This is a genomic window from Krasilnikovia sp. MM14-A1259 (assembly GCF_047159535.1).
Lineage (GTDB): Bacteria > Actinomycetota > Actinomycetes > Mycobacteriales > Micromonosporaceae > Actinoplanes.
In genome coordinates this window covers 5817449-6043983 of record NZ_BAAGAJ010000002.1, presented here as the reverse complement: position 1 = coordinate 6043983, position 226535 = coordinate 5817449, and the positions used below count along the sequence as shown (strand labels likewise).

Annotated in this window: 222 protein-coding genes, 4 tRNA genes, 2 pseudogenes and 1 riboswitch (2 of these 229 running past the window's edge); of the genes and pseudogenes, 60 read left to right on the top strand and 168 right to left on the bottom strand. The window is 71.6% G+C overall.

Features of this window, described 5'->3' with window-relative positions:
* Window positions 1–1258, bottom strand: the 5' portion of a protein-coding gene (locus ACMCNK_RS27455) for a lysyl oxidase family protein (RefSeq protein ID WP_412739230.1). The gene continues 401 nt to the left of window position 1, outside the view; the window shows 1258 of its 1659 coding nt (coding positions 1–1258); the start codon lies at window positions 1256–1258; its stop codon lies beyond the left edge, outside the window.
* 197 nt (window positions 1259–1455) lie between these two features.
* Here ACMCNK_RS27455 and ppc point away from each other — a divergent pair, with 197 nt between their 5' ends.
* Complete coding sequence (gene ppc, locus ACMCNK_RS27450; protein WP_412739229.1) at window positions 1456–4251, top strand: phosphoenolpyruvate carboxylase; 2796 nt, start codon at window positions 1456–1458, stop codon at window positions 4249–4251.
* A 122-nt stretch (window positions 4252–4373) separates the two neighbouring features.
* Here ppc and ACMCNK_RS27445 read toward each other — a convergent pair whose 3' ends face one another.
* Genes ACMCNK_RS27445 through ACMCNK_RS27425 form a run of 5 tightly spaced genes read right to left on the bottom strand, consistent with a single transcriptional unit; the run spans window position 4374 to window position 9130 of the window.
* Window positions 4374–5084, bottom strand: coding sequence for an ABC transporter permease subunit (locus ACMCNK_RS27445; RefSeq protein ID WP_412739228.1), 711 nt, complete (start codon window positions 5082–5084; stop codon window positions 4374–4376).
* Window positions 5084–5995: an ABC transporter ATP-binding protein gene (locus tag ACMCNK_RS27440; protein WP_412739227.1), complete on the bottom strand. Its 912-nt coding sequence runs from the start codon at window positions 5993–5995 to the stop codon at window positions 5084–5086. Before ACMCNK_RS27440 ends, ACMCNK_RS27445 begins: the two co-directional genes overlap by 1 nt.
* A complete protein-coding gene (locus ACMCNK_RS27435; protein ID WP_412739226.1) occupies window positions 5992–6855 on the bottom strand; it encodes an ABC transporter permease in 864 nt (287 codons plus the stop codon). Before ACMCNK_RS27435 ends, ACMCNK_RS27440 begins: the two co-directional genes overlap by 4 nt.
* Window positions 6848–7759 carry an ABC transporter ATP-binding protein gene (locus ACMCNK_RS27430; protein ID WP_412739225.1) on the bottom strand — a complete coding sequence of 304 codons (912 nt, stop codon included), beginning with the start codon at window positions 7757–7759 and terminating at the stop codon, window positions 6848–6850. The genes ACMCNK_RS27435 and ACMCNK_RS27430 overlap by 8 nt, the downstream gene beginning before the upstream one ends.
* Before the next feature lie 60 nt (window positions 7760–7819).
* Window positions 7820–9130 carry a glycoside hydrolase family 26 protein gene (locus ACMCNK_RS27425; RefSeq protein WP_412739224.1) on the bottom strand — a complete coding sequence of 437 codons (1311 nt, stop codon included), beginning with the start codon at window positions 9128–9130 and terminating at the stop codon, window positions 7820–7822.
* 130 nt (window positions 9131–9260) lie between these two features.
* Between ACMCNK_RS27425 and cysC the strand changes: the two genes are divergently transcribed.
* From cysC to ACMCNK_RS27385, 8 genes are all read left to right on the top strand, one after another.
* Window positions 9261–10781, top strand: coding sequence for an adenylyl-sulfate kinase (gene cysC, locus ACMCNK_RS27420; RefSeq protein ID WP_412739223.1), 1521 nt, complete (start codon window positions 9261–9263; stop codon window positions 10779–10781).
* 117 nt (window positions 10782–10898) lie between these two features.
* Window positions 10899–12782 (top strand): Wzz/FepE/Etk N-terminal domain-containing protein, encoded by a 1884-nt coding sequence (locus tag ACMCNK_RS27415; RefSeq protein ID WP_412739222.1) that lies wholly within the window; start codon window positions 10899–10901, stop codon window positions 12780–12782.
* Window positions 12779–14149 carry an O-antigen ligase family protein gene (locus ACMCNK_RS27410; protein ID WP_412739221.1) on the top strand — a complete coding sequence of 457 codons (1371 nt, stop codon included), beginning with the start codon at window positions 12779–12781 and terminating at the stop codon, window positions 14147–14149. The genes ACMCNK_RS27415 and ACMCNK_RS27410 overlap by 4 nt, the downstream gene beginning before the upstream one ends.
* Window positions 14146–15378: a hypothetical protein gene (locus ACMCNK_RS27405; RefSeq protein WP_412739220.1), complete on the top strand. Its 1233-nt coding sequence runs from the start codon at window positions 14146–14148 to the stop codon at window positions 15376–15378. The genes ACMCNK_RS27410 and ACMCNK_RS27405 overlap by 4 nt, the downstream gene beginning before the upstream one ends.
* Window positions 15379–15380: 2 nt before the next feature.
* Window positions 15381–16259 (top strand): sulfotransferase domain-containing protein, encoded by an 879-nt coding sequence (locus ACMCNK_RS27400; protein WP_412739219.1) that lies wholly within the window; start codon window positions 15381–15383, stop codon window positions 16257–16259.
* A complete protein-coding gene (locus ACMCNK_RS27395) occupies window positions 16256–17869 on the top strand; it encodes a lipopolysaccharide biosynthesis protein (protein WP_412739218.1) in 1614 nt (537 codons plus the stop codon). Before ACMCNK_RS27400 ends, ACMCNK_RS27395 begins: the two co-directional genes overlap by 4 nt.
* Window positions 17866–18597, top strand: coding sequence for a methyltransferase domain-containing protein (locus ACMCNK_RS27390; protein WP_412739217.1), 732 nt, complete (start codon window positions 17866–17868; stop codon window positions 18595–18597). The genes ACMCNK_RS27395 and ACMCNK_RS27390 overlap by 4 nt, the downstream gene beginning before the upstream one ends.
* Window positions 18598–18600: 3 nt before the next feature.
* Entirely contained in the window at window positions 18601–19623 is a 1023-nt protein-coding gene (locus tag ACMCNK_RS27385; RefSeq protein WP_412739216.1) for a glycoside hydrolase family 26 protein, read from the top strand.
* On the opposite strand, the gene ACMCNK_RS27380 is transcribed toward ACMCNK_RS27385, so the two are convergent.
* Complete coding sequence (locus ACMCNK_RS27380) at window positions 19589–19987, bottom strand: VOC family protein (RefSeq protein WP_412739215.1); 399 nt, start codon at window positions 19985–19987, stop codon at window positions 19589–19591. The genes ACMCNK_RS27385 and ACMCNK_RS27380 overlap by 35 nt on opposite strands.
* A 51-nt stretch (window positions 19988–20038) precedes the next feature.
* A complete protein-coding gene (locus ACMCNK_RS27375; RefSeq protein WP_412739214.1) occupies window positions 20039–20818 on the bottom strand; it encodes a WecB/TagA/CpsF family glycosyltransferase in 780 nt (259 codons plus the stop codon).
* 63 nt (window positions 20819–20881) lie between these two features.
* Between ACMCNK_RS27375 and ACMCNK_RS27370 the strand changes: the two genes are divergently transcribed.
* The 4 genes from ACMCNK_RS27370 to galT all read left to right on the top strand — a co-directional run bounded on the left by ACMCNK_RS27370 (window position 20882) and on the right by galT (window position 24726).
* The gene (locus tag ACMCNK_RS27370; protein WP_412739213.1) at window positions 20882–21832 is read left to right on the top strand and encodes a sulfotransferase; all 951 of its coding nucleotides are present in this window, start codon (window positions 20882–20884) and stop codon (window positions 21830–21832) included.
* A complete protein-coding gene (locus ACMCNK_RS27365) occupies window positions 21829–22743 on the top strand; it encodes a glycosyltransferase family 2 protein (RefSeq protein WP_412739212.1) in 915 nt (304 codons plus the stop codon). The genes ACMCNK_RS27370 and ACMCNK_RS27365 overlap by 4 nt, the downstream gene beginning before the upstream one ends.
* 124 nt (window positions 22744–22867) lie before the next feature.
* Entirely contained in the window at window positions 22868–23644 is a 777-nt protein-coding gene (locus ACMCNK_RS27360) for a DeoR/GlpR family DNA-binding transcription regulator (RefSeq protein WP_412739211.1), read from the top strand.
* Window positions 23641–24726, top strand: a complete 1086-nt coding sequence (gene galT, locus ACMCNK_RS27355; RefSeq protein WP_412739210.1) for a galactose-1-phosphate uridylyltransferase — start codon at window positions 23641–23643, stop codon at window positions 24724–24726. The genes ACMCNK_RS27360 and galT overlap by 4 nt, the downstream gene beginning before the upstream one ends.
* 1084 nt (window positions 24727–25810) lie before the next feature.
* On the opposite strand, the gene ACMCNK_RS27350 is transcribed toward galT, so the two are convergent.
* On the bottom strand, window positions 25811–27025 hold the full coding sequence (locus ACMCNK_RS27350) for an NADP-dependent isocitrate dehydrogenase (protein WP_412739209.1): 1215 nt from the start codon (window positions 27023–27025) through the stop codon (window positions 25811–25813).
* A gap of 188 nt (window positions 27026–27213) precedes the next feature.
* Here ACMCNK_RS27350 and ACMCNK_RS27345 point away from each other — a divergent pair, with 188 nt between their 5' ends.
* Window positions 27214–28869 carry an alkaline phosphatase D family protein gene (locus tag ACMCNK_RS27345; protein ID WP_412739208.1) on the top strand — a complete coding sequence of 552 codons (1656 nt, stop codon included), beginning with the start codon at window positions 27214–27216 and terminating at the stop codon, window positions 28867–28869.
* Between the two features lie 151 nt (window positions 28870–29020).
* Here the strand turns inward: ACMCNK_RS27345 and mdh are convergent, their stop codons facing one another.
* The 5 genes from mdh to purN all read right to left on the bottom strand — a co-directional run bounded on the left by mdh (window position 29021) and on the right by purN (window position 33785).
* Window positions 29021–29971 (bottom strand): malate dehydrogenase, encoded by a 951-nt coding sequence (gene mdh / locus ACMCNK_RS27340; protein ID WP_412739207.1) that lies wholly within the window; start codon window positions 29969–29971, stop codon window positions 29021–29023.
* Between the two features lie 94 nt (window positions 29972–30065).
* On the bottom strand, window positions 30066–30935 hold the full coding sequence (locus ACMCNK_RS27335) for a bifunctional methylenetetrahydrofolate dehydrogenase/methenyltetrahydrofolate cyclohydrolase (protein ID WP_412739206.1): 870 nt from the start codon (window positions 30933–30935) through the stop codon (window positions 30066–30068).
* Between the two features lie 23 nt (window positions 30936–30958).
* The gene (locus ACMCNK_RS27330; protein WP_412739205.1) at window positions 30959–31552 is read right to left on the bottom strand and encodes a pentapeptide repeat-containing protein; all 594 of its coding nucleotides are present in this window, start codon (window positions 31550–31552) and stop codon (window positions 30959–30961) included.
* A 5-nt stretch (window positions 31553–31557) separates the two neighbouring features.
* On the bottom strand, window positions 31558–33174 hold the full coding sequence (gene purH / locus ACMCNK_RS27325; RefSeq protein WP_412739204.1) for a bifunctional phosphoribosylaminoimidazolecarboxamide formyltransferase/IMP cyclohydrolase: 1617 nt from the start codon (window positions 33172–33174) through the stop codon (window positions 31558–31560).
* Window positions 33171–33785, bottom strand: coding sequence for a phosphoribosylglycinamide formyltransferase (gene purN / locus ACMCNK_RS27320; RefSeq protein WP_412739203.1), 615 nt, complete (start codon window positions 33783–33785; stop codon window positions 33171–33173). The genes purH and purN overlap by 4 nt, the downstream gene beginning before the upstream one ends.
* A gap of 148 nt (window positions 33786–33933) precedes the next feature.
* Between purN and ACMCNK_RS27315 the strand changes: the two genes are divergently transcribed.
* Window positions 33934–34197, top strand: a complete 264-nt coding sequence (locus tag ACMCNK_RS27315; RefSeq protein ID WP_412739202.1) for a DUF4190 domain-containing protein — start codon at window positions 33934–33936, stop codon at window positions 34195–34197.
* Between the two features lie 359 nt (window positions 34198–34556).
* Window positions 34557–34841, top strand: coding sequence for a DUF4190 domain-containing protein (locus ACMCNK_RS27310; protein ID WP_412739201.1), 285 nt, complete (start codon window positions 34557–34559; stop codon window positions 34839–34841).
* A gap of 136 nt (window positions 34842–34977) precedes the next feature.
* On the opposite strand, the gene ACMCNK_RS27305 is transcribed toward ACMCNK_RS27310, so the two are convergent.
* From ACMCNK_RS27305 to ACMCNK_RS27290, 4 genes are all read right to left on the bottom strand, one after another.
* On the bottom strand, window positions 34978–36723 hold the full coding sequence (locus tag ACMCNK_RS27305) for a DUF6350 family protein (protein ID WP_412739200.1): 1746 nt from the start codon (window positions 36721–36723) through the stop codon (window positions 34978–34980).
* A gap of 170 nt (window positions 36724–36893) precedes the next feature.
* Window positions 36894–37775 (bottom strand): succinate--CoA ligase subunit alpha, encoded by an 882-nt coding sequence (sucD, locus tag ACMCNK_RS27300; RefSeq protein ID WP_412739199.1) that lies wholly within the window; start codon window positions 37773–37775, stop codon window positions 36894–36896.
* Window positions 37776–37779: 4 nt separating this feature from the next.
* Window positions 37780–38955, bottom strand: a complete 1176-nt coding sequence (sucC, locus tag ACMCNK_RS27295; RefSeq protein ID WP_412739198.1) for an ADP-forming succinate--CoA ligase subunit beta — start codon at window positions 38953–38955, stop codon at window positions 37780–37782.
* Window positions 38956–39488: 533 nt separating this feature from the next.
* The gene (locus ACMCNK_RS27290) at window positions 39489–39893 is read right to left on the bottom strand and encodes a cobalamin B12-binding domain-containing protein (RefSeq protein ID WP_412739197.1); all 405 of its coding nucleotides are present in this window, start codon (window positions 39891–39893) and stop codon (window positions 39489–39491) included.
* A gap of 408 nt (window positions 39894–40301) precedes the next feature.
* Here ACMCNK_RS27290 and ACMCNK_RS27285 point away from each other — a divergent pair, with 408 nt between their 5' ends.
* Window positions 40302–41042 (top strand): M23 family metallopeptidase, encoded by a 741-nt coding sequence (locus ACMCNK_RS27285; protein ID WP_412739196.1) that lies wholly within the window; start codon window positions 40302–40304, stop codon window positions 41040–41042.
* A 140-nt stretch (window positions 41043–41182) separates the two neighbouring features.
* Window positions 41183–42085: a M23 family metallopeptidase gene (locus ACMCNK_RS27280; protein ID WP_412739195.1), complete on the top strand. Its 903-nt coding sequence runs from the start codon at window positions 41183–41185 to the stop codon at window positions 42083–42085.
* Here ACMCNK_RS27280 and pcrA read toward each other — a convergent pair.
* The gene (gene pcrA, locus ACMCNK_RS27275; RefSeq protein WP_412739194.1) at window positions 42082–44493 is read right to left on the bottom strand and encodes a DNA helicase PcrA; all 2412 of its coding nucleotides are present in this window, start codon (window positions 44491–44493) and stop codon (window positions 42082–42084) included. The two genes, ACMCNK_RS27280 and pcrA, sit on opposite strands and share 4 nt — an antisense overlap.
* Window positions 44494–44672: 179 nt before the next feature.
* Between pcrA and ACMCNK_RS27270 the strand changes: the two genes are divergently transcribed.
* Both ACMCNK_RS27270 and ACMCNK_RS27265 read left to right on the top strand, forming a co-directional pair.
* A complete protein-coding gene (locus ACMCNK_RS27270; RefSeq protein ID WP_412739193.1) occupies window positions 44673–46517 on the top strand; it encodes a bifunctional metallophosphatase/5'-nucleotidase in 1845 nt (614 codons plus the stop codon).
* 219 nt (window positions 46518–46736) lie between these two features.
* Window positions 46737–47027, top strand: coding sequence for a chorismate mutase (locus tag ACMCNK_RS27265; RefSeq protein ID WP_412739192.1), 291 nt, complete (start codon window positions 46737–46739; stop codon window positions 47025–47027).
* 32 nt (window positions 47028–47059) lie between these two features.
* Here ACMCNK_RS27265 and ACMCNK_RS27260 read toward each other — a convergent pair whose 3' ends face one another.
* From ACMCNK_RS27260 to ACMCNK_RS27230, 7 genes are all read right to left on the bottom strand, one after another.
* On the bottom strand, window positions 47060–48064 hold the full coding sequence (locus ACMCNK_RS27260) for an ABC transporter ATP-binding protein (protein WP_412739191.1): 1005 nt from the start codon (window positions 48062–48064) through the stop codon (window positions 47060–47062).
* On the bottom strand, window positions 48061–49086 hold the full coding sequence (locus tag ACMCNK_RS27255; RefSeq protein WP_412739190.1) for an ABC transporter ATP-binding protein: 1026 nt from the start codon (window positions 49084–49086) through the stop codon (window positions 48061–48063). Before ACMCNK_RS27255 ends, ACMCNK_RS27260 begins: the two co-directional genes overlap by 4 nt.
* A gap of 54 nt (window positions 49087–49140) precedes the next feature.
* Window positions 49141–50070 carry an ABC transporter permease gene (locus ACMCNK_RS27250; protein ID WP_412739189.1) on the bottom strand — a complete coding sequence of 310 codons (930 nt, stop codon included), beginning with the start codon at window positions 50068–50070 and terminating at the stop codon, window positions 49141–49143.
* Window positions 50063–50989 carry an ABC transporter permease gene (locus ACMCNK_RS27245; RefSeq protein ID WP_412739188.1) on the bottom strand — a complete coding sequence of 309 codons (927 nt, stop codon included), beginning with the start codon at window positions 50987–50989 and terminating at the stop codon, window positions 50063–50065. Before ACMCNK_RS27245 ends, ACMCNK_RS27250 begins: the two co-directional genes overlap by 8 nt.
* 121 nt (window positions 50990–51110) lie before the next feature.
* Window positions 51111–52745: a peptide ABC transporter substrate-binding protein gene (locus tag ACMCNK_RS27240; RefSeq protein WP_412739187.1), complete on the bottom strand. Its 1635-nt coding sequence runs from the start codon at window positions 52743–52745 to the stop codon at window positions 51111–51113.
* 167 nt (window positions 52746–52912) lie between these two features.
* The gene (locus ACMCNK_RS27235; protein ID WP_412739186.1) at window positions 52913–53581 is read right to left on the bottom strand and encodes a response regulator; all 669 of its coding nucleotides are present in this window, start codon (window positions 53579–53581) and stop codon (window positions 52913–52915) included.
* A complete protein-coding gene (locus ACMCNK_RS27230) occupies window positions 53578–54864 on the bottom strand; it encodes a PspC domain-containing protein (RefSeq protein ID WP_412741012.1) in 1287 nt (428 codons plus the stop codon). Before ACMCNK_RS27230 ends, ACMCNK_RS27235 begins: the two co-directional genes overlap by 4 nt.
* A gap of 334 nt (window positions 54865–55198) precedes the next feature.
* Between ACMCNK_RS27230 and ACMCNK_RS27225 the strand changes: the two genes are divergently transcribed.
* The 3 genes from ACMCNK_RS27225 to ACMCNK_RS27215 all read left to right on the top strand — a co-directional run bounded on the left by ACMCNK_RS27225 (window position 55199) and on the right by ACMCNK_RS27215 (window position 58446).
* Window positions 55199–56743: a PspC domain-containing protein gene (locus tag ACMCNK_RS27225; RefSeq protein ID WP_412739185.1), complete on the top strand. Its 1545-nt coding sequence runs from the start codon at window positions 55199–55201 to the stop codon at window positions 56741–56743.
* Window positions 56740–57102 (top strand): hypothetical protein, encoded by a 363-nt coding sequence (locus ACMCNK_RS27220; protein ID WP_412739184.1) that lies wholly within the window; start codon window positions 56740–56742, stop codon window positions 57100–57102. The genes ACMCNK_RS27225 and ACMCNK_RS27220 overlap by 4 nt, the downstream gene beginning before the upstream one ends.
* A 99-nt stretch (window positions 57103–57201) precedes the next feature.
* A complete protein-coding gene (locus tag ACMCNK_RS27215; RefSeq protein ID WP_412739183.1) occupies window positions 57202–58446 on the top strand; it encodes a phosphatidylserine decarboxylase in 1245 nt (414 codons plus the stop codon).
* A 58-nt stretch (window positions 58447–58504) separates the two neighbouring features.
* On the opposite strand, the gene ACMCNK_RS27210 is transcribed toward ACMCNK_RS27215, so the two are convergent.
* The 3 genes from ACMCNK_RS27210 to ACMCNK_RS27200 all read right to left on the bottom strand — a co-directional run bounded on the left by ACMCNK_RS27210 (window position 58505) and on the right by ACMCNK_RS27200 (window position 61561).
* Window positions 58505–59404, bottom strand: a complete 900-nt coding sequence (locus ACMCNK_RS27210) for a CDP-alcohol phosphatidyltransferase family protein (RefSeq protein WP_412741011.1) — start codon at window positions 59402–59404, stop codon at window positions 58505–58507.
* Between the two features lie 293 nt (window positions 59405–59697).
* A complete protein-coding gene (locus ACMCNK_RS27205) occupies window positions 59698–60609 on the bottom strand; it encodes an NUDIX hydrolase (RefSeq protein ID WP_412739182.1) in 912 nt (303 codons plus the stop codon).
* Window positions 60610–60613: 4 nt separating this feature from the next.
* Window positions 60614–61561 carry an NUDIX hydrolase gene (locus ACMCNK_RS27200; protein WP_412739181.1) on the bottom strand — a complete coding sequence of 316 codons (948 nt, stop codon included), beginning with the start codon at window positions 61559–61561 and terminating at the stop codon, window positions 60614–60616.
* 293 nt (window positions 61562–61854) lie between these two features.
* Between ACMCNK_RS27200 and ACMCNK_RS27195 the strand changes: the two genes are divergently transcribed.
* Window positions 61855–62133 carry a PspC domain-containing protein gene (locus ACMCNK_RS27195; RefSeq protein WP_412739180.1) on the top strand — a complete coding sequence of 93 codons (279 nt, stop codon included), beginning with the start codon at window positions 61855–61857 and terminating at the stop codon, window positions 62131–62133.
* A gap of 4 nt (window positions 62134–62137) precedes the next feature.
* Here the strand turns inward: ACMCNK_RS27195 and guaA are convergent, their stop codons facing one another.
* From guaA to guaB, 5 genes are all read right to left on the bottom strand, one after another.
* Complete coding sequence (gene guaA, locus ACMCNK_RS27190; protein WP_412739179.1) at window positions 62138–63685, bottom strand: glutamine-hydrolyzing GMP synthase; 1548 nt, start codon at window positions 63683–63685, stop codon at window positions 62138–62140.
* A 20-nt stretch (window positions 63686–63705) separates the two neighbouring features.
* The gene (locus tag ACMCNK_RS27185) at window positions 63706–65463 is read right to left on the bottom strand and encodes a S8 family serine peptidase (protein ID WP_412739178.1); all 1758 of its coding nucleotides are present in this window, start codon (window positions 65461–65463) and stop codon (window positions 63706–63708) included.
* A gap of 125 nt (window positions 65464–65588) precedes the next feature.
* Window positions 65589–67034 carry a M1 family metallopeptidase gene (locus ACMCNK_RS27180; protein WP_412739177.1) on the bottom strand — a complete coding sequence of 482 codons (1446 nt, stop codon included), beginning with the start codon at window positions 67032–67034 and terminating at the stop codon, window positions 65589–65591.
* A 22-nt stretch (window positions 67035–67056) separates the two neighbouring features.
* Window positions 67057–68175, bottom strand: coding sequence for a GuaB3 family IMP dehydrogenase-related protein (locus tag ACMCNK_RS27175; protein WP_412739176.1), 1119 nt, complete (start codon window positions 68173–68175; stop codon window positions 67057–67059).
* 15 nt (window positions 68176–68190) lie between these two features.
* Window positions 68191–69720, bottom strand: a complete 1530-nt coding sequence (gene guaB, locus ACMCNK_RS27170) for an IMP dehydrogenase (RefSeq protein ID WP_412739175.1) — start codon at window positions 69718–69720, stop codon at window positions 68191–68193.
* An 85-nt stretch (window positions 69721–69805) separates the two neighbouring features.
* Between guaB and ACMCNK_RS27165 the strand changes: the two genes are divergently transcribed.
* On the top strand, window positions 69806–70204 hold the full coding sequence (locus ACMCNK_RS27165; RefSeq protein WP_412739174.1) for a DUF5319 domain-containing protein: 399 nt from the start codon (window positions 69806–69808) through the stop codon (window positions 70202–70204).
* A gap of 174 nt (window positions 70205–70378) precedes the next feature.
* Here the strand turns inward: ACMCNK_RS27165 and ACMCNK_RS27160 are convergent, their stop codons facing one another.
* The gene (locus ACMCNK_RS27160) at window positions 70379–71230 is read right to left on the bottom strand and encodes a response regulator transcription factor (RefSeq protein WP_412739173.1); all 852 of its coding nucleotides are present in this window, start codon (window positions 71228–71230) and stop codon (window positions 70379–70381) included.
* 231 nt (window positions 71231–71461) lie between these two features.
* Between ACMCNK_RS27160 and ACMCNK_RS27155 the strand changes: the two genes are divergently transcribed.
* Complete coding sequence (locus ACMCNK_RS27155; RefSeq protein ID WP_412739172.1) at window positions 71462–71848, top strand: WhiB family transcriptional regulator; 387 nt, start codon at window positions 71462–71464, stop codon at window positions 71846–71848.
* Window positions 71849–72011: 163 nt separating this feature from the next.
* On the opposite strand, the gene ACMCNK_RS27150 is transcribed toward ACMCNK_RS27155, so the two are convergent.
* The 3 genes from ACMCNK_RS27150 to groES all read right to left on the bottom strand — a co-directional run bounded on the left by ACMCNK_RS27150 (window position 72012) and on the right by groES (window position 75930).
* Window positions 72012–73688, bottom strand: a complete 1677-nt coding sequence (locus tag ACMCNK_RS27150; RefSeq protein ID WP_412741010.1) for a molybdopterin-dependent oxidoreductase — start codon at window positions 73686–73688, stop codon at window positions 72012–72014.
* Window positions 73689–73903: 215 nt separating this feature from the next.
* Entirely contained in the window at window positions 73904–75544 is a 1641-nt protein-coding gene (gene groL, locus ACMCNK_RS27145) for a chaperonin GroEL (RefSeq protein WP_412739171.1), read from the bottom strand.
* Between the two features lie 71 nt (window positions 75545–75615).
* Window positions 75616–75930: a co-chaperone GroES gene (gene groES / locus ACMCNK_RS27140; protein ID WP_082771855.1), complete on the bottom strand. Its 315-nt coding sequence runs from the start codon at window positions 75928–75930 to the stop codon at window positions 75616–75618.
* Between the two features lie 231 nt (window positions 75931–76161).
* Here groES and ACMCNK_RS27135 point away from each other — a divergent pair, with 231 nt between their 5' ends.
* The 8 genes from ACMCNK_RS27135 (at window position 76162) to mdlC (ending at window position 84886) form a co-directional block, all read left to right on the top strand.
* Window positions 76162–77334, top strand: coding sequence for a THUMP-like domain-containing protein (locus ACMCNK_RS27135; RefSeq protein ID WP_412739170.1), 1173 nt, complete (start codon window positions 76162–76164; stop codon window positions 77332–77334).
* Between the two features lie 68 nt (window positions 77335–77402).
* On the top strand, window positions 77403–77885 hold the full coding sequence (gene ybaK, locus ACMCNK_RS27130; protein ID WP_412739169.1) for a Cys-tRNA(Pro) deacylase: 483 nt from the start codon (window positions 77403–77405) through the stop codon (window positions 77883–77885).
* Window positions 77886–78261: 376 nt separating this feature from the next.
* The gene (locus ACMCNK_RS27125; protein WP_412739168.1) at window positions 78262–79368 is read left to right on the top strand and encodes a sugar ABC transporter substrate-binding protein; all 1107 of its coding nucleotides are present in this window, start codon (window positions 78262–78264) and stop codon (window positions 79366–79368) included.
* Window positions 79369–79524: 156 nt separating this feature from the next.
* Window positions 79525–80328: an ATP-binding cassette domain-containing protein gene (locus ACMCNK_RS27120; RefSeq protein WP_412739167.1), complete on the top strand. Its 804-nt coding sequence runs from the start codon at window positions 79525–79527 to the stop codon at window positions 80326–80328.
* Complete coding sequence (locus ACMCNK_RS27115; protein WP_412739166.1) at window positions 80325–81587, top strand: sugar ABC transporter permease; 1263 nt, start codon at window positions 80325–80327, stop codon at window positions 81585–81587. The genes ACMCNK_RS27120 and ACMCNK_RS27115 overlap by 4 nt, the downstream gene beginning before the upstream one ends.
* A 31-nt stretch (window positions 81588–81618) precedes the next feature.
* Window positions 81619–82845: an ROK family transcriptional regulator gene (locus ACMCNK_RS27110; protein WP_412739165.1), complete on the top strand. Its 1227-nt coding sequence runs from the start codon at window positions 81619–81621 to the stop codon at window positions 82843–82845.
* A gap of 109 nt (window positions 82846–82954) precedes the next feature.
* Window positions 82955–83227 (top strand): DUF1707 domain-containing protein, encoded by a 273-nt coding sequence (locus ACMCNK_RS27105; RefSeq protein WP_412741009.1) that lies wholly within the window; start codon window positions 82955–82957, stop codon window positions 83225–83227.
* A 60-nt stretch (window positions 83228–83287) separates the two neighbouring features.
* The gene (mdlC, locus tag ACMCNK_RS27100; protein ID WP_412739164.1) at window positions 83288–84886 is read left to right on the top strand and encodes a benzoylformate decarboxylase; all 1599 of its coding nucleotides are present in this window, start codon (window positions 83288–83290) and stop codon (window positions 84884–84886) included.
* 105 nt (window positions 84887–84991) lie between these two features.
* On the opposite strand, the gene ACMCNK_RS27095 is transcribed toward mdlC, so the two are convergent.
* From ACMCNK_RS27095 to ACMCNK_RS27050, 10 genes and pseudogenes are all read right to left on the bottom strand, one after another.
* Window positions 84992–85246, bottom strand: a complete 255-nt coding sequence (locus ACMCNK_RS27095; protein ID WP_412739163.1) for a hypothetical protein — start codon at window positions 85244–85246, stop codon at window positions 84992–84994.
* 14 nt (window positions 85247–85260) lie between these two features.
* On the bottom strand, window positions 85261–86313 hold the full coding sequence (gene tsaD / locus ACMCNK_RS27090) for a tRNA (adenosine(37)-N6)-threonylcarbamoyltransferase complex transferase subunit TsaD (protein WP_412739162.1): 1053 nt from the start codon (window positions 86311–86313) through the stop codon (window positions 85261–85263).
* Complete coding sequence (gene rimI, locus ACMCNK_RS27085) at window positions 86306–86743, bottom strand: ribosomal protein S18-alanine N-acetyltransferase (protein WP_412739161.1); 438 nt, start codon at window positions 86741–86743, stop codon at window positions 86306–86308. Before rimI ends, tsaD begins: the two co-directional genes overlap by 8 nt.
* Window positions 86743–87399 carry a tRNA (adenosine(37)-N6)-threonylcarbamoyltransferase complex dimerization subunit type 1 TsaB gene (tsaB, locus tag ACMCNK_RS27080; RefSeq protein ID WP_412739160.1) on the bottom strand — a complete coding sequence of 219 codons (657 nt, stop codon included), beginning with the start codon at window positions 87397–87399 and terminating at the stop codon, window positions 86743–86745. The genes rimI and tsaB overlap by 1 nt, the downstream gene beginning before the upstream one ends.
* A 9-nt stretch (window positions 87400–87408) precedes the next feature.
* Window positions 87409–88092: a uracil-DNA glycosylase gene (locus ACMCNK_RS27075; RefSeq protein ID WP_412741008.1), complete on the bottom strand. Its 684-nt coding sequence runs from the start codon at window positions 88090–88092 to the stop codon at window positions 87409–87411.
* An 11-nt stretch (window positions 88093–88103) separates the two neighbouring features.
* Window positions 88104–88706 (bottom strand): tRNA (adenosine(37)-N6)-threonylcarbamoyltransferase complex ATPase subunit type 1 TsaE, encoded by a 603-nt coding sequence (gene tsaE / locus ACMCNK_RS27070; RefSeq protein ID WP_412739159.1) that lies wholly within the window; start codon window positions 88704–88706, stop codon window positions 88104–88106.
* Window positions 88703–89725, bottom strand: coding sequence for an alpha/beta fold hydrolase (locus tag ACMCNK_RS27065; RefSeq protein WP_412741007.1), 1023 nt, complete (start codon window positions 89723–89725; stop codon window positions 88703–88705). The genes tsaE and ACMCNK_RS27065 overlap by 4 nt, the downstream gene beginning before the upstream one ends.
* 314 nt (window positions 89726–90039) lie before the next feature.
* Window positions 90040–91149, bottom strand: a pseudogene (alr, locus tag ACMCNK_RS27060) (alanine racemase); the annotation flags it as partial.
* Window positions 91150–91181: 32 nt separating this feature from the next.
* Window positions 91182–92633 (bottom strand): NAD(P)H-hydrate dehydratase, encoded by a 1452-nt coding sequence (locus ACMCNK_RS27055; RefSeq protein ID WP_412739158.1) that lies wholly within the window; start codon window positions 92631–92633, stop codon window positions 91182–91184.
* Between the two features lie 86 nt (window positions 92634–92719).
* Window positions 92720–93088, bottom strand: coding sequence for a holo-ACP synthase (locus ACMCNK_RS27050; protein ID WP_412739157.1), 369 nt, complete (start codon window positions 93086–93088; stop codon window positions 92720–92722).
* Between the two features lie 174 nt (window positions 93089–93262).
* On the opposite strand from ACMCNK_RS27050, the gene ACMCNK_RS27045 reads away from it, so the two are divergent.
* The gene (locus ACMCNK_RS27045) at window positions 93263–93544 is read left to right on the top strand and encodes a hypothetical protein (protein ID WP_412739156.1); all 282 of its coding nucleotides are present in this window, start codon (window positions 93263–93265) and stop codon (window positions 93542–93544) included.
* A complete protein-coding gene (locus ACMCNK_RS27040; protein ID WP_412739155.1) occupies window positions 93541–95121 on the top strand; it encodes an alpha/beta hydrolase in 1581 nt (526 codons plus the stop codon). Before ACMCNK_RS27045 ends, ACMCNK_RS27040 begins: the two co-directional genes overlap by 4 nt.
* Here ACMCNK_RS27040 and glmS read toward each other — a convergent pair.
* The gene (glmS, locus tag ACMCNK_RS27035) at window positions 95108–96988 is read right to left on the bottom strand and encodes a glutamine--fructose-6-phosphate transaminase (isomerizing) (protein ID WP_412739154.1); all 1881 of its coding nucleotides are present in this window, start codon (window positions 96986–96988) and stop codon (window positions 95108–95110) included. The two genes, ACMCNK_RS27040 and glmS, sit on opposite strands and share 14 nt — an antisense overlap.
* Before the next feature lie 415 nt (window positions 96989–97403).
* On the opposite strand from glmS, the gene ACMCNK_RS27030 reads away from it, so the two are divergent.
* Both ACMCNK_RS27030 and ACMCNK_RS27025 read left to right on the top strand, forming a co-directional pair.
* Window positions 97404–98429, top strand: a complete 1026-nt coding sequence (locus ACMCNK_RS27030; protein WP_412739153.1) for an MmpS family transport accessory protein — start codon at window positions 97404–97406, stop codon at window positions 98427–98429.
* A 20-nt stretch (window positions 98430–98449) separates the two neighbouring features.
* Window positions 98450–99637, top strand: coding sequence for a pyridoxal phosphate-dependent aminotransferase (locus ACMCNK_RS27025; RefSeq protein ID WP_412739152.1), 1188 nt, complete (start codon window positions 98450–98452; stop codon window positions 99635–99637).
* A gap of 33 nt (window positions 99638–99670) precedes the next feature.
* Here ACMCNK_RS27025 and glmM read toward each other — a convergent pair whose 3' ends face one another.
* From glmM to rplM, 3 genes are all read right to left on the bottom strand, one after another.
* Window positions 99671–101020, bottom strand: coding sequence for a phosphoglucosamine mutase (gene glmM / locus ACMCNK_RS27020; protein ID WP_412739151.1), 1350 nt, complete (start codon window positions 101018–101020; stop codon window positions 99671–99673).
* Window positions 101021–101261: 241 nt separating this feature from the next.
* Window positions 101262–101759, bottom strand: coding sequence for a 30S ribosomal protein S9 (gene rpsI, locus ACMCNK_RS27015; protein WP_412739150.1), 498 nt, complete (start codon window positions 101757–101759; stop codon window positions 101262–101264).
* A 20-nt stretch (window positions 101760–101779) separates the two neighbouring features.
* Window positions 101780–102223, bottom strand: a complete 444-nt coding sequence (gene rplM, locus ACMCNK_RS27010) for a 50S ribosomal protein L13 (RefSeq protein WP_412739149.1) — start codon at window positions 102221–102223, stop codon at window positions 101780–101782.
* A gap of 642 nt (window positions 102224–102865) precedes the next feature.
* On the opposite strand from rplM, the gene ACMCNK_RS27005 reads away from it, so the two are divergent.
* Entirely contained in the window at window positions 102866–104011 is a 1146-nt protein-coding gene (locus tag ACMCNK_RS27005; RefSeq protein ID WP_412739148.1) for a uroporphyrinogen-III synthase, read from the top strand.
* A gap of 11 nt (window positions 104012–104022) precedes the next feature.
* Here the strand turns inward: ACMCNK_RS27005 and ACMCNK_RS27000 are convergent, their stop codons facing one another.
* From ACMCNK_RS27000 to ACMCNK_RS26985, 4 genes are read right to left on the bottom strand one after another with little or no spacing between them, the layout of a single operon-like run.
* The gene (locus ACMCNK_RS27000; protein WP_412739147.1) at window positions 104023–104643 is read right to left on the bottom strand and encodes a GTP-binding protein; all 621 of its coding nucleotides are present in this window, start codon (window positions 104641–104643) and stop codon (window positions 104023–104025) included.
* Window positions 104624–104986, bottom strand: coding sequence for a DUF742 domain-containing protein (locus ACMCNK_RS26995; RefSeq protein WP_412739146.1), 363 nt, complete (start codon window positions 104984–104986; stop codon window positions 104624–104626). The genes ACMCNK_RS27000 and ACMCNK_RS26995 overlap by 20 nt, the downstream gene beginning before the upstream one ends.
* A gap of 43 nt (window positions 104987–105029) precedes the next feature.
* The gene (locus tag ACMCNK_RS26990) at window positions 105030–105443 is read right to left on the bottom strand and encodes a roadblock/LC7 domain-containing protein (protein ID WP_412739145.1); all 414 of its coding nucleotides are present in this window, start codon (window positions 105441–105443) and stop codon (window positions 105030–105032) included.
* The gene (locus ACMCNK_RS26985; protein ID WP_412739144.1) at window positions 105440–108793 is read right to left on the bottom strand and encodes a nitrate- and nitrite sensing domain-containing protein; all 3354 of its coding nucleotides are present in this window, start codon (window positions 108791–108793) and stop codon (window positions 105440–105442) included. Before ACMCNK_RS26985 ends, ACMCNK_RS26990 begins: the two co-directional genes overlap by 4 nt.
* Before the next feature lie 54 nt (window positions 108794–108847).
* Between ACMCNK_RS26985 and ACMCNK_RS26980 the strand changes: the two genes are divergently transcribed.
* Window positions 108848–109093, top strand: coding sequence for a hypothetical protein (locus ACMCNK_RS26980; protein ID WP_412739143.1), 246 nt, complete (start codon window positions 108848–108850; stop codon window positions 109091–109093).
* Window positions 109094–109294: 201 nt separating this feature from the next.
* A complete protein-coding gene (locus tag ACMCNK_RS26975; protein WP_412741006.1) occupies window positions 109295–110413 on the top strand; it encodes an ABC transporter substrate-binding protein in 1119 nt (372 codons plus the stop codon).
* A 27-nt stretch (window positions 110414–110440) separates the two neighbouring features.
* On the opposite strand, the gene ACMCNK_RS26970 is transcribed toward ACMCNK_RS26975, so the two are convergent.
* Both ACMCNK_RS26970 and ACMCNK_RS26965 read right to left on the bottom strand, forming a co-directional pair.
* Window positions 110441–111259 carry an ABC transporter permease gene (locus ACMCNK_RS26970; RefSeq protein ID WP_412739142.1) on the bottom strand — a complete coding sequence of 273 codons (819 nt, stop codon included), beginning with the start codon at window positions 111257–111259 and terminating at the stop codon, window positions 110441–110443.
* A 64-nt stretch (window positions 111260–111323) separates the two neighbouring features.
* The gene (locus tag ACMCNK_RS26965) at window positions 111324–112349 is read right to left on the bottom strand and encodes an ABC transporter substrate-binding protein (RefSeq protein ID WP_412739141.1); all 1026 of its coding nucleotides are present in this window, start codon (window positions 112347–112349) and stop codon (window positions 111324–111326) included.
* A 234-nt stretch (window positions 112350–112583) separates the two neighbouring features.
* Between ACMCNK_RS26965 and ACMCNK_RS26960 the strand changes: the two genes are divergently transcribed.
* The 3 genes from ACMCNK_RS26960 to ACMCNK_RS26950 all read left to right on the top strand — a co-directional run bounded on the left by ACMCNK_RS26960 (window position 112584) and on the right by ACMCNK_RS26950 (window position 115727).
* Window positions 112584–113333 carry an ABC transporter ATP-binding protein gene (locus ACMCNK_RS26960; protein WP_412739140.1) on the top strand — a complete coding sequence of 250 codons (750 nt, stop codon included), beginning with the start codon at window positions 112584–112586 and terminating at the stop codon, window positions 113331–113333.
* 11 nt (window positions 113334–113344) lie between these two features.
* The gene (locus ACMCNK_RS26955) at window positions 113345–114280 is read left to right on the top strand and encodes an LLM class F420-dependent oxidoreductase (RefSeq protein WP_412739139.1); all 936 of its coding nucleotides are present in this window, start codon (window positions 113345–113347) and stop codon (window positions 114278–114280) included.
* Between the two features lie 130 nt (window positions 114281–114410).
* Window positions 114411–115727: a hypothetical protein gene (locus ACMCNK_RS26950; protein WP_412739138.1), complete on the top strand. Its 1317-nt coding sequence runs from the start codon at window positions 114411–114413 to the stop codon at window positions 115725–115727.
* Window positions 115728–115808: 81 nt separating this feature from the next.
* Here the strand turns inward: ACMCNK_RS26950 and thiC are convergent, their stop codons facing one another.
* From thiC to ACMCNK_RS26900, 10 genes are all read right to left on the bottom strand, one after another.
* On the bottom strand, window positions 115809–117386 hold the full coding sequence (thiC, locus tag ACMCNK_RS26945; protein ID WP_412739137.1) for a phosphomethylpyrimidine synthase ThiC: 1578 nt from the start codon (window positions 117384–117386) through the stop codon (window positions 115809–115811).
* 71 nt (window positions 117387–117457) lie between these two features.
* Window positions 117458–118246: a bifunctional hydroxymethylpyrimidine kinase/phosphomethylpyrimidine kinase gene (gene thiD / locus ACMCNK_RS26940; protein ID WP_412739136.1), complete on the bottom strand. Its 789-nt coding sequence runs from the start codon at window positions 118244–118246 to the stop codon at window positions 117458–117460.
* Window positions 118243–118875: a thiamine phosphate synthase gene (locus tag ACMCNK_RS26935; protein ID WP_412739135.1), complete on the bottom strand. Its 633-nt coding sequence runs from the start codon at window positions 118873–118875 to the stop codon at window positions 118243–118245. The genes thiD and ACMCNK_RS26935 overlap by 4 nt, the downstream gene beginning before the upstream one ends.
* Window positions 118869–119618 (bottom strand): thiazole synthase, encoded by a 750-nt coding sequence (locus ACMCNK_RS26930; protein ID WP_412739134.1) that lies wholly within the window; start codon window positions 119616–119618, stop codon window positions 118869–118871. Before ACMCNK_RS26930 ends, ACMCNK_RS26935 begins: the two co-directional genes overlap by 7 nt.
* Entirely contained in the window at window positions 119615–119815 is a 201-nt protein-coding gene (gene thiS, locus ACMCNK_RS26925) for a sulfur carrier protein ThiS (protein WP_412739133.1), read from the bottom strand. The genes ACMCNK_RS26930 and thiS overlap by 4 nt, the downstream gene beginning before the upstream one ends.
* Window positions 119806–120846, bottom strand: a complete 1041-nt coding sequence (gene thiO / locus ACMCNK_RS26920) for a glycine oxidase ThiO (protein ID WP_412739132.1) — start codon at window positions 120844–120846, stop codon at window positions 119806–119808. Before thiO ends, thiS begins: the two co-directional genes overlap by 10 nt.
* A 37-nt stretch (window positions 120847–120883) precedes the next feature.
* Complete coding sequence (gene thiE, locus ACMCNK_RS26915; protein WP_412741005.1) at window positions 120884–121510, bottom strand: thiamine phosphate synthase; 627 nt, start codon at window positions 121508–121510, stop codon at window positions 120884–120886.
* Between the two features lie 14 nt (window positions 121511–121524).
* A riboswitch (TPP riboswitch) is annotated at window positions 121525–121633 on the bottom strand.
* 136 nt (window positions 121634–121769) lie between these two features.
* Window positions 121770–122153, bottom strand: a complete 384-nt coding sequence (locus ACMCNK_RS26910; RefSeq protein ID WP_412739131.1) for a hypothetical protein — start codon at window positions 122151–122153, stop codon at window positions 121770–121772.
* Between the two features lie 80 nt (window positions 122154–122233).
* Entirely contained in the window at window positions 122234–123880 is a 1647-nt protein-coding gene (locus ACMCNK_RS26905; RefSeq protein WP_412739130.1) for an ABC-F family ATP-binding cassette domain-containing protein, read from the bottom strand.
* Window positions 123881–123911: 31 nt separating this feature from the next.
* On the bottom strand, window positions 123912–124526 hold the full coding sequence (locus tag ACMCNK_RS26900) for a class I SAM-dependent methyltransferase (RefSeq protein WP_412739129.1): 615 nt from the start codon (window positions 124524–124526) through the stop codon (window positions 123912–123914).
* Between the two features lie 357 nt (window positions 124527–124883).
* Between ACMCNK_RS26900 and ACMCNK_RS26895 the strand changes: the two genes are divergently transcribed.
* Window positions 124884–125603 (top strand): hypothetical protein, encoded by a 720-nt coding sequence (locus ACMCNK_RS26895; RefSeq protein ID WP_412739128.1) that lies wholly within the window; start codon window positions 124884–124886, stop codon window positions 125601–125603.
* 146 nt (window positions 125604–125749) lie between these two features.
* Here ACMCNK_RS26895 and truA read toward each other — a convergent pair whose 3' ends face one another.
* From truA to ACMCNK_RS26625, 54 genes and pseudogenes are all read right to left on the bottom strand, one after another.
* A complete protein-coding gene (gene truA, locus ACMCNK_RS26890) occupies window positions 125750–126568 on the bottom strand; it encodes a tRNA pseudouridine(38-40) synthase TruA (protein WP_412739127.1) in 819 nt (272 codons plus the stop codon).
* Between the two features lie 152 nt (window positions 126569–126720).
* On the bottom strand, window positions 126721–127281 hold the full coding sequence (gene rplQ / locus ACMCNK_RS26885; RefSeq protein ID WP_412739126.1) for a 50S ribosomal protein L17: 561 nt from the start codon (window positions 127279–127281) through the stop codon (window positions 126721–126723).
* 66 nt (window positions 127282–127347) lie between these two features.
* The gene (locus tag ACMCNK_RS26880) at window positions 127348–128370 is read right to left on the bottom strand and encodes a DNA-directed RNA polymerase subunit alpha (protein ID WP_130510652.1); all 1023 of its coding nucleotides are present in this window, start codon (window positions 128368–128370) and stop codon (window positions 127348–127350) included.
* A gap of 93 nt (window positions 128371–128463) precedes the next feature.
* The gene (gene rpsD, locus ACMCNK_RS26875; RefSeq protein ID WP_412739125.1) at window positions 128464–129090 is read right to left on the bottom strand and encodes a 30S ribosomal protein S4; all 627 of its coding nucleotides are present in this window, start codon (window positions 129088–129090) and stop codon (window positions 128464–128466) included.
* A gap of 14 nt (window positions 129091–129104) precedes the next feature.
* Window positions 129105–129512, bottom strand: a complete 408-nt coding sequence (rpsK, locus tag ACMCNK_RS26870) for a 30S ribosomal protein S11 (RefSeq protein ID WP_014440747.1) — start codon at window positions 129510–129512, stop codon at window positions 129105–129107.
* A gap of 17 nt (window positions 129513–129529) precedes the next feature.
* Window positions 129530–129910: a 30S ribosomal protein S13 gene (rpsM, locus tag ACMCNK_RS26865; protein WP_130510650.1), complete on the bottom strand. Its 381-nt coding sequence runs from the start codon at window positions 129908–129910 to the stop codon at window positions 129530–129532.
* A gap of 164 nt (window positions 129911–130074) precedes the next feature.
* On the bottom strand, window positions 130075–130188 hold the full coding sequence (gene rpmJ / locus ACMCNK_RS26860; protein WP_023358216.1) for a 50S ribosomal protein L36: 114 nt from the start codon (window positions 130186–130188) through the stop codon (window positions 130075–130077).
* Between the two features lie 48 nt (window positions 130189–130236).
* Complete coding sequence (infA, locus tag ACMCNK_RS26855) at window positions 130237–130458, bottom strand: translation initiation factor IF-1 (RefSeq protein WP_007073013.1); 222 nt, start codon at window positions 130456–130458, stop codon at window positions 130237–130239.
* A gap of 428 nt (window positions 130459–130886) precedes the next feature.
* Window positions 130887–131378: pseudogene (locus ACMCNK_RS26850) on the bottom strand (DUF1707 domain-containing protein); the annotation flags it as partial.
* A gap of 113 nt (window positions 131379–131491) precedes the next feature.
* Complete coding sequence (gene map, locus ACMCNK_RS26845) at window positions 131492–132343, bottom strand: type I methionyl aminopeptidase (protein WP_412739124.1); 852 nt, start codon at window positions 132341–132343, stop codon at window positions 131492–131494.
* Between the two features lie 2 nt (window positions 132344–132345).
* Window positions 132346–132999, bottom strand: coding sequence for an adenylate kinase (locus tag ACMCNK_RS26840; RefSeq protein WP_130510648.1), 654 nt, complete (start codon window positions 132997–132999; stop codon window positions 132346–132348).
* A 68-nt stretch (window positions 133000–133067) separates the two neighbouring features.
* Window positions 133068–134414, bottom strand: a complete 1347-nt coding sequence (gene secY / locus ACMCNK_RS26835; RefSeq protein ID WP_412741004.1) for a preprotein translocase subunit SecY — start codon at window positions 134412–134414, stop codon at window positions 133068–133070.
* A gap of 275 nt (window positions 134415–134689) precedes the next feature.
* Window positions 134690–135133 carry a 50S ribosomal protein L15 gene (gene rplO, locus ACMCNK_RS26830; RefSeq protein WP_412739123.1) on the bottom strand — a complete coding sequence of 148 codons (444 nt, stop codon included), beginning with the start codon at window positions 135131–135133 and terminating at the stop codon, window positions 134690–134692.
* Complete coding sequence (gene rpmD, locus ACMCNK_RS26825; protein WP_412739122.1) at window positions 135133–135315, bottom strand: 50S ribosomal protein L30; 183 nt, start codon at window positions 135313–135315, stop codon at window positions 135133–135135. The genes rplO and rpmD overlap by 1 nt, the downstream gene beginning before the upstream one ends.
* Window positions 135315–135938 carry a 30S ribosomal protein S5 gene (gene rpsE / locus ACMCNK_RS26820; RefSeq protein ID WP_412739121.1) on the bottom strand — a complete coding sequence of 208 codons (624 nt, stop codon included), beginning with the start codon at window positions 135936–135938 and terminating at the stop codon, window positions 135315–135317. Before rpsE ends, rpmD begins: the two co-directional genes overlap by 1 nt.
* Window positions 135939–135950: 12 nt before the next feature.
* On the bottom strand, window positions 135951–136334 hold the full coding sequence (rplR, locus tag ACMCNK_RS26815) for a 50S ribosomal protein L18 (protein ID WP_412741003.1): 384 nt from the start codon (window positions 136332–136334) through the stop codon (window positions 135951–135953).
* An 8-nt stretch (window positions 136335–136342) separates the two neighbouring features.
* Window positions 136343–136882, bottom strand: coding sequence for a 50S ribosomal protein L6 (gene rplF / locus ACMCNK_RS26810; protein WP_412739120.1), 540 nt, complete (start codon window positions 136880–136882; stop codon window positions 136343–136345).
* A 13-nt stretch (window positions 136883–136895) separates the two neighbouring features.
* Window positions 136896–137303, bottom strand: coding sequence for a 30S ribosomal protein S8 (gene rpsH, locus ACMCNK_RS26805; protein WP_412739119.1), 408 nt, complete (start codon window positions 137301–137303; stop codon window positions 136896–136898).
* 73 nt (window positions 137304–137376) lie between these two features.
* A complete protein-coding gene (locus tag ACMCNK_RS26800; protein WP_106130632.1) occupies window positions 137377–137562 on the bottom strand; it encodes a type Z 30S ribosomal protein S14 in 186 nt (61 codons plus the stop codon).
* A gap of 2 nt (window positions 137563–137564) precedes the next feature.
* Window positions 137565–138134, bottom strand: a complete 570-nt coding sequence (gene rplE, locus ACMCNK_RS26795) for a 50S ribosomal protein L5 (protein ID WP_412739118.1) — start codon at window positions 138132–138134, stop codon at window positions 137565–137567.
* Window positions 138134–138454, bottom strand: coding sequence for a 50S ribosomal protein L24 (gene rplX, locus ACMCNK_RS26790; protein WP_412741002.1), 321 nt, complete (start codon window positions 138452–138454; stop codon window positions 138134–138136). Before rplX ends, rplE begins: the two co-directional genes overlap by 1 nt.
* On the bottom strand, window positions 138451–138819 hold the full coding sequence (rplN, locus tag ACMCNK_RS26785; protein ID WP_023358185.1) for a 50S ribosomal protein L14: 369 nt from the start codon (window positions 138817–138819) through the stop codon (window positions 138451–138453). The genes rplX and rplN overlap by 4 nt, the downstream gene beginning before the upstream one ends.
* Window positions 138820–138910: 91 nt before the next feature.
* Window positions 138911–139186 (bottom strand): 30S ribosomal protein S17, encoded by a 276-nt coding sequence (gene rpsQ / locus ACMCNK_RS26780; RefSeq protein ID WP_412739117.1) that lies wholly within the window; start codon window positions 139184–139186, stop codon window positions 138911–138913.
* A complete protein-coding gene (rpmC, locus tag ACMCNK_RS26775) occupies window positions 139183–139419 on the bottom strand; it encodes a 50S ribosomal protein L29 (RefSeq protein WP_130510637.1) in 237 nt (78 codons plus the stop codon). Before rpmC ends, rpsQ begins: the two co-directional genes overlap by 4 nt.
* Window positions 139419–139844, bottom strand: a complete 426-nt coding sequence (rplP, locus tag ACMCNK_RS26770) for a 50S ribosomal protein L16 (protein WP_127545789.1) — start codon at window positions 139842–139844, stop codon at window positions 139419–139421. Before rplP ends, rpmC begins: the two co-directional genes overlap by 1 nt.
* A gap of 3 nt (window positions 139845–139847) precedes the next feature.
* Complete coding sequence (rpsC, locus tag ACMCNK_RS26765) at window positions 139848–140681, bottom strand: 30S ribosomal protein S3 (protein WP_412739116.1); 834 nt, start codon at window positions 140679–140681, stop codon at window positions 139848–139850.
* On the bottom strand, window positions 140681–141139 hold the full coding sequence (gene rplV / locus ACMCNK_RS26760) for a 50S ribosomal protein L22 (protein WP_412739115.1): 459 nt from the start codon (window positions 141137–141139) through the stop codon (window positions 140681–140683). The genes rpsC and rplV overlap by 1 nt, the downstream gene beginning before the upstream one ends.
* 37 nt (window positions 141140–141176) lie before the next feature.
* Window positions 141177–141458, bottom strand: a complete 282-nt coding sequence (gene rpsS, locus ACMCNK_RS26755) for a 30S ribosomal protein S19 (RefSeq protein WP_071803322.1) — start codon at window positions 141456–141458, stop codon at window positions 141177–141179.
* A gap of 15 nt (window positions 141459–141473) precedes the next feature.
* Entirely contained in the window at window positions 141474–142313 is an 840-nt protein-coding gene (gene rplB, locus ACMCNK_RS26750; protein WP_130510634.1) for a 50S ribosomal protein L2, read from the bottom strand.
* Between the two features lie 12 nt (window positions 142314–142325).
* On the bottom strand, window positions 142326–142628 hold the full coding sequence (gene rplW / locus ACMCNK_RS26745) for a 50S ribosomal protein L23 (RefSeq protein ID WP_412739114.1): 303 nt from the start codon (window positions 142626–142628) through the stop codon (window positions 142326–142328).
* A complete protein-coding gene (rplD, locus tag ACMCNK_RS26740; protein WP_412739113.1) occupies window positions 142625–143266 on the bottom strand; it encodes a 50S ribosomal protein L4 in 642 nt (213 codons plus the stop codon). Before rplD ends, rplW begins: the two co-directional genes overlap by 4 nt.
* The gene (gene rplC / locus ACMCNK_RS26735) at window positions 143263–143913 is read right to left on the bottom strand and encodes a 50S ribosomal protein L3 (RefSeq protein ID WP_412739112.1); all 651 of its coding nucleotides are present in this window, start codon (window positions 143911–143913) and stop codon (window positions 143263–143265) included. Before rplC ends, rplD begins: the two co-directional genes overlap by 4 nt.
* 11 nt (window positions 143914–143924) lie before the next feature.
* Window positions 143925–144233 (bottom strand): 30S ribosomal protein S10, encoded by a 309-nt coding sequence (gene rpsJ / locus ACMCNK_RS26730; RefSeq protein ID WP_007073037.1) that lies wholly within the window; start codon window positions 144231–144233, stop codon window positions 143925–143927.
* Between the two features lie 323 nt (window positions 144234–144556).
* Window positions 144557–145750: an elongation factor Tu gene (tuf, locus tag ACMCNK_RS26725; RefSeq protein ID WP_130510630.1), complete on the bottom strand. Its 1194-nt coding sequence runs from the start codon at window positions 145748–145750 to the stop codon at window positions 144557–144559.
* A 116-nt stretch (window positions 145751–145866) separates the two neighbouring features.
* Entirely contained in the window at window positions 145867–147963 is a 2097-nt protein-coding gene (gene fusA, locus ACMCNK_RS26720; RefSeq protein WP_412739111.1) for an elongation factor G, read from the bottom strand.
* Window positions 147964–148050: 87 nt separating this feature from the next.
* Window positions 148051–148521 (bottom strand): 30S ribosomal protein S7, encoded by a 471-nt coding sequence (rpsG, locus tag ACMCNK_RS26715; RefSeq protein ID WP_412739110.1) that lies wholly within the window; start codon window positions 148519–148521, stop codon window positions 148051–148053.
* A gap of 1 nt (window position 148522) precedes the next feature.
* A complete protein-coding gene (rpsL, locus tag ACMCNK_RS26710) occupies window positions 148523–148897 on the bottom strand; it encodes a 30S ribosomal protein S12 (RefSeq protein ID WP_014440718.1) in 375 nt (124 codons plus the stop codon).
* A gap of 432 nt (window positions 148898–149329) precedes the next feature.
* Complete coding sequence (locus ACMCNK_RS26705; protein WP_412739109.1) at window positions 149330–149890, bottom strand: hypothetical protein; 561 nt, start codon at window positions 149888–149890, stop codon at window positions 149330–149332.
* 69 nt (window positions 149891–149959) lie between these two features.
* Window positions 149960–150271, bottom strand: a complete 312-nt coding sequence (locus tag ACMCNK_RS26700; RefSeq protein WP_412741001.1) for a hypothetical protein — start codon at window positions 150269–150271, stop codon at window positions 149960–149962.
* A gap of 108 nt (window positions 150272–150379) precedes the next feature.
* Complete coding sequence (locus tag ACMCNK_RS26695) at window positions 150380–154267, bottom strand: DNA-directed RNA polymerase subunit beta' (protein ID WP_412739108.1); 3888 nt, start codon at window positions 154265–154267, stop codon at window positions 150380–150382.
* Window positions 154268–154357: 90 nt separating this feature from the next.
* Window positions 154358–157798 (bottom strand): DNA-directed RNA polymerase subunit beta, encoded by a 3441-nt coding sequence (locus tag ACMCNK_RS26690; protein ID WP_412739107.1) that lies wholly within the window; start codon window positions 157796–157798, stop codon window positions 154358–154360.
* 575 nt (window positions 157799–158373) lie between these two features.
* Window positions 158374–158760, bottom strand: coding sequence for a 50S ribosomal protein L7/L12 (gene rplL, locus ACMCNK_RS26685; protein WP_412739106.1), 387 nt, complete (start codon window positions 158758–158760; stop codon window positions 158374–158376).
* Window positions 158761–158814: 54 nt separating this feature from the next.
* On the bottom strand, window positions 158815–159360 hold the full coding sequence (rplJ, locus tag ACMCNK_RS26680) for a 50S ribosomal protein L10 (RefSeq protein WP_412739105.1): 546 nt from the start codon (window positions 159358–159360) through the stop codon (window positions 158815–158817).
* 350 nt (window positions 159361–159710) lie between these two features.
* Window positions 159711–160424 (bottom strand): 50S ribosomal protein L1, encoded by a 714-nt coding sequence (rplA, locus tag ACMCNK_RS26675; RefSeq protein ID WP_412739104.1) that lies wholly within the window; start codon window positions 160422–160424, stop codon window positions 159711–159713.
* A gap of 68 nt (window positions 160425–160492) precedes the next feature.
* Window positions 160493–161200 carry a transcription termination/antitermination protein NusG gene (gene nusG / locus ACMCNK_RS26670; protein WP_130510622.1) on the bottom strand — a complete coding sequence of 236 codons (708 nt, stop codon included), beginning with the start codon at window positions 161198–161200 and terminating at the stop codon, window positions 160493–160495.
* A 20-nt stretch (window positions 161201–161220) separates the two neighbouring features.
* Window positions 161221–161622, bottom strand: coding sequence for a preprotein translocase subunit SecE (secE, locus tag ACMCNK_RS26665; protein WP_412739103.1), 402 nt, complete (start codon window positions 161620–161622; stop codon window positions 161221–161223).
* A gap of 135 nt (window positions 161623–161757) precedes the next feature.
* A tRNA-Trp gene (locus ACMCNK_RS26660) sits at window positions 161758–161830 on the bottom strand.
* 139 nt (window positions 161831–161969) lie between these two features.
* Complete coding sequence (locus ACMCNK_RS26655) at window positions 161970–162368, bottom strand: MaoC/PaaZ C-terminal domain-containing protein (RefSeq protein ID WP_412739102.1); 399 nt, start codon at window positions 162366–162368, stop codon at window positions 161970–161972.
* Window positions 162369–162423: 55 nt separating this feature from the next.
* Complete coding sequence (locus ACMCNK_RS26650; protein WP_412739101.1) at window positions 162424–162876, bottom strand: MaoC family dehydratase N-terminal domain-containing protein; 453 nt, start codon at window positions 162874–162876, stop codon at window positions 162424–162426.
* Between the two features lie 89 nt (window positions 162877–162965).
* On the bottom strand, window positions 162966–163133 hold the full coding sequence (rpmG, locus tag ACMCNK_RS26645) for a 50S ribosomal protein L33 (protein ID WP_015618978.1): 168 nt from the start codon (window positions 163131–163133) through the stop codon (window positions 162966–162968).
* A gap of 130 nt (window positions 163134–163263) precedes the next feature.
* A tRNA-Met gene (locus tag ACMCNK_RS26640) sits at window positions 163264–163336 on the bottom strand.
* 42 nt (window positions 163337–163378) lie between these two features.
* Window positions 163379–163454 (bottom strand) — tRNA-Thr (locus ACMCNK_RS26635).
* A gap of 102 nt (window positions 163455–163556) precedes the next feature.
* A complete protein-coding gene (locus ACMCNK_RS26630) occupies window positions 163557–166085 on the bottom strand; it encodes a putative bifunctional diguanylate cyclase/phosphodiesterase (RefSeq protein WP_412739100.1) in 2529 nt (842 codons plus the stop codon).
* A 56-nt stretch (window positions 166086–166141) separates the two neighbouring features.
* Window positions 166142–166303, bottom strand: a complete 162-nt coding sequence (locus ACMCNK_RS26625; RefSeq protein WP_412739099.1) for a hypothetical protein — start codon at window positions 166301–166303, stop codon at window positions 166142–166144.
* Window positions 166304–166561: 258 nt separating this feature from the next.
* On the opposite strand from ACMCNK_RS26625, the gene ACMCNK_RS26620 reads away from it, so the two are divergent.
* Window positions 166562–166960, top strand: coding sequence for a hypothetical protein (locus ACMCNK_RS26620; RefSeq protein WP_412739098.1), 399 nt, complete (start codon window positions 166562–166564; stop codon window positions 166958–166960).
* Between the two features lie 4 nt (window positions 166961–166964).
* Here the strand turns inward: ACMCNK_RS26620 and ACMCNK_RS26615 are convergent, their stop codons facing one another.
* From ACMCNK_RS26615 to ACMCNK_RS26595, 5 genes are all read right to left on the bottom strand, one after another.
* Entirely contained in the window at window positions 166965–167771 is an 807-nt protein-coding gene (locus ACMCNK_RS26615) for a sulfurtransferase (protein ID WP_412739097.1), read from the bottom strand.
* Window positions 167768–168082 (bottom strand): hypothetical protein, encoded by a 315-nt coding sequence (locus ACMCNK_RS26610; RefSeq protein ID WP_412739096.1) that lies wholly within the window; start codon window positions 168080–168082, stop codon window positions 167768–167770. Before ACMCNK_RS26610 ends, ACMCNK_RS26615 begins: the two co-directional genes overlap by 4 nt.
* A gap of 186 nt (window positions 168083–168268) precedes the next feature.
* Window positions 168269–168904, bottom strand: a complete 636-nt coding sequence (locus ACMCNK_RS26605; protein WP_412739095.1) for a maleylpyruvate isomerase N-terminal domain-containing protein — start codon at window positions 168902–168904, stop codon at window positions 168269–168271.
* A 595-nt stretch (window positions 168905–169499) separates the two neighbouring features.
* Window positions 169500–169715, bottom strand: a complete 216-nt coding sequence (locus tag ACMCNK_RS26600; RefSeq protein WP_412739094.1) for a hypothetical protein — start codon at window positions 169713–169715, stop codon at window positions 169500–169502.
* A gap of 117 nt (window positions 169716–169832) precedes the next feature.
* The gene (locus ACMCNK_RS26595; RefSeq protein WP_412739093.1) at window positions 169833–170327 is read right to left on the bottom strand and encodes a YajQ family cyclic di-GMP-binding protein; all 495 of its coding nucleotides are present in this window, start codon (window positions 170325–170327) and stop codon (window positions 169833–169835) included.
* A gap of 149 nt (window positions 170328–170476) precedes the next feature.
* On the opposite strand from ACMCNK_RS26595, the gene ACMCNK_RS26590 reads away from it, so the two are divergent.
* A tRNA-Tyr gene (locus tag ACMCNK_RS26590) sits at window positions 170477–170560 on the top strand.
* A gap of 446 nt (window positions 170561–171006) precedes the next feature.
* Here the strand turns inward: ACMCNK_RS26590 and ACMCNK_RS26585 are convergent.
* The 4 genes from ACMCNK_RS26585 to ACMCNK_RS26570 all read right to left on the bottom strand — a co-directional run bounded on the left by ACMCNK_RS26585 (window position 171007) and on the right by ACMCNK_RS26570 (window position 173439).
* A complete protein-coding gene (locus tag ACMCNK_RS26585; protein WP_412739092.1) occupies window positions 171007–171411 on the bottom strand; it encodes a hypothetical protein in 405 nt (134 codons plus the stop codon).
* A gap of 331 nt (window positions 171412–171742) precedes the next feature.
* Entirely contained in the window at window positions 171743–172255 is a 513-nt protein-coding gene (locus ACMCNK_RS26580; RefSeq protein ID WP_412739091.1) for a haloacid dehalogenase-like hydrolase, read from the bottom strand.
* A 40-nt stretch (window positions 172256–172295) separates the two neighbouring features.
* Entirely contained in the window at window positions 172296–172595 is a 300-nt protein-coding gene (locus tag ACMCNK_RS26575; RefSeq protein WP_412739090.1) for a GNAT family N-acetyltransferase, read from the bottom strand.
* A gap of 79 nt (window positions 172596–172674) precedes the next feature.
* Window positions 172675–173439: an MBL fold metallo-hydrolase gene (locus ACMCNK_RS26570; RefSeq protein ID WP_412739089.1), complete on the bottom strand. Its 765-nt coding sequence runs from the start codon at window positions 173437–173439 to the stop codon at window positions 172675–172677.
* A 72-nt stretch (window positions 173440–173511) separates the two neighbouring features.
* Here ACMCNK_RS26570 and ACMCNK_RS26565 point away from each other — a divergent pair, with 72 nt between their 5' ends.
* Window positions 173512–174480, top strand: a complete 969-nt coding sequence (locus ACMCNK_RS26565; protein WP_412739088.1) for a GlxA family transcriptional regulator — start codon at window positions 173512–173514, stop codon at window positions 174478–174480.
* 36 nt (window positions 174481–174516) lie between these two features.
* Window positions 174517–175266 carry an alpha/beta fold hydrolase gene (locus ACMCNK_RS26560; protein ID WP_412739087.1) on the top strand — a complete coding sequence of 250 codons (750 nt, stop codon included), beginning with the start codon at window positions 174517–174519 and terminating at the stop codon, window positions 175264–175266.
* 12 nt (window positions 175267–175278) lie between these two features.
* Here ACMCNK_RS26560 and ACMCNK_RS26555 read toward each other — a convergent pair whose 3' ends face one another.
* From ACMCNK_RS26555 to ACMCNK_RS26535, 5 genes are all read right to left on the bottom strand, one after another.
* On the bottom strand, window positions 175279–176319 hold the full coding sequence (locus ACMCNK_RS26555; RefSeq protein ID WP_412739086.1) for a M4 family metallopeptidase: 1041 nt from the start codon (window positions 176317–176319) through the stop codon (window positions 175279–175281).
* Between the two features lie 30 nt (window positions 176320–176349).
* Window positions 176350–176658, bottom strand: a complete 309-nt coding sequence (locus tag ACMCNK_RS26550; RefSeq protein ID WP_412739085.1) for a protealysin inhibitor emfourin — start codon at window positions 176656–176658, stop codon at window positions 176350–176352.
* 163 nt (window positions 176659–176821) lie between these two features.
* The gene (locus ACMCNK_RS26545) at window positions 176822–177481 is read right to left on the bottom strand and encodes an MOSC domain-containing protein (protein ID WP_412739084.1); all 660 of its coding nucleotides are present in this window, start codon (window positions 177479–177481) and stop codon (window positions 176822–176824) included.
* Window positions 177478–178323, bottom strand: a complete 846-nt coding sequence (locus ACMCNK_RS26540; protein WP_412739083.1) for a GNAT family N-acetyltransferase — start codon at window positions 178321–178323, stop codon at window positions 177478–177480. Before ACMCNK_RS26540 ends, ACMCNK_RS26545 begins: the two co-directional genes overlap by 4 nt.
* A 56-nt stretch (window positions 178324–178379) precedes the next feature.
* Window positions 178380–178841: a DUF1707 domain-containing protein gene (locus ACMCNK_RS26535; protein WP_412739082.1), complete on the bottom strand. Its 462-nt coding sequence runs from the start codon at window positions 178839–178841 to the stop codon at window positions 178380–178382.
* A 73-nt stretch (window positions 178842–178914) separates the two neighbouring features.
* Between ACMCNK_RS26535 and ACMCNK_RS26530 the strand changes: the two genes are divergently transcribed.
* Entirely contained in the window at window positions 178915–179550 is a 636-nt protein-coding gene (locus ACMCNK_RS26530) for a class I SAM-dependent methyltransferase (RefSeq protein WP_412739081.1), read from the top strand.
* A 6-nt stretch (window positions 179551–179556) separates the two neighbouring features.
* Here ACMCNK_RS26530 and ACMCNK_RS26525 read toward each other — a convergent pair whose 3' ends face one another.
* The 8 genes from ACMCNK_RS26525 to ACMCNK_RS26490 form a co-directional block, all read right to left on the bottom strand.
* Complete coding sequence (locus tag ACMCNK_RS26525) at window positions 179557–180825, bottom strand: MFS transporter (protein ID WP_412739080.1); 1269 nt, start codon at window positions 180823–180825, stop codon at window positions 179557–179559.
* Window positions 180826–180981: 156 nt separating this feature from the next.
* On the bottom strand, window positions 180982–181860 hold the full coding sequence (htpX, locus tag ACMCNK_RS26520) for a zinc metalloprotease HtpX (protein ID WP_412739079.1): 879 nt from the start codon (window positions 181858–181860) through the stop codon (window positions 180982–180984).
* Window positions 181861–181991: 131 nt separating this feature from the next.
* Entirely contained in the window at window positions 181992–183431 is a 1440-nt protein-coding gene (locus ACMCNK_RS26515) for an NADH-quinone oxidoreductase subunit N (RefSeq protein WP_412739078.1), read from the bottom strand.
* A complete protein-coding gene (locus ACMCNK_RS26510) occupies window positions 183428–184972 on the bottom strand; it encodes a complex I subunit 4 family protein (protein ID WP_412739077.1) in 1545 nt (514 codons plus the stop codon). Before ACMCNK_RS26510 ends, ACMCNK_RS26515 begins: the two co-directional genes overlap by 4 nt.
* Window positions 184969–186876, bottom strand: coding sequence for an NADH-quinone oxidoreductase subunit L (locus ACMCNK_RS26505; protein ID WP_412739076.1), 1908 nt, complete (start codon window positions 186874–186876; stop codon window positions 184969–184971). The genes ACMCNK_RS26510 and ACMCNK_RS26505 overlap by 4 nt, the downstream gene beginning before the upstream one ends.
* Window positions 186873–187301 carry an NADH-quinone oxidoreductase subunit NuoK gene (nuoK, locus tag ACMCNK_RS26500; protein ID WP_412739075.1) on the bottom strand — a complete coding sequence of 143 codons (429 nt, stop codon included), beginning with the start codon at window positions 187299–187301 and terminating at the stop codon, window positions 186873–186875. The genes ACMCNK_RS26505 and nuoK overlap by 4 nt, the downstream gene beginning before the upstream one ends.
* The gene (locus tag ACMCNK_RS26495) at window positions 187301–187825 is read right to left on the bottom strand and encodes an NADH-quinone oxidoreductase subunit J (RefSeq protein ID WP_412739074.1); all 525 of its coding nucleotides are present in this window, start codon (window positions 187823–187825) and stop codon (window positions 187301–187303) included. The genes nuoK and ACMCNK_RS26495 overlap by 1 nt, the downstream gene beginning before the upstream one ends.
* Window positions 187822–188538, bottom strand: coding sequence for a NuoI/complex I 23 kDa subunit family protein (locus tag ACMCNK_RS26490; RefSeq protein WP_412739073.1), 717 nt, complete (start codon window positions 188536–188538; stop codon window positions 187822–187824). Before ACMCNK_RS26490 ends, ACMCNK_RS26495 begins: the two co-directional genes overlap by 4 nt.
* Window positions 188539–188642: 104 nt before the next feature.
* On the opposite strand from ACMCNK_RS26490, the gene ACMCNK_RS26485 reads away from it, so the two are divergent.
* The gene (locus ACMCNK_RS26485; protein ID WP_412739072.1) at window positions 188643–189212 is read left to right on the top strand and encodes a Uma2 family endonuclease; all 570 of its coding nucleotides are present in this window, start codon (window positions 188643–188645) and stop codon (window positions 189210–189212) included.
* A gap of 26 nt (window positions 189213–189238) precedes the next feature.
* On the opposite strand, the gene ACMCNK_RS26480 is transcribed toward ACMCNK_RS26485, so the two are convergent.
* The 4 genes from ACMCNK_RS26480 to ACMCNK_RS26465 are packed head-to-tail and all read right to left on the bottom strand — an operon-like array spanning window position 189239 to window position 192867.
* On the bottom strand, window positions 189239–190198 hold the full coding sequence (locus ACMCNK_RS26480; RefSeq protein WP_412739071.1) for a complex I subunit 1/NuoH family protein: 960 nt from the start codon (window positions 190196–190198) through the stop codon (window positions 189239–189241).
* The gene (locus ACMCNK_RS26475) at window positions 190198–190968 is read right to left on the bottom strand and encodes an NADH-quinone oxidoreductase subunit C (RefSeq protein ID WP_412739070.1); all 771 of its coding nucleotides are present in this window, start codon (window positions 190966–190968) and stop codon (window positions 190198–190200) included. Before ACMCNK_RS26475 ends, ACMCNK_RS26480 begins: the two co-directional genes overlap by 1 nt.
* 35 nt (window positions 190969–191003) lie before the next feature.
* Window positions 191004–192305 (bottom strand): DUF2252 domain-containing protein, encoded by a 1302-nt coding sequence (locus ACMCNK_RS26470; RefSeq protein ID WP_412739069.1) that lies wholly within the window; start codon window positions 192303–192305, stop codon window positions 191004–191006.
* A 10-nt stretch (window positions 192306–192315) separates the two neighbouring features.
* The gene (locus tag ACMCNK_RS26465) at window positions 192316–192867 is read right to left on the bottom strand and encodes an NADH-quinone oxidoreductase subunit B (protein WP_412739068.1); all 552 of its coding nucleotides are present in this window, start codon (window positions 192865–192867) and stop codon (window positions 192316–192318) included.
* Window positions 192868–193010: 143 nt separating this feature from the next.
* Between ACMCNK_RS26465 and ACMCNK_RS26460 the strand changes: the two genes are divergently transcribed.
* Window positions 193011–194414, top strand: a complete 1404-nt coding sequence (locus ACMCNK_RS26460; RefSeq protein ID WP_412739067.1) for a gamma-glutamyltransferase — start codon at window positions 193011–193013, stop codon at window positions 194412–194414.
* Here the strand turns inward: ACMCNK_RS26460 and ACMCNK_RS26455 are convergent, their stop codons facing one another.
* Window positions 194415–194726: an MGMT family protein gene (locus ACMCNK_RS26455; protein ID WP_412739066.1), complete on the bottom strand. Its 312-nt coding sequence runs from the start codon at window positions 194724–194726 to the stop codon at window positions 194415–194417. It lies immediately after the preceding gene.
* Window positions 194727–194786: 60 nt separating this feature from the next.
* On the opposite strand from ACMCNK_RS26455, the gene proB reads away from it, so the two are divergent.
* On the top strand, window positions 194787–195899 hold the full coding sequence (proB, locus tag ACMCNK_RS26450; RefSeq protein ID WP_412739065.1) for a glutamate 5-kinase: 1113 nt from the start codon (window positions 194787–194789) through the stop codon (window positions 195897–195899).
* Between the two features lie 8 nt (window positions 195900–195907).
* On the top strand, window positions 195908–197152 hold the full coding sequence (locus tag ACMCNK_RS26445; protein ID WP_412739064.1) for a glutamate-5-semialdehyde dehydrogenase: 1245 nt from the start codon (window positions 195908–195910) through the stop codon (window positions 197150–197152).
* Between the two features lie 23 nt (window positions 197153–197175).
* Here ACMCNK_RS26445 and ACMCNK_RS26440 read toward each other — a convergent pair whose 3' ends face one another.
* A complete protein-coding gene (locus ACMCNK_RS26440; RefSeq protein WP_412739063.1) occupies window positions 197176–198027 on the bottom strand; it encodes an SDR family NAD(P)-dependent oxidoreductase in 852 nt (283 codons plus the stop codon).
* Window positions 198028–198111: 84 nt separating this feature from the next.
* On the opposite strand from ACMCNK_RS26440, the gene ACMCNK_RS26435 reads away from it, so the two are divergent.
* Window positions 198112–198552 carry a MarR family winged helix-turn-helix transcriptional regulator gene (locus ACMCNK_RS26435; RefSeq protein ID WP_412739062.1) on the top strand — a complete coding sequence of 147 codons (441 nt, stop codon included), beginning with the start codon at window positions 198112–198114 and terminating at the stop codon, window positions 198550–198552.
* 5 nt (window positions 198553–198557) lie between these two features.
* On the opposite strand, the gene ACMCNK_RS26430 is transcribed toward ACMCNK_RS26435, so the two are convergent.
* From ACMCNK_RS26430 to ACMCNK_RS26410, 5 genes are all read right to left on the bottom strand, one after another.
* Window positions 198558–199403, bottom strand: a complete 846-nt coding sequence (locus ACMCNK_RS26430) for a squalene--hopene cyclase (protein WP_412739061.1) — start codon at window positions 199401–199403, stop codon at window positions 198558–198560.
* A gap of 107 nt (window positions 199404–199510) precedes the next feature.
* Complete coding sequence (gene moeZ, locus ACMCNK_RS26425) at window positions 199511–200692, bottom strand: adenylyltransferase/sulfurtransferase MoeZ (RefSeq protein WP_412739060.1); 1182 nt, start codon at window positions 200690–200692, stop codon at window positions 199511–199513.
* A gap of 107 nt (window positions 200693–200799) precedes the next feature.
* Window positions 200800–203826 carry a DUF3152 domain-containing protein gene (locus ACMCNK_RS26420; RefSeq protein ID WP_412739059.1) on the bottom strand — a complete coding sequence of 1009 codons (3027 nt, stop codon included), beginning with the start codon at window positions 203824–203826 and terminating at the stop codon, window positions 200800–200802.
* Between the two features lie 117 nt (window positions 203827–203943).
* Window positions 203944–204900, bottom strand: coding sequence for an alpha/beta fold hydrolase (locus tag ACMCNK_RS26415; RefSeq protein ID WP_412739058.1), 957 nt, complete (start codon window positions 204898–204900; stop codon window positions 203944–203946).
* Window positions 204900–207053: a Daple gene (locus ACMCNK_RS26410; RefSeq protein WP_412739057.1), complete on the bottom strand. Its 2154-nt coding sequence runs from the start codon at window positions 207051–207053 to the stop codon at window positions 204900–204902. The genes ACMCNK_RS26415 and ACMCNK_RS26410 overlap by 1 nt, the downstream gene beginning before the upstream one ends.
* Window positions 207054–207207: 154 nt before the next feature.
* Between ACMCNK_RS26410 and ACMCNK_RS26405 the strand changes: the two genes are divergently transcribed.
* The 4 genes from ACMCNK_RS26405 to ACMCNK_RS26390 all read left to right on the top strand — a co-directional run bounded on the left by ACMCNK_RS26405 (window position 207208) and on the right by ACMCNK_RS26390 (window position 211736).
* Window positions 207208–207870, top strand: a complete 663-nt coding sequence (locus ACMCNK_RS26405) for a TetR/AcrR family transcriptional regulator (protein ID WP_412739056.1) — start codon at window positions 207208–207210, stop codon at window positions 207868–207870.
* Between the two features lie 55 nt (window positions 207871–207925).
* Entirely contained in the window at window positions 207926–208150 is a 225-nt protein-coding gene (locus ACMCNK_RS26400) for a DUF3107 domain-containing protein (RefSeq protein ID WP_412739055.1), read from the top strand.
* Between the two features lie 413 nt (window positions 208151–208563).
* Window positions 208564–210324, top strand: coding sequence for a DEAD/DEAH box helicase (locus tag ACMCNK_RS26395; RefSeq protein ID WP_412739054.1), 1761 nt, complete (start codon window positions 208564–208566; stop codon window positions 210322–210324).
* A 260-nt stretch (window positions 210325–210584) separates the two neighbouring features.
* A complete protein-coding gene (locus ACMCNK_RS26390) occupies window positions 210585–211736 on the top strand; it encodes a methyltransferase (protein ID WP_412739053.1) in 1152 nt (383 codons plus the stop codon).
* Here ACMCNK_RS26390 and ACMCNK_RS26385 read toward each other — a convergent pair.
* The 3 genes from ACMCNK_RS26385 to ACMCNK_RS26375 all read right to left on the bottom strand — a co-directional run bounded on the left by ACMCNK_RS26385 (window position 211723) and on the right by ACMCNK_RS26375 (window position 213352).
* Window positions 211723–212709, bottom strand: a complete 987-nt coding sequence (locus tag ACMCNK_RS26385) for a hypothetical protein (RefSeq protein WP_412739052.1) — start codon at window positions 212707–212709, stop codon at window positions 211723–211725. The two genes, ACMCNK_RS26390 and ACMCNK_RS26385, sit on opposite strands and share 14 nt — an antisense overlap.
* Entirely contained in the window at window positions 212702–212914 is a 213-nt protein-coding gene (locus ACMCNK_RS26380) for a heavy-metal-associated domain-containing protein (RefSeq protein WP_412739051.1), read from the bottom strand. The genes ACMCNK_RS26385 and ACMCNK_RS26380 overlap by 8 nt, the downstream gene beginning before the upstream one ends.
* Window positions 212915–213031: 117 nt before the next feature.
* Entirely contained in the window at window positions 213032–213352 is a 321-nt protein-coding gene (locus tag ACMCNK_RS26375; protein WP_412739050.1) for a metal-sensitive transcriptional regulator, read from the bottom strand.
* 86 nt (window positions 213353–213438) lie between these two features.
* On the opposite strand from ACMCNK_RS26375, the gene ACMCNK_RS26370 reads away from it, so the two are divergent.
* Window positions 213439–214413: an NlpC/P60 family protein gene (locus ACMCNK_RS26370; protein WP_412739049.1), complete on the top strand. Its 975-nt coding sequence runs from the start codon at window positions 213439–213441 to the stop codon at window positions 214411–214413.
* A 3-nt stretch (window positions 214414–214416) separates the two neighbouring features.
* On the opposite strand, the gene ACMCNK_RS26365 is transcribed toward ACMCNK_RS26370, so the two are convergent.
* From ACMCNK_RS26365 to ACMCNK_RS26320, 10 genes are all read right to left on the bottom strand, one after another.
* Entirely contained in the window at window positions 214417–216567 is a 2151-nt protein-coding gene (locus ACMCNK_RS26365) for a DEAD/DEAH box helicase (protein ID WP_412741000.1), read from the bottom strand.
* Window positions 216568–216605: 38 nt separating this feature from the next.
* Complete coding sequence (locus ACMCNK_RS26360; protein WP_412739048.1) at window positions 216606–217331, bottom strand: SDR family NAD(P)-dependent oxidoreductase; 726 nt, start codon at window positions 217329–217331, stop codon at window positions 216606–216608.
* 69 nt (window positions 217332–217400) lie between these two features.
* On the bottom strand, window positions 217401–218441 hold the full coding sequence (locus ACMCNK_RS26355; RefSeq protein ID WP_412739047.1) for a glycerophosphodiester phosphodiesterase: 1041 nt from the start codon (window positions 218439–218441) through the stop codon (window positions 217401–217403).
* A gap of 125 nt (window positions 218442–218566) precedes the next feature.
* On the bottom strand, window positions 218567–221008 hold the full coding sequence (locus ACMCNK_RS26350; RefSeq protein WP_412739046.1) for a protein kinase domain-containing protein: 2442 nt from the start codon (window positions 221006–221008) through the stop codon (window positions 218567–218569).
* Window positions 221009–221103: 95 nt separating this feature from the next.
* Window positions 221104–222114: a coiled-coil domain-containing protein gene (locus ACMCNK_RS26345; protein ID WP_412739045.1), complete on the bottom strand. Its 1011-nt coding sequence runs from the start codon at window positions 222112–222114 to the stop codon at window positions 221104–221106.
* 66 nt (window positions 222115–222180) lie between these two features.
* Entirely contained in the window at window positions 222181–222954 is a 774-nt protein-coding gene (locus tag ACMCNK_RS26340; RefSeq protein WP_412739044.1) for an SDR family NAD(P)-dependent oxidoreductase, read from the bottom strand.
* Window positions 222954–223757 carry an inositol monophosphatase family protein gene (locus tag ACMCNK_RS26335; protein WP_412739043.1) on the bottom strand — a complete coding sequence of 268 codons (804 nt, stop codon included), beginning with the start codon at window positions 223755–223757 and terminating at the stop codon, window positions 222954–222956. Before ACMCNK_RS26335 ends, ACMCNK_RS26340 begins: the two co-directional genes overlap by 1 nt.
* The gene (locus tag ACMCNK_RS26330; RefSeq protein WP_412739042.1) at window positions 223750–224199 is read right to left on the bottom strand and encodes a response regulator; all 450 of its coding nucleotides are present in this window, start codon (window positions 224197–224199) and stop codon (window positions 223750–223752) included. The genes ACMCNK_RS26335 and ACMCNK_RS26330 overlap by 8 nt, the downstream gene beginning before the upstream one ends.
* On the bottom strand, window positions 224196–225842 hold the full coding sequence (locus ACMCNK_RS26325; RefSeq protein ID WP_412739041.1) for a sensor histidine kinase: 1647 nt from the start codon (window positions 225840–225842) through the stop codon (window positions 224196–224198). The genes ACMCNK_RS26330 and ACMCNK_RS26325 overlap by 4 nt, the downstream gene beginning before the upstream one ends.
* Window positions 225839–226535: the 3' portion of a PP2C family protein-serine/threonine phosphatase gene (locus ACMCNK_RS26320; RefSeq protein WP_412739040.1), read on the bottom strand. Its footprint extends 500 nt past the window's final position; the window shows 697 of its 1197 coding nt (coding positions 501–1197); the start codon falls outside the window, past its right edge; its stop codon occupies window positions 225839–225841. Before ACMCNK_RS26320 ends, ACMCNK_RS26325 begins: the two co-directional genes overlap by 4 nt.

Sequence of the window (226535 nt, the reverse complement as noted above, 5' to 3'; positions counted from 1 at the left end):
ACTGGGCGAAGTCGGTGAAGTGCCAGTGCTTGTGGCCCTCCCGGTTGTCCCACTCCATGGTCCCGGCCTTGGCCGAACCGACCTGCTTGCCGTTGGCGTCGAAGAAGTACTGGTACGCGTCCATCAGCTCGGTGCCGGTACGGCGGAAGCCGTCGACCAGCAGGGTCGAGGGACCGGCGTTCCACACCGTGGCACCGAAGTTGACGTACCACTTGCCGTCCTTGACGCCGTCCGTGCCCTCCTCCAGGGAGATCCCCCAGGCGGGCAGCGACCGCAGGTCCGGGCGCGGGCCCTTGGGCGCCTGGGCGGTGCTGGCCAGGGCCTGCGGGGCCTTCGCCGGCGGCCGGAACGCGGGCAGGTAGCCGGCGATCTGCTTGCTCTCGACGCCTTCACCGCCGTGCACGCTGTGCTCGTCGCCCGGTGCCGCCGCGGCCGCGCGGGCGGCCTGGGCCTTGGCGGCCTTCGCGTCGACGCGCGCCGGTGCGCTGCTGGCACCCGGGACCGGCTCCGTGCCGTCGCCGCCGCCGGACTCCTTGATCTCGACGACCTTCATGTTGAGCTGCACGGACGTGGTCTTGGCCGAGATCTTGAAGAAGTCCCGGTACGCCTTGTTCAGCTCCACGGTCACCTGGTAGTCGCCGACCGGCAGGTCGAGCTGCGACGGCGCCTCACCGAACCGCGACGCGGTGGCCACGGGCGCGTTCCACCCGGCCTGGATGCCCCACACCGCGCCCAGCGTGAACGGGTTGGAACCGTTGCACTCCCGCGGGTACGGGCTCTCCGCGGGGGCGTCCGGCCGGGTGCGGTGCGTCTCCCACCCGTTCGGGCAGAAGTCCTGCTGGAACGACTTGATCTGCTTGCCGGACGAGTCCTTCACGGTGATCGTGGTGAAGTTCTTCAGGCCCATGAAGTCCGTGACCATGCCCTTGGGCAGGTTCACCGCCGTCGTCCTGCCCTTCTCCGTGACGAACTGCTGCGCCACGATCGGGTCCGCGTACGACTTGCGGCCGGCCCGGATCTCGAACGGGTTCTTTCCCGCGATCAGGTTGACACCCAGATCGACGTTGAACCACGAACCGTCACCGAAGATGTGACGCTCCGCGGTCACGTTCGGGGTGGCCGCCATGAACGCGAGGGCCGGCGGATCGGTGGCGGCGCTCGCCACTCCCACGCCCGCCGCGGCGGCGGCCACGGCGGTGGTCACCGCGCCGGCCACCAGCAGCCGCGTCCGCCCGCGCCGGCTGATCCTGCTGCTCATCGAAAGTGTCCTCCACGAGTAGCTCGACCGAACCACGTCGATCGATGTGTGAGGCCATGCAACCCGGTGCGTGGTGAACTCAGCGTTAGGACGTATGAGACTCACCTCAAAACACGCAGCCAGGTCGCCGCGCCGATACGATCGGCGGGAAGTCGGGACAGCGCCGTCCGCCGCACATCTTGCAAAGGAGCGTCCCGGTGAGCGACCCCAACGGCCACCTCGACCCCGACTCCCCCGAGGCGGCCCTACGCGCGGACATCCGCCGCATCGGCACCCTGCTCGGGCAGACCCTGGCCCGTCAGGAGGGCCCCCCGCTGCTGGATCTCGTCGAGGAGGTCCGCGCCCTGGTCCGCTCCGACGCCCAGGCCGCCGCGGACCGGTTGGCCGCCCTCGACGTCATCACGGGCACCAAGCTGGCCCGCGCCTTCTCCACCTACTTCCACCTGGCGAACATCACCGAGCAGGTGCACCGCGCCCGCGACCTGCGGCGCCGCCGGGCCCGCAGCGGCGGCTGGCTGGACCAGGCCGCCAAGCGGATCGCCGAGCGGGGGGTGCCCGCCGACGAGATCGCGGCCGCGGCCCGCCGCCTCGCGGTCCGGCCGGTGTTCACCGCCCACCCCACCGAGGCCGCCCGCCGCTCGATCCTGTCCAAGCTGCGCCAGGTCGCGGACGCGCTGGACGCCGAGGCCGCCGCCGCGGTGCTGTACGACGCCACGGACACCACCGCCTCCACCCGCCGCTTCGCGGAACTGATCGACCTGCTGTGGCAGACCGACGAGCTGCGCCTGGACCGGCCCGACCCGACCGACGAGGCACGCAACGCGGTCTACTACCTCAAGGACCTGTACGCCGAGGCCGCCCCGCAGGTCCTCGACGACCTCGCGGACACGCTGCGTCAGCTCGGGGTGGAGACCGCGCCGACGTCCCGGCCGCTGACGTTCGGCTCGTGGATCGGCGGCGACCGTGACGGCAACCCGTTCGTCACCCCGGCGGTCACCCGGGACGTGCTGATGATCCAGCACGAGCACGGCATCCAGGCCACCGAGGCGGCAATGGACGCGCTCATCGACCAGCTCTCGGTGTCGCGGCGGCTGCGCGGGGTCTCCCTCGACCTGTCCGCCAGCCTCGCCAAGGACCTGGACGCCCTGCCCGAGGTGGCGCCGCGGTTCCGGCGTACCAACGCGGAGGAGCCGTACCGGCTCAAGGTGCGGTGCGTGCGGGCGAAGCTGGGCAACACCCGCCGCCGGTTGCAGCAGGGCACCGCGCACGTGCCGGGCCGCGACTACCTGGGCAGCCACGAGCTGATCGCCGACCTGGAGCTGATCCGGGCGTCGTTGGCCCGCAACTCCGGGCAGCTCACCGCGGTCGGCACGGTCGCGTCCGCGATCCGTACGGTGTCGGCGTTCGGGCTGCAACTGGCCACGCTGGACGTGCGCGAGCACGCGGAGAAGCACCACGAGGTGCTGGCGCAGATGTACGCGCGGGTCGGCGAGGTGGACGAGTACGACGCGCTGGACCGGGGTGCGCGGACCAAGCTGCTCGCCGACGAGCTGACCGGGCGGCGGCCCCTGGCCAGCGCCGACACCCCGCTCACCGACTCGGCGCGCAAGACCTTCGACGTGTTCCACACGATCCGCGAGGCGCAGGACCGGTTCGGGCCGGAGGTCGTCGAGTCGTACATCATCTCGATGACGCTCGGGGTGGACGACGTGCTGGCCGCGGCGGTGCTGGCCCGCGAGGCGGGCCTGGTCGACCTGAACACCGGGCGGGCCCGGGTCGGCATCGTGCCGCTGCTGGAGACCCCGGCGGAGCTGGACGCCGGTGGTGAGCTGCTGGACCAGATGCTGTCGCTGCCCGCGTACCGGGAGATCGTGCGGGCGCGCGGCGACCTGCAGGAGGTCATGCTCGGCTACTCCGACTCCAACAAGGAGGCGGGCATCACCACCAGCCAGTGGTCGATCCACAAGGCACAGCGGGCGCTGCGCGACGTGGCCGCCCGGCACGGGGTGCGGCTGCGGCTGTTCCACGGCCGCGGCGGCACGGTCGGGCGCGGCGGCGGACCCACCCACGAGGCGATCCTGGCCCAGCCGTACGGCACGCTGGACGGCGCGATCAAGGTGACCGAGCAGGGCGAGGTCATCTCGGACAAGTACACGCTGCCCGCGCTGGCCCGGGAGAACCTGGAACTCACGGTCGCGGCGGTCCTGCAGGCGACGCTGCTGCACACCACGTCGTCGGTGGACGCGGCCCGGCTGGAGCGCTTCGACGCCACGATGGACACCGCGTCCGCGGCGGCGTTCCGGGCGTACCGGTCGCTGGTGGAGGATCCCGATCTGGCCGCGTACTTCTGGGCGGCCACCCCGACCGAGCTGCTGGGCGCGCTCAACATCGGCTCGCGGCCCGCGAAGCGTCCCAACGCCGACGCGGGTCTGGGCGGGCTGCGCGCGATCCCGTGGGTGTTCGGCTGGACCCAGACCCGGCAGATCGTGCCGGGCTGGTTCGGCGTCGGCACCGGGCTGGCCGCGGTGCGTGCGGCGGGTCACGGTGACGTGCTCAAGGAGATGTACGAGGGCTGGCAGTTCTTCCGGACGTTCGTCTCCAACGTGGAGATGATGCTGGCCAAGACGGACCTGTCGATCGCCCGCCGGTACGTGGAGACCCTGGTGCCGGAGAAACTGCACCCGATCTTCGCCACGATCGAGCAGGAGTACGCGCGTACGGTCGAGGAGATCCTGGCGGTCACCGGCGGTGACGGGCTGCTCTCGGGCCAGCCGCAGCTCGCCCGCACGCTCGGGGTCCGCGACACCTACCTGGAGCCGCTGCACCACCTGCAGGTGGCGTTGCTGCGCCAGTACCGGGATCTGAACGACGCCCAGCGTCAGGTGCCGACCGCGCCGGGCGGCCGGCGCGGTCCGAGCGATTCGACCGCGCTGGAGCGGGCGCTGCTGACCACGGTCAACGGCATCGCCGCCGGGATGCGCAACACGGGCTGAACCCGTTGCTGGTCCACCGGAGCTTTCCGGTGGACCAGCGCTGTTCGCGCAGGCGTGGATCCTGTGGCACCCGGGACAAGGTGGTCTCGATCAACCTCCCGGACGCCTCGTCCGCGATGACGTCAGCTCGTCTCGCCGGCCATGCTGAAGCTGCGCAGCCGGTCGATGGCGGCGAGCGTCCCGCCGACCACCACGACCGCGCTCATGATGATCGTCATCGGCAGGCCGACCTTCGCGTCCAACATGTCGGTCGGCGCGATCCGGTCGGCGACCGTGATCACGTACTGGCCGATGGAGAAGTTCCGGGTGCCGCTGACGAAGCGCCCGAGCAGCCCTTCCCACACCAGAATGTAGACCAGGCCGAGCAGCACCGGACGCCGCGTCACCAGGCTGATCAGCAGGAAAAGTGCCGTGTACGCGACCGCACCCACCGCGGCCCCGGCGGCGAGCCCCAGCCCCAGCCGGGCCGATCCGGTGAGACTGCCGGCGATGAACAGCGGCACGCACGCGGTCACCGCGGTGACCACCGCGGCCACCCCGAACTTGGCCAGCACGATCTCGCTGCGGGGCAGCGGCTTGGTGAGGATGTGCACGATCGTGCCGTCCTCGACTTCGGAGCCGAGCACGCCCGTACCGACGATGAGCGCGATCACCGGCAGCACCACGGCCAGGCCGAGCCCGACCAGGACGGGGGTGCCCCAGTGGTCGGGGTTCACGTCGTACGCCCGGCACAGCAGCGCGAGGCCGACCAGCAGCAGCGGCAGCGGCAGCAGGAGCAGGGCCCGGCGGCGGCCGAACAGGCCCCGGGCGGTGATCCAGGCAACGGTCGACATCACGCCTCCAGCAGGTAGGAGAAGACGCTCTCCAGGGATTCGTCGGACGGCAGCAGCCGGCGCAGCCGGATGCCCTCGGCCAGGGCGATGCGCGGCAGGGCGCGGGTGAAACTGCCGTAGTCGGAGGCCCGTACGCTCAGGCCGTTGGCGTCGATCTCGACGCCGCTGACCGACTTCTCGCCGATCAGCGCGACCGCGAGGCGGCGGTCGTCGGAGGACTGCACCGCGAACAGGTGCGGCCGGTTCGTCATCAGCCGCCGGATCCGGCGGTAGTCGCCGGACGCGGCGAGCCGCCCCGCCACGATGACCTGGACCGTGCCGGAGACCTGCTCGACCTCCTCCAGGATGTGCGAACTGAACAGGATGGTGTGGCCGCGGTCGCCGAGCGTGTGCAGCAGCTCCATCATGTGCATCCGCTGCCGCGGGTCCATGCCGTTGAACGGCTCGTCCAGCAGCAGCACCTGCGGCTCGTGCACCAGTGCGGCGGCGACCCGGGTGCGCTGGCGCATGCCCTTGGAGTACGTCTCGATGCGCCGGTCCTGCGCGTCGGTCATCTCGACCAGCGCGAGCGCCCGGGTGGCCGCGGCGCGCGGGTCGGCCAGTTTGTGCATCTTCGCGCTGGCCAGCACGAAGTCCCACGCGGTGAGGAAGCCGTGCACGGCCTCGCGCTCGTTGACCAGGCCGAGTTTGCGGTACACCTGCGGGTGCCGCCAGGTCGGTTCCCCGTCCAGCAGCAGCGTGCCCTTGGACGGGGCGAGGAAGCCGGCCATCATGTGCAGCACCGTGGTCTTGCCCGCGCCGTTGGGGCCGAGCAGGCCGGTGACGCCGGCGCCGAGCGTCAGGGTGATGTCGTTGACCGCGACGACGTTGCCGTACCAGCGGGAGACGTTTTGCAGCTCGATGGTGCTCACAGGGAGGCCACCTTCCGGTAGCGGGCCAGCAGCAGCAGGAGGCACGCGGCGATCAGGGTGACCGCCGCGATGGCGTACACCGGGCCGAAGCGGCCGATGTCGAGGCCGGTACGGGTGGACGGGATCAGCCAGGTGCCCACGCCGGTGACCAGGGTCATGGGGCTGGCCAGCCCGGCGAGCTCCCGGGCGGTGCTCGACGGCAGGATGGACAGCACCCCGACGATCGGGGCGGTCATCAGGAACACCGCGACGATGCCGCCCGCCGCGAACGCCCGCTTGCCGGTGAGCGACGCGATCAGCAGCGCGATGGACGCGAACACCAGCGCCCACAGCGCGCTGTGGGTCCACCCGCCGAGCAGGTCGCCCAGCTCGTCCCACACCCCGCGGAATCCGTCCTTCGTGGTGAACGCCGCGCCCAGGAACATGATGAATTGGGGTACGCCGAGCAGCAGCCACACCGCGGAGACCATCGCGGCGAACTTCGCCCCGATGTAGTCGGCCGCGCGCAGCGGCCGGCTGAAGTACAGCGGCAGCACCCCGGCGCGCAGGTCCCGGGAGACCAGTTCGGGCGCCACGATCGCGACGAAGAAGATGATCAGCCAGCTGATCCGGTCGGCGAACTCGGCATAGCTGAGCACGACGATGCCGGTCTGGGACCGGACCGCGGCGAGGATGATCGCGACGATGAGTGCGATGCCGGCGACCATCCAGGGGAAGATCTTCGCCTTGGCGGTACGGCCGAAGCCGAACGCGGCGCGCAGGCCGTGCGCGTAGATCGCGGCCAGCACGTGACCGCGCCCGTGGCGGGGCCCGGTGTAGCGCTGGTAGCCGATGTCGTGGATGACGCTGGCCTCAGACATCGGCGGTCTCCTTGGCGGCGAAGAGTTCGGCGACGCGGTGGCGGCGCTGGTCGAGCCGGTGCAGCGGCAGGTCCAGCTCGGCCACGCAGCTCAGGATGCGGTCGTAGGTGTCCTCGGTGTCGAGTGGCACGAGCAGCAGCCGGCCGTCGCGCTGCACCGGCAGGCCCCGGGCGGCCAGGGCCGCGGCGAGCTCGTCCGTACCGTCGCTGACCTCGACCGCGAGCACGTCGCTGGCCGTGGTCATCGCGCTGATGGTGTCGGCGCGCAGCAGCCGGCCACCCTCGATGGCGATCAGCGAGTCGCAGATGCGTTCGACCTCGCCGAGCAGGTGCGAGCAGACGACCACGGAGATGCCGAACTCGGTGCCGATGCGGTGCACCAGGCTGAGCATCGCGTCGCGCCCGGCCGGGTCCAGGCCGTTGGTCGGCTCGTCGAGCAGCAGCAGGTCGGGGTCGTGCACCAGCGCCTGGGCCAGCTTGACCCGCTGCTTCATGCCGGTGGAGTAGCCACCGATCTGCCGGTACCGCTCCTCGTAGAGCCCGACGTGACGCAGCGCCTCGGAGGCGCGTTCGCGGGCGGCGTTGCCCGGCAGGCCGCTGATCCGCCCCAGATGGGTGACGAACTCGGCGGCGGACACGTCCGGGGGCAGGGCGTCGTGCTCGGGCATGTAGCCGACCCGGGCGCGGACCTTGTCGGTGTCGCGTGTCGGGTCCAGCCCGAGCACCTGCACGCTGCCGCTCGTCGGGGCGAGCAGGCCGAGCATGATCTTGATGAAGGTGGACTTGCCGGCGCCGTTCGCGCCGACCAGACCGATGACGCCGGGTTCGACCGCCACGGTCAGGTCGGCGAGCGCGGTCACCGGACCGTACGTCTTGGTCAACCCTTGGGTTGCGATGAGGCTCACCGGCACAGCGTAGGGACTCGCGGCCCGCTGTGGATCAGGTGAAACCCCGTAAGGCGGGGGTCAGTTGCGGACCGCGACCTGGAAGGTCGGCAGGCTGCCGAGCCATCGGTACGCGGCCAGCGACGCCGGGGTGGAGTCGACCCGGGAGTCCCGCTTGTCCTGGTTGTGCGGGGTCTCGAAGTACACCATCGCGCGGATCCGGGGGAAGCGGCTGATCTGCGCACCCACCGCGCGGTAGAACGCGGCCTGGTACGTGGGGTTGCGCCGCGACGCCCACACACCCCACTCGGCGACCATGAGCGGCTTGGTCGGGTGCTTGCGGGCGGCCCACGCGTAGAAGCCGGGCCAGGTGGGGCGCGCCGACGACTGGCGGTTCAGCATCTCGGTGAAGTCGCCGTGACCGTAGCCGGGATCGGCATACGAGTACGAGTCCATGCCGATCCAGTCGACCACGTCGTCGCCGGGGTACATGTCGTCGAACCAGGTGGTGTGCGGCACGTACGCCATGTGGACGAGCACGGTGACGAGGTTGGTCACCCCGTGCGCCCGCAGCCGCAGCACCACGTGCCGGTACATCGCGGCGTAGTCCTTGGCGGTGTAGCCGGAGCCCGCCCTCGGCCGGACGTTGTCCTCTCCCTCGTGGTGGACGGTGAAGAAGAACGGCTCCCGGAACGTCGAATTGATGTGTACGGCGAGCCGGTCCAGGAACGCGTCCGTCGCCGGGTCCCCCTTGGCGATCTTCGCCCACGAGGTGGTGTACGGCTTCTTCCAGTTGATCAGCAGCAGGCGTTCGCGGCCCGGCTGCCGGGCGATGGCGATCTCCGCCGGGGTCGGGAACAGCTGTTTGATCCCCTGGTGATACGCGTGGTAGATGTCCTGGTGCCGCCCGGTCTTGCGCTCGAACGTGGCGAGCGCGGTGGCACCGGGCACGTCCGTGAACGCGCCGGGCGCCACCCCCCACAGCACCCCGCAGGTCGGTACGAGCTTGGCGCCGGTGTGGCAGTTCCCGGCCGCGGCGGCGCGCGGCGTCACCCCGCCGCCGGCGGCGGACGCGGCGTTGCCCGGCGTGGCGTGGGTGGAGTTGGTGGCCGGGGCGGCCGGTGCGGCGCCGCCCGCCCCACGGGCCTGAGCGGTGGTAGTGGTGGTGGCCGGCGCCGCGGGCGTTCCCGGCGCGGGCTGCACCGGTCCGGCCGCGGGCGACCACCCGGGGACGGATCCCGCCACGGTCGGGTCGCCGAGCGCCTCGAACGGCAGGCCGAGCTGCTGGACCCCACCGGTCCACGCCCACGCGAGGGTGGTGGTGACCGACAGCACGAACGCGGTGGTCAGACCGACGGCGGGCAGGAACCGGGGACGGCGACGGGGTATCACGATCGCCGAGTATCGGACCTTGAGTCCGTTTTGTCGAATACCGTCCGATTTGTTGACAGCCGAGCCCCGCTCGACCACCGTCGTCGCGGCTGCGAAACTGTCCCCTTAGTCGGCACCAGGGGGATGAACGGTGAACGGTTCCACGCTGCCCGAGGACGTCCTGCGTGACGCGCCGTCGTACACGCCGCGCCCGCACGAGCTGGCGGACCTCGAGCTGCTGCTGTCCGGGGCGTACACGCCGCTCACCGGGTTTCTCGGCCGGGCCGACCTGACCGCGCTGACCCGGCGCGGGCGCCTCGCCGACGGCACCCCGTGGCCGGTCCCGGTGACGCTGGAGATCCCCGCCGAGATGGCCCAGGTCCTCGACCTCGCCGACGCCGGCGGGCGCACGGTCGTGCTCACCGACCCCGAGGGGGCACCGGTCGCGGCGCTCGACGTCACGGACGCCTGGCCCAGCGCCGACGGGCTGTGGGGCGTCGGCGGGTCCGTGCAGCGGCTCGGCGACGGCGGGCACGGGCCGTTCCAGCGGCTGCGCCGCACCCCCGAGGAGGTCCGTACGCTGCTGCCACCCGGCCGGGTCCTCGGCGTGATCGCAGACCGGCCGCTGCACCGGCCGCAGCTCGCCCAGATCGCGCACGCGGCGCGCACCCTGGCCGCCCATCTGTTGATCATGATCCCGGTCAGCGGCCCCGGGCCGGACGGCCTGCCGCCCGAGGCGCTGGTCCGGGCCGTGTTCGCCGCCCGCGACCGGATGCCACCCGCCACGATCGTCGCGGTGCCACTGCTGCCGCGCGGCGACGAGATGCGCGACGCGCTGCTGCGGGCCCGGGTGGCCGCCGCGTACGGCGTGACCCACGTGCTGTCCACCGGGGACCTGCTCTCCGGCGCGGGCCTGCGCGTGCTGGTCCCCCGCGACCTGGCCTACGACAACCGGGACGGCCAGTGGCGCTGGCGCGAGGACATCCCCCCGCGCAACCGGCGCCTCGCGCTGCCCCCGGCCGAGATCGCCGACCTGCTCGACCGCGGCTTCCCGCTGCCCGAATGGCACACCCCGCCCGCGGTCGCCAAGGAGCTCGTCCGGGTGCGGCCACCGCGACGCCACCGCGGCCTCGTGGTGTTCTTCACCGGCTTCTCCGGCTCCGGCAAGTCGACCGTCGCCCGCGGCCTCGCCGACCACCTGCGCGAGCGCGGCGAACGCACCATCACCCTGCTCGACGGCGACGTGGTGCGCCGCGAGCTGTCCGCCGGGCTCGGCTTCAGCCGCGCCGACCGGGACGCCAACGTGCGCCGCATCGGCTGGGTCGCCGCCGAGATCGCCCGGCACCGCGGCATGGCCGTGGCCTGCCCGATCGCGCCGTACACGGCGGCGCGCACCGCGGCCCGCCGGATGGCCGCCGACGCCGGGGCGGGGTTCGTGCTGGTGCACGTCGCCACGCCGCTGGAGGTGTGCGAACAGCGCGACCGCAAGGGCCTGTACGCCCGCGCGCGAGCCGGGCAACTCCGCGGCATGACCGGCATCGACGACCCGTACGAGGAACCGGCCGACGCCGAGCTGACGCTGGACACCAGTGCGATGACCGTGCCGGAGGCGGTCGAGCTGGTCATGGCCCACCTCGTGGAGAACGGCTGGGTAGAGCCCAAATTGGGATAGATCGCGTTCCGGCGCGAGTGAGCAGTTACGTACCGGCGTACCGGCCGTTTACCCCTCAGGGGATAACCACCCGAATGCCGTCAGCTCTCACTCACCCGCGAAAGGGCCGCCGAACCGATGGAAGCGACTCGTCCAGCGTCCGCCGACCTATCGCACTACCTGGGCGTGTTCCGCCGGCACTGGTGGGTCGTGCTCGCCGCGACCGGCCTCGGAATCGGAGCGGGCGCCGGGGTCACCGCCGTGCTGCCCAAGGTGTACGAATCCGCCACCTCGGTGCTCGTCCAGCCGGTGGACCAGGACACCAACGCCCAGGGTGGCCGGACGAAGGGGATCATCAACCTCGACACCGAGGCCCAGCTCGTCGGCTCGGGCGCGGTGGCGACCCAGGCCGGGCAGCTCATGCGTACGACGGTGTCGCCGGTCGAGCTGGCCAAGGACGTCTCGGTCGAGGTGCCCGCCAACACCACCGTGCTGGTGATCCGGTACTCGGCGGACACCCCGAAACTGGCCCAGGCGGGCTCGCACGCGTTCGCCGCGGCGTACCTGCGTAACCGGCAGGACACCGCGCGCGCCAGCCTGGACGAGCAGATCAAGTCGCTGGCCGCGAAGATCAAGCAGCTCACGGACAGCCTGTCGATGCTCAACTCGAAGCTGGCCGCCTCCCAGCCGGGCAGCTCGCAGCGCAGCAACCTGGAGAGCCTGCGCGGCAACTCGCAGAGCCAGCTCAACAACCTCAGCGCAAGGCTCAACGAGCTCACCACCACGACGGTCGGCGCGGGCAGCATCATCAGCGACGCCCGGCTGCCCGACCAGCCGTCCAGCCCGAACGGGCCGCTCACCATGGCCACGGGCGCGATGATCGGGCTGCTGCTCGGCCTGGCCCTGGCGTTCCTGCGGGAACGCGTCGACGGGCGCCTGCGCAACGCCACCGACGTCCGCGACCGGGCCCGCATCCCGGTCCTCGCCGCGCTGGACGAGCGCACCACGCCCCACTTCGACGACGTGCTGCAGCCGTACGGGCCGGGCGGGCGGGTCTTCAACCGGCTGCGCAACGAGGTGCTGGCCAGCCTGCGCCCCGGCGACCAGGTCATCGTGGTGACCGGGGCCAGCCGCGGCTCGGCGTCCACCCTGGTCGCGGCGAACCTGGCCGCCGCGCTCGCCCGTACCGGCAGCGACGTCGTGCTGGTCGGGGCGCACCTGCCGGACAGCGTCGTGGACGCGGCCCCGCTGGCCCGGATGCTCGGCGTCTCCGCCATCCCGGGCTTGTCCGACCTGCTCGCCGGGCGGATCCCGCTGGCCCGGGCCATGCAGCGCACCCCGCGCATCCCGTCGCTGCGCGTCATCACCACGGGCGGGGCGGCCACCGCGGCCGGGCTCATGCAGTCCCAGCGGCTGCGCGACACGCTGGAGACGCTGCGGCGGCAGGCCGCGTACGTCGTCATCGAGGCACCGTCGACCAACAGCAGCGCGGACGCGCAGAGCCTGGCCAGTCTCGCCGACGCCGCGATCCTCGCGGTCGAGCTGCGCCGGGCCCGCCGGGCGGCCCTGCTGGACGCGGCCGAGCAGTTGCACCGCGTCGGCACCCCACTGCTGGGCGCGGTGGTCATGCCGCGGCTGGCCGCGCTGCGGTCCGACGAGGCCAACATGCCCGTGGTGACGCTCACCCCGCCCTCGCCGACGCCCGGCGCCGAGCGCGGCCAGCCGCGACCGGACGAGACCGTCGTGCTGGACACGGAGAAGACCCAGCAGCTCCGCCTGCCCACCGGCAAGCCGGCATCGGCCGCGGCCACCGGCAAGCCCGGTGCCGCCGCGGCCACCGGCACGGCCGGCCCGCAGGCGGGCCGGGACCGCGCACCCGGAACGGACACCGGCTCGCAGATCCGGCCGCGGACCGGAACGGACCACGAGGCCACCGCGATCATCGACCTGAAGCCGGGAGTCGGCGCCACTGCCGCCCCGGACACCGACCGGGCTGACGGCGCGCCGAGCGACGACCGGTGACGCTGGTCATCGGCCGTAGTGCCGGACCTTCCCGAGGATCCACCGCCACCCGGCCCGTCGATCTGCCCGCCTGGCCGGTCACCGCGCTGCTCGCGGCGTACCCGTTGTGGTGGGCGCTCGGCCTGGGCGTGCTGATCTTCCCGATCCTCGCGGTGCCCATGGTGGTGCTTCTGGTGCGCCGCCGCGCGGCCGGGCGGCGGCTGCGCCTGCCGCCCGGCGCGATCTGGTGGGCGCTGTTCCTGGCCGCGGTGGTGATCAGCCTCGCCGCGCTGGGCGCCGACCCGCCCGGCACGGTCGCCGACCACGGCAGCAGCCGGCTCGTCGCGGCCCTGTTCAAGCTCGGCATGTACGTCGCACTGACCGTCCTGCTGCTGTACGCGGGCAACCTCACCGACGCGGAGCTGCCCCGCCGCCGGCTGGTACGACTACTCGGCGCCATGTTCGTCGTCACGGTCGCGGGCGGGCTGCTGGGCATGGCGGCCGGACGGTTCGAGTTCACGTCGCCGGTCGAGTGGCTGCTGCCCGAGGACGTCCGGTCGAACGGCTTCGTGCAGTCGCTGGTCCACCCGTACGCCGCGCAGATCATGAACCTGGTCGGCGGCGACCGGCCCCGCCCCGCTGCGCCGTGGGGCTACACCAACACCTGGGGCAACAACTTCTGCCTGCTCGTCGGCTGGTTCGTGGTGGCCGTCTTCGCCCGGCCCGCACGCAGTCTGCGGGTCCGGGTGTTCGGCGTGGTCGTGCTCGCGTTGTCCCTGCTGCCCGCGGTCTTCTCGCTCAACCGGGGACTGTGGATCGGGCTCGCGGTGCTCGTCGCGTACGTGGCGCTGCGCTACGTGCTGGCCGGCCGGCTGTGGATCCTCGGCGCCGTGGCGGTCGCCACCGCCGGGCTCGTCATCGCGCTCGTGGCCACCCCGCTCGGCGACGTCGTCCAGGCCCGGCTGGACAACGGCAAGTCCAACGGCGTGCGCTCGTACCTGGTCGAGAAGGCTCTCGACGGGGTCACCGAGTCCCCGGTGATCGGGTTCGGCGGCACCCGCAACACGCTCGGCGGGCGCAACTCCATCACGGTCGGCGAGAACGCCGAGTGCGGACGCTGCGGCAACTTCACCGTCGGCGGCAACGGCCAGCTCTGGCAGGTGCTGTACTCGCACGGTGTCGCCGGCACGCTCGGCTACCTCGGCTTCTTCGCGTACGGGCTGTGGCGTTTCCGGCGCGACCGCACCGCGATCGGCATCGTCGGCAGCGCCGCGATCGTCACCTCGTTCTCCGCCATGTTCTGGTACAACTCCCTCGTCACCCCTCTGGCCTTCATGTTCCTGGCTTACGCGCTGCTGTGGCGCAACGAGACAGAGGGGCGACAATGAGTCCAGTAAAGACAGCGCCGGCGGAGCTGACCGCCGGGGACGCGGCGCTGCGCGCCCAGTACCTGACCGAGGTGCTGAGCCTGCTCTACCCACCACCGTGCACCACCCACCGCGGGCGAGCCTCCGGCGACACGGTCGCCGAGTACGTCGTCGTCCCGGACGCGCGCCGTCCGCGGCTGCTCGTCCCGACGTCGCGCAAGGTCGCCGCCGCCGCGGTCCGCCGGTACGCCGAGCCCCAGTCGCGCTCCGCCCGGCTCAAGCGCGACGCGGTGGTCGCCGCACTGAGAACCGGCATGTCCGGGGTGCTGCTCCGCGACCGGATCCGGGTGACCGGCCCGGTCGAGGAGAGCGTCGACGGCCACCTGAGGGCCGCGCTGGGCCGGGAGCTGTCCGTGAGCATCCACATCGGGCCCGCCCGCGCCAACCGCAAACCCGTGCTGCAGTTGATCAGCCCGGCCGGGGAGACGTTCGGCTTCGGCAAGCTCGGCACCGGCCCGCTGACCCGGCGCCTGGTCACGGAGGAGACGAACGCGCTGGTCGCGCTCGGCGCCGCGGGCTTGTCCAAGCTGACCGCGCCGCGGGTGCTGCACGCCGGGCAGTGGCGCGGCATGCAGGTGCTCGTGCAGTCCGCGCTGCCGGTGTGGCTGCCGCGGGCGCCGCTGGACCCGCGGCGGCTGGCCGCGGCGATGCTCGACGTCGCCGGGTGCTGCGGGTACGTGACCGCCACGCTGGGCGGCAGCGCGTACTGGGGTGAGGTGCGGGGACGGCTCGCGGCCGTTGCGGACCGGGCCGAGGGCCGGGCCCTGGCCGCTGCCGCCGAGCTGCTGGCCGGCCGGGCCGGCGGCGCGATGCTGCGCTTCGGCGCCTGGCACGGCGACTGGGCCCCGTGGAACATGGCGAACCTGGCCGACGCGCTGCTGGTGTGGGACTGGGAGCGGTTCACCACCGGCGTGCCGGTCGGCTTCGACGCGGTGCACTACGACCTGCAGCGGCGCATCCAGGCCGACGGAGACGCGGCCGCCGCGGTCGAGGCCACGGTGCGCCACGCCGGTGAGCTGCTGGCCCCGTTCGGGGTGGCCACCGAGGTACGGGAGCTGACCGCGCTGCTGTACCTCGTCGACCTGGCCGCCCGCTACCTGACCGACCGCCAGGCGGAGGCCGGCGCCCGGCTGGGCGTGCTCGGGACCTGGCTGCTCCCGGTGCTGATCCGCCGGGTGGAGGAGCTCTGAACATGGACGTACGCAAGGTCCCGTCGCCCGTGAAACGGGTGGTGCACCTCGGCTCCCGCTCGTACGGGCGGCTCACCGCGAACACCCGGATGACGCCGTCGTTCCTGATCTGCGGCGGGCAGCGCTGCGGCACCACCTCGCTGTACCGGGCGCTGGCCGCGCACCCGGTGGTGCTCAAGGCGGTGCTGCACAAGGGGGTGCACTACTTCGACACCGGCTACGACCGCGGGATGGCGTGGTACCGGGGACACTTCCCGCACCACCGCCACGACGAGCGGGTCCGCGCCGCCCACGGGGTGCCCGCGCAGACGTTCGAGTCCAGCCCGTACTACATGTACCACCCGCAGGCGGCGGCGCGGATCGCCGCGGACCTGCCCGGGGTGAAGATCATCGTGCTGGTCCGGGACCCGGTGGAACGGGCGTACTCGCAGCACGCCCACGAGGTGGGCCGCGGCTTCGAGCAGGAGCGCGACTTCGGGGCGGCGCTCGCGCTGGAACCGGCCCGGCTGCATCGGCAGGAGGAACGCCTCGCCGAGGATCCGCGGTACTACAGCTTCGCCCACCAGCACCACGCGTACCGGGCGCGCGGCGAGTACGCCCGCTACCTGGGCATGATGGTCCGGCATCTGCACCGCGAGCGGATCCACGTGGTGGAGAGCGAACGCTTCTTCACCGAGCCGGAGCAGGTGTACGACGAGGTGCAGAACTTCCTCGGCCTGCCGCTGGGGATGGCGGAACCGCCGTTCGAGAAGCACAACGCGCGCCCGCGCGAGGCCGACATGGACCCGGTCATCCGCCGGGACCTGACGGCGCACTTCGCCCCGCACGACGAGGCGCTGATCACCTGGCTGGGCCGTACCCCGGTGTGGCGCCGCCGATGACCCGCGCCCGGACATATCCCGGGGTCGGCACGGCGGAACGGCACGGGGCTCCCCCACCGGAGCGGCCCGCCGTGGGCCACGGGACGCGCGGGGTGGCGCGCGGCGGGGTCGCCGGAATCATCGGTTCCGCGATCGCCGGGGGCACCGGGGTCGGCGTCACCTGGATCGTGGCGCGGACGCTGGGCGCCGAACAGGCCGGCGCGTTCTTCGCCGCGACGGCCGCGTTCGTGCTGGCCGGGGGCCTGGCCAAGCTGGGCACGCAGACCGGGCTGGTGTACTGGCCGGCCCGGCTGCGCGCCGGGGGCCGGGCGCACCTGCTGGGCACGTGCCTGCGTACCGGTCTGGTGCCGGTGGCCGTGCTGTCGGCGGCGATGGCGGTGGGCATGTGGCTGGCGGCGCCCGCGATCGCTCGGGCCACCGCATCGGACACGCCGCAGGTGCTGGCCCAGCACACCACCGGGCTGCGGGTGCTGGCGGTGTTCCTGCCACTGCAGGCGCTCACGGACGCGCTGCTCACCGCGACCCGCGGCTACCGGGCCATGCGCCCCACGGTGCTGCTGGACCGGGTGCTGCGCAGCGGGCTGCAACTGGTGCTGGTCGGTGCGGCCGGGGTGGCGGCACTGTGGACCGCCACCGCGCTGCCGGTGTTCGCGGCGGCCTGGGCGGCGCCGTACCTGCCGGTGGTGGTGCTGGCCGGGCTGGGGCTGCGGCGGATCTACCGCGCCGGGAGACCGGCGGACGCCGCGCCGGTCCCGCGTACGGAGCGACGGGCGCTGCGCCGCGACTTCTGGGTCTTCACCGGGCCCCGGGCGCTGGCCAGCGTCGCCCAGCTCGCCCTGCAGCGGGTGGACGTGCTGCTGGTCGCCGCGCTGGGAGGGCTGGCCGCCGCCGCGGTGTACGCGGTCGCAGGCCGTTTCGTGGTGCTCATCCAGTTCGCCAACCAGGGCATCTCCCAGTCGGTGCAGCCGCGGCTCGCCGAGGCGCTGGCCACCGGCGACACGGGCACCGCCAACCACCTGTACCGCACCGCCACCGGCTGGCTGGTGCTGATCACCTGGCCGATCAGCCTGCTGGTGATCCTGTTCGCGCCGGTGTACCTGGCGTTGTTCGGCGACGGCTACCGCTCCGGCGCGCCGGTCGTCGTCGTGCTGGCCTGCGCGACGCTGGTCGCCACCGGGTGCGGCATGGTCGACATGGTGCTGGCGATGGCCGGGCGCACCTCGTGGAACCTCGTCAACGTCCTGATCGCGCTGGGCGTCACGATCGGCCTCGACGTGCTGCTCATCCCCCGGTACGGCGCACTCGGCGCCGCCGTCGGGCTGGGCTGCGCGATCCTGGCCAACAACCTGCTGCCGCTGATCCAGGTGAGCAGGGTCGCCCGGCTGCACCCGTTCGGGGCCGGGACGTGCATCGCGGCGGCACTGTCCGTGGCCTGTTTCGGCGTACTGCCCCGGCTGGTGACCGCCATGACCGGCACCGGACCGGCCGGGCTGCTGCTGGCGCTGGGGCTGGCCGTGCCCGCGTTCGCCGCGGGTGCCTGGCTGCTGCGCCGCCGCCTCGCCCTCGACGCGTTCACCCGCGGCAAGCCCATCTTGAAGGAGGACAGTTGAGTACGAACTACAGCGAGGTGTTCCAGGACACCGACGCGGTCGAGAAATACGAGCACGTCACGTACGCGCCGGGCAGCTACGCGTCGCGGATCAGCGACCGGCAGGGGGCGTACCTGCGGACGATGGTCGTCCGCGAGTTCGGCCCGAACCGGCCGGTGCACCACGACTTCGCGTGCGGCACCGGGCGGGCCATCCGTACGTTGCACGGCCTGGTCCGCGAGGCCCACGGGTACGACACGTCGGCCGAGATGATGGCCAAGGCCGCCGAGGTCGGCTCGCAGGCGCAGTGGCATCTGGTGGCGGCGGACGGCCCGGTGCCCGACCCGGTGCCGGCCGGTGCGCCCGCGATCGTGACGATGTTCCGCCTGCTGCTCAACGTGGACGACGAGGTACGCGACCGGGCGCTGGCGTTCGCCGCCAAGGCCCTGCCGGGCCACGGCGACGGCCTGCTGGTGGTGGAGAACCACGGCAACGCCGGCTCGGTGCGGCACCTGCGGGCGCGCCGGCACGCCGGTGACCGGTGGTTCGCCGAGCTGTCCCACAAGCAGGTGGCGGCGCTGCTGGACCGGCACGGCTTCGAGGTGGTCGCGCGGCGCGGCTTCTCGATGCTTACCCCGTCGTTGCACGAGCGGCGGCTCGCCCGCGGGGCCGACGCGGTGCTGCGGCGGCTGCCCGGCACGGGCCGTTTCGCCGTCAACGTGCTGTACACGGCGCGGCGGAAGAAGTAGCCGGTGCGAAGACCCCTCGCCGCGCTGCTGACCGTACTGATGCTCGGGCTCGCCGGCTGCTCCGCGGACCGGCGGGCCGAGCCGTTACCGACCCCGTCACCGGACCGGACCGTCCTGTCGGATGCGATCGCGATCAATCCGGGTCCGTTCGACTCCGGGCCGTTCGTCGCGCCCGCCACCGGCGCGTACGTCGGTGCCTGGATCAAACCGCAGGAGCTGACTCACGACGGCCGGGTCGAGGCGGTCGACGGCCTGGAGGAGACGCTGGGCCGGCGCCTCGACATCCTCAACACGTACCGGCGGTTCGGCGAGATGGTCGGCACGGAGTCGGACCGGGAATTCCTGGCCCAGGGCGCCACACTCATGATCAGCTGGGCGACCGGGGACAACCGGTCCATCGTGGCCGGCCGCGACGACCGGCTGATCCGCCGCCAGGCCCGGGCGATCCGGGATGTCAAACGGCCGGTGCTGCTGCGCATGCGCTGGGAGATGGACCGGCCGAACCTCCGCGAGCAGATGGTCAGCGGGCCGGACTACATCGCCGCGTGGAAGCACATACGGGCCATCTTCGCCGCCGAGCACGCGACCAACGTGTCCTGGGTGTGGTGCCCGACCGCCGAGGGTTTCCAGCGTGGCGACGCCCCGGCCTTCTACCCCGGCGACGACCAGGTCGACTGGACGTGTGTGGACGTGTACGCGGGCAACCAGTTCGAGCCGATCGGGGCTCTGATGGGCCCGTTCCTGCGGTTCGCCGCGGAGCATCCCAAGCCGATCGTCGTCGGCGAGTTCGGGGTCGCCAAGGCGTGGGGGTCGGCCGGGCGGGCCGCGTGGCTGCGCGACGCGGCGCGCACGTTCAAGGCGAACCCGCAGATCAAGGCGGTCGTGTACTTCGAGTCCGATCCGGCGGGCAACGGCCCGAACCAGCAGTTCCAGCTCACCGGTGACCGGGCCGCGTTCAAGGCGTTCGCGGCGCTGACCCGGGACCGGTACTTCAATCCCCGGACGGCCCGGGCTGGTTCGCGCTGAGCGGCTGCAGGAACTCCAGCCGGTTCCCGTGGCCGTCGAAGGTGTACAGCCGGCGGTGGCCCGGGAAGTGCGGATCCCAGTCGGCCGCGTGGTCGGCCGCGGTGAGCGTGGCGGCCAGCGCGTCGAGGTCGTCCACCAGCACGCCCGGGTGGGCCTTGCGGGCGGGCGTGAACTCCGCTTCGACGCCGAGGTGCACCTCCCAGCCGCCGCCCGCGAACCAGCACCCGCCGCGGGCGGCGAGCGCGGGCGGTTTGGCGAGCTCGGTCATGCCGAGCACGTCTCCGTAGAACCGCCGGGCGACGTCCTCCCCGCCGGACGGGATGGCCAACTGCACGTGATGCAACCGCGTGAACGTGAATCCCATGTCCGCAGCATACCCAAAAAACCGTACGTCCGTACTGTTTGAGGCGATGGGTCAGCGGCGAGCCGACACGGTCAACAGACGCAGTGCGTACGGGGCGTCCTGGCGCAGGTAGCGGCGGGCCAGGCGGCGCGGCTCGGTGCCCAGCCGGTGCGCCCACTCCAGACCGGTGCGCTGCATCCAATGCGGCGCCCGCCGGATGTCGCCGGCCACGAAGTTGACCGCGGCACCGCACCCGACGAACCACGCCTGCGGAAGGCCGGGGCGCAGCCGCGAGATGACCTGCTCCTGCTTGGGGAAGCCGAGGCCGACGAAGACCAGGTCCGGCTGCGCCTCGACCACCTCCGCGCAGAACTGCGCGTACCCGGTCTCGTCGGCCTCGAAGCCGAACTCGGGACAGAGCGTTCCCCCGATGCGCAGCCCGGGGCAGGCCGCGGCGAGCCGGTCCGCGGCCCGGGTGGCGCCGTCCGGCACACCGTCGGCGCTGTGCGCCCCGCCGATCACGAAGATCGACCGGGCGTCGCGGCCCAGACCCTCCGACAGGGACCAGACGAGGCTGCTGCCGGCGACCCGCTCGGGCAGCGGCATGCCGGTCAGGCGGCTCGCCCACACCAGCGGCATGCCGTCCGCCACGACCAGGTCGGCGTCGTCGAGGTACGCCCGCAGCGCCGGCTTCTTGTGCGCGAGGCGCAGGATGTCGATGTTCGGAGTGATGATCCGCCCGCCGCGGCCGTGGTCCAGGGCGTCCCGGACGACCGAAACGACCTCAGCCTCGGTGATTCGGTCGAAACCCGTTCCGTCGAGATGTACCCGCTCGAAAGCCTCGGTTGTCAATCCCACGCCTCCTTCGGCCTGGTTCGCTCGTTATAGGAGCGAAACGAATGAAGGCGGGACAAAGTGGCACGGGTGCTGTTTGTGGGCGGGCTGGGCCGAAGCGGGACAACCCTGGTCGAGCGCCTGCTTGGCGAGCTGCCCTCGGTACACGCGCTCGGCGAGGTCGTCCACCTGTGGCAGCGCGACATCCGCGGCGACGAGCGCTGCGGCTGCGGTGCGCGGTTCTCCGCCTGCACGTTCTGGCAGCGGGTCGGCGAACGGGCGTTCGGCGGCTGGGGCAGCATCGACGTCGATCGCATCCAGACCCTGCGCGACACGGTCGAACGGACCCGGCACATCCCCCGGCTCGCGGCCGCCTCGCTGCCGCCCGCCCAGCGCGCCGAGGTCCGCGAGTACGCCGCGTACTACGCCCGGGTGTACGCCGCGGCCGCGGAGGTCTCCGGCGCCGCCGTGGTGGTCGACTCCTCCAAGCACAGCGCGCTCGCACACGTCCTGCGCTGGGCGGACGACGTGGACTTGCGGGTGGTCCACGTGGTACGCGACGCGCGCGGGGTCGCGTACTCGTGGACCAAGACCGTGGCCCGCCCCGAGACCGACGGCGCCGAGGTCATGACCCGGTACTCCCCCGGCCGCTCGGCCCTGCTGTGGAACGCCCACAACGCCGCGTTCGGCCTGCTGGCGCGCCGGGGCGTCGCGGTCCGCCGGATCCGGTACGAGCAGTTCCTCGCCGACCCGCGCCAGGCTCTGCGCGAGCTGGCGGAATTCGTCGAGCTCCCCGTGACGGACGCCGGCCTGGGGTTTCTCGGCGACGGGTACGCCGACCTGTCCGTCGGGCACAGCGCGGCCGGCAACCCGATGCGTTTCCGGGTGGGCCGCGTACCGCTGCGCCACGACGACGCCTGGGTGCAGGCCCTGCCGCCCGGCCAGCGCCGGCTCGTCGGCGCGGTGTGTGCGCCGCTGCTGCGCGCCTATGGGTACCCGCTCCACCCCGCTGCCCCTCAGGAGGTTCGATGAACTGGCCGTCCGTCGGCGTCGTCATCCCCACCCGCAACCGCCCCGAGCTGGTACGCCGGGCCATCGCCGCGGTCCGTGCGCAGGAGTACCCGGGCGAGCTGACCGTGGTCGTCGTGTACGACCAGACCGAGCCGGACCAGACGCTGGCCACCGCGGACGGCACCCCGGTCCTGGTGCTGACGAACTGGCGTACGTCCGGGCTGGCGGGCGCCCGCAACACCGGGATCCTGGCGCTGGACACCGAGTTCGTGGCGTTCTGCGACGACGACGACGCGTGGGCGCCGGAGAAGCTGCGCAAGCAGGTCGCCGCGTTGCTCGCCGAGCCGGACGCCGAGTTCGCGACGTGTGCGATCGAGGTGGAGTACGAGGGCCGCACCACCGCCCGGCTGGCCGGGTGCAGCCGGGTCACCGTGGAGCAGCTCGCCCGTTCGCGGATGTCGATGCTGCACTCGTCGTCGTTCCTGATCCGCCGCGGGGCGCTGGCCTCCGACGCGATCGGCCTGGTCGCCGAGGACGCGCCGGGCAGCCAGAACGAGGACTGGGACCTGCTGTTGCGCGCCGCCCGCCGGATGCCCATCGTGCACGTGGACGAGCCCCTGGTCCGGGTGCTGTGGGGCCGCACCTCGCACTACGCGTACGAGTACGCCACCAAGATCTCGTCGCTGCGGTGGATGATGCAACGCCACCCCGAGATCAGCGGCTGCCGCCCCGGCGCCGCCCGGGTGTACGGCCAGCTCGCCTGCTGGTCGGCGGCGAGTGGCAACCGCGCCCAAGCGTGGCAGTTCAGCAAGGAGGCGGTAAGGGCGAACTGGCGCGAGCCGCGTACCGCGATCGCGCTGGCCGCAATGACCGGCGCGGTCAAGGTGGAGAACGTTCTCTCCGCACTGCACAAGCGCGGCCGGGGAATCTGAGAGATCAGCGGCGAAGGTCACTCTTTTGCGCACACCCGATCACCAGGTAATGTTCGCACGTGTTCGAATCAGTGCGGTTGATCCGGTACGGCCAGGTGATCCGACGTAGCCGCGGGGCCTGCTGATGCTCGCGCAGCAGCGGCAGGCGGCGATCCTGGACCGGGTACGGGCGTCGGGCGGCGTCCGGGTGAGCGAGCTCGCCGCCGAGTACGGCGTCTCCGACATGACCATCCGGCGCGACCTGGAGGCCCTCGCCGACCGTGGGCTGCTGGCCAAGGTACACGGCGGCGCCACCACAGTGACCCCCGGCTCGGCCCACGAGCCCGGCTTCGCCGCGAAGTCGGTGCGCCAGCGTACGGAGAAGGCCGCGATGGCCATGCGCGCCGCGGCCCTGGTGTCACCCGGCGACGCCATCGCACTGTCCGCGGGCACCACCACCGCCGGACTGGCCCAGCGGCTCGTCGACGTGCCGTCGCTGACCGTGGTGACCAACTCGATCCCGGTCGCGGACATCTTCTACCGGGCCGGCCGCCCCGACCAGACCGTCGTGCTCACCGGCGGCACCCGTACCCCGTCGGACGCGCTGGTCGGCCCGGTCGCGGTCGCCGCGATCGCCAAGCTGCACCTGGACGTGCTGTTCCTGGGCGTGCACGGGATGAGCGAGCGGGCCGGATACACCACCCCGAACCTGATGGAGGCCGAGGTCAACCGCGCGCTCGTCGAGGCCGCGGAACGCCTCGTCGTGCTCGCCGACCACACCAAGTGGGGCACGGTCGGCATCTCCTCGATCGTCCCGCTCGAGCGCGCCGACGTACTCATCACCGACGACGGCCTCGATCCGGCGGCCCGGGCCCTGCTCGGGGAACAGGTCGCGGACCTCGTCGTGGTGACCGCGCCGTGATCGTCCGGCGCACCACGATCCAGCTCAGTGACGGCCGGGAACTCATCTACTTCGACGAGCGGCCCGGCGCGGACCGCACAGCCCCGGACCTACGTCGCCTGCCACCCCCGCCACCCGCATCCCAGCTGCGGCTGGACCCGCTGGTCGACGAGTGGGTCGCGGTCGCCGCGCACCGGCAGACGCGGACGTTCCTGCCGCCGAGCGACCGGTGCCCGCTGTGCCCGTCCACCCCGGACTTCGCCGGCGAGATCCCGGCGGACGACTACGACGTGGTGGTCTTCGAGAACCAGTTCCCGTCGTTCAGCGACCGTCTGGCACCGGACCAGATCACCGAGCTGACCGAGGCCGTCCCGGTACGTCCCGGCGTTGGCCGCTGCGAGGTCGTCTGCTTCACCAGCGATCACACCAGTTCGTTCGGCGCGCTGCCGCCCGAACGGGTCCGTACGGTGATCGACGCGCTCGCCGACCGGACCGCGGAGATGTCCACGCTGCCCGGTGTGGCGCAGGTCTTCCCGTTCGAGAACCGTGGCGTCGAGATCGGCGTAACACTGCACCACCCGCACGGACAGATCTACGCGTACCCGATGGTGCCGCCGCGCACCCAGGCGATGCTGGACGCGGCGCGCCGGCACGCGGCCACGACCGGGCGCAGCCTCTACGCCGACGTGCTGGCCGCCGAACAGAAGGCACAGGTACGCATCGTCGCGGCCAACGAGTACTGGACCGCGTACGTACCGGCCGCGGCCCGCTGGCCGTTCGAGGTGCAGCTCGCGCCGCACCGCCAGGTGCCGGACCTGCCCGCCCTCGACGACGCCGAGCGCGACGCGTTCGCCCCGTTGTACCTGGACGTGTTGCGCCGGCTGGACGCGCTGTTCGGCAAGCCGATGCCGTACATCGCCGCGTGGCATCAGGCGGTGGTCGGCGCGGGGCGCGAGCTGGGGTACCTGCACCTGCAGGTGTTCAGCATCCGGCGGGCCGCCGACAAACTGAAGTTCCTGGCCGGCTCGGAGTCGGCCATGGGTGTCTTCGTCAACGACGTCGTCCCGGAGACCGCCGCCCAGATGCTGCGCGACGCGCTCTGAATCCGCCACGGGCGGCGACCGTAGGAACTGCCGCCGCCGCCATCCGTGTCCCCGTCCCGCCGCCGTCCCTGTCCCGCCGCCGCCCCTGTCCCGCCGCTGCCGCCCCTGTCCCGCCGCCGCCCCGGCCCATGACCTTCGCCGTTGTGGTTTGGGGACCGGGTCACGGTCGCCATCCCGTCACGGTCACGGGCCACCCAAAACCAACGCCTGCGCCATCTCCAGCCCAGGGCGGCGGGTGTATCAGCCGCTCGCCTTACAGCTCTGATGTCGAGAATGGATCGCAGGCCGCACGCAGGCCTCAAGCCGCACGCAAGCCTCAAGCCGCGCGAAGGCCGTCAGCCGTGCGAAGGCCGTCAGCCGCGCGAAGGCCGTCAGCCGCGAGCCGCGAGCCGCGGGCCGCGGGCCGATGTGCTCCACAAGCACGATGACGCTTGGATGATCCATCCGCGACATCAGACCTAAAGGGTCCGCACGGATAATGAGCCGGGTCGTCGGCTACGCGTTGCAACGGCGACCGATGGATGGCGAGCCACGCCACCGGCACACTCGCACCCGACCTGACAGGCGGCGGTCAGTCGCAGAGGCGGAGCCGTTGTCCTGGGCCATCAGCCAGCCCGTATCCGAGGACCAAGTGCGGGCAGTGGTGCGGCGGACGGTGGCGAGCCAGGCGGAGGGTCGCGCCGCAAATGCGGCGTCGCTCCGAGTGAGCCCAGGCCACGCGAGCGGCGCCGCAGCGCGCAGGCCAGTCTGGGGAGGGCCGGAAGAGGGGGGCGGGGGGCCCGGGACAAGGCCCCCCGCATGGGAAGGGACGGCAGACGCGCTGCAGCACGCCCACTGGCGACACCGAGTCAAGAGAACCGGTCGGCGCCCGGGACAAGGCGGCCGGACCGGCGGGCGACCCTTGCGCGGCACCGCCTGCATCCGTTCTGCCTAAAGAAACGACGCCCATACCCCAGGGTTACGCGCATTAAAGGCCCAGTTTGCCCCAATTTTGGATCATGCCACACCGATCACGGCGCGGCCCGGCAGGAACGTCGTCCCGCCGGGCCGAAATGTCTTGGGTACGGGCGTCAGCCGATCGGGCTCAGCCGAGCTTGCGCGAGAGGTTCGCCTCGAGCGCGTTCATGAACTCGTCCGTGGTCAGCCACGGCGCATCCCGGGAGATGAGCAGCGCGAGGTCCTTGGTCATCTGTCCACCTTCGACGGTCTCGATGCAGACCTGCTCGACCGTCTCGGCGAACTCGGTGACCGCCGGGGTCCCGTCCAGCTTGCCGCGGTGCTTGAGGCCGCCCGTCCAGGCGAAGATCGAGGCGATCGGGTTGGTCGAGGTCTTCTCGCCCTTCTGCCACTGCCGGTAGTGCCGGGTGACCGTGCCGTGCGCGGCCTCCGCCTCAACGGTCTGACCGTCCGGGGTCATCAGCACGGAGGTCATCAGGCCGAGCGAGCCGAAGCCCTGCGCCACGGTGTCGGACTGCACGTCACCGTCGTAGTTCTTGCACGCCCAGACGTAGCCGCCCTCCCACTTCATCGCGGCGGCGACCATGTCGTCGATCAGCCGGTGCTCGTACGTGATCCCGGCGGTCTTGAAGTCGTCCGCGAACTCCGTCTCGAAGATCTCGGCGAACAGGTCCTTGAACCGCCCGTCGTACGCCTTGAGGATCGTGTTCTTCGTCGACAGGTAGACCGGGTAGTTGCGGGCCAGGCCGTACCGGAACGAGGCGCGGGCGAAGTCGCGAATGGACTCGTCGAAGTTGTACATGCCCATGCCGACGCCGCCGCCGGGGAAGTCCGCGACGTGGAACTCCATCGGCGCGGAACCGTCGTCCGGGGTGAAGGTCATCGTCAGCTTGCCCGCCTTGGGCGCGACGAAGTCCGTGGCCTTGTACTGGTCGCCGTGGGCGTGACGGCCGATGACGATCGGCTTGGTCCAGCCGGGTACGAGCCGGGGTACGTTCGACATGATGATCGGCTCGCGGAAGACGACGCCACCGAGGATGTTGCGGATCGTCCCGTTCGGGGACTTCCACATCTTCTTCAGGCCGAACTCGTCGACACGGGCCTCGTCCGGGGTGATGGTGGCGCACTTCACGCCGACGCCGTGCCGGTTGATGGCGTTCGCCGCGTCGACCGTCACCTGGTCGTCGGTCTCGTCGCGGTACTGGATCGACAGGTCGTAGTACTCGAGGTTGACGTCGAGGTAGGGCAGGATCAGCTGCTCACGGATCTGCTTCCAGATGATCCGCGTCATCTCGTCGCCGTCGAGCTCCACGACCGGGTTTTTGACCTTGATTTTCGCCATCGGCCGGCGCTCCTCTCCCGGGACACATGTTTTAGCAGTACGAGCGTACTGCCTAACGGTGGGAGATCATCGCCGACCCCGTCCGTGACCGCCCCGATTCCGCAAGATACCCCGCCTTTCCCGGGCGGACGTTCAGTGGGGCGAATGCCGTTCCCTGTGACGTAACCGCCTTCCGGTTACATCGATGCATGTCGCTGTCATTCCCGTTCCCCGTCAGCCGGCGCCGCTTCGTCGCCGGGGCCGCTGCCGTCGCCGCCGCCGGACCCCTGCTGATCACCCCCGCCGGCGGGTACGCGCGCATCCGCAACGGCCTCGGCACAACGCTGCCCGCCGGTGTGTTCACGCTCGGCGTCGCCTCCGGCGACCCGCTGCCCGACGGCGTGGTGCTGTGGACACGCCTGGCCCCGCAGCCGACCACGGGCGGCGGCATGCCCACCCAGAACTTCGCGGTGGACTGGGAGGTCGCCGAGGACCCCGGCTTCAACCGGATCGTCCAGCGCGGCACGGCCACCGCAACACCCGAGTACGCCCACTCCGTCCACGTCGAGGTGCAGGGCCTGCGCCCGGACGCGGTCTACCACTACCGGTTCCGGGCCGGTGACCAGATCTCCCCGGCCGGGCGGACCCGCACCGCACCGGCGGCCGACGCCCGCCCGTCCCGGCTGCGGTTCGCGTTCGCGAGCTGCCAGGACTACCAGGCCGGGTACTACACCGCCTACCAGCACCTGGCCGCCGAGGATCTGGCGTTCGTGGCGTTCCTCGGCGACTACATCTACGAGAGCCCGGCCAACCCGGCCGCGATCCGCCGCCACGAGGGCACCGGCGAACCGACCGGGCTGGTGCAGTACCGCAACCGGCACGCGCGGTACCGGACCGACCCGGACCTGCAGGCCGCGCACGCCGCGTTCCCGTGGATCGTCACGCTCGACGACCACGAGATCGACAACAACTGGGCGGACGAGATCCCGCAGGACCCGGACCAGCAGTCGCCGCAGGCGTTCCGGGCACGGCGGACCGCAGCGTTCCAGGCGTACTACGAGCACATGCCGCTGCGCCGCAGTTCGCTGCCCTCGGGGCTGGACATGCAGGTCTACCGGCGGCTGCGGTTCGGGGCGCTGGCCAGCGTGCACGTTCTGGACACCCGGCAGTACCGCAGCGACCAGCCGGCCACGCTCGCCGCCGCGCAGGACCCGGCGCTCACCATGACGGGCCCGGAGCAGGAGCAGTGGCTGACCGAGGGCCTGCAGTCGTCCGGCACCACCTGGAACCTGCTGGCCAACCAGGTGATGTGGGCGCAGAACGACCGCAAGGCCGGACCCGAGCAGGTCTTCGACTTCGACAACTGGGACGGGTACCGAGTCCAGCGGCGGCGGTTGCTGGAGCTGTTCGGCGCGGGGCAGGTGACCAACCCGGTCGTGCTGACCGGCGACCGGCACTGCACCTGGGTCTGCGACCTGCGACCCGACTTCGACGACCCGGCCACGCCCGTGGTCGGCGCCGAACTCACCGGCACGTCGATCACCTCGGGCGGGAACCCGGACGTGGCCGCGTTCCACGCGACGTACGACCCGATCATGGCGGAGAGCCCGCACTGGCGTTACATCGACAACCGGCGCGGCTACGTGGTCTGCGACGCGGACGGCCAACGTCTGCTGAGCAGTCTGCGCGTGGTCGACACGGTGTGGGCTCAGGCCGCTACTGTGCGCACCGCCGCGCAGTTCGTGGTCGAGGCGGGGCGGCCCGGCATCGCCGAGGTCGACGAGCAGGCCATGCCCGCCCGTGCGCCGCGCGGCCCGGTCTTCGACGTGCACGACGACCAACGCAGCTTCCCCCTTCGCCCGTAGCGCGGGCGGTCCGGTGGAGCGGCCGGGGCCGGAGGCGCCCCGGCCGCTGCGAGGTCTCGATTCGGGTGATCAGCATGCTTTAGTGCATATGCGCCGATAGCCGGAAAGGCCGGGGCCTGACCGCCCCGGCCTTTCCTCGACAAACTGTGACTCAGAGGTCGACGACGTCGGCCTGCTTGGCGCGGACCGCCTCGGCGGCCTCCTTCAGGCCTGCCAGCTCGGAGTCCGTCAGCTTCGTCTCGACCACGCGGCGCACACCGTCCGCGCCGATCTCGGCCTCGACGCCCAGGTAGACACCGGAGATGCCGTACTCGCCGTCGACCCAGGCGCAGACCGGCATGACCGCGCCGGAGTCCTCGGCGACCGCCTTGGCCATGCGGGCCGCGGCAGCCGACGGCGCGTAGTACGCCGAACCGGTCTTGAGCAGGGCCACGACCTCGGCGCCGCCGTTGCGCGTCCGGGTCACCAGCTCCTCGATCTTGTCGGCGGGCAGCAGCTCGGACAGCGGCTTGCCGTTGACCGTGCAGCGGCTGGGCACCGGCACCATCGTGTCGCCGTGCGAGCCCAGGGTCAGCGTCCGCACGTCGCCGATCTTGACGCTGAGGGTCTCGGCGACGAAGTGGGTGAAGCGGGCCGTGTCGAGCATGCCGGCCTGGCCGAGGACCCGGTTCTTCGGGAACTGCGTGGCGATCTGGGCCAGCGCGGTCATCTCGTCCAGCGGGTTCGAGACCACGATGACCACGGCGTTCGGGGCGTACTTGGCGACGTTCTCGGCGACCTGACGGACGATCTTGGCGTTGACGCCGAGCAGGTCCATCCGGCTCATGCCCGGCTTACGGGGCAGCCCGGCGGTGATGATGACGACGTCCGAGCCCTCGATGGCCTCGTACCCCTCACCGTTCGGACCGGTGGTGGCACCGACGACCTTGGTCTCGAAGCCCTCGACCGGCCGCGACTGGTTCAGGTCCAGCGCAAGGCCCTCCGGCTTGCCCTCCACGATGTCGGTGAGCACCACGGTGTCGAAGATGTCGTACTCGGCCAGACGCTGCGCGGTCGTGGAACCGTAGAAGCCGGCGCCGACGACAGTGACCTTCTTGCCCATGCCTCTCCCTCCCGGAAAGCAGCCCTCCCGGGAAGCGGGACGACTTTTCCGGACCGTATCAGCCGGTTAACGATCCCTTACCTGGCAGGGGCGGTCAGCGGGAGCTATCCCACTCAGCACGCTCCACCACGTTCGTGAGCAGCATCGCCCGGGTCATCGGGCCCACCCCGCCGGGCATCGGCACGACCGCCCCGGCCACCTCACGAACCTCGGGCGCCACGTCGCCCGTGTAGCGGCCCTTGCCGTCGGCGCCCACGACCCGGCTGATGCCGACGTCGACGACCGTGGCACCGGGCTTGACCATGTCGGCGGTGAGGAACCCGGGCACCCCGACCGCGGCGACCACGATGTCCGCGGCGCGGGTGTGGGCAGCGAGGTCCACCGTACCGGTGTGACACAGCGTCACGGTCGCGTTCTCGCTCTTCCGGGTCAGCAGCAGCCCGAGCGGACGCCCGACCGTCGTGCCACGGCCCACCACGGTCACCTCCGCGCCCGCCAGCGCGATGTCGTGGCGGCGCAGCAGGTGCACGATGCCGCGCGGGGTGCAGGGCAGCGGCCCGTCGTAGCCGAGCACGAGACGGCCCAGGTTGACCGGGTGCAGCCCGTCGGCGTCCTTGTCCGGGTCGATCAGTTCGAGGATGCGCTGCGTGTCCAGGTGCTTCGGCAGCGGCAGCTGCACGATGTAGCCGTGGCAGGCCGGGTCCGCGTTCAGCTCCGCGACGACCGCCTCGACCTGCTCCTGGGTGGCGTCGGCGGGCAGGTCACGGCGGATCGAGGCGATGCCGACCTCGGCGCAGTCACGGTGCTTGCCGGTCACGTACGCGTGTGAGCCCGGGTCGTCACCGACCAGCACCGTGCCGAGCCCGGGGACGATCCCGCGCTCGCCGAGGGCCTTGACCCGCTGGAGCAGGTCCTCCTTGATCGCCGCCGCGGCGGCCTTGCCATCCAGAATCGTCGCCGTCACGCGTCGATCCTGCCAGAACGCACTCAGTCGCCGACCACCGCACCGTACGCGGTCGCGAACAGTCCCGCCTGCACCAGATCGATCTTCGCGCCGGTCAGGTCGACCCCGCGCAACGCCACCCCGTCCAGGTTCGCACCGCGCAGATCCGTGCCCTTGAGCACGACGTCCTTGAGCTGTGCGCTGGACAGATCCGCGCGGCGCAGGTCGGCCCGGGTGAGATCCGCGCCGGTCAGGTCCGCCTCACGCAGCCGCAACCCGCCCAGCTTCGCCGCGGTCAGGTTCTGCCCGCGCAGCGACACGAACGAGAAGTCGCCGCCCTCGATCGTCAACGGCCGCAGTCCGCAGTCGACGAACTGGGTGCCGGTCAGCTTGCACTCGGTCAGCCGGGCGTCGAAGAACGAGCACCGCTGCATCTCCGACTGCACGATCGCGCACCGGGTCAGCTCGGCCGCGTTGAAGCGGACGTTGCCGAAATGGCAGTGCGCGAACGTGCACCCGGTCAGCCGCGCCTCGGAGAGGTCCACGTCGTGGAACGCGCAGTCCTCGTAGTGGACGCGGTCCCACTCGGCCAGGGCCCAGTCCTCGGCCGTGAAGCGCTCGTTGCGGACGACCTCCACGTCGGTCAGTGGAAGAAGTGCCGGGTGCCGGTGAGGTAGACCGTCAGCCCGGCCTTCTGCGCCGCCTCGATGACCAGGTTGTCACGCACCGAACCGCCCGGCTGGACGACCGCGGTGACCCCGGCCTCGATGAGCACCTCCAGGCCGTCCGGAAACGGGAAAAACGCGTCCGAGGCGGCCACGCTGCCCCGGGCCCGCTCGGCACCGGCCCTCGACACCGCGAGATGCGCCGCGTCCACCCGGTTGACCTGGCCCATGCCGACCCCGACCGTCGCACCGTCGTGCGCCAGCAGGATCGCGTTGCTCTTCACCGACCGGATCGCCCGCCACGCGAACGCCAGATCCCGCAGTACCTCCGCGGGGGCCGGTGCGCCGGTCGCCAGCGTCCACCCGGCCGGGTCGTCGCCGGGCGCGTCGATCCGGTCCGCCATCTGCACCAGGAGGCCGCCGCCGACCTGGCGGATCTCGGCCGGCGCGGGCGCCCACGGCGGGGCCACCAGCACCCGCAGGTTCTTCTTCTCCCGCAGCAGCTCGACCGCGCCCGGCGCGAACGACGGCGCCACGACGACCTCGGTGAAGATCTCCGCGATCTGCCCGGCCAGCTCGACCGTCACCTCGCCGTTGACCGCGATGACCCCGCCGTACGCCGACGTCGGGTCGCAGGCGTGGGCCTTGCGGTGCGCCTCGGCCACGTCCGCGCCGACCGCGATGCCGCACGGGTTCGCGTGCTTGATGATCGCCACGCACGGCTGCGTGAAGTCGTTCGCGGAACGCCACGCGGCATCGGCATCCACGTAGTTGTTGTACGACATCTCCTTGCCGTGCAGCTGCTTCGCCTGGGCGAGGCCTTGCGGGGCGGCCGGGTCGGCGTACAGGGCGGCCTGCTGGTGCGGGTTCTCGCCGTAGCGCAGGGCGGTGTCGCGGCGCAGCGCCAGGCCCGTGAACTCGGGCCACTCCGAGGCGGCGGCGTCATCACCGGCGCCTGGTCCTGCGGACGGCGCGGAGAACCCGAGCCCCTTCGGGGCCAGGGTCGTGGCGCACCAGTTCGCGACGGCCACGTCGTACTCGGCGATGTCGGCGAACGCGCGGGCCGCGAGCAGCTTGCGCTGCGCGAGCGTGCAGCCACCCTCCTTGAGGGCGGCCAGGATCAGCGGGTACGCCGCGACCGAGGTGACCACCGCGACGGACTGGTGGTTCTTCGCCGCCGCGCGCACCATCGCCGGCCCGCCGATGTCGATCTGCTCGACGCACTCGTCCTCGGTGGCGCCCGACGCCACGGTCTCGGTGAACGGGTACAGATTCGACACGAGCAGGTCGAACGGCTCCACCCCGAGGTCGGCGAGCTGCTCGACGTGCGACGGCAGCCGCAGGTCGGCGAGCAGCCCGGCGTGCACCCGCGGGTGCAGCGTCTTGACCCGCCCGTCCAGGCACTCCGGGAAGCCGGTGAGGTCCTCCACCCGGGTCACCGGGATCCCGGCGCCGGCCACGGTGGCCGCGGTGCTGCCGGTGGAGACGATCTGCACCCCGGCGGCGTGCAGGGCCTGGGCAAGGTCGACCAGCCCGGTCTTGTCGTACACACTCAACAGGGCCCGCCGGATCGGACGGCGACCGGAGTCGGTCATGGGATGGTGACCTTTCTTCCCGTGATGGTCCAGCCTTCGCGGACCAGCCGGCCGACCTGCTCGACGAGCTGGCGGCGCTCGGCCTCCTTGATCCGCTCGGTCAGCGTCTCCTCCGTGTCGTCGTCGAGCACGGGCACGCTGACCTGGGCGATGATGGGTCCGGTGTCGACACCTGAGTCGACGAAGAACAGGGTCGCCCCGGCGATCTTCACCCCGTAGGCGAGGGCGTCGCGCGGGCCGTGGATGCCCGGGAAGCCGGGCAGCAGCGCATTGTGGGTGTTGATGTACCGGTCGCCGACCGCGGCCAGGAACGCCGGCCCGACCAGCTTCAGGAACCCCGCGGAGATGACCAGGTCCGGCTTGTGCTCGGCGACGTGCGCGGTCAGAGCAGCATCCCAGGCCGCACGATCCGGGTACGCCTTCACCGAGTCGACGAACGTCGGCACACCGGCCGCCGCGGCACGGTCGAGCCCGGCGATGCCGTCGCGGTCGGCGCCGACCGCGACGACGCGGGCCCCGTACGCGGGGTCGGCGGCCGCGTCGAGCAGCGCCTGCAGGTTGCTGCCGGAGCCGGAGACGAGGACGACCAGGCGGGCGGCGGGGTCAGTCACCCGAGCACCCTATCGCCGCCTGCAGAAAGACCCACTCACGGGTCGGCATGGGGACAGCGTGAGGGCCGGTGATCGGCTAGGCTGCCGATCCGCTGAAGACGTCAAAACCGTCACTGTCGCAGTGCGGAACACATTTTTGGAGGATCTTGTGACCACTCCGCCGCCCTACTACGGTCCCCCGGCCCAGCCCGCCGACGACAAGACGACCCTGTGGGGCGTCCTGGGCATCGTGTTCGCGTTCTGCTGCTGGCCGCTCGGCATCGTTTTCGCCGTGCTGAGCATGATGGAGGCCAAGAAGGTCGGAAAGCAGCCGACCCTCGCCTACGTCACGTTCGGCATCCTGGCACTGGCCGTGGTCGCCAACATCATCTGGTTCGCGGCCGGCGGGATGAACATGATCCTGAACAGGTAGTAACTCGCGATCTGCGCACAGGGCGTCCCGGTTCGCCGGGGCGCCCTGTGTCGTCTCCGCCCCGGCACCGCCCGCCCGGTACGCTGCCCGCGGCGCCCGCCCAGCCCGGAAGGCATGACATGCAGCCAGGTCAGGACCCATCCCAGCAAGACCCGCAGAACCAGCCGCCGGGGTCGTACCCGCCGCCACCGGACGCGTACCCGCAGCCGGAGCCGTACACGCCGCCGGGCTCGTATCCGCCGCCGGGCTCCCCTCCGCCGCCGGGGTCGTACGCGCCTCCGGGCTCGTATCCGCCGCCTCCGCCCGCGTATCCGCCGCCGGGCGCCTACCCGCCGCCGTATTACCCGGGGGGCGCTCCGATGGTGGGGCCGCAGAACACCTACGGCCTCGCCGGCATGATCCTCGGCATCGTTTCGATCCCGCTGCAGCTGTGCTGCCAGTTCCTGGGCCTGCCGGTGGCGATCGCGGCCGTCGTGCTGAGCATCATCGGCATGAACAAGGCCAAGGCGGGCCTGGCCACCAACCGCGCGCAGGCAATCGCCGGCCTGGCGTGCGGCGCCGTCGCCATCGCCATCTCCGTGATCGTCCTGATCGTCGCGCTCGTGCACGGCGTGTGGAACCTCAGGACCTACCAGGACTTCTGATCCGCGCAGCCGGCCACGCGACGGGTCACCTGGCGCCCGCTCCCGGCGTCACGATCGCATCGACCCGCCGGGAGAGGTCGACCCCGCGCGAAGGGCGGGCGGCTGGGTCGGTCGGCCACGGAGGAAGGACCAGCCGTCAGCGGTGGTCCGCCGTGGATCGCCAGGCCCGGGCGGCGGCCGCGCCGAGCGTGGCGGACACCGCGACCACTCCGGCCGCGACGAGCCCCACCTGCCAGGCCACCGGGCCGATCTGCGCCATCCGCCCGGCGCCGAGCGAGCCGCCCGACAGGCGGCTGAGGACACCCAGGATCAGTCCGGCAACCGGTCCCGCGGCCAGCGCCGACCCGATCACCAAGGGCCAGCTCGGTGCGGGGGGCGACGAAGGCTGCCCGGGCGCGGCCGTGCGGCCGCGCGCCAGGCGCCGGGTCAGCAGCGCGCCCGCGACCATTCCGGCCAGCACGGGTACGGCCAGCAGCGCCGCGCCGCCCGCTCCCATCGGCCCGTTCGGCAGCCCGGCCAGCAGCGGCAGGGTGGGCAGCGGTCCCACGGTCACCTCGGTGAGGCGTACCGCGGTGCCCGTGCCGAGCAGGAAGCCGGGCCCCAGCAGGTACGCGGCCGCCCACACCGCGCCGTTCACCCCGTAGGCGAGGCTGACCAGGGTGATCCCGGCCTGCCCGGCCACCCCGGTCCGGTACGCCGCGATGGTGTCCGCCGCCTGTCCTCCGCCGACCGCGACGGACAACCCCGCGAACCCCGCGCCCGCCGCCAGCACCAGCAGTGCCGCCACCACCCCGGTACGCAGCCCGTGGCGCAGCACCGCGGGGATGCGCAGCGCCAGCGGGACGACCGCGTCGGTGCCCCGCAGCGCCCCGAACAACGCCGCGCCCGTGCCGATCGCCAGGAACGTGAGCGCCGCGCGGCCCACCGGCACCGTGGTGCCGGGGCCGTCGACCACGGCGGCGGCCGCCGCACCCAGCAGGGCGTACGCGACGCCCACCGCACCCGCGACCTGCAGCGCGGCCCGCACCGACCCGGTACGCCGGGCCCCGACGGCCCGCGTGACGTGCAGACCTGCGCGGTTCAGCCGCCAGACCACGAGCGCGGTGAGCAGCAGGGGCGCCAGGGCGAGCGGGCCGATCCGGGTGCCCAGCGGCACGCCGTGGCCCAGCAGCCACCCGGCGAGGCCCGCCTTGGCCGCCCCGGCCAAGCCCCCGGCCCCTTCGAACGAACGGGCGAGCCCGATGACCGCGGCCACCGGCAGGTACGTCAGCAGCGCGGCCCAGAGCGTGGCGAATCCGGCCGCGACCGCGAGTGGCGCCCGCGGCCGGCGGGCCGGGCGCCGGGGCAGTCGAACGGTCTCCCGACGCGCGAGCATCGCGGCGTCGACCCGGACCGTGTCCCGGCTTGCCGCGTCCCCGGGCGCGGTGTCGCGGTCGATGGACCGGGGGTCGATGGACACGGTGTCGCGCCGCGCCGGATCGATGTCGTCGCGCGCCGGGTCGCCGGACGCGGCCCCGCCGCGGGCGTCGTCGGTGACCCCGGAGCCGCGGCGGGCCGGATCGAGCGCCTCGGAATCACGACGCGCCGGATCGACGGGGCCGGAGTCGCGGCGGGAAGGGTCGAGGGGCACGGTGTCACGGCGGGCCGGATCGGGGGACGCGGAGTCGCGGCGGGGGCGCAGCGGCACGGTGTCCCGCACGGAGCTGGGTTCGAGGTCGACCAGCAGGTCGAACTCCACACCGGACGAGCCCCGGCGCGGGGCGGGCGCGCGGGTGTCCAGGGGCACGGTGTCGCGGGCGGCGAGGTTGGCCTCCTCGGCGGCCGCCAACCGGTCCTCCGAGCCGGCACGTCGACCGTCGGGAGGATCGGGTGTGGTCGGCATCGCCGCCTACTTTTCCACGCGGAATCGCGTGCGGCGATGGTTTTCGGGGCCCGAACAACCGTGGCGACGGTTTTCCATGTACGAACGCCCGAGATGCCGCGCGCCGCCACTCGGATGCCGGGCATCCGGGCGGCGGCGCGCGGCCCGGCAAGCACAGGGCCGTACCGGGATCAGCTCATGACCTCGCGCATCAGCCGTGCGGTCTCGCTCGGGGTCTTGCCGACCTTGACCCCGGCTGCCTCCAGGGCCGCCTTCTTCGCGTCGGCGGTCCCGGCGGAGCCGGAGATGATCGCGCCCGCGTGACCCATGGTCTTGCCGGGCGGGGCGGTGAAGCCCGCGATGTAGCCGACGACCGGCTTGGTGACGTGCGCCTTGATGAAGTCGGCCGCCCGCTCCTCGGCGTCGCCGCCGATCTCGCCGATCATGACGATGGCGTCGGTGTCCGGGTCGTCCTGGAACGCCTTGAGCGCGTCGATGTGGGTGGTGCCGATGACCGGGTCACCGCCGATGCCCACACACGTGGAGAAGCCGATGTCGCGCAGCTCGTACATGAGCTGGTAGGTCAGGGTGCCGCTCTTGCTGACCAGGCCGATGCGCCCGGCGGGCGTGATGTCCGCGGGGATGATGCCGGCGTTGGAGGCACCGGGCGACGCGATGCCGGGGCAGTTCGGGCCGATGATGCGGGTCTTCTGCCCCTGCTCCACGTTGTGCGCCCAGAACGCGGCCGAGTCCTGCACCGGTACGCCCTCGGTGATCACCACGGCGAGCGGGATCTCGGCGTCGATCGCCTCCACCACGGCGGCCTTGGTGAACTGCGGCGGCACGAAGATGACCGTGACGTCGGCACCGGTCTCCTTCATGGCCTCGGCCACGTTCGCGAAGACGGGCAGGCTGGTGCCGTCGAAGTCGACCGTGGTGCCCGCCTTGCGCGGGTTCACGCCGCCGACCACGTTGGTGCCCGCGGCCAGCATCCGGCGGGTGTGCTTGGAACCCTCCGAGCCGGTCATGCCCTGCACAATGACCTTGGAGTCCTTGGTGAGCCAGATCGCCATGTCGTCACACCCCCGCAGCCGCGAGCTCAGCGGCGCGCTCAGCCGCACCGTCCATCGTGTCCACCCGCTGCACCAGCGGGTTGTTCGCGCCGTCGAGGATGGCCCGGCCGGCCTCGGCGTTGTTGCCGTCGAGACGCACGACCAGCGGCTTGGTGACCGTCTCGCCGCGCTGCTCCAGCAGGGCCAGGGCCTGCACGATGCCGTTGGCGACCTCGTCACAGGCGGTGATGCCGCCGAAGACGTTCACGAAGACCGACTTCACCGACGGGTCGGACAGCACGATCTCCAGGCCGTTGGCCATGACCGCGGCGCTGGCGCCGCCGCCGATGTCGAGGAAGTTGGCCGGCTTGACGCCGCCGTGCTTCTCCCCGGCGTACGCGACGACGTCGAGGGTCGACATGACCAGGCCCGCGCCGTTGCCGATGATGCCGACCTCGCCGTCGAGCTTGACGTAGTTGAGGTCCTTGGCCTTGGCGGCCTGCTCCAGCGGGTCGACCGCGGACTGGTCGACCAGCGCCTCGTGGTCGGGGTGCCGGAAGCCGGCGTTCTCGTCCAGGGTGATCTTGGCGTCCAGGCAGAGCACCTTGCCGCTGCCGGTCTTGGCCAGCGGGTTGACCTCCACCAGGGTGGCGTCCTCGGCGACGAACGTCTTCCACAGCTTCACCGCGATGTCGGCGACCTGGTCGGCGACATCGGCGGGGAACTGCGCGGCCGCGACGATCTCGCGAGCCTTGGCCGCGTCCACGCCCTTGTTGGCGTCGATCGCGATCTTCGCGACCTTGTCCGGCTGCTCCTCGGCGACCTGCTCGATCTCCATGCCGCCGGCCACGCTGGCGATGCACAGGAACGTACGGTTCGCACGGTCCAGCAGGTACGAGAAGTAGTACTCCTCCGCGATGTCCGCGGTCTCGGCCAGCATCACCTTGTGCACGGTGTGGCCCTTGATGTCCATGCCGAGGATGTCCGCGGCACGGGCCTGCGCCTCATCCGCGTCCGCTGCGAGCTTGACGCCGCCGGCCTTGCCGCGGCCGCCCACCTTCACCTGCGCCTTGACGACGACCCGGCCGAGGCGCTCCGCGATGGCGCGGGCCTCCTGCGGGGTCTCGGCGACGCCGCCGCCCAGCACGGGCAGCCCGTGCCGTTCGAACAGGTCGCGCCCCTGATACTCGAACAGGTCCACGTGTCCCCTTTCGCTCGCGACGCGTTGCTGACGGCAAGCCGCACCTTTGCGTCCCGACCTGTGTCCGCGGCGCGCCGATGCGGCGCCGCAAGCGTGAGAGAGTCTCGGCTCCTGCGCTGCAGGGATGCCTCACCCGCAGACTAGCGACCAGTCCGGCCGCCCTGCCTGGGCGGGTGCTCGATGTGCCGGACCGCACAGGCCCGGCGTGGGCGGTTCCGGACCCCCTGCGCAAGGTCACGACATACCGCGCACAAGGTCACGACACCGCCTGCGCAAGGTCACGACGTCCCGGCACGAGTGCGAAAAAGTCGTGACAACGCGCGTAACCCCGCGGGAAAGGCGTCGTTGAGTGTGATGTCGGAGCGCTGACATGCACCGGCGAGCAAGCGGCCGATGCCCTGTCGGTCGAGGGGTGGCGGCGGGGCGTCGTGCATGGAGGGGCCGGACGTGTGAGGGGTGCGTCCGGCCCCTCCCCTTGCCCGGCCGCGCGGATGATTCGACTCCGGTGGTGCCTGCTTTGCGGCCGGATCAGCTCACGCGACCGGGGCCGCGACATTGGCGCGTACCCATTCGATGATGGACGCGGTGGTGGCACCCGGGGTGAATATCTTCGCGACGCCGAGTTGTTCCAATTCGACGATGTCGTCGGCAGGAATGATGCCGCCGCCGAATACCACGATGTCCGCGGCGTCGCGCTCGGTGAGCAGTTCCAATACGCGCCGGAACAACGTCATGTGGGCACCGGAGAGCACGGAGAGCCCGATCGCGTCCGCGTCCTCCTGGACGGCGGTCTCGACGATCTGCTCGGGCGTCTGGTGCAGGCCGGTGTACACGACCTCCATGCCGGCGTCGCGCAGCGCCCTGGCGACCACCTTGGCCCCCCGGTCGTGCCCGTCCAGGCCCGGCTTCGCGACGACGACCCTGATCCGTTCTTGCATCTGCGACCCCTTCATCGGCCTGTTCCTGAACGAACGGTAACCCCCCGCCGTTGAACCCGGGAAGCTACTGCTCCGTACTACCGGCCGGCGGGGCGTGAACTCCTCCGCGCCGAGCAAGCACCCGAAAGGGTATTCCGGGCCACATGACTATCTGTTCTGGGGGCAGTTACACAGCGCTAGCAACGAGGTCGATCGAAAAAGGTCACGAAGTCGGACATTAACTCCCGAATACGTCCCGGAAAGTGTCAGGGAATTGGCGCTGCGACTTGTGACGCGCGTTGCGTTTCGTTACCGTGGCCCACGGCTGTCAACCGGTTAACCCCGATCCGACAGCTCGGCCAGCCACCGTTCACCTGGTGTTACTCACCTGATGGCGGCCGCCTGTTGCCAACGACGGAGGGTCTGTTCGTGCGCCAGCGCTTGTCGTCTGAGCCCGATCGCTATCGCGGCAGGCGCCGCGTGCCCACCCCTCCGCGCAGCCGCTACGCCTACGTCGCCGCCTCCGCCGTCGTCGGCGCCGGTGTCGTCGCGATGGGCGCCGGTGCCAACTTCCCGGACGCCAAGGCGGTCAACCCGACCGTCCTGCACAACCTGGAGAACGCCTCCTCCGCCTCCAGCCAGCTCGCCGACCGCGCCGCCGACCCGGGCCGCGCCTCGCGCGGCGAGCAGCGCGGCGCCGACAAGGCGGTCAAGGCCGAGGCGAACGCCGAGGACGTCTGGCTGCTGCCCCTCGACGAGTACACGTTCACCTCGCCGTACGGGATCCGGTTCGGCAAGCTGCACGCCGGTATCGACCTGGCCGCCCCCGAAGGGGTGCCGTACAAGGCGATCCACGGCGGCACGGTGACCTCCGCCGGTTACAACGGTGCGTACGGCTACGCGATCACGATCAAGAACCCGGACGGCACCGAGACGATCTACGGCCACTCCCGGCGCGTGCTGGTCAAGACCGGTGACGTCGTCAAGGCGGGCCAGGTCATCGGCGAGGTCGGCAACACCGGCTACTCGTACGGCACGCACCTGCACCTGGAAATCCACGTGCACGGCAACCCGACCGACCCGATCACGTTCCTGCGCGACCGGGGCGTCGACATCAAGCTCCAGGTCGAGTCGGTCTACGCCGGGATGGCCGCGTCCGAGGCCTCCTGAGCCTTCAGCCACGTCGTCGCAGTCCGGGTGCAACCCGGTAGGTAAGCGACGTCACTCCCACGCTCTCCTCATGGTCCGCGTCACGTCGCCGACAGGCATGTGACGGCGACGGAACCGGAATCAGGGGAGGGCATCCCACCGTGCAGCATCGAGCGAAGCACCGGGTGGGCGGCCGGCACCGTCGTACGGACGCGTCGCACAGCCACCGCGCCCCCCGCACCCCGCTGGTGCCGCTCGTCGTCGGCGACCGCAACCGGTACGCCGTGGTGACCGCGGCCGCGATCGTGGCCGGTGTCGGTGTCGCCGGTGTGTCCGCCGCCACCGCCGGCTCGTCCGGCCCCGCGACTGCCGCCGCCAAGGCCCACCTGGAAGCCGCCTCCCAGACTCAGCCCGCCCCCACGCAGACCGCCGCCACGGACGTGGCGCGGCCTGCCGCGTCGGCGATGGCCCGGCCCGGCGCGTCAGCCACGGGGGTGCCCGGCGCGTCGGTCGCGGGTCTGCCCAGCACGCCGATCGCGGGGCTGCCCGGGGCCACCCAGCAGCCCTCCGCCGCCGGGAACACCGGCGGTCTGTCCTGGCAGGCGCCGCGCCGCAAGGTCAAGCCGGTCCCCGTGGCGGCCTGGGTCAACCCGCTGCCGGGGGCGGTCACCACCTCCTGCTTCGGGGAGCGCTGGGGCCACATGCACGAAGGCGTCGACCTGGCCGCCGCGAACGGCACCCCGATCCGGGCGGCCGGGGCGGGCGTGATCGTCGCCGCCGGTCCCGCCGAGGGGTACGGCAACGCGGTGCTCATCGATCACGGCAACGGCTACCTCACCCACTACGGGCACATGTCCGCCATCACAGTGAAAGTGGGCCAGCGGGTCCAGGCCGGTGAGCAGATCGGCAACGAGGGCTCCACGGGCCACTCCACAGGGCCCCACCTGCACTTCGAGGTGCACCAGGGGCACTACAAGAACCCGATCGAGCCGACCGCGTGGATGCACCAGCACGGCGTGGACATCGGTGGCTGCGGGCAGCCCGCCGGCCCCCCGAAGGACTAGAGCTTCTCCACCGGCGCGTGCCGCAGCACCAGCCACATCACCTGGTCGCCGAAGTCGATCTGGGCCCGGGCGCCCGGGCCGTGCCCCTCGACCGCAACCACGCGGCCCAGGCCGTACCGCTGGTGGTTGACGCGGTCGCCCGCGGCCACCTTGGGTGGCTGCTTCAGATCGCTGGCCGTGGCCAGGCGGCTGGCGTCGATGCCGAGCCGGCCCGCGAGCTCGCGGGCCTTCGCGGTGCCCCCGGCGAACCCGCCGCCACGCCCGCGGTCACCACCGCCGCGCCCGCCGACCCCGCCGCCCGTGCCGGACCACGACGTGTACGACGCGCCGGTGCGCTCCCAGCGGACCAGCTCCCCGGGCAGTTCGTCGGTGAACCGCGACGGCGGGTTGTACTGCGGCTGCCCCCACGCCGAGCGGGTCACCGCCCGGGACAGGTAGAGGCGCTGCCGGGCGCGGGTGATCCCCACGTACGCGAGCCGCCGCTCCTCCTCCAGCTCGGTGTTGTCGCCCAGCGCCCGCATGTGCGGGAACACGCCGTCCTCCAGCCCGGTCAGGAACACCACCGGGAACTCCAGGCCCTTCGCGGTGTGCAGCGTCATGAGCGTGACGACGCCCTGGTGATCGGGGTCGTCCGTGGGCACCTGGTCGGCGTCGGCCACCAGCGCGACCTGCTCCAGGAAGCCGTCGAGGGTGGCGCCGGGCGAATCCGGCTCGGTGGCCTGCGCCTCCACCCGCTCGGTGTACTCCCGGGCCACGCTGACCAGCTCCTGCAGATTCTCCACCCGGCCCGCGTCCTGCGGGTCCAGGCTCTCCTCCAGCTCGGACAGCAGCCCGGAGCGTTGCAGCAGCGCTTCGAGGACCTCCTCGGGCGGGGCCGCACGGCTCAGCTCCCGCAGATCGTCGAGCAGGGCCACGAAATCCGCGATCGAGTTGGCCGCGCGGGTGGAGATGCCGGGGGCGTCCTTCGCCTTGCGCAGCGCCTGGCCGAACGAGATGCGGTCGCGGGTGGACAGTGCCTCCACGCACGCCTCGGCGCGGTCCCCGATGCCGCGGCGCGGGGTGTTGAGGATCCGCCGGATGCTGACGGTGTCGTCGTCGTTGACCACGGCACGCAGGTACGCCAGCGCGTCGCGGACCTCCTTGCGCTCGTAGAAGCGCACCCCGCCGACCACCTTGTACGGCAGCCCGACGCGGATGAACACCTCCTCGAACACCCGGGACTGGGCGTTGGTGCGGTAGAAGACCGCCACGTCACCGGGACGCACCTGGTCGTGGTCGCCCAGGCGGTCGATCTCCCGGGCCACCCAGTCCGCCTCGGCGTGCTCGGTGTCCGCCACGTACCCGACGATCTGCTCCCCCGCGCCCTGGTCGGACCAGAGCCGCTTGGGCTTGCGCGAGGTGTTGCGGTCGATCACCGCGTTGGCCGCGGACAGGATCGTCTGGGTGGAGCGGTAGTTCTGCTCCAGCAGAATGGTGCGGGCGTCCGGGTAGTCGCGCTCGAACTCCAGGATGTTGCGGATCGTGGCACCGCGGAACGCGTAGATCGACTGGTCAGCGTCGCCGACCACGCACAGCTCGCCGGGCGGCAGCTCGCCCTCGGCCGGGCCGACCAGCTCCTTGACCAGCATGTACTGTGCGTGGTTGGTGTCCTGGTACTCGTCGACGAGCACGTGCCGGAACCGTCGCCGGTACGCCTCCGCCACGTGCGGATGCGACTGCAGCAGGTGCACCGTGGTCATGATGATGTCGTCGAAGTCCAGCGCGTGCGCCTCCTTCAGGCGGCGCTGATACAACGTGTACGCCTCGGCGAGCGCGCGCTCGTTCGGCCCCTTGGCGCGAGCGGCGAAGTCGTCCGGCTCGACCAGCTCGTTCTTCAGATTGGAGACCTGGGCGGCCAGCCCGCGGGCCTGGTACCGCTTCGGGTCGAGGTCCAGCTCCCGGACCACGAGCTGCATGAGCCGGCGGGAGTCGTCCGCGTCGTAGATGGAGAACGTGCTCTTGAGCCCGGCGTGCTCGTGCTCGGCGCGCAGGATGCGCACACACGCCGAGTGGAACGTCGACACCCACATGAGCCGGGCGCGCGGACCGACCAGCGCGGCCACCCGCTCCTTCATCTCGCCGGCGGCCTTGTTGGTGAACGTGATCGCGATGATCTGGCCGGGGTGCACGTCCCGCTCGGCCAGCAGGTACGCGATCCGGTGGGTGAGCACACGGGTCTTGCCGGACCCGGCGCCGGCCACGATCAGCAGCGGTGATCCGGCGTGGGTCACCGCGTCGCGCTGGGGGCCGTTCAGGCCGGTCAGCAGCGTCTCGGGGGAGATCCGCGGCGCGGGCGAACGCCGCGCGGGTGGCTCCTGCGCAGCGGGCGTGGCGAACAGGGGCGGTGTGTTCTCAGGAAGGGCTAGCATCGCGGGAGCAAGTCTATGTCGCGGCACCGACAGGTTCGCCGCCGCGCGGGCCCCCCGCCGCCCGGGCCGGCCGCTCGCAATCGAGTTGTCACCCGGCAGAGGTAGCGGTGACCAGCGTCGATGCACGAGGCTATCGACGATCGTCAGGAACCGTACCCCGACCGGGAGACCGAATAAACATGAACCACCCTCGCCTTCGCGGCAGGGCGACGCTGCGCCACCTCGCGGCGTCCGCTCTGGCTCTGACAGTCGTGGCCACACTGCCGCTGATCCAGAGCACCACCGCCGCCGCGGCACCGCTGCCCGGGCTCGCCCCCGCCACCGTCTCGTACGGGCTGCCCCTGAGCCGGACCGTCAAAGGCCAGTTCCTCAGCTACAACGACTTCCACGGCGCGATCGACCCGCCCGGCGGCAGCGGCGCGGCCGTCAACGGCGTCCCCGCGGGCGGCGTCGAATACCTGGCCACGTGGCTGAAGAAGCTGCGCGCGGAGGCCGCCGCCGACGGCCGCAAGACCATGACGGTCGGCGCGGGCGACCTGGTCGGGGGCACCCCGCTGGTCAGCGCCGCGTTCCACGACGAGCCCACGATCGAGCTGATGAACGAGGTCGGCCTCCAGGTCACCTCGGTCGGCAACCACGAGTTCGACGAGGGCGTGTCCGAGCTGCTGCGGCTGCAGCGCGGCGGATGCCACCCGGTCGACGGCTGCCAGGACGGCGACGGCTTCGGCGGCGCGGACTTCACGTACCTGGCCGCCAACACGATCAACAAGAAGACCGGCCTGCCGATCCTGCCGCCGATCGACATCCGGTTCGTCGGCGGCGTGCCGGTCGGGTTCGTCGGCCTGACCCTGGAGGGCACGGCCGGGATCGTCAACCCGGCGGGCATCAAGAACGTACGCTTCGCCGACGAGGTCGAGACCGCCAACAAGTGGGGCAACCTGCTGAAGCTGTTCGGCGTCAAGGCGCAGGTACTGCTCGTGCACGAGGGTGGCCAGCAGAACCCGCCCGCCGGCACCACCGCCGGCGTCTCGGACTGCGTCAACTTCAACGGGGCCCTGGTGCCGATCGTGGCCGGGCTCAACCCCGAGTTCAGCCTGGTCGTCTCCGGCCACACCCACAAGTTCTACTCGTGCACGCTGCCGAACCGGGCCGGCACCTCCGTGGTCACCAGCGCCGGCAGCAACGGCCAGTTGATCACCGACATCGACTACACGCTGGACCGGCGTACCGGCCGGTTCGCCGAGGTCACCGCACACAACGTAGTCGTCGAGAACGGCGTCTCCGACGGTCACGGCGGCTGGCTCAAGGACGCCAAGGGCGTCTTCCTGAAGAACCCCGACACGGTGGACCCGGCGGCCAAGAAGGTCGCGGACAAGTACCGCACCGCGGTGGCCCCGATCGCCAACCGCGTCGTGGGCTCCATCACCGGTGACATCGTGCGCACCGCCGGCCCGGCAGGGGAGAGCCCGCTCGGCGACGTCATCGCGGACGGTCAGCTCGCGTACACGAAGAACCAGGGCGCCCAGCTCGCGCTGATGAACCCGGGCGGCATCCGCGCCGACTTCGACGCCGAGGCGATCTCGGGCGGCGAGCAGATCGGCCAGGTCACGTACGGCGAGGCGTTCACGGTGCAGCCGTTCAACAACCTCGTGGTCACCCAGACCCTGACCGGCGCACAGCTCAAGAACATCCTGGAGCAGCAGTTCGTCGGGTTCGGCGGGCAGACCACCCAGAAGATCCTGCAGGTGTCCAAGGGCCTCACGTACACGTGGAGCGCCTCGGCGGCGCCGGGCAGCAAGGTCCAGGACCTGAAGCTCGACGGCGTGGCGATCGACCCGGCGGCCACCTACCGGGTGACCTCGAACGACTTCCTGGCAAACGGCGGGGACGGGTTCACCAACTTCTCGGCGGGCACGGACCGCACCACCGCCCCCGGCTTCGACATCGACGCGCTGGTGGCGTACCTCGGTGCCGGCGCGCCGGTCGCGCCCGGCCCGGTCGACCGGATCACGACGGTTTCCTGATTCACCCTCCGGGCCGTTTCCTTGCGGAGCGGCCCGGAGCCAGGGCATACTCGGCTGCGTGACCCAGCAGGCGCGATTTTTCTCCTATGGCACCGGAAGTCCGGCCGCCGTAGGACGCGTCTGAACGACAGACCTACATCGAGCCCCGGGCTTCCCAGCCCGGGGCTTGATGCTGCCCGGGCCCGGCAGACCGGGGCGCACGCACCCGAGGAGCACGACATGACCGCCGACACGCTCGACACCACGACCGGCGCAGCCGCGACCGGCGCCGCGGACGAGATCCGTACGATCCGCGAGCGCATCGACGAGATCGACCAGGCCCTGATCGACCTGTGGCTGGAGCGGGCCCGGCTCTCCCAGGAGGTCGGGCGTACCCGGATGGCCTCCGGCGGCACCCGCCTGGTGTTGTCCCGCGAGCGGGAGATCGTCGAGCGCTTCCGCGAGGCCCTGGGCGCGGACGGCACTCAGGTCGCCCTGCTGCTGCTGCGCGCCGGCCGCGGCCCGCTCTGACCTGCCGGCCGGCGAGCCAGCGGGTCGGCGGGTCAGCGGGGCAGCAGCGGGCGCGGGTCGGCGAAGTGGCAGGCGCTCGGGTGTGCCGAGCGCTCCCGGATCTGCAGCAGCGGCTCGTGCTGGGCGCACCCCGGCTGGGCCTTCCAGCAGCGGGTGCGGAAGCGGCATCCGGACGGTGGATCGGCCGGTGACGGGACGTCGCCCTCCAGCACGATGTGGGCGCGGCGGCCGCGCAGCCGCGGATCCGGCACGGGCACGGCCGACAACAGCGCCTGCGTGTACGGGTGGGTCGGCTGCTCGTAGATGTCGGCGTCCCCGCCCTCCTCCACGATCTTCCCGAGGTACATGACCGCGACCCGGTCGCTGATGTGCCGGACGACGGACAGGTCGTGGGCGATGAAGATGTACGACAGCCCGAACTCGTTCTGCAGGCCTTCCAGCAGGTTGATGACCTGCGCCTGGATCGACACGTCCAGCGCCGACACCGGCTCGTCGCAGACGATGATCTCCGGCCGCAGGGCCAGCGCCCGGGCGATGCCGATCCGCTGCCGCTGACCACCGGAGAACTGATGCGGGTACCGGTTCACGTGGTCCGGGTTCAGCCCGACCGTGTCGAGCAGCTCCTGCACCAGGCGGACCCGGCTGCCCTTGGGCGCCACGTCGGGGTGGATCTCGAACGGCTCGCCCACGATGTCCCCGACCGTCATCCGCGGGTTCAGCGACGTGTACGGGTCCTGCATCACCATCTGGATGTTGCGGCGGGCACGACGCAGCGCCGCACCGGACAGGCGAACCATGTCCTCACCGCGCACCATGACCGAGCCCGAGGTCGGCTTCTCCAGCCCGACCAGCAGCTTCGCGAGCGTGGACTTGCCGCAGCCCGACTCCCCGACCACCCCGAGGGTCTCGCCGCGGCGCAGCTGCAGGTCCACCCCGTCGACCGCGCGGACCGACCCGACCGCGGAGCGGAACACGATGCCGCGGGTGATCGGGAAGTGCTTGACCAGGCCGCGGGTCTCCAGCACGACGTCGCTCATCGGGCCACGACCTCCCCCCAGAAATGGCAACGGACGTGGCGCCGCGGGGCGATCGTGTGTGCGGGCGGCGGTTCGTAGCGGCAGACGTCGCGGGCGTACGCGCACCGCGGGTTGAACGGGCACCCGGGCGGGATGTTCGTCAGCGACGGCGGAAGTCCCTGGATGACGTTGAGCTGGCGCCCCTTCATGTCCAGCCGCGGGATCGACTCCAGCAGGGCCTTCGTGTACGGGTGTCCCGGCCGGTCGTAGATGTCGTAGACCGGCGCCTCCTCGACGACCCGGCCCGCGTACATGACCGCGATCCGGTCCGCGACGTCCGCGACCACACCCATGTCGTGCGTGATGAGCAGCAGTCCCATGTTGCGTTCGCGCTGCAGCTCGGCCAGAAGCCCCATGATCTGCGCCTGCACGGTCACGTCGAGCGCGGTGGTGGGCTCGTCCGCGATGAGGACGTCCGGGTCGAGCGCGAGCGCCATCGCGATCATGACGCGTTGCCGCATGCCGCCGGAGAACTGGTGCGGGTAGTCGCCGATCCGGGTGGCGGCGGCCGGGATGCGCACCCGGTCCAGCAGCTCGACGGCGCGCTGCCTGGCGTCACGCCGCGACATGCCGCGGTGCACGCGGAACAGCTCGGCGAGCTGGAACCCGACCGTGTACACCGGGTTCAGCGCGGACAGGGCGTCCTGGAAGATCATCGCGATCCGGTTGGCGCGGACCGTGCTGCGCTGCGCCTCGGGCAGGCGCAGCAGGTCGACGCCGCGGTAGCGGATCTCGCCGCGGGTGATGTGTCCGGGCGGGGTGTCCAGGATCCCCATGATCGCCTGGGCGGTCACGGACTTGCCGCAGCCCGACTCGCCGAGCAGCGCCAGGGTCTCCCCCGGCGCCAGCCGCAGGCCCGCGCCGTTGACCGCGTGGGCCACGCCGTCGCGGGTGCGGAACTCCACGTGCAGGTCGTCGACCTCCAGCAGCGGGGCCCGGGGGTCCGTGCCGGGCAGGTGCACGTCGGCCATGATGTCCGTCATCCTCGTGCCTCCCTTCGCATGCCGTTGGTTCGCGCGGTGCAGTCGGTCATGGGGTCACCGCAGCTTCGGGTCGAAGGCGTCGCGGATGGCGTCGCCCAGCATGATGAAGGCCAGCACGGTCATGGCGAGGAACAGCGACGGCCAGATCAGCGGCCCGGCCGCGGTGCGGACGTTCGGGCTGGCCTCGTTGATCGCGATGCCCCAGCTGATCGCGTCGCCCTTGAGCCCGATACCCAGGTACGACAGGGTCGCCTCGCCGGCGATGTTCACGCCGAGCAGGATCGTCAGCACGACGATGAACGACGCAATCGAGTTCGGCAGGATGTGGCGCATCATCAGTCGCATCGGGCCGGCGCCGAGCATCCGCGCGGCGGCGACGTAGTCCTGGTTGCGGGCCGCGATCACCGCGGACCGCATGATCCGGGCGGCCGTGGTCCAGCCCAGGATGCCCAGGGTCACCGTGACGGCCAGGACGCCGGTGCTGTGCGTCCCGGCGGACAGCCGCTTGGCCAGCACGATCGCGGCAAGCAGGAACGGGACGCCGAGCACGATGTCGATGAACCGGGACAGCACCGCGTCGACCCACCGGCCGAAGAAACCCGCGGTGAGTCCGATGGTCAGCGCGATGACGCCCGCGATGAGCGTGGCCAGCACGCCGACCACGATCGAGGTACGGGCGCCGTAGACGGTCCGGGCGTACACGTTGCAGCCCTGAAAGTCGTATCCGAACGGGGCGGAGGCGTCCGGGCCGTGGTACTGCTTGCTCAGCGCGCACGCCTGAGGGTCGGCCGAGGTGAACAGCGACGGGAACGCCGCCATGATCAGGACGAGCGTGACCAGCACCGCGGCGACCCAGAAGATCTTGCTGCGGCGCAGGTCGTCCCAGGCGTCGCTGGCCAGGCTGCGGGATCGTTCCCCGGCGTGCCGCGGCCCGCCGCTCACGGCGGGCGCCTCGGCGGTGGTAACGGCTTCGAGATCACTCATAGCGGATCCTCGGGTCCAGGGCCGCGTACAGCAGGTCGACGATCAGGTTGACGACGAGGAACACGACCACCAGGACGCTGACGAAGCCGACCACCAGCGGGCCGTCCTCGGTCCGGATGCCGCGCAGCAGGTTGAAGCCGACCCCGGGGATGTTGAACGTCCCCTCGGTGACGATGGCCCCCGACATCAGTACGCCGATGTCCACCCCGATCAGCGTGACCACCGGGATGAGCGAGTTGCGCAGGACGTGCACCCCGATCACCCGGCGCCGGGACAGCCCCTTGGCCCGCGCCGTACGCACGTAGTCGGTGCGCAGGTTCTCCGCCACGGACGCGCGGGTCACCCGCAGCTGCGTGGCCACCACCAGGCTGCCCAGTACGAACGCGGGCAGCAGCAGCGCGTACAGGCTGGAATCGCGCCCGGCGGTGGGCGGGAACCAGCCGAGCTGGATGCCGAACACCAGCCGCGCGAGCGGGGCGAGCACCACGATCGGCAGGGCGAGCACGACCAGCGTGAGGACCAGCGTGATGTTGTCGAAGATGCTGCCGCGCCGGATGCCCGAGACGACCCCGGCGGTGAGCGCGACGGCCGCCGAAATGACGATCGCGATGAGGGCCAGCTTGATCGTCACCGGCCACGCCTGAGCCAGCATCTCGCTGATCTTGCGGCCGGTGAGCGACCGGCCCAGGTCACCGGTGAGCAGCCCCTTGACGTAGTACCAGTACTGCACCATGAACGGGTCGTCGAGGTGGTAGCGCTCGGTCAGGGCGCGCTTCACGTTCTCCGTGATGGGCTTTTCCCCGACCAGCGCCTGGATGGGGTCGTCCGCGTTGGCGAACGTCAGCGCGTACACGAGGAACGTGGCGCCGAAGAAGGTGAGCACCATCTGCAGCAGGCGCCGCACGATGTAGCGGAACATGTCGGATTTAGCCCCTTTTGGCGGACAAGCGGCTCCCGGCCTCGTGAGCACAGCGAACCTGCGGGGTGGAGCAAGACAGTGACGCCGCGGGTGACACGGCCCGCGGCGCCACTGGTCGGCGTCAGAAGTTGGCGACCTCGATGTGGTAAATGTCGACCTTCGAGAACAGGTCCACGGTCACACTGTCGACCTTCTCGGAGTAGCCGAACACGTTCTGCCCGAAGCGCAGCGGGATGACCGGCATGTCCTGGGCGAGGATGTCCTCGGCCTGCTGCCACTTCTTGATCGCCGCCGCGTTCGTCTTGGCCTCGGAGCCCTCCTTGACCAGGCTGTCGAAGGCGGGGTTGCTGTAGCCGTAGTCGTTCGCCGAGCCGGTCGTGGTGTACAGCGGCCCGAGGTAGTTCTCCATGAGCGGGTAGTCCATGCCCCAGCTCATCCGGATCAGGCCCACCGGCTCCTTCTTCTCCACCTTGGTGAGCATGTCCGTGAACTTCGGTACGGGGTTGCCGGTGCAGTTGACCCCGAGCGACGACTTGATCTGGTTGCACATGGCGTCGATCCACGCCTTGTGACCACCGTCGGCGTTGTACGCGATCTGGATCGTCGCCGGCCCGCCGGCCGCCGTGTACACCTGCTTGGCCTTGGCCGGGTTGTACTCGCAGTTCTCACCGCAGGCGTTCGGGCGGTAGCCCGCCACCACCGGCGAGACGAACGAGGTGGCCGGGGTCTGCGAACCCTGGAAGATCTGGTCCGTCATCTCCTGCCGGTTGATCGCCATCGACAGCGCACGCCGCACCTCAGGCTTGGCGAAGTCCTTCTCGAACGTCGGGAAGCCCACGAACGCGAACGACGAGTTCGGGCTCTTCTGGAAGCGGTCCCCGAGGTCGCTTGAGGCCTGGGCCAGGCTCTCGATCGGGATCTGGGTCTGCACGTCGACGTTGCCGGCCACCAGGTCGGCGTATTCGGCCTGCTGGTCCTGGTAGATCTTCCAGGTGATCGCGTCGACCTTCGGCACCGTACCTTTGAAGTCGGCGACCTTCTCCACCTGGATCTGCGCGTCGTGCTCCCACTTGCCCTTCAGCTTGAACGGGCCGTTGCCGATGATCGCGTCCTCGAAGCCTTCCTTGATCACGCCCGGGGCGGAGAACGCCGCCTTGGGCAGCGGGTAGAAGGCGTTGTAGCCGAGGACGGACTTCCAGCCCGCAAACGGCGCCGACAGCGTGATCGTGAAGGTGTGGTCGTCGACCCTCTTCAGGCCGCGCAGCGCCTTGGCCTTGGGCTCGGGCGCCTTCTCCGGGCCGGGGCCGTCCGGGTCCTTGGACTGCAGGTCGGCGTACCCCTCGATGCGCTCGAAGAAGTACGAGGCGAGCTGGGCATTGGGGGCGTAGGCCCCGTAGTTCCACGCGTCGATGTAGTTGTCCGCGACGACCGGTTCGCCGTTGCTGAAGGTGAAGTCGGGCTTGAGCTTCACCGTCCAGACCTTGTTGTCCGGGGACGTGATGCTCTCGGCCGCGACCTCCACCGGCTCGTTCTTCTCGTTGAAGTTCACGAGCGGGTAGAACAGCGAGGAGAGGACCTGGGAGCCGCCCGACTCGGTGGTGTTCGTCGGGATCAGGTGCTGCGGCTCCCCGATGCCAATGACGATGCTGTTCGGCAGGGATTCGGTGTCCTCGGTCCCGTCACCACTACAGCCGGCGGCTACCAAGACGACGGCGGACGCAGTGGCCGCCACCTTCCACAGGCTGTGTGCAGGCATGGGGCGATGCCTCCTTCTCCGGGAACGCGCGCGCGTGGGGTTGAGCGCGTGGGGGGGTGAATCAGCAGGTGAGTGTGACACAAGCTGCTGTGACCAGCGCAGGCTGTTACCAAGCCGATACCGCTGCGGCCGTAGACAATACCGACTTCGGGTCGGTAATGGGAGCCTCAGACCAGCCGCCGGTCCGCCGCCCATCGGGACAACTCGTACCTGTTCGACATCTGCAGCTTGCGCAGCACATTCGAGACGTGGGTCTCCACGGTCTTGATGGAGATGTACAGCTCCTTGGCGATCTCCTTGTACGCGTACCCGCGGGCCAGCAGCCGCAGCACCTCCCGCTCCCGGTTGGTGAGCTGGTCGAGCTCGGGATCCGCGATCGGCACGTCCGGCCGGGACGCGAACGCGTCCAGCACGAAACCCGCGAGCCGGGGGCTGAACACCGCATCGCCGTCGGCCACCCGGCGGATCGCCGCGGCCAGTTCGTCCGGGGAGATCGTCTTCGTGACGTAGCCGCGGGCACCGGCCCGGATCAGGCCGATCACGTCCTCCGCCGCGTCCGACACGCTCAGCGCCAGGAACTTCACCTGCGGATGCGTACGGCGCATCGCGTCCAGCACCGCCCGGCCGCCCCCGTCGGGCATGTGCACGTCCAGCAGCACCACGTCCGGCAGCGCCGCCGCGATCCGGGACACCGCCTCGGTGACCGTGCTGGCCTCCCCGACCACGTCGACGTGCGCGCCCAGTTCCGCGCGTACCCCGGCGCGGAACATCGCGTGGTCGTCCACCAGGAACACCGTCAGCCGCCGGGCCGGGGCCTCGTCCGCCGCTTCCGTCATTTCGCTGCCTCCTTCGACGCGGTCACGCCCTCCCGCGTGGCGGGCAGGGTGAGCCGGACCTCCGTACCGTCACCCGGGGCGCTGCGGATCTCCGCGCGCCCGCCGTGCCGCTTCATCCGCCCGATGATCGAGCCGCGCACGCCGTGCCGGCTCTCCTCGACGTCATCCAGCGCGAAACCCGCCCCGCGGTCGCGCACGAACACGCTCAACTCGTCCGCCTCCACCTCCGCGTACAGCGACACGGTCTGCACCCCGGCGTGCCGGGCCGCGTTGACCATCGCTTCGCGGGCGGCGGCCACCAGCGCGGCGACCCGCTCGTCGCAGTCCGTGTCCCCCACCACGACCGCCTCGACCGTGATCGCGTAGGTGTCCTCCACCTCGGCCGCGGCCTGCTCCATCGCCGCACCGAACTTCTCCGTCGGCGACGCGGTCGGCTTGTACAGCCAGCTCCGCAGGCTGCGCTCCTGGCCACGGGCCAGCCGCTGGACCTCCTTGATGTCCGTGGAGTTGCGCTGGATCAGGGCCAGGGTGTGCAGCACCTGGTCGTGGATCATCGCGGCCAGTTCGGCGCGCTCCTGCTCCCGGATCCGGCCCTCCCGCTCCGCGCGCAGCTGGCCGAACGTACGCCACAGCAGCGGCGCCACGACCACGCCCACCCCGACCAGGCCGACCAGGGCGAACAGCACGCCGTTGAGCACCGAGGAGAGACTGCCGGCGGGGGCGTACACCGCGACGACGCCGATGATGCCGACCGCCACCAGAACCCCGCCGCCGATGAAGCGGAACAGGAAGGAACGCCGGTCGCTCTCCGCCACCACGGCCGCCACCCACGGCAGGTGGGCGGCATTGTCCGCCCAGTGCCCGCGCCGGGTCGGGTCGGACTGGTGCCAGATCACCCCGGCACCCACCGCGATGACCGCGACGAGCCAGCCGGCCGTCCCGGCGCCGCGATCACCGAACACGAGGCTCTGCAGCAGCACCACCCCGGCGCCGATCGCGGCGAACGGCAGCAGCGCTCCCCAGTCCCGGCGGGCCCGCGGCTCACCGGTGGCCTGCTCCTGCGGCAGAACCGCCCAGAACGCGGCGTACAGCATGAGACCCAGGCCGTTGAAGCCGAGCAGGACGACGAACGCGACGCGTACCGCGAGCACGGGCACGCCGAGGTGGCGCGCCAGCCCGGACGCGACCCCCGAGACGATGCGGTGGTCGCGCGGCCGGTACAGGCGGCGCGGCGGCTGCGTGGCGGTGGCGCTGATCGTGTCCTCCCTCGGTTCGACTCCGATCGTCACACGTACGGCCCGCCGCGGCCACGGGGGACACCCCCACCTCTGCGCCTGCCGTTTCTCAGGGTGGCCTCAGGATCCGTGCCTGAGGCGCCTGGGGCCGGACGACAATCAGTATCGAGCCATGACCGACGAAGCTGCCGGGTCCCGACCGGCCACGACGGGTACCGGTCCGTCGCAGGACGCACCGGCACCTTCCGCTGCCCCGAGCCCGCCCCCGCCGCCGCCAGCAGACCCACCGCCGGCAGCCCAGGTGCCGCCACCGGGAGGCCAGGTGCCGCCGCCAGGAGGGCCGGTGCCGCCAGCAGGCCAGGTGCCGCCGCCAGGAGGGCAGGTGCCCCCGGCAGCGCCTCCGCCGTGGTTCGACGCTTCGGGCAGCCCCTCGTTCGCCCGTGAGCGGCTGATCCGGCCGGCGAGCGGCCGGTACGTCGCGGGCGTGTGCGCGGCCATCGGCCGGGCCACCAACACCGACCCGGTCCTGTGGCGCGTACTGCTCGTGGTCCTGGGCTTCTTCGGCGGCGTCGGCCTGCTGCTGTACCTCATGGGCTGGCTGATCATCCCGGCCGAGGGCGACACCGCGTCCCCGGTCGAATCGCTGCTGGGTCGCGGCCGGTCCCGCATGGCGCCGCTGTCCGTGGTGTTGCTCGGCGCGGCCACCGTGCTCACCTTCGCGTTCATCGTCCAGGACGGCTTCCGCGCCACTCTGCTCGGTGCCGCGGTGCTGGTTGGCGCAGCATTGCTGATCAGGCGCAACTCCGGCGCCGCGACGCCGGATCCGGGCGCGTCCGGACCGTACGGTGCTGATCCTGCGGCCGGGGCGGGAGCCGGCCCGGCGCGCGGCCAGACCATGCCGGGCACCTCGCCCTCCGCTGACCCGATGACGGCAGCTGCGCCGGGGACGCGGATGGCAGGCCCCGCAGAGGGCGGCGCCGCGGAGCACGGCACGGCCACGCTGGGCAGCGGACCCACGCTCGGCACCGGAACCACCGTGGGCAGCGGGCCCTTGGGGAGCAGCGGGCCGTCCGGCGGTGTGCCGCCGACCCCGCCCGGCTACGTGCCGGCGGATGCGACCGCGCAGATGCCGTTGCACGCGGGCCCCGGGGATTTGCCGCCTGCCCCGCCGCGGCCGGCACCGCCCGGCTACCTGCCACCGCTCGCCCCGCCGGCGGGCGGCTACCGGGCGCCGTTCGCACCGCACGGGCCCTGGGCCGGCAGCGCGGGCCAGGCACCGTACGGGCCGGCGCCGCAGGCCGCCGCGCCGAAGCCGCCCAAGCCGCGGCGCGAGCGTTCCAAGCTCGGCCGGATCACGTTCTTCGCGGTCGTCCTGGTGCTGGGGGTGCTGGCGCTGGCGGACCTGTCCGGCGCGAGCGTGCCCGTCCCGGGGTACTTCGCAGCGGCGCTTGCCACCATCGGCCTCGGCCTGCTGATCGGTACGTGGTTCGGCCGCGCCCGCGGCCTGATCGCGCTGGCTCTGCTCACCACGTTCGGGCTGCTGGTCTCGTCCGGTGCGCAGCAGTGGGGCGGCGATATCGGCAGCAACGTGTACCGCCCGGCGAGCCTGGCCGCCGTGGCTGACCGGTACGACTTCACGGTCGGCGACGCCACGCTGGACCTGCGTGACGTGGACTTCGCGGGGCAGACCCAGCAGACCACGGTGCAGATGAAGTTCGGCCAGCTCCGGGTGCTGCTGCCGGGGAAGGTCGACACCACCGCATCGGTGCATCTCGACCGGGGCCGGGCGCTCGTACTGGGCCACGAGTGGGACGGCGACAACCTCAGTCAGCAGCAGGTCGTCGACCTGGGCCCGGACGGCACGGGCGGCGGCACGCTGAAGCTGGACATCCGGATGAACACGGGCAACGTGGAGGTGACCCGATGAGGCCGCACCGTACCGACGGCGTCTCGCTGAGCTTCGGCCTGATCTTCATCGGGGTGGCCGCCTGGTGGGCGATCTCCCAGGTCGTCACGGTTCGCCTGCCAGGACTGGGCTGGCTGGCCGCGATGGTGCTGATCCTGTTCGGGGTGATCGGGCTGCTGGGTGCGATCCGGTCGGGCCGGCGCACCGAGGTGCAGGCTCCGCCGGTGGCCGCCGAGACCGAGCTGGAGACCCCCGGTGACCTGCCGCCGGGGATGCACGCCGACATCGTCCGGGAACTGCTCGACAACCCCACGGAACGGCTCGACCTGGAACCCAGTCCGGCGGAGCAGCAGGAGCCGCCGCGACGCGACGGGGCGTGACACGCGCCGCCCGCCGCCGCACCCGCGGGTGTGCGCGGCGGGCGGCGCAATATGCTCGTCGGAGTCTGTATGACTTCGCGCGCGAGGAGCCCGAAACTCATGACGCCGTATCCCGCCGTCTCCGTGGCACCCGTGGCCGGCATCGGCCATCGCGCCGCCCGCGCCCTGACCGCCGAGTTCGCCCGGCGCAGCGCCGCCAGCTCGGCGCTCGTGATCGGTGCGGACCACGCGAGCGACGTGGTCGCCGCCGCGCTGGAGTCGCTGCTGCCCGGCGACACCCTGACCCTGGTCCCGGGTGAGCGCACCACCTCGGCGCTGTTGCGTGATCACATCACCGGGCTGGGCAGCTGGATCGCCGACCGCGTACGGATCGTGGAGTCGCTCGCCGAGGCCGAGCCGGCCGACGTGGTGATCGTGGCCGAGCCGCTGACCGGCACCGCCGATGAGGTCCGGGCGCTGCTCGACGGGCTCGGCAAGTACCTCACCGACGGCGCGGTGGTCACGGTGGCGACCCCGGCGGTGCCCGGCCGGACGGGCGGCGCGGCCGCCGAGATGTTCCGGCAGAGCGCGCTGTTCGGGATCGGTTCCGACCTGGTACTGCGTAACCAGCCGCCGATGCGGGTGCACCGGCTGCGCTTCACTCCGGCCGACACCGCGGTCGCCGCGACGCTGGCGCCCGCGTACCGCACGTCGAGCGTGCCGCTCACCCGCACGATGCACATCGACTCGAACGGCGTCGCCGCCGCCGGAATCGCCCTCGGCCTGGCGGCGCTGGCTCGCTCGGCCCGCCCGAAGTCGAAGTGGTGGCTGCTCCCCGCGTTGGCGGCGGCCCCGGTCGCGGCGTTCTTCCGCGACCCGGAGCGGGACGTGCCGGGTGACGCCGACGCGATCGTGGCGGCCAGCGACGGCCGGGTGCTGTCGGTCGAGCGGATCCGCGACGAGCGGTTCGGCGACGGTGAGTTCCTGCGCGTGGCGGTGTTCCTGTCCGTGCTCGACGTGCACGTCAACCGGGTGCCGGTGGCCGGCCGCGTCACGGACTACTTCGTCGAGGACGGCGGGTACGCGAACGCGATGACCGCCGCGGCCGAGCACAACGTGGCCGCGTACACGGTCCTGGACACCGCGCACGGCACGGTGGTGGTGGCGCAGCGTACGGGCCTGATCGCCCGCCGGATCGTGCAGCGCACGCCGGTCGGCTCGCTGGTCGCGCGCGGTGAGCGGCTGGGCCTGATCCGGTTCGGTTCGCGCACCGACGTCTACCTGCCCGCGGACCGCGCTGAGGCGACGGTGGCGGCGGGCGACCGCGTGATCGGCGCCAGCTCGGTCATCGCCCGCTGGCTCTGAGACCCGGAAAGAACGGAGGCCACCCCGGCGAACCGGGGTGGCCTCGTTTCGTTGTCGGTCAGGCCGTGGCGCGGCGGGTGCGCAGCCACAGGACCGGGCCGCTGACCAGGTACGCGGTGACCAGGAAGACGAACGTCAGCCGGGCATCGACCAGCGCGCCGACGATCGGCAGCAGCCACAGCCACGGCGGCAGCTTCACGATCCGGGCGAGCTTCGCGTACGGGAAGCTCGACACCATCGCGAACGCCAGCAGGGCGACCCCGGCGAGCAGCGCGATGCCGGGAATCGGCAGCCCGATGAGCACCGTCAGGGCCAGCACCGCGGCGGCCATGGTGGTCGGTACGCCGCAGAAGAACTTGCCGTCCTTGGGCGAGACGTTGAAGCGGGCCAGCCGGATCGCGGCGCAGCCGGCGACCATGATGCAGGCGATGGCGGCCGCGGCGGTGGGCACCGTGTGCGCCAGGGAGGCGTACACGACGACCGGGGCGGCCAGGCCGAACGAGCACATGTCGGCCAGCGAGTCCATCTGCGCGCCGAACGCGCTGGACACGCCCAGCTTGCGGGCGAGCGCGCCGTCGAGCCCGTCGAAGGCCACGCAGGCGACGAGGCAGCCGGCCGCGAGCCGGGTGTCGCCGTGCATCGCCAGGAAGATCGCCAGCAGGCCGAGGCTCAGGCTGGCCAGGGTGCACGAGTTGACCAGGGCGAAGCGCATGCGGCGGGCGAAGGTCTGCTCGCCGGGCAGCAGTGATGTGTTCTCCGCCTCGGCGGCCGGGGCCTGCGTCGGCAGATGGGCCGCCGGGCTGGGCACGACCCGTCCCCCGTACGGGTACGTGACGGTGTCGGTGCCTGTGTAGATCACCTCGGCCCGGGTGGCGGTAGCCGCCCGGCCTGCGTCGCCGGAGCGGCGTCCGACCCGGACCAGCAGGGCCTGCCGGGCGATCGTTCCGCCCCGGCGCAGCCGGCCTGCCCAACGACGTCCGGCGGGACGGGGACTATCCGTCGTACGACGCCGGCGCCAAGGGGTTCTCGGCACGTGCTCCTCCATCGTGGGATCGGTCACCCGCCTGCTCTGCAGCGGCCGGGTGGGGCCTCGTCCGTCTCTTCGGCTCGTTGGCGGGTTACACCATTGCACAGCCGCCCGGTCTTTGCGAGAGACCGATCGACCGGTTGCGGGCAACGGCGGCCGCCACCTCACTTCTCTTCTCTCGGCGGACGGGCAGGCCCGGGTTCACCGGAGTCCCTGGGCCGATTCTATCGGACCGGTTCAGCCCCGACCTGTCGTACCGCCGACCGTGCGACGTCGGTGAGCGGTAGCCGCTCCGCCTCGGCGAGGCTGAACCAGCCCGCCTCGGCGGTGGATCCACCGGCCGCCTCTGTCACTACGGGTACTGTCGGCGCATCGATCAAAACTCTGAACAGAACCCGGATGACGTGCCAGTCGACGGGCACTCCTTCGGGGCCGAGCGCGGCCGGATCGTACTTGTGGGAGATCGACAGCAGGCCGGTGATCCGGCCGCGCTGTGAGGTCTCCTCGACCAGCTCACGGGCCAGGGCCTGTTCCGGGGTCTCGCCGTGGTCGGTGCCTCCGCCGGGCAGGTGCCAGCGGTCGGCGCCGGGGTATCCGGGCGCGATCCGGGTCAGCAGGATCCGCCCGTCCGGGTCGGTGGCGACCGCGTACGCACCGAAGCGCTGGACCCGGGCCGGCGTGGCCAGCGGCACGTTCTCGTCGCGCGGTGGATCGGAGTCCGCGGGGACGGGCCGGCCGAGCAGCCGGGCGGTCCACGGGTGCACCGGCAAGCCGGTCAGCTCGTCGGCGGTGACCCAGGCCACCGCATCGGTCGTCCCGTCGACCTCGTCCCGCAGGCGCCCCGCGTACGGCTCGACCTCGTAGATCACCCGATCGGTGTGCTCGTACGCCCCGGAGCTGGGCAGACGCACGACATCCGCGGTGACCTCGCGCAGGCGCAGCACCCGCACCGCGAGGCCGGTCTCCTCGGCGAACTCGCGCACCACCGCGTCTTCGGGGTGTTCGCCCTGGTCCACCCCGCCGCCGGGCAGGGACCAGACGCCGGGGAACTCGGAGGCGTCCGAGCCGCGGGCCAGAAGCACCCGGCCGTCGCCGTCGCGCACCAGCCCGTACGCCCCCACCCGTCTGATCCGCACGCCCCTACGTTAGCCGCGCGGCCTTCAGCGCTTCCGCCGTGACTTCCGTGAGCTGGTTCACGGGCAGCTCGGTGACCTGGGCCAGCGGCATCCAGCACGCTTCGGAGGTGGAACCGCCCACATCCTTCACGATCACCTCGGTGGGCGACTCGACCACGACCCGGTAGAACGCGCGCACGCCGTGCCAGTCGATCGGGTAGCCCTCGGGGCCCAGCGAGGCGGCGTCACGGTGGCTGGCGACGCCCAGCAGCTCGACGAGCCGCCCGATCTGGCCGGTCTCCTCGACCAGTTCCCGGATGAGCGCGGTGCCGGGCTGCTCGCCGTAGTCGGTGCCGCCGCCGGGCAGGTGCCAGCAGCCGGCGCCCGGGTATCCGGGGGCGATGCGGGTCAAAAGCAGCCGGTTGCCCGGGTCGGTGGCGATCGCGTACGCCGCGAAGCGCTGCGCGCGGTGCAGCCCGTCCGGGCCGGGGTACGCGTAGAAGGACGGGAAGTCCGGCGCCTCCTCCGGGCGCAGGTCGGCGGACGCGGCACCGAGCCCGAGGGCGGACGCGGTGAACGGGCGCAGCTTCAGGTGCTCCGCCTCCTGCGGGGTGTGCCAGCGCGCCAGGTCGGTGGAGCGCCCGGCCCGGTCGCACAGGGTGCCGCCGCGGACGGACACCTCGTACACGAGGCGGTCGGTGTGGATGGTGACGCCGCGGTGCGGCAGGGAGCGCATGTCCGCGAGGACGTCGCGCAGGCCGGTGACCGCGACGGACAGACCGGTCTCGGCGGCGGTTTCGCGGACGACGGTGTGGTTGGGGTCCTCGCCGTGGTCGACGGCGCCGCCGGGCAGCGACCAGACTCCGGGGGTGCCGGACCGGGAGGAGGCCCGGACCAGAAGGACGCGGCCATCAGGGTCGGTCGCGACGGCATAGGCCGCGATCCTGCGAAGTGGTTCGAGCGCGGGGGTCACGGGCCGGATTCTCCCCGGGTTATGTCACCTGAAATAAAGGTCTGTCGGATTCCTGACAGGGCGATAGCGCTGCGTAGCCGCAGATCAGGGCTGGTTTACCCGCGATCTGCGCTCGCACAGTTACGGTGTGCAACACAATTATGACACCGCTCCGGGGTGCCTCGGCAACGCCAGTTCCGGCGAGTCCAGCCCCATCTGAAAGGCACGCGGCCCGACCCGGAGACGGAAGTCAGGGCCGGGATCGGGGCGGTCACCGAGGCGCGTAAGGCACCGCAGCGCCCACTCTGGGAGGCATGACTGAACCGACTGTCACCTCGTACAAGCAACTGCGCCGAACGACCGACGACCGCGTCTTCGCCGGGGTCTGCGGTGGCCTCGGCCGTTATTTCGGCATCGACCCCGTGGTGGTCCGGGTCGGCTTCGCCGTGCTGGCCATCGTGACCGGCGGCGCGGCGCTGCTGGCCTACCCGGTCATGTGGCTGATCATGCCTGAGGGGCCGCAGCCCGCCGCCCCGGTCTGGCCGAACCCGGCGGACCCTGCCTGGGGTCAGCCCACCACGCCGGTGGCGTGACGGGTCACTCCCACTCGATCGTGCCCGGCGGCTTGCTGGTCACGTCCAGCACCACCCGGTTGACCTCGGGCACCTCGTTCGTGATGCGGGTCGAGATCCGCGCGATGACGTCGTACGGCAGCCGCGACCAGTCCGCGGTCATGGCGTCCTCGCTGGAGACCGGCCGCAGCACGACGGGGTGCCCGTAGGTCCGGCCGTCGCCCTGCACCCCGACGCTGCGCACGTCCGCCAGCAGCACCACCGGGAACTGCCAGACGTCGCGGTCCAGCCCCGAGGCGGTCAGCTCCTCGCGGGCGATCAGGTCGGCGGCGCGCAGGATGTCCAGCCGCTCGCGGTCCACCGCCCCGATGATCCGGATCGCCAGGCCGGGCCCGGGGAACGGGTGGCGCTGCACGATCTCCTCGGGCAGCCCCAGCTCGGCGCCGAGAGCGCGCACCTCGTCCTTGAACAGCGTGCGCAGCGGCTCGACCAACGCGAACTGCAGATCCTCCGGGAGCCCGCCGACGTTGTGGTGGCTCTTGATGTTCGCCGTACCGGTGCCGCCGCCGGACTCCACCACGTCCGGGTACAGGGTGCCCTGCACCAGATACTCCACGTGCCGCTCGGCGTCGACCTCGCGGGCCGCCTGCTCGAAGACGCGGATGAACTCCCGGCCGATGATCTTGCGCTTCTGCTCAGGGTCGGTGACCCCGGCCAGGTGGCCCAGGAACCGGTCGGCCGCGTCGACCACCTTCAACCGGATGCCGGTGGCGGCCACGTAATCCTTCTCGACCTGCTCGGCCTCGCCGGCGCGCAGCAGGCCGTGGTCGACGAAGACACAGGTGAGCTGGTCACCGACCGCCTTGTGCACCAGCGCCGCGGCGACCGCCGAGTCGACGCCGCCGGACAGCCCGCAGATCACCTGCTTGTCGCCCACCCGGGCGCGGATCGCGGCGACCTGCTCCTCGATGATGTTCGTCGGGGTCCAGGTCGGCTCGATGCCCGCGATGTCGTACAGGAAGCGGCGCAACACCTCCTGACCCTGCTCGGTGTGCGCCACCTCGGGGTGGAACTGCACCCCGGCCCGGCGCGCGGCCAGATCCTCGAACGCGGCCACCGGCGCGCCCGGCGACGACGCGGTCACCGCGAACCCGGCCGGGGCGACCGCCACGCTGTCGCCGTGGCTCATCCACACCGGCAGGCCCGGGGGAAGCTCCCGCAGCAGGGTGCCGTTCTGCGTGGTCAGCACCGTACGGCCGTACTCGCGGGCGCCGGTGCGGTCCACCGTCCCGCCGAGCGCCTGGGCCATCGCCTGGAAGCCGTAGCAGATGCCGAACACCGGCACGTCGCTGTCGAACAGCCCCGCGTCGAGGGCGGGGGCGCCCGGCTCGTACACGCTCGACGGGCCGCCCGACAGGATGATCGCGGCCGGATCCTTGGCGAGCATCTCGGCGACCGGCATCGAATGCGGCACGATCTCCGAATACACCCGCGCCTCGCGGACCCGTCGGGCGATCAGCTGGGCGTACTGGGCGCCGAAGTCGACAACGAGAACCGGCCGGGGTGTGCTCATGACGCCTGAGTTTACCGGCGTCAGCGATACCACTTCCGGGCCGGGGCGGAGCGCAGATTGCCGACCGAGTCGTACGCCCGGACCCGCACCGTCATCGACCGGCCGAACTTCCCGGTCTGCACCGTGAACTTGTGCCGGGCCACGGCACCGGGCTTCGCGGTGACGCTACGCGGCACCGCGTACCGCTGGATGACCTTGCCGTCGACCACCAGTTCCATCCGCGCGACCCCGTGCAGATCGGTCGCCTGAGCGGTGACAGTCTTCGTGCCGCGGACGTGCCGGGTACGGTTCGCCGGAGCCTTCGTGATGGTGACCTTCGGTCCGGCGCTGTCCACCGACACGGTCCGGCGCGCGGTCGCGACGTTGCCCGCCCGGTCGAACACCCGCAGCACCAGGTTCGTGGTGCCGTTGCGCGGCGCCGACGGCCACCGCAGCACGTACGGGGCCGCGATGTCCGAGGCCACCACACTGCCGTTGAGCAGCAGCTGGACCCGGCTGACGCCCTGGTCGTCACCGGCGGACGCCCGCACGCCGACCGTGCCACCGACCAACGCGGACGGCGCCGGGGTGCGGAACGCCACGGTCGGAGCGGTCTGGTCCGACAGCGCCGCGAGTGCGGCCGCCGCGTCGACGCGGCCCCAGGCCACCCAGTCCGAGGAGAGCTGCCGGGCCGAGGCACTCAGCACCGTACGGATCTTGACGGGGGTTGGCGCGGGGTCGGTCGAGGCCAGCAGCGCCGCAATGCCCGCGACCAGCGGCGACGCCGACGAAGTACCGCAGAACACCATGATCGCCCGGTCCTTGGCCTGCGACGGGTTGCAGCCGGGCGCGGCGACGTCCACCCAGCCGCCGTAGTTCGACCAGGAGTAACGGGCGTCCTTCGACGTGGAGGCGCCCACCGACAGCACGGCCGGGATCGCCGCCGGGAAGTGCTGCGTCCTGCGGCCGTCGTTGCCCGCGGCCGCCACCACCAGCGCGCCCTTGCTCATCGCGTACGTGACCGCGTCACGCATCAGCTGACTGTCGGCCGTACCGCTGAGGGACAGGTTGATGACGGTGGCGCCGTGGTCGGCCGCCCACCGGATCCCCTGCACGATCTTGCTGTAGTCACCGCTGCCGTCGCGGCCGAGCACCTTGACCGGCAGGATCTTGCAGGTCCAGCACACCCCGGCGATGCCTGTGGCGTCGTCGCCGGCCGCGGCCGCGACCCCCGCCACCATCGTGCCGTGGCCGTTGTCGTCGGCGGCACTGCTGTCGTTGTTGACGAAGTCGTGTCCCGGCAGCACCCGGCCGGCCAGATCGGGGGTCGTGGTGACGCCGGTGTCGACCACGGCGATGATGACGCTGCTGGAGCCGTGGGTGGTGGCCCAGGCCGAGTCGACACCGGTCCGCCTCACCCCCCACTGGTACGTGAACGCGGGATCATTCGGGACGACCGCGTCGGCGTGCGCGACGTGGTCCTGCTCGACGTACCGGACGGCCGGGTCGGTGCGCAGCGCGGCGGTGGCCGCGGCGACCTGGTCGGCGGGCACGTCCACCGAGACCGCGTCGGCCAGCGGGGCGCTCGCGACGACGTCGACCTGCTCGCCGAGCCGCTGCACCACGCCGGTGTCCGTGCTCGCGGCCGTCGCCGCCGTCACCCCGGGGTCACGCAGCCCGACGACCAGCGGTACGGCCGGTTGCACCGGTACGGGTTCCGCGGCGGTCGCCGGGTCGCCCGCCACGATCAGACACCCGGCCACCAGGCACACCGCCATGGCCCCAACGCCAGCCCGCATTCAAACCTCCGCACGAAACGCCGGTCACACGACCTGGCTTCCCCACCGTCGGCGGAGATTCCGGTAGGCGGGGAGCGGATCGGGGGCGATCAGGTAGCGAGCTGCCTCCCGGAGCTGGCCAGCCGCTAGGGGCGCGGCGGCTTGGTCGTGCCGAACAGCCACGCCTGGAACAGCGGGCCCAGGTCGCGGCCACCGGACGCCTGCTGGGCGGCGGCGATGAACTCGTCCGTGGTGACGTTCCCGTCGCGGTGCTGCGCGGCCCACGACTTCAGCAGGCCCGCGAACGCGGCGTCGCCGATCTCGCGGCGCAGCGCGTACAGGGTCATCGCGCCACGCTCGTAGACCGCGGGGTCGAAGATCCCGTCCGGGCCGGGCTTGCCGGTCGGCTCGGACCAGTCGGTGAACTTCGCGTACGTGCCGTCGAAGCTCTGCGCCACCGTGCGCTTGCCCTCGTGCTCCTGCCACAGCCAGTCCGCGTACGTGGCGAAGCCCTCGTTGAGCCAGATGTCCTGCCATCGGTGCAGGGCGAGGCTGTCGCCGTACCACTGGTGGCCGAGCTCGTGTGCGACGACTCCGGTGTCCTCGCTGCCGGAGAAGAACGTGTCGCCGTACACCGGGCGGGTCTGGGTCTCCAGCGCGTAGTCGAGCCGGTCGTCGGCGACCACCACCCCGCCGTTCGCATCGAACGGATACGGCCCGAACTGGCTCGCCAGGAAATCGGTGATCTCGCCGGTACGGGCGATCGACTTCGCCGCCGGACTACCCGCGGGCATCGACTCGGGCACCGCCAGGATCATCGGTTTCCCGGCGTGGGTGGTCGTGGTGATCCGGTACTGTCCGATCACCACGGTCGCCAGGTAGCTGGCCATCGGCGTGTTCTCCGCCCAGGCCCAGGTGGTCCAGCCGGCTGTGCTGGCCCGCCGCCCCGGCACCCCGTTGCTGAGCACCTCCAGCCCGTCGGGCACGGTCATGGCGAGCCGGAACGTCGCCTTGTCCGACGGGTGGTCGTTCACCGGGAACCAGGTGCTGGCGGACTCGGGCTGACCCAGCGCGAACGCGCCGTCGTCGGTACGGAACCAGCCACCCTTGCCGAGCGCCTCGTTGTTGAGCGGCTCGGGCACCCCGCCGTACCGCACCACGACGGTGAACGGGCGGCCCTGCACGATGCCGGCGGCCGGGGTGACCACGAGTTCGTTGCCCTCCGCCCGGCTGGTGGCGGGCCGCCCGTCCACGCGCACCTCGGACGCGGCCAGGTGGGCCAGGTCGAGGTTGAAGCGGGACAGATCCTGCGTCGCGGTCGCCGTGATCGTGGCGGTGCCGGCCAGCTTCCCGGTGGCTGGGTCGAAGCGCAGCGCGAGATCGTAGCCGGCGACGTCGTACCCGCCGTTGCCGTACGTCGGGAAGTACGGGTCACCGGCGCCGGCCGCACCCGGGGTGAAATGCGGCGCCCGCTGCGACGCGGGGGCCGACGGGCGATCGGTGGTCGAGTCGCGCCCCGCCGTACAGCCACCGACGGCAAGCGTCGCCACGAGACCGGCGCACACGACCCACTTCACGGACAGCTCCCCCATGATCCGAGGGTATGGGCTCGGCTCAGCGGTCGAGGACCAGGGCGACTTTCTGGAACTCCTTGACGTCGCGGTACCCGCACTTCGCCATGGCCCGCCGCAGCCCGCCGAACAGGTTGAGCTGGCCGTCCGGGCGGTCGGCCGGGCCGTACAGGATCTCCTCCAGCGTGCCGTCCGGCTCGCCCGCGATGCAGAACCCGCCGCGGGGCAGGTTGGGGTGGCTGGCGGCGGAGTGCCACCACGCCCCGCCGGCCGGGGCTCCCTCGGCCAGCGACAGCGGCTCGCCGAGCATGACCGCGTCCGCCCCGCAACCGATCGCCTTGGCGATGTCGCCCGACGTGGAGATGCCGCCGTCCGCGATCAGGTGCACGTACCGGCCGCCGGTCTCGTCGAGGTAGTCGCGGCGGGCCGCGGCGGCGTCCGCGATCGCGGTCGCCATCGGCACCCGGATGCCGAGCACGGTGTCCGTCGTCGACCACTCGTCCGCGCCGACGCCCACGATCACGCCGGCCGCCCCCGTACGCATGAGGTGCAGCGCGGTCTTGTAGTCGGTGCAGCCGCCGACGATGACCGGCAGGTCGAGGTCGGCGATGAACTCCTTCAGATTGAGCGGCTCGTCCGTGGTGGACACGTGCTCCGCGGACACCAGCGTGCCCTGGATGACGAGCAGGTCGACGCCGGCGTCCAGGACGACCGGGGCGAGCGCGAGCGTGTGCTGCGGCGACACGCGCACGGCGACGGTCACGCCGCCCTCGCGCATGGCGCGGACCCGCTCGGCGATCAGGTCGGGGCGGATCGGCTCCGCGTACACCTCCTGCAGACGCCGGGTGGCGTCCGCGTCCGCGTCGAGCGCGGCCAGCTCCTCAAGGATCTTGGTGGGGTCCTCGTACCGGGTCCACAGCCCCTCGGCGTTGAGAACGCCCAGGCCGCCGAGGCGGCCCAGGGCGATCGCCGATTCCGGGCTCATGGTGGCGTCGGACGGGTGCGCGACGCAGGGAATCTTGAACGGGTACGCGTCGACCCGCCATTCCGTGGACACGTCGTCGACGTCGCGGGTGCGCCGGCTGGGCACGATCGCGATGTCGTCGAGGTGGTAGCCGCGCTGCGCGGTCTTCCCGAGGCCGATCTCCACGACGTCACGCATGTCTGTTCTGTTCCCTCAGCGAGAGTGGTAGTTGGGTGCCTCGACGGTCATCTGGATGTCGTGCGGGTGGCTCTCCTTGAGCCCGGCCGCGGTGATCCGGATGAGCTGCCCGCGCTGCTGCAGGTCGGGGATGGTCTCGGCGCCGACGTAACCCATGGCCGCGCGCAGGCCACCGATGAGCTGGTGCGCCACCCGCGACAGCGGGCCACGGTAGGGCACCTGACCCTCGACGCCCTCGGGGACCAGCTTGTCCTCGTTGACGTCCTGCTGGAAGTAGCGGTCCTTGGAATACGACTTGCCCTGCCCGCGCGACTGCATCGCGCCGAGCGAGCCCATCCCCCGGTACTGCTTGTACTGCTTGCCGTTGATGAAGATCAGATCGCCGGGGCTCTCCTCGCACCCGGCCAGCAGGCTGCCGAGCATGACCGTCTCGGCCCCCGCCACGATCGCCTTGGCGATGTCCCCGGAGTACTGCACGCCGCCGTCCGCGATGACCGGCACCCCGGCCGGGACGCACGCGCGGGCAGCCTCCATGATCGCGGTGATCTGGGGCACGCCGACACCCGCGACCACCCGGGTGGTGCAGATCGCGCCGGGACCCACCCCGACCTTGACCGCATCGGCGCCCGCGTCGACGAGGGCCTTGGCCCCCGCGTACGTGGCGATGTTGCCGCCCACGACGTCGACCGTGGTGTCCCGCTTGACCCGGGCCACCATCTCCAGCACCGCCCGCTGGTGGCCGTGCGCGGTGTCGACGATGACGACGTCGACGCCCGCGTCCACCAGCGCCCGGGCCCGCTTGTACGCGTCCTCACCCACGCCGACGGCCGCGGCCACGCGCAGGCGGCCCTGCGGGTCCTTGGTGGCGTTCGGGTACTGCTCGCTCTTGGTGAAGTCCTTGACCGTGATCAGACCCCGCAGGTGGCCCGCGCCGTCCACCAGCGGAAGCTTTTCGATCTTGTGTTGCTGCAGCAACGCCAGCGCCTCGTCCTTGCTGACCCCTACCGGCGCGGTGACCAGCGGCATCTTGGTCATGACGTCGCGGACCTTGGCCGAGTGGTCGGTGACGAACCGCATGTCACGGTTGGTGACGATGCCGACCAGGGTGCCCTCGCCGTCGACCACCGGAGCGCCGGAGATGCGGTACCGGCCGCAGAGCGCGTCGACCTCGGTCAGGGTGTCGTCGGGGCTGCAGGTGACCGGATTGGTGATCATGCCGGACTCCGACCGCTTCACCAGGTCGACCTGCATCGCCTGGTCCTCCAGCGAGAGGTTGCGGTGCAGCACGCCGATGCCGCCCTGGCGGGCCATGGCAATCGCCATCCGCGCCTCGGTGACCGTGTCCATGGCGCTGGACAGCAGCGGGATCGACAACTCGACGTTGCGCGTCAGGCGGGTGATCGTGTTGACCCGGCTCGGCACGACGTCGGACTCGCCGGGCTGCAGCAGCACATCGTCGAAGGTGAGTCCCAGAGGCACGGTGCGGGCGGAGTCTGTGTCCACGAATGATCCCCGGTGGTGGTCGGCGGTGGTGGAAGGCTCCATCCTACCCATGCAGGGTGCCCGCCCTTCTCCCCGGACAGCCCGTGCGGCCCACCACACAGCGCCCCGGACTAGGTACGGTGAACAGGTGCAGGAAGAACCGATCGACCCGTTCAACGGGGACCCCGCCGACCCTTCCGCGGGCCTCGACGACCTCACCGAGGACGCCGACAACGACCCGCTGACCGAGTCCGAGCGCCAGGACGTCCTCGAGGACCTCTCCGACCTGGAGATCTACCAGGCGCTGCTGAGTCCGACGGGCATCCGCGGGCTGGTCATCGAGTGTGAGGACTGCCACGAGCCGCACTACTTCGACTGGGACCTGCTCCGCGGCAACCTGCGCCACCTGCTGAGCAGCGGCCGCCCCCGGGTGCACGAGCCCGCGTACGACCCGGACCCGGACCACTACGTCACCTGGGAATATGCCCGCGGCTACGCCGACGGGGTACACGACACCCTCACCGAAGGTACGGACGAGGAGAGTTGAGCTGGCTGGCTCCGCTTCGCTCCGCAGGCGATCGCCTTGTTCACCGCTGAGTTGTGGCCCGAAAGGGCGACTGCACACTTCGCAGCCACCCTTTCGGGCCACAACTCAGCGGCGGCGATCGCGGGTGGGGTCTTGCGGTGACCCGTGCCTGCCCGGCTCTCGGTTTTTGGGTGGTCAGGCGACCAGGCCGGCGCGGAAGCCGGCGGCTACCGCGTGGGCGCGGTCGCGGGCGCCCAGTTTGCGGAACAGGCGGCGAGCGTGGGTCTTGACCGTGTCTTCGGAGACGAACAGTTCGCGTCCGATCTCCGCGTTGCTCTTGCCGTCGGCCATGCCACGCAGGACCTGCAGCTCACGCTCCGTCAGGGTGAGCCGCCGACCGGCGGGCGCCGCCTCGGCGACCCCGACCGGCGAGCCCTCGTTGGCGGGCCAGGCCGCGGGCCGGCCGGTGGCCGGGTCCAGCGGGACGTCGCCGCGCTGCACGGGCACCATCGGCGAGTTCGGCAGCATCGCGGGGACGGGGCCCCCGTTGCCGGCGCCCATGCCCAGCCCTTCGCGATGCAGGCCGCGCGCCTGGGCCGAATTGTTGTTGCGGGCGGCACCCGCGACCGTTGCCGGCTGGACGTTCGCACTGTTGATCGGCATGCCGCCCTGCGGCCGTACCGGCAGCAGGAGCAGCAGCAGCGCCTTTGCCACCACGCTGACCAGGTCGTGCTCGACGCCGCGAATGACACCCCGGGCACCGGCGGCGACGGCCGCCGCGGCGACCCGCGGGTCTTCGGCGCCGAACAGCACGACCTGCGCCGCGGGCGCACGGGCGAGCACCCGCCGGGTGAAGCCCACGCTGTCGGGGCGGGTCACGGCGGTATCGGCCAGGACGATCTCTGCGGGCCGCTCGGCCAAACGGATCATGGCCTCGGTCTCACTGACGGCGGTCCGGACGACCCCGGTCATGCCGAGCCGGGCCGCGGTGGACGCGACGGTCTGAGCCGCCAGCGGGGTTCGGACGCACACGAGGACGGTACGCACAGTGATCCTCCTTCTCTCTCAGAGGAGATCACGCAACGGCCGCAGCATTACGCGCTTTAGATGGAAAAAACGGGAAAGATCCCCATGGCTTGCGGCAGCGATGGGATACGGCTGGAGGACACATCGACACGATGGGTGTGAGCCGGGCACCCCCGGGGTACACCCGCGGCAGGCCGGTGGCCGGCCCTGAAACGACCACACTCCGCGGTGCCGCGCGGGAGGAGGGTGTTGATGTCGAACCTTCGCAGACTGCCCGGACCCATCGCCGATCGGTGGGACTGGCAGCGGCTCGGCCGGTGCCGGGGGCGCGACAGCGCCCAGTTCTTCCACCCCGACGGCGAGCGCGGATCGTCGCGCAACCGCCGGGAGGTCAACGCCAAGGCGGTGTGCCGGACGTGCCCGGTCCGGGCCGAGTGCGCGGCCCACGCCCTGGCGGTTCGCGAACCGTACGGGGTCTGGGGAGGTTTCAGCGAGACAGAACGGCTGCGCCTGCTCGCGATCGGCTGGGAGGACCTGGCCGACCGCCATCACGGACGGGTCGACCTTGCTCGGCTCGAGGCGCGCCTCGGCCCCCACAAGACCGCCGTGCCGACACAGCGGCGGGTGACCGCGGCCTGACGGCGTTCGACGATCCGGGGGGTCTCGGCACAGTTCGCGACGCGGCTCCGGGACAGGGGCCGCGCCGACGCGTTCAGCGGCTCTTCAACCGCATCGGCTGACATGCAAGGCACCGTACGAGCGAATTCGGGGGCGGAGGCGGACGCAAAGTGCGTCTTTCGGGTTACTGGACGGCGAGGGTCACCGTGTGCCAGCCCGTGGCGCCGTCCGGCTCCGGCGGCGCCGGTGTGCCCGGCTGAGTCGCACCGGTGGTGTCGGTGGCCCGTACCCGCAACGTGTGCCGGCCCGGAGTGGCCGTCCAGGGCAGGAACCACTGCCGCCAGGTGTCCGCCGACACCGTCTCGGCGAGCGTGGCGGTCTGCCACGGTCCCCCGTCGACCTGCACCTCGACCTTGGCGATGCCGCGATGCTGGGCCCACGCCACGCCCGCCACGACGATCTGCCCGGCCGGACGTTTCGCCCCGTCGCGCGGGGTGTCGATGCGCGACTGGGTCTTGATCGGTGCCTGCTGCGCCCACCCGCGCGGCACCCAGTACGCGTCGAAGTCCGCGAACCGGGTCAGCTCCAGCTCCGTCACCCACTTGCAGGCCGACACGTAGCCGTACAGGCCGGGGACCACCAGACGGACCGGGAAGCCGTGCTCGACCGGCAGCGGGCGCCCGTTCATGCCGATCGCGAGCAGCGCGTCGCGGCCGTCGCGCAGGATCGCGGTGGGGCTGCCGCAGGTCCACCCGTCCACCGAACGCTGCACCACCTGGTCGGCGTCCGGCAGCGGATCCGCCTCGTCGAGCAGGGCCTTGACCGGGGTACCCAGCCAGCGGGCATTGCCGATCAGCTCACCGCCGACCTCATTGGAGACGCACGCCAGCGTCACGTACCGCTCGATCATCGGGCGGCGCAGCAGATCTTCCCAGCTCAAGGTGATCGGGTTGCGCACCATCCCGTGCACCCGCAGCTGCCACGTCGCCGGGTCGACCTGCGGCGGGTACAGCGCGGTGTCGATCCGGTAGAAATCCCCGTTCGTCGACACGTACGGCGTGACGCCGCGAACCTGCGCGCCCGCCGGCACCGGCCGGGCGGGCGACACCGGCGCGGGCAGGACCACGGCTTTGCGGGCCTGGGTCACCGCGCGGCGGCCGGTCAGCAGCCGCCCCGCGACACCACTGACCACGGCGGCCCCGGCCGCGATACCCAGCCCTTGCAGGAACCGTCGCCGCCCCGCCCACGGCTGCGCCGGGGGGTGATCCGGTCGACGGGTCAGTCGCGCCAAGCCCGCATCCGCCGTGGCCGGGGCCGCATCCGCCGCATCTTCATCCGACCGTGCCGGGCCCGCGTCCGGCGGAGGCGGGGCCGCATCCGCCACGGACGGGGCCGCATCCGGCGGAGGCGGAGCCGCATCCGCCAGAGACGGGGCCGCGTCCGGCGGAGGCGGAGCCGCATCCGGCAAAGACGGGGCCGCATCCGGCGGAGGCGGAATCGGCGAGGGACCCGCATCCGCCGGAGCGCCATCCGTCGCGCGGGCCAGCAGCAGGCGCAGCACCACCGCGGCCACGGCTGCGCCGACCAGGGCGGGCAGGGCCGCGCCGGGGCCGGCGTCGTGCCGGGTCACCGCGGCGGCCGCGCCGATCACCCCGAACAGGGCGATCCCGGCCAGCGCCGCCCGCCACGACCGCAGCGCCAGCACGCCCACCCCGAACGCGTACGCCCCCAGCAGCAGCGCCGTACCCGTGATCAGGGCGGTCTTGTCGTGCACGCCGAAGATCGCGACGCCGGCGTTCTTGACCGGGGCCGGCACGTTGTCGACGACGACCCCGCCGACGGCCAACAGCGGCGCGGACAGTGGCCCGGTGACGACCGCAACGACCTCGGCGACGCCGAGGGCGACCGCGGCCGCCGCAACACCGGCCAGTCCGGCCCGTACGGAGAGTTTCACTCCCCTATCCTGCTCCGGCCCTGGCGAACCATGGTCTTACGTGCCGGTGACATGTCCGCAGGAACCGGGCACGAAAAAGGCGCGCCGGGAAAGCCGGCGCGCCTTTTCTGAAACGATTCCGGTCAGAAGCCCGGGCCGTGCTGGTGGCCGTGGCCGTGCCCGTGGCCACCCGCCGCGGCGGGCTCCGGGGCCTTGGGCTTCTCCACCACGAGGCTTTCCGTGGTGAGCAGCAGGCCGGCGATCGAGACGGCGTTGGAGACCGCGTTGCGGGTCACCTTCACCGGGTCGATGATGCCGGTCGCGGCCAGGTCGACGTACGTGTCCTTGGCCGCGTCGAGGCCGTGGCCCCAGCCGAGGCCGCTCACCTTGCCGACCACGACGTAGCCGTCGTGGCCCGCGTTCTGCGCGATCCAGCGCAGCGGCTCGACGAGCGCCTTGCGGACGATCACCACGCCGCTGGCCTCCTCGCCGGACAGGCCGAGGTCACCGTCGAGCACCGAGGTGATCTGCGTGAGCGCGGCGCCGCCGCCGGGGACGGTGCCCTCCTCGACCGCTGCCTTGGTCGCCGCGATGGCGTCCTCGATGCGGTGCTTGCGCTCCTTCATCTCGACCTCGGTGGCGGCACCGACCTTGATGACCGCAACACCGCCGGACAGCTTGGCCAGCCGCTCGGACAGCTTCTCCTTGTCCCAGTCGGAGTCCGACGCCTCGATCTCCTTGCGGATCTGCGCGACGCGGTCCTCCACCTCGGACTTCTGGCCGCCGCCGTCGACGATCGTGGTGTTCTCCTTGTCGACCACGACGCGCCGGGCGGTGCCCAGCATCTCCAGGGTGACCTGGTCCAGCTTGTACCCCAGCTCGGGGGCGACGAGCTCACCGCCGGTGGCGATCGCCAGGTCCTGCAGCATCGCCTTGCGCCGGTCGCCGAAGCCGGGGGCCTTGACGGCCACGACCTTGACGGTCTTGCGCAGCGCGTTGACGACCAGGGTGGACAGTGCCTGACCCTCGACGTCCTCGGCGATGATGAGCAGCGGCTTGCCGGCCTGGACGACCTTCTCCAGCAGCGGCAGAAGCTCCTCGATGCTGGAGATCTTCTGCGTGCTGATGAGCAGGTACGCGTCCTCCAGGACGGCTTCCTGCGCCTCGGCGTCGGTCACGAAGTTCGGCGAGATGAAGCCCTTGTCGAACTGCAGACCCTCGGTGACCTCCAGCTCGGTGCTCAGCGCCGAGCCTTCCTCCACCGTGATGACGCCGTCGCGGCCGACGCGGTCCATCGCCTGCGCGATGAGCTCGCCGATCGTGGCGTCCTGCGCGGAGATGGTGGCCACGTTCGCGATGGCCTGGTGGTCGGCGACCGCCACGGCCTTGTCGAGCAGGGCCTTGGAGACCGCCTCGGCGGCAGCGTCCATGCCGCGCTTGAGCGCGATCGGGTTGGCACCCGCGGTCACGTTGCGCAGGCCCTCGCGGACGAGTGCCTGGGCGAGCACGGTCGCCGTGGTGGTCCCGTCGCCGGCGACGTCGTTGGTCTTGGTCGCCACCTCCTTGACCAGCTGGGCGCCGAGGTTCTCGTACGGGTCGGTGAGCTCGATCTCCTTGGCGATGGTGACGCCGTCGTTGGTGATCGTGGGCGCGCCGAACTTCTTGTCGAGGACGACGTTGCGGCCCCTCGGGCCCAGGGTGACCTTGACCGTGTCGGCGAGCGCGTTGACGCCGTGCTCCAGCAGGTGCCGGGCGTCGTCAGAGAAACTGAGGATCTTCGCCATGTAGTGGTCCCTTCACGCACCACCGCCTCGGTCCGGCACACCGGACCGAGGCGGTCAGCACTGTCAGTAGGTCACTTCTCGATGACCGCGAGGACGTCGCGGGCGGAGAGCACCAGGTACTCCTCGCCGGCGTACTTGACCTCGGTGCCGCCGTACTTCGAGTACAGGACCGTCTCGCCGACCTTGACGTCAACCGGGATGCGGTTGCCCTTGTCGTCGATGCGGCCGGGGCCGACAGCGAGGACGGTGCCCTCCTGCGGCTTCTCCTTGGCGGTGTCGGGGATCACGATGCCCGACGCCGTGGTCGTCTCAGCCTCGTTCGCCTGGACCACGATGCGGTCCTCGAGCGGCTTGATCGCAACCTTGGTCGCGGTAGTCACGGGCATACCCTCCTGGGGTACTTGGTGTCGTCGCCGGCCAGGTGGCCGGCCGGATGCCTCATGCCACCGGGCGGGGCCGTCGTCGCGGGTGCCGGTCCGCCTGGCGCTCGTCGCGCGGCCCCGGCGGGTCCGCACGGCTGGCACCCTCGTAGTGAGAGTGCTAATCGGAGATTATGCCGGTACTGGCACTCCGTCAAGGAGAGTGCCAACACGCCGTACCCGCGAGAATGACTCCCCGTGGACCTGGAACTGCTGGCAACACTGCGTACCGCCGAGGGGTCGGCCGCGCTCGCGGCCGCCGACGAGGTGTCCGGCGCCGACCCACTGGCCGCCGCCGCTCGGCTGCGCGCCCGCGGCGTGCCGCCGCCGCTGGCCGCCGCCGCGCTCACCCAGACCGACCTGCGGCGCCGGGCGGCCGGCAAGTTCGGCGCGGCGGCCGCCACCATGTTCTTCACCCGGGCCGGGCTGGAGCAGGCCACCCGGGCGGTCATCGCGGACCGGCGGGCGGCCCGCCTGCGCGCCGCGGGCGTCACCACCCTGGCCGATCTGGGCTGCGGGCTGGGCGCGGACGCGCTGGCCGCGGCCCGCGCCGGCATCCGGGTGTACGCGGTCGACGCCGACCCGCTGACCGCCGCACTGGCCGCGGCGAACGCCGCAACCACCGGGCTGGACGACCTGATCACGGTGACGTGCGCCGACGCGACAACCGTGGACCTGGCGGGCGTCGACGCGGTCTTCGCCGACCCCGCCCGGCGCACCGGCCGGGGCCGCGCCCTGCACCCCGACTCCTGGTCGCCGCCGTGGGATTTCGTCGCCGGGTTGCCGGCGCGGGTGCCACGTACCGTCCTGAAGCTGGCGCCCGGCATCGACCACGCGCTGCTGCCGCCCGGCGCCGAGGGCGAGTGGGTCAGCGTCGACGGCGACCTCGTCGAGGCCGCGTTCTGGTGCGGGCCGCTCGCGGCGGCGCCGCGCCGGGCGACCGTGCTGCGGGGTACGGAGACGTTCACGCTGACCGGCAGCGGGGACGCGGCCGCCGCGGTCGGCGGAGTCGGGTCGTACCTGTACGACCCGGACCCGGCGGTGGTCCGGGCCCATCTGGTCGCGGAGTTCGCGGCCGGGATCGGCGGGCGGATCGCCGACCCGCAGATCGCGTACGTGTACACCGACGACCCGGTCGACACGCCGCTCGGGCGGCGGCTGGCGGTGACCGACGTGCTGCCGTTCTCGCTGAAGCGGCTGCGGGCCCTGCTGCGCGAACGGGGCGTCGGGCGGCTGGAGATCCGCAAGCGGGGGTCGGCGCTGGAGCCCGAGCGGCTGCGCCACGATCTGCGTCTGTCCGGCCCGCACGCGGCGTCCCTTGTGCTGACCCGGATCGCCAACGCCCCCACCGCTTTGCTCTGCGCGCCGTGATCACAAGGGACACAGCGGACACCGTGGGGCTCCACCATGGAGACACTGTCGGGAGCTAGCCTTCGCGCGTGGCGAAGAAGAGCGCGGGCACCCCGGCGACGGCACTGCTGAGCGCCGAGGGGGTGGCGTACGAGCTGCACCCGTACGAGGTCGCGCCGGACGCGCCGAACTACGGCGCCCTGGTGGCCGAGGCCCTGGGCGTCGACCCGCGGCGGGTGTTCAAGACGCTGGTCGCCGAGGTCGACGGGGCGTTGACCGTGGCCGTGGTGCCGGTGACCGGCGACCTGGACCTCAAGGCTCTGGCCGCCGCGGTCGGTGGCAAGCGCGCCGCGCTGGCGGACCGCGCCGCGGCGGAGCGCAGCACGGGCTACGTACGCGGTGGCATCAGCCCGCTGGGTCAGCGGCGCCGCCTGCCCACGGTGGTCGACGACTCGGCTCTGGACCTTGATCAGATGGTTATCTCCGCGGGCCGCCGCGGACTTCAAGTTTCGCTCAACCCCGCCGATCTGGTCCGGCTGACTGGCGCGACAGTCGCGGCAATCAGGGCCTGAACTACACATAACGACCGGGAGCAAGGTTCCGTTACGACACCGTTACCGCATAACCCCGCTCATTTACCCGAGATGGGGCAAGTTGGAAACCGCAGGTGACTTAGCGTCGCGGTGCAGGGCAATTTGAGTGGTTGACAAGGCCGGGAGCGCATCACCGGGATGCCGCGAGAGAGCGTGTCACAGGCGCGTTGCCGGATTGTTATCGCGAACAACAAAATCGAGCCGCGTACCACCTTGTGCGATGCGGCACAGCGGGAATACGTTGCCCGACACAACAAACCGGCTCCTGATCCACAGCGTCTCGGGGAGCGACACTCCCGGCAGCGCACACCACACAGTCCGAGAAGCCTCGGATCACCCCGAAAGGAACACAGGAATGCGTAAGGGACTGTTCGCTCTTGCCGCCGTGGGCCTGCTGGCCACCGGCAGCATGGCTGCCTGCAGCAAGGACAAGACTTCGGACAACACCGGCAGCGGCACCGGCACCTCGTCGGTCGGCAAGGTGGGCGTGATCCTGCCCGACACCGCCAGCTCGCAGCGGTGGGGCACCGACGACCCCAAGTACCTGAAGGCGGCGTTCGACGCGGCCGGCGTACAGGCTGACATCCAGAACGCCCAGGGTGACAAGAGCCAGTTCCAGACCATCGCCGACGGCATGATCTCGAGCGGCGTCAAGGTCCTGATGATCGTCAACCTGGACTCCGGTACCGGTAAGGCCGTGCTCGACAAGGCCAAGGCCGCGGGTATCGCCACCATCGACTACGACCGCCTCACGCTCAACGGTGGCGCGAACTACTACGTCAGCTTCGACAACGTGAAGGTCGGCGAGCTGCAGGGCAAGGGCCTCATCGACTGCCTGACCGCCAAGAAGTACACCAAGCCGGTGGTCGCCGAGCTGAACGGTTCCCCGACCGACAACAACGCCACGCTGTTCGCGCAGGGCTACAACTCGCAGCTCGACCCGAAGTACGCCTCGGGCGAGTACACCAAGGGCCCGAACCAGTCCGTTCCGGACTGGGACAACGCTCAGGCCGGCACGATCTTCGAGCAGATGCTCACCCAGAACAAGAACATCAAGGGTGTGCTCGCCGCCAACGACGGCCTCGGCAACGCGGCCATCCAGGTGCTCAAGAAGAACAAGCTGAACGGCCAGGTCCCGGTCACCGGCCAGGACGCCACCGTGCAGGGCCTGCAGAACATCCTCGCGGGCGACCAGTGCATGACCGTCTACAAGGCCATCAAGCAGGAGGCCGACGCGGCTGCCGCGCTCGCCATCTCGCTGGCCAAGGGTGAGAAGCCGACCACCGCCACCGGCACGACGACCGACCCGGAGTCGAAGGCCGCCGTCCCGTCCGTGCTGCTGACCCCGAAGTCCATCGTCAAGGACAACGTCAAGGACGTCGTCGCGGACGGCTTCGTGACCAAGGAGCAGCTCTGCACCGGCGAGTACGCCAAGATGTGCACCGAAGCGGGCATCAGCTGACCTGCTGAAGCGCAGCTCGGGCTCGACCCGAACGGCTGACGACGGCGCCGCTCACGCCCACCAGCGTGGGCGGCGCCGGGCGTCGCTCCCACCCCCTGGAGCGCACCGCCAGGCGCACCACCCCGCACCCGGTCACCCAGCGAAGGAGAACCACCCGTGGCCGCGACACCTCTTCTGGAGCTGCGCGGAGTCGACAAGAGTTTCGGCCCCGTACAGGTCCTGCACGACGTCGCCTTGAACGTCTATCCCGGCGAGGTCACCGCACTCGTCGGCGACAACGGCGCCGGCAAGTCGACGATGGTCAAATGCATCAGCGGCATCTACTCGATCGATGCGGGATCGGTGCTCTTCGACGGCAAGGAAGTAGCGATCCACAGCCCCCGCGACGCATCGGCGCTGGGCATCGAGGTCGTGTACCAGGACCTTGCGCTCTGCGACAATCTGGACATCGTCCAGAACATGTTCCTGGGGCGGGAGAAGAAGAGGGGCGTCGTCCTGGACGAGCCCACGATGGAGGAGATGGCCGGCCAGACCCTCAAGAGCCTCTCCGTCCGTACGGTGAAGTCGCTGCGCCAGCACGTCTCCAGCCTCTCCGGTGGCCAGCGGCAGACCGTGGCCATCGCCAAGGCCGTGCTGTGGAACAGCAAGGTCGTCATCCTGGACGAGCCGACCGCCGCCCTCGGCGTCGCGCAGACCGCCCAGGTGCTGGAGCTGGTCCGGCGGCTCGCCGACAACGGCCTCGGCGTCGTGCTCATCTCGCACAACATGAACGACGTCTTCGCGGTCGCCGACCGGATCGCCGCGCTGTACCTCGGCCGGATGGCGGCCCAGGTCAAGACCACCGACGTGACCCACTCCCAGGTTGTCGAACTGATCACCGCCGGGCGCAGCGGCAACATCGGCCTGCCGCCCGAGAAGCCCTCCGACTTCGTCGACATCACGCCGGGAGACGACCGATGAGCACAAGCACCACCACGACGAACACGGGTGGCATCCAGGTCGTCCAACCCACCGTGGGTAGTCATCTCACGAGCTACTGGCAGCGGGTCCGCGGCGGCGACATCGGCAGCCTGGCCGCCGTCCTCGGCCTGATCGTCCTCGTAGTGATCTTCGGCTTCGCCCGGCCGGACACGTTCCTCAGTGCACTGAACTTCGGAAACCTCTTCTCCCAGGGCGCCGCGGTCATCTTCATCTCGATGGGCCTGGTCTTCGTCCTGTTGCTCGGCGAGATCGACCTGTCCGCGGGTTACACCAGCGGCGTGTGCGGTGCGGTCATGGCCGTGCTGCTCACCAACCACGGGTGGAGCTGGTACACCGCCATCCCGGCCGCGCTGATCACCGGCGTGGTCATCGGCTCGGTGCTCGGCTTCCTGGTGGCGAAGGTCGGCATCCCGTCGTTCGTCGTCACGTTGGCCGCCTTCCTCGCGTTCCAGGGCGTGCTGCTGCTGCTGCTCGGCGGCGGCACGAACATCTCGATCCACGACTCGTTCGTGCTGGCGCTGGCCAACAAGAACATGTCGGTCGCGACGAGCTGGATCCTGGCGATCGTCGCGGTGGGCGGCTACGCCGCCGCGCAGCTCATCAAGGTCCGCGGTCGCGCGGCCCGCGGGCTGGTCCACGACCCGATGGGCATCGTGTTCGCCCGCGTCGTCGGCGTCGGCGTCCTGGTGTTCGTGGGGACCTACTTCCTCACCCTGGAGCGGGCCATCAACCCGGCCATCAACTCGCTCAAGGGTGTGCCGATCGTCGTACCGATCATCGCGGTGGCGGCCATCTTCTGGACCTTCGTCCTGGGCCGCACCACCTACGGCCGGCACGTGTACGCGGTCGGCGGCAACACCGAGGCAGCCCGCCGCGCCGGTATCCCGGTCGACCGGATCCGGATCTCGGTCTTCATGATCGGCTCGTTCATGGCGGCGGTCGGCGGCATCATCGCCGCCAGCCGGGCCAGCTCGGTCGACCCGAAGTCCGGCGGTAGCGACGTCCTGCTGTACTCGGTCGCCGCAGCCGTCATCGGCGGCACCAGCCTCTTCGGCGGCAAGGGCCGGATCATCGACGCCGTGCTCGGTGGCGCGGTCATCGCGGTCATCGGCAACGGTATGGGCCTGATGAACTTCAGCCCCGGCACCAAGTTCATCTTCACCGGCCTGGTGCTGCTCGCCGCCGCCGGCGTCGATGCGCTGTCCCGGCGCAGAGCGGCCGCCACCGGCAACCGATGAAAACCATCCTGGGTACGGGGACGGCACGCTGATGCGGGCCGGCCCCAGCCAGGAGGAGGTCCGCCGGCACAACCTCGGAACCCTGCTGCGGTACGTGCACGTGCACGGCGCCACCTCCCGGGCGGAACTCACCAGCCGGCTCGGGCTCAACCGCAGCACCATCGGCGCCCTCACCGCAGAACTGGCCACGGCCGGCCTGATCAGTGAGGAAGCTCCGCGCGAAACCGGCCGGGCCGGACGACCCTCGCTTGTCGTCCGGCCCGAGTCGTCGCGGGTCTACGCGTACGCAATCAGCATCGAGGTGGACCGCATCCGCGCGGCCCGCGTCGGCCTCGGCGGCCACATCATGGACCGCCGCGAGGCCGACCGGCCGCGCGGCATGCAGGTCATCGACGCGGTCCAGCCGCTCGCCGGTTTCATCCGCGACATGCACCGCAGCGTCGGCGACGACGCCCGCTGCGTCGGCGGCGGCATGGCCATCGCCGGGATGGTGCGGCGCGCCGACGGCGTCGTCCGCCTCGCCCCGACGATCGGGTGGGTCGACGAGAACGTCTCCGGCGCGCTCAGCGCCGAACTCGGCGGCGAACTGAGCAGTGAGCTCGGCAGCGGGCTGGGCGACGGCGACCCCGGCGACGCCGGACTGTTCCTGGTCGGCAACGTCGCGGACGTGTCCGCGCTGGTGGAGCACAGCCGCGGCGCCGCCGTCGGCTGCGACAACGTCATCTATCTGTACGGCGACGTGGGCATCGGCGGCGGCATCATCGCGGGCGGCAGACGGGTCAGCGGGCACGGCGGCTACGGCGGCGAGGTCGGCCACATGGTCGTCAACCCGCAGGGCCACCCGTGCAGCTGCGGGTCGCGCGGCTGCTGGGAGACCGAAATCGGCGAGTACGCCCTGCTGCGGCTCGCCCACCGCGAAGACGTCTGGGGCAGCGCGGCCGTGGTGGAGGTCGTCGAGGCGGCCCGGCGCGGCGACCGGATCGCCCGTCAGGCGGTCCGCCAGGTCGGCGACTGGATCGGCTTCGGCGTGGGCAACCTGGTCAACATCTTCAACCCCGAGGCGGTCATCTTCGGCGGCACGCTGCGCGACGTGTACCTGGTCGCCGCCGCGCAGATCCGCAGCCGGCTCAACGCCGTCGCGCTGCCGGCCTGCCGGGAACACATCCGGCTGCGTACCCCCGAACTCGGCACGGACGCCGCCCTGATCGGCGCGGCCGAGCTGGCGTTCGAACGTCTGCTCGAGGATCCCCTCATCTGACCGGGGACGGCTGCGTGTGCCCGAGGATCCCCTCATCCAGCCGGGGACGGCTGCGTGTGCTCGAGGATCCCCTCATCCAGCCGGGGACGGCTACAGTGCCCGGGTGGAGATGCGCGCGTCCGACGAGGATCGGCAGCGGATCGTGGCCGCGCTGGAGCGCCACACCGGCGCCGGGCGGCTCACGCTGGACGAGTTCGCGGAACGCGTCGGGACCGTGGCCCAGGCGCGGACGCTCGGCGAGCTCGACGCGATCGTCAGTGACCTGCCTGCCGAGTCACCCGCCGACCCGCCGCAGCGCCCGGAACTGCTGTGGGTCTTCGCCGTGGCGATCGCGACCCTGCTGCTGCTCGGTGTGTTCGTCGCGCTGAGGCACCAGACCTGAGCCACCTGGCCGGGACTTTCGGCCTTGCCGGTGCCGATTTTGCTGAACGATCGTTCGAGCATGATCTCGGTGCGACAGGCGGCGTTCGACGTGTTCCGGGCCCACGGGCTCACCACGATCTTCGGCAACCCCGGCTCCACGGAGCTGCCGATGCTGGCCGACTTCCCGGCCGACTTCCGCTACGTCCTGGGCCTGCACGAGGGTGTGGTGGTCGGGATGGCCGACGGCTACGCCCAGGCGACCGGCCGGCCCGCGCTCGTCAACGTGCACAGCGCGCCGGGCGTTGCCACCGCCATGGGTGCGCTGGTGAACGCGGCCGCCGCCCGCACGCCGCTGGTCATCACGGCCGGGCAGCAGGTACGCGCGATGCTGACGTCCGAGGCGCTGCTGACCAACCCCGACCCGCGCACCCTGCCCCGGCCCCTGGTCAAGTGGAGTTTCGAGCCGCCCCGCCCGCAGGACGTACCGGCCGCGCTCGCCCGCGCCATCCACCTGGCCACCCTCCCGCCGGCCGGGCCGGTGCTCGTGTCCCTGCCGATGGACGACTGGAGCTCCGAGGTCGACGACGACCGGATCACCCGGCTCACCGGCCGCACCGTGCACGCGACCGCGGGTCCCGACCGGGCCGCGATCCGGCTGCTCGCCGGGCGGCTCGCCGCCGCGCGCTCCCCGGTGCTGCTGATCGGGGCCGGGCTGGACGCCGGCGGGGCATGGCAGTCCGCCGTGGCGCTGGCCGAACGGTACCGGCTGCCGGTGTACTGGGCTCCCCTGGAACCCCGGTGCGGCTTCCCCACCGCGCATCCCGCGTTCCAGGGTGTCCTGCCCGCCACCGAGTCCGGCGTCGGGAAGGTACTTCAGGAGCACGACCTGGTCCTGGTGGCCGGTGCCGCGGTGTTCAGGTACTACCCGCACGACCCCGGCCGGCCCGTGGCCGACGACGCCACGCTGGTCATGCTGACCGACGACCCGCAGGAGGCGGCACGGGCACCGCTGGGCGAGGCGATCGTCGGTGACGTGGCCACGGCACTGCGATGGCTCGCCGCCGACGCCGCGACACCCGGTCGCCCCGTACCGCCCACCGGCCCGCGCCCACAACCCACCGGTACGGCCGGGCCGCACCCGACCGCAGCAGCCGTCTACGCGACGATCGCGGAAACGACCCCACCGGACCGGGTCGTGGTCTGCGAGTCGGTGTCCAACATGCGCGACTGCCAGGATCAGATCCGGTTCCACACGCCGGGCAGCTTCTACAGCCCGGCCGGCGCCAGCCTCGGCTTCGGCGTACCGGCGGCGGTCGGGGTGCAGCTCGCCCGGCCGGACCGGCCCGTCGTGGCGGTCGTCGGGGACGGGGCGCTGCAGTACACGGTGCCCGCCCTGTGGAGCGCTGCCCGGTACCGCGTGCCGGTCACCGTCGTCGTACTGCGCAACGACCGCTACGCGGTGCTGGAGGACTACTGCCAGCTCCTCGGCACCCGCGACGTTCCCGGGCTGCAGGTGCCGGGCATCGACAACGTTCAGCTCGCCCGCGGGTACGGCGTCGCGGCCGACCGGGTGGAATCCCTCGACGAGCTGCGCGTCGAGCTCAGCCGGCCCCGCCCCGACGGCGGCCCGCGCCTGCTCGAGGTGCCGATCGACCGCCTCAGCGCCAAGCACTGGTGAAACCCGTCGCGCCGACCCGTGCCGTGTTCGGCGGACGAGCGGCAGCTTTCGCGGGCAAGCAGCGGGAACCGTCGCGCGGCTGGTGGCGGGCGGGACGCGGCGGGCTCAGCGGTCGACCGGCGTGAAGTCCCAGACGTGGGGGGAACGGGCCACCAGGCGATCGGGCGGGGCGGGCAACTCGACCGGGTCGTGACGCCACGTCGAGATGACGACGATGCGGTGGTCCGTGGACGAGTAGACCTCGCTGGACACGTGCGCCGGCAACACCTCGATCGTGGGCAGCGCCTCGTCGCAGACCCAGCTCAGCAGCTCGTCGAAGCCGCTGCCCAGGGCCCGTACCTCCCACATCCGCGCGATCATGAGCTGAGGATAGGTCACCCGGGCACCGCGACGGTGGTCAATGGCATCGCCGAATCCGCGGGCAGGTCCAGGCGGCTCGGTGCGACGCCCGCGGCGACCAGATGCGACCCGAGCGCGGCCACCATCGCGCCGTTGTCCGTGCACAGGCCGGGGCGGGGCACCCGGACCCGGATGCCCAGCTTGGCCGCGCGTTCCTCGGCGAGCACGCGCAGACGGGAATTGGCCGCCACCCCGCCGCCGATGACCAGGGTCTGCACCCCGTGTACGCGGCACGCATCGAGCGCCTTGGCGGTGAGCACGTCGCAGACCGCGTCCTGGAAACTCGCCGCCACATCCGCCACCGGTACGGGCTCCCCCGCCCGCTCCCGCGCCTCCACCCAGCGCGCCACGGCCGTCTTCAGGCCCGAGAACGAGAAGTCGAAGCGGTGCCCGGCCAGATCCTTCGGCGCGGTCAGGCCACGCGGAAACGTGATCGCTGCCGGGTCACCGTCCCGGGCCGTACGGTCGATCACCGGCCCGCCCGGGAAACCCATGCCGAGCAGCCGCGCCACCTTGTCGAACGCCTCCCCCGCCGCGTCGTCGATGGTCGCGCCCAACGGGGTGACCCCGGCGGTCAGGTCGTCGACGAGCAGCAGCGACGAATGCCCGCCGGACACGAGCAGTGCCACGGCCGGTTCGGGCAGGGGGCCGTGCTCCAGCGTGTCCACGGCAACGTGGGCAGCGAGATGGTTGACGCCGTACACGGGTTTGTCGGCGGCCAGCGCATACCCCTTGGCCGCGGCGACCCCGACGAGCAGCGCCCCCGCCAGGCCCGGCCCGGCCGTCACCGCGATCGCGTCGATGTCGGCGAGCGTGACGCGCGCGTCGTCGAGCGCCCGCTGCATGGTCGGCACGATCGCCTCCAGGTGGGCGCGGCTGGCCACCTCGGGCACCACCCCGCCGAAACGTGCGTGCTCGTCCACACTCGACGCGAGCGCGTCGGCGAGCAGCGTGTGCCCGCGCACGATGCCGACACCGGTTTCGTCGCAGGAGGTCTCGATCCCGAGGACCAGGGGCTCGTCAGGCATTACGCATCATCACCAGGGCGTCGGTGTTGCTGGGTTGGTAGTAGCCGCGGCGGATACCGACCGGCTCGAAATCGTACGTCGCGTAGAGCCGCTGGGCCGGCGTGTTGTCCACAGCGACCTCCAGCAGCATCTTGTGGACGTCACGCCGCTGCGCCTCGCCGAGCAGCGCCTCCAGCAGAGCCCGGCCGACCCCTCGGCGCTGCGCGTCGCGGCGGACCGCGATGTTCTGCACCCAGGACTCGTCGGGGCCCATGACGGCCAGTCCCGCATACCCGAGCACCGCGTCGTCCTCGGTGGCCACCAGATAGAAATGGCGCTGGGCCAGTTCGTTCCAGAACATGGCCGCGGACCACTTCTCCGCGCCGAACAGGTCCCCCTCGATGGGCAGCACCTGCTCGACGTGCCACCAGCGGAAGCGTTCGAGCCGCATCACCGCAGCACGGGTTTGCGCACCGCGGAGGCGACCGCGTCGGGGCGGCGCAGGTACAACGGGGTCAGCGCCTCGTGGGGCGCACGGGTGCGGACCCGATCGGCGGCCAGCGCGATCAATGCCTCGCCGGGCGGATAGAGCAGCCGGTCGTCGATCGGCACGCCGAAGACCTCGCTGTACTGCAGTGCCCCCTCGCCGACCGCGCGGTCCGCAGCGACGACCACGTCGGCCGGCCGTGCCACGTCCGGCCCCGCCGTGCGGATGCCGTCGGCGTACGTGGCGGTGTACACCTCACGCCGGCGCGCATCCGTGGCGACCAGCACCCGGCCGGGGCCTGCGGCACGGCCGATCGCGTCCAGCGAGCACACCCCGTACGCCGGGATGCCGAGCGCCTGCGCCATGCCCGCGGCGGTGACCAGACCGACCCGCAGGCCGGTGAACGGGCCGGGCCCCAGCCCAGCGACGATCGCGGCCAGCTCGCGCGGGGTCACACCCGCGTCGGCGAGCAGCGTCGCGATCTGCGGGGCGAGCAGCTCACCGTGGGCGCGCGGATCGACCGTACGGCGTTCCGCCACGCCCCGCATGCCGTCGTCGGTCACCTCCGCCAGGGCGGCCGTGACCGCGGGCGTGGAGGTGTCCAGCGCGAGAACCAGCACGTCAACACCCTAACCGGCGGGTTCTGGGGCAACGACGTGCGGATCCCAGTCGACCGTCGGGCGGCCCGCCTCGGTCAGCGCCTGGTTCGCCGCGCTGAACGGCCGGGCCCCGCGGAAGCCCCGCGGGTTGAGCGGGCTGGGGTGGCCCGCTTCCAGCACGACGTGCGCCGGGTTGGTGACCAGGGCGGCCTTCTTGCGGGCGTACCCGCCCCAGAGCAGGAAGACCACCCGCTCGGAACGGGCGTTCAAGGCCCGGATGGTCGCGTCCGTGAACGCCTCCCAGCCCTTGCCGGCGTGCGAGGCGGCCGCGCCGGCGCGGACCGTCAGGACCGCGTTGAGCAGCAGCACGCCCTGGCGCGCCCAGCCGGTCAGGTCCCCTTCCTTGCTGGGTGGGACACCCAGGTCGTCGGCCAGCTCGGAGAACACGTTGCGCAGCGAGGGCGGGATGCGGACCCCGGCGCGAACGCTGAAGCTGAGCCCGTGCGCCTGTCCCGCCCCGTGGTACGGGTCCTGGCCGAGGATGAGCACGCGGGTCTGCCCCGGCGGGCACCACCGGTACGCGGCGAACAGGTCCTCGATCGGGGGGTAGATGGTGTGGTCGCGGTACTGCTCGGCGACGAACTCGCCCAGGGCCGCGGTGGCGTCCGCGTCGAGCAGTGGTTCCAGTTCGGCACGCCAGTCGTCGGGCAGCATCCCGATCAGATTCACGAATCCAGCCTCTCCATCGTCGTGGCCGGATCGGCGGCCAGTCCTTCCGTCCCGGGCGCGGGGTGTGCGCCGATGCCAGCGTCCGGGCCTTGGCCGCCCGCGACCTCCGCGGAGCTGAAGCCGCCCTCCAGCCTGTCCGCCCACGCGCCACCGTGCGGCACGAGGTCCACCGTCCGGGTGTCGTCGTCGTGGCGTGCGATCCGCACGTGGAGGTACTCCTCGTTGAGCTGCTCGGCGAGGCCCTCGCCCCACTCGACGACCGTGACGGAGTCGGACGCCGACGCGTCCAGGTCGAGATCGTCGATCTCGGCCCGCGGGTCGGCCGCATCCCCCAGCCGGTAAGCATCGGCGTGCACCAGCGCGACCCGGCCACCGTGCGCCGGGTCCGGCCGGTGCACCCGGGCGATCACGAACGTCGGCGAGGTGATGTCGCCGCGGACCCCCAGGCCCGCTCCGATGCCCTGGACCAGGGCGGTCTTGCCCGCGCCGAGTGGACCGGTCAGCAGCACGAGGTCGCCGCGGTGCAGGAGCGCGGCGAGTCGGCGCCCGAAGCCCCGGGTGTCGTCCACCGTGGCCAGCCTGATGCCGGTGAGGCTCACGGAATCGCCTCCAGGAACGCTTCCAGGGCGGCGTTGACCTGGTCGGACCGTTCCAGCATCACGACGTGGCCGCTGTTGTCGATCTTGATGAGTCTGGCCTCCGGCAGGTGCCTCAGGATCTCCTCCGAATGGGCCACCGGAGTGAGGTAGTCCTTGGTGCCCACGATCACCAGCACCGGCACCCCGCCCAGCGGGGTCAGTGCGGGGAAGCGGCTGTGGGTGTAGAGGGTGCGCAGGTACTTGGTCAGCGTCTCGACCGACGTCTTGGAATTCATCGACTCCACGAACGTGACCAGCGAGGCACTCGGGCGCGGATCGCCGAATCCGTACCGGCGGGTCAGCAGCCAGGCGAGATCCGACGCGGCCAGCCGCGCACGGTCGATGGCGCCGCCGCCGATCCGCGCCGCCCCGCCCCACACCGGGAAGAACGGTGCACTGGCCCGGGCCAGCAGCGTAGGAATACCGATCTTGGTCTTGTCGATCAGGCTCGCGGACGTGGAAATCAGCGCCACACCGGTGACCCGGCTGCCGAACCACTGTGGATAGTGCTCCGCGAAAGCCATGATCGTCATGCCGCCCATGGAATGACCGACCAGGACGATGGGCCCGTCCGGCACGGCCGCGTCCAGCACCGCGGCGAGCGAGCGCCCCAGTGCGGCGATGTCGTAGTCGCCGAACGTGAGCAGGCCGGAGCGGCCGTGACCCGGCTGGTCGTAGAAGACCATGCGGTACTCGCCCTGCTCGGCGAGGGCCTTGCGCTGAAAGTAGAAGGTGCCCATGTCGAGCGCGTACCCGTGCACGAACACGATCGTCGGCCGGTTGCCCGCCACCCGCGGCTCGACGATCTCCACATGCAGGTCCGTGCCGTCCTCGGCGGTCACGGTCAGCTCCCGGTCGAACGGCTGGTCGCCGAACGGCTCGTTCACGTACGGGTCGCCCGGCGCGGTGACCGACTTGCGGACGATCGCGCGTTCCGTGGCGACTGCCGCGGCGACGCCGGCCGCGGCCACACCGAGCACGGCACCGACGAGCCCGACCGTCTTCGCCCGGCGGCGCGAGGTGGCCGACCGGCGTGGCTGCTGACTGCTCACCTGGACGTCTCCCCGGTCGCCGCCCCGGAACCCGCCGTCCCGGAACCGGCGACGTCAGAACCCGCCGTCCCGGGGCCGGCGTCCTCGGAGCCGACCGCCTCGGGACCGGCGGCGGTCTCGGTGCCGTGGGCGGTCTCGGTGCCGTGGGCGGTCTCGGCGCCGTGGGCGGTCTCGGCGCCGTGGGCGGTCTCGGTGCCGTGGGCGCCGTGGGCGGCGGCGGCAGTCTCGGGCACGCCGGCCGTTCCGTCGTAGACCCGCGGCACGCGGGAGCTGCCGAATCGCGTCACGATCTCGTAGCTGATCGTGCCGACCGCCTCTGCCCAGTCGTCGGCGGTCGGCGCGCCGTCGTCACCGGGCCCGAACAACGTGGCGACATCCCCCGGCGCGACCGGGTCGTCGCCGCAGTCGACCACGATCTGATCCATGCACACCCGACCCGAGACGGTACGGTTCCGGCCCGCAAGCCGGACCGGACCCACGTTCGAGGCGTGCCGCGGAACCCCGTCGCCGTATCCGAGCGGCACCTGCGCCAGGGTCGCCTCGCGGGACGTCACGTACGTCAGCCCGTACGACACGCCCTGCCCGGCCGGGACGCGCTTGGTGAGCGAGACCCGGGCCCGGGCCGTCATCGCGGGCCGCAGCCCGGCCGAGTGCTCCCCGGGCAGCGGGGACAGACCGTAGACCGCGAGCCCCGCCCGGACCAGGTCGTAGTGGGTGTCGGGACGGGTCAGCAGCGCCGCAGAATTGGCGATGTGCCGGTACCGCGGGGTGATCGCATAGCGCTCGGCGAGCGACAGGCCCTCCGCGAACGCCGCGAGCTGCCGGTCGATCGACTCGTGTCCGGGCACGTCGGCGCACGCGAAGTGGCTCCACACACCGACGACCTCCACCTCGCCGTCGGCCTGGGCCTTGCCCACCGCCTCGAGCAGGTGCGGCCACTCGGCGACCGGCGCGCCGCCACGGGCCAGCCCGGTGTCCAGCTTCACGTGCACCCGGGACGGCCGTCCGGCGGTCCGCACGGCCGCGATCACCTCCGCCAGCTGATCCGTGCTGGCCACGTTGAGGTCGATATCGGCGGCGATGCCCCGTTCCAGTGGCATCCCGGGAGCAACCAGCCAGGCCAGCACCGGCACCCGGACCTCGCCGCGTCGCAGTTCCAGCGCCTCGTCGAGGGTGCACACCCCAAGCCACGTCGCGCCGCCTGCCACCGCGGCGCGGGCGGCGGGCAGCATGCCGTGCCCGTACCCGTCGGCCTTGACCACGGCCATGATCTCTGCGGTGGTCCTGGCGCGCAGGGTTGCCACGTTGTCCCGGATGGCGTCCAGATCGATCCGGACCTCGGCCTGCCACATGGGCCCCAGCCTACTGAGCGGTATCGCGGACATCAGGCCAGCAGGTCGGCGAGCACGGGCCGCAGCGCGGCCGCCACATCCGAGGCGGTGACCGGCCCGTCCAGGGCGGCACGTCGCCCGGCCAGCCCGTGCACGTACGCGGCGGCGACCGCGGCCCGCTCAGGCGCCAGCCCGGCGGCGAGCAGCGAACCCAGAAGACCCGCCAAGACGTCACCGCTGCCGGCGGTGGCCAGCGCCGGGGTGCCCGTCGGATTCACCCACACCTCTCCGGCGGGCGTGGCGACGATCGTGCGGTCACCCTTGAGCAGCACGACCCCGTTGATCCACGCCGCCAGCTTGGACGCCGCGCCGATCCGGTCCGCGCCGGGCGCCTCGCCCGCCAGCCGGGCGAACTCGCCGTCGTGCGGGGTGATCACCAGAGGGGCGTCGCGGCGCAGGTCGGTGGCGTGCTGGCCGCCCACCAGCAGATTCAGCGCGTCCGCGTCGAGCACGACCGGGACCGGAGCCGCCAGGACGGTGCGCAGCTCGGTGCGCGCGTCCTCGTCCGTGCCCAGGCCCGAGCCGCACACCCAGGCCTGGACCCGGCCGGCATCCGCCACCCGGGGCACCGCAACGACGGAGGGATGACTGCGGACCACCTCGGTGTGCGCACTGCCCGCGTACCGGATCAGCCCGGTGGGGCCGCGCAGCGCGCCGGCCACCGAGAGGATCGCAGCGCCGGGATATCGGGCGGAGCCGGTGGCGACACCGATGACCCCGCGGGAGTACTTGTCGGAGGCCGGTCCCGGATGCGGCCACCACCCGGCGATGTCGGCCGCGTCCGGGACGCGGACCGCGGGATCGCCGCGCAGCGCCGGGCCGAGTCCGATGTCGACCAGCTCGATGTGGCCGGCACGGGCGGCCGCAGGGCCGACCACGTGCGCGGGCTTGAGGCACCCGAACGTGACCGTGACGTCGGCGGTGACCGCCTGGCCGGGGACGTCGCCGGTGTCGACCGCGACACCGCTGGGCACGTCGACCGCGACCACCGGCGGGCGGCTGCCGTCGCGGGCCCGCAGGCTCCCGAGCCGGGCCAGGTGCTGCGTGGCGGGCGGCCGAAGCCCACCGCTGGCACCGATACCGACGATGCCGTCCACCACGAGATCGACGTGTTCGGGCAGCTCCCGGACCGTGCAACCGCCGGCCTGGCGCAACGCGGCGAGACCCGCGAGGTGCACGCGGTCCGGCCGCAGCAGAAGCGCCCGCACCGCCGCACCGCGAGCGGCCAGTGCCGCCCCCGCATACAGCGTGTCACCGCCGTTGTCGCCGCTGCCGACCAGCAGCAGCACGCGCGCGCCGCGGACCCCGCCCCGCTCCTTGAGCAGCAACGCGCACCGACGGGCCAGCCCTGCAGCGGCCCGCTGCATGAGCGTGCCCTCGGGCAACGTCGCCATCAGCGACTGCTCGGCCGCTCGGACCTCCGCCACCCGCCACGCCTGCCGCATCGTGCTCCTCGCCCTCGGTGTCGCGCCGTCGCGCCAGTTGTATGCCCCGGGTCCGACAATTTTCCAGCGGCCGCCGTCTTCGCAGGTCAGGCCTCCGCGACCACCATGGCCGAGGCGATCCCGCCGTCGTGCGACAGGGACAGATGCCAGCGGTTCACCCCGCGCTCCGCGGCAACCGCGGCGACCGTACCGGAAACCGTCAACCACGGCCGCCCGTCCGGGTCGGCGACGATTTCGCAGTCGTGCCAGCGCAGCCCGGCGGGCGCCCCGAGCGCCTTCGCGACCGCCTCTTTTGCCGCGAATCGTGCGGCCAGCGACTCCGGCGACCGCGGGTTGCCCGACGGGGTGAGCCGCTCCGAATCCGTGAACAACCGATCCGCCAGCAGGGGCGTCCGCTCCAGGGCCTTGGCGAAACGATCCACCAGGACGACGTCGATGCCGACAGACACGATCACAGCACCAACCCTAGTGGTCACAGGCGCCGCAGCGGAGGTTCACGGCCCGTCGGGGCAAGGCCTGTGGACAGCCACCCGTACGGGCGGAGCCGGCTGTCCACAGGACCACGATTTCCGTCCCACCCGACCCCTACGGTCGGTCCGTCCCATTCCCGGCCGGAAGGTTTGCCGACGATGTTCGATCTGCAAGTCGATACCGACGAGGTGCGCCGCGTGGCCCGCGACGTGGCCGCCACCGGCGCCCGGGTCGCCGCGGGCGTCGAGCCCCCACCCCCGGTGACGGTGCCGCGGTGGGACACCTGCGGTGCGGTGGTGGCCCTGGCCGGCGAGGCCCACCGGTTCGGTTCGGCGATCGCCGACGGCCTCGCGGCGACCGGGCACGACCTTCGTACCACCGCGGACGCGTACGACGACGCCGATGCCCGGGCCGCCGCCCGGCTCGCCGCCCTGGGATGAGCGCCGCGACCTTTGCCCGGCTCCGGGCCACCGACCCCGCCCGCTGGGCCGCGGCGGCGCTCGAGTGGCGGGCCCGCGCGGATTCGGCCGGCCTCTGGACGGCGGAGCTGGGCCGCCACACGGCCCGGCTGCCTGCGGGCTGGTCCGGTGCGGCGGCGCTCAGTGTGCTCGCCCGGTTGACGCGGCTGCGCCGCGGGCTGGACGTGTTCCGGGTGGCCTGTTACCGGGCGGACCAGGCATTGAGTGAGTTCGCTGCAGCGCTGACCCGCGCCCGGATGTTGCTGGCCACGGCGCTCGCCGCGGCGCGGCGGGTGGGAGCACGCATCGACGACGACGGCACCCTGCGGGGCGGTCAGGATCATGCAGAGGCGGCCGCGGCATTGGCGGCGGCGCTGACGACCGCGGCCGCCGCGGACGGTCTGGCCACCCAGAGGCTCAACGAGCTCAGCGCCGCGGTCGGCCCGCTCGCCGGCAGCCCGGGCGGTCCGGTCCCGGCACCGCTGCCGCGGGAGGCGGCCCAGCCGTCGTGCACCGCCTCACCCGCCGAGATCCGCGCCTGGTGGGACGCGCTGACACCGGCCCAGCAGCTGTGGCTGACGGCCACCGATCCGGCTCAGGTCGCTCCGCTCGACGGCCTGCCCGCCGCGGATCGGGACGTGGCCAACCGGCTCCTGCTGGAGCAGCACCGCGCCGAGCTCGACCGGGCGCTCGCGGGCGCCCACGGCGCCGAGCGCGCGCGGCTGCGCGGGCTGCGGGACGGGCTGGCTGCGTTGACCGACCGCCTCGCCGACGGGGCCGGGCCACGGGCGTACCTGCTGCGCCTCGACCTCGCGGAGGAAGGCCGGGCCGTGGTGGCTCTGGGCGACCCGGACCGGGCCGACCACGTCCTGACTCATGTGCCGGGCATGACCGCCGACCTCGCCTCCTACGGCGGCGAGCTGCAGCACGCGGAACGCGTCGCGACCAGAGCGGCGGAGCTCGCGCCGGCCGCCGCGACGAGCTCGGTGCTGTGGCTGGACTACGACGCGCCGGATTTCGTGGACGAGGCGGCGGGCCGGGGCCGGGCGGAGGCGGGCGCTGTCCGCCTGCGCCGGTTCCAGGACGGACTGGACGCCGCCCACGAGGACGGCCCGGCGCACCGGACCGTCCTCGGGCACAGCTACGGCTCCCTGGTCGTGGGACGGGCCGCGGCCACCCCGGGTCTGGCCGCCGACGACGTGGTCTTCGTCGGTTCCCCGGGCGTCGGCGTGGATTCCGCCGCGGCGCTGCGCGTCCCCTCCGGGCACGTGTGGTCGTCGACCTCGCGGTCGGACATCATCCAGTACGCCGCCGTGTCGCCACGCTCCCTGGTCGGCGGCGCCGCCGTTACGGCGGTGCTGCCCGGCCTCGCCGTGCAGGCGTTCGGCCGCCCGGAGGACGACCTGTGGTTCGGGCACAACCCGAGCGATCCGGGGTTCGGTGCACGGGTCTTCGCCAGCCAGGCCGACGCCGGGCACCTCGGCTACTGGGACCGAGGCCGCCCGGCGCTGGATGCGATCACAGACATCACTGTGGGGCGCGATGTCACTCCACAGTGACCGACTTGGCCAGGTTGCGCGGCTGGTCGACGTCGTGGCCCCGGGCGGAGGCGATCTCGCAGGCGAAGACCTGCAGCGGCACCGTGGTCATCAGCGGGGCCAGCAGGGTCGGGGTGCGCGGCACCTCGATGAGGTGGTCGGCGAACGGCCGTACCGCCTCGTCGCCCTGCTCGGCGATGACGATCGTGCGGGCTCCCCGGGCCCGGACCTCCTGGATGTTGGAGACGACCTTGTCGCGCAGCACGCCGCGACCCGCGGGCGACGGCACGACACAGACCACCGGGGTGCCCTGGTCGATCAACGCGATCGGGCCATGCTTGAGCTCACCGGCCGCAAACCCCTCCGCGTGCATGTACGCGAGCTCCTTGAGCTTCAGCGCGCCCTCCAGCGCCACCGGGTAGCCCACATGGCGGCCGATGAACAACACAGTGGAGGCCGTCTTCAGATCGCGGGCGAGCTGCCGGACACCTTCCATCGTGTCGAGCAGCTCACGCAGGCGGTCGGGGGTCTCCATGAGCCGGGAGACGACGGCGGCGACCTCGTCGGCGTACATGACGCCGCGCACCTGGGCGAGATGCAGGCCGATCAGGTAGCACGCGACGAGCTGGGTGAGAAACGCCTTGGTGGACGCGACCGCGATCTCCGGCCCGCCGTGGGTGTAGAGGACCGCGTCGGACTCCCGCGGGATCGTCGACCCGTTGGTGTTACAGATCGCCAGTACACGTGCCTTCTGCTCTTTGGCGTGCCGCAGGGCCATCAGCGTGTCCATGGTCTCGCCGGATTGGCTGATCGCGACGACCAGGGTGGAGCGGTCGAGCACCGGGTCCCGGTAGCGGAACTCGCTGGCGAGCTCCACCTCGCACGGGATGCGGGTCCAGTGCTCGATGGCGTACTTGGCGACCAGGCCGGAGTGGTAGGCGGTGCCGCACGCGACGATGAACACCTTGTCGACGTCGCGCAGGTCCTGGTCGGTGAGGCGCACCTCGTCGAGGATGATCTCGCCGCGCTCGGAGAGCCGGCCGAGCAGGGTGTCGTGGATCGCCTGGGGCTGCTCGGCGATCTCCTTGAGCATGAAGTACTCGTACCCGCCCTTCTCGGCGGCCGAGGCGTCCCAGTCGATGTGGAAGTCCTTGCCGATGGACGGCTGCCCGTCGAAGTCGGTGATCTCGATGCCCGCCGGGGTGATCAGGACGACCTGGTCCTGGCCGAGTTCCACCGCCTCGCGGGTGTGCTCGATGAACGCGGACACGTCGCTGGCGAGGTAGTTCTCCCCCTCGCCTCGGCCCACGACCAGTGGGGAGTTTCGCCGGGCGCCCACGACCGCATCCGGCACCGCGACGTCCACCGCCAGCAGCGTGAAGGCACCTTCGAGGCGGCGGCAGACCCGCCGCATGCCCTCGGCGAGGGCCTGCGGCCCTTCCGCGCCGGCAGCGCGCAGCTCCCGCATCTCCGCGGCGAGCAGGTGCGCGGCGCATTCCGTGTCGGTGTCACTGGTGAACTCGACGCCGGTGGCCTGGAGCTCGGCCCGCAGTCGGGCGAAGTTCTCGATGATGCCGTTGTGGATCACCGCGACGCGACCGTCGGCGGACAGATGAGGGTGGGCGTTGCGGTCGGTCGGGCCGCCGTGCGTGGCCCATCGGGTGTGCCCGATGCCGGTGGAACCGGTCGCGATGCCGTCGGCGCCGCGTTCGGCGAGTGCCTTCTCCAGGTTGGCGAGCTTGCCCGCGCGCTTCTCCATGCGCACGGCTCCGTTGCTGATGACGGCCACCCCGGCCGAGTCGTACCCCCGATACTCCAGACGCCGCAGCCCGTCGAGGACGATGCTGAGCGCTGGGCGGCTGCCTACGTATCCCACGATCCCACACATGTGGGGCAGCGTAGCGGACGACCGCTCACGCGTCCTGCTCGAAGTAGCCACTTTCACGCATCGACCCTGAGCGAAATGGCCATTCGGGCAGCCCGCACACCTTCCCGGCCCACCCCCCTCACGGCCGGAACGGCCACGCGCCCCGGGCCACTCCGCCGACGTCCCCCGGGCCATACCGGCCGCGCCACCCGGGCCACACCACCCACACCCATCCCGGCCGCACTGCCCACGCCACCCTGGGCCACCTCGGTCGCACCGCCCACGCCACCCTGGGCCACTTCGGCCACGCCTCTCGGGCCGCTCCGGCCACGGGACCAGGGCCCCGATGCGGCGGGGGTCACGTCCCTGCGCAGCGCTGGCGAGACAGGCGTACCGTCGGCTACCGCCGACGATGCGCGCGCACCGGGAGAGAATCTTGAGCAACAATCTGCCCTCAGACCCCCAGCAGCCGTCGGATCCTCCCACGCCGGACGACGCGCCAAGGGCTGCGTCCGACGACCCGACCGCCCTGGTGCCGAGCGACCCCACCACGCCCGCGCCGGTGTCCGGAAACCCGTGGGCGTCGCCGTCGGGCGACGCGCTGTCCCCGCAGGCGTACCCGCCGTCGAGCGACCCCCTCGCCGCCCAGCCGAGCCCGGCACCCGGCGACGCGCAGGCCCACCAGCCTCCGCAGCCCCCGGCCTTCCAGCCCGGCTTCGCGTCATTGCCGCAGGTGCGTCCGGAGCAGTACCCGCCGACGTCGCAATTCCCCACCGTCACCGCCGCATCAGGGTCGGCCTACGAGCCGCCCTCCGGATACACCCCACCGGGCACCGCGGGCTTCGGCCAGCCGGGCTATCCACCACCGGGCTACGGCCAGCCCGCATACGGCCCGCCCGGCTACGGCCAACCCGGATACGGCCAGCCTCCGCCGCGGCGCAGCAACGCACCGATCATCGCGGTCATCCTGGCGGTGACCCTGCTGCTGTGCGGCGGCGCGGTGACGGCCGGCGTCCTCGCGGTCAACCGGGTCGCCGACAAGGCCAAGGAGGCGCTTCCCGACCTGCCCACGGACGTTCCCAAGGTCCCGAACCTGCCCACGGACCTCCCGACCGACCTGCCGACGGGCATACCCACCGACCTGCCGACCGACCTGCCCAACCTGCCGGGCGCCAACGACCGGGAGATCACCGTCGAGTACGAGGTCACCGGAGACGGCCGTGCCGAAATCCTCTTCACCAAGAAGCTTGGCGAGACGCCCGAACGGGAGCACAACGTCAAGCTCCCGTGGCACAAGAAGGTCAAGATGAAGGGCTCGACCCTGGTGTCGGTCACCGCAGTTCGCAACGGCACCACCTCGGGCACCATCAGCTGCCGGGCCACGGTCGACGGCGAGGAGGTCGCACAGAGCACCCGGGAGGGCACGTTCGCGACCGCGTCCTGCAACAAGCTGATCCTGTGACCGCCCCGTAGGCTGGCGCCGTGACGACGTCGATCCCGGCCGACCCGCTCGTCGGCCGCATGCGCCCGTTCGGCACCACGATCTTCACCGAGATGTCGGCGCTCGCGGTTCGCACCGGCGCCGTCAACCTCGGCCAGGGCTTTCCGGACACCGACGGCCCGCCGGAGATGCTGGACGCGGCGCAACACGCGCTGCGGTCCGGCGCGAACCAGTACCCGCCTCTGCCCGGCATCCCCGCCCTGCGGGCCGCGATCGCGGCGCACGAGCACCGCTTCTGGGGCATGACCCGGGACCCGGACACCGAGGTCGCGGTGACGGCCGGGGCCACCGAGGCGATAGCGGCGAGCATCCTCGCGTTGTGTGAGTCCGGCGACGAGGTGGTGTGCTTCGAGCCGTACTACGACTCGTACGCGGCCTCGATCACCCTGGCCGGCGCGGTCCGGCGACCGGTGACACTGCGTCCTGGTACGGACGGCCGGTACCGGTTCGACCCCGACGAGCTCCGGGCGGCGTTCGGGCCCCGCACCCGCCTGATCCTGCTCAATTCGCCGCACAACCCGACCGGCAAGGTGTTCACCGCGGACGAGCTCGCGCTGATCGCCGACCTGTGCCGCGAGCGCGGCGTCTATGCCGTGACCGACGAGGTGTACGAGCATCTCGTCTTCACGGACGCCGCCACCCCGCACGTTCCGCTGGCGGGCCTGCCGGGCATGCGGGAGCGCACGATCCGGATCTCGTCCGCGGGCAAGACCTTCTCCTGTACGGGCTGGAAGGTCGGCTGGGTCACCGGCCCGGCCACGCTGGTCTCCGCGGTACTACGGGTCAAGCAGTTCCTGACGTTCGTCAACGCCGGCCCGCTGCAGCCCGCCGTGGCGGTGGCCCTCGGCCTGCCCGACGACTACTTCGCGGCGTTCCGGGACGGTCTGCAGCGTCGGCGGGACCGCCTGGTGGCCGGGCTCGCCGACGCCGGGTTCGCGGTGCTCCCGTCCGAGGGCACGTATTTCGTCACCGCGGACATCTCCGGGCTCGGCGGCACCGACGGCGTCGAGTTCTGCCGGTCGCTGCCGCAGCGCTGCGGGGTCGTCGCGATCCCGACCCAGGTGTTCTACGACCACCAGGACGCGGGGCGGCGGCTGGTCCGGTTCGCCTTCTGCAAGCGTGAAGAGGTCATCGACGAGGCCGCCCGCCGCCTGCGCACGCTCGCCTGAACGGCGGAGGCGACGGGGCAGCCCCAGCAACGATCAGGCGGGGCTGGCCGCCCGTACCTCGTCGGCGATGCGCTGCGCGACGGCCCGCGCCTGTTCTTGGGTCGCGGCTTCCACCATCACCCGCACCAGGGGCTCGGTGCCGGAGGGTCGCAGCAGCACCCGGCCGGTCTCGCCCAGCTCCCGCTGGGCCTCGGCCACGGCCGCCTGCACCGTCGGGGCCGCCGCGCCCGCTTGGCGGTCGGCCACCCGTACGTTGATCAGCTCCTGCGGCAGTTTGTGCATGACCGAAGCGAGCTCGGCGAGGCTCTTGCCGGTGGCGGCCATCTGCGCCGTCAGGTGCAGGCCGGTCAGGACGCCGTCGCCGGTCGTGGCGTACGCGGGCATCACGATGTGCCCGCTCTGCTCACCGCCGAGGGCCAGCTTGCCGCTCTGCAGTTCCTCCAGCACGTAGCGGTCGCCGACCTTGGTCTCGACGAGCCGGATTCCGGCCTGCTTCATGGCCAGTCGCAGTCCCAGGTTGCTCATGACCGTGGCGACCAGGGTGTCGCCGCTCAGCGTCCCGGCGTCGCGCATGGCCAGCGCGAGGATCGCCATGATCTGGTCGCCGTCCACGACGTCGCCGGACGCGGTGACGGCGAGGCAGCGGTCGGCGTCGCCGTCGTGCGCGAGGCCGAGGTCGGCGCCCTCGGCGAGGACGGCGGCGCGGACCTCCTCGAGGTGTGTGGAGCCGCAGTTGTCGTTGATGTTGACGCCGTCCGGGGCCGCGTGGATGGCGATGACCTCCGCGCCCGCCTCCCGGTACGCGACCGGTCCGACCTCGCTGGCAGCCCCGTTCGCGCAGTCGACGACGACCTTGATCCCGGTCAGGTCGTGCGGGAGCGAGGAGACCAGGTGCTTGATGTAGTGCTCGCCGCCATCCAGCAGGTCGTGCGCCCGGCCGATCCCGGCGCCGGTGGGGCGGCCGATCAGGCCGTGCCCGTCGGCGATGGCCGCCTCGATGCGCTGCTCCAGCTCGTCCGGGAGCTTGTGGCCGCCCGGGGCGAACAGCTTGATCCCGTTGTCCGGCATCGGGTTGTGTGAGGCGGACAGCATCACCCCGAGGTCCGCGTTGGCCTGCCCGACCAGGTACGCGACGGCCGGGGTGGGCAGCACTCCGACCCGGACGACGTTGGCGCCCGCGCTCGCGAGTCCGGCCACGACCGCGGCCTCCAGCATCTCGCCGCTGGCGCGTGGGTCGCGCCCGACGATCGCGAGGGGCTGGTGGCTGCGGTCGCTCTCGATGAGCACACGGGCGGCCGCGACCGCGACCGACAGGGCGAGCTCCGGAGTGAGATCGCCGTTCGCGAGTCCGCGTACGCCGTCGGTACCGAAGAGACGAGCCATTGCGGCTTCCTTTCGCCGGTGCCCTGGACCCGTCCGGACGATAACCGGGATCGGGAGGGCTGGTGGGGAGAATGGCGGCCGGGCCCGGTGAGCGGAGGGGGATCGCAGGCCCGGAACGGTGGTGCGGGACGACGGCCGGTGACGACGGGGCGGGACGTGACCGGCGGAGCAGCAAACACGAAACGGCCGGGTGCGACCCCGTGTGAGGGGCACCCGGCCGTTCGTCAGAAGCGGCGCAAAATCAGCGCTTCGAGTACTGCGGAGCCTTACGGGCCTTCTTGAGGCCGTACTTCTTGCTTTCCTTGACCCGCGCGTCGCGGGTGAGGAAGCCGGCCTTCTTCAGGGCCGGACGGTCGTCGCCGTCGTTCGCGACGAGGGCGCGGGCGATGCCGAGGCGCAGGGCGCCCGCCTGACCGGTGATGCCGCCACCGCGCAGGTTCGCGATGACGTCGAAGTGCTCGGCCTTCTCGGCGGTGGTCAGCGGCTCGCGGATGAGCTGCTGGTGCACCTTGCTCGGGAAGTATTGCTCCAGCTCGCGGCCGTTGCAGACGATCTTGCCGGTGCCGGCGACGAGACGCACCCGGACGATGGCCTCCTTGCGGCGGCCGACGGTCTGGATCGGACGGTCACCGGGACGCGGGGCGCGGACCGGGGCCGGCGCGGGCGTCTCGACGACGACGACCGTCTCAGCGGGCTCCTCGACGGTCTCGACGACCTCGGGCTCGATGATGTCGGACATGCTGCTGCCTTCTCCCGCGCTCACTGCGCGATCTGGGTGATTTCGAACGGCTTCGGCTGCTGCGCGGCGTGCGGGTGCTCGGCGCCCGGGTAGACCTTCAGCTTCTTGATGATCTGCCGCGCCAGCTTGTTGTGCGGGAGCATGCCCTTGACCGCGAGCTCGACGGCCTTCTCGGGGCGCTTGGTCAGCAGCTCCTCGTAGCCGACCTGCTTCAGACCGCCCGGGTAGCCGGAGTGGCGGTAGGCGACCTTGGTCTGGCGCTTGTTACCGGTCAACGCGACCTTGCCCGCGTTGATGATCACCACGAAGTCGCCGGTGTCGACGTGCGGAGCGAACGTCGGCTTGTGCTTGCCGCGCAGCAGGTTGGCGGCGTGGGTGGCAAGGCGGCCCAGAACGACGTCAGAAGCGTCGATGACGTGCCACTGCCGCTCGATCTCACCCGGCTTCGGGCTGTACGTACGCACAGAATTACCTTGTCTCGTCGTCGGTCTGGGGGCGCGCGCTGGTCGTAGCGGGCACGAACGTCAAGCCTACCCGCCGGGTACGCTCGTCAGCTGTCGCACAACAGCAGGCAACGTTACCCGCCTGCGCAGTGTGTGGTCAAAACGGCCCACAGTCACCGCCCATCGCGGGTGGGTGTCTCGCCGGACGACGGGACCCCCTAACGTACCGCCGGACATCATAACCCGCGCCGATGGCACGCCGGGCCGCGGGGCGCCGTCCGGCGCCCCGAGCCGTGATCGATGCCTCTTAGCAGGCTCGAAACAAACGGGACTTGAGGCCGAAATCACCCACCGGCACGCTTCGGTCATGGCACGCGGTGCGGACATCTCGACGACGCGGACCGGGCACCGGCCCGGCGCCGCCCGGCGTCACCGCACCACCCGGAACCCGCCGCCAGGGTTGAGGACGGACCTGGGGGCGTACGCCGAGCCGGTGCACCGGATCGGCGAGAAGAGGCCGCGGCGTGCGCCGGTCGGAGGTACGGCGGACAACGCAGGCGTGACTTGGGAGCGGGTCGACGCTGAGGACGGCGGATTCCGGCCGTGCCCTTCGGTGGACCGGCCGGCCACGCCGCGGCTTGTCAGGGGAGGGCCAGTTCCCACATGACGGACCGAACGGGGGCGACACGCAGGACGATCCGCGCCGCGGCCGCGCTCGCGGAGCCGACGGCGGTGCTGTCCGGCTACACGATCGGGGTCACCGCCGACCGCCGCCGCGACGAGCTCGCCGAGCAGCTCGGCGACCGCGGCGCCCGGATCGTGCTGGCCCCCGCGCTGCGCACCATCCCCATCGCCGACGACGCGGAATTGCGCGCCGCCACCCGCGCCTGCCTCGCCGATCCCCCCGACGTCGTACTGGTCAGCACCGGGATCGGGATGCGTGGCTGGCTGGAGGCTGCCGAGGGGTGGGGGTTGGCCGACCTGTTGCGCGACGCGCTCGCGGGCGCGTATCTGGTCGTCCGCGGCGCGAAGGCCCGCGCCGCGGTGCGCTCGGCCGGCCTGCAGGACCAGTGGTCGCCGGACGGCGAGAGCTTCGACGAGGTGATCGACCACCTCACCGCCCGCGGGGTCGGCGGGCTGACCGTCGCGATGCAGCTGCACGGCGAAAGCCAGCCCGAGTACACGGCGGCGCTGGAGGCCGCGGGCGCGCGCGTCATCGAGGTACCGGTCCACCGTTGGGCGCCCCCGGCCGACCCGGCCCCGCTGCACAGACTTGTCGACCTGATCGCCGCCCGGCTCGTCGACGCCGTGACGTTCACCTCGGCGCCGGCGGTCGCGGCGCTGCTGCGCGCGGCCGGGACGGGCGCCGACACGGTCCTGGAAGCCTTGCGGACCGACGTCATGGCGGCCTGCGTCGGTCCGGTCACGGCCGCACCCTTGCGCCGGTACGACATCCCGGTCGTTGCGCCGGCCCGGGCGCGGCTCAGCGCGCTCGTCCGGATCATCGTCGACGAATTGCCGAAGCGGGCGGTCCAGCTGCAGGCGGCGGGCCATTCGCTGACCCTGCGCGGGCACGCCGCGATCGTCGACGGCGAACTGCGCCTGCTGGCGCCGGCCCCGATGGCGGTCCTGCGGGCGCTGGCCACCACCCCCGGCCGCGTGCGGTCGCGGGCCTCCCTGCTGCACGCCCTGCCGCGCGGGGCCGACGAGCACGCGGTGGAGATGGCCGTGGCCCGGCTGCGCGCCGGGCTGGGCGCCCCCGGGGTGGTACAGACCGTGGTCAAGCGCGGCTATCGCCTGTCCGCCTGACCACCGGCCGGTCACCCCACGGGTGCGGGGTGGCCCCGCCCGTGCTCCGCGACCAGCGTCGCCATGGCGTGCTCCACCACCCCCACGAGGACCTGCTTCACCGAGTCGCGGTGCCGGGCATCACACATGATCAACGGTACGTGCGCCGAAATCGCCAGGGCTTCACGGACCTCCTCGGGTTCGTACCGGGGGGCACCGTCGAAACAGTTCAACGCCACCAGGTACGGCAGGTGCCGGTTCTCGAAGTAGTCCAGCGGTGCGAACGCGTCCGCGATCCGCCGGGTGTCCACGAGCACCGCCGCGCCCACGGCGCCCCGGATCAGCTCGTCCCACATGAACCAGAACCGCGTCTGCCCCGGAGTGCCGAACAGGTACAGGATCAGGTCCTCGGCCATCGTGATCCGCCCGAAGTCCATGGCGACCGTGGTGGTCTCCTTGCCCGGCACCTTCGACGAGTCGTCGATGCCCTGACCGGCCGCGGTCATCACGGCCTCGGTGGTCAGCGGTTCGATCTCGGACACCGCACCGACGAGCGTCGTCTTGCCGACGCCGAACCCGCCGGCCACGACGATCTTCGCGGAGGTGATCTCCTTGGGTTGCGCCCCCGCCCGCTCAGAGCTTGCGAAGTCCACTCAACACCCTTTCCAGCAGGTCCATCCGCTCCGTGAAGCCTTCCTTGGGAACGGCACTGTGCAGCGACAGCAGCCCGTCGGTCACCATGTCGGCCACCAGGACCCGGGCGACCCCGAGCGGGAGCCCGCGATACGCCGCGATTTCGGCCAGCGACAGCGCCCGCGGCTCGCACATCAGCGCGATGCGGTACTTGTCGTGCCCGGCGAACCGGGCCTCCTGAACGGCGCTCTGGCTGGCGACCAGGACCGCTTCGATGGGAATCTCGCGGCGCGGCTCGGTACGGCCCCGGGTGACCGCGTACGGGCGGACCAGCGCCCCGCGGGGATCGTGCGGCGTTTCCACGTGCGGTCACCTCCCTCCGGTTGCGGCGCGCTGCGGGCCGATGTCAGACCTGGTGTCCGACCGCTTCGCGAGGCGCGGGGACCAGAGCCGCCCCGACGCGTTCGACCAGCAGCGCCATCTCGTACCCGACCTGGCCTACGTCGCAACTGCGGGCGGCGAGCACCGCCATGGACGAACCGTCGCTGATGGACATCAGGAACAGGTATCCGCTGTCCATCTCGATGATGGTCTGCTGCACCTGCCCGGCGTTGAACATCCGGGACGCGCCGTCGGTCAGGCTGACCACGCCGGACGTGATCGCCGCCAGCTGGTCGGCCCGGTCCCCAGGGAGGTCCCGGGACGAGGCGAGCAGCAGGCCGTCGGCGGAGACCGCCACGACGTGGGCGATCCCCGCGACGCTGTCCGCGAAGTTGGTCAGCAGCCAGCCCATGTCCTGCATGGTGGGGGGCCTGGTCACAGTTGGTTCTCCTTCGGGGCGAGGGCGGCGGCGGCAGTCTCGGCACTGCCGGCCGTACGCCCGCGTTGCACACCACGGTGGTACGCGGACAGCAGCCCGCGTACCTCGTCTGGGCTGCGTCGCTGCTGGTTGCGTGGGCCGGTCTGCACCCCGCCCGGCACCAGCTGGGCCTGGGGTACGCGTTTGGGCAGGCCCGAGCGGGTGGTGCCGGCGTCGGGGGGCGCCGTCGCGGCCATGGCCCGCTGCCAGCCGTCGTCCGCGGCCGTGCGCCAGGCGTCCTCGGCGGCGGCACGGGGCCGCGGCACCTCGGGGAGCCCGCCGGGCTCCGCGTCGGCTGCGGCGGGCCGGGCGCGGACTGCCGGATCGGCGGTGTCGGGCCCGTCGACCGCGGCGGGCCGGGCAGCCTGGTCGACATCCGGCACGGGGGGCCAGGCAGCGGGGTCTTTGTCCGGCGCGGAGGGCCGGGCACCGTTGCGCCGGGCGACCGCGGTCCCGGCGTCCGGTTGCGCAACGCCCTCCGCCCGCTCGAACGGCTCGCGGGCTCCCCCGCCGGCCGCGTCCTGCGCCGACGCTCCAGCGGGCGACCGGTCCCGAGTCGGACCGGCGGTCGGAGCGGCCGCGGCCGCCGGGGCGCCGTTCACCGCGCCCGGAGCGCGCGATGTCGACGCCGCGCCTCCGGCCGTCGAGGCCGGCACGGGCGGCGACGGCTGAGCCGGCGGTGCCGCCAAGGCCGGCTGAGTTGCCGGGGCCGCCGGAGTCGGCTGTGCCGCCGAGGCCGGTTGGGTCGCCTGGGTCGGCGGAGGCGCGTACCCCGCGGTCGGCATGCCCCACTCCTCCGGGGAGTCGCCGTCGTGGGTCCGGAACCAGCTGGCCTGCATCTGCAGGAAGATCGGCGCCTCGGCGCGTTCCTCCACGGGCGCGGGCGGCGGCGGGGGCGGCGGCTTGGGCATCGCGGCCAGCGCGGCGCCCCACCCGTTCGCGTTCGGGCTGACCGGCCGCTGCTGCTGCGGGACCCGGTGCCCGTCCGGGGTGAGGAAGCCGAGCGCCACCGGCGGCTCCAGCTGCGGCAGCGTCGGCAGGGCCGCCGTGGGCGAGCCGATTGCGGCGAACGCATCGGTCGCGGCGCTCACCGCGGGAGCCGCCGGGGCCGATGCCGCGGGGGCCGCCTCGATCGGCTGAGCCACCCGGGTCGGCAGCGGCGGCCGCGGGGACAACTCGCCCGTACCGGCGCGCAGCATCCCTTCGACGCCGTCCGGCTGCCACGGCTCCGGTGCGATGGCGGGCAGGATCGCCGTTTCGGCGTTCGTCCGCGCGACCGTGTCCGGCCACCCGGGCCCACCGTCCAGCTGGTACGGCCGGGAGCCACGCACGGGCTGGTCGAGGGAGCGGTTCGGCAGCACGACGATGCTGCTGGGCAGCGTCACCTGCACGACCGTGCCGCCCTCCAGGTTGGCACGCAGCTCGACCTTGATGCCGTACCGGGCGGCCAGACGGCCCACCACCGCGAGGCCCATGAGCCGGAACGCGGCGACGTCCACCGTGGGCGGTTCGGCCAGCCGCCGGTTGAGCTGGTCCATCTGCTCGTCGGTCATGCCGAGTCCGCGGTCCTCGACCTGGACCACCACGTAGTCGCGGATGCGCCGGCCGTCGGCGACCACGATCGTGTTGGGCGGGGAGAAACGGGTCGCGTTGTCGAGCAGTTCCGCGATGAGCCGGACGACGTCGTTGACCGCCAGCGCCGTGACGGAGATGTCGGTGTCGACCGTGCCGAACTCGATCCGGTTGTACAGCTCCACCTCGGACTGCGCGGCCCGCAGCGCGTCGACCAGCAGCGCGTCCTCGCGACGCGGCGGGCTGGAGTCGGCGCCCGCGAGGACCAGAAGGTTCTCGTCGTTGCGGCGCATCCGGGTGGCCAGGTGGTCGAGCTCGAACAGCTGGGCCAGACGCTTCGGGTCCTCCTCGCCGCGTTCGATCAGGTCCAGCTCGCCGATCATCCGGTCGACCAGCGCCTGGCTGCGCCGGGCCAGGTTGAGGAACATCACCGAGACGCTGGTGCGCAGTGCCGCCTGCTCGGCCGCGATCCGGACGGCCTCCCGGTGCACGACGTTGAACGCCTGGGCCACCTGGCCGACCTCGTCGCGGTTCGCGAGCTGGATCGGGTCGCGGACCTGGCGGACCACGTCGTCGACGCCGCCGTCGCCGAGGTTGCGTTCGTCGCGCAGCCGGGCCACCGCGTCGGGGAGGTCCCGGTTCGCCACGGCCAGCGCGCCCTCGCGCAGCCGGCGCAGCGACAGGTTCAGCGAACGGGCCAGCACGACCGCCAGCGCGATCGCGATGATCAGCGTGAGCAGGACGAGCCCGACCTCGACGGCCGCCTGCCGGGTCACGGCGGCGCTGGCGGCGCCGGCCTGCGCGACGATGTCCGACTCCAGCCGCTGCTCGGCCCAGCGCATGAGGTCGACGACCGCGCCGAACGACTGCGTGATGTCGGTGGGTGGCACCGCGTCGGAACGGGTCAGCCGGGTGGAGACCCCGTCGGCGAGGTTGACCGCGTCGCCCGTGACCGTGCTGTTCACGAGTGCACGCTGGGCGGGCGAGGCGACCAGGGAGAACGCGAGCAGCGCCTCCTGCTGGCTGGTCTGGGTGGCGATGAACGACGACAGTTGTTCGGCGCTGACGTCGCCCGAGACGCGGGCCGCGTACGCGACAGCCTCCTGCTCGGCGGTGCCGGCCTTGGCCCGGCTGAACGCGGACAGCGCGCGCAGGCTGTCCGCCACCGCCCCGTCCCCGGCGAACTGGCTCAGCGCCTCGCCGTAGCCGACCAGGTCGGTGATCACCACGCTGTACCGCAGCACGGCCTCGGAGACCGCGATCTCGTCGCGGTCGGTGACCTTCTTTCGGGTGGCGTCCATGGTCCGCAGGTGGTCGTCGATCCGGTCCAGCCGCTCCTTCACGGCGGCCGGGGGCTCCCCGAGGGCCTGCCGGTTCACCCGGTACCGGTCGATGCGGTCGTCGCTGTTCGCGATCGCGGCGTTGTACGCGTCCGGCTTGGCGGCCGGGTCGGCCAGGAACTCCGCGGCGGCCATCCGCTCGGCGTGCAGGGCCTGGGTGAGCTCCGAGATGTCCGTCGAGAGCCGGGTCAGGTCCTCGACCTGGGCCGCGTCGTACGCCCGCCCGCCGACGTCGACCAGGCGAACCGTGGCCAGCCCGAGCACGGCAAGCAGCGGTACGAACAGGATCAGGGCCAGTTTCGACCGGATGCGCACGTCGCGCAGCCGGAGGAAGCCGCCGCTGCGCCGGGCACCGGGGCCGGTACGGGTCGCAGGCTGGGCCGAAGAACCGGTGCTCACGACATCTCCTCGGTGATCGTCCCCGCATCTGCGCGCCGGCCGGATGCTCGCGTCATGAGGCCCTCCACTACGGGCGGCAAGGGAGGTGTCACACGCGGCACGGCCGCGATTTCATCAGAACCCGAGCGTGTTTGGGAAGGCCGAGACTTTCCGGAAACACGTTTGATTGTCACTCCGCAATGGTTCACGCGGATCGACAATGGACACTCCATCCGCTTTGACGTGCACGAATATGCGGGCGCCCAGCACATCGAGTTCCGTCTGTGCTGCTCGCTGTTCATGATTCCAACCACTATGTGAGAAAGCCGTCCCGCGTGGACCGCTAGGTACGGCTTGACCTGCAACCTTCACGTTGGCAAGGTTTGGCGCGCCTGGACGGACAGCGTGTCCGTGATCGCATGCTCCACGCCGGACACCGTTGGCCCGTTCCCCCTGCGCCCGCCTTCGAGGAGGCATCCAGTGAGGCTCCCCCGCCGCGTGACGGCGCCCCTGATCGCATCGATGCTGCTCGCTGCCACGATGGTCGGCTGCGATTCCGGCGACGAGGCGGGTGACCCCACCGAGGTCGTGATCGGCGCCGATCTGGCGACCGGCTCCGCGATCGACTCGGCGTACGCCCGCGCCCTGCAGCTCAGGATCGAACAGGTGAACGCATCCGGCCAGCTCGGCGACCGCCGGCTGGTGCTGCGCGTCCAGGACAACCGATCGGATGCCACCTCGTCGCTGCGCAACATCAGTACGCTGGCCGACGACGCCCGGGTCGCCACGATCGTGACCGGGTCCTGCAGTGAGTGCGTGGTCGACGCGGCCAAGACGATCAACGACAAGCGGGTGCCGACCATCGCTCTGGCCGCCGCCGCCGAGGTGAGCGCCCCGGTCGCCGAGCGGCGGTACGTGTTCAAGCTCGGCCCCAACCCCACGGACAGCGCGGCGACTCTGGTGGCCGAGTTGCAGCGGACCCGCACCAAGAGCATCGCGATGCTCTACTCCGACGACCTGTACGGCCGGGGCGGCCAGCAGGTGATGTCGGCGGCGCTGGCCAAGGCGGGCATCACGGTCACCGAGTCGCGTACGGTCCGGCCGGGCGCGACCGACGTCAGCCAGGCGGTCGGCATGCTCGTCGACAGCAAGCCGGACGCCCTTGTCGTGTGGACCGCACCCGACCAGGCCACCGGCGCCGCGACCAGCGCGAAGGCCGCGAAGTTCGGCGGCCGGATGTACTTCGACGCGGCGGCGGCCGGGGACCTGTTCATCCCGAGCGAGGCGGCGCAGGCCACCAACGACGCCACGATGGTGTTCACCCAGACCCTCGCGATCGACGACGTCATCGCGACCACCCCCGCGAAGGCGGCCCGCAAGCAGTGGTTCCGCGACTACACGTCGCGGTACGGCAGCTACTCCGGGGTCGCGGCGTTCGCGGCCGACGCGGTGGACCTGGTCGCGGACGCGGTCACCCAGGCGGGCCCGAACCGCGAGCGCATCCGCGACATCCTGGAGACCTCGCAGATCGACGGGCTGTCCGGCCCGATCCGGCTCACGCCGGACAACCACTCGGGCCTGATGCCGCAGGCGCTGACGCTGCTGGTCGCCCGCAGCGGCCGGTGGCGCCTGCTGAGCTGACCGTCCCGGGCCACCCCCCGGCCGGGTTCAGCGGACGGACGTGGTGGCCCGGACCCACGGCAGCAGCAGCCGCTCGGTGAGCACGAGCCCGTAGTACAACACGATGCTGACCATTGCGAGCAGCGTGATCGCCGCGAACGCGGTTGCAGTGTCGCCCTGGCCGCTGGTCTGCACGATGATCGTGCCGAGGCCGGACTCGCCGTACTGCATCTCGCCGACGACCACGCCGATCAGCGCGAGCGGCATCGCGACCTTCAGCCCGACGAAGATCTGCGGCAGCGCCGCGGGCAGCCGCACCGTCCGGAACGTCTGCAGGCGCGACGCGTCCATCGCGCGTACGAGCTCGGCCAAGTCCGCCGGGGTGGTGGTGAGCCCGGTGGCGGTCGACAGCACGATGGGGAAGAAGCACACCATGAACGCCATGGCCAGCACCGGGGCCCGGCCGTAGCCGAACCAGATCAGCATCAGCGGGGCGAGCGCCACCTTCGGCACCGCGTTGAACGCGACCAGCAGCGGCTGGAACATCCGCTCGACCGGGCGCCAGGCCGCGATGGCGACGCCGATCAGCACACCGACCACCACGGACAGGGCGAACCCGAGCAGGGTCGCCACGGCGGTGTGCCCGGTCTGCGCGAGCAGATCCCCCGGCAGCGCGCGGAACGCCGACACGACGTCGGGCGGCGCCGGCAGGATGATCGTCTGCACCCCGAACAGGGCGACGGCCAGCCACCACCCGCCGATCGCCAGCGCGAGGCCGAGCACCGGCCAGGCGAGCGCGGGCACGGAACGCCGTCGTCGCCGTACGGGCTGATCCGGGGTGGCCGCCGCCGTGGCCAGCTCGGTCATCTGCATCTCCCAGCTCCGGCCGCGGGCGCGCCGGGGCCGGCCCCGGCGCGCCCCAGCGGATCGATCAGGCCTTCGGCACCAGGCTGAAGTCGATCACCTGTTCCGGGGTCAGCCCCGGCTTGATCTGGCCCGAGCCCTGCAGGATCGCGATGCTGCGGGCGACCCGCTGGCTGTCCAGCGCGCCCACCGGGACACCCGAGGCCTCGGACTTCACGAACGGGCCCATCAGGGTCAGCTCCGCGGCCGCGGCCTGCGGGTTCGTGGTCGGAACGTACTTCTTGAGCATCTGCGCCGCCGCGTCCGGGTTGGCGATGGAGTCGCCGAGCCCCTTGAGCAGCGCCCCGGTGAACGCCTTCACCCGGTCGGGGTGCTCCTTCGCGTACGCCGATGAGGTGAGCAGCACGTTGCCGTAGAGGTCCTGCAGGTAGTCGCTGTACGGCAGCACGATCGCGGTCTTCTTGGCCACCGACTCCACGGTGGGCTTGCCGACGACGAACTGCCCGATGCCTGCCGCCTTGCCCGCGGCTAGTGTCCCCATCAGGGTCTGCGGGGTGCCGTTCTGCCAGGTCACCTTGGACGCGTCGATGTTGGCGAGCTTCGCGTACGTCGGGAAGAGGTTGCGCACCACCGAGGCGGGTGAATCGGCGAGCGTCTTACCCTCCAGGTCCTTCGGCGAGGTGATGCCGTTGCCCTCCAGGGTGATGATGGCCGCCATGGTGCGCTGCTGGATGCCGGACACCGCGACGAAGCCCTTCGCCTGCCCGGACCCGGCGGCGAGCAGCATGCCGGTCAGGTCGATCGGGGCGAACTGCGCCTGACCCGCCGTGACGATCTTGAGATTCTCCCCCGTACCGCCGCCGGGCTTGATGTCCACATCAAAGCCTGCGTCGGCGAAGTACCCCTTCTCCTTGGCCACGTACGCGTACGCGTCGCGGCCGAAGGTGCCGAAGGACGTCAGGTAGGTCACCTTCTCGAGGGACTTTCCCTTGGCCTTGGCGTCGTCGGAGTCGCCGCTGCAACCGGCGGCGGCGAGCAGCGTCGCGGCGAGCGCGGTCGCCACGAGCGTACGGGTGAGCGTTCTTCTGTACACCGTGTTCCTTCCCAACTTCGGGGATTCGAGGGGATCGGCGTCGGACGTCGGGTGCGTCGGCGCCGCGTGAAGATGTGAGTGAATTTCGCCGGGGGCCAGCGTAGGGGAAATCACACCGTACTTCGATGGCGGGTTTGTCTCAGCGACCTCTGTGGACAGACTCGTCATGATCGCGCAACATCAACGGGTTAAGGTGCCCACGCATTGATCTGAAGCAATCTGGAGCGTGCGCAGATGATCAGTTTCTCCGGGGTTTCCCGGTCGTTCGACAGCCGTTCCGGCACGGTGGAGGCATTGCGGGAGATCTATCTGGATGTGGCCGAGGGCGAGTTCGTCGCCGTGGTCGGCCGCTCCGGCTGCGGCAAGTCGACCCTACTGCGGCTGGTCGCCGGGCTGCTCCCGGCGAGTGCGGGTGAAATCCAGGTGTCAGGCGAACGAGTGACCCGGCCCCGGCGCGACATCGCGATGATGTTCCAGCGCCCCGCTCTGCTGCCCTGGCGATCGGTCATCGACAATGTCCTGCTGCCGGTGCAGATCTTCGGCTGGCGCCCGGCGGAGTTCCGCGCCCGCGCCGCGGAGCTGCTCGCACTCACCGGCCTGACCGAGTTCGCGAAGCGGTCACCGCACGAGCTCTCGGGCGGCATGCAGCAGCGGGTCGCGCTGTGCCGCGCGCTGATCGCGGGCCCCCGGGTGCTGCTCATGGACGAGCCGTTCTCCGCGCTGGACGCGCTCACCCGCGAGGAGCTCTCCGTCGAGTTGCAACGGCTGCACATGGAGCTGGGCGCGACGATCGTCTTCGTCACCCACTCGATCGAGGAGGCGGTGCTGCTCGCCGACCGGGTGGTGGTGCTGACCCCGCGCCCCGGCCGGATCCGCGAGGTGCTGGACGTCAAGATTCCCCGGCCCCGCACGCTGGGCCGCACCGCGCACACCGACGAGGTGGCCCGGTGCAGCGCCGAGCTGCACGAGCTGCTGATGGCCTGACGAGGAGAGCGATGCGCGTCTGCCTGTTCACCGAGCCGCACCGCGGCGCCACGTACGACGACCAGCTCCGCTTCGTCCGGCACGCGGAGCAGGCCGGGTTCGAGGGGTTCCTGCGCGCCGACCACTACCAGTCCATGGGCGCCGACGTGGGCCTGCCGGGCCCCACGGACGCCTGGGTCACCCTGGCCGGGCTGGCCCGCGAGACGTCCACGATCCGGCTCGGCACACTGGTGAACTCCGCGACGTTCCGGCTGCCCGGCCCGCTGGCCATCATGGTCGCCCAGGTCGACGCGATGAGCGGCGGCCGGGTCGAGCTGGGCATGGGCGCCGGCTGGCTGGAGCGCGAGCACACCTCGTACGGGATACCGTTCCCGCCGCTGGGCGAGCGCTTCGACCGGCTCGCGGAGCAGCTCGCGGTGATCACCGGCCTGTGGTCCACCCCGGATGGCGCCCGGTTCAGCTTCGACGGCAAGCACTATCAGCTGCTCGACGCGCCCGCGCTGCCCAAGCCGGTGCAGCGGCCCGGTCCGCCGGTCATCGTGGGGGGCCGCGGCCCGCGCCGCACCCCGGAGCTGGCCGCCCGCTACGCGGACGAGTTCAACATGCCGTTCAAGACGGTCGCCGAGACCGCGGCGGCGTTCGCACGGGTCCGGCAGGCCTGCGACACGTACGGGCGACCCGCCGACCGGCCGTTGACTCTGTCGGCGGGCGTCGTGGTCGCCCTGGGGCGTACCGATGTCGAGGTCCGGCGTCGCGCGGCGCCGCTGCACGTGCCGAGTGCCCTGCCACCCGAGGATCCCGTCGTGGGGTCGCCGGACGCTCTGGTGCAGCGCATCGGCGAGCTCGCCGCGATCGGCGCGACGCGGGTGCACCTGCGGATCATCGACATGGCCGACCTGGCCCACGTCGATCTGATCGCCGAGCGGGTCCTGCCCCACATATCGTGACGCTGCGTATACCACTCCCGTGCCCGCCGGAGGCGGTGCCCCCGGCTGGGTGACGGGCAGAATTTTGCGTCGCTTAATCACGGCCCGCGAGGGTGGCGACGACACTCGACCATTCCGTAACGTGCCTGGCATGGCATTTCGGACCTGGGCCCGGCTGCTGCCGGTCACCCTCGGCGTGGCGGCGCTGGCGGGCGCCAGCCAGCTCGGGCTGGCGTACGGCCTCGGCATCGTTCAGCTCAACCAGACGCTGGACGTCACCGCCCGTGATCGCTGGACTGCACAGCTCGCCTGGGTGGCCTGGTTCGCCATGAACGCCGCGGTGGTCGGGGCGATCACGGGAGTGCGCGCGTACACCCGCGCCGCCGTGCAGGGCGCGTCCGGCCCCGGCGGCGCGGACGCGTCGTCCGGTGACGGGCCGGCTGCGGACGTACGGTCCGCCGGTCCGCCCGGGCCCGGCGCGGTCATCGCGCTCGCCCTGACCGCCGGGCTGGGTGCCGCGATCGTGATCGCGCTGACCATGCAGCCCGCGCGCGCCGCGCGGGTATCCGGAGTCGACCCGGTCGTCGTGATCGGGATCTGCGGGGGACTCGGCGCGGTGGCCGGTGTGATCATGGCCTGCCTGGCCCTGACCTGGGCGGTGGCCCGGTGGAATCTCGCCGCGGCCGGGGCGGCGGTCTGGGTTGTCGCGCTCGTGTCGGTCGCACCGGCCCTGGCGCCCGGCCGATCGCTGCCCGCGGTACGGCTGGGCGTGTTCGAGCCGAGCTGGCTGCCGGTGCATCTCACGCCGCGGGCGGCACTGGTCACGATGCCCGCACTGGCCCTGCTGGTCGGCGTCGCGGTGGGCTGGGCGGCGCGCCGGGCCGGCCGCGACACGCTTGCCATCTCCCTGGCCGGTCTGTCCGGTCCGGCCCTGCTCACGGTCGCGTACCTGATCGCCGGGCCGGGGACCGGCGCGGCGCAGTCCGCGCCGTACTGGGCGGCCATGACCGCGGCGGGCGCCGGGGTGCTCGGTTCGGTGCTGACCGCCGTGCTGCGCCGGGGCCCGCTGGAGGACGAAGACGACCGGGAACCCGCCACGGAACGCCCCGAGGCCGATGCGGACCCGGCCGACGGCGGCGACCCGACGCCCGAGGCGTCCGTACCCGCGGCCCGGCGGTCCGAGGAGCAGCGCCCGGCGGACCCGGGACCGACCGCCGCGGGCAATGCGGCGCGCCCGGGCGGGCGCCGATCCAACTTCGCGGACGCGTTCCGCCCCCGGCCGCGGCGGCCCGAACCGGCCGCCGACCCGGAGCCTGCGCCGTTCGACGGTTTCGCGTCCGGGGCGGCGCCCCGGCACGGCGCCCCGGAGGGCGGGGACGGACCGCGCGGGCGGCAACAGCGCACCGGTTCCGGCCGCGGCAAGGACAACGAGTACGTGGACTGGGTCAGCGGCCTGGGCACCGACTGACCGGCGCGGCCCAGGCGGTCGCCGGACCCGGCACAGGCCCGGATCGCGGGGCACCGGTACGCACCGGTGCCCCGGACCATGTCAGGCCATCGGCAGGTAGACCCGGCTGCCGGACGCCACGAACTCGTCACTCTTGTCCTGCATGCCCTTGGCGGCGTACTCCTTCAGCTCCTGGGTGATCTTCATGGAGCAGAACTTCGGCCCGCACATCGAGCAGAAGTGCGCCGTCTTGGCGGGCGCCGCGGGCAGCGTCTCGTCGTGGTACGACCGGGCGGTCTCCGGGTCCAGTGACAGGTTGAACTGGTCCTCCCACCGGAACTCGAAGCGCGCCTTGGACAGCGCGTCGTCCCACTCCTGCGCCCCGGGGTGCCCCTTGGCGAGGTCGGCCGCGTGCGCCGCGATCTTGTATGCGATCACCCCGGCCTTGACGTCGTCGCGGTTGGGCAGCCCGAGGTGCTCCTTGGGGGTCACGTAGCAGAGCATCGCCGTGCCGAACATGCCGATCATCGCGGCCCCGATCGCGGACGTGATGTGGTCGTACGCGGGCGCCACGTCCGTGGTCAGCGGGCCGAGCGTGTAGAACGGGGCCCCGGCGCACAGCTCCTGCTGCAGGTCCACGTTCTCCTTGATCTTGTGCATGGGCACGTGGCCCGGCCCCTCGATCATCACCTGTACGTCGTACTGCCACGCAATCTTGGTCAGCTCGCCCAGCGTACGCAGCTCCGCGAACTGGGCCTCGTCGTTGGCGTCCGCGATCGAGCCCGGGCGCAGCCCGTCACCGAGGGAGAACGTGACGTCGTAGCGGGCCAGGATCTCGCAGAGCTCGGCGAAGTTCTCGTACAGGAAGTTCTCCTTGTGGTGCGCGAGGCACCAGGCGGCCATGATCGAGCCGCCGCGGGACACGATCCCGGTGACCCGGTTGACCGCCAGCGGCACGTACGGCAGGAGCACGCCCGCGTGCACGGTCATGTAGTCGACGCCCTGCTCGGCCTGCTCGATCACGGTCTGCCGGAAGATCTCCCAGGTCAGCTTCACCGGGTCGCCGTCGACCTTCTCAAGGGCCTGGTAGATCGGCACGGTCCCGATCGGCACGGCCGAGTTGCGGACGATCGCCTCCCGCGTCTCGTGGATGTGCTTGCCGGTGGACAGGTCCATGACCGTGTCCGCGCCCCACTTGGTGGCCCAGGTCAGCTTCTCCACCTCGTCGGCGATCGAGGAGCTGACCGCCGAGGTGCCGATGTTCGCGTTGATCTTCACGAGGAACTTCGACCCGATGATCATCGGCTCGATCTCGGGGTGGTTCACGTTGGCCGGGAGCACGGCCCGCCCGGCCGCGATCTCCTCGCGTACCACCTCGGGGTCGACGTTCTCGCGGATCGCCACGAACTCCATCTCGGGCGTGACGATCCCGGCGCGGGCGTACGCCAGCTGGGTGGGGCGCCGCCCGGCCAGGGGCGTGCCACCGCCCGCGACCGGCGCCACGTCACCGCGTTCGGCGATCCACGGCCCGCGCAGCGGCGGCAGCCCGACCTCCGGGTCGCTGCCCGGCCCGGACGTGTCGTACAGCCGGACGGGCGGGTTGTCGCCGGTCAGCGGCACCTCGGCGAACGGCACCCGCAGGTCCGGGCGGGAGCCCTCGACGTACACCTTGCGCCTCATGTTTCCTCCCCAATCGGTATGAACTGGGCGGCGTGCAGGCGCACGGAACCGCCCGGCCGCCGCCTGTCTCGTCAGGCGAACCAGCCGAAGTGATCGAGCGGGCCGGCACCCTGGCCGACCGTCCAGTCCCGGCTGCCCGCGAGCGCCCGGGTCACGTACGTCTTGGCGAAGCTCACGGCCTCGCCCACCTCGTTGCCCAGCGCGAGCCGGGCCGTGATCGCGGCCGCGAACGTGCACCCGGTCCCGTGGTGGTTCCCCGTCTCCACCCGCGGCCCGGTGAGCGTCCGCACACCGTCCTGCGTCCACAGCAGATCCGCGGCCTCACCTCCCTGCGCGTCGTCGCCGCCGGTCACCACGACAGCGCCCGGACCGGCCGCCGCCACCTCGGCGGCCGCGGCCGCCACCTCGCCCGGCCCGGTCACGCCCCGGCCGACCAGCGCGGAGAGCTCCGCGCGGTTCGGCGTCACGACACTCGCGTACGGCAGCAGCCGCTCGACCGCCGCCACCAGCCCGAGCCGCCGCCCGGTGCTCGCCGACAGCACCGGATCGAGGACCAGGTTCGGCAGCCGCCCGGCCGCGGCCCGCTGCGCCACCGCGTCGGCGATCTCCGCGGTGCCGAGCATGCCGACCTTCGTGGCGGCCACCTCGAAGTCGTCCAGCACCGCGTCGAGCTGTGCGCCCACCACCGCGGCGCTCAGCGCGTGCACGTCCAGCACGGCCCGGGTGTGCTGCGCCGTGACCGCGGTGATCACCGACGTCCCGTACGTACGCAGCGCCGCGAACGTCTTGAGGTCGGCCTGGATCCCGGCGCCCGCCCCCGAGTCCGACCCCGCGATGGTCAGCACGACCACCGGGGTCATCGGGTGACCGCCGCCGCCGCGCGCAGCCGCGCCACCGTGGCGGCCGGATCCGCCGACCTCATCACCGCCCCCATCACCGCCACCCCGGAAGCACCGGCGGCCAGGCATTCCGCGACCTTCTCGGGCGAGTCGATCCCGCCCAGCGCCAGCCACGGCACCGCGCCACCGCGCGCCGACCGCCCGGCGGCGACCAGCTCCGCGGCGCGCCCGGGACCGAGCGCCGGACCGTACCCGGGCTTCGAGGCGGTCGTGAAGATCGGCGACAGGGTGACGTAGTCCTCCGTGGACAGCAGCGGCGCCGCGTGGCAGGAACGCCCCACGAGCCCGGCCGCCACCGTGGGGTCGCGTTCCGCGAGATGCACCGCGTCCCCGCCGAGCGGATCCGGGCCCGCCACGATCAGCCGGCCCGGCGGCAGCACCGCGCGCAGCCGATCCGCCAGCTCCCGCCGCTGCGCCGCGGGCAGGTCCCGCTCGCGCAGCACCACCCAGTCCGGCGCCGCGGCCGCGACCAGCTCGGTGAGCGGCATCCGCGCCACCCGCCGATCCGTGAGCAGCACGATGCCCGACGGGATCGGCCCAGCCGATCCGGAACCCGACGGGATCGGCCCAGCCGCGCCGGGGCTCACCATTGCGGCAGGCCGTCGTCCGAGGTGGACGCCAAGGCGTGGAACCGGCGCGGGATCCGGCCCGCGGCCGCCGCCAGACGACCCGCCTCCACCGCGTGGCGCATCGCCGCGGCCATCAGCGCCGGGTCCTCGGCCCGGGTGACCGCGCTCGCCACCAGCACCGCGTCACAGCCCAGCTCCATCGCCAGCGTCGCGTCGGACGCCGTACCGATGCCCGCGTCCAGGATCACCGGGACGTCGACGCTGTCGCGGATCAACCGGATGTGGTGCGGGTTGGTCACCCCCAGGCCGGAGCCGATCGGCGCGCCCGCTGGCATCACCGCGGCGCAACCCACATCGGCGAGGCGGCCCGCCAGAATCGGGTCGTCACTCGTGTACGGCAGCACCGTGAACCCGTCGCCCACCAGCGTCTCCGCCGCCCGCAGCAGCTCGACCGCGTCCGGCAGCAGGGTGCGCTCGTCGCCGATGACCTCCAGCTTCACCCAGTCCGTCTCGAACGCCTCCCGGGCCAGGTGGGCCGCCTTCACCGCGTCCCCGGCCGTGTAGCAGCCGGCCGTGTTCGGCAGCACCCGCACCCCGAGCCGGTCCAGCAACGGCAGCAGACCCGGCCCGGCCGCGTCGACCCGGCGCAGCGCGACCGTGACGATCTCCGTGCCCGAGGCGACCACCGCCGCCTCCAGCGCGGCGAGACTGCTTGCCCCGCCCGTGCCCAGGATCAGGCGCGATTCTCCCAGCAGCATGCTCATCCTCCCTGCGCCGCGGTCAGCACCTCGACCCGGTCGCCGTCCCGCAGCACCGCCGCGGACCAGCGCGAACGCGGCACCACCTCACCGTTCACCGCGACCGCGACGCCACGCTGAGCCTCGGTGAGCACAGCCACCAGCCCCGCGACCGTGACGGCGTCGTCGACGGCACGCGGGGACCCGTTGACGGTCAGGCGCATGCGAACCTCCCGGGTCGGAACTCATCCAGCAGCGGGTCCGCCGTACCGGCGGTCAGCAGGTCGGCGATGAGGTCGGCCGTGACCGGGGCGAGCAGCACCCCGTTGCGGTGGTGCCCGGCCGCCACGACGACTCGTTCGTCCAGCGCACCGAGCAGCGGTGCATTGTCCGGGGTGGCGGGCCGGTGCCCCACGAGCGTCTCGGTCAGCGTGCACTCGCGCAGTGCGGGCACCAGATCCAGCGCCGCCCGCAGCAGGTCGAGCACGCCACCGGCGGTGACCGTCCGATCCGTACGCTCCTGCTGGGTCGCGCCGACCACCACCTCCCCGTCGGCGCGCGGCACCAGATAGACGTGGCGCCCGTCGGCGTAGCCGCTGACCACGTGCCGGAACGTGCCCGGCTCCCCCCGTAGCCTCAGCAGTTCCCCCTTGACCGGACGCACCGGCAGCCCGGTGAGCGCGGCGGTGCCGCACCCGGCCGCCACCACGACCTGCCCCGCCCGCACCTCGTCGAGCCGGGCCACGGTCGAAGGCACGACCGCGTCACCCAGTGCCGCCCGCAACGCGCCGACCACCCGGCGCGGATCGACCTGACGGTCGTCGGGCACGTACGCCCCGGCCCGCACGCGGGGCGACAACGCCGGCTCGCGGTCCCGCAGCGCGCTCGGGCCCAGCCGGGTCAGCCCGAGGTGGCGCCACACCCGGCTCGCCTCGGCCACGTCGTCCACGGTGAGGGCGACGCCCAGCGTGCCGGTCTCGTCGTACCCGAGATCCCGGCCGGTCTGCCCGCCCAGCTCCGCCGCGAAGCCGGGCCAGCGGCGCGCCGACTCGGCCATCAGCCGCCCCAGCCCCGGACTCTCGAACGGCGACTCCCCGCCCGGCGCGAGCATCCCCGCCGCCACGTGCCACGCGCCCAGATCCGGCGGACCCGGGTCGTGCACGACGACGCGCGCGCCGCGCTGGGCCACCCGCCAGGCGATGGACAACCCCACGATCCCGCCGCCGACCACCGCCACGTCCGGCATGCCGTTCATGACGTGCCCACCTTCCGCCTGCGCTCGGTGCACTCACTCATGCCGAGAGCGCCGTGAGCAGAGCCGTCGTGGCAGCATGCGGGTCCGCGGCTGCGGCCAGCGCACCGACCACCGCGACACCGTGCGCGCCCGCGGTGCGCAGGTCCGGAACCGCCCCGGCGGTCACCCCGCCGATCGCGATGACCGGCGTCGTCCCCAGCGCCGCGGCAACGGCCGCGATGCCGGCCAGGCCCAGCGGGTCCGGCAGCCCCGCCTTGGTGCTGGTCCGGAACGCGGGCCCCACCCCGAGGTACGTGGCACCCGCGGCGACCGCGGCGCGCGCCGAATCGGGCTCGCGGCACGTCGCACCGAGAACCGCCGTGGCGCCGAGCACCCCGCGCGCCGCCGGCACCGGGAGATCGTCCGCGCCCACGTGCGCGCCGTCGGCGTCGATCGCGACGGCAACGTCCAGACGGTCGTTGACCAGGAGCAACACGCCGGCTGGACGGCAGATCCCGGCGACCGCGAGCCCGAACTCGTACGCCGTCCGGTCGGTCACCTCGTCCTCGACGCGGACCTGCACGGCCAGAGCGTGCGGGGTACCGGCCGAGGTGGCGGCGGCGACGGCGGCGCCGACCACGCCCACGGCGTCGCGACCGGGCCGCGCGTCCGTGATGACGTGCAGGCGGGGAAATGCAGAGCCCACAACTCACTCCTCCCTGCGCCGGCATGACCCGGATCAGGTTCGACGGTCGGGGGCTGCAGCCCCCCTCTCAGCCCGGTACACCGGACTCCCGTGAGGTTGTTCTGACTGGACGATAACCGTGCGCCCGGGCCGCCGTAAACCCCGCCCTCGCCCCGGTCCGGTTTGGCACACTCCGTCCCCGCGCCGTTGGAGCGCTCCAACGGCGTACCGATGCTCCAGTCAGGACGGTGCGGGTGAGCTACCGGTCGTAACCCAGGGCCGGGTGGGTGGGGCCGCCCAGCCGGGCCGAGATCAGATCGAGCAGCTTCCACTGCACCGAACCGTCCGGGACCTCTTCGCCCTCGCCCTCCATCTCGTCGGCGATGCTCGCCGACGAGGCCAGCTCCGTTTCGACCGAGACCCACTGGGCGCCGGTCAGCGTGACGGAAACCGGGCGGCTGCCGGGCGGGTGTGCACCGACGGCGCGGAGGCGACCCCGGACGGCCAACGTGATCGCACCCGACACGTCCGTCGTGGCTTCCTGGGTGTCGCCGGATCCGTCGCCCGCGTACGCGGCGAGCTCCCGGGTGAAGTCGAGGGGTTCGAGAACGGACCGCCACTCCTCCTGGGGGTGCGACCCCATGAGCGGGCCGGGAAGGGACACGCCCGAGGCCGCGGGCGCTCAGCGGATCATCGGCGGCCGCCCCGGAGAGTTGAGGACGATCAGCGCACGTCCCACACCGGCTCGGGTGTCTCCACCACCTCGCCGTCCCCCTGGAACAGGACAAAGCGGTCGAAGCCTCGGGAGAACCAACGATCATGGGTGACCGCGATCACCGTGCCCTCGTACGCCCGCAGCCCTTCCTCCAGCGCCTCCGCCGAGGCCAGGTCGAGGTTGTCCGTCGGCTCGTCGAGCAGCAGCATGGTCGCCCCGGACAGCTCCAGCAGCAGCACGAGGAAGCGCGCCTGCTGCCCGCCGGACAGCGTCCCGAACCTCTGATCCCCCTGGCCGGCCAGCTCGTACCGGTTGAGGGCCTTCATGGCCCCGGCCCGGTCCACGCCGGAACGGTGGTCGTCGCCGCGCCACAGGATCTCCACGAGCGTACGGTCGAGCAGTTCCGGCCGGTCGTGCGTCTGGGAGAAATGCCCCGGCCGCACCCGGGCGCCGAGCCGGGCGACGCCGTCGTGCGCCACGTGTGCCAGCGGCGCGCCGTCGACCGGCTTGTGCTCCGCGTCCGGGTCGGAGCCGCCGCCCGCGAGCAGCCGCAGGAAGTGCGACTTGCCCGTGCCGTTGGCGCCGAGCACCGCCACCCGGTCGCCGTACCAGACCTCCAGGTCGAACGGGAACGTCAGGTTCTCCAGCTCCAGCTGCTCGCACACCACGGCCCGCTTGCCGGTACGCCCGCCGCGCAGGTTCATCCGCACCGCCTGATCCTTGGGCGGCAGCGGCGGCGGCCCGGCCTCCTCGAACTTGCGCAACCGCGTCTGCGCGGCCTGATACCGCGACGCCATCCCGTCGTTGTACGTGGCCTTCTGCTTCAACGTCAGCACCAGCTCGCGCAGCTTCTGGTGCTCCTCCTCCCAGCGCCGCCGCGACTCCAGCAGCCGGTCGTGCCGGTGCGCCCGCGCCTCGTGCCAGGATGCGAACCCGCCCGGGTGCACCCACGCACTGCCACCTTCGACGGCCACCACCCGGCCCGCGGTCTGGGCCAGCAGTTCACGGTCGTGCGACACGTACAGCACGGACTTGGTGGATTCGCGCAGCCGCGCCTCCAGCCACCGCTTGCCCGGGACGTCGAGGAAGTTGTCCGGCTCGTCGAGCAGCAGCACCTCGTCCGTGCCGCGCAGCAGCAGGTCGAGCGCGAACCGCTTCTGCTGCCCACCCGAGAGGGTACGCACCGGCCGGTGTTTCACCTGCTCCCACGGCTGGTCCAGGATCGCGACCGCGACCGTGTCGAACAGCACCTCGGCGTCGTACCCGCCGGTCTCGCCCCAGTGCGCGAGCGCGTTGGCGTACCCGAGCTGCGACTTCTCGGTGTCCGAAAGGGCCGCCGCGGCCGCCGCGAGGCGCTCACCCGCCGCGCGCAACGGCGGCGCCACGAGCGAAAGGGCCAGGTCCTCCAGCGTACGGTCGTCGCCGATCATTCCGATGAACTGCCGCATGACGCCCAGCCCGCCGGAGCGCGCGATCGTGCCGGACTGGACCGGCAGGTCCCCGGCGACCATCCGCAGCAGGGTGGTCTTGCCTGCGCCGTTCGGCCCGACGAGCGCGACCTTGGCGCCCTCCCCGACCCGGAACGACACGTCGGCGAACAGCTCCCGGCCGTCCGGCAGCACGAACCCTGCACCAGCGACGTCGACGTAACCCACGAGCGCATCCTGCCTGGTGCCGGCCGCGGCGTCAGGCGGTTTTCCGGGCCACCCGCAGCACCCGGAAGCCGCGCTGGCTCGCGACCCGGGAGACCACCCAGCCGAGGCCGGCCAGCCAGGTGTGCAGCGAGTCCCCGCCGAGATTCTTGTTGATCACCAGCCAGGCCACGCCGTCCGGCGCCAGGCGGGGCAGCCAGCGCTCCAGCATCGCGTGCAGTCCGGCTTTCCCGATGTGGGTGGGCGGGTTGCTCCAGATCTCGTCGAACTCCACGTCCGCCGGGACGTCGTCGGGCGCGGCGACCCGCAGGCGCCCCGCGAGATCCAGCGCCTCCGCATTGGCCGCGGCCAGCTCGCGGGCGCGGGCGTTGACGTCCACGGCGTACACGATCGTGCTCGGCGCTTCGGTGGCCAGCACGCAGGCGATCGGGCCGTAGCCGCAGCCCAGGTCGAGCAGCGTGCCACCGGTCGCGGCCGTGGGCAGCTCAGCCTTGCGCAACAGTACGGCCGTGCCGGTGTCGAGCCGCCCGGCGGAGAACACGCCCGACGCCACGGCCAGCGTGTAGTCGCGACCCGCCACGCTGAACTCCACCGTCCCGGGCCGGGCCGGGGCGGCCGGGTCGGCGCTGAAGTAGTGATCGGCGCTCACGCCACACCCGCCCGCATGCGCTGACGGTCCTCGCTGGGCCGGGTGCACTCGCTCATGGGGTCAGTGTGCCGTCGGTGGCGGGCCTGCGCTCACCCGGGGTGGTTGCCGCACAGCGTGTGCGCTCATCGATGACCATGCCCTCCTAGCGTGTCCGCCATGCCACAGCATGCCCAGCTCCGCGCCAATCACCGCGCGCCGACCCCAGAGGGCCCCCGGCCCGTCCGTGCACTGAACCGCCCCGGGGTCGACCGCCCTGGCCGGGCGGATCACAGAACCGCCGCGTGCCGAGCGTCGGCACGGCCCGCACCCGCCCTGGCGGATCGCGCGTCGGCCGCGACCGGGCAGCACCGGCGGATCGTGGCGCCGCCGCGCCGGGCGCAGCGGCGGGGATCGCCGGGGCTGAAGCAGTTGTTCCTGGGCGGGCTGGGGACGCTGATCCTGGCGGGCGTGTGCGGGCTGAGCGCATTCGTGGTCTCGGCGCACACGCGGCGCAGCCAGGGAGCGCAGCCGCGGCCACCGGCGCAGTCCCGGGACCTCAGCTCGCGCCGGGTCGACGCGGCTCCGCTCACCCTGGAAGAGGTGTTCCCGGGCGCGGAGATCAGGGCGGCCGAGGGCGCGGCGACGTACCGGATCGCGATGACACACATCGACACGGACTGCGGGATCGCCACGATCGGCGAGCTGGGCGCGCTGCTGGTGCGGCACGGCTGCACCCAGGTGGTGCGGGCGGCGCTCACCGCACCGTACGGGGGATATCGGGTGACCGCGGGCATCTTCAACCTGTCCGACGCGGCCGGTGCCCGGCTGGTCGCCGCTCGGGCCGGGCAGCTCGTGGCCGCGGGCGAGGGCACGTTCGCGGCCATGCTCGGGGGGCTGCCCGGCACCGATCCCGAGCTTCAGCCCGCGACGGTCACGGGCTGGGACACCCGCGGCCACTTCCTGCTGTACTGCGTGATCGTTCGCCCCGACGGCCGGCCGGTGTCCGACGGTGACCCGTTCGCCCGGCGAATCATCGCCGATCTCGTCCAGGCCTACCTGGGCGACACGGTGCTCGGCCGGCGCACCCCGCTGCCGTAACCACAGTGAGCCGCCGCGGGAGCGGCTGCCGCTCGGCCGCCCGGATCGGTTGCTCGCTGAATTGACCGGTGGCTGCGTCCGCGGAGTCGGTTCAGCTACGCCGGCACTCGCGGAGGGTCCGCAGTCCGCGACGTGGTGCAGTCCGCTCACGCGCGCAGCCGCCGGGTCGCCTCGGCGCGCAGGGCGTATTCGGCCGGGTCGTCCGGGTAACCGACCGCGATCAGCGTCAGCCCGTGCGCCGGTGCCACCGTGACCGAACTGGACCGTTCCCGCATCGTGAGCATGGACGCCGGCCATCCGGGCTCGCGCCGCCCGTCACCGACCGCGAGCAGCGCACCGACCAGGCTGCGAACCATCGCCTGGCAGAACGCGTCGGCCTGCACGGTGGCGACCACGACCCCGTCGGTCTCGCGACGCCAGTCCAGGGCGGTGATCGCGCGCACGGTGGTGCCGTGCTCCTTGCGCTTGCAGTACGCCGCGTAGTCGTGCTCGCCGATCAGCCCCGCCGCGGCGAGCCTCAGCCGATCCAGGTCGAGCGGGCGCACCCAGCCGAGGGTGTCGCGGCGGCGCAGCGGCTCCGGCCCCCATTGCGTGTCGGCGACGCGGTATTCGTACCGGCGGAAGGTGGCCGAGAACCGGGCGTCGAACGTGTCCGGTACGGCCGTCGCGGCCCGGACCCGGGCGTCCGGCGGCATCAGTGCGGCGAGCCGCCGCACGAGCGTCGTGCCGAGCTCGTCCCACGCGGCCGTGGGCAGGTCGACGTGGCAGACCTGCCCGGTGGCGTGCACCCCCGCGTCGGTACGCCCCGCGACCGTCAGCCCGAGCGGGGTGTCCGCGCCGACGAGCCGCCCGAGCGCCTCCGTGAGTACGCCCGCGACGGTGCGCCGTTGCGGCTGGGCGGCCCAGCCGGAGAAGTCCGTGCCGTCGTAGGTGACGTCCATGCGGACGCGGATCTGTTCGTTCATGCCGCCATCCCGGCTCGCTGCTGACCACGATGCCCGCGCGCGGGCCACGCCCGCTTCCGGCCGGCCGTGACCGGGCGGTGTCCGTACTCGGGCAACGGAACGGCCCGGCGCCCCCGCGAGGGCGCCGGGCCGGTCGGACCGTACGTGAACACTCAGGCCGTGGTGTCTTCGCCTTCGGCCTTGTCGCCCGGGCCCTCGGCTCCCTTGTCACCGGACGCGTTCACCGGCGGCTCGGAGTCCTGGTCGGCGACGGTCGAGGTCGGAACCTCGTCCTCGCGGGCCAGCGCCTCGACCTTGTCCTGCTGCGCGGTGGCCTTGCGGGCCGCCTTGCGCGGGGCCGTGGTGGCCGTGACCTGCAGCTCCTCGACCAGCTCGATGACGGCCATCGGAGCGGCGTCACCCTTGCGCGGACCGGTCTTGGTGATCCGGGTGTAGCCACCCGGCCGGTTGCCGTAGCGCGGGGCGATCTGCTCGAACAAGGCGTACACGACGTCCTTGTCCTTCACGACCGTGAGCACCCGGCGGCGAGCGTGCAGGTCACCGCGCTTGGCCTTGGTGATCAGGTGCTCGGCCAGCGGACGCAGGCGCTTGGCCTTGGTCTCGGTCGTCTTGATCTTCCCGTGCCGGAAGAGCTCCGTGGCCAGGTTGGCCAGCAGCAGCTTCTCGTGCGCCGGGCTGCCGCCGAGGCGGGGACCCTTGGTGGGCGTGGGCATTCGATGCTCCTCGTCAGTTTCCTTGCAGTGCGGGCGGCGAAGCCGCCTGCACGGCGGCAGCCGAGATTAGAGCTGCTCGGTCTCGCGGTAGTCGTCGGTGTCGTAGTCCACGTCGCCGAACGAGTCCACGACGTGCGCCGGGTCGAAGGACGGCGCGCTGTCCTTGAGGCCCAGGCCCATGCCGGCGAGCTTCATCTTGACCTCGTCGATCGACTTCTGACCGAAATTCCTTATATCCAGAAGGTCGGCCTCCGTACGCCCTATCAACTCGCCGACCGTGTTGATGCCCTCGCGCTTGAGGCAGTTGTACGACCGGACCGTGAGGTCCAGCTCCTCGATCGGCAGGGCGAGGTCCGCGGCGAGCTGGGCGTCCTGCGGGGACGGCCCGATGTCGATGCCCTCGGCGGTCTCGTCCAGCTCCCGGCACAGCCCGAACAGCTCGACCAGGGTCGAGCCGGCCGACGCCAGCGCGGTACGCGGCGAGATCGACGCCTTCGACTCGACGTCGATGATCAGGCGGTCAAAGTCGGTGCGCTGCTCGACACGGGTGGCCTCGACGCGGTAGGTCACCTTCATCACCGGCGAGTAGATCGAGTCGACCGGGATCCGGCCGATCTCGGCGCCCGCGTTCTTGTTCTGGGCGGCGGTGACGTAGCCACGGCCACGCTCGACCGTCAGCTCCATGTCGAGACGGCCCTTGCTGTTCAGCGTGGCCAGCTTCAGGTCGGGGTTGTGCACCGAGACGCCGGCCGGCGGCTGGATGTCACCAGCGGTGACGTCGCCGGGGCCCTGCTTGCGCAGGTACATGCTGACCGGCTCGTCGTGCTCGGAGCTGACGGTGAGCTCCTTGACGTTCATGACGAGCTCGACCACGTCCTCCTTGACACCGGGGATCGTGGTGAACTCGTGCAGGACGCCGTCGATCTTGATGCTGGTGACTGCCGCGCCCGGGATGGACGACAGCAGCGTACGGCGCAGCGAATTGCCCAGGGTGTACCCGAAGCCGGGCTCCAGGGGCTCGATGGTGAACCGCGAGCGGGTCTCGCTGAGCGACTCTTCCGAGAGGCTCGGCCGCTGGCTGATGAGCACGGGATTCTTCTTTCTGTCGGGGCACCCGCTATTTGATGCCCGTCCGATGGTGGTGCGGGGATGCCGGCCGTGCGACCGACATCCCCTGAGCTGCTACTTGGAGTAGAGCTCGACGATCAACTGCTCCTGGACCTGGGTGTCGATGACCTGGCGGGCCGGGAGCGAGTGGATCAGGATCTTCATCTGGCTGGGGATCGGCTCCAGCCACGCGGGCACCGGGCGGGAGCCCGCCTGCGCCTGCGCCACGACGAACGGGGTCAGCTCACGGGACTTCTCCCGCGTCTGCACGATGTCGTGCTCCTTCACCCGGTACGACGGGATGTCGACCTTCACGCCGTTCACGGTGAAGTGGCCGTGCTTGACCAGCTGACGGGCCATGTCCCGGGACGAGGCGTAGCCCGCCCGGTAGACCACGTTGTCGAGGCGGGACTCGAGGATCTGCAGCAGCACCTCACCGGTCTTGCCCGGCTTGTGCACGGCTTCCTCGTAGTACCCACGGAACTGCTTCTCCAGCACGCCGTAGATGCGGCGGGCCTTCTGCTTCTCGCGGAGCTGGAGCAGGTACTCCGTCTCCTTGGTGCGACCCCGGCCGTGCTGCCCGGGCGGGAACGGCCGGGACTCGAACGGGCACTTCGGGCCGTCGCACTTGCTGCCCTTGAGGAACAGCTTCATCTTCTCCCGACGGCAACGGCGGCAGTCGGCACCTGCATAGCGAGCCATTTGTCCTCTACCTCTCAGACCCGACGACGCTTCGGCGGGCGGCATCCGTTGTGCGGCTGGGGCGTGACGTCGGAGATCTGCCCGACCTCGAGGCCCGCGGCCTGCAGCGAACGGATGGCGGTCTCCCGGCCGGAGCCGGGGCCCTTGACGAACACGTCGACCTTGCGCATGCCGTGCTCCATGGCCCGGCGCGCGGCGGCCTCGGCGGCCAGCTGCGCGGCGAACGGAGTCGACTTGCGGGAGCCCTTGAAGCCCACCTGGCCCGAGGAGGCCCAGGAGATGACAGCACCGGTCGGGTCGGTGATCGACACGATGGTGTTGTTGAAGGTGCTCTTGATGTGCGCCTGCCCGTGGGCGACGTTCTTGCGTTCCTTGCGCCGGACCTTCTTGACGGCGGCCCCAGCGCGTGCCTTCGGTGGCATGAGTCAGTGCGCTCCTATTACTTCCGACCGGGCTTCTTCTTACCGGCGACCGTGCGCTTCGGGCCCTTGCGGGTACGAGCGTTGGTACGGGTCCGCTGGCCCCGGACGGGGAGACCCCGACGGTGCCGGATGCCGGCGTAGCAGCCGATCTCGACCTTGCGGCGAATGTCCGCGGCGACCTCGCGGCGCAGGTCGCCCTCAACCTTGAAATTGGCCTCGATGTAGTCGCGGAGCTGGACCAGCTCCTCTTCCGTGAGGTCCTTGGCGCGCTTGTTCAGATCGATGGCGGTCGCGGTGAGCGCCTCCACGGCGCGCGTGCGACCAATACCGAAGATGTAGGTGAGCGCGATCTCCATCCGCTTCTCGCGGGGAAGATCGACGCCGACGAGACGTGCCATGCGCGGGCGTACTCCTCAGCTGTCTCGGAGGTCTGTGCCCATCCCACCCCGCCTGCCCGGGCGGGCCCCGGCCTCCGACCGGGGGTGAGTCCGCGTGTCATCGACGTGCTGAAACGCGGCTGGAACGAGCTTGTTCTCTGTACGGACCTGGCAGTCCCGGGCTTTCAGCCCTGGCGCTGCTTGTGGCGCGGGTCGTCACAGATGACCATGACCCGGCCGTGCCGGCGGATGACCCGGCACTTGTTGCAGATCCGCTTGACGCTCGGCTTGACCTTCACGGTTTGGCCTTAACTTTCAGTCAGACGGGAAAGGAACCCCGCTACCCGCTACTTGTACCGGTAGACAATGCGCCCACGGGTCAGGTCGTACGGGGACAACTCCACGACGACCCTGTCCTCGGGCAGGATGCGGATGTAGTGCTGCCGCATCTTGCCGCTGATGTGAGCCAGCACCTTGTGACCATTGGCCAGCTCCACGCGAAACATCGCGTTCGGCAGGGGCTCGATCACTCGGCCTTCGATCTCGATGGCTCCGTCTTTCTTGGGCATGTCCTCCGCTACCTGACATTGGGGTCTGGGGCAAGCTCGCAACGCCTTAACCGAACCCAACGAAGAGCCCGGCCCAGCCGCGGCTCCGACGTCACCAGAAGCGCTTGGTGGACATGCCGGAGTGGACGCTGCGCGCCAGCTAGCCAGTGTACGCGTGCCGTCGCATCGACACCAAACCGAGGTCGCCGTAACCCGGGGTCGGGTGTGTCGAGGACCGTAGAACAGGGCGGAAGTTCTCGTTGCCGACTTTTCGCCCTTCGGTGCCGACCGGCTCAGGAACCCGTCGAGTCGTCGTCGCGGACCCGCTGCCGCGCGGGCTGCTCGGTGGCCTCCGCGCCGGGCTCCGAGACGGCCGGGCCAGAGCCGTGGGACGCCGCGCCGGGCTCCGAGACGGCCGCGCCGGACCCGTGGGACGCCGCGCTGGGGCCAGGGGACGCCGCGCCCGCCTCGAGCGTCCTACGCTCCCGCCTCAGCTGGCGGGCCTGCTCCTTGCGGGCACGCTCCACCGCCTGCCGCCGAGGCTCCCCGCCGGCCAGCCCGGAGATGGTCTGCCACAGCAGCACCGCACCCCACGGACCCGCCACCCAGATCGGCCAGTAGTACCCCGGGTGCCCCGACGCCACGCTCGTGGCGAGCCACACCGCGGTGGTCACCGCGACGGCCGGGATCCAGCTGCTCCACACCTGCAGCAGCCAGCGCCGGGTCACGTGATCCTCGATCGGGACCGCCGCCGGGCCGACAGCCGTGGTGGCCGGAACCGCGGGCAGATCGGTCAGCAGGCCGTCCAGCTCGCCGTACGTCTTCGCGGCGTACGCCCGCTGCAACCGCTCGTCGTACTCGGCGAGGTCGAGCCGGCCCTCATCGAGCGCCGCCTGCAGGCGGGCCGCGACCTGCTGCCGATCGGAGTCGGCGGCCCGCATCTCGTCACGCCCCATGCCGTCCAGCATGCCAGCCGATGTCGGTGGGCGCGATCCCGCACGGCCCGCGCCGCCCGTCGGCCATCCGCGCCTGGCGCGAGAGGGTGGATCGCCGATCAGTTGATCGAGTCGGGCTGGGGCTGGCGGGCGGTCACCAGATCGCCGAGGCGGGCACGCCCCCCGTCCGGGGCCGTGGTGACCCAGACGCCGTCGTCCAGCAGGGCCATGGTGTGCTCGACGTGCGCGGCCATGGAGCTGTCCCGGGTGACGACCGTCCAGCCGTCCGACAGTTCGATGGTGCGCGGCGAGCCCATGGTGATCATCGGCTCGATGGCCAGGCACAGGCCGGGGACCAGGCGTGGCCCCTTGCCCGGCTTGCCGTGGTTGAGCACGTGCGGATCCTGGTGCATCTCGGTGCCGATGCCGTGGCCGCCGTACCCCTCGACGATCCCGTACCGGCCGGCGGAGCGGACCGCCTTCTCCACGTTGAAGGAGATGTCCGTGAGCCGCCCCCGGCCGTTGGCGCAGCCACGCGCCGCGGCGGCAATGCCCGCCCACATGGAGTCCTCGGCCACCGCGGCCATCCGCAACAGGGCAGGGTGGGTCTCGCCCACCCCGACCGTGATGGCCGCGTCGCCGTGCCACCCGTCCAGGATCGCGCCGCAGTCCAGGGAGATCAGGTCGCCTTCCTGGAGCACCTGATCGGCGGCCGGGATGCCGTGAACGACCTGCTCGTTGACCGAGGCGCAGATGGACGCCGGGAAACCGTGGTAGCCCTTGAACGACGGGACCGCCCCGGCGTCCCGGATCACCTTCTCCGCGATGGCGTCCAAGTCCGCCGTGGTGACGCCGGGGGCGACCGCCTCGCGCATCGCCTGCAGGGCTGCGGCAACCACCAGCCCGGCAGCGCGCATCAGCTCGATCTGCTCCGGGGTCTTCAGCTGGATGTCCAGCTGGGCGCGACGCACAATCAGCTCCCGTACGACCGCAGCGCCTCGATGGCGCGGTCCGTCACGTCCTCGACAGGGCCAGTGGCGTCGATGCCGACCAGCTTTCCCTGCGCACCGTAGAAGTCGACCAGTGGAGCGGTCTTCTCGGTGTACTCCACCAGCCGGTTGGCGATCGTCTCGGCCTTGTCGTCGTCGCGCTGGAACAGCTCCGAGCCGCACCGGTCGCAGACGTCGTCCTTGGTGGTGGGGTCGAACTCGATGTGCCAGATCTTGCCGCAGCCACGGCACGTACGCCGTCCGGACAGCCGGCGAATGACCTCGTCGTCGTCGACCACGAGCTCCATCACCAGGTCCAGCGCGGTGCCCAGATCGGCGAGCAGCTTGTCGAGCGCGGAAGCCTGCGGCACCGTACGCGGGAATCCGTCGAGCAGAAAGCCGTCGGCCGCATCGGGCTCGGCGAGCCGGTCCCGCACCATGTTGATGGTCACCTCGTCCGGTACGAGGTGACCAGCATCCATGTAGCGCTTCGCTTCGATACCCAGCGGTGTCCCCTGCGAGACGTTGGCCCGGAAGATGTCCCCGGTCGAGATCTTCGGTACGGCGAGGTGGGCGGCGATGTACTCTGCCTGTGTCCCCTTGCCGGCCCCCGGAGGGCCTACCAGCACCAGCCGCACCTACATCGCCTCGCTTCGGTGAGAACGAGCAATCGCCGACGCGCGAGCCCCCCGGCTCTGCGCCCCCACTACCGGAGGAACCCTTCGTAGTTGCGCTGCATGAGCTGGCTCTCGATCTGCTTCACCGTCTCCAGTCCCACACCGACCATGATCAGCACCGCGGTACCACCGAACGGGAAGTTCTGGTACTGCTTCTGATTGAGCCAGATGAAGAAGAAGTTCGGCAGCACCGAGATCAGGCCGAGGTACAGCGCACCCGGCAGGGTGATCCGGCTGAGGATGAAGTCGAGGTAGTCGGCGGTCGGCTTGCCGGGCCGGATGCCCGGGACGAACCCACCATACTTCTTCATGTTGTCTGCGACCTCGGTCGGGTTGAACGTGATCGAGACGTAGAAGTACGTGAAGAAGATGATCATCAGGAAGTACGTGGCGATGTAGATCGGGCTGGTCGGGTTCGCCAGGTGGTTCTGGATCCAGACCTGGTAGCCCTTGAGGTCGTTCTTGTTGAAGAACTGCAGGTACAGCTGCGGCAGGTAGAGCAGCGACGAGGCGAAGATGACCGGGACGACACCGGCCTGGTTGACCTTCAGCGGGATGTAGGTCGAGGTGCCGCCGTACATCCGCCGGCCGATCATGCGCTTGGCGTACTGCACAGGGATGCGCCGTTGCGCCTGTTCGATGAAGACCACCGCACAGATGATCACCAGCACGAGCGCGATCACCAGCGAGAACTTGCCCCACCCGCTGGTCTGCCGGATCGTCCAGCCCTCACCGGGCAGACGGGCTGCGATCGAGGTGAAGATCAGTACGGACATGCCGTTGCCGACGCCGCGGTCGGTGACCAGCTCGCCGAGCCACATGACCACGCCCGTGCCCGCGGTCATCGTGATGACCAGCATGGTCAGCGTCAGCCAGTCCGGGATGCCGGTGTCCTTGGGGATGATCGCGAACTTCGGGTTGTCCTGCGGGCAGGCGCCGGCGAACAGCTGGCCGGAGCGGGCCAGCGCCACGAACGCCGAGGATTGCAGGACCGCGAGGCCGAGCGTCAGGTACCGGGTGTACTGGGTGATCTTCGCCTGGCCGGACTGGCCCTCCTTGCGGAGCTGCTCCAGGCGCGGAATCACCACGGTGAGCAGCTGCAGGATGATCGACGCCGTGATGTACGGCATGATCCCCAGCGCGAAGACCGACAGCGACAACAGCGCGCCGCCGGAGAACAGGTTCAGCAGGTTGAGAACGCCACCGCCGGCGTCGGACTGGTGCACGGCGTCAAGGCAGTGCTTCACGTTGGTGTAGGAGACACCCGGGCTGGGCATCGTGGCCCCGAGCCGGTACACCGCGATGATCGCTACTGTGAACAGCAGCTTCTTGCGCAGGTCAGGCGTCCGGAACGCACTGGTAAAGGCGGAGAGCAACTTCTTCCTCCTGCGCAGGGTGACCGCCTGGACCGGCGGTTCGGGGGTAGGCATCGGTCCGGACGACCGATTTTCCTAGCTGGGAACGGACTCTAACAGTCTGGTGCGGTTGAGGTCAGGCACGGTGGCCGCATGTGCCTCACGGACGCGTCCTTGCCGCCTCGCCGGCCGCTGCAACAGGCGGCACCGGTCGGGTGAAACACCTGGCCAACGCCACAACGGGGATGCCAGCCCGAGCACCTGTCAGCGCCCCGGGCGGGCACCCCCGCACGCCGTCACAGCTCGGTGGTGGAACCACCTGCGGCCGCGATCTTCTCCTTGGCGGAGTCACTGAACGCGTGCGCCGTGATCTGCAGCGCGACGCCGCCCAGCTCGCCCGAGCCGAGGACCTTGACCGGCTGGCCCCGGCGAACCGCACCGGCGTCGGCCAGCTCCAGCGGGCCGACCTGGCCGCCGTTCGGGAACAGCTCCGCGAGCCGGTCCAGGTTGACGACCTGGAACACGACCTTGTTCTTGTTCTTGAAGCCCTTCAGCTTCGGCAGGCGCATGTGGATGGGCATCTGCCCACCCTCGAACGCCGCCGAGATGTTCTTCCGGGCCTTGGAACCCTTGGTACCCCGACCGGCCGTCTTGCCCTTGGAGCCCTCACCGCGACCCACACGGGTCTTCGCGGTCTTGGCACCGGGCGCCGGGCGGAGGTGGTGGACCTTGATCGCCATTACTCGACCTCCTCAACATTCACGAGGTGGCGCACGGCGAAGATCATGCCCCGGATCTCGGGGCGGTCCTCCTTGACGACCACATCGTTGATCCGCTTCAGGCCGAGCGACCGCAGGGAGTCCCGCTGGTTCTGCTTACGGCCGATCTCGGACCGGACCTGGGTGACCTTCAGGCGAGCCATCAGTGCACCGCCGCTTCCGCACGCGCCGCCAGCATGGCCGCCGGAGCCACGTCCTCGACCGGCAGGCCACGGCGCGCCGCGACCTTCTCCGGCGACTCGAGGCCCTTCAGCGCGGCCACCGTCGCGTGCACGATGTTGATCGGGTTCGACGAGCCGAGGCTCTTGCTGAGCACGTCGTGGATGCCGGCGCACTCAAGGACCGCGCGGACCGGGCCACCGGCGATGACGCCGGTACCGGCCGAGGCCGGCTTGAGCAGCACGACACCGGCCGCCGCCTCACCCTGGATCGGGTGCGGGATGGTCGCGCCGATGCGCGGCACCTTGAAGAAGTGCTTCTTGGCCTCCTCGACGCCCTTGGCGATCGCCGCGGGCACCTCCTTGGCCTTGCCGTATCCGATGCCCACGGTGCCGTCGCCGTCGCCGACGATCACCAGAGCGGTGAAGCTGAAGCGACGGCCACCCTTGACGACCTTGGCGACACGGTTGATCGCGACGACCCGCTCGAGATGGGGGGTCTTCTCGACGGGCGCGTTGCCGCGACCGCCCTCGCGGCGGTTGTCCCGGCGGCCGCCACCTTCGGTGTTACCGCCGGACCCGCCGCCACGGCGCTGCTGACCAGGCATTGGTCTTCCTTCCTAGAACTCGAGTCCGGCTTCGCGGGCGGCGTCGGCGAGAGCGGCGAGCCGCCCGCCGTACTGGTTGCCGCCGCGGTCGAAGACGACCTTGGACACGCCCGCGGCCTTGGCCCGCTCGGCGATGAGGGCGCCGACCTTGCCGGCCAGGGCGCTCTTGTCGCCCTCGGCACCGCGCAGCGAGGCGTCCAGCGTGGAGGCCGAGGCGAGCGTGTGCCCCTTGAGGTCGTCGATGACCTGCGCGGTGATGTGCCGCAGCGATCGGGTGACGACGAGACGGGGACGCTCGGCCGAGCCACGCAGGTGCTTGCGGACCCGGAAGTGCCGACGCGCCCGGCCCACGGAGCGCTTGGCGGCGACACCGCCGCCATTGCGGCGCTTGAGCAGCGTGGCGGTCACTTCTTACCTGCCTTTCCAGCCTTGCGGCGGATGACCTCGCCCTGGTACTTGACGCCCTTGCCCTTGTACGGCTCCGGCGGGCGGATCTTCCGGATGTTCGCGGCGACCTCGCCGACGAGCTGCTTGTCGATGCCCGACACCGTGAACTGGGTGGGCTTCTCCACCGAGAAGGCGATGCCGACCGGGGCGACCACGTTGACCGGGTGCGAGAAGCCGAGGGCGAACTCGAGGTCCTTGCCCTTGGCGGTCACGCGGTAACCGGTGCCGTTGATCTCCAGCGTCTTCTTGTAACCCTCGGTGACACCGATGATCATGTTGGCGACCAGGGTGCGCGACAGGCCGTGCAGCTCCTTGGCCCGACGCTCGTCGTTGGGGCGGTTGACGTGCAGCTCGCCACCCTCCTGCGCGACCGTGATCGGCTCGGAGACGACGTGCGAGAGCTCGCCCTTGGGGCCCTTGACCTTGACGGTCTGGCCCGTGATGGTGACGTCGACACCGGCCGGGACCGGGATCGACTTACGTCCGATTCGCGACATGTCAGAGTCTCCGTTACCAGACGAAGGCGAGGACTTCCCCGCCAACGCTCCGCTTGCGGGCCTGCCGGTCGGTCAGCAGCCCCTGGGACGTCGAAATGATCGCGACGCCCAGGCCGCCGAGCACGCGCGGGAGCTCGTCGGACTTGGCGTACACCCGGAGACCGGGCTTGGACACGCGCTTGATGCCGGCAAGGCTGCGCTCGCGGTTCTGGCCGTACTTGAGCTCAACGACCAGACGCTTGCCGACCGCGCCCTCCGCGGGCTCCTCGGCCGACCAGGCGGCGATGTAACCCTCTGCCTTGAGGACCTCGGCGATGTTCGCCTTGATCTTCGAGAAGGGCATCTCCACCTTGTCGTGGTACGCCTGGTTGGCGTTACGCAGACGCGTGAGCATGTCTGCGATCGGGTCAGTCATCGTCATGGGTGTTCGTCAACCTTTCTCGCCGGGGTTCCCGGATGCGGGCCTACGGCGAAGCGGTGTTGCAATAAGTCGGTTACCAGGAAGCCTTCGACACGCCCGGGAGCTCGCCGCGGTGGGCCATCTCCCGGATGCACACCCGGCAGAGGCCGAACTTGCGGTAGACCGAGTGCGGGCGCCCGCAGCGCTGGCAACGGGTGTACGCGCGCACAGCGAACTTCGGCTTCGCGGCAGCCTTGAGGATCAGCGCCTTCTTCGCCATGCTCAGTTCTCCTTGAACGGGAAGCCCAGGAGCTTGAGCAGCGCCCGGCCCTCGTCGTCGGTGGTGGCGGTCGTGACCACCGTGATGTCCATGCCGCGCGTCCGGTCGATCTTGTCCTGGTCGATCTCGTGGAACACCGACTGCTCGGTCAGACCGAAGGTGTAGTTGCCGTGCCCGTCGAGCTTGCGTCCGTCCAGGCCGCGGAAGTCGCGGATACGGGGCAGCGCGATCGACAGCAGCCGGTCGAGGAACTCCCACATCCGGTCGCCGCGCAGCGTGACCTTCGCGCCGATCGGCATGCCCTCGCGGAGCTTGAACTGCGCGATGGACTTGGTGGCCCGGCGCACGAGCGGCTTCTGGCCGGTGATGGTGGTCAGGTCACGCACGGCGCCGTCGATCAGCTTGGCGTCGCGGGCGGCCTCACCCACACCCATGTTCACGACGACCTTCACCAGGCCGGGAACCTGCATGGGGTTGCCGTACTTGTACTGCTCCTTGAGTCCCGCGACGACCTCTTCGCGGTACTTCTGCTTGAGCCGGGGCAGGGTCTTGGTCTCGGTAGCGGCAGTCATCACAGGTCCTTACCGGTGCTACGCGCGATACGGATCTTCTGCCCGTTGTCGTCGATCCGGTAGCCGACACGGGTCGGCTTGCCCTGGTCGTCCACGATCTGCACGTTCGAGATGTGGATCGGGGCTTCCTGCGTGACGATGCCACCGGTCTTGGAACCGCGCTGAGTGGTGCGGATGCGTTCGTGCTTCTTGATGCGGTTGACGCCCTCGACGAGAACCTTGTCCTGCCGCGGGAAGGCCGCGATGACCTTGCCCTTGGCACCCTTGTCCTTGCCGGCGATGACGACGACCGTGTCGCCCTTCTTGATCTTCACGGTCAGAGCACCTCCGGCGCCAGGCTGATGATCTTCATGAACCGCTTGTCACGCAGCTCGCGGCCGACCGGGCCGAAGATGCGGGTGCCGCGGGGGTCACCGCCGTCCTTGATGATCACGGCGGCGTTCTCGTCGAACCGGATGTACGAGCCGTCGGGGCGACGCCGCTCCTTGGCGGTGCGGACGATGACCGCCTTCACGACGTCGCCCTTCTTCACACCGGCGCCCGGAATGGCGTCCTTGACCGTGGCCACGATGACGTCGCCGATGCTCGCGTAGCGACGACCGGAGCCGCCGAGCACGCGGATGCACAGGATCTCCCGGGCACCCGTGTTGTCGGCGACGCGCAGTCGCGACTCCTGCTGGATCACGTCTGTCTCCTATGTCTGCCAGTTCTCCGGAGACGTACCGAAGCTTGGCGGAACGATGGGCCGCCGGGCCGGAATCACCGGCCCGGCGTGCTCACTTGGCCTTTTCGAGGATCTCCACGATCCGCCACCGCTTGGTGGCGGACAGCGGACGGGTCTCCATCAACAGCACCCGGTCGCCGATTCCGCAGGCGTTCTGCTCGTCGTGCACCTTCAGCTTGCTGGTACGACGGAGAACCTTGCCGTAGAGGGCGTGCTTGACGCGGTCCTCGACCTCGACGACGACGGTCTTGTCCATCTTGTCGCTGACCACGAGGCCCTCGCGAACCTTGCGCTGGGGCCGCGCCTCGGCGTTGCTGTTCTCACTCATGCTGTTGTCACCTCATCCGGCGCGACCGAGAGACCCAGCTCGCGCTCACGCATGATCGTGTAGATCCGTGCGATGTCCCGACGGACGACCTGCAGCCGACGGTGGTTGTCGAGCTGGCCCGTGGCGCCCTGCACGCGGAGGTTGAACAGCTCCGCCTTGGCCTCCCGCAGCCGTGCGACCAGCTCCTCCTCGGAGAGTTCGCGCAGCTCGCCGGCCTTAACGCCCGCTGCCATCAGCTTTCACCCACTTCGCGTGTCACGATGCGGCACTTCATCGGGAGCTTGTGGATCGCGCGGCGCATCGCCTCGCGCGCGATCGTCTCGTTCGGGAAGGACATCTCGAAGAGGATCCGACCCGGCTTGACGTTCGCCACCCACCACTCGGGCGAACCCTTACCGGAACCCATCCGGGTCTCGGCAGGCTTCTTGGTCAGGGCCTGGTCCGGGAAGATCGAGATCCAGACCTTGCCACCACGCTTGATGTGACGGGTCATCGCGATACGCGCGGACTCGATCTGCCGGTTGGTCACATACGCCGGCTCCAGCGCCTGGATACCGAACTCGCCGAAGACCACCCGGTTGCCGCCCTTGGACGCGCCGGAGCGGTCCGGATGGTGCGGCTTGCGGAAGCCCTTCGGGGGCTTACGCGGCATCAGCATGTGTCAGCCCTCCTGCTGCGTCTCGGCCGGAGCCGCGGCGGGCGCGGCTGTTTCGGTCGACTCGGTGGCGGCGGCCTGAGCCGCACGACCGGCCTCGGTGCCCCCGGCGGTGGTCCCGGACGAGCCGGAACGGCCGCGGCGCGGACGCTCGGGACGGTCGCCACGCTCACGGCGCGGACGCGCAGGCGCCTCGGCCGGGGCCTCACGGCCCGGCACGGCGTCGCCCTTGTAGATCCACACCTTCACGCCGATGCGGCCGAACGTGGTACGCGCCTCGAAGAAGCCGTACTCGATGTTGGCGCGCAGGGTGTGCAGCGGGACGCGACCCTCACGGTAGAACTCCGTGCGGCTCATCTCCGCGCCGCCGAGACGGCCGGAGACCTGCACCCGGATGCCCTTGCAGATCGGGTTCTTCATCGCCGACTGCATGGCCTTGCGCATCGCCCGGCGGAAGCTGACCCGGCTGGACAGCTGCTCGGCGACGCCCTGCGCCACCAGCTGTGCGTCCGACTCGGGGCTCTTCACCTCGAGGATGTTCAGCTGGACCTGCTTACCGGTGAGCTTCTCCAGCTCGCCGCGGATCCGGTCGGCCTCCGCGCCCTTACGGCCGATCACGATGCCCGGCCGGGCGGTGTGGATGTCGACGCGGACCCGGTCGCGGGTCCGCTCGATGTCCACCTTGGAGATGCCGGCACGCTCCAGGCCCTTGGACATCATCCGGCGGATCTTGACGTCCTCGCCGATGTAGTCCTTGTAGAGCTTGTCCGCGAACCAGCGGGACTTCCAGTCCGTGGAAATGCCGAGGCGGAACCCGGTGGGGTGAACCTTCTGACCCATTACTCGGCACCCTCCGTGCTCTGGGACTCGGCGGCCTGCGGCTCAGCGGCCTTGGTGGCCTTCTTCGCCGCGGCCTTCTTCGCCGGGCGGGCCGTCTGGACCGCCTCGACCGCCACGGTGATGTGGCAGGTGCGCTTGCGGATCCGGTACGCCCGGCCCTGCGCGCGCGGCCGGAACCGCTTCAGCGTCGGACCCTCGTCGACGAACGCCTCACTGACGAGGAGTGCGTCGGGGTCGAGCCGCTCGTTGTTCTCCGCGTTCGCGATCGCGCTGGCGAGCACCTTGTAAACCTGCTCACTCGCCGCTTGCGGCGCGAACTGCAGCACCGTGAGCGCCTCCTTCGCGGGCAGACCGCGGACGAGGTTGATCACCCGGCGCGCCTTGTTCGGCGAGATGCGCACGTGACGCGCAACCGCCCGCGCGCCCGGAAGCGCCGGTGCGTCGCCCTTGACTGGCATCGCTGTAGCTCCTTGATCCTCTAATCCGTGTGTCTGCTCAGCGCCGACGGCTCTTGCGGTCGTCCTTCTCGTGACCCTTGAACGTACGGGTCAGCGCGAACTCGCCGAGCTTGTGGCCGACCATGGCCTCGGTGATGAACACCGGGACGTGCTTGCGTCCGTCGTGCACGGCGATCGTGTGCCCGAGCATGTCGGGGATGATCGTCGAGCGCCGCGACCAGGTCTTGATGACGTTCTTCGAGTTCTTCTCGTTCTGGACTTCCACCTTCTTGAGCAGGTGGTCGTCGATGAACGGGCCCTTCTTCAGGCTACGAGGCATCTTCTTCTACTCCCGTTACCCGCGCTTGCGGGTGGCGTAGCGGCGGCGAACGATCATGCGGTCGCTCTCCTGGCCCTTGCGGCGGGTACGGCCCTCCGGCTTACCGGCCGGGTTGACCGGGTGGCGACCACCGGAGGTCTTGCCCTCACCACCACCGTGCGGGTGGTCGATCGGGTTCATGGCGACACCACGGACGGTCGGGCGCTTGCCCTTCCATCGCATGCGGCCGGCCTTGCCCCAGTTGATGTTCGACTGGTCGGCGTTGCCGATCTCGCCGACCGTGGCGCGGCAGCGCACATCGACGCGGCGGATCTCACCGGAGGGCATACGCAGCGTGGCGTACGCGCCCTCGCGGCCGAGCAGCTGGATGCCGCAGCCCGCCGAACGGGCCAGCTTGGCGCCACCGCCGGGACGAAGCTCCACGCCGTGGACCGTCGTACCGACCGGGATGTTGCGCAGGGGCAGGTTGTTGCCCGGCTTGATGTCCGCGCCCGGCCCCGACTCGACCCGGTCGCCCTGCTTGAGGTCCTTCGGCGCGACGATGTAGCGCTTCTCGCCGTCGGCGTAGTGCAGCAGTGCAATACGGGCGGTGCGGTTGGGGTCGTACTCGATGTGCGCGACCTTGGCCGGCACGCCGTCCTTGTCGTTGCGCTTGAAGTCGATCAGCCGGTACTGCCGCTTGTGGCCGCCGCCCTGGTGCCGCGTGGTGATGCGGCCGTGGACGTTGCGGCCGCCCTTCTTGGGCAGCGGGACCAGCAGGGACTTCTCCGGCGTCGACCGGGTGATTTCCGCGAAGTCGGCGACGCTCGAGCCGCGGCGGCCCGGCGTGGTCGGCTTGTACTTACGAATAGGCATGAGTCAAACCCCTTAGCTGACCGGGCCGCCGAAGGCCTCGATACGGTCACCGTCAGCCAGCTTGACCATCGCGCGCTTGGTGGCCTTGCGCTGACCGAAGCCGGTCTTCGTGCGCTTGCGCTTGCCCTCGCGGTTGGCGGTGTTCACCGTCAGGACGCGAACATTGAAGATCTGCTGGATCGCGATCTTGATCTGGGTCTTGTTCGCGTCCGGGTGGACGAGGAACGTGTACCAGTTCTGGTCGAGAACGCTGTAGCTCTTCTCGGAGACCACGGGTGCGACGATGATGTCGCGCGGGTCGGCGATCGTGCTCACTTGTTCCCCTCCTCGGCCGGCACGCCCAGGAACTCGTCCAGCGCGTCCTTCGTGAAGACGACGTCGTCGGCGACCAGCACGTCGTACGTGTTCAGCTGGCCGGCCTCGATCAGGTGGACGGTCGCCTCGTTGCGCAGCGACAGCCAGTTCAGCTCGTCGTGGGCGCTCAGCACGACCAGGACCTTCGTGGCCTCGGTGGCCTTGCGCAGCGTGGCGATCGCGGCCTTGGTCGACGGCTTCTCGCCGCTGACGAACGCCTCGACCACGTGCACCCGGCCCTCGCGGGCCCGGTCGGAGAGGGCACCGCGCAGCGCGGCGGCCTTCATCTTCTTGGGGGTCCGCTGGCTGTAGTCGCGCGGCACGGGGCCGTGCACCACACCACCGCCGGTGAACTGCGGCGCACGGATCGAGCCCTGACGGGCGCGGCCGGTGCCCTTCTGCTTGTACGGCTTCTTGCCGCCACCGGCGACCTCGCCGCGGGTCTTCGCCTTGTGCGTGCCCTGCCGGGCCGCGGCGAGCTGGGCCACGACGACCTGGTGCATCAGCGGGATGTTCGCCTGCACGTCGAAGATGTCGTTGGGCAGCTCGACGGAGCCGGACTTGGCACCCTCGGCGTTCAGCACGTCGACGGAACTCACTGGGCACCACCCTTCTTCGCCGCGGTGCGGACCAGGATCAGCGCGCCCTTGGGACCGGGCACGGCACCCTTGACCAGGATCAGGTTGTTGTCGGTGTCGACGCCCTGCACGGTCAGGTTCTGCACCGTGAAACGGCGGCTGCCCATGCGGCCGGCCATCCGGGTGCCCTTGAAGACGCGGGCCGGGGTGGCGCAGGCGCCGATCGAGCCGGGCGAACGGTGCTTGCGCTCGACACCGTGGCTGCCCTTGAGACCGTGGAAGCCGTGCCGCTTCATGACGCCGGCGTAGCCCTTGCCCTTGGTCTTGCCCGTGACGTCGATCGGGGTCCCGGGCGCGAACGCCTCGACGGTGACCTCCTGGCCGAGCTCGTACTCGGTCGCGTCCACGGTGCGCAGCTCGACGATGTGCCGCCGCGGCGACACGCCGGCCTTCGCGTAGTGGCCGCCCTCGGGCTTGTTGACCTTGCGCGGGTCGATGGCGCCGAACGCCAGCTGGACGGCGGCGTAGCCGTCCTTCTCGGGGGTGCGGACCTGGGTCACGACGCACGGGCCGGCCTGCACCACGGTGACTGGGACGACCTTGCCGTTGTCCCACACCTGAGTCATGCCGAGCTTGGCGCCCAGGATGCCCTTAACTTGCCTGTCCATTGTCCGGATCCCTACAGCTTGATCTCGATGTCGACGCCAGCCGGCAGGTCGAGGCGCATGAGCGAGTCGACCGTCTTCGGAGTCGGGTCGATGATGTCGATCAGACGCTTGTGCGTGCGCATCTCGAAGTGCTCGCGCGAGTCCTTGTACTTGTGCGGCGAACGGATCACGCAGAAACGGTTGATCTCCGTGGGCAGCGGCACCGGGCCTGCAACCTGCGCCCCGGTACGCGTCACCGTCTCGACGATCTTTCGCGCCGAGGAGTCGACGACCTCGTGGTCATAGGCCTTGAGCCGGATGCGGATCTTCTGTCCCGCCATGGTGGCTTCTGTTTCCTTCTCTCGATGCCGCTACGTGCGAAAGCGGGTGGCCCTCGCATGCCCGCAGGACCGTCGATCCTGCGATGTCCGACCCCCGCGGTCGGGCGTGTCGCGCGCCGAAACCTGACTCACCCCAGCACGCTGGAGCGATCGGTGATCGCGGGGATCAGGGTGCCGGCGGCCGAAGCACGCGCCGGACACCGGGCGAGGGCGGTTGGCAGCTCCACCCCTTGCGAAGCGACGGACTGCCAACCACCCTGCGCGGACGCAACCTGACTAGTATGCCGTATTCACTGCGGCAACGCTAATCGGGGTCACCGTACTCACTTGTTGATCTTCGTGACCGTTCCGGCGCCGACGGTGCGGCCACCCTCGCGGATCGCGAACTTCAGGCCCTGCTCCATGGCGATCGGCTGGATCAGCTTCACGCTCATGGTGGTGGAGTCGCCCGGCATGACCATCTCGGTGCCCTCGGGCAGCGTGACGACGCCGGTGACGTCCGTGGTACGGAAGTAGAACTGCGGACGGTAGTTCTGGAAGAACGGGGTGTGCCGGCCGCCCTCTTCCTTCGAGAGGATGTAGACCTGGCCCTCAAACTCCGTGTGCGGGGTCGTGGTGCCCGGCTTGACGACCACCATGCCGCGCTCGACGTCCTCGCGCTTGATACCGCGCAGCAGCAGACCGACGTTCTCGCCCGCACGGGCCTCGTCGAGCAGCTTGCGGAACATCTCGATGCCGGTGCAGACGGTCTTCGTCGACTTCTCGCGGATGCCGACGATCTCGACCTCCTCGTTCGGCTTGAGGATGCCGCGCTCGGCCCGGCCGGTGACGACCGTACCGCGACCGGTGATCGTGAAGACGTCCTCGATCGGCATGAGGAACGGCTTCTCGGTCTCACGCTCGGGCTGCGGGATCGCGGTGTCGACCGCGTTCATCAGCTCCATGAGCTTCTCCGACCAGGTCGGGTCGCCCTCGAGCGCCTTGAGCGCGGAGACGCGCACGACCGGCACGTCGTCGCCCGGGAACTCGTACGTGCTGAGCAGCTCGCGGACCTCGAGCTCGACGAGCTCCAGGAGCTCCTCGTCCTCGACCATGTCGCTCTTGTTCAGCGCCACGACGATGTACGGAACGCCGACCTGGCGGGCCAGGAGCACGTGCTCCTTGGTCTGCGGCATCGGGCCGTCGGTCGCCGCGACCACCAGGATCGCGCCGTCCATCTGCGCGGCACCGGTGATCATGTTCTTGATGTAGTCGGCGTGGCCGGGGCAGTCCACGTGCGCGTAGTGCCGCGCCGCGGTCTGGTACTCGACGTGCGCGATCGAGATCGTGATACCACGGGCCTTCTCTTCAGGCGCCTTGTCGATCTCGTCGAACGGGGTGTACGGGTTCAGGTCCGGGTACTGGTCGTGCAGGACCTTCGTGATGGCCGCAGTCAGCGTCGTCTTACCGTGGTCGATGTGACCAATGGTGCCGATGTTGACGTGCGGCTTAGTCCGCTCGAACTTCGCCTTCGCCACTGGTGTCCTCCTGTGGACTGGGTTCTTTTCTCGCCCGGCGCGCCGATGTGGCGCTTAGGACTCTGTCGACTGCTCGTGCGCGTGCGGCCCGCGACGGACCGCACGCGCCTCACCGATCAGGCCCCGGTGGCCTTCGCGATGATCTCCTTCGCCACGTTGGCCGGGACCTCGGCGTAGGAGTCGAACTGCATGCTGTAGCTGGCCCGGCCCTGAGTCTTCGACCGGAGGTCGCCGACATAGCCGAACATTTCCGAGAGCGGCACCAGAGCCTTGACGAGGCGGGCGCCGGAGCGCTCCTCCATCGACTGGATGATCCCACGGCGGGAGTTGAGGTCGCCGATGACGTCGCCCATGTTGTCCTCGGGCGTCGTGACCTCGACCGACATCATCGGCTCGAGCAGCGCGGGGTCGGCCTTGCGGGCCGCCTCCTTCATCACCATCGAGCCGGCGATCTTGAACGCCATCTCGGACGAGTCGACCTCGTGGTACTGGCCGTCCAGCAGGGTCAGCTTGACACCGACCAGCGGGAAGCCGGCCAGCACGCCGTACTGCATGGCGTCCTGGGCGCCCGCGTCCACCGAGGGGATGAACTCCTTGGGGATGCGACCACCGGAGACCGCGTTGACGAACTCGTACGTCGGGCCGTCCGCCGACATCGGCAGCGGCTCCAGCTTGACGATGACCTTCGCGTACTGGCCCGAGCCACCGGTCTGCTTCTTGTGGACGTAGTCGAGCTTCTCCACGGTGCCGCGGATCGTCTCGCGGTACGCCACCTGCGGCTTACCGATGTTGGCCTCGACGTTGAACTCGCGCCGCATGCGGTCGACGAGGATGTCGAGGTGCAGCTCGCCCATGCCGGCGATGACCGTCTGGCCGGTCTCCTCGTCGTTCCAGACGCGGAACGTCGGGTCCTCCTCGGCGAGCCGCTGGATGGCGGTGCCGAGCTTCTCCTGGTCCGACTTGGTCTTCGGCTCGATCGCCACCTGGATGACCGGCTCCGGGAACGTCATCGACTCGAGGATGACCGGGTTCGCCGGGTCGCTGAGGGTGTCACCGGTGGTGGTCTGCTTCAGGCCCTGGACGGCGATGATGTCGCCGGCCTGCGCCGTGGGACGCTCCTCACGCTTGTTCGCGTGCATCTGGTAGATCTTGCCGATCCGCTCCTTGCGGTCCTTGGTGGAGTTGACCACTTGGGAACCGGACTCGAGCGTGCCGGAGTAGACCCGGACGTAGGTGAGCTTGCCGAGGTGCTTGTCCGTCTGGATCTTGAAGGCCAGCGCGGCGAACGGCTCGTCGTTCGACGGCTTGCGCAGGATCGGCGTCTCGCCGTCCGTCGCGGTGCCGTCGATGGCCGGGACGTCCAGCGGCGACGGCAGGTACGCAACCACGGCATCGAGCATGGGCTGCACGCCCTTGTTCTTGAACGCCGAACCGCACAGCACCGGGTTCGCCTTGCTGGCGATCGTCGCGCGCCGGATCGCGGCCACGATCTCGTCCTGGGAGACCTCTTCGCCCTCGAGGTACTTCTCCATGACGGCGTCGTCGACGTCGGCCAGGGTCTCGATCAGCTTGTCGCGCCACTCGTTCGCGGAGTCGACGAGGTCGGCCGGGATCTCCTCGACCGCGTAGTCCTCGCCCTTCTGGGTCTCACCGCGCCAGGTGAGCGCGCGCATGCCGACCAGGTCGACGACGCCGATGTGGTCGCCCTCGAGGCCGATCGGGATCTGCAGCACCAGCGGGGTGGCGTTCAGCCGGTCGATCATCATCTGGACACAGCGGAAGAAGTCCGCGCCGGTCCGGTCGAGCTTGTTGACGAAGCACATGCGCGGGACGTGGTACTTGTCCGCCTGCCGCCACACGTTCTCGGTCTGCGGCTCCACGCCGGCCACACCGTCGTACACCGCGACCGCGCCGTCCAGAACACGCAGCGACCGCTCGACCTCGACCGTGAAGTCGACGTGGCCGGGCGTGTCGATGATCTGGATCGTGTGTCCCTTCCACTCGCACTTGGTGGCGGCGGAGGTGATGGTGATGCCGCGTTCCTGTTCCTGCTCCATCCAGTCCATGACGGCCGCGCCCTCGTGGACTTCACCGATCTTGTACGTGATACCGGTGTAGAACAGGATCCGCTCGGTCGTCGTGGTCTTACCAGCGTCGATGTGCGCCATGATGCCGATGTTGCGTACCTTGGCGAGCGCGTCTGCGGCGGCCACTTCAATCCCTACTTTTCTACGTCGTCGTCTCGTGGACCGGTACGACTGCTACGCCGGCCCGGCGGGAACCGGGCCGGCTGCGCTTCGTTACCAGCGGTAGTGCGCGAAGGCCTTGTTGGACTCCGCCATCTTGTGCGTGTCCTCGCGCCGCTTGACCGCGGCACCGAGCCCGTTGCTGGCGTCGAGCAGCTCGTTCTGGAGGCGCTCGATCATGGTCTTCTCACGGCGGGCCTTGGAGTACTGGACCAGCCAACGCAGACCCAGGGTCGTCTGCCGGGGGGTGCGAACCTCGACCGGCACCTGGTAGGTCGCGCCACCGACGCGGCGGCTGCGGACCTCGAGGGTCGGCTTCACGTTGTCCATCGCACGCTTGAGGGTGACCACCGGGTCGGTGCCGGTCTTCTCCCGGCAGCCCTCCAGTGCGCCGTACACGATGCGCTCGGCGAGCTGACGCTTGCCGCCGATGAGGATCTTGTTGACGAGCTGCGTTACCAGCGGCGAGTTGTACACCGGGTCCGGAACGACCGGGTGGCGCGGCGCGGGGCCTTTACGCGGCATGTCAGCTCTTCTCCTTCTTCGCGCCGTAGCGGCTGCGAGCCTGCTTGCGGTTGCGGACACCCTGGGTGTCCAGCGAACCGCGGACGATCTTGTAGCGGACGCCGGGCAGGTCCTTCACACGGCCGCCGCGCACGAGCACGATCGAGTGCTCCTGCAGGTTGTGACCGACGCCCGGGATGTACGCCGTGACCTCGATCTGGCTGCTGAGCTTCACACGAGCAACCTTGCGCAGCGCAGAGTTGGGCTTCTTGGGGGTAGTGGTGTACACGCGCGTGCACACGCCGCGCCGCTGAGGACTTCCCTTCAGCGCCGGCGTCTTGGTCTTGCTCGTCTTCGCCTGGCGGCCCTTGCGGACCAGCTGCTGGATCGTGGGCACCGGGTTTCTCCGCTCCCTTCGGCCGCTTTGTTGCGGCCGCACCGTCTTCTCGTACTGCCTGTGTGTGCCGAGCGGTGGCCCGCCCGGCACCCGCGGTCGGGCGTGTCGTCCGGCTCACGGTCCCGCCGCGCGATGCACAGCGGGTCTTGTCTTTGTCAGGGCTCGACGCCCATCGTGCTGCTGCCCCGTCGCACTAACCGACTCGGGCGCACGCACGAGTTGCCCGGGCAAGCCCAGGCACGAGGGGAAAGAGTACCCATCGCAGGCACGCAGGTCAAAACGAGGCGCCTTACCGGCCCGACATCACGCTGTGATCAGCATGAACTCGGTCCTCATGAAGACCTGACCCCACGACGGACATCTCCGCGCACCAAGTGTACCGGGTGCCCAGACACGGCATGGGCGCAGTGCCCGAACCCGGGTGGGCGGCGGTCACGAGAACTGCAGCATCAGTGTCAACGCCAGCGCCACCAGGGCCAGCCCAGCGCCGACTCCCCCGCACGAGATACCCGCGATGGCGCGGCCACGGCCGGTGAACCGGGCCCGGCCGGAGACCCCGGACCGGCGGATCTGTCGCAGGCCCGCCAGCCCCACCCCGATCGCACCGCCCCCCGCCATTACGGCGAGCACGGTGAACGCGCCACCGACCCAGCCGCCCCAGCCTTCGGTCGCCCCGGACAGCCCGAAACAGAACACGAGCAGCGACACCAGGATGGAGGCGATGCCGGCGATCAGTGCGCCGGTCGCCAGCCCGGAGGCGATCGGGGCGACGGCGTACTGCACCAGGCCGAACTCGGTGCCCGCCACGGGATCGACCCGGGCCGGGCGCCAGCGCTCACCGGGCGCGGGCGGAAGCGGGTACGCCGAGGGCTGCCCGTAGTACCGGCCACCGGCGGGTGGCTGCCCAGGAACGACGGACGGGAAAGGGACGGTATGGGTCGGCGGCGGCGCGTCGAACTGCCCGCCCGACCACGTACCCGGTGGCTGCGTCACCCCCCGAGCATGTCACCCGTCCGTGAAGTGCCGCAGCCCGGCCACGCGGGGACGATGACCGGGCCCGCCTCAGTCCGTATGGGAGTCGAAGTCCGGGCCGGCCGGCCCCGCGAGGTGCAGCAGCCCGGCGATGGCCGCGATCACCAGCGTCGCCGTGGCCAACACGATCCCGGCCCAGGCCAGCACGCGGCCACGACGCACCCACCGGCCACCGGTCAGGTAACCGCCGGCCGCGTAGGCCTGGCGCTCCGCCTGCCGGGCCAGCAGCAGCGCAATCGTGGCAGGGATCACGCCGCCGATGAATGCCCCGCTGAGCAGTGCCGCCAGGCCGAGCACGAACACCGCCCGGGCCTTGGTGGAGGCCACGGGCTCCGGGTCCATCGGGTGTCGCGTCGGGACTCCGGCGGGAAGGGTCACCAGGCCATCATAGGAACGCCGAAGGGGCGGCCGCGCATCGCGCGACCGCCCCCGGCGTACAAGCCGGAACTGCTAGCGGTACGACCCGAAGTCGAAGTCGTCCAGCGGCACAGCCTGCCCGCTGGCCGGCCCGAACCCGTAGTCGGTCTCCGGGTACCCGGTCATCGAGTACACCTTGGCCTTGGCCTCCTCGGTGGGCTCGACCCGGATGTTGCGGTACTTGCTGATGCCCGTACCGGCCGGGATGAGCTTGCCGATGATGACGTTCTCCTTGAGGCCGACGAGCGAGTCGCTGCGCGAGTTGATCGCCGCGTCGGTCAGCACGCGGGTGGTCTCCTGGAAGGAGGCCGCCGAGAGCCAGGAGTCGGTGGCCAGCGAGGCCTTGGTGATACCCATCAGTACGGGGCGACCGGCGGCGGGCTCGCCACCCTCGCCGACGAGCCGGCGGTTCTCCGACTCGAACAGCGCCCGGTCGACCAGCACACCCGGCAGGAACTCGGTCGCGCCGGAGTCGATGACCGTCACCCGCTTCAGCATCTGGCGGATGATGATCTCGATGTGTTTGTCGTGGATGAGCACACCCTGCGAGCGGTAGACCTCCTGGACCTCCTGGGTCAGGTGGACCTGGACCGCCCGCGGACCCATGATCCGCAGCAGCTCGTGCGGGTCGATGGTGCCCTCGGTGAGCTTCTCGCCGACCTCGACGTGGTCCCCGTCGTGCGCCCGCAGCTTCACGCGCTTCGAGATCTTGTCGTACACGATCTCGTCGCTGCCGTCGTCCGGGATCACGACGATCTTCCGCGAGCGCTCGCCGTCCTCGATGCGGATGCGGCCCGGGGTGTCGGCGATGGGCGCCTTGCCCTTGGGCACTCGGGCCTCGAAGATCTCCTGCACACGCGGCAGACCCTGGGTGATGTCCTCACCCGCGACACCACCGGTGTGGAAGGTACGCATCGTCAGCTGCGTACCCGGCTCACCGATGGACTGGGCCGCGATGATGCCGACTGCCTCGCCGATGTCGACCGACTTGCCGGTCGGCAGCGAACGGCCGTAGCAGGCTGCGCAGACGCCCAGCTTGGACTCACAGGTCAGCACGCTGCGCACCCGCACGTTCTCGACGCCCGCCGCAACCAGCTTGTCGACCAGGATCGAGTTGAGGTCCTCACCACGCTCGACCACGACGTTGCCATTGGCGTCCGTCATGGTGTCGGCGATCGTCCGGGCGTGCACGCCGGTCTCGGCGTGCACGTGCACGACAAGCCCACCGTCCACCCGGTCCGCCACCTGCATCGGGATGGCGCGGTCGGTGCCGCAGTCCTCCTCGCGGATGATGACGTCCTGAGAGACGTCCACCAGACGCCGGGTCAGGTAACCCGAGTCGGCGGTCCGCAGCGCGGTGTCGGCCAGACCCTTACGGGCGCCGTGCGTGGAGATGAAGTACTCCAGCACGGTCAGACCTTCGCGGTACGACGAGGTGATCGGCCTCGGGATGATCTCGCCCTTGGGGTTGGCCACCAGACCACGGATCGCGGCGATCTGCCGGAGCTGGAGCAGGTTACCGCGAGCGCCGGAGTTGATCATCACCCAGAGCGGGTTCTCCTGCGGCAGCGCGGTTTCCATCTCCTTGGAGATCTCGTTGGTCGCCTTGGTCCAGATCTCGATCAGCTCGCCGCGGCGCTCCTCGGCGGTCATCAGACCACGCTGGTACTGCTTGTCGATCCGGTCCGCCTCCACCTGGTAGCGGCTCAGGATCTCCGGCTTGCGCGGGGGGCCGATGACGTCGCCCATGCCGATCGTCACACCGGACCAGGTGGCCCAGTGGAAGCCGGCCTCCTTGAGCGCGTCCAGGGTGGCCGCCAGGGCCACCTTCGGGAAGCGCTCGGCGAGGTCGTTGACGATCGCCGACAGCTGACCCTTGCGGATCTCGTAGTTGACGTACCGGTACCCCGGCGGCAGCGTCTCGTTGAAGATCACCCGACCGAGGGTGGTCTCCACCAGCACCGAGTCGCCCGACGTCCAGTCCTCCGGCGCCGACCACGGCTCGGCCTTGGCGCCGTTGTCCACGCCGACGACCTCGCGGAGCCGGATCTTCACCGGCGCCTGCAGGTGCAGCTCGCCGTTGTCGAACGCCATCCGCGCCTCGGCGTCGGAGGAGAACACCCGGCCCTCACCCTTCGCGCCCGGCGTCAGGTGGGTCAGGTGGTACAGGCCGATGACCATGTCCTGGGTGGGCATGGTGACCGGCTTGCCGTCGGCCGGCTTGAGGATGTTGTTCGACGACAGCATGAGGATGCGGGCCTCGGCCTGCGCCTCGGCCGACAGCGGCACGTGCACCGCCATCTGGTCACCGTCGAAGTCCGCGTTGAACGCGGTGCAGACCAGCGGGTGGATCTGGATCGCCTTGCCCTCGACCAGCTGCGGCTCGAAGGCCTGGATGCCGAGGCGGTGCAGGGTCGGCGCGCGGTTCAGCAGCACGGGGTGCTCGCTGATGACCTCCTCCAGGACGTCCCACACGACGGGACGCTGCCGCTCGACCATCCGCTTGGCGGACTTGATGTTCTGCGCGTGGTTGAGATCCACCAGGCGCTTCATCACGAACGGCTTGAACAGCTCCAGCGCCATCTGCTTCGGCAGGCCACACTGGTGCAGCTTGAGCCGGGGGCCGACGACGATGACGGAACGGCCGGAGTAGTCGACGCGCTTGCCCAGCAGGTTCTGCCGGAACCGGCCCTGCTTGCCCTTGAGCATGTCGGACAGCGACTTCAGCGGACGGTTACCCGGGCCGGTGACCGGCCGGCCACGGCGGCCGTTGTCGAACAGCGCGTCGACGGCCTCCTGCAGCATCCGCTTTTCGTTGTTGACGATGATCTCGGGCGCGCCCAGGTCGATCAGGCGCTTGAGCCGGTTGTTGCGGTTGATCACCCGGCGGTACAGGTCGTTCAGGTCGCTGGTGGCGAACCGGCCACCGTCGAGCTGCACCATCGGGCGCAGGTCCGGCGGGATGACCGGGACGCAGTCCAGCACCATGCCCAGCGGCGAGTTGCGCGTGTTCAGGAACGCCGCGACCACCTTGAGCCGCTTGAGCGCCCGGATCTTGCGCTGCCCCTTGCCCGTACGGATGATCTCGCGAAGGTTCTCCGCCTCGGCGTCGAGGTCCATGGCCTCCAGCAGCGCCTTGATCGCCTCGGCGCCCATGCCGCCGGTGAAGTACTCACCGAAACGGTCGCGCAGTTCGCGGTAGAGCAGCTCATCCGTGACCAGCTGCTTCGAGTCGAGCTTGCGGAAGGTGTCGAGCACCTCGTCGAGGCGGTCGATCTCGCGCTGCGCCTTGTCGCGGATCTGGCGCATCTCGCGCTCGCCAGCCTCCTTGACCTTGCGACGCACGTCTGCCTTCGCGCCCTCGGCCTCCAGCTCGGCCAGGTCCTGCTCCAGCTTGGCGGCCCGCTTCTCGATCTCGGAGTCGCGGCTGTTCTCCGCCTGCCGCTTCTCGGCGAAGATCTCGTTCTCGATCGTGGACATGTCGCGGTGACGCGCGTCGGCGTCCACGCTCGTGATCACGTACGAGGCGAAGTAGATGATCTTCTCGAGGTCCTTGGGGGCCAGGTCGAGCAGGTAGCCCAGCCGGCTCGGCACACCCTTGAAGTACCAGATGTGCGTGACCGACGCGGCCAGCTCGATGTGGCCCATGCGCTCACGGCGAACCTTGGACCGGGTCACCTCGACGCCGCAGCGCTCACAGATGATGCCCTTGAACCGTACGCGCTTGTACTTGCCGCAATAGCACTCCCAGTCCCGCTGCGGACCGAAGATCTTCTCGCAGAAGAGTCCGTCCTTCTCGGGCTTGAGAGTGCGGTAGTTGATCGTCTCGGGCTTCTTGACCTCACCGTGCGACCACTGCCGGATGTCGTCAGCGGTAGCAAGGCCGATGCGCAACTCGTCGAAGAAGTTGACGTCGAGCACTTGGACTATCCCTCGTGTTTCGTTGCTCGGATAAATTCCAGGCCGGCGGGGGCGTCCCCGGCTCGCTCAGCGGGCCGGGGACGCTCTCCGTCAGATCTCTTCGACGCTGCTGACGCCCTCGTTGGGGCGCCGGGACAGGTCGATGCCGAGTTCCTCCGCGGCCCGGAAGACCTCGTCGTCGGTCTCACGCATCTCCAGAGCCACACCGTCGCTGGAAAGCACCTCAACATTGAGGCACAGCGACTGCAGCTCCTTGAGCAGCACCTTGAACGACTCGGGGATTCCCGGCTCCGGGATGTTCTCGCCCTTGACGATGGCCTCGTACACCTTCACGCGGCCGAGCACGTCGTCGGACTTGATGGTCAGCAGCTCCTGCAGGGCGTACGCCGCCCCGTAGGCCTGCATCGCCCAGCACTCCATCTCACCGAACCGCTGGCCACCGAACTGGGCCTTACCGCCCAGCGGCTGCTGCGTGATCATGGAGTACGGACCGGTCGACCTTGCGTGGATCTTGTCGTCGACCAGGTGGTTCAGCTTCAGGATGTAGACGTACCCGACCGAGATCGGGTCCGGCAGCGGCTCGCCGGAGCGGCCGTCGAAGAGCTGCGCCTTGCCGTCGCCGTTGACCAGCCGCTGACCGTCGCGGTTGACCAGCGTCGACTCGAGCAGGCCCTTGATCTCCTCCTCGCGGGCACCGTCGAAGACCGGGGTCGCCACGTTCGAGTCGGCCGGCGACTCGTGCGCGTCGATCGCCCGCAGCTGGCGCTTCCAGTCCGCGTCCTCGCCGTCGACCGACCAACCGGTCTTGGCGATCCACCCGAGGTGGGTCTCCAGGACCTGACCGATGTTCATCCGGCTCGGCACGCCGAGCGGGTTGAGCACGATGTCGACCGGGGTGCCGTCCTCCAGGAACGGCATGTCCTCGACCGGCAGGATCTTCGAGATGACGCCCTTGTTGCCGTGGCGGCCGGCGAGCTTGTCACCGTCCTGGATCTTGCGCTTCTGGGCCACGTACACCCGGACCAGCTCGTTGACGCCCGGCGGCAACTCGTCGCCGTCCTCGCGGGAGAACGTGCGGACGCCGATCACCGTGCCGGTCTCGCCGTGTGGCACCTTCAGCGAGGTGTCCCGGACCTCCCGGGCCTTCTCACCGAAGATCGCGCGCAGCAGCCGCTCCTCCGGGGTCAGCTCGGTCTCGCCCTTGGGCGTGACCTTGCCGACCAGGATGTCGCCGGGCACGACCTCGGCGCCGATCCGGATGATGCCGCGCTCGTCCAGGTCCGCGAGCATTTCCTCGCTGACGTTGGGGATGTCGCGGGTGATCTCCTCCGGGCCGAGCTTGGTGTCGCGAGCGTCGACCTCGTGCTCCTCGATGTGGATCGAGGTGAGGACGTCCTGCTGCACGAGGCGCTGCGACAGGATGATCGCGTCCTCGTAGTTGTGGCCCTCCCAGCACATGAACGCGACGAGCAGGTTGCGGCCCAGAGCCATCTCCCCGTCGTCGGTGCACGGGCCGTCCGCGATGACCTGACCGGCCTCGACCCGGTCACCCTCGAACACCACGGGCTTCTGGTTGACGCAGGAGCCGGCGTTGCTGCGACGGAACTTGTGCAGCAGGTACGTACGCCGGTGGCCGTCGTCCTGATGGACGGTCACGTAGTCGGCGCACAGGTCCTCGACAACGCCGCCGACCTCGGCGACGACCACGTCACCGGCGTCGACCGCGGCGCGGTACTCCATGCCGGTGCCGACCAGCGGCGACTCGGCCCGCACCAGCGGCACGGCCTGGCGCTGCATGTTCGCGCCCATGAGGGCACGGTTGGCGTCGTCGTGCTCGAGGAACGGGATCATCGCGGTGGCGACCGAGGTCATCTGCCGCGGCGACACGTCCATGTAGTCGACCTCCGTGCCGGGCACGTAGTCGACCTCACCGCCCTTCCGGCGGACCAGGACGCGGTCCTCGGCGAAGGTGCCGTCGCTGGAGAGCGGGGCGTTGGCCTGCGCCTTGATGAACCGGTCTTCCTCGTCGGCGGTCAGGTAGTCGACCTGGTCGGTGACCCGGCCGTTCTCCACCCGCCGGTACGGCGTCTCGATGAAGCCGAACGGGTTGACCCGCGCGAACGTCGAGAGCGCCCCGATCAGACCGATGTTCGGGCCTTCGGGGGTCTCGATCGGACACATCCGGCCGTAGTGGGACGGGTGCACGTCACGAACCTCGAAGCCGGCCCGCTCCCGGGACAGACCGCCTGGGCCGAGCGCGCTCAGCCGGCGCCGGTGGGTCAGACCCGCCAGCGGGTTGGTCTGGTCCATGAACTGCGACAGCTGCGACGTACCGAAGAACTCCTTGATCGCCGCCACCACCGGGCGAATGTTGATCAGGGTCTGCGGCGTGATCGCCTCGACGTCCTGGGTCGTCATGCGCTCACGCACGACGCGCTCCATCCGGGACAGGCCGACGCGGACCTGGTTCTGGATGAGCTCGCCGACCGTGCGCAGGCGACGGTTGCCGAAGTGGTCGATGTCGTCGGCCTCGTAGCCCTCCTCGCCCGCGTGCAGGCGGCAGAGGTACTCGACCGTGGTGACGATGTCTTCCTCGGTCAGCGTCCCCTGGTGAATCGGGACGTCGATCTCGAGCTTCTTGTTGAACTTGTACCGGCCGACCTTGGCGACGTCATACCGCTTCGGGTTGAAGAAGAGGTTGTCGAGCAGGGTCTGCGCGTTCTCCCGCGTCGGCGGCTCACCCGGGCGCAGCTTGCGGTAAATGTCCAGCAGGGCCTCGTCCTGCCCCGCGATGTGGTCCTTCTCCAGCGTGGTCATGAGCAGCTCGGACCAGCCGAAGCGCTCACGGATCTGGTCCGCCGACCAGCCGATCGCCTTGAGCAGGACGGTGACGGCCTGGCGACGCTTACGGTCGATCCGGACACCGACGGTGTCGCGCTTGTCGATGTCGAACTCCAGCCAGGCACCCCGACTCGGGATGACCTTGACGCTGGTGAGGTCGCGGTCGGAGGTCTTGTCCGGCTCCTTGGTGAAGTACACACCCGGCGAGCGGACGAGCTGACTCACGACGACCCGCTCGGTGCCGTTGATGACGAACGTCCCCTTGGGGGTCATCATCGGGAAGTCACCCATGAACACGGTCTGGCTCTTGATCTCGCCAGTGGTGTTGTTGGTGAACTCGGCGGTCACGAACAGCGGGGCGCAGTAGGTCAGATCCTTCTCTTTGCACTCCTCGATCGAGGCCTTGACCTCGTCGAATCGTGGAGACGAGAAGGACAGCGACATTGTGCCGGAGAAGTCCTCAATGGGACTGATCTCTTCGAGGATCTCTGCGAGGCCCGAGTGGGCGTGCGGGTCGTCCGCCGAGCGAGCCTGCCAAGCCTCGTTCCCGACCAGCCAGTCGAAGGACTCCGTCTGGATGGCGAGGAGGTTGGGAACCTCAAGTTGCTCGGTGATCCTGCCGAACGAGATGCGGCGGGGAGCGTATGCGCTCGACGTACGACTGGTCTTCGCAGGGCGGGAAGCTGCCAAGATGCGTCCTTCCGAGGACCGGTGCTGCTGATGCGGCTGAGCTGCGGTATGCAACTGTCTGCGTGCACTCCAATGGACCCCCCAGGAATTATCCGGATGGATATCCTGGCAGGACGCAAGACAGAAGGCAGCGCAAACTAGCAGTGTAGCCGCTCGGCTAACCGCTGTCCAGCCCTCGCCGAGGGGCGCTACGGAGCGCGTCCCCGCGGCCTCCAGCCGGCGCCTCCGGGGGCCGGTGCCGCTGTGCGGGGCCGCTCGAAACGCGGCGTCTCCCTCGTGCCGTCCGCGGGTCCCGTTCGTCTCGGTGTAACCCACAGGCGGGCTGTCGCAAGCGCGGAAACTTGCTGATGTCAGCGTGCCTGCCAGCGGACACACAGTCAAGGGTCTCGGCGCCGTGCCGTCGCCCGGCGGACTCGGCACAGCGACAATAACGCACGCCCGGTACGGGTTGGCCGCATTTGTCGGTCAACAAACCGACTGGCCATCGCATTAGTTCTGACCTGCATATTTGCGCCAAAAAAGAACGGAGGTGGTGGCCCGTTCGGGCCTCCACCTCCGCCTTACGGAGCGTTAGCTCACTTGAGCGTGACCTTGGCGCCTTCGCCCTCGAGCTTGGCCTTGGCAGCCTCGGCCTTCTCCTTGTTGACACCCTCGAGGATCGCCTTGGGGGCACCCTCGACCGCGTCCTTGGCCTCCTTGAGGCCCAGGCCGGTCAGCTCACGCACGACCTTGATGACCTGGATCTTCTTGCCGCCGTCGCTCTCCAGAACGACGTCGAAGGAGTCCTTCTCGGCCTCGGCCTCGGCCGCGCCGCCACCGGCGGCCGGAGCAGCCGCCATGGCCACCGGAGCGGCCGCGGTGACCTCGAAGGTCTCCTCGAACTGCTTCACGAACTCCGAGAGCTCGATCAGCGTCATCTCCTTGAACGCGTCGAGCAGCTCCGCGGTGCTGAGCTTCGCCATGTCTGGCGTCCTTTCCTTGTTTCTGAAAATGAAAAGTCAACTCCGCGCAGGGCTTCAGCCCTCTGCGGAACCCTCTGCGCTCTTCTTGTCCTGCAGAGCCGCGGCCAGACGGGCCACCTGCGACAGCGGAGCCTGGAACAGGCCCGCAGCCTTGGTGAGGTTGCCCTTCATGGCACCGGCCAGCTTGGCCAGCAGCACCTCGCGGGACTCGAGGTCGGCGATCTTGTTGACCTCGGCGGCCGTGATGGCCTTGCCCTCGAAGACGCCGCCCTTGATGACCATGGCCGGGTGAGCCTTGGCGAAGGCCCGCAGGCCCTTCGCAGCCTCGACCGGGTCACCAGCGACGAAGGCGAGCGCGGTAGGACCGGTGAACAGCGCGTCGAGGCCCTCGATGCCCGCTTCGGTCGCCGCCCGCTTCGCGAGCGTGTTCTTCGACACGGAGTACGTGGTCTCCTTGCCGAGCGAACGCCGCAGCTCGGTGAGCTGAGCGACCGTGAGACCGCGGTACTCGGTCAACACGGCAGCCTTCGAGTTCCGGAACTGGTCCGTCAGTTCGGCAACGGCAGTGGCCTTGTCGGCCCGGACCGGCTTGTCCGCCATGTCCCTCCTCTCTCCTTGCTCGAGCCGCCGGCACGATCCGGGCCCGAACACGAGAAACGCCCCGGCGCAGGCGAGCGCACGGGGCGGGCATTGACGGCCAGGCACGGTCTCGCAGGACCGCGACTCACAGACGATGATCGCGAACCGTTCTCCCCTGCGCGGGCCGCCCGCGTGTTGCGGGACCTTAGGCTGCGATCTCCATCGGGATGGGGACCACGGCGACCGGCGGTCTGTGGGTGGAACTTCGAGTAGTGAGACTACGCGGCGCCGCCTCCGAAGCCAAATCCGCCCCTCCGACGCGAAAGCCCCCGGGGAGATCCCGGGGGCTTTCGGCAGGTCGCGGCGGGTCGTCAGACCTCGGCGCCCTCACGCAGGTTCTTCACCACGTTCGGGTCGATCTGGATGCCCGGGCCCATGGTGGTGGTGACGGTGACCTTCTTCAGGTACTTGCCCTTGGCCGCGGACGGCTTGGCGCGCAGCACCTCGTCGAGCACCGCGGCGTAGTTGTCCACCAGCTGGTCGGCCGAGAAGGACGCCTTGCCGATGATCAGATGCAGGTTCGAGTGCTTGTCGACCCGGAACGTGATCTTGCCGCCCTTGATGTCGGAGACCGCCTTGGCGACGTCCATCGTCACGGTGCCGGTCTTCGGGTTCGGCATCAGGCCACGGGGGCCGAGGATGCGGGCGATCCGACCGATCTTGGCCATCTGGTCGGGCGTGGCGATCGCCGCGTCGAAGTCCAGCCATCCGCCCTGGATGCGGGCGACCAATTCGTCCGTGCCGACCTCGTCTGCACCGGCCGCCACGGCCTCCTCGGCCTTCGGGCCCTGGGCGAAGACGATCACGCGCGCGGTCTTGCCCGTACCGTGGGGCAGGTTGACCGTGCCGCGGACCATCTGGTCCGCCTTGCGCGGGTCCACACCGAGGCGCATCGCGACCTCGACCGTGGCATCGAACTTCGTCGGGCTCGAATCCTTCGCCAGCTTGATGGCGTCGGCGGGCTCGTAGAGCTTGGTGGCGTCGATGAGCTCGGCCGCCTTGCGGTAGCCCTTGCTGCGCTGCATGTTCTTTTGACTCCTGTGGTAGATGGCGGAGCGCGCGGATCGCGCCCCTCCCACGACGGTGCGGATACTCAGATCTTGGTGACCTGGTTGAAGTTCAGCTCGACCGGGGTCTCCCGGCCGAAGATGGACACCAGGACCTTCAGCTTCTGCTGATCCGCGTTGATCTCACTGATCGAGGCCGGCAGCGACGCGAACGCGCCGTCGGTCACCGTGACCGAGTCGCCCACCTCGAAGTCCAGCACCCGAACCTCGGGCTTGGCCTTCTTCTCTTCGGCCTCGACCGCCGGGGCGAGCCACTTCAGCACCTCGTCGAGGGACAGCGGCGCCGGGCGGTCGACCCTGTCCGTCGAACCGACGAAACCGGTCACACCGGGCGTGTTGCGCACGCACGAGTACGACTCCGGGGTCAGATCCATCCGGACCAGGATGTAGCCGGGGAAGACCTTGTTCTGCACCTGGAGGCGCTTGCCGTTCTTGACCTCGACCTCTTCGCGGGTCGGCACCTCGACCTGGAAGATGAAGTCCTCCATGTCGAGGCTCGTGATCCGGGTCTCGAGGTTGGTCTTGACCTTGTTCTCGTAGCCGGCGTACGAATGCACCACATACCAGTCGCCGGGCGCGTACCGCAGCTTCTGCCGCAGCTCGGCCACGGGGTCGTAGTCGTCGTCCGCCTCCGGGGCGGCAGTCTCCACGGTGCCGGCGGCCTCGACCGACTCGTCGGTAGCCGCCGTGGCCACCGAGGACTGCTCGTCGGCGGTCTCGTCGTACTCAGGCACGCTCGCTCACTTCCGTAATGTCAGCTGCTCTTGCCGCCGAAGGCGAACAGGACCGCCTTGGCGAACCCGAAGTCCAGCACGGCCACGATCGTCGTCATGATGGCGACGAATGCGATGACGACACCGGTATAGGTCAGCAGTTCCTTACGCGTCGGCCAGATGACCTTACGTAGTTCGCCGACGACCTCGCGGAAGAACCCACCGATCCGGCCGAAGATCCCGACCCGGCCCTCTTTCTTGGCCTTGGGGCTCTCAGCGCTCGCCTTGCGCTCCCGGACGGCCGTGCCGCCACGGCTCACCGGCTCGTCATCCGCAACGACGTCGTCCTCGACGCCCGTGTCGTCGATCGCCGCGTCGTCGGGCCCGTCGTTGTCGGGGCGGTCGCCTACGGCGTCGTCACCGGGTCGCTTCCTCTCGGCCACTTCGCCCTCTTCCCGTCGTCGGTGGATGTCGCGTCAGCGCCTGGTGCGCGCTGGGCTCGTGCCGGCCGCCCGCGCCGGGCGGACCGCCGCCGGCGGTCCGGCGCGACGCGCCGGCAGCCACGCCGATCGGTTGCGCAGGGGTGACAGGACTTGAACCTGCAGCCTGCGGTTTTGGAGACCGCTGCTCTGCCAATTGAGCTACACCCCTGTGCGGGTCCTGCACGTTTCGCCCACGAGAGATGCCGCACACGAAAGACAGGGTTCAGTTACCCCACGGCGCACCAGTGTACGGGTACGCCGATCGGAATCCCAACTCGCCCTCCCCTGCACCGGGCGGGCGAACCCGGTCACCGCTTCCGGATCGTGGCCTTGGCCAGGGCGAGAACCTTCTCCCCCTGGCAGGTCGCGGTCAGGTCGAGGCGGGTCAGCCCGTCGTCCGTAACCTCCTTCACGACGGCGGACACCTCGACCTCGGTGCCCTCGTCCGTGTCAGGGACCGGCACGGGCCGGGAGAACCGCACACTGAACTCCACCACCGCGTCCGCCGCGCCGGCCCAGGCGGTCACGGCACGGCCGGCCAGAGCCATGGTGAACATGCCGTGCGCGATCACCCCCGGCAGCCCGACACTCGTGGCGACCCGGTCGCTCCAGTGGATCTCGTTGAAGTCGCCGGAGGCCCCCGCATACCGCACCAGGTCGGCGCGGGTCACCCGGAACCGCTGCACCGGCAGCACGTCGCCGCTCATGCCCGGCCTCCCACTCGCATGCGCTCGCGGCCCTCGCTGCGCTCGGTGCACTCGCTCATGCGTGATCCTCGCCGCGCTGGACGAGCTTGGACCACGCCGTGACGACCGGCTCCCCGGCCTCGGTGGTGACATCGGTGCGCGTCGTCAGGAAGTCGTGCCCGGCCCGGGTGGTGATCTCCTCGATCGTGTTGACGCAGACCAGCGCGTCACCGGCCACGACCGGACGGGTGTAGGCGAATCGCTGGTCGCCGTGCACCACACGGCTGTAGTCGAGGCCGAGCTCCGGGTCGGTGACGATCTGACGGCTCGCCGCCATGGTCACCACCACGGGGAAGGTGGGCGGCGCCACCACGTCGGGGTAGCCCTTGGCCTGGGCCGCCTCGGGGTCGTGATACTCCGGATCGAGGGCGCCGATCGCGGACGCGAACTCACGGATCTTTTCTCGGCCCACCAGGTAGGGCGGGGTCGGCGGGAAACTGCGGCCGACGAAGGACTGGTCCAGGGGCATGGGCCGAACCTACCCTGCCATCCCGCACAAAGCAGGCGTGGCGGCGACCGTCACGGTCGCCGCCACGCCGAAAAATCAAGTACGTCAGATCAGCGCGTCTCGCGGTGCAGGGTGTGCCGGCCGTCCCGGGGGCAGAACTTCTTGAGCTCGATGCGGTCCGGGTCGTTGCGCCGGTTCTTGCGGGTGATGTAGTTCCGCTCCTTGCACTCCGTACACGCCAGGGTGATCTTCGGACGGACGTCGGTCGCCTTGGCCACGGCGGGGTGCCTTCCTGCTCACAGGGGTTGCTAACGGCATGCCAGCGTAGTCGGTCCCCACGCGGACATGCAAAACGGACGCCCACGAGCGTCTTATCTTGTGCGGCATCCGGGACGGATCCCGGATGAGTAGCGGTGGCCGGACTTGAACCGGCGACACAGCGATTATGAGCCGCTTGCTCTGCCAACTGAGCTACACCGCCGAGCCGAGCCGAGTCCAGCTCTGTGGCGGAAACGAACCCGGTTGGAGCCCCCTTACGGAATCGAACCGTAGACCTTCTCCTTACCATGGAGACGCTCTGCCGACTGAGCTAAGGGGGCGCGCGATCTCTCGCTTGATGCGCACGGGTAAGAGTACACGGCCGCTCAGCGGAGGTGAAATCGGATCCCCCGCCCGCGCCGGATGTCGGCGTCCGTGCCGGGTCAGATCACCGCACGCAGGCGCCGGACCTCGCCGGTCGGGGTCGACTCGGGCTCCGTCTGGGCACTGAACCACGCCTCCAGGCGTTCGTACGGCAGGGGGCGGCTGAACAGGTAGCCCTGGCCGATCTCGCAGCCCATCTCCTCCAGCAGCTCCAGGGTCAGCTCGCTCTCGACCCCCTCGGCCACGACGGTGAGCCCGAACTCGCGGGACAGGCTGATCACAGCACGGACGATCGCGAGATCACCGGAATCGGTCGCCATGCCCTGCACGAAGCTGTCGTCGATCTTCACCTCCTGCACCGGCAACTGGCGCAGGTACGACAGCGACGACGCACCCGTGCCGAAGTCGTCGACGGCCAGGCGAACCCCGAGGTCGCGCAGCCGGTACAGGGTCGGCAGGGCGCGCTCGATCTCGCCCAGCATCCCCGGCTCGGAGATCTCGAAGGTGACCTGCGCGGCCGGGACGCGGAACTCCTTGAGCAGGCGGTGCACCAGCTCCGGGAACCGGATGTCGAGCAGCGTGCGCACGGAGAGGTTCACCGCGATGGACAGCGGACGGTCGGCGTCGGCCCAGGCGCGGCACCGGCGCAGGCCCATGGTCAGCACCACCTCGGTGAGCCGGTGCAGCTGGCCGGTGTGCTCGGCGACCGCGATGAAGTCCTCCGGGGCCACCTCGCCGTGCGCCGGGTGCTGCCAGCGGGCCAGGCACTCCACCCCGACCAGATGCCGGTCGGCCAGCCTGACCTTGGGCTGGAAGTAAACGTCCAGCTCGTCGTTGTCCAGGGCGCGGCGCAGGTCGGCGGCGAGGCCGAGGCGGCGCACCGCCCGGGACTCCAGCGCGGGATGGAACAGCTGCACCCCGTACGGAAGCATCTTGGCCGCGTTGGCAGCCAGCTCGGCCCGCCGCAGCAGCGCCTCGGGGTCGTCGCCGTGGTCGGGCTGGACGGCGACGCCGGCGGCGGTGTCGACGTTGAGGGTGAGCGAGCCGACGACCAGCGGGCCGCGCAGTTGCTCCCGCATCTCGGTGGCCAGCCGCACGGTCGCCTCGGTGCTCTCGGCGCGCAGCGTGACGACGAACTCGTCCCCGCCGATGCGACCGACCAGCGCGCCCGGCCCCGCGATACCGCGCAGCCGTGCGGCCACCTCGGCGAGGAGCTTGTCGCCGGCGGAGTGGCCCATCGACTCGTTGACCTCGCGCAGGCCGTCCACGTCGAACAGCAGCACCGCGACCACCTCGCCGGGAGCGCGGACCTGCACCGACTCGGCGAGCGCGTCGGTGACGCGGCGGCGGTTCGGCAATGAGGTGAGCCGGTCGTGGTACGCGTCGTACCGCAGCCGCTCGACCAGCCGCGAATTCTCCACGGCGACCGCGGCGTGCGCGGCGATGGTCTCCAGCACCTGCACGTCGGCAGCCCGGAACGTCAGCGTGTCGCCCAGCCGGTTGACCACCTCCAACGAGCCGACCGTGGTCTGCCCGGAGCGCAGCGGCACCACGATGACGTCCTTCGCGCCGACCTCGCGCAGCGTGTGACGCAGGTCGGCGGTTTCGTCGAACTCCGCGCCGATCGCGATCGCGTGCTGGCCCGCGAGCGCCCGCTCACGGACCGCGAGCGGCGTCGGGGAGATGTCGAGCAGGCCCTTGTCGTCGACGCGGGCGGTGAGCAGCACCTCCGGGTGCCGGCCCTGGGCGGGCAACCAGAGCGTGGCGTACTCGCAGCGCATCAGCCGGCGCACCCGGCCGAGCAGCACGTCGGGCAGGCCGCCGTCGTTGCTGTGCTCGCGGACGGCGAGCGTCAACTCGTAGACGTCGGCGAGCGTACGGTGCTGGCGGAAGAAGCCCGCGAACGAGCGGAACAGCAACACCACGGCCCCGACGAGGACACCCAGCAGGATGGCCGCCCACGGGGTGGCGTCCAGGGCCACCAGGAAGACCAGGCCGATGGCGATGTTGATGGACGCCGTACCGATGGCCGCAGGGGCCGACCGCAGGGCTTCCTGGCCTGCCCGCGGACCTTGCAGCATCATCATGACGCTGCCCACCGCGGCGTGGGCGACGACGGCACTGGTGATGCCGGCGGCGACGAGGATGCCCCAGGTGCCGGGGCCGGCGCCGCGCAGAGTCGGCAGCGCGGCCACGACCAGCAGCGCGGCCGAGGTGGAGGCGCCGGACTTGGCGACGTTGAACCACAGCTTCGTCGGTTCCATCCGCGCCCGGAGCTGGGTGACGATCGTGCCCACGGTGACGACGGTGAGGACCATCATCGGCGGCAGGAAGCAGATCGCCAGGACGAGTGGGATCTCGGTGAGTACGACGTAGGTGTTCTGGCGCCGGATCAGAACGTTGAGAACGGCGACCGCGGCGACGATGACGCCCGCGAGGGCGGCGAGCCCACCGAGCCAGTGCTCATACCACCGGGGGTCGGCGATCCAGAAGATGACTGCGCAAACGACCGCGAATGCCGCGAGCGGCACCGTGATGAACCACGCGAATTCTGGCGAACGCCGCGGCGACGGCCGACGCCCGGTCATGGCGCTCCCCGATCACTCGTTCCGGCGCGAAATGCGCCCGGTGGGCGCGGCGGGAGTCAGCCCCAGACGGTGTCGCCCAGCAGGTGCTGGGTGGTGGCCGTGGTGGTTGATCCCCCGGCCCCGTGCTCGGTGGCCACGGTCGCGGCGCCGGCGCCGCCGAGCAGCGCGGCGAGCACGAAAACCAAGCCGGCGAGGCGGCTCAGCTTCCTTGCAGACATGTTGTGCTCCTATTGAGAAATCTCGCATCCAGTGGGGGGTTCCATGATGGTGCCACACCCCTTGTCCGTCGGGCAGTGTCCACGGGCCCCTCGAAGCCGCACATCCCAAAATCCTGGCTGAACGGCTGAGTTACATACGCATTCGCACCACGCAAAATTGGCAGCTTTAGGTCGGATTTAATAGGAGAAGTGAGACCATTTTGGCCAAGGCCGTCAAGAAACCTTGACGTCAAGCTGGCCTGACGCAAGACTGGCTACATGACCTCACCCGACGAGCTGGAGCTCCGGCACACGCTCGCGACCGCCACCGCCCGATACGACGAGCTCCGCATGCGCGATGCGCTCGCCGCGATGGCCGAGGACGGCGACACGCCACCACTGACCCGCGAGGAATCGCTGGAACTCCTCGCGCTCAGCGAGGTGATCATGCGCAAGGCCGGCTACGGGCGCCAGCCGATGATCCGCTCGGCGCGCGCGGGCGGCGCCTCCTGGACGCAGATCGGAACGGCTCTGGGCAGCAGCAAACAGGCTGCCTGGGAGGCGCACAACCGCTGGATCGAGGATCAGGCGCGTCAGCACCAGACCACCGGATACCAGGGATTTGACCCCGCTGAGGAGGACGAGGCGCGCGGCCTCGCCGGGCGGAGACCGGACTAGATACCTATTCCCCCGTCGCGGCCGGCCGGCCCGGGTCGCTGCTGTACTGCGACCACGAACCGGGATACAGCCGCCCCGGGCCCAGACCGGCGTACTCCAGAGCCAGCAGGTTGTGGCAGGCCGTCACGCCCGATCCGCAGTACGAGATCGTGTCGGCGCCGGCACCCACCGCGGAGAACCGGGCACGCAGCTCTTCCACCGGCCGGAAACGACCGTCCGGCGAGAGATTGTCGCGGCACGGCAGGTTGCGTGCCCCAGGGATGTGCCCCGGCCGTGGATCGACCGGCTCCACCTCACCGCGGAACCGCGCGGGATCACGGGCGTCCAGCACCACGGCGGACGAGCCCGTCGCGGCGTCGATGCCGGCAAGCCGGTCCACCGGCCACGCGCGCACGGTGAAGTCGGCGCGCGGCCGACTCGGCTCGTCACTGGTCAGCTCACCGTCGTACGCCGCGATCCCGCCATCGAGCAACGCCGCGTCGCGGCCGGTGGCGCGCAGCATCCACACCAGCCGGGCTGCGACCACGCCGCCCGCGTCGTCGTACCCGATCACGACGTCGGAATCGCCGATGCCGAGCGCGGCCATGCCCTCCGCGAACACCGCCGGATCCGGCAGCGGATGCCGGCCCTCGGCCGGCGACGCGGGACCAGCCAGCCAGCGATCCAGGTCGACGAAGACCGCGCCCGGCAGGTGGCCGGCCTCGTAGGCCGCGCGGCCGGACCGGCCGTCCAGATACCAGCGCACGTCCGCCAGGACGACCCGCGGGCCCGCCGCACGCAACCAGGCCAGGTCGACAACCGGCTCGATCAATGCCCCTCCCCCTGCTCGTCGTCCGGCGAACGCCGGCGCGGGCGATACCGCACAACGGCGACCGCGACCAGCGTCACGGCCACCCCCGCGCTGATCCACGACGCGGCAAAGCCCGGCAGATACAGCCCGACGACGAGAATCAGCAACGCCAGCCCGAACAGCAGATGGTAGAGCCCCGCAGCGCGCACGTCCCGGAACGTGCGGGCCGTGGCGGCGGGCATGCGGCCGGTCGCCAGCATCCCCGCACCCATTGCCGCGAGGCCCGCCCCGACCACCACACCGATGCCGACCGTCCAGCCGCTGACACTCATGACGTCAGTCTGCGGGCGGGAGCAGGCACCCACCGGTGGATCCGCGGTTCCTGCGCCTGCCCCTACCCGGAAATCGTGTACCGGATTGATCAAGCGAATGCGCTGCGGCTTCATCAGTGAATCCGCCGACCTGCGCTCTCGGCAGCGCAAACATCAGACAATTGCCGTTGCGGAACGACGAGCCCGTCAGAACGCTGAAACCGGCGACGAGGCCCGCTCCCGGCGAGCCAGAGTCCGCAGCACCGGCAAAGTGCCATGGCGCCGACGCGATATCCGCGCCAGAGTCTTGATCACCATGTCATCAGCCTCGTCGCCGAATTCCGGTGTCGGCAGTTCCAGGCTGACCGCAAGGTCGTCGGCGTGCACGACGAGTTCGACGAGGCGGGTCAACAGACACTCGTGCAACGTCAGCACGTATCGCCCGAACATCAGGACCGGCCGGTCCCCGTCGAGGTCGGCGAGGCGCTGGGCCAGACGGGCGCGGGCTGCGTCATACCGGTCGGCCAGGTCCAAAGGGCCGTTGGCGGCGTCCTGCTCACCGCGTTCCCGGATGAGTCGGTGGACCGTGGCCTGGGGATCGTCGGCGTCGGGTCCGCCGGCCGTGCGGAAATAGGACACCGCGTCGAGCGTCGGCGGCTCTGTGATCGCGTCGGCGTCGAGATACCGCTCGACGTTGAAGACCGCCCTGGCGAGGTGCCCGGCCAGGCCACTGATGCGGAACTCCGTGAGGGCACTCGGCTCGGCCCATCGGGTCGCCAACTCGGGAGCGCGCAGCAACGGAGCAACCGCGGCGGCGGAATCGAGGAATATCTTGGTCGTCACCGAGCCCAGGCTAGCCAGACGCGGCTCTGCAGTCCTGGCCGTTCGACGTTCGCCCCTGGTTCAGGACGGCGCTTGAGGTAACGAGTGGAATCGGCGGCCGACATGCCGGTTGCCTCCACGATGGCCGACAACCTGTCCAAAGGGAGGCGAAGCCGAACAGACCTTCCCGGGGCAGCTCCACGGCGTGTGAGACGGGATGCCCGGCAGGACCAAACCGGCGGTGGACGCGACGATCGGGCGGTGAAGTGCGGTGATGATCGCGTGCTGTCGGGAGCTGTTCGCCTCGACGCAAGAACGACCGCGTACGTACCTGCTCAAGTCGAACTTCGCCGATGTTGCTGCGTTCGGTGATGGTTGCAACGTCGGCAGCAGGGTGCCCTGCTGACGGGCTTCCGGGAGTGGCTGGCGACTCGCTCGGGATGCGACGACAACCTGTACTGGTGGGCGCTGGTAGCGAGGTTGACGGAGCCACAGGGATCGAAGGAGCTGGAGAGCTCGATGCCGACCCTGGCGAGAAGCTCGAAGCCGGTGTGGATTGCCGAGTCCGGAGCGTCTGCCTGTCCGGCCGTTGAATGGCCCGCGCGAGCGGGAGCCCTCAGGCGGTATCCCAATCCGAGGAGGCCGACACCTCGTACGGAATGGTCGCCAGCACGTCAGCCGGACCCTCCAGCAACCACGTGCGCACGCAGCATCCGCAGCCGCCCTCCTCGGCCACGTAGACCAGCGCATGTCGGTTGCTGTCCAGCCAGGCCTCGGCCGCTTCAACCTCAGCCGGCTTGTCCACCGACGCAATCATGGTCTGCCGGATCACGGCAGCACCGTAACGCGCCGGGCCAGGAGCCGCGGCACATTCCGGCCAATGCGTCCGAGCGGGGATCAGGCGTCAGGGCAGATGGCCGGTCCTCACAACAGGACCGGCCAGACCCGGTTACCGGTAATTCGTGAACTGAAGGGCGACGCCGAAGTCCTCCTGCTTGAGCAGGGCGATAACGGCCTGCAGGTCGTCACGCTTCTTGCCCGTGACCCGCAGCTGGTCGCCCTGGATCTGGGCCTGCACACCCTTCGGGCCATCGTCACGGATCTTCTTGCTGATCGCCTTGGCCTTGTCCGCCTCGATCCCCTCGATCACCTTGCAGTCGATCTTGTATGTCTTGCCGGACTGGCGGGGCTGGCCCGCGTCGAGCGACTTCAGGGAGATGTTGCGCTTGACCAGCTTCTCCTTGAAGACGTCGAGCGCCGCCACGGCCCGCTCCTCCGTCTCAGAGGTGATCGAGATCCCGGAGTCCCCCGAACGAGTGATCGAGGTACCCGTGCCCCGGAAGTCGAACCGGGTGCCGAGCTCCTTCTCCGCTTGATGGAAGGCGTTGTCGACCTCCTGCCCGTCGACCTTGCTCACGATGTCGAACGACGGATTGGCTGCCATGGTCAAACTCCCGCGCAGTGGGACGTGTCGATGTCGGTACGGGAGACGCGACGGGCCCCCGACATGCCGACCGTACCCGGTTGCGGATCCGCCCGAGGGTGCGGCTATCCTGTTGTCCGCTGCTACGGGAGACCGTGGCGGCGTGCCCAGGCGGGTTGCCCGAGCGGCCAATGGGAGCGGACTGTAAATCCGTCGCGAAAGCTACAGAGGTTCGAATCCTCTACCCGCCACCACCATGACGAACGGTCCCGTGAGCTGCGCAACGCAGACCGGGGCCGTTTTCGCTAGGTCCGGCCGGGTCCGGCGGAATCCGGCCGCCAACGGCCTCCATGGGAACATAGCGGGAACACCTGATCATCGCCCTTGGGCGTGTCGAACGCCGTCCGCCGTCGACCCATATACCGTGGAGCGGACCTGTCCCAGGCGACAAGGCGCCGCTCTGCTGCCATCCCCCGATCGGTGCCGAAACTCCGGCGGCCGCCGGAGTCAAGGCTGGCCGCAGGCCATCGCGTCAGCGACGCGCAGCGGCCTTGACGCCGGCTGGGTGGCGTAGAGGATCAGGCATCGGGGATGGCCCACGCCCTGGTCGTCATGCTCGACCGAGGCGGGCGGTAGCCCGCGTCGCCGAAGGCAAGCCAGCATGCTGGCGCGGCAGTCGATCGGCCCAACCTGATGGCGCTCAGCCATCCCGGCGATCGTCATGGCCCTGCGCGCGTTGCCCCTCTCGCCACAACTCGTGCTCCAGCAGCACCCAGGCTAGAAAGTGGAGCGCGAATAGAACGACGAAGCAGCCGAGCGCGACGCCAGCTCCGGCAAGGAACCAGTACGCGTATTCATCCGGACCGGCTTCATGCCATGCCGACCCGCCCATGGCCAGGAGCAGTGCGGCGATCACGAAACTGACCAGCATCAGTTTCGGCAGGAACGACCGGTAGAACGGATGCGGGGGCAGATCGGACACAATGATCTCCTCGATAGGCCAGCTCATCCTGAGCAGCCACTGGCGTGCCCTGCAAGAAGGCTCGCCGTCGGTGCGCCGCGCTTGCGCGGCCTTGATGTTGAGCTGATTCGGATCGCGCAGCAAGGAACCAGTCCTCGCCGACGCTGGGACACTCAGATGGCCGTGGTGGCTGACACTTGGGATCGCTTTGCGGCGGCCATCGAGCGGGCACAACATCGGGGCAATACGCCGTTTCTCGACCGGATCGACCCATACGGCGTGTTGGAGTTGACTTGCGCCGAGATGCCGCAGCCCTCGCCAGTTGGATCAACTTCTGTTGACCTCCGGCGGCCCCCGCGACGGGAGGTGCTGGAGGCGGTGCGTCGTCTCGGCGAATCGTGCAGGCAGGACCAGCAATTGGCAAAGCTACAGAGGTTCGAATCCTTTACCCGCCACCACAGCACGAACAGGCCCCTCACGTGCTGAGATAGCCGGGGGCCTTCCTCGTGGGTCCCCACTCGGTCCCACCCAGTTCGGCCGCCACGTTCACCGCGAAGTCGCGCTTACGTTCCTCGTCGAAGTGCTCGGCAACCTGCCCGCTGTAGCGGCCACCGACCACCTCCAGGCGCGGGCCGCAGGCTCTGTCGAAGCCGAAGCGGTCGCAGAGGTAGGCGCCGACGGGATCCCAGGCGAGCGTAGCCAGGACGGGCGCCAGGCCGTACCGCCGACACCAGGAGTCTGTCTCGGCGATGCCATCCACCAGCGGCAGCGACGCCAGGGACCGGCGGACCGACGCCGGAGGCCACCTCGCCCAGCCGCGAGCGTCCAGGACGGCGACCTCGTGGTTGCTCGCCGCGCCGGCGGCGTAGCGCGCCTCCGCCTCCCGCACGCTCTCGGCATGGCCCATCATCCGTGCCAAATGCTGTGAGCTGCTGGTCTCCGGGACCAACGTCCCGTCGACATCAAAGTAGACCACGCCGCGAATCACGGTCGCAGGCTATTGGCACCGCCCGGCCGGACCGTCGTCATCACCCGCGAACTACCGGCCTGCCGGCCCGACGGTACGGAAGAGCTGAAACCCGCGCCGCTGGTAGTTGCGCAGCGCGTGGGGATGGTCGGCGTCCGACGTGTGCAGCCAGAGCCGTTGTGCGGTCGGTGCCTCGCGCCAGGCGAGGTTGAACGGTGCGGGTGAGAAACGCCGCGCCGAGCCCCATGCCGATGTGCCCGGGCATGAGGCCGAAGGTGTCCAACTCCACGTCATGGTGGTCGAAGTACAGCGAGGCGAGGCCGACTAGTTCCTCGCCTCGGCTGGCCGCCCAGTGGCGCAAACCCGCGGGAGGGGGCCTGGCCGGCCGGACGGGCCGCAGGGCTGGGCACGCGCCGGCCCCACGGCGTTGTCGCGACCCTTCATGCAGCGTGGTGCGGCGCCGGCGTCAGCAGGAGGTCGGCCAGGCCCGCGGCGGTGAACGCGGCGTGGACCTCGGCGATGCCCTCGGTGAAGTGCGCCCAGCTGTCGACGTGGACGGGGACCACGGTCGAGGCGCCGAGGATGCGGGTCGCGGCGACCATCCCGGCCGCATCGAGGGTCAGGTTCGCGTCACCGAGCAAGGGGGTACGCGCCGCGCCGCCGAACAGGAACGCGACGTCGATGGCCGGGAACCGGACGGCGATCTCCTCGACGACCCGCAGGGAGGCGTTGTCGCCGCTGACGTACACGGTCGGCAGACGGTCGCCCTGGATCACGAACCCACTGACCGGCCCGGTCAGGTGTTCGGTGTGGTCCGGGCCATGCTGGGCGGCTACGGCGGTGACCCGCAGGTCGCCGCCACCGCCGGGCCGCGGCAGATCGATGGATGCCCAGGTCGGCAGCGCACGGGCCGGTGAGCCCAGTCGCTCGGCGGCGGTGGGGGTGCTCAGCACCAGCGGCACCGTGGCGCAGTATTCACGCCCGGCGCGGTCCAGGTTGTCGGGGTGCTGGTCGTGGGAGAGCAGAACGACGTCGACCCGTCCGGCGTCGGTGGGTGTACCGGCGGGCGCGGCCGTCTTGGTCAGGGTGCGGGTGCCGAGCCGGTACTCACCCGGGGCGTCGAACGTGGGGTCGGTCATGAAAGTGAGACCGCCGAGGGAGAACGTCGCGGTCGGGCCGCCGAAGCGGCGGATCTGCAGGTTCATGGCGGCAAGTCTGCGGCCGACCGCGGCCGCCCAGGCAGTGGCTTGAAAGACATCGTCCGATACATTCAAGCCATGACCCGGAGTTCGACAACCGTCGGTGTCCTCGTCGGCGACGGCGCCCCGATGCTGGAGGTCGCGGTGGCACCGCGGGTCTTCGGCATCGACCAGACCGGCCGGGGCGGTCCTCGCTTCGACGTCCGGGTGGCGGGCGAGCACCCCCACCCGCTCGGCACCACCGCCGGCATCTCGATCGGCACGCCGCATCCGCTCGCCGCGCTCGACGAGGCGGGACTGCTCATCGTGCCGGGCTGGCGCCCCCCGACCGGGGCACCGGTCGGGGCGGACGTCCTCGACCTGCTCCGCACCGCGCATCGCGACGGCGCCACCGTGGTCGGTCTGTGCCTCGGCGCGTTCGTGCTCGCCGAGGCCGGCCTGCTCGACGGGCGCCGCGCCACCACCCACTGGCACTACCTCGCCGCGTTCGCCGACCGGTTCCCCGCGGTCGAGGTCGTCGACGACGCGCTCTACGTCGACGAGGGCACCATCGTGACCAGCGCCGGCAGCGCCGCCGGCCTCGACGCCTGCCTGCACCTGCTGCGCCGCGACCACGGACCGGACGCGGCGAACGCCGCCGCCCGGGCACTCGTCGTCGCACCCCAGAGGGCCGGCGGGCAGGCGCAGTTCGTCGAACGGCCCGTACCGCAGTTCCATACCGGCGACGCCATCACCGACGCGATGCGGCACGCTGTCGAACACCTCAGCGACCCGGCGCTGGACGTCGCCGCGCTCGCCGCCACCGCACACCTGAGCCGCCGCACCTTCGACCGGCGCTTCCGCGAGACGACCGGCTGCTCCGCCCTGCAATGGCTGCTCCACCAACGGGTATTGCGCGCACAACACATCCTGTCCACGACCGACCTCGACATCGACAGCGTCGCCCGGGCCAGTGGATTCACCGACGGCATGACGATGCGCCCCCACTTTCGGCGCATCGTGGGTGTTGCGCCGCAGTCATATCGGACCAGCTTCCGCACCACCTGAGCCCGGCCCCGCTCACCGCGGGTTACGGTGCCCGCCATGCAATCGCGCGTGATCCCAGCCCACGACGGGGTGCCCCTGCATGTCGGCGTCACCGGTTCCGGCCCCGACGTCGTCGTGCTGTCCGGCGGGCCCGGCTGCGTCCAGTACCTGGAGGACGACGAAATCGCCCCCAGGGGCTTCCGGACGTGGTATCCGGAGCCCCGTGGCGTGGGACGGTCGGGCGGAGGCGGTCACACGATGACGCAGGCCGTCGCGGATCTCGAAGCCGTTCGCCGGGCGGCCGGCGTCGACGAGTGGATCGTCGTGGGGCATTCGTGGGGCAGCGACCTGGCGCTGTTCTACGCTCTCCAGCATCCCGACGCGGTACGGGCTGTCGTCGGGATAGCGGGGACCGGTATCCAGAAGGACCGGACGTGGTCCGAGGAGTACCACGCGCGCAGGGACACGGAACCCGACATCCCCATCGCGTGGGTCCCCGAGGTCCACGCTGCCCTGTCGGCTTCCTACCTGGAGTGGATTCACGAGCCCCGCGTGCTCCGGCGGGTCGCCGACTGCACCGTCCCGATGCGCTTCGTGGCCCCGGGTGCCGACATCCGGCCCGCCTGGCCCCTGCAACAACTCGGGGAACTCGCACCGCTCGGCGCCTTCGTCTGCATCCCCGGTGTGCCACACGACTTCTGGGCCACTCATCCGGCCATCTGGGTACGTGCCGTCACCGACGCCTGCACGGAGCTCGCGAGGTCCGCGAGCCGTCACCGCTCTGCGGGCAAGGATCACCCGGATTGAGCGGCCCCGGCCTCACTGGGAGGTTTCGATGCCCACCGCGGCCCACGCGTCGTGCACCCGCTGGCGCCCGTCCGCCCCGAACAGCGCTTGTGCCTTCTGAACGGTCAGCTGGGCGAATTCCAGGAATGACGCGTTGGCTGACAACGCCGGGTCGGTGAGGGCGGCATACCAGACGCGGCCGGCCTTCTCCCAGGCGTACCCGCCGAAGCTGACCGCGGCGAGATAGAACGCGTGGTTCGGGATCCCGGAGTTGAGGTGAACGCCGCCGTTGTCGCTGCGGGTGACCACATATCCGTCCATCGTCGCCGGCTGTGGGTCCTTTCCGACCACCGGGTCGTTGTACGCGGTGCCGGGCGCTTTCATCGAGCGCAGCGCCACGCCGTGGATCCGGGCCGTCCACAATCCTGCTCCGATGAGCCAGTCGGCCTGATCGGCGGTCTGCTGCGGGGCCGCGTGGTACTGCTTCACGAGTGAGCCGAAGACGTCCGAAATGGACTCGTTGAGCGCCCCGGACTGGTTCCGGTACGCCAACCCGGCCGTGTACTGGGTGACCGCGTGGGTCAATTCGTGGCCGATGACGTCGACGGCGATGGTGAACCGGTTGAAAATGTCGCCGTCGCCGTCGCCGAAGACGGCCTGGTCGCCGTCCCACATCGCATTGTTGAAGTCGGTGCTGTAATGGACCGTGCCGATCAGGTCGAGGCCGGCGTCGTCGACGGAGTTGCGCGAGTACACCTGGCCGTAGAGGTCGAGCGTGGCGCCGAAACCGTCGTACGCCTCGTTCACGCAGACGTCCGCGACGGCGGGGGCGCCCTCGCCCCGGGCCAGCGTGCCGGGCAGCGAGGTCGTGTGATCGGCGTCGTAGATCCGGCGGCTCGCGGTGACGTCGGCTGCGGGCTGCGGGGGCGCCGACGGGGCTTGTTCGCGGGTGGCCCGGATCTCGGTGTCGAGGCTCAGGGTCGCGGCGGCCCAGGCACGCTGCTCCGGGGTGCCGTTGGCCGCGATGGCCTCGAGGACGTAGGGCGGGACGATGCAGAGCAGGCCGTTGTGCATGTGTTGCTCCTGGCGGTGGTGGGGATGGGGTTATCGTCCTCGGGCAATCGCCTCCAGCCGGGTCACGAGTGCGTCGAGGGCCGAGTCTCGAGTCAGATCGGTGAATGCCAGGACATCGCTTCGGCGTTGCCGGTCGACGGTGAGGCGATAGGTACGCACATCCGCGGCACCGGCGGCACCATGTGTTCTGCGGGGTCGGTCGGCGAACTGCACCGCATCGACGAGACGCTCCAGTTCCGATGCCATTTCGCGCGACACTTCATCGGTGTCCACGACGATGTCACCGGACAGTGCCGGAACGGCCGCGAAACCGCCCGAACGCTCGAGAGCAATCTTCATCGGATCACCGCCTCGCCCTTCCAGAGGAATCTGCGGGGGCAGGTTCCGTCAAGCGTACCCGCGGATTTCACCACGTGACGACGCACGGAATCGCAAATCTTGTCGATTCGCCTTTTCGGGTGGGGACAGAACGGGCCGGTCGTGGGTGGACGGCGCAGAGGGTTCAGAGCCGCATTCGTTTGCGGAGATCCGCCCGCAGGCCCGCCCCGATTCCTTCCGCCTCCAGGAGCCGCGGCAGCTCCTCCGGGTCGTGCATCCAGATCCGGAACGCCTCGCCGATGCTGATCCCCTCGGCCGGGCGGTCGACGATCTCTACGAGGTCTCCGGCCCGTACCTCGCCCGGGTGCACCACGCTGAGGTACGCGCCGGGCCTGTTCTGCGCGGCGAACCGCTTGACCCAGTGCGGCTCGTTCATCTTCGCCTGGAACGTCATGCACGGGATCCGCCCGAACGTGGGCCGCAGCAGCAGTTCCTCGCCGACCCGCCAGGTCTCGCCGATGATCGCGCCGTTGACGTCCACCCCGGTCGTGGTCAGGTTCTCGCCGAACAGGCCGCCGGGCAGGCTGCGACCCAGCTCGGCCTCCCACCAGTCGTAGTCCTCGCGGGCGTACGCATAGACGGCCTGGTCGTCGCCGCCGTGGTGCTTGATGTCGAAGATCTGGTCGCCGACGAGGCCGCTGTGCAGGCCGGTCGTCTTGGGGCCGGGCGCGCGCACGGCCACCGCATGCCCGACCGGCTGCTTGTTGATGCCGGTGGTCCCGACACCCTTCGGGCCTGGCTCGGGTACCGCAAGATTGACCGAAACGACTCTGCCGACGCTCATGCCGCCGATTCCATCACGATGCGATCCTCGACCGGCCGGTAGCCCAGGCGCTGGTAAAGCGCGTTGCTCGTCGGGTTGGCCAAATCGGTGAAGAGCACGACGTCGGTGGCGCCGCCGTCGAGGGCAGCCTGGCTGACGGTGGAGACCACCGCGCCGGCATAGCCACGGCCGCGCAGCTCGCGCGGGGTGTACACCGCCAGCACCCGCACCATGCCGGCCTCCGGACGGGTCACCCCGGCCATGGAGACGGGCTCGCCGTCGACCTCCCACAGGCTCAGGCCGCCGTACGCAAGTTTCTCGTCGACCACCGCGCCGCTGTCGCGGACGGACTCGCCCACGTGGTCGTGGAACGCTTCGACCCAGCGCACCAGCAGGTCCCGGTCACCAGCAGCGGCCACCCGGGCCCGGCCGCGCGGGAGCGGGTCCGGCGGGGTCAGCGCGCCGAGCCGGAACAGCCGGCTCTGCATCCCCGTCGTGAACGTGACACCGGTGCGCCGCTGCCACTCCTGCGCGAACACCTCCGCGTCCGCGACGCAGGCGTTCACACCGGACAGGTGCCGCCGCCCGGCCAGCGCCTCGGCCAGGGCGGGGACGGCCGGCGCGGGCAGTGCGGTGAGCAGCAGCGGGTACGGCGGGGTCTGCAGGTACGCCCCGGACACCGTCCCATCGGCGTCCCGCCACCAGCCGAAGATCGGATCGCCCGGCCCGAACGCGTGCGGGCCGTTCAGCTCCAGCGCGCGGACCAGCGTGAGCGGGACGGAGTGCACAACCGGGCGGGATCGCAGGAAGTCGCCGGCCTCGGCCGCGAACTCGGCCACGGTGTCCGTGCTGTGCCACGTCATGGACTCATCCTGGGTGGCGGCCGGGGAGGACGCACCCCGATTTCCCAGGCCGGGGGTCAGCGGTGGCGCCGCCGGATCTCCTGCACGCCGATCGTGACCGCGCCCAGCGCGACACCGGGCACGAGCAGCCAGACCGGCCACACGTACACGTCGGTGCCGACCGTCGCCGCCACGATCAGCCACACCGCCACGTTCACCGCGGCGAGCGCACCCCACACCGTCCACAGCACCATGAGCGCGGTCGGCAGTCGACGCGCGGCGCGGCGGGCCTCGGCGGCGCGGCGGGCACTCACGTCCGCTGCGCTCAGGCCGGGCTCCGGCAGGTCGTTGACCAGCACGAGCAGATCCGCGTACGTGCGGGCCGCGTACGCCTCGCGGACCCGGTCGTCGTACTCGGCCAAACTGAGCCGTCCCTCGTCCAGCGACATCTTGAGCCGGTCGGCGATCTGCTGGCGGTCGGAGTCCGCCGCCCGCATCGTCTCGACCCGCTCCGGCTGACGCGCGACTTCCTTGGCCATCAAACGCTCCTTCACAACCCCCGCCGTAGGCGCCAGGCTATCTAAGAGGCCGCTTTGACAACAGGAGACACCGATGAGGCTGCGAAACGGTGATCCGGCCGACTACGCCGCGCGCCTGAGCTCGTGGTACGACGCGGGATCCGAGACGTGGGACGGCAGGCAGTACTGGAAGGTGGCGGAGCGGGAGGCGTACCTGGACCGGTTGCGGGCGATCGGTGCGCAGACGCTGCTGGTGATCGGTGCGGGCAGCGGCGAGGACGGTGCCTTCTTCCGGGACGAGGGCGGCCTGCGGGTGGTCGCGGTGGATCTCGTACCCGCGATGGTGGAACGCTGCCGGGCCAAGGGTCTCGACGCGTACCTCGGCGACTTCCTGAACCTGGGTTTTCCACCGGCCCGCTTCGACGCGGCGTATGCGATGAACTCGCTGTCCCACGTACCCAATGCGGATCTTGGTGCGGCGGTGCGCGCCACCCGCGACGCGCTCAAGCCGGGCGGCCTGGGCTACCTCGGGATGTACGGCGGGCCCGGCGCGGAGGGCGTCGCGGCGGACGATGCGCAGGAGCCGTGGCGGTTCTTCGCCCTGCGTACGGACGAGCAGATCCTGCGGGCCGCGGCGCAGGTGTTCGAGATCGTCGACTTCCACACCGTGGACGACGGGAAGCTGCACTTCCAGGCGCTGACGCTCGCCCGCCCCGCCGAGCCCGCCTGAGGGGAGTCAGGCGGCCTCGGCGGCGAGGGCGTGGCGGATCCGGTCGGTCGCGTGCCGGTCCGCGCGGGCCATCGACCCGGCGGGCAGCGCGGCCACCACCGCGGCCAGCGCGAGCACCCCGGCGGCGAAGACGAACGCCCACGGCAGGCCGCCGGGCTCGTCCACGATCGCGCCGGACACGGCACCGCCGGCAGCGCTGCCCGCGACGGACACGGTGACCACCCAGGTGTACGCCTCGTTCATCATCGACGCCGGCGCGAGCCGGCCGACCAGGTTCGTCTCCACGGTCAGCGCCGGGGCGATGGTCGCCCCGCCGATCACCAGGGCGACGCCGAGCGCGGCCGGGTTCGGCATCACCGCGAGCACCAGGAAACTCGCCGACACCGCGGCCAGCAGCCAGGCCAGCTGCCGGGGCAGCGCCATCGCGGGCTTGCGGGTGCCGAACAGCAGCCCGCCGATCGCGGAGCCGATCCCCCACACGGCGAGCAACACCCCGCCCATGCCGTCGCCGCCGCCGTGCTGACCGGCGTACGCGGGGACGATCACCCCGGCCGCCCCGAACGAGACACCGAGCGCGCCGACGCAGACCAGCAGCGCGGGGAAGCCCTGTACGCGCAGTGGGCCGAGACCGCGGGCGGCCTCGTCCTCGTCGTGCCGCCGGGCGTGCCGCATGATCGGCAGCCGGGCCACCCACAGCGTCCCGACGAACGTGGCGACCGCGGAGGCGACCAGCGCCGCGGCCGGCTCATGGGTGGCCACCACGAACCCGGCCACCAGCATCGGGCCCGCCACGAACACCAGTTCGAACAGTGAGGTCTCGGCGGCCATCGCGGCGCCGCGCAGGTGGTGCCGGCCGCTGGCGACGTCGGTCGCGTCGGTCCAGGCCCGGCGGATCGCCGCGGTCAGCGGCGGGTACGTCGCGCCGGCCGCCGCGGACGCCACGATGATCAGGGGCAGCGACGCATCCGCGCCGCGGCTGACCATCAGCAGACCGGTCAGCGCCAGCGGGTGCAGCACGGCCGTGGTCAGCAGTACGGGGGCCGGGCCGATGCGGTCGGCGAGCCGACCGGCGACCGGGCTGAGCGCGGCGCCCGCGAGCGCGTACATGCCGCCGGCGATGCCCGCGGCCGCGTACCGGCCGGTGGCCTGCTGCACGAGCAGCAGCAGCGCGAGCGGGGTCATGCCGATGCCGAGGCGGGCCAGGATGCCGACCATGAGCAGGGCCCGTCCGCCTGGCAGTCGCCACACGCCAAGGTACTGACGCAACGCGGTCACAGGGCTCCACCTCCGGGGTCGGTAACGAGCGAATCGGCCTTCGACGCTAACCGTCGGCGGGGTGGGGCCGCCCCTGAAATACGGGGGCATGTCATGGACGTCACCCCGCCGGCCGGACGGCCGACGGGGTGACGGTGACGCGGGGTCTCGGGCGGGTCAGCGCACGTACTCGACCGGGCCGGTCGCCGCGGCGAGCTCGCGCAGGCGGCGGACGCGTTCCGGCATCGGCGGATGCGTCGAGAACAGCGACGCGATGCCGCCACCGCGCAGCGGGTTGGCGATCATCAGGTGCGCCGACGTGGCGAGCTGCCCGTCGGCGGGCAACGGCATCCGCTGGGCGCCGTACTGGATCTTCTCCAGCGCGCTGGCCAGCGCGAGCGGGTCGCGGGTCAGCGCGGCACCCGAGGCGTCGGCCTGGAACTCCCGGTTCCGGCTGATCGCCATCTGGATGATCGAGGCGGCCAGCGGCCCGAGGATCAGCATGAGCAGCAGCGTCGCCGGGTTCGGGCCGTCGTCGTCGTCCGAGCCGAGTGGCAGGAAGATCGCAAGCTGCGCGATCATCGTGACGATGCCCGCCAGGGCTGCCGCGACGCTGGAGATCAGGATGTCCCGGTTGTAGACGTGCGACAGTTCGTGGCCGATCACCCCGCGCAGCTCCCGGCGGTCCAGCAACTGGGTGATGCCGACGGTGACCGCCACCGCGGCGTGGCTCGGGTTGCGGCCGGTCGCGAACGCGTTGGGCTGCAGCGCCGGGCTCACGTACAGGCGGGGCATCGGCTGGCCCGCCTCGGCCGCCAGCTCGCGGACGATCTCGTACAGGGCGGGGAACTCGGCCTCGCTGACCGGTCGCGCTCGCATCGCACGCAGCGCGATGGTGTCGGAGAAGAAGTAGCTGCCGGCGTTCATGGCCAGCGACACGATGACCGCGAGGACCAGCCCCGCGCTGCCGCCGAGCCAGTACCCGACGGCGAGAATCATGGCGGTGAGCAGACCCAGCAGAGCGGCCGTCTTGAGGCCGTTGTGGTGGCTGTGCACGATCACTCCTTCAGACGGCGGGCGGGAGGTGCCCACATCCCAGGGAACATGTCCCCGCCGGGAATTCATCCGTAAGTGACTGTGAGTTCGCTGTGCGCGACGCTCAGACGTGGCGCACGCCACCGCCCGCGTCAGGGGGTCAGAGCGTCGAAGATCAACTGCGGTGCCAGGCCCACGAGTACGGCCACCGCCGCGCCCAACGTCACCGCCGCGGCGACCGACCCGGGCACCCGCGCACGGGCCGCGGCGTCCGGGGAGTCGGGGGCGTACAGGACGGCGGCGGCGCGCACGTAGTACGCCAGCGCGATGACCGCGTTGAGCGCCACCGCCCCGGCCAGCCACGCCCAGCCCGTGTCGATCAACACGTCCACGATGGTCACCTTGGCGAACAGGCCCGCCAGGCCCGGCGGCAGACCCGCGAGCCCCGCGAACGCCAGCACCAGCGCGGCGGCCCGCCACGGCGCGCGGCGACCGGCGCCCCGGTAGTCCGCGATCTCCCCGCCGTCCGCGACGGGCCGGCGCAGCGCGACCAGCGCGCCGAACGCCACGAACTCCAGCAGCACGAAGAACACCGCGTACGCGGCCGCGGCGGGCACCCCGGCGGCGCCCGCGGCGAGCGGGGCCAGGATGTACCCCGCCTGCGCGACCGACGACCACGCCAGCAGCCGCACCATCCGGGTCTGGCGCAGGGCGACCAGGTTGCCCACCGTCATGGTCAGCACCGCCAGCACCGCCACCAGCCAGCCGGTGCCCAACCGCGGCACGACCACCGCCAGCGCGACCACACCGCCGAGCTTGGAGGCGGTCGACAGGTACGCCGCGACCGGCACGGGCGCACCGTCGTACGTGGCCGGCGCCCAGGCGTGCAATGGCACCGCCGCGACCTTGAAGCCGAACCCGACGACCAGCAGCGCGGCACCGACCGTCGCCAGCGGCGCCAGGGTGCCCGGCGATCCCGGAGCGGGGGTGCTGCGGAGAACGGCGAGATGCAGGGCGCCCGTGGCGGCGTACAGCAGGGCCGCGCCGAGCAGGGCGACCGCGGTGGAGACGACGCTGACCAGGAAGAACGTGACCGCTGCGGAGGCGCCCGCGGTGGTGACCCGCTCGCGCGGCGCGAAGCGGCGCAGACCGACCAGCACGTACAGCGGGAGGGTCAGGGTTTCCAGCCCGACGATCAGGGTGATCAGGTCGCCCGCGTACGCGACCGTGACGCCGCCGGTCATCGAACTTGCCAGCAGGAAACAGAACTCGCCCGGCGGCGCCGCCCCCAGGCGCAGGGCGGGCACGGACAGCGCGAGCACCCCGGCGGTCAGCCCGGCGAACAGCACCGCGGCGACCGCCGCGAGCGGCGTGGCCACCCAGGAGCAGTCCGTGCCGACGCAGAACGTCGCGCGCGGGCCCTGTGCGGCGACCACACCGGTACCCGCCGCGGTGGCCGCGGCGCCCAGCAACGCCGCCCCGAACACCACCGACCGGCGGCCGGTGGTCACCTCGGCCAGCAGCACGAGCAGGGCGGTACCGGCCGCGGCGTACAGCGGCAGCAAGGCGAAGTGGTCGACGGACTGGGTCACCACGGCCCTCCCGTCAGGATCTCCACCGGGGCGCCCGTGCCGGCCAGCACCAGCGCGGGCACCAAGCCGACCAGCAGCGCCAGCAACACCAGCGGCGCCCACGCCGCCCACTCGTACCCGGCCGGAGCGGGCCGCGGCAGCTGCGCGACCACCGGTGTCGCCGGGCCGTGGGTGACCCGGCGCAACAACCGCAGGAAGTACGCGGCGGTCAGCGCGCCACCGACCGCGCCGACCGCGGCGAGGGTGACCCACAACGGACCGCCGCGCTGCACCGCGCCGACGACCGCGAACGCCTCCCCCCAGAACCCGGCCAGCCCCGGCAGGCCCAGCGAGGCGATCGCCGCGAAGCCGAGCACGCCGGCCAGCCGGGGCGCGGTCTCCCGCAGCCCACCCAGCTCGGTCAGGTCACCGGTGTGCGCCCGGTCCTTGACCGCCCCGGCGAGGAAGAACAGCAGGCCGGTGACGATCCCGTGGGCCACGTTGCCGATCAGGGCCGCCTGCACCCCGGTCTGCGTGCCGACCGCGATGCCCAGCAGCACGAAACCCATGTGCCCGACGCTGGAGTACGCGATGAGCCGCTTGAGCTCCGTCTGCCGCAGGCAGATCAGGGAACCCACCACGACCGCGGCGACCGCGAGGATCCCGAGGACCGGGCTCGCCCACGCCGCGCCCTGCGGCGCCACCCCCAGCCCGATGCGGATCAGGCCGTACGTGCCCATCTTCAGCAGCACCCCGGCGAGGATCACACTGCCGACCGTGGGAGCCTCGGTGTGCGCGTCCGGCAACCAGGTGTGCAACGGCCACAGTGGGGCCTTCACCGCGAACGCGACCGCGAACAGCGCGAACGCGACGTACTGCGTGGTGCGCGACAGGCCGGCGCCGCCCGCCAGCACGGTCAGGTCGCCGGTACCGGCCGCGGTGACGACCGTGAAGACGCCGAGCAGCAGCAGCACCGAGCCGAACAGCGTGTACAGCACGAACTTGCGGGCCGCCGCGCGCCGCCCCGGGCCACCCCAGCCCGCGATCACCGCGTACATGGGCAGCAGGACGATCTCGAAGAAGACGAAGAACAACACCACGTTCAGCGCGAGGAACGTGCCGATGATGCCGACCTCCAGCACCAGCAACAGCGCCGCAAGCGTACGGCCGGAGCCGCCCTCCGGCACCCGCCACACCGTGTACGCGCAGCACAGCAGCGTCAGCAGCGCGGTCAGCAGCACCAGTGGGTACGAGACCCCGTCCAGGCCCAGGTGCAGGTCCAGATGCAGCGCGGGCACCCAGGAGGTGTGCACCGCGACCGGCGGGAGAAACAGCGTCCGGCCGTCCGCAGCGGTCTCGAGGCGGGATCCGCCACGGACCGACGGCCAGGCCAGCAGCACCGCCGCCACGAACGTGAGCGCGGCGAAGCCGGTGGCGACGCCACGGGCGGCCCGATCGCCCCGAGCGGGCAGGACGGCGACGACCGCGGCGCCCAGCGCCGGGACGATCAGCAGCGCGAGCAGCAGCGTCTGAAGGACCGGTGACACGTCGGGCGGGCTCATGACGCGGCTCCGTAGATCGCGGCGGCCACGCCGAGCAGCAGCGCGCCGGTGAGCACCGCCACCGCGGCGCGGGGCAGGGCGGCCCGGTGCACGGCGGCCAGCACCGCACCGAGCCGGGTCGTGACGGTCCCGGTGCCCTCCACGGTCCCGTCGATCACCCGCTCGTCGAAGCGGCGCAGGCCGCCCGCGAGCGCGCGCACCGGGCGTACCACGAAGCGGTCCTGGACCGCGTCGAGGAAGAAGCCGTTGGCGAGCAGCGGGCGCCACCGGCCCAGCGCGTCGGCCGGGTCGGCGCCGGGCACCGCCCGCCACCGCCACCACGCGGCGCCCGCGCCCACCACCAGCAGCGCCAGCGGCGCGGCCACCGCGGGATCGACGTGCGGCGTCGCCAGCCCCAGGGCGGTGCGGAACTCCGGCACGTACACCGCGAGCCCGAGCAGTGCGGCCGGGATCGCCAGCAGCAGCACCGGCCAGCGCATGAGCGCGGGCGGGTCGTGCGGACGGGCGAAGTCGCGGTCGTACCGGGCGTCATCGAAGCCGACCTGCCAGTCGTCGTCGCGGGCCCGGGCAGCGCCGAGAAACGCGCGCAGCAGCAGGCGGGTCGCGTACCAGGCGGTCACCGCGACCCCGGCGAGCGCCGCCAGCCACACCGTCCAGCCGACCCACGCCGGGGCGGGCCCGGCGCCGTCGGTGGCGTGCTCCGCGGCGGACAGCACGGTCTCCTTGGACCAGAAGCCGGCCAGCGGTGGCAGCCCGGCGAGCGCGCCGAGCCCGATCGCCATCGACCAGAACGTGGCCGGCATGTGCGTACGCAGCCCGCCCATCCGGGACAGCGCATTCGTGCCGACCGCGTGGATGACCGCGCCCGCGCCGAGGAACAGCAGCGCCTTGAACGCCGCGTGCGTCAGCAGGTGGAACAGGGCCGCCGACGGGGAACCGACCGCCAACGCCCCGGTCATGTACCCGATCTGGGACACCGTGGACCAGGCCAGCACCCGCTTGATGTCCTCCTGGGCGGTGGCGCACAGCGCACCGAGCAGCAACGTGATCGCGGCCATCACCCCCAGCACCGCCAGCGCCGCGGGCGACGCCGCGAACAGCGGGAACAGGCGGAACACGACGTACACACCGGCGGCCACCATCGTGGCGGCGTGGATGAGCGCGGAGATCGGGGTGGGGCCGGCCATCGCGTCGGGCAACCAGGTGTGCAGCGGGAACTGGGCGCTCTTGCCCGCCACCCCGGCCAGGATCAGCAGCAGCGCGACGGTCAGCGTCGCCGGCGAGTAGTGGTGCGCGAGGACGTCGGCAATCCGGAAGCGGCCCGCCCCGACGCCGAGGATCGCGATGCCGAGCAGGAAGCCCACGTCGCCGACCCGGGTCACCAGGAACGCCTTCACCGCCGCGGCAGGTGCCTCGGGCAGCCGCCGGTCGTGCCCGATCAGCAGGTACGAGCAGGCGCCCATGACCTCCCAGCCGACCAGCAGCGGGATCAGGTCACCGGCGACCACGACCAGCAGCATCGCGCCGGTGAACAGGCTGACCTGCGCCGCGTACGGCGCGTACCGGGGGTCGTCGTGCAAGTAGGCAACGGAGTACACCTGCACCGCGAGCGCCACCACGGCCACCGCCAGCGCGACGTACAGTGCCGCCGGGGTGACCGAGAACGTGAGCGTGACCGGCAGGTCGCCCAGCTCGACCCAGCCGACCCCGGCGGTGACCGGCCCGTCGACGCGGGCCAGCAGCAGCACGGTGACCGCCAGCGCGGCGGCCGCGCCCACGATGCCGAGGGCTGCGGCCGGCCACCGCCGGGCGCGGCCGCCGTCACCGGGCGGCAGCAGCAGACCGAGAAGGCCGAGCAACAGAGGTACGCCGGGCAGCGTCGGCATGAGCACGTCGGTGTTCACTCGGCCACGTTCTCCGTCCCGGCCGCCGCATCCGGCCCAGCCGCCGACGTCCCCTCCTCGGTCGTGACCGATGCCGTGGCGAGCGCCTCAGCGACCGGCTCCGGCTGTTCCCCGTCCGGCTCCGGGACCGGGTCCAGTGCCACCTCGTCGATCGCGACGATCGCGCGCACCCGGTAGAACTGCAGCACGATCGCCAGCCCCACGCCGATCTCGGCCGCCGCGAGCACGATCACGAACAGGGTGAACACCGCACCCGCATGCGCCGCCCGGATCGTGGCGTCCGCGGTGACGAAGACCAGGTTCACCGCGTTGAGCATCAGCTCGACCGCCATGAGTACGAGGATCGCGTTGCGCCGCCGCAGCACGCCGTACACGCCGAGCCCGAACAGCAGTGCCGCGGTGACCATCGGGATGACCGGATGCATCAGTGGGTCTCCACCGGTTCGTCACGCCGGGCCCCGAGGTCCGGACGGGACAGCACGATCGCCCCGACCAGCGCCGCGAGCAGCAGGATCGACAGCACCTCGAACGGCAGCACCCACGCGCCGAACACCTGCTCACCCATCCGCGCCGCGGTGCCGGTCTCGGGCTGCGGGAACCTCGCCCAGCGGTACGCGTCTGCGAACAGGGCCGACAGTCCGAGCCCGACACCGCCGCCGACCAGCGCCGCCGCCCAGGCTGGACGGTCGAGATCGGGCGACGGGCCGATCGGGGCCCGGGTAAGCATCACCGCGAACAGCAGCAGCACCACGACCGCGCCCACGTACACCAGCACCTGCACCCAGGCGATCAGCTCGGCGCCGAGCACCAGGTACAGCCCGGCGAGCGCGCCGAGGCTGACCACCAGGTACAGCCCTGAACGGACCAGGTGCGTGCTGGTCACGACCAGGGCGCCCGCACCGACCGCGACGGCACCGAGCGCGAGCAGCAGGGCGTCCGCGACGGTCACTTCTCCGGCTCCGTCGCCGGACCTGACTCGTCGGCGGAACCCGTCTCGTCGGCCGGGCCCTTCTCCGCGGCCGGGCCCGTCTCCGCGGCTGAACCTCGCCCGTCGGCGGGGGACGGGGTTGCTGCGGTTGGGGCGGGGGTCGGCCGTACCTGTGCGGGTCTGGCGGTCTTGGCGGGTGTGGCCGCGCCGGGCCCTGCAGCTTTGCGCGCCGCGGTGGCCTGCTCCTTCGACGGCTCGCCGAGCGGGTCGTGGGCGGGCGGGGGCGGCACGGTCTGCATCCAGTCGCCGAGGCGGTCCTTGTCGTGCAGCAGATCGCGCAGGTCGTACTCGGAGTACTCGAACTCAGGCGTCCAGTAGAGCGCGTCGAAGGGGCACGCCTCGATGCAGATCCCGCAGTACATGCAGAGGGAGAAGTCGATGTCGAAGCGGTCGAGCACGTTGCGCTGGCGGGGGCGGGCCGCGCCGGGGACGACGACCTCCTCCTTGTGCGAGTCGATGTAGATGCACCAGTCCGGGCACTCGCGGGCGCACAGCATGCAGACCGTGCAGTTCTCCTCGAGCAGGGCGATCACGCCGCGGGAGCGGGGCGGCAGGTCGGGCTCGACGTCGGGGTACTGCTGCGTGGTGCTGCGCCGCGTCATCGTCTTGAGGGTGACGGCGAGCCCGTTGAGCAGGCCCTTGCCGGGCGCGCCCCGGTCCCGGTCGTCAGTCACAAACGCATATCCTGCCCGGTCGCTGGGCCCGACGCGAGCACACCCCCACGGCGATCTTCCGATACGGTGAGCGGAGGGCGCGCGACCCGTCCCTGGAGGCCCTGATGACCGCTGCATTGAGCGATGGTCCGCCGGCGGACGGCTGGACCACCGACGATCTTGAAGCCCTGCCCGAAGATGGCTTGCGCCGCGAGTTGCTCGATGGAGTGCTCCTCGTGTCCCCCTCCCCCACGGACGTGCACCAGATCATCGCAATGCGGCTCGGCGTCGCACTGGAACAAACCTGCCCTCGCGATCTCCAAGTGACCCAGAGCGTCGAGATCCGGATCAGCAACCGCCGGTCCTTCATTCCGGACGTGCTCGTGGCAACCGACGAGGCAGCCACTCGCGCGGCCGGGCACTACGCGCCTCATGAGGTCGTACTCGCGGTCGAGATCGTTTCACCGACATCACAGAGCATGGACCGGATCACGAAACCTGCCCTGTACGCCGCTGCGGGGATCCCTTTCTACTGGCGAATCGAGACGAAAGGAGGCCTCATGGTGCACGCCTCCAAGATCGACCCGGAGCACGAGGTGTACCAGCCGATCGGCGCGTTCAGCGACGTCATCGAGGTGTCCGAGCCTTGGCCGATCAGCATTCCGGTCAGCACCCTAACCCCGCGGTATCTCTGACGATCTCGGTCTTTCAGCTCGGTCGTCTACGTCAGTACCTTGACGGCCGCGGTCAGTACGAGCTGGGCCAGAGCGACCGGCACCAGGACCAGCCAGCACAGGCGCTGCAGCTGGTCCTCGCGCAGGCGCGGGTAGGTCACCCGCAGCCAGATGATGACGAACGACACCGCGAACACCTTGACCAGCGTCCACAGCCACCCGAGGTGCTCCGCCCACGGGCCGTGCCAGCCGCCGAGGAACAACACCGTCGTCAGGGCCGCGATGACGACGATGCCGACGTACTCGGCGAGCAGGAAGAACGCGAACCGCAGGCCGGTGTACTCGGTCAGGTAGCCGAAGACCAGCTCGGAGTCGGCGATCGGCATGTCGAACGGGGGCCGCCGGATCTCCGCAAGGCCGGCCACGAAGAACACTGCCGCGGCGGGGAACTGCCACACCAGCCACCACGGCTGCCACGCCGCGACGATCCCGGGCAGGCTCAGCGTGCCCGCGGCCATCGCGACGCTGGCCGCGGCCAGCACCAGCGGCAGCTCGTAGCCGAGCAGCTGGGCGGCGCCGCGCAGGCCACCGAGCAGGCTGTACTTGTTCGCCGACGCCCACGCCGACATCAGGACCGCGACCACGCCGACGCCGAGCACGGCGAGCACGAAGAACAGGCCGATGTCCATGGCCTGGGCGACCAACCCGCCGGGCCCGAGCGGCACGGCCAGCAGGACCAGCAGGTACGGGAACAGCGCAACGATCGGCGCCAGCTGGAACACCCGGCGGTCCGCGGCCCGCGGCGCGATGTCCTCCTTCTGCACGAACTTCACGCCGTCGGCGATCAACTGTGCCCAGCCGTGGAACGCGCCCGCGTACATCGGGCCGAGGCGGCCCTGCATGTGCGCCATGACCTTGTGCTCGGCCTGGCCCACGACCAGCGGGAGCGTGAGGAAGCCGACGACCACCGCAACGACCCGCACGGTCAGGTCGAGCCAGAGCGGCATCAGTCGCTCCCCTCGGCCGGCGAGTCGTCCGTCGGGGCCGGGGCCTCTGGCGGGGCTGGGGGTGGAGCGGGCCGTTCCCGGACGGGCCGGTCGGCGGCGGGGCGGGCGGGACGCGCGGGGCGGTCGCCCGCGGCGCGGCGCGGCGGTGACTCGGGCGCAGGCGCCTGGCCCTTGAGGGGGCCCCATTCGTTCGGGTCGGGGACGCCGGGCGGGCGCATCGGGGCACGCTTGGCCGACCCGGACTCGGACTCGCCCGGCTCCTTGGCGCCCGGCCACGCCTTGGCCACCCGCGACGCCAGCACGAACTCCTTGCGCAGCGGATGTCCCTCGAAGCCGGGCGGCAACAGCAGGGGCCGCAGGTCGGGGTGCCGGGCGAACGTGATGCCGAACATCTCGTACGTCTCCCGCTCGTGCCACGCGGCGCCCGGGAACAGGTCCACCACGGACTCGACGACGAGCTCGTCGAGCGGCACGAGGGCACGCAACAGCAGCCCGTGGTGCCGCTTGCTGGACCACAGGTGGGCCACCACCCGGAAACCGTCGGCCAGCTCGTCGACCGCGGTCAGCCAGTCGAAGAAGTCGCAGCCCAGCGCGGCCGGGTCGCGGGCGACGGACACCGCCGCCCACCACCGGGCCACGGGTACGTCCACCACGGCCCGCTCGTGCCCCGCCCCGCCACCGGACACGCTCGCCGTGACCGGACCGGCGTCGGCGTGCTGCTCGTCCGCCAGCAGCGCGACCAGGCGCTCACCGACCTCCTCGGGCGTCATGGGGGTGATCCTATGGCCCGACGCCCCGCGCAACGCTACTGCAGGCCCGGCAACCGCCCGTTGCGGAACAGGTCCACGAAGTCCTGGTGGTCCTCGCGGGCCTGGTCGCCGTACCGGTGGGCGAAGTCGACCAGGTGCTCGACGAAGCCGGCCTCGTCCTTGTCGACCGCCGCGACGATCGACTCCTCGGTGGAGAAGTCGACCAGGTCGTGGCTGGACTCGTCGTCCGCGACCGAGTGCATGCGGGCGACCGCGCGGCCCAGGTCGGCGATGACGCCGGTCAGCTCCTCGGGCTCGTTGACGTCGGACCAGTCCAGGTCGGCCGCGTACGGGGAGACCTCGGCGACGAGCTGGCCGACGCCGTTGAGCTCGGTGAAGCCCAGCCACGGGTCGGCGTGCGCCTGCAACGCCCGCTGCGACTCGGCGGTGCGGTGGCCCTGGTGCCGGAAGTAGCCGCGGACCCGCTCGTCGTCGATCCACCGGGCGACCGCCGGGACCTGCGCCTGCTTCATGTAGATGACGACGTCGTTCTCCAGCGCCTGGGTGTGCCCCTCCAGCAGCAGGTTGTACGACGGCAGCCCGGCCGAGCCGATGCCGACGCCCTTGCGCAGCACCACGTCCTTGATGTTGGTGGCGACGCTGCGGTGCTGCGGCAGCGTGGTCAGGTACGCGTCGAACGCGGCGCACACCGTGGCCCGGGTGTCCGCGTCGATCTCGTACACGCCGTCGCCGAGCGAGAAGCGGCGCTCGTAGTCGTCGATCGTGGTCTGCCCGGCCAGCAGATCGACCCGGGTGTTCAGCCGGGCCTGCTGGAGCACCCGGCGCAGCACACCGTCGGCGTTCTCCAGGGTGATCGAGCCGATGGCGTCGTCACCGCCGGCCGCGATGGCCCGCAGCTCGACCAGGTACGCCCGCGCGAACGTGGTGACCAGCTCGGTGATCGCGGCGTCCGACAGCGCCTTGGAGTAGCCGATGAGCGCCACGCTGGCGCTGAACCGCTTGAGGTCCCAGCTGAACGGCCCGACGTATGCCTCGTCGAAGTCGTTGACGTTGAAGACGAGCTGCCCGTCGGAGTTCATGTACGTGCCGAAGTTCTCCGCGTGCAGGTCGCCGTGGATCCAGACGCGGCTGGTGCGCTCGTCGAGGAACCGGTCATCGGCGTACCCGCCGGTCTGGTCGGCGTAGAACAGCGACGCGCTGCCCCGGTAGAACGCGAACGGCGAGGCCGCCATCTTCCGGAACTTGCGCCGGAAGGCGGCCGGGTCCAGCGCCATCAGCTCGCCGAACTCGCGGGTCAGGACGTCGATGATGAAGTCGGCTCGCGACGGGGTGGTCATGAGAGGCAGGCTAGCTGCCCTCGACCACCGGCGGGGTCACCATCGGGGCGGTCAGCGAGGCGGCGTCGCGGCGCAGCGGGTCCGGCCGCGGCACCCCGCCGGGCCCGGACTGCTCGCGGGCGATCTTCTCCTGCAGCCGCAGGATGCCGTGCAGCAGCGCCTCGGGGCGCGGCGGGCAGCCCGGCACGTACACGTCGACCGGGATGAGCTGGTCGACACCCTTGGTCACCGAGTACGAGTCCCAGTACGGCCCGCCGCAGTTGGAGCAGGAGCCGAACGAGATGACGTACTTCGGCTCGGGCATCTGGTCGTACAGTCGCTTGATCGCCGGGGCCATCTTGTCCGTGACCGTGCCGGACACGACCATCAGGTCGGCCTGGCGGGGGCCGTGCGCGAACGGGATCACGCCGAGCCGGATGAAATCGTGGCGGCCCATGCTGGTCGCGATGAACTCGATCGCGCAGCAGGCCAGCCCGAAGTTGAAGACCCACAGCGAGTAGCGGCGGCCCCAGTTCAGGACGAACCTGATGGGCTCACCGAGGACTCCTGGCAGACCGGCCACGCCGCCAACCTACCCCGGCGCGCCGAGCGCGATGCACCAAGGCCCGGCGGGCGGCATATCGGACGTACGTCGGAAGGTGGACCGTGCCGGGTGTCCCGCCGAATGCTGTGCCCCCGCTGAGCGGCGGGCCTACGCTTCGGCAAATGAAGGCTCCCATCGCCGCCGGGGTCGCCGCGGCGCACCCGGCGACCGCGGACGCCGGCCTGCAGATCCTGCGGGCCGGCGGGACCGCGGCCGACGCGGCGGTCGCCGCCGTGCTGGCGACCTGCGTCGCCGAGACCGTCTTCACTGGACTCGGCGGGGGCGGCTTCGCCACCTACTACGACGCGGCCACCGGTACGGCGACCTGCCTCGACTTCTTCGTCGCCGTACCCGGGACCGACGGCGACGTCGAACCGGACGCGATGGTGGCGGTCGACGTCTTCTTCGGCGGCGTCCCCCAGGTGTACGCGATCGGCGGGGCGAGCGTGGCCGTGCCGGGCGTGCCTGCCGGCTGCGGCGAACTGCACCGCCGGTGGGGGCGGTTGCCCTGGACCGAGGTGGTGGCGCCCGCGATCGAGCTGGCCCGTACCGGGGTGATCCTGCCCGCGGCGCAGGCCCGCACGCTGGCATCCTGCGCGCCCGCGCTGGCGTACGGCGAGGGCGGCGCGGTGTACGCCCCGAACGGCCAGCTCATGCAGGGCGGCGAGCTGCTGTTCCATCCCGGCCTGACGACCGCGCTGGAGGGGCTGGCCGCGGAGGGCCCGGCGGTGTTCTACACCGGGGCGTTCTCCAAGATCCTGGTGGACGCGGTCCGCGCGGACGGCGGCAACCTCGGCCCCGTCGACCTGGCCACCTACCAGGTGAACGAGACACCTGTGGACCACGCCTGGCTGGCCGGGCACCGGGTGCACGCCCGGCACGACCTGAACCGGGCCGTCGACACGATCGCCGCCCTGCCCTCGGACGTCGCGCAGCTGACCCGCCCCGAGCGGGCCGTCGCGGTCGCGACCGCCCTGCGCGACCGGGGGCGCCAGCGGGTCGGCGACACCACCAACGTGGCCGTGGTCGACGCCGCGGGAAACGCCTGCGTGGTCACCACCACGCTGGGGCTGGGGGCGGCGGTGTGGCTGCCCGGCCTCGGCATCAACATGAACTCGATGCTCGGCGAGGGCGAACTGCTCACCCCCGACCTGGCCCCCGGTCTGCGGATGTCGTCGAACCTGTGCCCGATGGCGGTCACCGACTCCGAGGGGCGGCTCACGGTCGCGGTGGGGTCGGCGGGCGCGTCACGGATCCGTACGGCCCTGATCGACACGCTGCTCGGGGTGCTGGTCGACGGGCTGGACCTGCGGCAGGCGGTCGCCCGGCCGCGGTTCCACGTGGTCGGCGACACCGTGCACGCGGAGGCCGGGTATCCGGAGGCCGAGCTGGAGGCGCTGGCCGACGCCGGATGGCAGATCAACCGGTGGCCGGACATCGACCACTACTTCGGCGGCGTGACCGGCGTGGGGCCGGGCGGCGCGGCGGGCGACCCGCGCCGCGGCGGCGCGGGCCTGCACCTCTGATCAGTCGCCCGCCGGGTGCCAGGCGGCCCGCTTCATGTCGACCCGGTCACCGGTCAGCGGGACTCCCTCGGCGAGCAGCCGCTGCCGGGCCTCCTGCTCGTGCCCGGGCGGAAGGCGCCCGGCGCTGTTGACCACCCGGTGCCACGGCACCCCACCGCCGTGCCGGGCCATGATCGAGCCGACCTGGCGGGCCGAGTTGCGGCCCGAGGCGTCGGCCAGCGCGTCGGCGACCGCGCCGTACGACATGACCCGGCCCTCGGGGATGCGCTCCACCAGCGCCAGCACCTCTTCGACGTACTCCTGCGGTGTCACCGCCGCCACGATATGGGATCCGCGGACGGTCCCGAGCGTCACGCCGCGCAGAATGGGCGGGTGCGGGAAGTGGTGACCGGTGCGCGCCGGATCGTGGTCAAGGTGGGTTCGTCCTCGCTGACCACGGCGGCGGGCGGGATCGACCAGGAGCGCGTCGACGCGCTCGTCGACGTGCTGGGCAAGCTGGCCACGGACGGCCGCGAGGTGGTGCTGGTGTCCAGCGGCGCCATCGCCGCCGGTCTGGCCCCGCTCAACCTGCCCCGGCGCCCGCGCGATCTGGCCACCCAGCAGGCCGCGGCGAGCGTCGGCCAGGGCCTGTTGATCGGGCGGTACGCGGCCGGTTTCGCCCGGCACGGCCGTACGGTCGGGCAGGTGCTGCTGACGGTCGACGACGTGACCCGACGGGCGCACTACCGCAACGCGTACCGGACGCTGCGCAAGCTGCTCGACCTCGGGGCGGTGCCGGTCGTCAACGAGAACGACACGGTCGCCACCGAGGAGATCCGGTTCGGCGACAACGACCGGCTCGCCGCCCTGGTCGCCGCGCTGGTCCACGCCGACCTGCTGGTGCTGCTCTCCGACGTGGACGCGCTCTACACCGGCGACCCGGTCGACCCCGCGTCGAAGCGCGTCGAGGTGGTCCGCGACGACGCCGACCTGGAAGCGGTGGCGATCGGGCGGGCCGGCCGCGCCGGCGTGGGCACCGGCGGCATGGTGACCAAAGTGGAGGCGGCCCGTATCGCCACCGGCTTCGGCATCCCGGTGGTGCTCACCGCCGCCCCGCTTGCGGGGCCCGTGCTGGAGGGAGCGGAGGTCGGCACGCTGTTCGAGCCGGCCGCTCAACGCCCCACGGCCCGGCTGTTCTGGCTGGCCCACGCCACGGCTCCGCGGGGGCGGTTGCACCTCGACCCGGGGGCGGTCACCGCGGTCGTGGCCCGGCGCAAGTCGCTGCTGCCCGCCGGGATCACCGCGGTGGACGGCTCGTTCGCCGCGGGGGACCCGGTGGATCTCGTGGCCGCGGAGTCGGGCGTGGCGATCGCCCGGGGCCTGGTCAACTACGACGCGGTGGAACTGCCCGCGCTGCTTGGCCGCACCACCTCCGAGCTGGCGGCCGCACTCGGCCCGGAATACGAACGAGAGGTCGTCCACCGCGACGACCTCGTACTTCTTTAGGAGTGACGATGAGTGTCCTGCAGCAGGCGGGTGAGGCGCGCGCCGCCTCGTTCGAGCTGGCCGCCGCCACCCGGGCCGAGAAGGACGCGGCCCTGCTGCTGATGGCGGACCGGTTGGCGCACGGCGCGGACGACATCGTCGCCGCCAATGCCGTGGACGTCGACAAGGCACGTACGGGCGGGTCACCCGAGGCCATGATCGACCGGCTGACGCTGACCCCGGAACGGGTGGCCGCGATGGCGGACGGCCTGCGCCAGCTCGCCGCGCTGCCCGACCCGGTCGGCGACGTGGTTCGCGGCTCCACGCTCGCAAACGGACTGGAGTTGCGCCAGGTCCGGGTGCCGTTCGGGGTGGTCGGCATCATCTACGAGGGACGGCCCAACGTCACCGCGGACGCCGCCGGGATCTGCCTCAAGTCGGGCAACGCGGCGCTGCTGCGCGGCTCGTCGTCGGCGTACAGCTCGAATGCGGCGATCGTGGCGGTGCTGCGCGAAGCGGTCGCCGAGGCGGGCCTGCCCGCCGAGGCGATCCAGCTGCTCGACGCCAGCACCCGGGACTCGGTGAAGGAGCTGATGCGCGCCCGCGGCCTGGTCGACGTGCTGATCCCGCGCGGTGGCGCCTCGCTGATCAAGGCGGTGGTGGAGGAGTCGACCGTGCCGGTGATCGAGACCGGGGTGGGCAACTGCCACGTGTACGTCGATGCCGACGCCGACCTGGAGAAGGCGCTCGCGGTCGTGATGAACTCCAAGACGCAGCGGCTGTCCACGTGCAACACCGCCGAGTCGTTGCTGGTCCACGCGGACATCGCGGACTCGTTCCTGCCATTGGTCCTCGAGGAGCTGATCGCCGCCGGGGTGACGGTGCACGGCGACCCGCGGGTGGCCGGGTACAGCACCGACGTGGTGCCCGCGACGGCCGCGGACTGGGGCACGGAGTACCTGTCGGCGGACATCTCGGCCGCGGTGGTCGACTCGCTCGACGACGCGCTGGACCACATTCGCCGGTACGGCACCGGTCACACCGAGGCCATCGTCAGCGAGTCGGTGACCGCGGCCCGCCGGTTCGCGGCGCGGGTGGACACGGCCGCGGTGATGGTCAACGCGTCGACCCGGTTCACCGACGGCGGCGAGTTCGGCTTCGGCGCCGAGATCGGCATCAGTACGCAGAAACTGCACGCCCGCGGCCCCATGGGCCTGCCCGAGCTGACCAGCACCAAGTACATCGTCACCGGCAACGGCCACACCCGGACCTGAGCCATCCGTCGCGGGCGTGGCTCTCAGTGATCCGTGGCCGGGTATCCGGCGGTGACCGCGCCCGCGGTCGGTACCTGGGCCGCCGACGGTGAGGCGGCTGCTCCCCGCAGGCTGTGGGCGGTGACCGCAGCCACGAGCCGCCGCGGCATCAGCCGGCTCGCCAGCGGCACCCAGGCGTTCTCCGGGCCGGGTGTGACGACCGGCCGGTTGCGCTCGACCGCGCGCAGGGCCCGTGCCACGACGTACGTGACCGGGCGCGTCCGTCCGACCCGGGCCTCAGAGGTGCCGACCACCCCGAAAAAGCCGGTGTCGACCGGGCCGGGGCAGACGGCGGTGACCCGCACACCGGTGCCGCGGTTCTCCTGCCGCAGCGCCTGACTGAACGACAGCACGAACGCCTTGGAGGCGCCGTAGACCGCCATGTACGGCGTCGGCTGGAAGGCGGCGATCGAGGCGACGTTGACGATGGCTCCGCGGCGCCGCGCGACCATGCCCGGCAGGTACGCAGTGGTGAGGTCGACCAGCGCGGAGACATCGAGGGCGACCTCGGTGCTCACCCGCTCGGCGGGCACCTCGTGCAGCCGTCCCGCGCTGGCGAAGCCGGCGTTGTTGATCAGGGCGTCGACGGTCAGTCCACGCTGGTCGGTCGCCGCCCGCACGATGTCGGCGGCGCCCGGTGCGGTCAGGTCCTGGACCACCACTTCGGCGCGGATGCCGTACGCCGCCCGTAGCCGCCGCGCGGTGTGGGTCAGCACGTCCTCGCTGCGGGCGACGAGCACCAGGTCGGCGCCGCGGGCGGCCAGTGCGGTGGCGAACCCTGCCCCGATGCCCGACGACGCTCCGGTGATCATGACGGTTTGCCCGGCCCAGTTCATCAGTCCTCCAAATCGTCAGCGATGCTGACGGTCAGTCTTCCAGACTGATGACGTGACTGACAAGCGGTCCCGTACAGTCGGCGCATGACCAGCCCGGCCGACCAGCTCGCGTCCCGCACCGGGTACGTGCTCATCAAGCTGGGCGAGGAGGCGCTGGCCGCCGCGGAACGCGCGCTGGCCCCGCTCGGGCTGCGCGCCAAACACGTGAACGTGCTGACCCTGATCGAGACCCACCGGCTCTCCCAGCAGCAGCTGAGCACCGGCACCGGGCTGGACCGTACGACCATGGTCGGGCTGGTCGACGACCTGGAGGCGGCCGGCTACGCCACCCGGGAACGCGACCCGGACGACCGGCGCCGGTACGTCGTCAGCCCGACCCCGGCCGGGCTCACCGCGCTACGGGCGGCCGCGCAGGCGCTCGACGAGGTGGAGGCGGCGGTCTTCAGTGGACTGACCGTGGCCGAGCGCCGGACCCTGCACCGGCTCGCCACCCGCGCGCTGGACGCCACGCGACAGCGAGGCTGACCGAATCAGCGGACGCCCGGGTCGACCGTCCCCTGCCGAGCCGCCGGCAGCACCGCACGCAAGGCCGTCAGCGTGGTGTTGACGTCGAAGATCGGGCCCTCGGCGCTGTCCCAGCCGCCGTCCGTGCGCTGGGTCTCGCCCAGCCTCTTGTACGCCGCCCGCAGCAGCCAGTCGTCGCCCAGATTCACCCGGCGCACCGCCGCCGCCATCGACGCGAGATCCGCCGGTGCCATGCCGTCGAGCCGCTCGCTGAGCACGAGCTGGATGCGGGCGGACTCGTAGAAGTGGTGCTGCTGGTGCAGCAGGACCGCGGCATGCCAGCCCGCCGCCAGGAACGACGGCCACGTCCCGTCGGGACGCACCTGGGCCACCACGTACGCGGCGGCGGCGCGCAGCGCGGCGGCATACCGCGCCGGCCAGTCCTCGCGGGCATACGCGTCGGCGGCGGCGACCGTCAGCCAGAAACCCGCCACCGAGGTCAGATACAGGGTCGCTTCCGGGTCGCCGGGCGCCGCCCAGGCCGGAGCCTCCGCGGCCAGCGCCTCGCTCTCCTGCCACGTACCGTCGGGGTGCTGCACCCCGACCAGCCAGGCCAGGGCCCGCTCGACCGCCGGGCCGCGCACGCCACCCAGATCGTCGAGCTCGGCGAGCCGGAAACAGGTGGCGTCCACCGACGGCAATGGACTGTCGCCCGTCGCGGGCCAACCACCCCCGGGCGTCTGCCCAGCGGTGATCCGCTCGACCACGTCGTCCGGCGGCGGGGCGCCGGTGCGCAGGAAGGAAAGCCGCGCCCGCTCCACGGGGTCACCGTGGGCTACCACGTACCCAATGGCGGCATCGATGTCGACCACGACCGGAACGCTACCGGGCGCGGCGCGACGCCGCTGCCCCGCATCGGTCACTGTCACATCCGCCCGATCGGACACCCTGGCGACGGATGTCCGATCGGGCGGGCCGATCAGTACGACGGCAGCGACGGATCGACCGTGTTGATCCAGGAGACAATGCCGCCCTGGACGTGCACGGCGTCGCCGAATCCGGCCGCCTTCAGCGCCGCGAGCGCCTCCGCCGAGCGCACGCCGGACTTGCAGTGCAGTACGATCTTCCGGTCCTGCGGGAACTGTGCCAGCGCCTCGCCGGACAGGATGTCACCCTTCGGGATGAGCGTCGCGCCCTTGATGTTGACGATCTCGTACTCGGCGGGCTCGCGGACGTCGACCAGGAAGATGTCCTTGCCGGAGTCCTGCCACTCCTTGAGCTCGCGGGCCGTGATGGTCGCGTTCTCGGTGGCCGCGGCGGCCTCGTCGGAGACCGCACCGCAGAAGTCCTCGTAGTCCTCCATCAGGTCGGTCAGCGTCGGGTTCTCCCCGCAGAGCACGCAGTTCGGGTCCTTCCGGACCTTGATCTTGCGGTACTCCATCTCCAGGGCGTCGTAGACCATCAGACGGCCCACCAGCGGATCGCCGATGCCGGTGAGCAGCTTGATCGCCTCATTGACCTGGATCGACCCGATGGACGCGCACAGCACGCCGAGCACGCCACCCTCGGCGCAGCTCGGCACCATGCCGGGCGGCGGCGGCTCCGGGTACAGGCAGCGGTAGCACGGGCCGTGCTCGGCCCAGAACACCGAAGCCTGGCCGTCGAAGCGGTAGATCGACCCCCACACGTACGGCTTGCCGAGCAGCACCGCCGCGTCGTTGACCATGTACCGGGTGGCGAAGTTGTCCGTGCCGTCGACGATCAGGTCGTACTGGCTGAAGATCTCGCGGACGTTGTCCCGGTCCAGCGCGGTGTTGTGGATGACCACGTCGATCAGCGGGTTGATCTCCCGGATGCTGGCCGCCGCCGACTCGGCCTTGGGGCGGCCCACGTCCGAGACGCCGTGGATGACCTGGCGCTGGAGGTTGGACTCGTCGACGGTGTCGAAGTCGATGATGCCCAGCGTGCCGACACCGGCCGCGGCCAGGTAGAGCAGGGCCGGCGAGCCCAGGCCACCGGCGCCGACGCAGAGCACCTTGGCGTTCTTGAGCCGCTTCTGCCCGTCCATCCCGACATCGGGAATGATCAGGTGGCGCGAGTAGCGGCGGATCTCGTCGACGGTCAGCTCGGCGGCGGGCTCGACGAGCGGGGGCAGCGACACGGTTTACTCCCCGGGTTGGCGGTCAGGTGCGGCCCCCATTGTTGCTCGTCCGCCCGCCGCGCGGGCATGACCATGAACACCCGGTCCGACATGCGGGACGGGGAATATCAGACGGCCGGCGGGCCCGCGTACCGCTTGCCGTTGCGGTACGGCCACCCGTACGCGGTGCAGCCGTCCAGGCTGTAGGTCTGGGTCAGCATGACCGGCGCGGGTTCGCCCTTGCCCGGGCACTTCTCGTGGCCGTAGCCGAGCTGGTGGCCGATCTCGTGATTGAGCACGTACGCCCGGTACACGTCCAGCGGTGCGTCGTAGTGCGGCACCGCCTTGTGCCAGCGGTCGGAGTTGATGACCACCTGGCCGGGCAGCCGGCACGAGCTGAAGCCCCTGGTCTGCAGGCCGCCCCGCGCGCACATCTCCTCCGAGGTCTCCGGCGAGGCCAGGTAGATCGTGAACTCCGCGGGCGACCCGTGCGGCGCCCGCTGGAAACGGACCCTCCCACCGGCGATCCAGCTGCGCGAGTCACCCAGAATGTCGTCCACGTCGGCCGCGAACGCGTTGGCGTCCGGCCCGTGGGCGACCGGCGCCCCGTCGCCCGCGCCCACGTACTTCTCGACCGCCACGTGGAACGTACGCATCGTGCCCTTCGTGCCGAGCACCGGCCCGTAACCGGAGGCGTAGGCGAAGCTGCCCGCGGGCTTGCCGCTCGGCGCCTGGGTCGCCTCGTCCGGGGGCGGGGCGGCCGCGGCACCGGTGGTCGGCGCGGTCGTCGGCCCGGTGGTCGGGGCCGGCTGGGTGGTGGTCGGTGCCGCGGCACTCGGGCCGATCGGCCCGGGCGCCGCGCCCGCCGGTGGCCCGGTCTCCGTGGGCTGTTGCTGCGGATTGACCGGCGCGGCCGACGGGGTGTGCCCGACCGTGCGGCGCGCGGCCAGCGGATCACGCCGGACGAGCCAGACGATGCCCGCGACCAGGACGCCGACCGTGACCAGCGCCAGCACCGCGGCCCAGATGCGGCGCCGGTTCCCGCGGCTGGGCTCCGTGACGGTCGTCGTCGGTCCCACCACATCGGGTGGGGCGCCGGCGACGCCCGGAAGCAGGATCTGCCCGGTGTCCGGTGCAGCCGGAACAGGGCCTTCAGGCGGGGCGCTCGGCGGACGTACCGGCTCGGCCATCTCCGCGCCGACAGCGACCGCACCGAGATAGCCGGCTGTCGCGGCCTCCCGCTGGCTACGGGTCACCTCGATCGTGTCCGCGTCCGCCGGCCCCGCCGTCGCCTCCATGGCTGCGCTCGCCGCCGCGACTCGGGCGACGCCGGCCGCCGCGGCGGGGGCGGTGCCCCGGCGTGACGGCTCGGCGGCCTCCGCGGTGGCGACAGCAGGCTCCGCCCCGGCCGGCTCGGCGACGGCACGCGTTTCCGGTTCCGTCGCGGCGCCGAGCGTGGCCGCGGCCGCTGCCGCGGTGAGGTCTGCGGGCTCCGCCACCGCCTCGCCGAGGTCCGGCGGTTCGGGAACGGCCGCCTCGGTGGCGTCCGCGGCTTCGGGCTCCACGGTCGCGGTGGCGTCCGGCTCGACCGTCTCGGTGAGGTCGCCGACGTCCGGCGTCACCGTCCCGGCGAACGCGGCGGACCCCGCCGTTTCCGCGGCAAGGTCGCGCGGCTCGGCCCGCACCGTTTCCGCAGCCAGGTCGGGCGACTCGGCTTCCGTGGCCAGGTCGCGCGATTCGGCTTCCGTGGCCAGGTCGGGCGGCTCGGCTTCCACGGATGGCGCGGCCAGGTCAGGCGACTCGGCCGCCACGGATGGCGCGGCCACGTCGGGCGACTCGGGCTCGGCCGTCTCGACGAAGTCCTCGAGCGTGAGAGCTTCCGCGGCGCCGGCGGGCGGCTCCACGCCGAGCGGCATCGCGGGCGCCGGTCCCACCACGATCGGCGGCCAGAACGACTGCCGCGCGTCCTCCAGGTACCCCGGGTGCGGCTCGTCCAAGAACGCCTCGCCCGGCATCGAGGTCACGTCGGCTTCCGGGCTCTCGGGCCACCGGCCGACGTCCTCCAGATCGTCCGTGGCGTCGGCGCTGACCGTACCCATGAGCATGTCCACCCATGCGGCGACGTCGTTCTCGGCGGCGGCCTGTGCCTCGCGCACGTCACGGGGTTCCAGCGGATGCGGCCGGTGGGCGATGGTCCGATCCGTCATCGCGGCGCGGTTCACGGCCTCCTGCGTACGGTGCAGCGCGGCGGCCGTCTCCGCCGTCAGCGGGACCGGGCTGGTCGCGCCCGCATGCGGGCCGGCCGCGCCCGGCGCGGTCGCCCGGGCGGCCGCGGCGGCGGTCGGACGTCGCCGCAGCGCCGCCTTCGCCGCGATCGCGCTGCGCTGCGGGTCCAGGTCGTCGGCCGTGCCGCGGCGCCGAGGGCGCGAGGGGCTGAGGGCGATGTCCGGCGCTGCCGCAGTGCCGCCGCGCCGGGATCGGCCGCGTCCCTGGCGCGCAGCCGGGGCAGACTCCCCGAACGGCTCGTCGGCCGCCTCGCTGTCCCAGGCAGCTCGGCCTGCGCCCGGGACCGGGCGGCGCCGGCGCGAACCGGTCTCGGGCGGTGGTGGTCCCGCTTCGTCACGTGGCTCGTCCGGCGCCTGCCCGCCGGTCCACTCGTCCGGCTCGGTGGCGGGGACGTCGGCGGCGTACCCGGTCGTCGGCCGGCGACGCCGGGACCGGGCTGCCTCCTGGGCGTACGGGCTCGCCGCGCTGGGTCCGGGCGGGCCACCGGACCCGGGTGGTGGCTCGGCGCCGCCCGGCTGAGCTCCGGGCCGCTGGGCGGCGGCGGGGCTGCGGCGGCGGCGTGCGGGTTCCCCGTCGGCCGTACGGCGGCGCCGGGGCCGGGGTTCGGTGACCCACGCCAGGGCGTCCTCCACCGGGTTCTCGACGCGCTGGTGCCGGGCGTGCGCCTCGGCCGGTACCCCGTCCGTCCCGCTGCGACGCCGCCGGGGCCGGTCGGCCGGCCCCTCGTCCGGCACCTCGGCCGTCACGCCGTTACGTGCCCCCGATCGTGCGACCACGACCGCACGCGTCGAGTGCTCCGGGATGGCCCGCTCGGGCGCGCTGTCCTCATCCGGCCGCATCGCGGTCGGCGGGTCCGCCGCGCGATTCACGGAACGTTTTGTCGGCTTTGCCATAGCAAGAGCCAGGGTGCCATGCGAGCACCCCGGGTCACCGGCATTTCGCGAGGAACCCTCGGATCTCCGGCCCGGCCGGTGGGCCGGTGTGGATCACCCGACCGGGGAGCGGACGTCCGTGAGCATCCCGACGATCGCGCGGGCGACCAGCCGCGGCACCTCCATCTGCGCCACGTGACCCACGCCGGGCAGGATGAGCAGCCGCCCGTCCGGGATCAGCCGGGCCACCTGAGCCGGCACCCGCGGGTCGACCAGCCGGTCGTCGAGCCCGCCGATCACCAGCGTCGGCGCGGCGATCCGGGCGGCCAGCCGCCACATGGAGTTGTCGCCCGGCAGGTACGCCCGCACGAAGCTGGACACCAGGCCGCGCAACGCCCCCAGATACGCCCGCGGGTAGTGCGCGACCGTGTACCGGAGCTTGATCTCCTCGATCGCCTCGGCCCGGCGTTGCGGACTCACCCGGGTGGTGTCGCCGAAGCAGACCGCGATCACCTGCTCGGCCAGCTCGTCGACCGTTAGCCGCGTCATCCCCCACGCAAAGATCCGCTCGCCGCGGGGCAACGCCAGCAGCGGCAGCACCGGCCCCTGGGCGGTACGCCGCGGGTCGAGGAACGGCATCGCCGGGGAGATCAACGTCAGCGTACGGACCAGGTCGGGCCGTCGTGCGGCCACGTGTACGCAGATCGCGCCGCCGAGCGAGTTGCCGATCAGGTGCACCGGACCGCGCCCGGCGTACTCCAGGTAGCCGATCAGCCGGTCCGCGAACGCGGGCAGCGAGTACCGGCGGCTGGGGTCGCTGTAGCCGAATCCGGGCAGGTCCACCGCCTGCCCCGCGAAGTGGCCCGCGAGCAGCGCGGCGACGTCGGTGAAGTTCTGCGACGAACCACCGAGACCGTGCACGTACACCGCGGGCTCGGCGTCCGGCCCCGTGGCCGGGGTGTCCCGGACGTGCAGCATCGCCCCGTCGATGGTGACCCGGCGGGCGGGCCACGGCGCGGGCACACCACCGGCAGGCAGAGCGCCGTCGGCGGCGAGCACGGCGCCCTTCATCAGGAAAGCAGAGCTTCAAGGCGGCGATTGACCGCCGCAAGCGTCGCGCGCACCATGGCGTGCCGATCGTCGCCGACCACGACCGCGGAGCCGGCGAGCTGCTCCACCCAGCCGCCGCAGGACAGCAGCAGCACGACCACGGCCACCTGCATCGCTCCGAACGGGACGGCCGCGGCGTGCTCGACGAAGCACCGGGCGGGACCGTCGGCATGCCGGGACGCGGACAGCAGCTCGTCGACCGCCCGGGCGGTGGCCATCGCGCACAGCCGCATCAGGTACCCGTCGACCGCGGGGCCGGTGGCCTCCCCGGTGGCGATGCGGTTGCCCGCGGCCAGCCGGACCTCGACCGTGGCCTCCGTCCCGAACGTACTGACCTGGACGTTCTCGATGACGACCCGCGGACCGGGCCGGTCGCCGATGTCGAGCGGTCGCGGCGTGGCGCCGTTGATTCCCGTGGACAGCACGTCCACCGGGCCACCGGGCGGCGCGTACGCGGCGCGTTCCACCGCCTGCGAGGGCGCGAAGGTGGGCAGTGCGGGCGGCATCGAAAGCACCGAGGCCGGAGGGGCCGACATCGGTGTGATCGGCGGCGGCGCCCCGGCGATCGGCGCCTCGGCGGAACGGCTGGGCTCCGGCGGCAGCGGCAGCGGATCGACCGGCCGGGCGGGCGGCAACGGTCCATCGAGGACGTCGTGCCCGGCCGACGCCGCGGGCGGCGGCGGCGGCCCGAGCGCATCCCGTCCGGCGGAGGAAGGCGGTGGGCCGAGAACGTCGCGCGCGGAGGAGGGCGGTGGGCCGAGAACGTCGCGCGCGGCGGACGTCGGCTGGCTGGGCACGAACGGGACGGCCGGGGGCGCGGAGGCCGGGGCGCTCGCCGGGGGCGCGGGTGTCTCCCCGCCCTGCATCGCCGCGTCCAGGCCCATGCGGTCCTGCAGCAGCCGGGCGACCTGGCGGCTCACCTCTGCGGGATCGGCCCCGTCGGCCAGGTCGAGGCGCAGGCTGTGCGCGCCGGCCGGGGTGGTGCGCAGCGACGCGTCGCGGACGCCGGCCACCTCCCGTACGGCGGCGAGGATCGCCTGCACGTCGAAGCCCTCCTGGCGCTCCTCCGCGGCCAGCACGTCGCCGCGGCGCAGGTGCGTCGCGATGCGGGCGAGCGCGGGCGTCTCGGCCGATGGCTCCACGGACGGCGGCTCCGGGACGGTGGGCACGTCCGGCTCGGCCGGTACGCGCTGGGGCAGCGCCCCGGACAGCGGCCCACCCTCGGCGCCGGGTTCGCCGACGGAGCGGCCGGACCAACCGGGGTACGCCGGGGACGTGCCGTATCCGGCAGAGCTGTCGGGGGACGGGGCGGCGGTCGCGGGCGGCGTGTCGGATTCGTACGTCAGCCGGCCCGGGAAACCGCCCGGATCGTACGACGGGCGCACGGCGTCCTGATCGTCGGAGGGCCGCACCTGACCGCCGGGGTCGCGCGCGTGGCGGGCGGACTCGGCGGTGGTCCAGTCGACGCGGCGCCCGCCCGGCGTCGCGGGGCGCACCGCGGGGAAGATCGCCCGGGTGGGGCGCTCCGCCAGCCCGGACCGCTGCTGCGGTGCCCGGGTCTGATCGCGGTGCAGGGCGTCGTCGAGATCCCCCTCGTACGGAAACGGCGGCGCGCTGTCGGGCCGGGGGTCCTCGGGCGGCACGGTCTGGGGAGTGCGGTGGGCGAACAGGTCGGCGTAGCGGGACCGGCCCTCGGACCAGGCCGGCCCGCTCTGCTCGGCGCCGGTCTCGGACGGCCTGATCTCCCCGGAGCTGCCCGCGTCACCGAACGCGCGGACGTCACCGGAGCTGCCCGCGTCACCGAACGCCGGGAGCTCCCCGTGACCGCCCGCGTCGGCGAACGGCGTGGGCCCGGCGTCGGGAAGCGGAAAATCCCCGGACGAGTGACCCGGCGGCAACGGCGCCCGGCTCGCCGGGAATGCCCGCTGACCGAACGGCCGGGTGAACGGGCGGCGCCAGGCGGGGACGCCTTCCTCCGGGTCGAGAGCGGCGCCGGCGCTGGACCACGCGCTGTCGGAGCCGGACCAGCCGTTCACGCGGGCGCGGTCGCGCGACTCGGCGCCGGGGCCGCCCATCACGGCTCCGGTGTCACCGGATTGTCCTGTCTCGTCCACCGCGCGCTCCTCGCTCGCCCCGCCTGAGGCTACCGTGTGGTGGCATTGGCGATAAGTTGCAGCGTCGCGACAATTGCCCTTCCGGCCGTGTCACGCGGTGGCCGGGCGATCCGCGCCGAACCGCGGGGGACCGAACCTCGGAGGTTGGAGAGACATGACCGCTGCGTCCGGCGGAGCCCAGACGGCGGGGCGCCCCGCGCGCCTGCCGCGCTCCGCACGCCGTAAGCAACTGCTGGCCGCCGCGCAGCAGATTTTCGTGGCGCAGGGCTACCACGCCGCCGCGATGGACGACATCGCCGAGCGGGCCGGAGTTTCCAAGCCGGTCCTGTACCAGCACTTCCCCGGCAAGCTGGAGCTGTATCTGGCGCTGCTGGACGTGCACTGCGACTCGATAATCGCCAAGGTACGCGGCGCGATGCTCGCCACCCCGGACAACAAGGAGCGGGTCCGCGGCGCGGTCCGCGCGTACTTCGACTTCATGGATCACGAGAGTGAGGCGTTCCGGCTGGTCTTCGAGTCGGATCTGCGCAACGACCCGCAGGTCAGGGAGCGGGTCGAGCGGGTCGAGCAGGGCTGCATCGTGGCCGTGACGGACACCATCATCTCGGACACCGGGCTGAGCACGGACCAGGCGGAACTGCTGGCCTCGGGTCTGGTCGGCGCGGCGGGGCAGTCGGCGCAGTTCTGGCTCGCCAACGGCCGCCGTACGGCCAAGGAGGAGGCGGAGGCACTGGTCGCGGCGCTCATCTGGCGCGGTATCGCCAGCTTCCCGTTGCAGGGTGAGCCAACGGGAGGAATGCCGCGAGAAATCGGCTAGCCTTCAGACCGGTAGACATCCGGCAGGCCGGTGGATTCGTACGAGGGAGGACCCCGTGGAGGTCAAGATCGGCGTGCAGTACGCCCCGCGCGAGCTGGTGCTGGAGAGCGCGCAGACGCCGGCCGAGGTGGAGCAGGCAGTGACCGAGGCGATGGCCAAGGACAGCGTCCTGACTCTGACGGACGAGAAGGGCCGCCGGGTGATCGTCCCGACCGCCAAGCTGGCGTACGTCGAGATCGCCGAGACGTCCAACCGGCCGTTCGGCTTCACCACCCGCTGACCCGCACACGACGGCAGGGAATCCGGAGGATTTCCTGCCGTCGTCCCGTAGAGGCCCCCTGGAACCTGCGCTCTGAGGTGCGCTTTCACTCGGTCAGGTAGACTTGGCGGGTCGCCGCTGGCGTCAATGCGATTCAGCCGATTGTCGATCTAGGCCAAACTGGTTGATCCGGCCATGGAGCCGGTACAGGCAACGTGGTCGTTTTGGACCACGTGCTTGGTTTTGGGCCATGTGGTCGATCTAGGTGATTGGTCGATTGGCGATCCGGGCGTTCGTCGAGCCAGGCGGTTCGGCGCAACGCCCCCGCGGCGCGCGCGTGCGGCCCGCGAACGACTTCGCGTGTGGCCCGCGCACCACCCATATCGCGCCCTGGACTTCGACGGGCGCACCACGAGAGGCACCCGCAGAACTCCATGACCGAAATCGAAAACACCGAAAGCATCGAACAGGAACCCGCGCTGGTACCAGTGCTCAACCGAGCCCCCGTCCGCCCCGACAGCCCCACCTTCGCCGAACTCGGCGTCCGCACGGAGACGGTCGAGGCCCTGGCCGCGGCCGGCATCACTCGTGCGTTCGCGATCCAGGAGTACGCCCTGCCGATCGCCCTGCGCGGCACGGACCTGATCGGCCAGGCCCCCACGGGCACCGGCAAGACCCTCGGCTTCGGCCTGCCCCTGCTGGAGCGCGTCAGCGCGCCCTCCGAGGGCGCCGACGGCCGCCCCCAGGCCCTGATCGTCGTCCCGACCCGCGAGCTGGGCCTGCAGGTGGCCCGCGACCTCGCCGCCGCCGGCAAGACCCGCGGCGTGCGGGTGCTGCCCATCTACGGCGGCGTCGCGTACGAGCCGCAGGTCGAGGCGCTGAAGAAGGGGATCGAGATCCTCGTCGGCACCCCCGGGCGCCTGCTGGACCTCGCCAAGCAGAAGCAGCTCAAGCTCGACGGCGTCCGCGGGCTGGTCCTCGACGAGGCCGACCGGATGCTCGACCTGGGCTTCCTCGAGGACGTCGAGAAGATCCTCGCCATGCTGCCCGAGCAGCGCCAGACCATGCTGTTCTCGGCCACCATGCCGGACCCGATCGTCGCGCTGGCCCGCCGGTTCCTGCACCACCCGGTCACGATCCACGCCGGGCACACGCAGGACAGCGGTCCTTCGCCGCTCACCAAGCAGGTCGTCTACCGCACCCACCCGCTGAACAAGCTGGAGATGGTCGCGCGGATCCTGCAGGCCAAGGAACGCGGCCTCACGATGATCTTCACGCGGACCAAGCGGGCCGCCGACCGGGTCTCCGAGGACCTGGATTTCCGCGGCTTCGCGGTCGCGGCCGTCCACGGTGACCTGGGCCAGGGCGCCCGGGAGCGGGCGCTGCGCGCGTTCCGTACCGGGAAGATCGACGTCCTGGTGGCCACGGACGTGGCCGCGCGTGGCCTGGACGTCTCCGGGGTCACCCACGTCGTCAACTACGACTGCCCCGAGGACCCGGACACCTACACCCACCGCATCGGCCGCACCGGCCGCGCCGGCGCCACCGGCGTCGCGGTGACGTTCGTGGACTGGGAGGACATGCCGCGGTGGGTACTCATCGACAAGTCGATGGGCCTCAACATGCCGGAGCCTCCGGAGACGTACCACACCAGCCCGGCGCTCTACGCCGACCTGGACATCCCGACCGACGTCACCGGCACCCTGCCCACCGCGGAACGCAGCCGCGCGGGCCTGGCCGCCGAGGTCGAGGAGGACCTCAGCGGTGGCCGCCGTCGCGGCCGTGAGCGCGGACGCAGTCCCGGCCGGGGCGGGCGTACCCGCGGCGGCCGCGACGAGGGCACCGCCACCACCACCGAGGAGACCGCGGACCGGCCGGCACGCCAGCGCCGCCGGCGCCGCCTCGACACCGACACGGCGCCCGAGGGTACGGAGACCGGCGCAGCCGAGACCGCCCCCGCGGACGAGACCGGCGACGGCCCGGCGCGCACCGGACGGCGGCGTCGCGGCGGGAGCCGGGCGGCGGTCGTACCCGAGTTCTCGGACGGTGCCGCCGAGACCGAGGCCGGCGCGCCCGACGGCGAGTCGGCGGACCGTCCCCCGCGCCGTCGGCGCCGGGGCGGACGCGGCCGGGGCTCGGCGAACGGTGCGGCCGACACCGGCGAGGCGGCCACGTCGGACGCCACCGACGACTGACGAACTAGCGGGCCGGGCCCGCTCCGACGACGCCGACCGTCCGGAGCCGCACCGCTGGTGGGGCACCCGGGCGGTCAGGCACGCCGGTAGAGATCCGCGATGCCGACCAGCACGACGCTGCCGTCCTGCGCCGCGGTCCGGACGAGCCGAGGTGTCCCATGCCCATCGTGTCGCCCCACTTGGCTTCGCCGATGGCGAGCAGCGGCCGCTGGTTGTCGCCGGCCGCGTGGGCGACGACGGGGCCCGGGCAGAATGGGGGGATGCCCCAACCCCTGGACGCCGTGCTCGCCGAGCTGCGTGAACTCCTGCTGGACCCGGCGCTCACCCGCGCCGTGGCGGCGGGCCGCAGGCGCGGGCACACCCCGTCGGTGTCCCGCGCCGAGGTGCGGCCGGTCGCCCTCAAGGCGGGCACCCGGCTGCAGATCGTGACCGATGACGGCGCCCGCCCGTACACGAGGAATGTGGCACCGGGTGCGCAAGCCGCGGCCGCGGTCGACGCGCTGCTCGCGGAGCCGTTCGGGAACTGGCATGTCGAGACCGCAACCGCGACCGTGCAGGTGCGGGTCACGAAGAAGGGCGATGCGCAGGTGCACCGGGCGGCGAACACGGCCGCACCGGCCGTGCGCGGCCACGACCGGGCCAAGCAGTGGCTGCTCGACCCCGGTGACCCGCTGTTCGCGGTGGTGGGCGGGACGGCGGCCAAACGCCGCCAGGTGGACGCGTTCCTGCGGGCCCTGGCGGCCACGCTGCCCGACGATCCGGCCCAGCTCCCGTCGCCGCTGCGGGTCGCGGACCTGGGCTGCGGAAACGCCTATCTGACGTTCGCGGCGTACCGGTATCTGCTGGACCGGGGCGTGAAGGTCCGGGTCGTGGGTGTGGACGTGCGCGACGACCAGCGGGTACGCAACACCGCGGTCGCGCAGCAGCTCGGCTGCGCAGACGACGTGACGTTCGTGGCGGGCACCATCGCCGCCGCCGACGTGGCCCCGGCGCCCGACCTGGTGCTGGCGCTGCACGCCTGCGACACCGCCACGGACCAGGCACTGGCCCGCGCCATCGGATGGCAGGCCCGCTGGGTGCTGGCGGCCCCGTGCTGCCACCACGACATCGCCGCGCAGCTCAAGGGCGCCGAGGCCCCGGCGCCGTACGGGGAGGTGCTGCGGCACGCGATCCTGCGGGAACGGTTCGCGGACGTGCTCACGGACGCGCTGCGGGCGGCGCAGTTGCGCCTGCACGGCTACCGGGTCGAGGTGGTCGAGTTCGTGGACTCGGCGCACACCCCGCGCAACATGCTGCTGCGCGCCCGGCACACCGGCGCCGTGCCGACGCGAGAGCAGAACGCCGAGTACGCCGCCCTGGCCGGTCAGTGGGGTGTCCGGCCGGCCCTGGAGCGGCTGCTCACGGCACCGTGACGCTCCACGCCGCGGTGTGCACGCGGCCGGCCACCTGGAAGTCGAAGAACATCCGGTAGCTGCCCGGGCCGGGCGCGGCCAGCCAGAACTTCACCTTGCCGTCGACCAGTTGCGGCTCCGGGTGGACGTGCACGTACCCGACGTCGCCCACGCGCAGCACCACCAGGTGCCCGTACGCCCCGAGGTACGGCTCCAGCGTGGCCGGGCCACCGCCGGGGGCGGTGACGGACACGAGCAGTGGCTCGGCCACCCCGGCACGCGGGGTCCCTTCGTACGAGACCGTGAAACCGTCCGCCGTCGCCGTCCGGACGGGCACGGGCAGCGGGACCGGCCGGTAGTCCCCGGGGACGGTGAGGTCGGCGCCGAGCGTGGATGGCATCTGGCTGCCGCCCACGATCGCGGTGAAGTCCGCGATGGCCCGGTAGCTGCCCGGCCCGGCCAGGGTCAGGTCGACCGTCCAGGTGCCGTCGGGCGCCATGGTCGGGTGCAGGTGCTGGTAGCCGGTGAGGTCACGGCGCACGACGACGAGGTGCAGCGGCTTGTCGTGGACCACGGCGTACGTGGTGACCGGCGCCCCGCCGGCCGCGGTGATCCGGAACGTGAACGGCTGGGACCGGCCCGCCGCGAACGTGGTGGTGCCGGGAACCAGCGTCATGCCGGACGCGGTGACGGCGAGCCCGCCGACCGCCTCGCCGGGGTTGGTGTTCGGGGCACCGGCAGCGGTGTGGGTGTGCGGGGCGTTCTCGTTGCCGGTCATGCCGGTCATGCCGGTCGCGGGCATGGGCGTCGACGAACCGGCGGACCCCGAGGTGGTGGGTCCGGCGAGGCGGCCGATGCCGTACCCGGCGAACAGGACCACCACGAGCAGGGCACCGAACGCGGCCAGCCGGAACGTCTCCCGGTCGCGCCGGGGTCCGGCCGGGGTTGCGGGCGGGGTTTCGGGCGGCGGTGCCACGGCGATCAGGTCAGGCATCGGCGAGCTCGTAGCCGGCCTCGTCGACGGCCGCGCGCACCGCGTCCGGGGTGAGCGGCGCGGCGCTGGTCACCGTGACCACACCGGTGCCGAGGTCGACCTGGACGTCCTCGACGCCGGACAGCAGGGTGAGCTCCCCGGTCACGGCCTGGACGCAGTGCCCACAGGTCATCCCGGTCACGGTGTACGTGGTGGTGACGGACATGTCGGTTCCTTTCGCGGATGCCGTCCGGTGTGGCGGCGGCACCATCTGAATCTTCGGCCGCGGGCTGGGCGACCTTCGGTCCCCGGCGGGTGCACGAAACGTGGCCACCGCGCGGGGTCAGGAGCGGACGAGGCGGGCGATGGCCGCGGAGGCCTCCTTGACCTTGGCACTCGGGTCGCCCGACCGGGCCGCGTCCACGACACAGTGCGCGAGGTGGTCCTCCAGGAGGCCGACCGCCACCGCTTGCAGGGCACGGGTCGCGGCCGAGATCTGGGTCAGCACATCGATGCAGTACGTGTCCTCGTCGACCATCCGTTGCAGGCCACGGATCTGCCCCTCGATGCGGCGCAGCCGGCCGAGCACGGCCGCCTTGTCGCCGGAATACCCGTGCGGGCCGGGGTGGACCGGCTCCGCGGCCGGATCGGTGTCGTCGGACATGCCGCCAGCATACCCCCTACCCGTATGGCCCCGAGGCCGGACCGGCGTGGGCCGTCGCCTTCGGCGATTTGTCCCGTTATCCCGGTGTGCCGTACCCCCCGATCATCCGAGCGGCCATCGCCGTCCTCGTCGCCCTCCTCGCCGTGACCGGTGCCACCCCACCACGCGCGGCCGCCGCCGACCGGCCGACCGGGGCCGACCTGGACCGCCGCATCGAGGCTGCATCCCGGCAGCTCGAAGTGGTCGTGGAACAGTTCAACGACTCCCGCGACGACCTCGCCGACATCCGGGCCCGGTCCCGCACGCTCAACGGACGGCTCACCCCGCTGGCCCTCGACCTGCGCGCCCGACAGCGCCTGATCGGCGGCATGGCCATCCAGACGTACCAGCAGACCCGCGGCGGGCCGACCCTGGCGCTGCTCACCTCGCGCACCCCGCAGCAGTTCGTGCAGCGCCTGCTCGATCTGAACATGCTCGCCGACCAGCAGCAGCGGGCCCTGGCGGACCTGCACGCGGCGCAGGCCCGGGTCACGGACGCCCGGCGCACCCTCACGGTGCTCGCGAACCGGCAGCAGCAGGAGCAGATCCGGCTCACCGCCCGGCGGGCCACCATCGAGGGCGAGATCACGACGCTGCAACGGCTCCGGCAGATTGCGTACGGCGGGGGCTCCCGTTACACCGACACCGAGACTCCCCCACCGCCGTACGTGCCGGGGCCGGCGGGACGCGTGGTGGCGTTCGCGTTCGCGCAGCTGGGCAAGCCGTACCGGTGGGGCGGGTCCGGCCCATGGGGGTACGACTGCTCCGGCCTCACCTCGGCCGCGTGGCGCGCGGCAGGAATCCAGTTGCCACACAACTCCGGCCGCCAGTACGACGTGGTCGCCTCGCTGCACCGGGACCAGTTGCGCCCCGGTGATCTGGTGTTCTTCTACAGCCGGATCAGTCACGTCGGCATCTACATCGGCGGCGGAAAGATGATCCACGCACCGGAGTACGGGGAGAACGTCCGCGTCTCGCCGATCGACTCCCAGCCGATCCACGGCTACGGCCGACCCCGCTGAGGATCAGCCGGCCACGGCCAGGGCCAGCGGGAGGACACCGACCGCGCCCGCCTGCCGCAGCGCCCGGCCGGCCAGCGCCATCGTCCACCCGGAGTCGACCATGTCGTCGGCGAGCAGCACCGGACCATCCAAGCCGGACAGACCGGCCACCACCTCGGCCGGCACGCCGAACGCGTCGTGCAACGCGCGGACCCGCTGGGCGCTGTTGCCGCGCGGGCCCACCTGCCCCGGGTGGGTGGAGGTCAACGCGCCGAGCAGCGGGAGCCGCCCGACACGGGCGACGTGCGCCGCGACGCTGTGCACCAGCTGCGGGCGACGCGCGGACCCCATGGCCACCACGGCGGCGGGGCGTTGCGCCCACCGGTCGTCGCCGTGTGCCCAGCTCTTGAGCACCTCGATCACGGCCGCGGCGACGTCCTCGGGGACCGGGCCGTCCGGGGCGTCCGGGCCGATCAGGGCGCGCAGCCGGTCGCCCCAGCCCAGGTCGGAAAGCCGGCCGACCGCGCGGCCGGGCGCCACCTGCTCGGCCGGGGCGATCCGGCCGCGCAACGCCACCCCGACGGCCTCCAGCCCGGTGGGCCACAGCTTCTTGGGCGAGACCTGGACGCCGGGGCGCCCCAGGAACGTGTGAGCCGCGGCCAACGACTCCGCGGACACGTGCGCATCGAACCGGGGACCGGCGCAGTTGTCGCACCGCCCGCACGCGACGGCCTCGGGATCGTCGAGGCACCGGCGCAGGAACTCCATGCGGCACGTGGACGTCCCGGCGTACTCGATCATGGTTTGTTGTTCCGTGGTGCGGGCCTGCGCCACCCGCCGCAGCCGCTCGCCGTCGTAGGTCCATGGCTCGCCCGTGGCGAGCCAGCCGCCGCGGGTACGGCGGACCGCGCCGTCGACGTCGAGCACCTTGAGCATCAGTTCGAGCCGGGCCCGGCGCAGGTCGACGATCGGCTCCAGCGCCGGGGTGGACAGCGGCCGGTCGGGCGACAGGGCTGCCAGCACGGCCCGCACCTGCTCCTCGGGCGGGAACGCCAGCGACGCGAAGTACCGCCAGATCGCCGCGTCCTCGGCGCCGGGCAGCAGCACGACCTCGGCGTGCTCGACCGCCCGGCCCGCGCGCCCGACCTGCTGGTAGTACGCGATCGGGGACGGCGGCGCGCCCAGGTGCACGACGAAACCCAGATCCGGCTTGTCGAAACCCATCCCCAGCGCGGACGTCGCCACCAGCGCCTTGATCTTGTTGTCGAGCAGGTCCTGCTCGGCCGCGCGGCGCTCGGCGTCCTCGACCTGCCCGGTGTACGAGGCCACCGCGAAGCCGCGGGATCGCAGGAACTCCGCGGTCTCCGTCGCGGCGGCCACGGTCAGCGTGTAGACGATGCCGGAGCCGGGCAGCCGGTCGAGGTGGTCCGCGAGCCAGGCCAGCCGGTGCGCCGGATCGCCCAGCCGTAGCACCGCCAGGCGCAGCGAGTCTCGGTCCAGCGGCCCGCGCAGCACCAGCGCGTCGCCGAGCTGGTCGGCCACGTCTGCGGTGACCCGGGCGTTCGCGGTGGCCGTGGTGGCCAGCACCGGCGTACGCGGCGGCAGACCCGCCAGAAACGTCCGCAGCCTGCGGTAGTCCGGCCGGAAGTCGTGGCCCCAGTCGGAGACGCAGTGCGCCTCGTCCACCACCAGCAGGCCGGTGCTCGCGGCCAGGCCGGGCAGTACGTTGTCCCGGAAGTCCGAGTTGTTGAGCCGCTCGGGGCTGATCAGCAGCACATCCACCGACCCGGCCCGGATCTCCGCGGTGATCTCGTCCCACTCGTCGAGGTTCGCCGAGTTGATCGTGCGGGCGCGGATGCCCGCCCGGGCGGCCGCCTCCACCTGGTTGCGCATGAGCGCCAGCAGCGGCGACACGATCACGGTCGGGCCCGCGGGCGGCTCCCCGGCCTCGGCGGCGATGCCGTCACGCAGCAGGGCGGTGGCGACGAAGTAGACCGCCGACTTGCCCCACCCGGTGCGTTGCACGCACAGCACCCGGCGCCGGTCCACGACCAGCGCCTCGATCGCCCGCCACTGATCCTCGCGCAGAACGGCGTGCGCCCCGGCCAGGCGGCGCAGCACCTCCTCGGCGCACTCCCGCACGGCCGTACGCTCGGCGGCGCCCACCGGTGTCAACTCAGCCACCCGGCATGTCTACCAGCCCGGGCGCGGGATCAGCGGCCCAGCACGGACCCGCCGTTGACGTTGATGATCTGCCCCGTGACGTATCCGCCGCCGGGCCCGGCCAGCCAGCGCACCGCCTCGGCCACGTCCGACGACTCGCCCGGGCGCTTCATCAGCGTCGCGGCGACCCGGGTGGCGTGGCCGTCCGCGGTCATCCGGTCGCCGAAGAATTCGGTGTCCGACACATAGCCGGGGGCGATCACGTTGGTCGTGACGCCCTCCGGGCCGAGCCGGGTGGCCAGCTCGAACATCCACCCGTGCAGGGCGGCCTTCGCGGCCGCGTACGCTCCGGCGCCACCGCGCTGCGCGGCCTGCGAACTGGTCAGCACGATCCGGCCGCCCGGGCGGCGCATCCGGGGCAGCAGCGCCTCGGTCAGCAGCACCACGGTCATGACGTTGGCGTCGAACGTGGCCTGCCACTGCGCCGCGACACCCGGCAGCGTGGTCTCGTCCCCCGGGACGTAGCCGCCCGCGTTGTTGACCAGTACGTCCACGGCCCGGTCCCCGACCGCCGCGACGACCGCGCCGACCTGGTCCGGATCGGACAGATCCGCGGTGACCGAGGTCGCCTGAGGACCGATCCACGTCACCGCCTCGGCCAGCACCGCCGGACGGCGCCCGACGATGATCACGTCGTACCCTTCGCCCGCCAGCATCCCTGCCGTCGCCCGGCCGATACCCGTGCCGCCCCCACTGACCACCGCAAGCCTCGTCATGGCTTCGACTCTAGATCTTGTCCCGAACCGGCGACGACGGGGCCGCGGAGGTCGCCGGGCCGGCGGTGGTCACCGCGCCGATCGTGCCGGCGCCTCGCTGAGCAGTCCGGCGCGGGCCGCGACCGCGGTGTCCGGGTGGTCGGTGAACATGCCGTCCACGCCGACCCGCAGGAACAGCTCGTACTCGGCCACGATGTCGCCGCGAGCGTCCGGGTCGGTGCCGACCCGGAAATCCAACGGCAGGAAGCGGTTCTCGGCGCGGAACGTCCACGCGTGCACCGCGAGCCCGGCCTCGTGGGCGTTGTGCACCACCGCGTTCGCGGCCAGCAGGCGCCCGGTCGCGCTACGCGGCACGAGCAGGTTCTTGTCCGGGCCGATGCCGTGTGCGTACCCGGCGATCGAGGCGAGCCCGGCGGGGGTGGCCAGGTCGCGGTAGCTGCGCTCGTCACCGGCCACGGTGTGATCCCACGGCCGGCCGCGCGAGTCGAGCAGCTGGATCAGGCGTACGTCGGTCAGCTGGGTCAGCCGCCGCAGGTTGGCGGTCTCGAAGGATTGGATGAACACCGGTGCGTCCCGCCGGTCGAGGCCGTGCCCGCGCAGCGTGGTGACCAGCGGCTCCTCCAGCGACAGCCCGATCGAGGCGAAGTAGCTGGGATGCTTCGTCTCCGGGTAGACGCCGATCGGGCGGCCGAGCCGCCGGCCTTCGGCCAGGGCCAGGCCGACGACCTCGTCGAACGTGGGTATCTCCAGGCTGCCGTCGAACAGGGCGTTCTGCGGGCGTACGGCGGGCAGCCGCTCAGCCGCCCGCAGCGTACGCAGCTCGTCCAGCGTGAAGTCCTCCGTGAACCATCCGGTCACCGCGATCCCGTCGATCGCCTTGGTGGTGTGGCGGTCCGCGAATTCGGGGCGGCGTGCGACGTCGGTCGTCCCGGAGATCTCGTTCTCGTGCCGGGCCACCAGCACGCCGTCGCGGGTGGCCACGAGATCCGGCTCGATGAAGTCCGCACCGAGCCGGATCGCCAGCCGGTACGCCTCGAGCGTGTGCTCGGGGCGGTATCCGGAGGCGCCGCGATGGGCGATGACCAGCGGGGTCGTCGAGACGTGAGTCACGCCAGGAGTCAACCGGCGGCGGGCGACGCCGGGGCGGTTACGACCTGTCCAGCAGGTGAATGTCACTCCGTGGTGGCGTGGCCGTCCGGATGCCGGCACCCGAGCCGGCCGTCACCGACGAGTGATCAGACCGCGACCCACGGGCCCGGCCCCGGGACGGGGGCGGCCGGCGGGTGGGGGGCCCGTCCGGGGCGGCGCTTGACCTTCTCCACGGTCTCGTCGCCGGCCGCCGGGGCGCCCGTCACCAGACCGGGAGCCTCCAGGGCCGGGGTGGCGGGAGCCACCGCGCCGAGGCGCGGAGCCGGCTCGAAGCCGGCCATCGGACCGGCGCGCCCACCCAGCCGTGGCAGCACGCCGCCGTCCAGCTCGGCGCCGATCCCGGTGGCCGGATCACTGCTCGCGGCCGGCACCGAGTCCGGTGTGTCACCCGACCCGACCATCGACGTACGCCCTGCCGTCCGGCCGGAGGCCGCGCCGCCGGCCGGGCGGGTCGGCTGACCCGAACCCGCTCCCGTGCCGGCCCCGGTGCCCGTGCTGCCGCGGTCCGTGGAACGCCTGGCCGTACGGCCGTTACCCGCCGCCTCGGTGACCGGGGCGGCGTCGTCGACGTCCGGGGTGGCCGCGGCACCCAGCACCTCGGCGCGGCACGGATGACCGTCGAGCGTGAACGCCAGCGGCATCGGGTTCGTCTGCTGGTAGGACCCGTGCAGCGTCAGGTACACGGCCTTGCGCGGCTGCAACGTGGCGGCGGGGGCGGCACGCAGGACGACCTTGCGGCCACGCTGGACGACCGTACGCGGGGTGTCGACGAGCCGCTGAGCGCCGGGGAACGAGAAGACCACCCGCCAGCCCGGCATCGCGCGATCACTGGTGTTGACCACGGTGACCAGCGCCTCGAACCTGGTGCCGGTGTCCCGTCGTACCTGGTAGCGCACCTTGCACTCGGAGCGGCGCAGCGTGACCGCGGCCGTGCCGGGGCCCGCGGCGGCCGCCTGGGTGCCGCCCGCGTCCGCGGGTTCCCGGTTTGCGGACCAGGCCACCCCGACCGCCACCAGCAGCGTCAGCGTGGCCGCCGCGGCCTGGCGGCCGTGCCGTACCGCGAACGCCACCCACCCGCGCCGGGCAGTCGCGCCGCCCCGGCCCTCGGCGGGCAACAGGACACCGGAGGTCACGCCGCGGCGGCGGAGCCGCCCACCGGCGAACAGGCCGCCGCCGAGTGGACGCGCCGCACCGAGCCGGAGCGCGGCGCGGATCCGCAGTCCGGCACGCAGCCGCAGCACCCGGATCATGGTCGGGGCCGGACGGCCGTCGCGAGCCGGCGGCGCGGCCGTGGACGCTCCCGCCGGCCGCCTGGTGCCCGGCCGGGTCGAGCGGGTGCCGCGGACCCGGCGCCGGACGGTGCCGGGCGCGACGTTCCGGGCCGGTCCATGCGGCGCCGACCCGGACACGGCCCAGGCCGGGGCGTGCGGCGCTGACCCGGATACGGTCCGGGCCGGGGCATGCGGCACCGATCCGGCGGCCGGGCTGCGCCGCTTCCGGCGCCCGGGATCCGCGGCCGGGGGCACGGCCGGAGCCGGTGCGGTGACGCGCGGCCCGATGAGTGTGGCGTTCGGGATGGTCGAATCCAGCGGACTGGGCGTGCGCGCGCCCGCGGCGTGGTCCGCCGGTACGGCAACCCGGCCCCGCTCGGCGCGGTCGACCGGGGGGATGATCGGCTGCACGCCGATGATCTCCGCGAGGGCGTGCGCGACGTACGCCGCCGCCGGCCGGTCCAGCGGATCCTTCGCCAGGCATCGCAGGCACAGCACCGCCACCTCCTCCGGCATCCCCGGCAGCCGCGGCACGGGTTCGGGGTCGGCGAACAGGTGGGCGCGCAGCGCCTCGGTGGTGGTCTCGGCGGGCCACGGCAGCCGGGCGGTCAACGACCGGTACAGCAGCAGGCCCAGCGCGTACACGTCGGTGGCGGGTGAGACCTGGCCGCCCGCCAGGCGTTCCGGGGCCAGGTACGCGGGAGTGCCGAGCAGGCTGCCGTCCGGGGCCGAGTCGCGCTGGCCCACCAGCGCGGAGATGCCGAAGTCGACGACCTTCGCACCGGAACTGGTGAGCATCACGTTGGCCGGGGTGACGTCGCGGTGCACGACGCCGCGAGCGTGCGCGGTGGCCAGCGCCGAGGCGACGTCCACCGCGACGGCGACCGCGTCGCGCCACGGCAGCGGCCCGTCGCGGTGCAGCCGGGCCCCGACCGACTCGCCGTCGTTGAGCTCCATCACCACGTACGGGACGGTGAGCCGCTCGGACAGCGGCGACTCCCCGAAGTCGAAGATGCCGGTGATGTGCGGGTGGCACAGCCGGGCTGCCGCCAGCGCCTCCTGGCGCAGCCGGTCCCGGAACGCGGCGTCACGGGCGAGTTGCGGCGACAACACCTTGACCGCGACCTCGCGGCCGAGGATCTCGTCGAAGCCCCGCCAGACGACGGACATCCCGCCGGTGCCGAGCCGCTCCACGAGGCGATATCGGCCCCCGATGTGGCCGGTGTCCTGTCTTCCGCCCCGCGCCACCCACCCCATGAGCCGATTGTTGCCCGGGTGGCGACTGCCGGACGGGCCGTCGGCGAAAACGGTGCGAACTCCGTCGAGGTCAACCGGCTACCGGGCGAAACCGGTCACAGAACGGACAAGTGGACGTGGTTCGTGTGCACGGCGGCGGGACCACCGGACGCGCTGTACGCCCGCCAGCCCGTGTTGGGCAGCCAGATCTGCCGGTACCAGATGACGTACATGACGCCGAGCCGCGACGCGTTCTTCACGAAGTACGCGGCGAGCCGGTCCCCGTACTGTTTGTCGCCGCCACTCGCGGCCACGTTCTGGAACGTGGTCGCGTTGGCGGAGAAGTCGCAGGCGCGGCCCTTCGGGTGTTCCCCGGAGTCGCGCACGCTGTAGCACGAGGTGTAGTGCGTGAACCCGGCGCTGCGCGCCTGCTGGTACGCGTTGAGCAGCCGCGGCGTGATGCAGCCCGACGTGGTCGGGTCGTTGACCGTGCAGCTCTCCTTCGGCCACGACCCGTCGGAGTTGCGCGGCGCGGGTTTGGCCAGCGGCGAGTTGACGCTGACGAACCCGCCCGCCACGCTGCCGCCGCCGACGCTGCCCAGTGCCAGCTCGGCCTCCTTCTTCTTGCGGGCCAGGATGCCGACCTGCTTCTCCTGCTCGCCGATCTCTCGGGCGATGGCCTGCTGGGCCGCCTTCGTGGTGTCCACCGCCCGGCGGTAGTCGGCGAGGGCGCGGCCGTCGAGCTGGGCCATCGCGTCCAGCCGGGAGATCCGGTCCAGGAAGGAGTCCGGGGAGCCGCTGTCGAGCAGCACCGTCAGGGTGGTGGCCCGCCCGTACTTGTAGGCCCGCCCGGCGGTGACCTCGACCTGGGCCTGCATCCGGGTGGCGTCCGCCTGGGCCTGTTTGAGCGTGTCGCGCAGCTCGCCCTGGCGTTTGCGGGAGGCGTCGAGCTTGGCGGTGGCTTCGAGGTGGCCCTTGGCGGCCGATTCGAGCGCGTCGCGCAGCGTCTTGGTGCCGCCCTCGGGGTCGGCGTGCGCGGCGTGGGGCGCGGCCAGCAGGAGCACGGCGAGCGCGGCGAGCATGGCGACGGGCGCGGTCAGGCACCGCCGAAGGAGAGTCGCCGCCACGGTCTACCTCCACCAATCAAGGGCGCCGGTGACTCTACCTCGCCGAATGCCCTGGTGGCAGACCGCTCACGTGGCCGAATACCCGCCATCGACGAAGAGTGTCTGGCCGGTCACCGCGGCACCCGCGTCACCGGCCAGGAACAGCACGCACCCGGCGAAGTCGGCGGGTACGCCGTTGCGGCCGATCATGGCCCGGTCGGCGTGCCGGGCCACCCGTGCCGGATCGGTGAACAGTTCCTCGGTGAGCGGGGTCTCCACCACGCCCGGGGCGATCGCGTTGCAGCACACGCCGTGCCGCGACCACGCCTCGGCCTGCGACCGGGTCAACGCGACGAGCCCGGCCTTGGACACGCCGTACGCCCCGCTGTTGCCGTACGCCCGGAACGCCTGCTGGGAGACGACATTGATGATCCGGCCCCAGCCGCGCGCCGCCATGGCCGGGCCGAACCGCTGCCCGAGCAGGAACGGGGCGCTCAGGTTCGCCTCCAGCGTCAGGTCCCAGTCGGCGTCGGTGAGTTCGGGCAGCGGCGGGCGGTGGTTCACCGCGGCGGCGTTGACGAGCACGTCGGGGTGCCCGTACCGGGCGATGATCTCGTCGGTGGCGGCGGTGAGCGCGGCCCGGTCGGCGAGGTCCGCGGTGATCGCGGCGGCGTCCGCGCCCACGGCCGCGAGGTCCGCGACCGAGGCGTCCAGCGGGCCGCGGCGGCGGGCGACGAGCACGACGCGGGCCCCGGCCTGGCCGAGCGCGAGCGCCATGGCCCGGCCGATGCCGGAGCTGCCGCCGGTCACCACCGCGGTGCGCCCGCGCAGGCCGAACAGCGATTCCAGGTACGCCGACATCAATGCCCCGTGACCACGAGTGTGGCGTGGACCAGGTCCCAGATGTCGGCGTTGCCCGCAACGACCAGGCCGGGCCCGCCGGAGGCCGGGCGGTACTCGCTGCCGTCGAAGTGCCGGACCGTGCCGCCGGACTCGCGCACGATCAGCGCACCTGGCACGTGGTCCCACGGCATGACGTGCCAGAACAGGGCGAACTGCTGTGCGCCCGTGGCGACCGCGGGGTACTCGTATCCGGCGCAGTGCTTGCCGGAGGTGACCGTGCCCAGTTCCGGGCCGCGCGCGTCGACCTCGTGACGCAGCTCCTCCGGGAGGTAGCGGGTCGGCACCGAGCCGGTGAGTGTGCCGCGGGCCGGGACGCCGGTGTTCGCCGGGATCCGTACCCCGTCGAGGTAGGCGCCGCTGCCGCGCTCGGCGACGACCATCCGGTCGCCGGGCACGTCGAGGATCCACGCGGCGGCCGTCTCGCCGCCCTGCAGCAGCGCCACCATCATCGCGAACGGGGTACGCCCGGCCGCGAAATTGGCGGTGCCGTCGACCGGGTCGACCACCCACACCGCGCCCTCGTCGCCGATGCGGTCCCGCACCCGGGGGTCGGCGGCCACGGCCTCCTCCCCCACCACGGCCGAGCCGGGCAGCAGCGCGGTCAGCCCGGCGGTGAGTGCCCGCTCGGCCTCCGCGTCGGCCACGGTCACCACGTCGCCGGGGGCCTTCTCGCGGACATCCGCGGCGTCCAGGTGCCGGAAACGCGGCAGCACGAGGGTACGGGCGACCTCCCGCACAAGCGCAGTGACGTCGTCAATCACGGGGTGGCAGCCTCACCACGCCGACGAAGAACTCGTCGATCTGCCGGATCACCGAGATGAACCGTTCGAAGTCGACGGGTTTGGTCACGTACGCGTTGGCGTGCAGCTGGTAGCTGCGCAGGATGTCGTCGTCCGCGGCGGACGTGGTGAGCACGACCACCGGGATCCGGCCCAGGTCCGGGTCGTCCTTGATCTCGGCCAGCACTTCGCGGCCGTCGCGCTTGGGCAGGTTCAGGTCGAGCAGGATCAGATCGGGGCGCACCGCGTCCGGGTACGCGCCCTCACGCCGCAGGTACGCCAGCGCCTCAGCCCCGTCGGGGACGACGGTCAGCCGGTTACCGACCTGGTGCTCCTGGAACGCCTCCCGCGTCATGAGCACATCGCCCGGGTCGTCCTCGACGAGCAGCACCTCGATCGGTGCGCCATCCGGCCGCGCGGTCATCGGCGGGCCTCCTTGTCGGATTCTGGCTCAGCGGCGTGATCAGGCTCGGGGACCTGCTCGGGCTCGGTGGGCCGGTCGGGTTCGGCGGACACCCCGACCGGTGCCGGCAGGGTGAACCAGATCGAGGTGCCCTCGTCCACATCGAGGTCCAGCCAGATCCGGCCGCCATGGTATTCGACGATCTTCTTGACGATCGCCAGGCCGATGCCGGTGCCCTCGTACGCATCGCGCGGGTGCAGCCGCTGGAAGATCACGAACACCTTGTCGGCGAACTCGGCCTCGATGCCGATGCCGTTGTCGCGGACGTTGATCAGCCACTCCCGGTCGCCCGGCTCGGCGCTGATCACCACGACCGGCGGCACGCCGGGGCGGTGGAACTTCAGCGAGTTGCCGACCAGGTTCGTGAACAGCGTCGTGAGCAGCGCTTCCTCGCCCTCGACCGTGGGCAGGCCGGCCCACTCGACCCGGCCGTCCACCCCGGTACGCGACTCCAGCTGCGACGCCACCTGGGTCAGCACCCGATCCAGGTCGACGTCGGTGAACCCGAGCGTCAACCGGCCGATCCGGGAGAACGCCAGCAGGTCGTTGATGAGCCGCTGCATACGCTGGGCGCCGTCCACCGCGAACGCGATGTACTGGTCGGCGCGCTCGTCGAGCTGGCCTTCGTACCGGCGTTGCAGCAGCTGGCAGAAGCTGGCCACCTTGCGCAGCGGCTCCTGCAGGTCGTGCGAGGCCACGTACGCGAACTGTTCCAGGTCGCGATTGGACCGGGTCAGCTCGTCGGCCTGCTGTTTGAGCTGGTCGTTGACCCACTCGATCTGGGCGCGCGCCTCGCGTACCTCGCTGAGCTCGGTGGCGATCTGGCGGCGCATCGCGTCCACGTCCCCGGCGAGCGCGCGCAGTTCCGGCGAGCCGCCACTGGTGATGCGCTGGTCGTAGTTACCGGCGGCCACCGCGCGTACCTGGCCGGCCAGGCCGAGGATCGGCCGGGTGACCAGGTGGTCGAGCAGGATCAGCAGCACCGCGCCGGCGATCAGGACGATCCCGGCCGACGTGACCTCCAGCACGAAGAGCTGCCCGGCGGTACGCCGCGCGGTGTCCACGGACTGCTCCCGCGACGCGGCGATCAGCATCTGCAACTGGGCGACCGAGGTACGGACCGGGTCGAACGTGGTGGTGTCCGCCGCGAGCCGCACCGCCTTCGCAGCGTCGGGCCCGCCGCGGCGCACCCCGGCGATGACCGGCTCGGCGACCGCGGTACGCCACGCGTCGGCGTGCCGCTGCACGTCCTGCAGCGCGGCGCGGACCTGCGGGTCGCCGTCCGGGCCCAGCGCCTTGTCGATCCGCTCGATGTTCTGCTGCTGGGCGATCCGCCCGGACAGGTACGGCTGCAGGCTCGCCTCCTTGCCGCTGATCGCGAACCCGCGGACCGCGGTCTCCTGGTCGACCAGGGCCGTGGACAGGCTCTCCCCGGCGATGCGCATCGGGCCGGTGCGGTTGACCAGGGCGTCGATGTGGTCGTTGCTGTGCGCCGCGATGATCGCGGCGGCGAGGCCGAGCCCGGTCAGCACCACCCCCACGGCGAAGCACAGGGTCATCACCCGGCGGCGCAGCGTCCAGATGTGGCCGGCGAACAGCTTCACCGGCCACCGCCCCGCGACAGCAGCAGCATCGCCACGTCGTCGGCGAGCGGGCCGCCGTTGGCCCGCTCGGCGCGGCCCACCAGCCACGCGGGCAGGGCGGGCAGGGCGATCGCCCGGGCGTCCGGCTGGTCCAGCATCGCGCACAGGCCGGAAACCTCCAGCCGGTCGTCGCCGTCGCCGGTACGCCCGTCGATCAGCCCGTCGGTGTACAGCAGCAGGGACCAGTCGTCGCCGGAGAACTCCAGCTCGGTCGCGGGGGTGGGGGTGGGCAGCACCCCCAGCACGATGCCACGCCGGGCGTCGACCGGCTCGACCCGGCCGCGGCGCAGCAGCACCGGTGCCGGGTGACCGGCCAGCCGGACCGTGGCCCGGTTGCCCGGCAGGTCGAGCACCACGGACGCGACCGTGGCGAAGATCTCCCTGGCCCGCCGTTCCGACATGAGCACCTGTTCGAGCGCGCCGAGGATCTGCCCGTCGGGCACCCCGGCGAGCACCAGTGCCCGCCACGCGACTCGCAGTTCCACCCCGAGGGCGGCCTCCTCCACGCCGTGCCCGCACACGTCGCCGACGATGACGTGCAGCTTGTCGTCGCCGACCTGGACGACGTCGAAGAAGTCGCCGCCGAGCAGGCCGAGCGCCCGCCCCGAACGGTAGAACGTGTGCACCGCGACCTCGGTGGTGTCCATCAGCGGC

Bases quoted from the DNA above. Each gene is read 5' to 3' on its own strand.
- ACMCNK_RS27445 (WP_412739228.1), bottom strand. From the start codon at position 5,084: ATGTCGACCGTTGCCTGGATCACCGCCCGGGGCCTGTTCGGCCGCCGC.
- ACMCNK_RS27435 (WP_412739226.1), bottom strand. From the start codon at position 6,855: ATGTCTGAGGCCAGCGTCATCCACGACATCGGCTACCAGCGCTACACC.
- ACMCNK_RS27415 (WP_412739222.1), top strand. From the start codon at position 10,899: ATGGAAGCGACTCGTCCAGCGTCCGCCGACCTATCGCACTACCTGGGC.
- ACMCNK_RS27405 (WP_412739220.1), top strand. From the start codon at position 14,146: ATGAGTCCAGTAAAGACAGCGCCGGCGGAGCTGACCGCCGGGGACGCG.
- ACMCNK_RS27400 (WP_412739219.1), top strand. From the start codon at position 15,381: ATGGACGTACGCAAGGTCCCGTCGCCCGTGAAACGGGTGGTGCACCTC.
- ACMCNK_RS27395 (WP_412739218.1), top strand. From the start codon at position 16,256: ATGACCCGCGCCCGGACATATCCCGGGGTCGGCACGGCGGAACGGCAC.
- ACMCNK_RS27380 (WP_412739215.1), bottom strand. From the start codon at position 19,987: ATGGGATTCACGTTCACGCGGTTGCATCACGTGCAGTTGGCCATCCCG.
- ACMCNK_RS27365 (WP_412739212.1), top strand. From the start codon at position 21,829: ATGAACTGGCCGTCCGTCGGCGTCGTCATCCCCACCCGCAACCGCCCC.
- ACMCNK_RS27360 (WP_412739211.1), top strand. From the start codon at position 22,868: ATGCTCGCGCAGCAGCGGCAGGCGGCGATCCTGGACCGGGTACGGGCG.
- ACMCNK_RS27350 (WP_412739209.1), bottom strand. From the start codon at position 27,025: ATGGCGAAAATCAAGGTCAAAAACCCGGTCGTGGAGCTCGACGGCGAC.
- ACMCNK_RS27345 (WP_412739208.1), top strand. From the start codon at position 27,214: ATGTCGCTGTCATTCCCGTTCCCCGTCAGCCGGCGCCGCTTCGTCGCC.
- mdh (WP_412739207.1), bottom strand. From the start codon at position 29,971: ATGGGCAAGAAGGTCACTGTCGTCGGCGCCGGCTTCTACGGTTCCACG.
- purH (WP_412739204.1), bottom strand. From the start codon at position 33,174: ATGACCGACTCCGGTCGCCGTCCGATCCGGCGGGCCCTGTTGAGTGTG.
- ACMCNK_RS27310 (WP_412739201.1), top strand. From the start codon at position 34,557: ATGGTGGGGCCGCAGAACACCTACGGCCTCGCCGGCATGATCCTCGGC.
- ACMCNK_RS27305 (WP_412739200.1), bottom strand. From the start codon at position 36,723: ATGCCGACCACACCCGATCCTCCCGACGGTCGACGTGCCGGCTCGGAG.
- sucD (WP_412739199.1), bottom strand. From the start codon at position 37,775: ATGGCGATCTGGCTCACCAAGGACTCCAAGGTCATTGTGCAGGGCATG.
- ACMCNK_RS27290 (WP_412739197.1), bottom strand. From the start codon at position 39,893: ATGCAAGAACGGATCAGGGTCGTCGTCGCGAAGCCGGGCCTGGACGGG.
- pcrA (WP_412739194.1), bottom strand. From the start codon at position 44,493: ATGCTAGCCCTTCCTGAGAACACACCGCCCCTGTTCGCCACGCCCGCT.
- ACMCNK_RS27270 (WP_412739193.1), top strand. From the start codon at position 44,673: ATGAACCACCCTCGCCTTCGCGGCAGGGCGACGCTGCGCCACCTCGCG.
- ACMCNK_RS27265 (WP_412739192.1), top strand. From the start codon at position 46,737: ATGACCGCCGACACGCTCGACACCACGACCGGCGCAGCCGCGACCGGC.
- ACMCNK_RS27260 (WP_412739191.1), bottom strand. From the start codon at position 48,064: ATGAGCGACGTCGTGCTGGAGACCCGCGGCCTGGTCAAGCACTTCCCG.
- ACMCNK_RS27255 (WP_412739190.1), bottom strand. From the start codon at position 49,086: ATGACGGACATCATGGCCGACGTGCACCTGCCCGGCACGGACCCCCGG.
- ACMCNK_RS27250 (WP_412739189.1), bottom strand. From the start codon at position 50,070: ATGAGTGATCTCGAAGCCGTTACCACCGCCGAGGCGCCCGCCGTGAGC.
- ACMCNK_RS27245 (WP_412739188.1), bottom strand. From the start codon at position 50,989: ATGTTCCGCTACATCGTGCGGCGCCTGCTGCAGATGGTGCTCACCTTC.
- ACMCNK_RS27240 (WP_412739187.1), bottom strand. From the start codon at position 52,745: ATGCCTGCACACAGCCTGTGGAAGGTGGCGGCCACTGCGTCCGCCGTC.
- ACMCNK_RS27235 (WP_412739186.1), bottom strand. From the start codon at position 53,581: ATGACGGAAGCGGCGGACGAGGCCCCGGCCCGGCGGCTGACGGTGTTC.
- ACMCNK_RS27220 (WP_412739184.1), top strand. From the start codon at position 56,740: ATGAGGCCGCACCGTACCGACGGCGTCTCGCTGAGCTTCGGCCTGATC.
- ACMCNK_RS27215 (WP_412739183.1), top strand. From the start codon at position 57,202: ATGACGCCGTATCCCGCCGTCTCCGTGGCACCCGTGGCCGGCATCGGC.
- ACMCNK_RS27195 (WP_412739180.1), top strand. From the start codon at position 61,855: ATGACTGAACCGACTGTCACCTCGTACAAGCAACTGCGCCGAACGACC.
- guaA (WP_412739179.1), bottom strand. From the start codon at position 63,685: ATGAGCACACCCCGGCCGGTTCTCGTTGTCGACTTCGGCGCCCAGTAC.
- ACMCNK_RS27185 (WP_412739178.1), bottom strand. From the start codon at position 65,463: ATGCGGGCTGGCGTTGGGGCCATGGCGGTGTGCCTGGTGGCCGGGTGT.
- ACMCNK_RS27180 (WP_412739177.1), bottom strand. From the start codon at position 67,034: ATGGGGGAGCTGTCCGTGAAGTGGGTCGTGTGCGCCGGTCTCGTGGCG.
- ACMCNK_RS27175 (WP_412739176.1), bottom strand. From the start codon at position 68,175: ATGCGTGACGTCGTGGAGATCGGCCTCGGGAAGACCGCGCAGCGCGGC.
- guaB (WP_412739175.1), bottom strand. From the start codon at position 69,720: ATGGAGCCTTCCACCACCGCCGACCACCACCGGGGATCATTCGTGGAC.
- ACMCNK_RS27155 (WP_412739172.1), top strand. From the start codon at position 71,462: ATGTCGAACCTTCGCAGACTGCCCGGACCCATCGCCGATCGGTGGGAC.
- groL (WP_412739171.1), bottom strand. From the start codon at position 75,544: ATGGCGAAGATCCTCAGTTTCTCTGACGACGCCCGGCACCTGCTGGAG.
- groES (WP_082771855.1), bottom strand. From the start codon at position 75,930: ATGCCCGTGACTACCGCGACCAAGGTTGCGATCAAGCCGCTCGAGGAC.
- ACMCNK_RS27125 (WP_412739168.1), top strand. From the start codon at position 78,262: ATGCGTAAGGGACTGTTCGCTCTTGCCGCCGTGGGCCTGCTGGCCACC.
- ACMCNK_RS27115 (WP_412739166.1), top strand. From the start codon at position 80,325: ATGAGCACAAGCACCACCACGACGAACACGGGTGGCATCCAGGTCGTC.
- ACMCNK_RS27110 (WP_412739165.1), top strand. From the start codon at position 81,619: ATGCGGGCCGGCCCCAGCCAGGAGGAGGTCCGCCGGCACAACCTCGGA.
- ACMCNK_RS27105 (WP_412741009.1), top strand. From the start codon at position 82,955: ATGCGCGCGTCCGACGAGGATCGGCAGCGGATCGTGGCCGCGCTGGAG.
- mdlC (WP_412739164.1), top strand. From the start codon at position 83,288: ATGATCTCGGTGCGACAGGCGGCGTTCGACGTGTTCCGGGCCCACGGG.
- ACMCNK_RS27095 (WP_412739163.1), bottom strand. From the start codon at position 85,246: ATGATCGCGCGGATGTGGGAGGTACGGGCCCTGGGCAGCGGCTTCGAC.
- tsaD (WP_412739162.1), bottom strand. From the start codon at position 86,313: ATGCCTGACGAGCCCCTGGTCCTCGGGATCGAGACCTCCTGCGACGAA.
- rimI (WP_412739161.1), bottom strand. From the start codon at position 86,743: ATGCGGCTCGAACGCTTCCGCTGGTGGCACGTCGAGCAGGTGCTGCCC.
- ACMCNK_RS27075 (WP_412741008.1), bottom strand. From the start codon at position 88,092: ATGCTGCCCGACGACTGGCGTGCCGAACTGGAACCACTGCTCGACGCG.
- ACMCNK_RS27055 (WP_412739158.1), bottom strand. From the start codon at position 92,633: ATGCGGCAGGCGTGGCGGGTGGCGGAGGTCCGAGCGGCCGAGCAGTCG.
- ACMCNK_RS27045 (WP_412739156.1), top strand. From the start codon at position 93,263: ATGTTCGATCTGCAAGTCGATACCGACGAGGTGCGCCGCGTGGCCCGC.
- ACMCNK_RS27040 (WP_412739155.1), top strand. From the start codon at position 93,541: ATGAGCGCCGCGACCTTTGCCCGGCTCCGGGCCACCGACCCCGCCCGC.
- glmS (WP_412739154.1), bottom strand. From the start codon at position 96,988: ATGTGTGGGATCGTGGGATACGTAGGCAGCCGCCCAGCGCTCAGCATC.
- glmM (WP_412739151.1), bottom strand. From the start codon at position 101,020: ATGGCTCGTCTCTTCGGTACCGACGGCGTACGCGGACTCGCGAACGGC.
- rpsI (WP_412739150.1), bottom strand. From the start codon at position 101,759: ATGTCCGACATCATCGAGCCCGAGGTCGTCGAGACCGTCGAGGAGCCC.
- ACMCNK_RS27005 (WP_412739148.1), top strand. From the start codon at position 102,866: ATGACGGACCGAACGGGGGCGACACGCAGGACGATCCGCGCCGCGGCC.
- ACMCNK_RS26980 (WP_412739143.1), top strand. From the start codon at position 108,848: ATGAGGCCCTCCACTACGGGCGGCAAGGGAGGTGTCACACGCGGCACG.
- ACMCNK_RS26975 (WP_412741006.1), top strand. From the start codon at position 109,295: ATGCTGCTCGCTGCCACGATGGTCGGCTGCGATTCCGGCGACGAGGCG.
- ACMCNK_RS26970 (WP_412739142.1), bottom strand. From the start codon at position 111,259: ATGACCGAGCTGGCCACGGCGGCGGCCACCCCGGATCAGCCCGTACGG.
- ACMCNK_RS26960 (WP_412739140.1), top strand. From the start codon at position 112,584: ATGATCAGTTTCTCCGGGGTTTCCCGGTCGTTCGACAGCCGTTCCGGC.
- ACMCNK_RS26955 (WP_412739139.1), top strand. From the start codon at position 113,345: ATGCGCGTCTGCCTGTTCACCGAGCCGCACCGCGGCGCCACGTACGAC.
- ACMCNK_RS26950 (WP_412739138.1), top strand. From the start codon at position 114,411: ATGGCATTTCGGACCTGGGCCCGGCTGCTGCCGGTCACCCTCGGCGTG.
- thiC (WP_412739137.1), bottom strand. From the start codon at position 117,386: ATGAGGCGCAAGGTGTACGTCGAGGGCTCCCGCCCGGACCTGCGGGTG.
- thiD (WP_412739136.1), bottom strand. From the start codon at position 118,246: ATGACCCCGGTGGTCGTGCTGACCATCGCGGGGTCGGACTCGGGGGCG.
- ACMCNK_RS26935 (WP_412739135.1), bottom strand. From the start codon at position 118,875: ATGGTGAGCCCCGGCGCGGCTGGGCCGATCCCGTCGGGTTCCGGATCG.
- ACMCNK_RS26930 (WP_412739134.1), bottom strand. From the start codon at position 119,618: ATGAGCATGCTGCTGGGAGAATCGCGCCTGATCCTGGGCACGGGCGGG.
- thiS (WP_412739133.1), bottom strand. From the start codon at position 119,815: ATGCGCCTGACCGTCAACGGGTCCCCGCGTGCCGTCGACGACGCCGTC.
- thiO (WP_412739132.1), bottom strand. From the start codon at position 120,846: ATGAACGGCATGCCGGACGTGGCGGTGGTCGGCGGCGGGATCGTGGGG.
- ACMCNK_RS26910 (WP_412739131.1), bottom strand. From the start codon at position 122,153: ATGGGGTCGCACCCCCAGGAGGAGTGGCGGTCCGTTCTCGAACCCCTC.
- truA (WP_412739127.1), bottom strand. From the start codon at position 126,568: ATGAACGAACAGATCCGCGTCCGCATGGACGTCACCTACGACGGCACG.
- rplQ (WP_412739126.1), bottom strand. From the start codon at position 127,281: ATGCCCACGCCCACCAAGGGTCCCCGCCTCGGCGGCAGCCCGGCGCAC.
- rpsD (WP_412739125.1), bottom strand. From the start codon at position 129,090: ATGGCTCGCTATGCAGGTGCCGACTGCCGCCGTTGCCGTCGGGAGAAG.
- rpsK (WP_014440747.1), bottom strand. From the start codon at position 129,512: ATGCCACCGAAGGCACGCGCTGGGGCCGCCGTCAAGAAGGTCCGGCGC.
- rpsM (WP_130510650.1), bottom strand. From the start codon at position 129,910: ATGGCACGTCTCGTCGGCGTCGATCTTCCCCGCGAGAAGCGGATGGAG.
- infA (WP_007073013.1), bottom strand. From the start codon at position 130,458: ATGCCCAAGAAAGACGGAGCCATCGAGATCGAAGGCCGAGTGATCGAG.
- rplO (WP_412739123.1), bottom strand. From the start codon at position 135,133: ATGGCGATCAAGGTCCACCACCTCCGCCCGGCGCCCGGTGCCAAGACC.
- rpmD (WP_412739122.1), bottom strand. From the start codon at position 135,315: ATGGCTCGCCTGAAGGTCACCCAGGTCCGGTCCGAGATCGGCCGTAAG.
- rpsE (WP_412739121.1), bottom strand. From the start codon at position 135,938: ATGCCTGGTCAGCAGCGCCGTGGCGGCGGGTCCGGCGGTAACACCGAA.
- rplF (WP_412739120.1), bottom strand. From the start codon at position 136,882: ATGTCGCGAATCGGACGTAAGTCGATCCCGGTCCCGGCCGGTGTCGAC.
- rpsH (WP_412739119.1), bottom strand. From the start codon at position 137,303: ATGACGATGACTGACCCGATCGCAGACATGCTCACGCGTCTGCGTAAC.
- ACMCNK_RS26800 (WP_106130632.1), bottom strand. From the start codon at position 137,562: ATGGCGAAGAAGGCGCTGATCCTCAAGGCTGCCGCGAAGCCGAAGTTC.
- rplE (WP_412739118.1), bottom strand. From the start codon at position 138,134: ATGACTGCCGCTACCGAGACCAAGACCCTGCCCCGGCTCAAGCAGAAG.
- rpsQ (WP_412739117.1), bottom strand. From the start codon at position 139,186: ATGAGTGAGAACAGCAACGCCGAGGCGCGGCCCCAGCGCAAGGTTCGC.
- rpmC (WP_130510637.1), bottom strand. From the start codon at position 139,419: ATGGCAGCGGGCGTTAAGGCCGGCGAGCTGCGCGAACTCTCCGAGGAG.
- rplP (WP_127545789.1), bottom strand. From the start codon at position 139,844: ATGCTGATGCCGCGTAAGCCCCCGAAGGGCTTCCGCAAGCCGCACCAT.
- rpsC (WP_412739116.1), bottom strand. From the start codon at position 140,681: ATGGGTCAGAAGGTTCACCCCACCGGGTTCCGCCTCGGCATTTCCACG.
- rplV (WP_412739115.1), bottom strand. From the start codon at position 141,139: ATGCCAGTCAAGGGCGACGCACCGGCGCTTCCGGGCGCGCGGGCGGTT.
- rpsS (WP_071803322.1), bottom strand. From the start codon at position 141,458: ATGCCTCGTAGCCTGAAGAAGGGCCCGTTCATCGACGACCACCTGCTC.
- rplB (WP_130510634.1), bottom strand. From the start codon at position 142,313: ATGCCTATTCGTAAGTACAAGCCGACCACGCCGGGCCGCCGCGGCTCG.
- rplC (WP_412739112.1), bottom strand. From the start codon at position 143,913: ATGGACAGGCAAGTTAAGGGCATCCTGGGCGCCAAGCTCGGCATGACT.
- rpsJ (WP_007073037.1), bottom strand. From the start codon at position 144,233: ATGGCGGGACAGAAGATCCGCATCCGGCTCAAGGCCTATGACCACGAG.
- rpsG (WP_412739110.1), bottom strand. From the start codon at position 148,521: ATGCCGCGTAAAGGCCCCGCGCCGCGCCACCCGGTCGTTCCGGACCCG.
- ACMCNK_RS26700 (WP_412741001.1), bottom strand. From the start codon at position 150,271: ATGGACCCGGAGCCCGTGGCCTCCACCAAGGCCCGGGCGGTGTTCGTG.
- rplL (WP_412739106.1), bottom strand. From the start codon at position 158,760: ATGGCGAAGCTCAGCACCGCGGAGCTGCTCGACGCGTTCAAGGAGATG.
- rplJ (WP_412739105.1), bottom strand. From the start codon at position 159,360: ATGGCGGACAAGCCGGTCCGGGCCGACAAGGCCACTGCCGTTGCCGAA.
- rplA (WP_412739104.1), bottom strand. From the start codon at position 160,424: ATGCAGCGCAGCAAGGGCTACCGCAAGGCGGCCGAGCTCATCGACGCC.
- ACMCNK_RS26655 (WP_412739102.1), bottom strand. From the start codon at position 162,368: ATGAGCGGCGACGTGCTGCCGGTGCAGCGGTTCCGGGTGACCCGCGCC.
- ACMCNK_RS26650 (WP_412739101.1), bottom strand. From the start codon at position 162,876: ATGCCCCTGGACCAGTCCTTCGTCGGCCGCAGTTTCCCGCCGACCCCG.
- ACMCNK_RS26630 (WP_412739100.1), bottom strand. From the start codon at position 166,085: ATGACCGGGCGTCGGCCGTCGCCGCGGCGTTCGCCAGAATTCGCGTGG.
- ACMCNK_RS26625 (WP_412739099.1), bottom strand. From the start codon at position 166,303: ATGTCTGCAAGGAAGCTGAGCCGCCTCGCCGGCTTGGTTTTCGTGCTC.
- ACMCNK_RS26620 (WP_412739098.1), top strand. From the start codon at position 166,562: ATGACCTCACCCGACGAGCTGGAGCTCCGGCACACGCTCGCGACCGCC.
- ACMCNK_RS26610 (WP_412739096.1), bottom strand. From the start codon at position 168,082: ATGAGTGTCAGCGGCTGGACGGTCGGCATCGGTGTGGTGGTCGGGGCG.
- ACMCNK_RS26595 (WP_412739093.1), bottom strand. From the start codon at position 170,327: ATGGCAGCCAATCCGTCGTTCGACATCGTGAGCAAGGTCGACGGGCAG.
- ACMCNK_RS26570 (WP_412739089.1), bottom strand. From the start codon at position 173,439: ATGAACCTGCAGATCCGCCGCTTCGGCGGCCCGACCGCGACGTTCTCC.
- ACMCNK_RS26565 (WP_412739088.1), top strand. From the start codon at position 173,512: ATGACCCGGAGTTCGACAACCGTCGGTGTCCTCGTCGGCGACGGCGCC.
- ACMCNK_RS26560 (WP_412739087.1), top strand. From the start codon at position 174,517: ATGCAATCGCGCGTGATCCCAGCCCACGACGGGGTGCCCCTGCATGTC.
- ACMCNK_RS26555 (WP_412739086.1), bottom strand. From the start codon at position 176,319: ATGCACAACGGCCTGCTCTGCATCGTCCCGCCCTACGTCCTCGAGGCC.
- ACMCNK_RS26550 (WP_412739085.1), bottom strand. From the start codon at position 176,658: ATGAAGATTGCTCTCGAGCGTTCGGGCGGTTTCGCGGCCGTTCCGGCA.
- ACMCNK_RS26545 (WP_412739084.1), bottom strand. From the start codon at position 177,481: ATGAGCGTCGGCAGAGTCGTTTCGGTCAATCTTGCGGTACCCGAGCCA.
- ACMCNK_RS26540 (WP_412739083.1), bottom strand. From the start codon at position 178,323: ATGACGTGGCACAGCACGGACACCGTGGCCGAGTTCGCGGCCGAGGCC.
- ACMCNK_RS26535 (WP_412739082.1), bottom strand. From the start codon at position 178,841: ATGGCCAAGGAAGTCGCGCGTCAGCCGGAGCGGGTCGAGACGATGCGG.
- ACMCNK_RS26530 (WP_412739081.1), top strand. From the start codon at position 178,915: ATGAGGCTGCGAAACGGTGATCCGGCCGACTACGCCGCGCGCCTGAGC.
- ACMCNK_RS26510 (WP_412739077.1), bottom strand. From the start codon at position 184,972: ATGAGCCCGCCCGACGTGTCACCGGTCCTTCAGACGCTGCTGCTCGCG.
- nuoK (WP_412739075.1), bottom strand. From the start codon at position 187,301: ATGCATCCGGTCATCCCGATGGTCACCGCGGCACTGCTGTTCGGGCTC.
- ACMCNK_RS26485 (WP_412739072.1), top strand. From the start codon at position 188,643: ATGACCGCTGCATTGAGCGATGGTCCGCCGGCGGACGGCTGGACCACC.
- ACMCNK_RS26480 (WP_412739071.1), bottom strand. From the start codon at position 190,198: ATGCCGCTCTGGCTCGACCTGACCGTGCGGGTCGTTGCGGTGGTCGTC.
- ACMCNK_RS26475 (WP_412739070.1), bottom strand. From the start codon at position 190,968: ATGACGCCCGAGGAGGTCGGTGAGCGCCTGGTCGCGCTGCTGGCGGAC.
- ACMCNK_RS26470 (WP_412739069.1), bottom strand. From the start codon at position 192,305: ATGACCACCCCGTCGCGAGCCGACTTCATCATCGACGTCCTGACCCGC.
- ACMCNK_RS26460 (WP_412739067.1), top strand. From the start codon at position 193,011: ATGAAGGCTCCCATCGCCGCCGGGGTCGCCGCGGCGCACCCGGCGACC.
- ACMCNK_RS26445 (WP_412739064.1), top strand. From the start codon at position 195,908: ATGAGTGTCCTGCAGCAGGCGGGTGAGGCGCGCGCCGCCTCGTTCGAG.
- ACMCNK_RS26440 (WP_412739063.1), bottom strand. From the start codon at position 198,027: ATGAACTGGGCCGGGCAAACCGTCATGATCACCGGAGCGTCGTCGGGC.
- ACMCNK_RS26435 (WP_412739062.1), top strand. From the start codon at position 198,112: ATGACCAGCCCGGCCGACCAGCTCGCGTCCCGCACCGGGTACGTGCTC.
- ACMCNK_RS26415 (WP_412739058.1), bottom strand. From the start codon at position 204,900: ATGAAGGGCGCCGTGCTCGCCGCCGACGGCGCTCTGCCTGCCGGTGGT.
- ACMCNK_RS26405 (WP_412739056.1), top strand. From the start codon at position 207,208: ATGACCGCTGCGTCCGGCGGAGCCCAGACGGCGGGGCGCCCCGCGCGC.
- ACMCNK_RS26395 (WP_412739054.1), top strand. From the start codon at position 208,564: ATGACCGAAATCGAAAACACCGAAAGCATCGAACAGGAACCCGCGCTG.
- ACMCNK_RS26390 (WP_412739053.1), top strand. From the start codon at position 210,585: ATGCCCCAACCCCTGGACGCCGTGCTCGCCGAGCTGCGTGAACTCCTG.
- ACMCNK_RS26385 (WP_412739052.1), bottom strand. From the start codon at position 212,709: ATGCCTGACCTGATCGCCGTGGCACCGCCGCCCGAAACCCCGCCCGCA.
- ACMCNK_RS26380 (WP_412739051.1), bottom strand. From the start codon at position 212,914: ATGTCCGTCACCACCACGTACACCGTGACCGGGATGACCTGTGGGCAC.
- ACMCNK_RS26375 (WP_412739050.1), bottom strand. From the start codon at position 213,352: ATGTCCGACGACACCGATCCGGCCGCGGAGCCGGTCCACCCCGGCCCG.
- ACMCNK_RS26360 (WP_412739048.1), bottom strand. From the start codon at position 217,331: ATGACGAGGCTTGCGGTGGTCAGTGGGGGCGGCACGGGTATCGGCCGG.
- ACMCNK_RS26350 (WP_412739046.1), bottom strand. From the start codon at position 221,008: ATGGGGTGGGTGGCGCGGGGCGGAAGACAGGACACCGGCCACATCGGG.
- ACMCNK_RS26340 (WP_412739044.1), bottom strand. From the start codon at position 222,954: ATGTCGGCGTACCTGGAATCGCTGTTCGGCCTGCGCGGGCGCACCGCG.
- ACMCNK_RS26330 (WP_412739042.1), bottom strand. From the start codon at position 224,199: ATGACCGCGCGGCCGGATGGCGCACCGATCGAGGTGCTGCTCGTCGAG.